General features: G+C 68.0%; 210 protein-coding genes, 2 tRNA genes and 1 riboswitch (1 of these 213 cut by a window edge). Of the genes, 107 read left to right on the top strand and 105 right to left on the bottom strand.

Going from position 1 to position 228686, the window contains the following annotated elements; translation table 11 throughout:
• Both AB0J62_RS13920 and AB0J62_RS13915 read left to right on the top strand, forming a co-directional pair.
• On the top strand, window positions 1-1072 hold the 3' portion of the coding sequence (locus AB0J62_RS13920) for a hypothetical protein (RefSeq protein WP_363869064.1). Its footprint begins 299 nt before the window's first position; 1072 of the gene's 1371 nt are visible here — the last part of the coding sequence; its start codon lies beyond the left edge, outside the window; its stop codon occupies window positions 1070-1072.
• Between the two features lie 128 nt (window positions 1073-1200).
• Window positions 1201-3942: an AAA family ATPase gene (locus AB0J62_RS13915; RefSeq protein WP_363869061.1), complete on the top strand. Its 2742-nt coding sequence runs from the start codon at window positions 1201-1203 to the stop codon at window positions 3940-3942.
• Here AB0J62_RS13915 and AB0J62_RS13910 read toward each other — a convergent pair.
• The gene (locus AB0J62_RS13910; RefSeq protein WP_363869058.1) at window positions 3922-5238 is read right to left on the bottom strand and encodes an NAD(P)/FAD-dependent oxidoreductase; all 1317 of its coding nucleotides are present in this window, start codon (window positions 5236-5238) and stop codon (window positions 3922-3924) included. The two genes, AB0J62_RS13915 and AB0J62_RS13910, sit on opposite strands and share 21 nt — an antisense overlap.
• 196 nt (window positions 5239-5434) lie before the next feature.
• Between AB0J62_RS13910 and AB0J62_RS13905 the strand changes: the two genes are divergently transcribed.
• The 3 genes from AB0J62_RS13905 to AB0J62_RS13895 all read left to right on the top strand — a co-directional run bounded on the left by AB0J62_RS13905 (window position 5435) and on the right by AB0J62_RS13895 (window position 10009).
• Window positions 5435-8182 (top strand): AAA family ATPase, encoded by a 2748-nt coding sequence (locus tag AB0J62_RS13905; RefSeq protein ID WP_363869055.1) that lies wholly within the window; start codon window positions 5435-5437, stop codon window positions 8180-8182.
• Window positions 8183-8328: 146 nt separating this feature from the next.
• Complete coding sequence (locus AB0J62_RS13900) at window positions 8329-9078, top strand: SDR family oxidoreductase (RefSeq protein ID WP_363869052.1); 750 nt, start codon at window positions 8329-8331, stop codon at window positions 9076-9078.
• 37 nt (window positions 9079-9115) lie between these two features.
• Window positions 9116-10009, top strand: coding sequence for an SDR family oxidoreductase (locus tag AB0J62_RS13895; protein ID WP_363869049.1), 894 nt, complete (start codon window positions 9116-9118; stop codon window positions 10007-10009).
• Window positions 10010-10042: 33 nt separating this feature from the next.
• Here AB0J62_RS13895 and AB0J62_RS13890 read toward each other — a convergent pair whose 3' ends face one another.
• Together AB0J62_RS13890 and AB0J62_RS13885 are read right to left on the bottom strand one after the other, a co-directional pair.
• Window positions 10043-10876, bottom strand: a complete 834-nt coding sequence (locus AB0J62_RS13890) for an alpha/beta hydrolase (protein WP_363869046.1) — start codon at window positions 10874-10876, stop codon at window positions 10043-10045.
• Window positions 10877-10952: 76 nt separating this feature from the next.
• Window positions 10953-11396 carry a nitroreductase family deazaflavin-dependent oxidoreductase gene (locus AB0J62_RS13885; protein WP_363869043.1) on the bottom strand — a complete coding sequence of 148 codons (444 nt, stop codon included), beginning with the start codon at window positions 11394-11396 and terminating at the stop codon, window positions 10953-10955.
• Between the two features lie 207 nt (window positions 11397-11603).
• Here AB0J62_RS13885 and AB0J62_RS13880 point away from each other — a divergent pair, with 207 nt between their 5' ends.
• Window positions 11604-12221 (top strand): TetR/AcrR family transcriptional regulator, encoded by a 618-nt coding sequence (locus tag AB0J62_RS13880; protein WP_363869040.1) that lies wholly within the window; start codon window positions 11604-11606, stop codon window positions 12219-12221.
• Between the two features lie 345 nt (window positions 12222-12566).
• Here AB0J62_RS13880 and AB0J62_RS13875 read toward each other — a convergent pair whose 3' ends face one another.
• From AB0J62_RS13875 to AB0J62_RS13860, 4 genes are all read right to left on the bottom strand, one after another.
• The gene (locus tag AB0J62_RS13875) at window positions 12567-13007 is read right to left on the bottom strand and encodes a hypothetical protein (protein WP_363869037.1); all 441 of its coding nucleotides are present in this window, start codon (window positions 13005-13007) and stop codon (window positions 12567-12569) included.
• Window positions 13008-13010: 3 nt separating this feature from the next.
• Window positions 13011-13541, bottom strand: a complete 531-nt coding sequence (locus AB0J62_RS13870; RefSeq protein ID WP_363869034.1) for a hypothetical protein — start codon at window positions 13539-13541, stop codon at window positions 13011-13013.
• A 405-nt stretch (window positions 13542-13946) separates the two neighbouring features.
• A complete protein-coding gene (locus tag AB0J62_RS13865) occupies window positions 13947-16121 on the bottom strand; it encodes a S8 family serine peptidase (protein ID WP_363869031.1) in 2175 nt (724 codons plus the stop codon).
• Entirely contained in the window at window positions 16118-17764 is a 1647-nt protein-coding gene (locus AB0J62_RS13860; protein WP_363869028.1) for a copper resistance protein CopC, read from the bottom strand. The genes AB0J62_RS13865 and AB0J62_RS13860 overlap by 4 nt, the downstream gene beginning before the upstream one ends.
• A 264-nt stretch (window positions 17765-18028) precedes the next feature.
• Here AB0J62_RS13860 and AB0J62_RS13855 point away from each other — a divergent pair, with 264 nt between their 5' ends.
• From AB0J62_RS13855 to AB0J62_RS13835, 5 genes are read left to right on the top strand one after another with little or no spacing between them, the layout of a single operon-like run.
• Window positions 18029-23245, top strand: a complete 5217-nt coding sequence (locus tag AB0J62_RS13855) for a hypothetical protein (protein ID WP_363869025.1) — start codon at window positions 18029-18031, stop codon at window positions 23243-23245.
• The gene (locus tag AB0J62_RS13850) at window positions 23242-24513 is read left to right on the top strand and encodes a multicopper oxidase domain-containing protein (protein WP_363869022.1); all 1272 of its coding nucleotides are present in this window, start codon (window positions 23242-23244) and stop codon (window positions 24511-24513) included. Before AB0J62_RS13855 ends, AB0J62_RS13850 begins: the two co-directional genes overlap by 4 nt.
• A gap of 13 nt (window positions 24514-24526) precedes the next feature.
• Entirely contained in the window at window positions 24527-26503 is a 1977-nt protein-coding gene (locus tag AB0J62_RS13845) for a multicopper oxidase domain-containing protein (protein ID WP_363869019.1), read from the top strand.
• 29 nt (window positions 26504-26532) lie between these two features.
• On the top strand, window positions 26533-27486 hold the full coding sequence (locus AB0J62_RS13840; protein WP_363869016.1) for a multicopper oxidase domain-containing protein: 954 nt from the start codon (window positions 26533-26535) through the stop codon (window positions 27484-27486).
• A 2-nt stretch (window positions 27487-27488) separates the two neighbouring features.
• A complete protein-coding gene (locus AB0J62_RS13835; protein WP_363869013.1) occupies window positions 27489-27965 on the top strand; it encodes a hypothetical protein in 477 nt (158 codons plus the stop codon).
• Between the two features lie 3 nt (window positions 27966-27968).
• Here AB0J62_RS13835 and AB0J62_RS13830 read toward each other — a convergent pair whose 3' ends face one another.
• On the bottom strand, window positions 27969-29051 hold the full coding sequence (locus AB0J62_RS13830; protein ID WP_363869010.1) for a HAMP domain-containing sensor histidine kinase: 1083 nt from the start codon (window positions 29049-29051) through the stop codon (window positions 27969-27971).
• Entirely contained in the window at window positions 29023-29697 is a 675-nt protein-coding gene (locus tag AB0J62_RS13825; RefSeq protein WP_363869007.1) for a response regulator transcription factor, read from the bottom strand. Before AB0J62_RS13825 ends, AB0J62_RS13830 begins: the two co-directional genes overlap by 29 nt.
• Before the next feature lie 281 nt (window positions 29698-29978).
• Here AB0J62_RS13825 and AB0J62_RS13820 point away from each other — a divergent pair, with 281 nt between their 5' ends.
• Entirely contained in the window at window positions 29979-31325 is a 1347-nt protein-coding gene (locus AB0J62_RS13820; RefSeq protein WP_363869004.1) for a ferredoxin reductase family protein, read from the top strand.
• A gap of 23 nt (window positions 31326-31348) precedes the next feature.
• On the opposite strand, the gene AB0J62_RS13815 is transcribed toward AB0J62_RS13820, so the two are convergent.
• From AB0J62_RS13815 to AB0J62_RS13805, 3 genes are read right to left on the bottom strand one after another with little or no spacing between them, the layout of a single operon-like run.
• A complete protein-coding gene (locus tag AB0J62_RS13815; RefSeq protein ID WP_363869000.1) occupies window positions 31349-31795 on the bottom strand; it encodes a hypothetical protein in 447 nt (148 codons plus the stop codon).
• Complete coding sequence (locus AB0J62_RS13810; RefSeq protein WP_363868997.1) at window positions 31792-32559, bottom strand: ABC transporter permease subunit; 768 nt, start codon at window positions 32557-32559, stop codon at window positions 31792-31794. The genes AB0J62_RS13815 and AB0J62_RS13810 overlap by 4 nt, the downstream gene beginning before the upstream one ends.
• Window positions 32552-33280 (bottom strand): ABC transporter ATP-binding protein, encoded by a 729-nt coding sequence (locus tag AB0J62_RS13805; RefSeq protein WP_363868994.1) that lies wholly within the window; start codon window positions 33278-33280, stop codon window positions 32552-32554. Before AB0J62_RS13805 ends, AB0J62_RS13810 begins: the two co-directional genes overlap by 8 nt.
• Before the next feature lie 106 nt (window positions 33281-33386).
• Here AB0J62_RS13805 and AB0J62_RS13800 point away from each other — a divergent pair, with 106 nt between their 5' ends.
• From AB0J62_RS13800 to AB0J62_RS13790, 3 genes are all read left to right on the top strand, one after another.
• Window positions 33387-34043, top strand: a complete 657-nt coding sequence (locus AB0J62_RS13800) for a response regulator transcription factor (protein WP_363868991.1) — start codon at window positions 33387-33389, stop codon at window positions 34041-34043.
• A 15-nt stretch (window positions 34044-34058) separates the two neighbouring features.
• Window positions 34059-35309, top strand: a complete 1251-nt coding sequence (locus tag AB0J62_RS13795; protein WP_363868988.1) for a HAMP domain-containing sensor histidine kinase — start codon at window positions 34059-34061, stop codon at window positions 35307-35309.
• A 191-nt stretch (window positions 35310-35500) separates the two neighbouring features.
• On the top strand, window positions 35501-37090 hold the full coding sequence (locus AB0J62_RS13790) for an MFS transporter (RefSeq protein ID WP_363868985.1): 1590 nt from the start codon (window positions 35501-35503) through the stop codon (window positions 37088-37090).
• A 3-nt stretch (window positions 37091-37093) separates the two neighbouring features.
• Here the strand turns inward: AB0J62_RS13790 and AB0J62_RS13785 are convergent, their stop codons facing one another.
• The 3 genes from AB0J62_RS13785 to AB0J62_RS13775 all read right to left on the bottom strand — a co-directional run bounded on the left by AB0J62_RS13785 (window position 37094) and on the right by AB0J62_RS13775 (window position 40972).
• On the bottom strand, window positions 37094-39841 hold the full coding sequence (locus tag AB0J62_RS13785; RefSeq protein WP_363868982.1) for an AAA family ATPase: 2748 nt from the start codon (window positions 39839-39841) through the stop codon (window positions 37094-37096).
• Between the two features lie 75 nt (window positions 39842-39916).
• Complete coding sequence (locus AB0J62_RS13780; RefSeq protein WP_363868979.1) at window positions 39917-40333, bottom strand: hypothetical protein; 417 nt, start codon at window positions 40331-40333, stop codon at window positions 39917-39919.
• Between the two features lie 54 nt (window positions 40334-40387).
• Window positions 40388-40972: a DUF308 domain-containing protein gene (locus tag AB0J62_RS13775; RefSeq protein ID WP_363868976.1), complete on the bottom strand. Its 585-nt coding sequence runs from the start codon at window positions 40970-40972 to the stop codon at window positions 40388-40390.
• Window positions 40973-41147: 175 nt separating this feature from the next.
• Between AB0J62_RS13775 and AB0J62_RS13770 the strand changes: the two genes are divergently transcribed.
• The 3 genes from AB0J62_RS13770 to AB0J62_RS13760 are packed head-to-tail and all read left to right on the top strand — an operon-like array spanning window position 41148 to window position 43282.
• The gene (locus tag AB0J62_RS13770; protein WP_363868973.1) at window positions 41148-41600 is read left to right on the top strand and encodes a hypothetical protein; all 453 of its coding nucleotides are present in this window, start codon (window positions 41148-41150) and stop codon (window positions 41598-41600) included.
• A 6-nt stretch (window positions 41601-41606) separates the two neighbouring features.
• Complete coding sequence (locus AB0J62_RS13765; RefSeq protein WP_363868970.1) at window positions 41607-42443, top strand: alpha/beta hydrolase; 837 nt, start codon at window positions 41607-41609, stop codon at window positions 42441-42443.
• Window positions 42444-42475: 32 nt separating this feature from the next.
• Window positions 42476-43282 carry an alpha/beta hydrolase gene (locus tag AB0J62_RS13760; protein WP_363868967.1) on the top strand — a complete coding sequence of 269 codons (807 nt, stop codon included), beginning with the start codon at window positions 42476-42478 and terminating at the stop codon, window positions 43280-43282.
• On the opposite strand, the gene AB0J62_RS13755 is transcribed toward AB0J62_RS13760, so the two are convergent.
• The 7 genes from AB0J62_RS13755 to AB0J62_RS13725 all read right to left on the bottom strand — a co-directional run bounded on the left by AB0J62_RS13755 (window position 43266) and on the right by AB0J62_RS13725 (window position 50527).
• Window positions 43266-43658 carry a VOC family protein gene (locus AB0J62_RS13755; RefSeq protein ID WP_363868964.1) on the bottom strand — a complete coding sequence of 131 codons (393 nt, stop codon included), beginning with the start codon at window positions 43656-43658 and terminating at the stop codon, window positions 43266-43268. The genes AB0J62_RS13760 and AB0J62_RS13755 overlap by 17 nt on opposite strands.
• A 4-nt stretch (window positions 43659-43662) precedes the next feature.
• Window positions 43663-44037: a VOC family protein gene (locus AB0J62_RS13750; protein WP_363868961.1), complete on the bottom strand. Its 375-nt coding sequence runs from the start codon at window positions 44035-44037 to the stop codon at window positions 43663-43665.
• Window positions 44038-44144: 107 nt separating this feature from the next.
• Window positions 44145-46871 carry an AAA family ATPase gene (locus AB0J62_RS13745; RefSeq protein ID WP_363868958.1) on the bottom strand — a complete coding sequence of 909 codons (2727 nt, stop codon included), beginning with the start codon at window positions 46869-46871 and terminating at the stop codon, window positions 44145-44147.
• A 53-nt stretch (window positions 46872-46924) separates the two neighbouring features.
• Complete coding sequence (locus AB0J62_RS13740; protein ID WP_363868955.1) at window positions 46925-47794, bottom strand: universal stress protein; 870 nt, start codon at window positions 47792-47794, stop codon at window positions 46925-46927.
• Between the two features lie 119 nt (window positions 47795-47913).
• On the bottom strand, window positions 47914-48444 hold the full coding sequence (locus AB0J62_RS13735) for a DUF1440 domain-containing protein (RefSeq protein ID WP_363868952.1): 531 nt from the start codon (window positions 48442-48444) through the stop codon (window positions 47914-47916).
• A 13-nt stretch (window positions 48445-48457) separates the two neighbouring features.
• On the bottom strand, window positions 48458-48778 hold the full coding sequence (locus AB0J62_RS13730; protein WP_363868949.1) for a Rieske (2Fe-2S) protein: 321 nt from the start codon (window positions 48776-48778) through the stop codon (window positions 48458-48460).
• Window positions 48779-48796: 18 nt separating this feature from the next.
• Window positions 48797-50527 carry a GMC family oxidoreductase gene (locus AB0J62_RS13725; protein ID WP_363868946.1) on the bottom strand — a complete coding sequence of 577 codons (1731 nt, stop codon included), beginning with the start codon at window positions 50525-50527 and terminating at the stop codon, window positions 48797-48799.
• Between the two features lie 177 nt (window positions 50528-50704).
• Here AB0J62_RS13725 and AB0J62_RS13720 point away from each other — a divergent pair, with 177 nt between their 5' ends.
• The 8 genes from AB0J62_RS13720 (at window position 50705) to AB0J62_RS13685 (ending at window position 58550) form a co-directional block, all read left to right on the top strand.
• Window positions 50705-51556: an enoyl-CoA hydratase/isomerase family protein gene (locus AB0J62_RS13720; protein ID WP_363868943.1), complete on the top strand. Its 852-nt coding sequence runs from the start codon at window positions 50705-50707 to the stop codon at window positions 51554-51556.
• Entirely contained in the window at window positions 51543-52148 is a 606-nt protein-coding gene (locus AB0J62_RS13715) for a hypothetical protein (protein WP_363868939.1), read from the top strand. Before AB0J62_RS13720 ends, AB0J62_RS13715 begins: the two co-directional genes overlap by 14 nt.
• Window positions 52149-52152: 4 nt before the next feature.
• Window positions 52153-53478, top strand: a complete 1326-nt coding sequence (locus AB0J62_RS13710) for a peroxidase (RefSeq protein WP_363868936.1) — start codon at window positions 52153-52155, stop codon at window positions 53476-53478.
• A gap of 40 nt (window positions 53479-53518) precedes the next feature.
• Window positions 53519-54175 carry a LuxR family transcriptional regulator gene (locus tag AB0J62_RS13705; protein WP_363868932.1) on the top strand — a complete coding sequence of 219 codons (657 nt, stop codon included), beginning with the start codon at window positions 53519-53521 and terminating at the stop codon, window positions 54173-54175.
• A gap of 214 nt (window positions 54176-54389) precedes the next feature.
• Window positions 54390-54860, top strand: a complete 471-nt coding sequence (locus AB0J62_RS13700; RefSeq protein ID WP_363868929.1) for a hypothetical protein — start codon at window positions 54390-54392, stop codon at window positions 54858-54860.
• Between the two features lie 5 nt (window positions 54861-54865).
• A complete protein-coding gene (locus AB0J62_RS13695) occupies window positions 54866-55687 on the top strand; it encodes an alpha/beta hydrolase (RefSeq protein ID WP_363868926.1) in 822 nt (273 codons plus the stop codon).
• A 79-nt stretch (window positions 55688-55766) separates the two neighbouring features.
• Window positions 55767-56624, top strand: coding sequence for an enoyl-CoA hydratase/isomerase family protein (locus AB0J62_RS13690; protein WP_363868923.1), 858 nt, complete (start codon window positions 55767-55769; stop codon window positions 56622-56624).
• 12 nt (window positions 56625-56636) lie between these two features.
• Complete coding sequence (locus AB0J62_RS13685) at window positions 56637-58550, top strand: glycoside hydrolase family 15 protein (RefSeq protein WP_363868920.1); 1914 nt, start codon at window positions 56637-56639, stop codon at window positions 58548-58550.
• Between the two features lie 34 nt (window positions 58551-58584).
• Here the strand turns inward: AB0J62_RS13685 and AB0J62_RS13680 are convergent, their stop codons facing one another.
• Window positions 58585-59232 (bottom strand): hypothetical protein, encoded by a 648-nt coding sequence (locus tag AB0J62_RS13680; protein WP_363868917.1) that lies wholly within the window; start codon window positions 59230-59232, stop codon window positions 58585-58587.
• A gap of 145 nt (window positions 59233-59377) precedes the next feature.
• Between AB0J62_RS13680 and AB0J62_RS13675 the strand changes: the two genes are divergently transcribed.
• A complete protein-coding gene (locus tag AB0J62_RS13675; RefSeq protein WP_363868914.1) occupies window positions 59378-61234 on the top strand; it encodes a sensor histidine kinase in 1857 nt (618 codons plus the stop codon).
• Entirely contained in the window at window positions 61231-61851 is a 621-nt protein-coding gene (locus tag AB0J62_RS13670; RefSeq protein ID WP_363868911.1) for a response regulator transcription factor, read from the top strand. The genes AB0J62_RS13675 and AB0J62_RS13670 overlap by 4 nt, the downstream gene beginning before the upstream one ends.
• 162 nt (window positions 61852-62013) lie before the next feature.
• Here AB0J62_RS13670 and AB0J62_RS13665 read toward each other — a convergent pair whose 3' ends face one another.
• From AB0J62_RS13665 to AB0J62_RS13640, 6 genes are all read right to left on the bottom strand, one after another.
• A complete protein-coding gene (locus AB0J62_RS13665) occupies window positions 62014-62823 on the bottom strand; it encodes a hypothetical protein (RefSeq protein WP_363868908.1) in 810 nt (269 codons plus the stop codon).
• A gap of 131 nt (window positions 62824-62954) precedes the next feature.
• Window positions 62955-63323 carry a GNAT family N-acetyltransferase gene (locus AB0J62_RS13660; RefSeq protein ID WP_363868905.1) on the bottom strand — a complete coding sequence of 123 codons (369 nt, stop codon included), beginning with the start codon at window positions 63321-63323 and terminating at the stop codon, window positions 62955-62957.
• Between the two features lie 4 nt (window positions 63324-63327).
• Window positions 63328-64488 carry an MFS transporter gene (locus tag AB0J62_RS13655; RefSeq protein WP_363868902.1) on the bottom strand — a complete coding sequence of 387 codons (1161 nt, stop codon included), beginning with the start codon at window positions 64486-64488 and terminating at the stop codon, window positions 63328-63330.
• A 96-nt stretch (window positions 64489-64584) separates the two neighbouring features.
• Window positions 64585-65232 (bottom strand): nitroreductase family protein, encoded by a 648-nt coding sequence (locus tag AB0J62_RS13650; protein WP_363868899.1) that lies wholly within the window; start codon window positions 65230-65232, stop codon window positions 64585-64587.
• Between the two features lie 58 nt (window positions 65233-65290).
• On the bottom strand, window positions 65291-66085 hold the full coding sequence (locus tag AB0J62_RS13645) for an isocitrate lyase/phosphoenolpyruvate mutase family protein (RefSeq protein WP_363868896.1): 795 nt from the start codon (window positions 66083-66085) through the stop codon (window positions 65291-65293).
• 70 nt (window positions 66086-66155) lie between these two features.
• The gene (locus AB0J62_RS13640) at window positions 66156-66695 is read right to left on the bottom strand and encodes a carboxymuconolactone decarboxylase family protein (RefSeq protein ID WP_363868893.1); all 540 of its coding nucleotides are present in this window, start codon (window positions 66693-66695) and stop codon (window positions 66156-66158) included.
• Between the two features lie 180 nt (window positions 66696-66875).
• Here AB0J62_RS13640 and AB0J62_RS13635 point away from each other — a divergent pair, with 180 nt between their 5' ends.
• A complete protein-coding gene (locus tag AB0J62_RS13635) occupies window positions 66876-67235 on the top strand; it encodes an MmcQ/YjbR family DNA-binding protein (RefSeq protein ID WP_363868890.1) in 360 nt (119 codons plus the stop codon).
• Here AB0J62_RS13635 and AB0J62_RS13630 read toward each other — a convergent pair.
• The 14 genes from AB0J62_RS13630 to AB0J62_RS13565 form a co-directional block, all read right to left on the bottom strand.
• Complete coding sequence (locus tag AB0J62_RS13630; RefSeq protein ID WP_363868887.1) at window positions 67225-67959, bottom strand: hypothetical protein; 735 nt, start codon at window positions 67957-67959, stop codon at window positions 67225-67227. The genes AB0J62_RS13635 and AB0J62_RS13630 overlap by 11 nt on opposite strands.
• 102 nt (window positions 67960-68061) lie before the next feature.
• The gene (locus AB0J62_RS13625) at window positions 68062-70842 is read right to left on the bottom strand and encodes a S8 family serine peptidase (RefSeq protein ID WP_363868884.1); all 2781 of its coding nucleotides are present in this window, start codon (window positions 70840-70842) and stop codon (window positions 68062-68064) included.
• A gap of 154 nt (window positions 70843-70996) precedes the next feature.
• Window positions 70997-71542, bottom strand: a complete 546-nt coding sequence (locus tag AB0J62_RS13620; protein WP_363868881.1) for a hypothetical protein — start codon at window positions 71540-71542, stop codon at window positions 70997-70999.
• A 376-nt stretch (window positions 71543-71918) separates the two neighbouring features.
• Window positions 71919-72134 (bottom strand): hypothetical protein, encoded by a 216-nt coding sequence (locus AB0J62_RS13615; RefSeq protein WP_363868878.1) that lies wholly within the window; start codon window positions 72132-72134, stop codon window positions 71919-71921.
• Window positions 72135-72147: 13 nt separating this feature from the next.
• Window positions 72148-73101: a sigma-70 family RNA polymerase sigma factor gene (locus AB0J62_RS13610; RefSeq protein WP_363868875.1), complete on the bottom strand. Its 954-nt coding sequence runs from the start codon at window positions 73099-73101 to the stop codon at window positions 72148-72150.
• A gap of 56 nt (window positions 73102-73157) precedes the next feature.
• A complete protein-coding gene (locus tag AB0J62_RS13605) occupies window positions 73158-73868 on the bottom strand; it encodes a hypothetical protein (protein ID WP_363868872.1) in 711 nt (236 codons plus the stop codon).
• Window positions 73869-73928: 60 nt separating this feature from the next.
• On the bottom strand, window positions 73929-74744 hold the full coding sequence (locus AB0J62_RS13600; protein ID WP_363868869.1) for an SDR family oxidoreductase: 816 nt from the start codon (window positions 74742-74744) through the stop codon (window positions 73929-73931).
• Window positions 74745-74951: 207 nt separating this feature from the next.
• Window positions 74952-76286: a hypothetical protein gene (locus tag AB0J62_RS13595; protein ID WP_363868866.1), complete on the bottom strand. Its 1335-nt coding sequence runs from the start codon at window positions 76284-76286 to the stop codon at window positions 74952-74954.
• The gene (locus tag AB0J62_RS13590; protein ID WP_363868863.1) at window positions 76283-78169 is read right to left on the bottom strand and encodes a hypothetical protein; all 1887 of its coding nucleotides are present in this window, start codon (window positions 78167-78169) and stop codon (window positions 76283-76285) included. Before AB0J62_RS13590 ends, AB0J62_RS13595 begins: the two co-directional genes overlap by 4 nt.
• A 1-nt stretch (window position 78170) precedes the next feature.
• Window positions 78171-79367 (bottom strand): patatin-like phospholipase family protein, encoded by a 1197-nt coding sequence (locus AB0J62_RS13585; RefSeq protein ID WP_363868860.1) that lies wholly within the window; start codon window positions 79365-79367, stop codon window positions 78171-78173.
• 151 nt (window positions 79368-79518) lie between these two features.
• On the bottom strand, window positions 79519-80304 hold the full coding sequence (locus AB0J62_RS13580) for an alpha/beta hydrolase (RefSeq protein ID WP_363868857.1): 786 nt from the start codon (window positions 80302-80304) through the stop codon (window positions 79519-79521).
• A 47-nt stretch (window positions 80305-80351) separates the two neighbouring features.
• Window positions 80352-82667, bottom strand: coding sequence for an FdhF/YdeP family oxidoreductase (locus AB0J62_RS13575; RefSeq protein WP_363868853.1), 2316 nt, complete (start codon window positions 82665-82667; stop codon window positions 80352-80354).
• A gap of 31 nt (window positions 82668-82698) precedes the next feature.
• A complete protein-coding gene (locus tag AB0J62_RS13570; protein ID WP_363870448.1) occupies window positions 82699-82926 on the bottom strand; it encodes a helix-turn-helix domain-containing protein in 228 nt (75 codons plus the stop codon).
• Window positions 82927-83025: 99 nt separating this feature from the next.
• Window positions 83026-83898 carry an NADP-dependent oxidoreductase gene (locus AB0J62_RS13565; RefSeq protein WP_363870445.1) on the bottom strand — a complete coding sequence of 291 codons (873 nt, stop codon included), beginning with the start codon at window positions 83896-83898 and terminating at the stop codon, window positions 83026-83028.
• A gap of 295 nt (window positions 83899-84193) precedes the next feature.
• Here AB0J62_RS13565 and msrB point away from each other — a divergent pair, with 295 nt between their 5' ends.
• Both msrB and msrA read left to right on the top strand, forming a co-directional pair.
• A complete protein-coding gene (msrB, locus tag AB0J62_RS13560) occupies window positions 84194-84670 on the top strand; it encodes a peptide-methionine (R)-S-oxide reductase MsrB (RefSeq protein ID WP_363868850.1) in 477 nt (158 codons plus the stop codon).
• The gene (gene msrA / locus AB0J62_RS13555) at window positions 84667-85215 is read left to right on the top strand and encodes a peptide-methionine (S)-S-oxide reductase MsrA (RefSeq protein ID WP_363868846.1); all 549 of its coding nucleotides are present in this window, start codon (window positions 84667-84669) and stop codon (window positions 85213-85215) included. The genes msrB and msrA overlap by 4 nt, the downstream gene beginning before the upstream one ends.
• Before the next feature lie 42 nt (window positions 85216-85257).
• On the opposite strand, the gene AB0J62_RS13550 is transcribed toward msrA, so the two are convergent.
• A complete protein-coding gene (locus tag AB0J62_RS13550) occupies window positions 85258-85419 on the bottom strand; it encodes a hypothetical protein (RefSeq protein ID WP_363868843.1) in 162 nt (53 codons plus the stop codon).
• A gap of 156 nt (window positions 85420-85575) precedes the next feature.
• On the opposite strand from AB0J62_RS13550, the gene AB0J62_RS13545 reads away from it, so the two are divergent.
• The gene (locus tag AB0J62_RS13545; RefSeq protein ID WP_363868840.1) at window positions 85576-87348 is read left to right on the top strand and encodes a helix-turn-helix domain-containing protein; all 1773 of its coding nucleotides are present in this window, start codon (window positions 85576-85578) and stop codon (window positions 87346-87348) included.
• Window positions 87349-87436: 88 nt separating this feature from the next.
• Here AB0J62_RS13545 and AB0J62_RS13540 read toward each other — a convergent pair whose 3' ends face one another.
• Window positions 87437-88348, bottom strand: coding sequence for a ferritin-like domain-containing protein (locus AB0J62_RS13540; protein WP_363868837.1), 912 nt, complete (start codon window positions 88346-88348; stop codon window positions 87437-87439).
• A gap of 801 nt (window positions 88349-89149) precedes the next feature.
• On the opposite strand from AB0J62_RS13540, the gene AB0J62_RS13535 reads away from it, so the two are divergent.
• The gene (locus AB0J62_RS13535; protein ID WP_363868833.1) at window positions 89150-89689 is read left to right on the top strand and encodes a sigma-70 family RNA polymerase sigma factor; all 540 of its coding nucleotides are present in this window, start codon (window positions 89150-89152) and stop codon (window positions 89687-89689) included.
• Between the two features lie 285 nt (window positions 89690-89974).
• On the top strand, window positions 89975-91012 hold the full coding sequence (locus tag AB0J62_RS13530; RefSeq protein ID WP_363868830.1) for a hypothetical protein: 1038 nt from the start codon (window positions 89975-89977) through the stop codon (window positions 91010-91012).
• Between the two features lie 66 nt (window positions 91013-91078).
• Here AB0J62_RS13530 and AB0J62_RS13525 read toward each other — a convergent pair whose 3' ends face one another.
• On the bottom strand, window positions 91079-92884 hold the full coding sequence (locus AB0J62_RS13525) for a protein kinase (protein WP_363868827.1): 1806 nt from the start codon (window positions 92882-92884) through the stop codon (window positions 91079-91081).
• Between the two features lie 174 nt (window positions 92885-93058).
• Window positions 93059-94024, bottom strand: coding sequence for a helix-turn-helix domain-containing protein (locus AB0J62_RS13520; protein ID WP_363868823.1), 966 nt, complete (start codon window positions 94022-94024; stop codon window positions 93059-93061).
• 162 nt (window positions 94025-94186) lie between these two features.
• Here AB0J62_RS13520 and AB0J62_RS13515 point away from each other — a divergent pair, with 162 nt between their 5' ends.
• Together AB0J62_RS13515 and AB0J62_RS13510 are read left to right on the top strand one after the other, a co-directional pair.
• Complete coding sequence (locus tag AB0J62_RS13515; protein ID WP_363868820.1) at window positions 94187-94993, top strand: alpha/beta hydrolase; 807 nt, start codon at window positions 94187-94189, stop codon at window positions 94991-94993.
• On the top strand, window positions 94990-95781 hold the full coding sequence (locus AB0J62_RS13510; RefSeq protein ID WP_363868817.1) for an MBL fold metallo-hydrolase: 792 nt from the start codon (window positions 94990-94992) through the stop codon (window positions 95779-95781). The genes AB0J62_RS13515 and AB0J62_RS13510 overlap by 4 nt, the downstream gene beginning before the upstream one ends.
• A 17-nt stretch (window positions 95782-95798) precedes the next feature.
• On the opposite strand, the gene AB0J62_RS13505 is transcribed toward AB0J62_RS13510, so the two are convergent.
• Together AB0J62_RS13505 and AB0J62_RS13500 are read right to left on the bottom strand one after the other, a co-directional pair.
• Window positions 95799-96782 (bottom strand): hypothetical protein, encoded by a 984-nt coding sequence (locus AB0J62_RS13505; protein ID WP_363868814.1) that lies wholly within the window; start codon window positions 96780-96782, stop codon window positions 95799-95801.
• A complete protein-coding gene (locus tag AB0J62_RS13500) occupies window positions 96779-97129 on the bottom strand; it encodes a GntR family transcriptional regulator (RefSeq protein WP_363868811.1) in 351 nt (116 codons plus the stop codon). The genes AB0J62_RS13505 and AB0J62_RS13500 overlap by 4 nt, the downstream gene beginning before the upstream one ends.
• 130 nt (window positions 97130-97259) lie before the next feature.
• On the opposite strand from AB0J62_RS13500, the gene AB0J62_RS13495 reads away from it, so the two are divergent.
• The gene (locus tag AB0J62_RS13495; RefSeq protein ID WP_363868808.1) at window positions 97260-97865 is read left to right on the top strand and encodes a DUF1214 domain-containing protein; all 606 of its coding nucleotides are present in this window, start codon (window positions 97260-97262) and stop codon (window positions 97863-97865) included.
• Window positions 97862-98533 (top strand): DUF1254 domain-containing protein, encoded by a 672-nt coding sequence (locus AB0J62_RS13490; RefSeq protein WP_363868805.1) that lies wholly within the window; start codon window positions 97862-97864, stop codon window positions 98531-98533. Before AB0J62_RS13495 ends, AB0J62_RS13490 begins: the two co-directional genes overlap by 4 nt.
• Here the strand turns inward: AB0J62_RS13490 and AB0J62_RS13485 are convergent.
• Window positions 98510-99130, bottom strand: a complete 621-nt coding sequence (locus AB0J62_RS13485) for a CGNR zinc finger domain-containing protein (RefSeq protein WP_363868802.1) — start codon at window positions 99128-99130, stop codon at window positions 98510-98512. The genes AB0J62_RS13490 and AB0J62_RS13485 overlap by 24 nt on opposite strands.
• Window positions 99131-99278: 148 nt before the next feature.
• On the opposite strand from AB0J62_RS13485, the gene AB0J62_RS13480 reads away from it, so the two are divergent.
• The 3 genes from AB0J62_RS13480 to AB0J62_RS13470 are packed head-to-tail and all read left to right on the top strand — an operon-like array spanning window position 99279 to window position 101508.
• Entirely contained in the window at window positions 99279-99728 is a 450-nt protein-coding gene (locus AB0J62_RS13480; protein ID WP_363868799.1) for a hypothetical protein, read from the top strand.
• On the top strand, window positions 99725-100576 hold the full coding sequence (locus AB0J62_RS13475; RefSeq protein WP_363868796.1) for an MBL fold metallo-hydrolase: 852 nt from the start codon (window positions 99725-99727) through the stop codon (window positions 100574-100576). The genes AB0J62_RS13480 and AB0J62_RS13475 overlap by 4 nt, the downstream gene beginning before the upstream one ends.
• A gap of 11 nt (window positions 100577-100587) precedes the next feature.
• Window positions 100588-101508 carry a 2-dehydropantoate 2-reductase gene (locus AB0J62_RS13470; RefSeq protein WP_363868793.1) on the top strand — a complete coding sequence of 307 codons (921 nt, stop codon included), beginning with the start codon at window positions 100588-100590 and terminating at the stop codon, window positions 101506-101508.
• Between the two features lie 32 nt (window positions 101509-101540).
• Here the strand turns inward: AB0J62_RS13470 and AB0J62_RS13465 are convergent, their stop codons facing one another.
• Window positions 101541-101846, bottom strand: coding sequence for a hypothetical protein (locus AB0J62_RS13465; RefSeq protein ID WP_363868790.1), 306 nt, complete (start codon window positions 101844-101846; stop codon window positions 101541-101543).
• A gap of 106 nt (window positions 101847-101952) precedes the next feature.
• A complete protein-coding gene (locus AB0J62_RS13460; RefSeq protein WP_363868787.1) occupies window positions 101953-102558 on the bottom strand; it encodes a TetR/AcrR family transcriptional regulator in 606 nt (201 codons plus the stop codon).
• A gap of 152 nt (window positions 102559-102710) precedes the next feature.
• On the opposite strand from AB0J62_RS13460, the gene AB0J62_RS13455 reads away from it, so the two are divergent.
• Window positions 102711-103271, top strand: a complete 561-nt coding sequence (locus tag AB0J62_RS13455) for a hypothetical protein (RefSeq protein WP_363868784.1) — start codon at window positions 102711-102713, stop codon at window positions 103269-103271.
• 1 nt (window position 103272) lies between these two features.
• A complete protein-coding gene (locus AB0J62_RS13450) occupies window positions 103273-104709 on the top strand; it encodes an NAD(P)/FAD-dependent oxidoreductase (RefSeq protein WP_363868781.1) in 1437 nt (478 codons plus the stop codon).
• 19 nt (window positions 104710-104728) lie between these two features.
• On the opposite strand, the gene AB0J62_RS13445 is transcribed toward AB0J62_RS13450, so the two are convergent.
• Window positions 104729-105547, bottom strand: coding sequence for an NAD(P)H-binding protein (locus AB0J62_RS13445; protein WP_363868778.1), 819 nt, complete (start codon window positions 105545-105547; stop codon window positions 104729-104731).
• An 81-nt stretch (window positions 105548-105628) separates the two neighbouring features.
• On the opposite strand from AB0J62_RS13445, the gene AB0J62_RS13440 reads away from it, so the two are divergent.
• Complete coding sequence (locus tag AB0J62_RS13440; protein WP_363868775.1) at window positions 105629-106522, top strand: AraC family transcriptional regulator; 894 nt, start codon at window positions 105629-105631, stop codon at window positions 106520-106522.
• Window positions 106523-106685: 163 nt separating this feature from the next.
• On the opposite strand, the gene AB0J62_RS13435 is transcribed toward AB0J62_RS13440, so the two are convergent.
• Window positions 106686-107612, bottom strand: coding sequence for a hypothetical protein (locus AB0J62_RS13435; protein WP_363868772.1), 927 nt, complete (start codon window positions 107610-107612; stop codon window positions 106686-106688).
• 390 nt (window positions 107613-108002) lie between these two features.
• The gene (locus AB0J62_RS13430) at window positions 108003-108464 is read right to left on the bottom strand and encodes an ester cyclase (protein ID WP_363868769.1); all 462 of its coding nucleotides are present in this window, start codon (window positions 108462-108464) and stop codon (window positions 108003-108005) included.
• Between the two features lie 441 nt (window positions 108465-108905).
• Here AB0J62_RS13430 and AB0J62_RS13425 point away from each other — a divergent pair, with 441 nt between their 5' ends.
• The gene (locus tag AB0J62_RS13425) at window positions 108906-109139 is read left to right on the top strand and encodes a hypothetical protein (RefSeq protein WP_363868766.1); all 234 of its coding nucleotides are present in this window, start codon (window positions 108906-108908) and stop codon (window positions 109137-109139) included.
• A gap of 64 nt (window positions 109140-109203) precedes the next feature.
• Complete coding sequence (locus AB0J62_RS13420; RefSeq protein ID WP_363868763.1) at window positions 109204-109458, top strand: hypothetical protein; 255 nt, start codon at window positions 109204-109206, stop codon at window positions 109456-109458.
• A 129-nt stretch (window positions 109459-109587) separates the two neighbouring features.
• Here AB0J62_RS13420 and AB0J62_RS13415 read toward each other — a convergent pair whose 3' ends face one another.
• Window positions 109588-109953, bottom strand: a complete 366-nt coding sequence (locus AB0J62_RS13415; protein WP_363870442.1) for a VOC family protein — start codon at window positions 109951-109953, stop codon at window positions 109588-109590.
• A 183-nt stretch (window positions 109954-110136) separates the two neighbouring features.
• On the opposite strand from AB0J62_RS13415, the gene AB0J62_RS13410 reads away from it, so the two are divergent.
• Window positions 110137-112890 (top strand): AAA family ATPase, encoded by a 2754-nt coding sequence (locus AB0J62_RS13410; RefSeq protein ID WP_363868760.1) that lies wholly within the window; start codon window positions 110137-110139, stop codon window positions 112888-112890.
• 54 nt (window positions 112891-112944) lie between these two features.
• The gene (locus AB0J62_RS13405; protein ID WP_363868756.1) at window positions 112945-113343 is read left to right on the top strand and encodes a hemerythrin domain-containing protein; all 399 of its coding nucleotides are present in this window, start codon (window positions 112945-112947) and stop codon (window positions 113341-113343) included.
• Window positions 113344-113370: 27 nt separating this feature from the next.
• On the opposite strand, the gene AB0J62_RS13400 is transcribed toward AB0J62_RS13405, so the two are convergent.
• Window positions 113371-114819 (bottom strand): MFS transporter, encoded by a 1449-nt coding sequence (locus AB0J62_RS13400; protein WP_363868753.1) that lies wholly within the window; start codon window positions 114817-114819, stop codon window positions 113371-113373.
• A gap of 77 nt (window positions 114820-114896) precedes the next feature.
• Window positions 114897-117674 (bottom strand): AAA family ATPase, encoded by a 2778-nt coding sequence (locus AB0J62_RS13395; protein WP_363868750.1) that lies wholly within the window; start codon window positions 117672-117674, stop codon window positions 114897-114899.
• 122 nt (window positions 117675-117796) lie between these two features.
• Here AB0J62_RS13395 and AB0J62_RS13390 point away from each other — a divergent pair, with 122 nt between their 5' ends.
• Window positions 117797-118822 (top strand): LLM class flavin-dependent oxidoreductase, encoded by a 1026-nt coding sequence (locus AB0J62_RS13390; protein WP_363868747.1) that lies wholly within the window; start codon window positions 117797-117799, stop codon window positions 118820-118822.
• Window positions 118819-119808, top strand: coding sequence for a TIGR03557 family F420-dependent LLM class oxidoreductase (locus AB0J62_RS13385; protein ID WP_363868744.1), 990 nt, complete (start codon window positions 118819-118821; stop codon window positions 119806-119808). Before AB0J62_RS13390 ends, AB0J62_RS13385 begins: the two co-directional genes overlap by 4 nt.
• 200 nt (window positions 119809-120008) lie before the next feature.
• Here AB0J62_RS13385 and AB0J62_RS13380 read toward each other — a convergent pair whose 3' ends face one another.
• Together AB0J62_RS13380 and AB0J62_RS13375 are read right to left on the bottom strand one after the other, a co-directional pair.
• Window positions 120009-121229, bottom strand: a complete 1221-nt coding sequence (locus AB0J62_RS13380; protein WP_363868741.1) for an MFS transporter — start codon at window positions 121227-121229, stop codon at window positions 120009-120011.
• Window positions 121230-121266: 37 nt separating this feature from the next.
• Window positions 121267-122439 carry an FAD-dependent monooxygenase gene (locus tag AB0J62_RS13375; RefSeq protein WP_363868738.1) on the bottom strand — a complete coding sequence of 391 codons (1173 nt, stop codon included), beginning with the start codon at window positions 122437-122439 and terminating at the stop codon, window positions 121267-121269.
• Between the two features lie 246 nt (window positions 122440-122685).
• Between AB0J62_RS13375 and AB0J62_RS13370 the strand changes: the two genes are divergently transcribed.
• The 6 genes from AB0J62_RS13370 to AB0J62_RS13345 all read left to right on the top strand — a co-directional run bounded on the left by AB0J62_RS13370 (window position 122686) and on the right by AB0J62_RS13345 (window position 126880).
• Window positions 122686-123600, top strand: coding sequence for an NAD(P)-dependent oxidoreductase (locus AB0J62_RS13370; RefSeq protein WP_363868735.1), 915 nt, complete (start codon window positions 122686-122688; stop codon window positions 123598-123600).
• A 69-nt stretch (window positions 123601-123669) separates the two neighbouring features.
• Window positions 123670-124068, top strand: a complete 399-nt coding sequence (locus AB0J62_RS13365; protein WP_363868732.1) for a hypothetical protein — start codon at window positions 123670-123672, stop codon at window positions 124066-124068.
• Between the two features lie 57 nt (window positions 124069-124125).
• Window positions 124126-124788 carry a hypothetical protein gene (locus AB0J62_RS13360; protein ID WP_363868729.1) on the top strand — a complete coding sequence of 221 codons (663 nt, stop codon included), beginning with the start codon at window positions 124126-124128 and terminating at the stop codon, window positions 124786-124788.
• Window positions 124785-125651 (top strand): SDR family NAD(P)-dependent oxidoreductase, encoded by an 867-nt coding sequence (locus tag AB0J62_RS13355; RefSeq protein ID WP_363868726.1) that lies wholly within the window; start codon window positions 124785-124787, stop codon window positions 125649-125651. The genes AB0J62_RS13360 and AB0J62_RS13355 overlap by 4 nt, the downstream gene beginning before the upstream one ends.
• 54 nt (window positions 125652-125705) lie before the next feature.
• On the top strand, window positions 125706-126089 hold the full coding sequence (locus tag AB0J62_RS13350; RefSeq protein WP_363868723.1) for a hypothetical protein: 384 nt from the start codon (window positions 125706-125708) through the stop codon (window positions 126087-126089).
• A complete protein-coding gene (locus AB0J62_RS13345) occupies window positions 126086-126880 on the top strand; it encodes a TIGR03621 family F420-dependent LLM class oxidoreductase (RefSeq protein WP_363868720.1) in 795 nt (264 codons plus the stop codon). The genes AB0J62_RS13350 and AB0J62_RS13345 overlap by 4 nt, the downstream gene beginning before the upstream one ends.
• 146 nt (window positions 126881-127026) lie before the next feature.
• On the opposite strand, the gene AB0J62_RS13340 is transcribed toward AB0J62_RS13345, so the two are convergent.
• Window positions 127027-127635, bottom strand: a complete 609-nt coding sequence (locus AB0J62_RS13340) for a TetR/AcrR family transcriptional regulator (RefSeq protein WP_363868717.1) — start codon at window positions 127633-127635, stop codon at window positions 127027-127029.
• A gap of 167 nt (window positions 127636-127802) precedes the next feature.
• Here AB0J62_RS13340 and AB0J62_RS13335 point away from each other — a divergent pair, with 167 nt between their 5' ends.
• Window positions 127803-130184 carry a glycoside hydrolase family 65 protein gene (locus AB0J62_RS13335; protein WP_363868714.1) on the top strand — a complete coding sequence of 794 codons (2382 nt, stop codon included), beginning with the start codon at window positions 127803-127805 and terminating at the stop codon, window positions 130182-130184.
• On the opposite strand, the gene AB0J62_RS13330 is transcribed toward AB0J62_RS13335, so the two are convergent.
• From AB0J62_RS13330 to AB0J62_RS13305, 6 genes are all read right to left on the bottom strand, one after another.
• Window positions 130181-130411 (bottom strand): sigma factor, encoded by a 231-nt coding sequence (locus AB0J62_RS13330; RefSeq protein ID WP_363868711.1) that lies wholly within the window; start codon window positions 130409-130411, stop codon window positions 130181-130183. The two genes, AB0J62_RS13335 and AB0J62_RS13330, sit on opposite strands and share 4 nt — an antisense overlap.
• Window positions 130411-131010, bottom strand: a complete 600-nt coding sequence (locus AB0J62_RS13325; RefSeq protein WP_363868708.1) for a class I SAM-dependent methyltransferase — start codon at window positions 131008-131010, stop codon at window positions 130411-130413. Before AB0J62_RS13325 ends, AB0J62_RS13330 begins: the two co-directional genes overlap by 1 nt.
• 46 nt (window positions 131011-131056) lie before the next feature.
• Entirely contained in the window at window positions 131057-131719 is a 663-nt protein-coding gene (gene rpe / locus AB0J62_RS13320; protein WP_363868705.1) for a ribulose-phosphate 3-epimerase, read from the bottom strand.
• A gap of 248 nt (window positions 131720-131967) precedes the next feature.
• Window positions 131968-135726 (bottom strand): S8 family serine peptidase, encoded by a 3759-nt coding sequence (locus AB0J62_RS13315; RefSeq protein WP_363868701.1) that lies wholly within the window; start codon window positions 135724-135726, stop codon window positions 131968-131970.
• Between the two features lie 267 nt (window positions 135727-135993).
• On the bottom strand, window positions 135994-136545 hold the full coding sequence (locus AB0J62_RS13310) for a helix-turn-helix domain-containing protein (protein ID WP_363868698.1): 552 nt from the start codon (window positions 136543-136545) through the stop codon (window positions 135994-135996).
• A complete protein-coding gene (locus AB0J62_RS13305) occupies window positions 136546-137592 on the bottom strand; it encodes a hypothetical protein (protein ID WP_363868695.1) in 1047 nt (348 codons plus the stop codon). It lies immediately after the preceding gene.
• Between the two features lie 450 nt (window positions 137593-138042).
• On the opposite strand from AB0J62_RS13305, the gene AB0J62_RS13300 reads away from it, so the two are divergent.
• On the top strand, window positions 138043-138204 hold the full coding sequence (locus AB0J62_RS13300) for a hypothetical protein (protein ID WP_363868692.1): 162 nt from the start codon (window positions 138043-138045) through the stop codon (window positions 138202-138204).
• 78 nt (window positions 138205-138282) lie between these two features.
• Here AB0J62_RS13300 and AB0J62_RS13295 read toward each other — a convergent pair whose 3' ends face one another.
• Together AB0J62_RS13295 and AB0J62_RS13290 are read right to left on the bottom strand one after the other, a co-directional pair.
• Window positions 138283-138693, bottom strand: coding sequence for a hypothetical protein (locus tag AB0J62_RS13295; RefSeq protein WP_363868689.1), 411 nt, complete (start codon window positions 138691-138693; stop codon window positions 138283-138285).
• Entirely contained in the window at window positions 138693-139208 is a 516-nt protein-coding gene (locus AB0J62_RS13290; protein WP_363870439.1) for a DUF2231 domain-containing protein, read from the bottom strand. The genes AB0J62_RS13295 and AB0J62_RS13290 overlap by 1 nt, the downstream gene beginning before the upstream one ends.
• Before the next feature lie 834 nt (window positions 139209-140042).
• On the opposite strand from AB0J62_RS13290, the gene AB0J62_RS13285 reads away from it, so the two are divergent.
• Together AB0J62_RS13285 and AB0J62_RS13280 are read left to right on the top strand one after the other, a co-directional pair.
• Window positions 140043-144011, top strand: coding sequence for an ExeM/NucH family extracellular endonuclease (locus tag AB0J62_RS13285; RefSeq protein ID WP_363868686.1), 3969 nt, complete (start codon window positions 140043-140045; stop codon window positions 144009-144011).
• 626 nt (window positions 144012-144637) lie between these two features.
• Entirely contained in the window at window positions 144638-145900 is a 1263-nt protein-coding gene (locus AB0J62_RS13280; protein ID WP_363868683.1) for an MFS transporter, read from the top strand.
• Between the two features lie 477 nt (window positions 145901-146377).
• Here AB0J62_RS13280 and AB0J62_RS13275 read toward each other — a convergent pair whose 3' ends face one another.
• The 5 genes from AB0J62_RS13275 to AB0J62_RS13255 form a co-directional block, all read right to left on the bottom strand.
• On the bottom strand, window positions 146378-146614 hold the full coding sequence (locus tag AB0J62_RS13275) for a hypothetical protein (RefSeq protein WP_363868680.1): 237 nt from the start codon (window positions 146612-146614) through the stop codon (window positions 146378-146380).
• Window positions 146615-147182: 568 nt separating this feature from the next.
• Window positions 147183-147629 (bottom strand): class F sortase, encoded by a 447-nt coding sequence (locus AB0J62_RS13270; protein ID WP_363868677.1) that lies wholly within the window; start codon window positions 147627-147629, stop codon window positions 147183-147185.
• A 260-nt stretch (window positions 147630-147889) separates the two neighbouring features.
• On the bottom strand, window positions 147890-149077 hold the full coding sequence (locus tag AB0J62_RS13265; protein ID WP_363868674.1) for an ice-binding family protein: 1188 nt from the start codon (window positions 149075-149077) through the stop codon (window positions 147890-147892).
• A gap of 429 nt (window positions 149078-149506) precedes the next feature.
• A complete protein-coding gene (locus tag AB0J62_RS13260; RefSeq protein WP_363868672.1) occupies window positions 149507-150463 on the bottom strand; it encodes a hypothetical protein in 957 nt (318 codons plus the stop codon).
• 472 nt (window positions 150464-150935) lie between these two features.
• Window positions 150936-151024: transfer RNA gene (locus AB0J62_RS13255), tRNA-Leu, on the bottom strand.
• A gap of 140 nt (window positions 151025-151164) precedes the next feature.
• Between AB0J62_RS13255 and AB0J62_RS13250 the strand changes: the two genes are divergently transcribed.
• The 6 genes from AB0J62_RS13250 (at window position 151165) to AB0J62_RS13225 (ending at window position 155079) form a co-directional block, all read left to right on the top strand.
• A complete protein-coding gene (locus AB0J62_RS13250; RefSeq protein WP_363868670.1) occupies window positions 151165-151653 on the top strand; it encodes a VOC family protein in 489 nt (162 codons plus the stop codon).
• Between the two features lie 90 nt (window positions 151654-151743).
• Entirely contained in the window at window positions 151744-152427 is a 684-nt protein-coding gene (locus tag AB0J62_RS13245; RefSeq protein WP_363868667.1) for a hypothetical protein, read from the top strand.
• Window positions 152427-152957: a DUF6529 family protein gene (locus tag AB0J62_RS13240; protein WP_363868664.1), complete on the top strand. Its 531-nt coding sequence runs from the start codon at window positions 152427-152429 to the stop codon at window positions 152955-152957. Before AB0J62_RS13245 ends, AB0J62_RS13240 begins: the two co-directional genes overlap by 1 nt.
• Entirely contained in the window at window positions 152954-153376 is a 423-nt protein-coding gene (locus tag AB0J62_RS13235; RefSeq protein ID WP_363868661.1) for a Rieske (2Fe-2S) protein, read from the top strand. Before AB0J62_RS13240 ends, AB0J62_RS13235 begins: the two co-directional genes overlap by 4 nt.
• 47 nt (window positions 153377-153423) lie before the next feature.
• Window positions 153424-154749, top strand: coding sequence for a M20/M25/M40 family metallo-hydrolase (locus AB0J62_RS13230; RefSeq protein ID WP_363868658.1), 1326 nt, complete (start codon window positions 153424-153426; stop codon window positions 154747-154749).
• A 24-nt stretch (window positions 154750-154773) separates the two neighbouring features.
• Complete coding sequence (locus tag AB0J62_RS13225) at window positions 154774-155079, top strand: chorismate mutase (protein WP_363868655.1); 306 nt, start codon at window positions 154774-154776, stop codon at window positions 155077-155079.
• Here AB0J62_RS13225 and AB0J62_RS13220 read toward each other — a convergent pair.
• From AB0J62_RS13220 to AB0J62_RS13210, 3 genes are read right to left on the bottom strand one after another with little or no spacing between them, the layout of a single operon-like run.
• Entirely contained in the window at window positions 155076-157490 is a 2415-nt protein-coding gene (locus AB0J62_RS13220; RefSeq protein ID WP_363868652.1) for a glycosyl hydrolase, read from the bottom strand. The genes AB0J62_RS13225 and AB0J62_RS13220 overlap by 4 nt on opposite strands.
• A gap of 48 nt (window positions 157491-157538) precedes the next feature.
• On the bottom strand, window positions 157539-158153 hold the full coding sequence (locus tag AB0J62_RS13215) for a lysoplasmalogenase (protein ID WP_363868649.1): 615 nt from the start codon (window positions 158151-158153) through the stop codon (window positions 157539-157541).
• Between the two features lie 42 nt (window positions 158154-158195).
• Entirely contained in the window at window positions 158196-159056 is an 861-nt protein-coding gene (locus tag AB0J62_RS13210; protein WP_363868646.1) for a LysR family transcriptional regulator, read from the bottom strand.
• 73 nt (window positions 159057-159129) lie between these two features.
• On the opposite strand from AB0J62_RS13210, the gene AB0J62_RS13205 reads away from it, so the two are divergent.
• On the top strand, window positions 159130-160371 hold the full coding sequence (locus AB0J62_RS13205) for an MFS transporter (protein ID WP_363868643.1): 1242 nt from the start codon (window positions 159130-159132) through the stop codon (window positions 160369-160371).
• On the top strand, window positions 160331-161071 hold the full coding sequence (locus AB0J62_RS13200) for a GNAT family N-acetyltransferase (protein WP_363868640.1): 741 nt from the start codon (window positions 160331-160333) through the stop codon (window positions 161069-161071). Before AB0J62_RS13205 ends, AB0J62_RS13200 begins: the two co-directional genes overlap by 41 nt.
• Here the strand turns inward: AB0J62_RS13200 and AB0J62_RS13195 are convergent.
• From AB0J62_RS13195 to AB0J62_RS13185, 3 genes are read right to left on the bottom strand one after another with little or no spacing between them, the layout of a single operon-like run.
• A complete protein-coding gene (locus AB0J62_RS13195) occupies window positions 161068-161886 on the bottom strand; it encodes an ABC transporter permease (protein ID WP_363868637.1) in 819 nt (272 codons plus the stop codon). The two genes, AB0J62_RS13200 and AB0J62_RS13195, sit on opposite strands and share 4 nt — an antisense overlap.
• Window positions 161846-162673 carry an ATP-binding cassette domain-containing protein gene (locus AB0J62_RS13190; RefSeq protein WP_363868634.1) on the bottom strand — a complete coding sequence of 276 codons (828 nt, stop codon included), beginning with the start codon at window positions 162671-162673 and terminating at the stop codon, window positions 161846-161848. The genes AB0J62_RS13195 and AB0J62_RS13190 overlap by 41 nt, the downstream gene beginning before the upstream one ends.
• The gene (locus AB0J62_RS13185) at window positions 162670-163134 is read right to left on the bottom strand and encodes a MarR family transcriptional regulator (RefSeq protein WP_363868631.1); all 465 of its coding nucleotides are present in this window, start codon (window positions 163132-163134) and stop codon (window positions 162670-162672) included. Before AB0J62_RS13185 ends, AB0J62_RS13190 begins: the two co-directional genes overlap by 4 nt.
• Window positions 163135-163229: 95 nt before the next feature.
• Between AB0J62_RS13185 and AB0J62_RS13180 the strand changes: the two genes are divergently transcribed.
• Window positions 163230-163646, top strand: a complete 417-nt coding sequence (locus AB0J62_RS13180) for an ester cyclase (RefSeq protein WP_363868628.1) — start codon at window positions 163230-163232, stop codon at window positions 163644-163646.
• 2 nt (window positions 163647-163648) lie between these two features.
• Window positions 163649-164737: a GAF domain-containing protein gene (locus AB0J62_RS13175; protein ID WP_363868625.1), complete on the top strand. Its 1089-nt coding sequence runs from the start codon at window positions 163649-163651 to the stop codon at window positions 164735-164737.
• Here the strand turns inward: AB0J62_RS13175 and AB0J62_RS13170 are convergent.
• Both AB0J62_RS13170 and AB0J62_RS13165 read right to left on the bottom strand, forming a co-directional pair.
• Window positions 164712-164897 (bottom strand): DUF5703 family protein, encoded by a 186-nt coding sequence (locus tag AB0J62_RS13170; RefSeq protein WP_130448421.1) that lies wholly within the window; start codon window positions 164895-164897, stop codon window positions 164712-164714. The genes AB0J62_RS13175 and AB0J62_RS13170 overlap by 26 nt on opposite strands.
• A 48-nt stretch (window positions 164898-164945) precedes the next feature.
• On the bottom strand, window positions 164946-165887 hold the full coding sequence (locus AB0J62_RS13165) for an aldo/keto reductase (protein ID WP_134100949.1): 942 nt from the start codon (window positions 165885-165887) through the stop codon (window positions 164946-164948).
• A gap of 51 nt (window positions 165888-165938) precedes the next feature.
• On the opposite strand from AB0J62_RS13165, the gene AB0J62_RS13160 reads away from it, so the two are divergent.
• Window positions 165939-166991, top strand: coding sequence for an LLM class F420-dependent oxidoreductase (locus tag AB0J62_RS13160; RefSeq protein ID WP_363868621.1), 1053 nt, complete (start codon window positions 165939-165941; stop codon window positions 166989-166991).
• The gene (locus AB0J62_RS13155; RefSeq protein WP_363868618.1) at window positions 166991-167818 is read left to right on the top strand and encodes an undecaprenyl-diphosphate phosphatase; all 828 of its coding nucleotides are present in this window, start codon (window positions 166991-166993) and stop codon (window positions 167816-167818) included. Before AB0J62_RS13160 ends, AB0J62_RS13155 begins: the two co-directional genes overlap by 1 nt.
• Window positions 167819-167837: 19 nt before the next feature.
• Here the strand turns inward: AB0J62_RS13155 and corA are convergent, their stop codons facing one another.
• Entirely contained in the window at window positions 167838-168809 is a 972-nt protein-coding gene (corA, locus tag AB0J62_RS13150) for a magnesium/cobalt transporter CorA (RefSeq protein ID WP_363868615.1), read from the bottom strand.
• A gap of 48 nt (window positions 168810-168857) precedes the next feature.
• Between corA and AB0J62_RS13145 the strand changes: the two genes are divergently transcribed.
• The 4 genes from AB0J62_RS13145 to mshC all read left to right on the top strand — a co-directional run bounded on the left by AB0J62_RS13145 (window position 168858) and on the right by mshC (window position 172298).
• Complete coding sequence (locus AB0J62_RS13145) at window positions 168858-169565, top strand: histidine phosphatase family protein (protein WP_134100938.1); 708 nt, start codon at window positions 168858-168860, stop codon at window positions 169563-169565.
• A 12-nt stretch (window positions 169566-169577) separates the two neighbouring features.
• Window positions 169578-170153, top strand: a complete 576-nt coding sequence (locus AB0J62_RS13140; protein WP_363868610.1) for a DUF3090 family protein — start codon at window positions 169578-169580, stop codon at window positions 170151-170153.
• Window positions 170153-170944, top strand: coding sequence for an SCO1664 family protein (locus AB0J62_RS13135; protein WP_363868607.1), 792 nt, complete (start codon window positions 170153-170155; stop codon window positions 170942-170944). The genes AB0J62_RS13140 and AB0J62_RS13135 overlap by 1 nt, the downstream gene beginning before the upstream one ends.
• 133 nt (window positions 170945-171077) lie before the next feature.
• Window positions 171078-172298 (top strand): cysteine--1-D-myo-inosityl 2-amino-2-deoxy-alpha-D-glucopyranoside ligase, encoded by a 1221-nt coding sequence (gene mshC, locus AB0J62_RS13130; RefSeq protein ID WP_363868603.1) that lies wholly within the window; start codon window positions 171078-171080, stop codon window positions 172296-172298.
• Window positions 172299-172340: 42 nt separating this feature from the next.
• Here mshC and AB0J62_RS13125 read toward each other — a convergent pair whose 3' ends face one another.
• The 3 genes from AB0J62_RS13125 to AB0J62_RS13115 all read right to left on the bottom strand — a co-directional run bounded on the left by AB0J62_RS13125 (window position 172341) and on the right by AB0J62_RS13115 (window position 174946).
• The gene (locus AB0J62_RS13125; RefSeq protein ID WP_363868600.1) at window positions 172341-173234 is read right to left on the bottom strand and encodes a hypothetical protein; all 894 of its coding nucleotides are present in this window, start codon (window positions 173232-173234) and stop codon (window positions 172341-172343) included.
• Between the two features lie 11 nt (window positions 173235-173245).
• The gene (locus tag AB0J62_RS13120) at window positions 173246-174016 is read right to left on the bottom strand and encodes a L,D-transpeptidase (protein ID WP_363868597.1); all 771 of its coding nucleotides are present in this window, start codon (window positions 174014-174016) and stop codon (window positions 173246-173248) included.
• 99 nt (window positions 174017-174115) lie between these two features.
• Window positions 174116-174946, bottom strand: coding sequence for a polysaccharide deacetylase family protein (locus tag AB0J62_RS13115; protein ID WP_363868594.1), 831 nt, complete (start codon window positions 174944-174946; stop codon window positions 174116-174118).
• Window positions 174947-174998: 52 nt separating this feature from the next.
• Here AB0J62_RS13115 and AB0J62_RS13110 point away from each other — a divergent pair, with 52 nt between their 5' ends.
• Window positions 174999-175373 (top strand): MerR family transcriptional regulator, encoded by a 375-nt coding sequence (locus tag AB0J62_RS13110; protein WP_363868591.1) that lies wholly within the window; start codon window positions 174999-175001, stop codon window positions 175371-175373.
• Window positions 175374-175375: 2 nt separating this feature from the next.
• Here AB0J62_RS13110 and AB0J62_RS13105 read toward each other — a convergent pair whose 3' ends face one another.
• Window positions 175376-176224: a PAC2 family protein gene (locus AB0J62_RS13105; RefSeq protein WP_350855693.1), complete on the bottom strand. Its 849-nt coding sequence runs from the start codon at window positions 176222-176224 to the stop codon at window positions 175376-175378.
• Between the two features lie 193 nt (window positions 176225-176417).
• Here AB0J62_RS13105 and AB0J62_RS13100 point away from each other — a divergent pair, with 193 nt between their 5' ends.
• The 7 genes from AB0J62_RS13100 to AB0J62_RS13070 all read left to right on the top strand — a co-directional run bounded on the left by AB0J62_RS13100 (window position 176418) and on the right by AB0J62_RS13070 (window position 185058).
• Window positions 176418-177071 (top strand): HAD family phosphatase, encoded by a 654-nt coding sequence (locus AB0J62_RS13100; protein WP_363868586.1) that lies wholly within the window; start codon window positions 176418-176420, stop codon window positions 177069-177071.
• A gap of 66 nt (window positions 177072-177137) precedes the next feature.
• On the top strand, window positions 177138-178703 hold the full coding sequence (locus tag AB0J62_RS13095) for an ABC transporter substrate-binding protein (protein ID WP_363868583.1): 1566 nt from the start codon (window positions 177138-177140) through the stop codon (window positions 178701-178703).
• Window positions 178704-178979: 276 nt separating this feature from the next.
• Window positions 178980-179972 (top strand): ABC transporter permease, encoded by a 993-nt coding sequence (locus tag AB0J62_RS13090; protein WP_363868580.1) that lies wholly within the window; start codon window positions 178980-178982, stop codon window positions 179970-179972.
• Between the two features lie 55 nt (window positions 179973-180027).
• Complete coding sequence (locus AB0J62_RS13085) at window positions 180028-181806, top strand: ABC transporter substrate-binding protein (RefSeq protein ID WP_363868577.1); 1779 nt, start codon at window positions 180028-180030, stop codon at window positions 181804-181806.
• Between the two features lie 95 nt (window positions 181807-181901).
• Entirely contained in the window at window positions 181902-182915 is a 1014-nt protein-coding gene (locus tag AB0J62_RS13080; RefSeq protein WP_363868574.1) for an ABC transporter permease, read from the top strand.
• Window positions 182912-183982, top strand: a complete 1071-nt coding sequence (locus tag AB0J62_RS13075; protein WP_363868570.1) for an ABC transporter ATP-binding protein — start codon at window positions 182912-182914, stop codon at window positions 183980-183982. Before AB0J62_RS13080 ends, AB0J62_RS13075 begins: the two co-directional genes overlap by 4 nt.
• A gap of 11 nt (window positions 183983-183993) precedes the next feature.
• Window positions 183994-185058, top strand: coding sequence for a dipeptide ABC transporter ATP-binding protein (locus AB0J62_RS13070; protein WP_363868567.1), 1065 nt, complete (start codon window positions 183994-183996; stop codon window positions 185056-185058).
• On the opposite strand, the gene AB0J62_RS13065 is transcribed toward AB0J62_RS13070, so the two are convergent.
• Genes AB0J62_RS13065 through AB0J62_RS13050 form a run of 4 tightly spaced genes read right to left on the bottom strand, consistent with a single transcriptional unit; the run spans window position 185043 to window position 188830 of the window.
• A complete protein-coding gene (locus tag AB0J62_RS13065; RefSeq protein WP_363868564.1) occupies window positions 185043-186215 on the bottom strand; it encodes a hypothetical protein in 1173 nt (390 codons plus the stop codon). The genes AB0J62_RS13070 and AB0J62_RS13065 overlap by 16 nt on opposite strands.
• Window positions 186212-186706 (bottom strand): SigE family RNA polymerase sigma factor, encoded by a 495-nt coding sequence (locus AB0J62_RS13060; protein ID WP_363868561.1) that lies wholly within the window; start codon window positions 186704-186706, stop codon window positions 186212-186214. Before AB0J62_RS13060 ends, AB0J62_RS13065 begins: the two co-directional genes overlap by 4 nt.
• A gap of 19 nt (window positions 186707-186725) precedes the next feature.
• Window positions 186726-187535 carry an SGNH/GDSL hydrolase family protein gene (locus tag AB0J62_RS13055; RefSeq protein ID WP_363868558.1) on the bottom strand — a complete coding sequence of 270 codons (810 nt, stop codon included), beginning with the start codon at window positions 187533-187535 and terminating at the stop codon, window positions 186726-186728.
• Window positions 187532-188830 carry an alpha/beta hydrolase-fold protein gene (locus tag AB0J62_RS13050; protein WP_363868555.1) on the bottom strand — a complete coding sequence of 433 codons (1299 nt, stop codon included), beginning with the start codon at window positions 188828-188830 and terminating at the stop codon, window positions 187532-187534. The genes AB0J62_RS13055 and AB0J62_RS13050 overlap by 4 nt, the downstream gene beginning before the upstream one ends.
• Before the next feature lie 219 nt (window positions 188831-189049).
• Between AB0J62_RS13050 and AB0J62_RS13045 the strand changes: the two genes are divergently transcribed.
• From AB0J62_RS13045 to AB0J62_RS13035, 3 genes are all read left to right on the top strand, one after another.
• A complete protein-coding gene (locus AB0J62_RS13045) occupies window positions 189050-189880 on the top strand; it encodes an MIP/aquaporin family protein (protein ID WP_363868552.1) in 831 nt (276 codons plus the stop codon).
• A gap of 27 nt (window positions 189881-189907) precedes the next feature.
• The gene (gene glpK, locus AB0J62_RS13040) at window positions 189908-191425 is read left to right on the top strand and encodes a glycerol kinase GlpK (RefSeq protein ID WP_363868549.1); all 1518 of its coding nucleotides are present in this window, start codon (window positions 189908-189910) and stop codon (window positions 191423-191425) included.
• 79 nt (window positions 191426-191504) lie between these two features.
• On the top strand, window positions 191505-193217 hold the full coding sequence (locus tag AB0J62_RS13035; protein ID WP_363868546.1) for a glycerol-3-phosphate dehydrogenase/oxidase: 1713 nt from the start codon (window positions 191505-191507) through the stop codon (window positions 193215-193217).
• A gap of 39 nt (window positions 193218-193256) precedes the next feature.
• On the opposite strand, the gene glpK (AB0J62_RS13030) is transcribed toward AB0J62_RS13035, so the two are convergent.
• The 5 genes from glpK (AB0J62_RS13030) to AB0J62_RS13010 form a co-directional block, all read right to left on the bottom strand.
• Complete coding sequence (gene glpK / locus AB0J62_RS13030; protein WP_363868543.1) at window positions 193257-194774, bottom strand: glycerol kinase GlpK; 1518 nt, start codon at window positions 194772-194774, stop codon at window positions 193257-193259.
• Between the two features lie 24 nt (window positions 194775-194798).
• A complete protein-coding gene (locus AB0J62_RS13025) occupies window positions 194799-195557 on the bottom strand; it encodes an IclR family transcriptional regulator (protein WP_363868539.1) in 759 nt (252 codons plus the stop codon).
• Window positions 195558-195638: 81 nt separating this feature from the next.
• Window positions 195639-198161: an FtsX-like permease family protein gene (locus tag AB0J62_RS13020; RefSeq protein WP_363868536.1), complete on the bottom strand. Its 2523-nt coding sequence runs from the start codon at window positions 198159-198161 to the stop codon at window positions 195639-195641.
• Window positions 198161-198922 (bottom strand): ABC transporter ATP-binding protein, encoded by a 762-nt coding sequence (locus AB0J62_RS13015; RefSeq protein WP_363868533.1) that lies wholly within the window; start codon window positions 198920-198922, stop codon window positions 198161-198163. Before AB0J62_RS13015 ends, AB0J62_RS13020 begins: the two co-directional genes overlap by 1 nt.
• 62 nt (window positions 198923-198984) lie before the next feature.
• Window positions 198985-199872, bottom strand: a complete 888-nt coding sequence (locus tag AB0J62_RS13010; RefSeq protein ID WP_363868530.1) for a PD-(D/E)XK nuclease family protein — start codon at window positions 199870-199872, stop codon at window positions 198985-198987.
• A gap of 175 nt (window positions 199873-200047) precedes the next feature.
• Here AB0J62_RS13010 and AB0J62_RS13005 point away from each other — a divergent pair, with 175 nt between their 5' ends.
• From AB0J62_RS13005 to AB0J62_RS12990, 4 genes are all read left to right on the top strand, one after another.
• Entirely contained in the window at window positions 200048-201202 is a 1155-nt protein-coding gene (locus AB0J62_RS13005) for a M50 family metallopeptidase (RefSeq protein ID WP_363868527.1), read from the top strand.
• 40 nt (window positions 201203-201242) lie between these two features.
• The gene (locus tag AB0J62_RS13000) at window positions 201243-202211 is read left to right on the top strand and encodes a tRNA (adenine-N1)-methyltransferase (RefSeq protein WP_363868524.1); all 969 of its coding nucleotides are present in this window, start codon (window positions 201243-201245) and stop codon (window positions 202209-202211) included.
• A gap of 69 nt (window positions 202212-202280) precedes the next feature.
• Window positions 202281-204026 (top strand): proteasome ATPase, encoded by a 1746-nt coding sequence (gene arc / locus AB0J62_RS12995; RefSeq protein WP_363868521.1) that lies wholly within the window; start codon window positions 202281-202283, stop codon window positions 204024-204026.
• A 143-nt stretch (window positions 204027-204169) separates the two neighbouring features.
• Complete coding sequence (locus AB0J62_RS12990) at window positions 204170-204508, top strand: hypothetical protein (protein ID WP_363868517.1); 339 nt, start codon at window positions 204170-204172, stop codon at window positions 204506-204508.
• Between the two features lie 4 nt (window positions 204509-204512).
• Here the strand turns inward: AB0J62_RS12990 and AB0J62_RS12985 are convergent, their stop codons facing one another.
• The 4 genes from AB0J62_RS12985 to AB0J62_RS12970 all read right to left on the bottom strand — a co-directional run bounded on the left by AB0J62_RS12985 (window position 204513) and on the right by AB0J62_RS12970 (window position 207195).
• On the bottom strand, window positions 204513-205307 hold the full coding sequence (locus AB0J62_RS12985) for a hypothetical protein (RefSeq protein WP_363868514.1): 795 nt from the start codon (window positions 205305-205307) through the stop codon (window positions 204513-204515).
• A complete protein-coding gene (locus AB0J62_RS12980) occupies window positions 205304-205885 on the bottom strand; it encodes an RNA polymerase sigma factor (protein ID WP_363868511.1) in 582 nt (193 codons plus the stop codon). Before AB0J62_RS12980 ends, AB0J62_RS12985 begins: the two co-directional genes overlap by 4 nt.
• Before the next feature lie 72 nt (window positions 205886-205957).
• A complete protein-coding gene (locus AB0J62_RS12975) occupies window positions 205958-206698 on the bottom strand; it encodes a phosphotransferase (RefSeq protein WP_363868508.1) in 741 nt (246 codons plus the stop codon).
• On the bottom strand, window positions 206695-207195 hold the full coding sequence (locus AB0J62_RS12970) for an NUDIX domain-containing protein (protein WP_363868505.1): 501 nt from the start codon (window positions 207193-207195) through the stop codon (window positions 206695-206697). Before AB0J62_RS12970 ends, AB0J62_RS12975 begins: the two co-directional genes overlap by 4 nt.
• A gap of 238 nt (window positions 207196-207433) precedes the next feature.
• Between AB0J62_RS12970 and dop the strand changes: the two genes are divergently transcribed.
• The 14 genes from dop to AB0J62_RS12900 all read left to right on the top strand — a co-directional run bounded on the left by dop (window position 207434) and on the right by AB0J62_RS12900 (window position 219275).
• Window positions 207434-208954 (top strand): depupylase/deamidase Dop, encoded by a 1521-nt coding sequence (gene dop, locus AB0J62_RS12965; RefSeq protein ID WP_363868502.1) that lies wholly within the window; start codon window positions 207434-207436, stop codon window positions 208952-208954.
• Window positions 208955-209012: 58 nt separating this feature from the next.
• Window positions 209013-209222: a ubiquitin-like protein Pup gene (locus AB0J62_RS12960; protein ID WP_130448384.1), complete on the top strand. Its 210-nt coding sequence runs from the start codon at window positions 209013-209015 to the stop codon at window positions 209220-209222.
• 8 nt (window positions 209223-209230) lie between these two features.
• The gene (gene prcB / locus AB0J62_RS12955) at window positions 209231-210073 is read left to right on the top strand and encodes a proteasome subunit beta (protein ID WP_363868499.1); all 843 of its coding nucleotides are present in this window, start codon (window positions 209231-209233) and stop codon (window positions 210071-210073) included.
• A 46-nt stretch (window positions 210074-210119) separates the two neighbouring features.
• Entirely contained in the window at window positions 210120-210971 is an 852-nt protein-coding gene (gene prcA / locus AB0J62_RS12950; protein ID WP_363868496.1) for a proteasome subunit alpha, read from the top strand.
• Between the two features lie 68 nt (window positions 210972-211039).
• Window positions 211040-211600, top strand: coding sequence for an NUDIX hydrolase (locus tag AB0J62_RS12945; RefSeq protein WP_134100836.1), 561 nt, complete (start codon window positions 211040-211042; stop codon window positions 211598-211600).
• 21 nt (window positions 211601-211621) lie between these two features.
• On the top strand, window positions 211622-212044 hold the full coding sequence (locus AB0J62_RS12940; RefSeq protein WP_363868492.1) for a nitroreductase family deazaflavin-dependent oxidoreductase: 423 nt from the start codon (window positions 211622-211624) through the stop codon (window positions 212042-212044).
• Window positions 212045-212076: 32 nt separating this feature from the next.
• Complete coding sequence (locus AB0J62_RS12935; RefSeq protein ID WP_363868489.1) at window positions 212077-213843, top strand: beta-N-acetylglucosaminidase domain-containing protein; 1767 nt, start codon at window positions 212077-212079, stop codon at window positions 213841-213843.
• Window positions 213843-213928: riboswitch (ZMP/ZTP riboswitch) on the top strand. Its footprint overlaps the gene before it by 1 nt.
• A 19-nt stretch (window positions 213929-213947) precedes the next feature.
• Window positions 213948-214790, top strand: coding sequence for a tetrahydrofolate dehydrogenase/cyclohydrolase catalytic domain-containing protein (locus AB0J62_RS12930; RefSeq protein WP_363868486.1), 843 nt, complete (start codon window positions 213948-213950; stop codon window positions 214788-214790).
• A 121-nt stretch (window positions 214791-214911) separates the two neighbouring features.
• Window positions 214912-215280 (top strand): chorismate mutase, encoded by a 369-nt coding sequence (gene aroH / locus AB0J62_RS12925; protein WP_130385491.1) that lies wholly within the window; start codon window positions 214912-214914, stop codon window positions 215278-215280.
• Complete coding sequence (locus tag AB0J62_RS12920) at window positions 215277-216341, top strand: prephenate dehydrogenase (protein ID WP_363868483.1); 1065 nt, start codon at window positions 215277-215279, stop codon at window positions 216339-216341. Before aroH ends, AB0J62_RS12920 begins: the two co-directional genes overlap by 4 nt.
• A 32-nt stretch (window positions 216342-216373) precedes the next feature.
• Window positions 216374-217048, top strand: a complete 675-nt coding sequence (gene cmk, locus AB0J62_RS12915) for a (d)CMP kinase (protein WP_363868480.1) — start codon at window positions 216374-216376, stop codon at window positions 217046-217048.
• The gene (locus AB0J62_RS12910; protein WP_363868477.1) at window positions 217045-217773 is read left to right on the top strand and encodes a lysophospholipid acyltransferase family protein; all 729 of its coding nucleotides are present in this window, start codon (window positions 217045-217047) and stop codon (window positions 217771-217773) included. Before cmk ends, AB0J62_RS12910 begins: the two co-directional genes overlap by 4 nt.
• Window positions 217766-219133 carry a ribosome biogenesis GTPase Der gene (gene der, locus AB0J62_RS12905; protein ID WP_363868474.1) on the top strand — a complete coding sequence of 456 codons (1368 nt, stop codon included), beginning with the start codon at window positions 217766-217768 and terminating at the stop codon, window positions 219131-219133. Before AB0J62_RS12910 ends, der begins: the two co-directional genes overlap by 8 nt.
• Before the next feature lie 68 nt (window positions 219134-219201).
• Window positions 219202-219275 (top strand) — tRNA-Pro (locus AB0J62_RS12900).
• A 43-nt stretch (window positions 219276-219318) separates the two neighbouring features.
• Here AB0J62_RS12900 and AB0J62_RS12895 read toward each other — a convergent pair.
• Both AB0J62_RS12895 and AB0J62_RS12890 read right to left on the bottom strand, forming a co-directional pair.
• Window positions 219319-221493, bottom strand: a complete 2175-nt coding sequence (locus AB0J62_RS12895; RefSeq protein WP_363868471.1) for an MMPL family transporter — start codon at window positions 221491-221493, stop codon at window positions 219319-219321.
• Between the two features lie 81 nt (window positions 221494-221574).
• Window positions 221575-222123, bottom strand: coding sequence for a TetR/AcrR family transcriptional regulator (locus AB0J62_RS12890; protein WP_134100805.1), 549 nt, complete (start codon window positions 222121-222123; stop codon window positions 221575-221577).
• 119 nt (window positions 222124-222242) lie between these two features.
• Here AB0J62_RS12890 and AB0J62_RS12885 point away from each other — a divergent pair, with 119 nt between their 5' ends.
• The gene (locus tag AB0J62_RS12885; RefSeq protein ID WP_363868466.1) at window positions 222243-223187 is read left to right on the top strand and encodes a trypsin-like peptidase domain-containing protein; all 945 of its coding nucleotides are present in this window, start codon (window positions 222243-222245) and stop codon (window positions 223185-223187) included.
• On the opposite strand, the gene AB0J62_RS12880 is transcribed toward AB0J62_RS12885, so the two are convergent.
• Window positions 223174-223710, bottom strand: coding sequence for a GNAT family N-acetyltransferase (locus AB0J62_RS12880; RefSeq protein WP_363868463.1), 537 nt, complete (start codon window positions 223708-223710; stop codon window positions 223174-223176). The genes AB0J62_RS12885 and AB0J62_RS12880 overlap by 14 nt on opposite strands.
• Window positions 223707-224366: an MBL fold metallo-hydrolase gene (locus tag AB0J62_RS12875; protein WP_363868460.1), complete on the bottom strand. Its 660-nt coding sequence runs from the start codon at window positions 224364-224366 to the stop codon at window positions 223707-223709. The genes AB0J62_RS12880 and AB0J62_RS12875 overlap by 4 nt, the downstream gene beginning before the upstream one ends.
• Window positions 224367-224581: 215 nt before the next feature.
• On the opposite strand from AB0J62_RS12875, the gene uvrA reads away from it, so the two are divergent.
• Window positions 224582-227593, top strand: a complete 3012-nt coding sequence (gene uvrA, locus AB0J62_RS12870) for an excinuclease ABC subunit UvrA (RefSeq protein WP_363868456.1) — start codon at window positions 224582-224584, stop codon at window positions 227591-227593.
• Between the two features lie 12 nt (window positions 227594-227605).
• Here uvrA and AB0J62_RS12865 read toward each other — a convergent pair whose 3' ends face one another.
• Entirely contained in the window at window positions 227606-228502 is an 897-nt protein-coding gene (locus tag AB0J62_RS12865) for a hypothetical protein (RefSeq protein ID WP_363868453.1), read from the bottom strand.
• Between the last annotated feature and the right edge of the window lie 184 nt (window positions 228503-228686).

Below are 228686 nucleotides of genomic sequence, written 5' to 3'. Positions count from 1 at the left end.
CAACGTCCGGTTCTGCACCAACGGGCACCGGCTGCGACAGGTGCCGGTCGGGATGACCGCACTCTCGTTCAGTCGGCCGTTCTTCGAGAACTACGTACGGGCGAAGGTCCTCGCGATGCCGGGTATCGAGCTGCGCGCGGGCACGGACATCGTCGGGATCGACGCCGATCCCGAGGCCCGGCGAGTGATCGGGGCCTTCGTGCACCGTCGCGACGCGGCCGGAGTCGAAGCCGTTCCGGCGGACCTGGTCGTCGACGCGACCGGCCGCGGGTCGCGAATGCCGCGATGGCTGACCGAGCTGGGCTACGGGCGCCCGCCGGAGGAGAAGGTCGAGCTCGACCTCGCGTACGTGTCGCGGCACTACGAGGTCGACCCGGGGACGCTCGAGGGCGATATCGCCATCATCATCGGGCCGTCCGCGCTCGCTCCGCGTGGGGGAGCGGTCATGCTGCAAGAGGCCGGCCGAGCGGTCGTCACGTTGTTCGGCATCCTCGGGGATCACGCTCCGCTCGACGATCCGGGGTACCGGGCCTACGCCCGCGGGCTGCCGCTGCCGTACGTGGCCGACGTCATCGAGCGGTCGAAGCCGCTCGACGAGCCGGTGAAGTTCCGGTACCCGGCCAGCGTGCGGCATCGCTACGACCTGTTGCAGCGTTTTCCCAAGGGTTTGGTCGTCGTCGGGGACGCGATGTGCTCGTTCAACCCGATGTACGGGCAGGGTATGTCGGTGGCGGCTGTGCGGGCGCTGCGCCTCGGTGATGCACTGCAACGCGATGGTGCAGCCGGGTTCGACGCGCTGCGCTTCTTCCGGGCTGTGCGCCCTGTCATCGACATCCCGTGGCAGATCGCGGTAGGCGGTGACACTGCCCTGCCCGGGGTCGACGGACCGAGCGACGCCCGGACGCGACTGGTGAACCGCTACCTCGACCGGCTGTACGCCGCCGCCGAGCACGACGAGGTGGTGTCGGTGGCCTTCAGCCGGGTGACGAACCTGCTCGATCCGCCGACCGCGTTGTTGCGCCCGGCAATCGCCGCGCGAGTCCTGACTCACCGGCGCTCCGCGGCTGCCTGACGCGCTGGCGACAAAGACGTGCTGGGTGATTTCGCTGAGTGGTCAGGCGTCCTGTGTCCCGGGAGGTGTTCGTGGTTTCCTCCCGGGACCTGATTGCCGGTCGCGTGCTTGCCGGTAAGACTGAGGCCGTGCCCATCTTGCGGGGGCGTGAGTCCGAGTGCCGGCGGCTGGAGCGGCTGGTCGATGCCGTCCGTCACGGTGACAGCCGGGCCTTGGTGATCTCCGGAGAGGCGGGGATCGGCAAGTCGGCGTTGCTCACCTATCTGGAGGCCGAGGCTTCCGGCTGCTCGGTGGTGCGGGTGGCCGGCGTACAGGCGGAGATGGAGCTGGCTTACGCAGGCTTGCATCAACTGTGTTCGCCGCTGCTGGATCGGCTGGACCGGATCCCCGTGCCGCAGCGTGATGCGCTCCGCACTGCCTTCGGCCTGGGATCCGGGCCGGTGCCGGATCGCTTCCTCGTCGGCTTGGCCCTCTTGAGCCTGCTGGCCGCCGCGGCGGCCGAGCGCCCGCTCGTCTGCGTCGTCGACGACGCACAATGGCTCGATCGCACGTCGAGCGAGACTCTTGCGTTCGTGGGTCGCAGGTTGCTGGCGGAGTCGATCGCGCTGGTGTTCGCTCTGCGCGATTCTGCAGACGTCCAGTCGTTCGCGGGGCTGCCGCAACTGGTCCTGGGCGGGCTGCCGCCGGAGGATGCGAAGGACCTCCTGGCGGCAGCGATTCCCGGACCACTGGATGACGCGGTGCGGGAGCGTATCGTCGCCGAGACACGCGGGAATCCACTCGCACTGCTCGAGCTCCCCCGGGGCCTCAGTTACGCCGAGCTGGCGGGTGGCTTTCGCTTGCCTGAATCGCACGACCTGTCGGATCGGATCGAGTCGAGCTTCCAGCGCCGGCTCGACGTACTGCCGCCCGATACCCGCCGGTTGTTGCTGCTGGCGGCCGTCGACCCCACCGGGGACCCGGCGCTGCTCTATCGCGCGGCAGCTGCCCTCGGTATCGAGGTGGATCAGCACGACCTGAGCGGATTCGGCGGGCTGCTCCAGTGGGGCACGCGCGTGATCTTCTGCCATCCACTCGCGCGGTCGGCTGTCTGGCGAGCGGCGGCAGCGGAACAGCGCAGGGAGGCACACCGTGCGTTGGCCGAAGCCACTGATCCGGTGCGCGACGCGGACCGCCGGATCTGGCACCTTGCGCAGGCAACGCAGGAACCCGACGAAGGTCTGGCCGCCGAACTCGAATGCTCCGCCGAACGGGCACAGGCCCGCGGGGGTCTGGCAGCAGCCGCTGCCTTTCTCGAACGAGCGACACAACTGACCCCGGACCGCACGCAGCAGGTACGACGCGCCCTCGCCGCCGCGCGCTTCGAACTCCAGGTCGGCGCTCCGGACTCGACGTACAGGATGCTCTCGATCGCCGAGAAAGGTGACCCCGACGATCTTCAGCGCGCACACATCGACCTGCTGCGAGCGGAAGCCGTCTTCGCGTCGAGCCGCGGCCATGAGGCTCCTAGACTCCTCCTGAACGCCGCACACCGACTGGAATCGCTGGATACCAAGCTGGCTCGGGACACCTATCTGGACGCGCTCTCCGCCGCGATGTTCGCCGGGCGACTCGCCGTTCGCACGGGTGTCGGTGTGGCCGAGGTGGCGCAGGCCGCGCGGCGGTTCCCGCGCTCACATGAGCCGGACCATGCTGACCTGCTCTTCGATGCGCTCGCCACCCGCTTCACCGACGGTTACGCCGCGGCGGTCCCGCTGTCGAAGCGAGCGCTGCGGGCATTCCGCAGTACCGACCTCACGCTCGCGGACAGCCTGCGATGGTCCTGGCTCGCCGATGCGATCGCGGCGGACCTGTGGGACGACGAGAGTTGGGACGTTCTCGGCGGCCGCCACGTCCGGCTGGCCCGGGAGGCGGGAGCGCTTGGTGAGCTCGTCCTCGCGCTCAACTCGCGCATCGTTCTCGAGCTGTTCGCGGGTCACTCCGCGACAGCGGTGGCGCTGACCGACGAAGCGAATGTCGTGACCGAGACGATCGGAGCGCCCTCGGTGCCGTACGGCGCACTCTGGCTCGCGGCCTGGCAGGGCCGCGAAGAGGAAGCGTGCGAGCTGATCGGGACCCGGGCTGTCGAGGCGGCTGCCCGCGGAGAAGGAATCGGCCAGACAGTGGCGCAGGCAGCCCACGCCGTACTCCTCAACGGCTTGCAGCAGTTCGAGGGCGCGATGGCCGAAGCCCGGCTGGCCGGCGAGTCTCCACAGGAACTGGCCGCGTCCAACTGGGGACTGACAGAGTTGATCGAGGCAGCCGTCCGCGCCGGCCACGATGACGTAGCTGCCGAGGCGTTCGCACGTCTCTCGCCGATGACGAGCGCGAGTGGCACGGAGTGGGCACTCGGACTGGAGGCTCGGTGCCGCGCGTTGATCAGTGATGACGACAGCGCGGAGCCGCTCTACCGCGAGGCGATCGAACGGCTCGGCCATACCCGGGTGCGTGCCGAGCTGGCCCGGGCCGGTCTCTTGTACGGCGAATGGCTGCGCCGCCAGGGCCGCCGCCAGGAGGCCCGTGAACAGCTGCGGGCGGCGTACGAGAGGTTCACCGAGATGGGAGCCGGGGCTTTCGCCGAGCGCGCCCGTCATGAGCTCACCGCCATCGGCGAGAAGTTGCGTCGGCGCGCCGTCCCTGCCGCGGGCCAGCTGACCCCTCGTGAAGCACAGGTCGCCCGCCTGGCTCGGGACGGGCTGTCCAATCCCGAGATCGGTGCCCGGCTGTTCCTGAGCCCTCGCACCGTCGAGTACCACCTGGGCAACGTCTTCGCCAAACTCGGCATCACCTCCCGCCACGAGCTCGACCGTCTACCCAGTGGCGTCCGATAGCGACTGGCTCGCGACGGACGGGTTCGTGCACTCGAGTCGCACCCGGCTCGCGTCGACCAGGCCGAGCTGTACTGCCCGCGGCGGCATGATCGTGTTGATAGCCCAATCCGTTGAGGTGCGAGTGCGGTTACCCGGCAGGGAGTAGAGGTGGTAGCTGCGGGTGACGGTCTTGGCGGCCAGGCCGGAGAGCGGGACCTGCAGCGGGTTCGCGGCTGCCCGGAAGCCACCCAGATCGACCAGGAAGCCGAGGTCGTGATGCTTGTAGGGCTGCAGGTCGTCCCCTCTCAGCGAGGCCATGACGTTGCGGGCCACCAGCTTGCCCTGCCGCTGGGCGTGCTGCGCGGTCATCCCCGTGATCGAACCCGGACGCGTGACGTCGGGCACCGCCGCGCAGTCGCCGACGGCGAACACGTGCGAGCGGCCGCGCACCACGAGTGTCTCGTGAACCTGCAGGCGGCCATGATCGGTGGGCAGTGACAGCGCGTCGACCAGTGGGTCCGGGCGTACCCCGACGCACCAGATCAGCGATCGGGTGGTGATCTCCTCACCCGTCGTCATCCGCAAGCACTCGGGACCCGCGTTGTCGACGGACTGCCCGAGACGTACTTCGACCCCACGCTTTCGCAGCACCCGCTCGGCGGTCTTCGACATGCGCGGGCCGAGTCCCGGAAGGAGCCGGTCGGCGAGGTCGGCGACCAGCCAGCGCACCGGCTGGTTGCGCAGGGCAGGAAGCTGACGAACCAGACGATTCGTCAGCAACTGGCCCTGCGCGACGACCTCGGTCCCGGTGTAGCCGGCGCCGACCACAACGAACGTGCACCTCGCGTCACGCTCGTCGCGATCACTGGTGACGGCGGCGAGCTCCAGTTGGCGGGTGATGTGATCGCGCAGGAACAACGCCTCGGAGATGCTGCGGAACCCGTGGGCGTACTCGGCCACCCCCGGGATGGGGAGCAGCTTGTTCACGCTGCCCGCGGCGAGTACGAGACGATCGAAGTCCGTGACGTTGAGCCGCCCCTCTGGGTCGGCCCACTCGACCCGGTGACCGTCGATGTCGATGTGCGTGGCGGTTCCCAGCAGCAGTTTCACCTTCGGCAGCCGGTCGGGCAGCGACACGCAGATACGGCGCGGTTCGAGGATCCCCGCCGCCACCTCGGGCAGCAACGGAACATAGAGGAAGTAGTCGGTCGGATTGATCAGCACGATCTCCGCGTCGGGAGCGTGCTTCTGCAGACCTCTGGCGGCGTGGTACCCCGCGAACCCGGCACCCACGATCACTACCCGTGGAACGCTCATCGATAGTCAGGGGCCCGAACCGTGAGGTGCCCGGTTCCCCGTCCTCCTCTCGAACGGTACGGCGGAGTCTTCCGCCTCGGGATCAGCCTGCGCGCCCGGCAGCGGGCATCGCATCCGGGAGGCACGGGGCCGATACACCGGGGGTGCCGGGCCGGGCGCTCTTGGCGTCGGAATCGAAGGAGGCTACGTTGCCAAGATGCTGGTTGGTCGGCGCACCGAGTGCCGTCACCTCGATGAACTGCTGGACACCGTGCGAAACGGCACCAGCCGGTCGGTGCTGATCCGGGGAGACGTCGGGATCGGCAAGTCGGCGTTGCTGGAGTACCTGATGGCACAGGCGTCGGGGTGCCGGGTCGTGCGGGTGGCCGGAGTACAGGCCGAGTCTGAGCTGGCGTTCGCCGGACTGCATCAGCTGTGCGCGCCGCTGCTGGATCGCCTCGATCGGATCCCGGTGCCGCAACAGGACGCGCTCGGCACGGCGTTCGGTCTCCGCGCCGGTCCCGCGCCGGACCGCTTCCTGGTGGGTCTGGCCGTGTTGAGTCTGCTGGCTGCCGCGGCCGCGGAGCATCCGTTGATCTGCGTGGTCGATGACGCGCAGTGGCTGGACAGGATTTCGGCAGAGTCTCTGACGTTCGTGGGTCGTCGCTTGGTGGCTGAGTCGGTCGGGCTGGTGTTCGCGTCGCGTGACCCCGTCGATGAGCAGGTGTTCGCCGGGCTGCCGCAGTTGGTGCTGGACGGGCTGCGTCCGGAGGATGCGCGCGAGCTGCTCGCGGCGGTGATTCCCGGAGCGTTGGACGAGCAGGTCCGCGACCGCATCGTCGCCGAGACGCGGGGGAACCCGCTTGCTCTGATCGAGCTGCCACAGGAGGTGAGCTACGCCCAACTGGCTGGTGGTTTCGGCATGCTGGACGCCCAGAGCCTGACGGGCCGGATCGAAGACAGCTTCCGGCGCCGACTCACGCCGCTGCCGCCCGATCTGCGTCGGTTGCTCCTCGTCGCGGCCATCGAGCCGATGGGACAACCTTCACTCGTACTCCGGGCAGCCCAGCGGCTCGGTATCGCCGCCGACACGCTGGACCGGCGCGAGTTCGCAGGCCTGCTGCGGGCGGGGGAGCGGATCACGTTCCGCCATCCGCTGGTGCGCTCGGCCATCTACCGGGAGGCGACCCCGGAGGAACGGCGGGAGACACATCGTGCGCTGGCCGAGGTCACGGACCCGGCCGACGACGCCGATCGCCGGGTGTGGCACCTGGCCCACGCGGCGAGCGGCCCGGACGAAGACGTGGCCGCCGAGTTGGAGCGGTCGGCCGGCCGCGCAGGCGCGCGGGGTGGTCTTGCGGCGGCCGCCGCGTTCCTCGAGCGCGCCGCACGGCTGACGGTCGACCCTTCGCGCCGTTCTGCCCGGGCGCTGGACGCTGCACAGGCCAAGCTCCAGGCGGGTGCGTTCCCAGCGGCAGTCGACCTGCTCGCTATGGCCGAATCCGGTCCGTTGAGTGAGCTCGAGCAGGCACGGGTCGACCTCATGCGGGCCCAGTTCGCGTTCGTGACGAGTCGGGGCAAGGACGCGCCTCCGCTGCTGTTGAAGGCTGCCAAACGCCTCGAACCGATCGACATCGAGCTTTGCCGGGCGACGTACTTGGACGGGCTTACCGCTGCGATGTTCGTGGGCGCGCTGGCCAGTCCAGGAGGCGGCACGATGGATGTGGCCCGCGCAGCAGGTACGGCGCCGCAACCGCTGCATCGCTTGCGGGCGCCCGACCTCCTGCTGGACGGCCTGGCAGCGAACTTCAACGACGGGTATGCGGCCGCCGCGCCGGTGCTGCGGCAGGCTCTGGCTGTTTTCGGCAGCGATATGTCTCCCGACGAGGAACTGCGGTGGCTGTGGCTGGGGACCGAGGCCGCGTTGCATCTGTGGGACGACGAGGCGTGGCACAAGCTCTCCGCTCGGTACGTCGAGCTCGCGCGTGCTGGCGGCGCGTTGAGTGAGCTCCCGCTGGCGCTCAGCACGCGCGCGTACATGCTGCTCTTCGCCGGCGACCTGGCCGCGGCGACGTCACTGGTCGACGAGGGACATGCGGTGACCGAGGCGACGGGCAGCAGCCTGGCGCCGTACAGCGCCATGGCCCTGGCCGCGTTGTCCGGACGGCAGGACGAGGCGTCGGCCCTGATCGAGACCACGATCCGAGAAGTGACGCGCCGGGGCGAAGGCATCGGGATAGCTGTCGCGCACTGGACGAACGCGGTGCTGTGCAACGGACTCGGCAACTACCCCGAGGCCGCGACCGCCGCCGAGGAGGCACTCCGTCACCAGGAGTACCCCGATCTCCGCTATCCCGGAGTGGCGAACTGGGCCGTGACCGAGCTGATCGAGGCAGCCGTGCGCAGCGGAAGGCACGAGACCGCCGCCGAGGCGTTCGACTGGATCGCCACGATGACGGGGGCCAGTCGCACCGAGTGGGCGCTGGGGTTGGAGGCGCGGTGCCGCGCTCTGCTGACCGAGGGCGAAGACGCAGAGAAGCTGTATCAGGAGGCGATCGCGCGGCTGCGACGTACGCGGGTGCGTGGAGAGCTGGCACGGGCCACGTTGCTGTACGGGGAGTGGCTACGCCGCCGGGGGCGCCGCGTGGACGCGCGAGACCAGCTGCGCATGGCGCACGAGATGTTCAGCTCGATGGGCGCGGAGGCGTTCGCCGAGCGGGCGCGCCATGAACTGGCGTCGACAGGGGAGAAGGCGCGTAAGCGGACGGTGTCCACCAGCAGTCAGCTCACGGAGCGGGAGGTCCAGGTCACTCGGTTGGCGCGCGACGGGCTTTCCAATCCCGAGATCAGCACCCGGCTCTTCCTGAGTCCGCGCACAGTCGAGTACCACCTCGGAAACGTCTTCGCCAAGCTCGGCATCAGGTCCCGCCATGAGCTCAGCCGCTGGTCCGGGGACCTCCGGTAACTCCGGTAACCAGTCCTAGGCTGCGCCGCCGGACCCCGGGTGGAACCCCGGGTGTCCACGGGGGCCACGGGCCCTGATCTGGCGTGATGGTGAAGCCATGCGAACCGCCGCGGAGTACCGCGGCTTCCTGATCGGAGGGAATCGACATGGCCAATCCAGCTCCCAGCAACCATCCCCGGGTCGCGGTCGTCACCGGCGGGTCGGGCGGCATCGGCAGCGAGGTCTCACACCGGTTGGCCGCCGACGGGATGAGCGTGCTGGTGCACTACGCGGGCAACCCGGTCACGGCCGACGAGATCGTCAAGTCGATCTCGGATGCCGGCGGGACCGCAAGCAGCTACGGAGCCGACGTCGCCGATGAGGCGCAGGTCGCTGAGCTGTTCGACACCGCGGAGCAGTTGTACGGCGGTGTCGACGTGGTGGTGCACACCGCCGGCATCATGCTGCTGTCGCGGCTGACCGAGTTCGATCTAGAGGACCTGGACCGGATGCACCGGATCAACATCCGCGGCACGTTCGTCGTCAACCAGCAGGCCGCCCGTCGCATCCGTCAGGGCGGGGCGATCATCAACTTCTCGTCTTCGGTCGTGAAGCTCGCCTTCGAGGGCTACACCGGCTACGCGGCCACCAAGGGGGCGGTGGATGCGATGACCCTGATCCTGGCCAAGGAACTCCGTGGTCGCGATGTCACGGTGAATGCCGTAGCGCCCGGGCCGACGGCGACGCCGCTGTTCCTCGAAGGCAAGGACCAGGCCACCGTCGACAGGTTGACGAACCTCGCTCCGCTGCAGCGGCTCGGCGTACCGGGCGACATCGCCGAGGCCGTGTCGTTCCTCGCCGGACCGGCCCGTTGGGTCAACGGGCAGGTCGTCTACGTCAACGGCGGCGTCGTGTGAGGCTCGCGCCTTCCCAACCACCACCAGGAGATCAGCCATGTCCAAGAACATCATCGTCACCGGCGCGTCGAGCGGGTTCGGTGCGATGGCAGTGCGTGCCCTCGGCGACGCGGGTCACCGTGTGTACGCCGGCATGCGCAACACAGCCGGCCGCAACGCTGCCGCCGTCGGCGCGCTGGCGGAGTACGCCAAGAGTCATCCGGTCGACATCTCTGCCGTAGAGATGGACGTCACCGATCAGGAGTCGGTCGACGCCGCGGTGAAGCGGATGGTCGAGGAAAGCGGCCATCTCGACGTGATCGTGCACAACGCCGGCCACATGGTGCTCGGCCCGGCCGAGGCCTTCACCCCGGAACAGCTCGTGGAGGTGTACGACGTCAACGTGCTGTCCACCCAACGCGTCAACCGCGCGGTCCTTCCGCATCTGCGCGAGCGGGGCGACGGGTTGTTGGTCTGGGTCGGTTCGTCCAGCAGCCGCGGCGGCACTCCGCCGTACCTGGCGCCGTACTTCGCTGCCAAGGCGGCAGAGGATGCCCTTGCGGTGAGCTACGCCGCCGAGCTGGCTCGGTTCGGCATCGACACCACGATCATCGTGCCGGGTTCCTTCACGACCGGTACGAACCACTTCGCCCACGCTGGGCACGCCGCTGACGCCGAGGTAGCCGCGGCGTACGACGTCCGCTACGCCGGCCTGATGGACCAGGTCGCCGCACGTCTGGCCGAACTGGCTCCGAGCGATGCAGACCCGACTGAGGTTGCGCGTCAGATCGCCCGGGTCGTGAACCTACCGAAGGGCGAGAGGCCGTTCCGCGTGCACATCGACCCGGCCAACGACGGTGCGGAGCGGGTCAACCAACTGGGCGACCAGGTTCGCGAAGAGTTCTACCAGCGAATCGGCCTCACCGACCTGCTCAGCCCTAGCCTGCAGTGAGGTTGGTTCGGAGCTGTGCCGGTTGGGTGATTGTCACAGCAGCATTGTCCGGAGCCAAGCCGCTGTAGTGGCCAGCGTGGGCGCGCTGTCGAACTTCGTGTCCTCGTGTCCCGCGTTGGCCAGGAGCTCGAACCGGCTTCGTGCGCCGGCGTGGGTGAGTGCATGGTGGAGGGAGAGACTCTCTGAGGAGAGAACTATCCGGTCGCGGTCGCCGTGGGCGATGAGGAACGGTGGTGCCTGCGGCGATACCCGCGACAGCAGACTGAATCCGCGGGCCCGCTCGGTCAGCTCAGCCGGATCGGAGGTGCCGAGCAGGTCCGCCTCGAACCGGAACGGAATGAGTCGTGCCTCGAGCTCGCTCCGCGCCGCGGAGGACGCGAGATCCGCCGCGCCGAACCAGTGCACGACTGCCTGCACAGCACTGGACTGGTCAAGGTTGCCGCCGACCGCACCCTCCAGCGCGCTGTCGCCTTCGGACAAGGCCAGCAGGGAGCCCAGGTAGGCTCCCGCCGAACTGCCCCAGATGCCGAGCCGTTGAGTTGGGAGCCGGAGTTGGGATGCGTTGGCGCGCAGCCATCGCACGGCTCCCTTGAGATCGTGCAGCTGCTGGGGAAAAACAGCATGCGGTGCCAGCCGGTAGTTGACCGAGACAACGGTCACGCCGTACGCCGTGATCGGTGCGAGGCGCTTGGCCCCGTCCTCAGCTTTGTCGCCGTGGATCCATCCGCCGCCGTGCGCGTAGACGACGACCGGCGCGTCCGGTCGGCCGGAACGATAGACGTCGAGGTGCAGCTCAGCATCATCGACGGTCGCGTATACGAGGTCGCGCTCGACCACGACGTCGTACTCGTCTGCTCGCCCTGACATGTCGGAGCCTCCCGATTGCTCTACGGACAAAGCCACTGTCGCACCCTCGAACCGCGACTCCGACGCGGATCGGGCATCAAGCGGCGGGTGGTTCGGGCTCGAGGACGACTACCGGGATCTGGCGGTCGGTGCGGTCCTGGTAGCGCCCGTACCCGTCGTACACGGCCACGATTCTCTCCCATAGCGCCGTACGCTCCGCTCCGGTCGCGGTGCGCGCCACGAGAGCTCGCGTACCGCCGCGCAGTGTGACCTGAACGTCGGGGTTGGCGCGCAGGTTGTGGTACCACGCGGGATGCCGTTCGTCGCCGCCGAAGGATGCGACCAGGACAACCCGGCCGTCCTCCACGATCGGCGCCGCCAAGGTCGTCGTACGTCGCTGTCCCGATCGCCGCCCGACGGTCTGCAGCCCAACGATCGGCATCCCCATCGCCCGGCCGAACAGCCGGCCCTTCGATCCGAGGAACACCGCGACATGCAGTCTCGTGAAGACCTTGTAGAGCCTGTCCTTCAGTTGCGCCATGTCGATTCCTTCAGCAGTGATGGTGCCTATCGCAACTCGAAGTTGCGATGATCACCCTGCCAGGTCGGATCGCAGATCGCAACTCCGAGTTGCGATACGATGAGTCGCACACGATCGGACAACAGTCCGCCGACCGCGCTCAGCGTGAGCGCGGCGACCGGCTGACGAGGGGGCGCGGCAACGAGCTCCGGGAGACAGGGAGGCGCGATGCCGTCAGCCGAAGGTGCGCGCCCGGTCGGCCGTGGTCCGAAGGTGCGGGCCGCAGTACTCGACGCGACCCTGGCCGAGCTCGCCGAGAACGGGTACGCCGCACTCACGATCGACAACGTCGCGCGCCGTGCCGGCGTCCACAAGACGACGATCTATCGGCGCTGGCCGGACCGCGAGGCACTGGTCGGCGACGTGCTCGGCGAACACATCGCGATGGAGCTGCCGATTGCCGATACCGGCAGTCTGGCCGGCGACCTCCAGCACCTCGCGGAGGCGTTCGTCGCGTGGGTGGCGAGCCCGCCGGGCCGGATGATCTTCACCGCGATCTACAGCGACGCGGCCCGCATCCCCGGCATCGCGGAGACCCGACGTGAACTGTTCGAGTACGGCCCCCGCCGAGCCGGAGTCGTCGTCGACCGCGCCATCAAACGCGGCGAGCTCCCCGCAGACACGGACCCGGTCGCGGTCATCAGAACCCTGATCGCCCCGATCTACTTCCAACTCTCCGTCATCGGCGACCCCCCCGACAAAACCACCGCCACCCAAGCAACCCAAATCACCCTAGCCGCCGCCCAATCCGGAGTCTTCCGCGCGTCACACCGACAGCAGAGCTAGCGAATGAGCTGCGAATACTCTCTCGCTGCCTGTGCAGGAGGTTGCGTGTGCAGCCGATGGTGGAACGTAGCCACCGCCCAGTACGACTGTGTCGCCTAGTTTGGCAAACGTCTGTCCCGAGGTGTCGATCAGGACGATCGATCCGTCGCGTAGGGCGGCTGAGAATCCCGGCGGCCAGGCGACATCGATGTGACGTCCGGCTTTGTCGACGACCAGGCAGTTTGCAGCCTCGTCCACCACGAGCATCCCTTCCAATCGCGCAGCCAACCTCTTTGCCGGACGCTGCTGGACAGTCAGGCCTGGCGTCTGAAAAGCATCGCCCATCACTCCCACCCCCTGTTCTGTTCAGAATCTTCGCATTAGGAAGGTGGCTGTTCGTTGGATTTCGGTGGGGGTGGTGACGTAGGCGCGGAGGCGGCGGCTGCCGAGGTCGACTTGGTTTTGGGGGAGGGCCGCTAGGAATTCGTCGAGTGGTTCGTCTGGGATCTTTAGCTTGCGTAGGACCACGATCGGATCGAGGTCTAGCGCTAGTGCGTCGGGGTCGAGCTGGACGCGGATCAGGGGGACGTGGGTGGTTGGGGTCGGTTTGAGGTAGAAGGTCAGGCGGGAGTCAGGTCCGACGGCGACCTCGTCGAAGACGACGGCGAGATCGTTCTGTGCTGAGCGGAGGAGATCGAGTACGCCGGCTTCGGCTGCCTGCTGCTCGATCACGTCGATACCGGGTAGCGCGGCGGGCGCGGCATTGGGTTGTGGGCGGTAGTCGGAGTCCTGCCGGTTGTCGTCCATCGGTTAGTCCTTGGTGTCCGGGTCTGGTCCGGGGACAAGAATCGCGGCCGCCCGCCAGACGACGTACCGGCGGGACGGACGCAGCGAGCGGCGACGGACCTGCAGCTCCATACCGACCCGCCAAGCGAGCGGCTGCGCAGTCGGACCGAGGTTCGGTAGCGGGATCAGCGTCTCGTCGCGGACTGTCTCCGCCGGTTCGATCATCCGGTGGCCGGTGAACAGCTCGGCCGCGTGACCGTCGGGTGGCGGTACCTGGTGCCAGTTCGGCGGTGAGCCGAGGACTGCCCCTGAGGCGGGCAGGAAGCTCAGCTTCTGGATCACCGCCGGTTTCGCCAGCAGCAGCTCGGAACCGCCCGCGTTCTTCACCACGGCCGCGACCTGGATGAGCTCGCGGTCGCGAAGCCGGAGTCGGTGCAGCTCGATCGAGAAGTCGGCCCGCGCGAAGAAACCGCGGCCCTTCGCGAATCGGTAGTAGGCCCACACCCCGGCGACCAGCAGCGCGATCGCCTGGACCGAGGTGCCGATGATCTGCACGACCGTCCCGGCGTCGCCGAGCGTCAGCGCGACCGCGATCGTTGCGATGACACCCTCCCCAGGCCGATCCCCCGCTCATCTTGCCTGCTGCGAGCACCCGCCGACAAGCACTCGCAGTGCTCGCCGATTCGTTGCCGTTGACACGGAGGGTGCGGATGCCGAGCACGATCCGGCTGACGCGCAGGACCAGTTCCCGGATTGGCGGTCGCATCGCACAGCCGGACCAGACCCGGGCCGGCAGTTCCCGGATCGAGAACGGTTTCGGTGGGGTCTACTCCTTGCTCAAGGCAACGGACCCGCGAGCTCCGCGAGCTCCGCGAGTTCCGCGACGTACGCGACGTACGCGAGGTCGGCGAGGTGCGCGAGGTGCGCGAGGTCCGAGGACGTTCCGGGGCACCGGGAGCGTCAGCGGATTAGCAAGGTTGCCGTTGTTTGGTGGGTTAGGGAGCCGCTGGTGGCGGTTAGCTTGATGGTGAAGGTGCCTCGCGTGGTGGTGGATGTTGTGCGGATCTTCAGCGTGGCAGCGCCAGAAGTGGTTACTGGGTTGCCGGTCCAGCTGGTTGTCACGTTCGATGGGAGGCCGGACGCGCTCAACGTGACGGCGCCCGTGAAGCCATCTGTCGGCGTGATGTTTGGGGTGTACGTCGCGGTCTGGCCACGAGTGACTGTGATCGACGCTGGGCTGATAGCCACCGCGAAGTCCGGCCGATTCACGACCAGGCTCACGCTGACCTGGTGACTGAGCGAACCACTCGTGCTGGTCACGGTCAGGACGTAGGTACCAGCCGCCGCCGATGTCGACGTGGTGATGCTCAGTTGCGCGCTTCCACCAGCGTGTACGACGGCCGGGCCCAGGGCCGCGCTTCCGACAGCTGCCGGAAGACCGCTGACGGCCAACGACACATCACCTGCGAACCCGTTCGTAGGGCTGACCGTCAAGGCATAGGCGGTAGAACCACCGGCGTTGACGACCCGGCTGCCGGGAGATGCCGTGAGCCCGTAATCCGGCGGCGGTACGACGGTAAGCGAAGCCGCGGCACTATGGCTAAAAGCCCCGCTCGACCCGGTGATGGAAAGCGCTGTCGTACCCGGGGTTGTCGGCCCGGTAACCGTGAGGATGGACGTGCCGGACCCACCAGACACCACCGCCGGATCGAAGCTCCCAGCGAGACCGCTGACCGACAGCGCCACGTCCCCGGTGAACCCGCCGCTCCCGGACACCGTCACCGTATAGCTCGCCGTGCCACCAGGCGGCGCACTGGCAGCCGCCGGCGTGACGGTGATCCCGAAGTCAGGTGTACTCCGGAGCCAGTTGTACGACGCCAGCACGTCAAGTCGACCCGACCCGTAGTCGTTGTCCGGACCCGGCGTACCCAGATCGACCGCGCCTGCTTGCAGCGCGTCCCGTTGCCGATCAGGCGTCATCCCCGGTGATGCTTGGAGAAGGAGGGCCAGCGCCCCGGCAACGTGTGGCGCGGCCAACGAAGTCCCGGAGACGTCGAGGTACCCGCCGTACAAATCTGTCGTCCGGATATCTGTGCCTGGGGCAACGAGCTGCGGATAGGTTCCCTGCGTACATCCGGACGGTCCGCGGCTGCTGTACGGATCGATCAGCGAGTTGTCGTCGACCGAGCCGACGGCCAGAGCCTCGGGATTGTTCGCCGGACTGGCTGATGTGCCCGCGGTCGGGCCGTAGTTGCCAGCGGCAAAGACGGGAAGGATACCGGCCGTGCGGAGGTTACGCAGATCCGGCTGGAACTCCAGGCTGCAGCTGCCCGCGCTCATCGTCCACGAGTTGTTCACGACGTTCGGTGCATCCGCTGTCGCGGGGTTGCCGTCCGGGTCGAGCAGCCACTGGTAGCCGAGGTGGATCGCCGTCGACGAGGCCTGCCCGCGGTCGTTGAAGATCTTCACCGCGATCCACCGCGCGTCCGGCGCGACGCCGATCGACGTACCGCCGCCGTCGCCGCCGACCATCACTCCCATCGTCTGGGTGCCGTGCCCGGCCAGGTCGACCGGAGTACTGCGATGCTGGCCGTTCGGGTCGTACCAGCTGTTGGACCCACCGCGCCAGCGGGCGGCAAGCTCGGGATGGCTGATGTCGACGCCGGTGTCCATCGATGCCACGACCATGCCCTGGCCGCGGTAGCCGAGGTCCCACAGCGCCGGAGCGTTCACCTGGGCCACGTTCGGCTCGATGCCGCCGGCAACCTCCGTGGCCGGCGCCTGGATCGTCGTACTCGGCCGGACCTCGCGGACATCAGGACGGCGCGCCAGCTCGGCGGCCACACTGGCGCGGACGTGCGCGCCGATCGCGTTGACGATCCACAACGGTACGATCGACGTGGCCTTTCGGGTCGCCAGCAGAGCGCGGGCACCGCGCTGGGTCGCGTCGGCATGATCCCGCAACGCCTTCTCCAGTTGACGAAGCCGCTCCCGCCGGTCCGGTGTGGTGATCGTTGGGGCCGCCTGCGATTTCATCACGACGATGACATCGACGAACGGATCAGGCGCCGGTGCGGCGAGAGTCGTCCCCGACAGTCCGATCGAAGCGGCAACTGCGGCTACCAGAGACCTCATCGTCTACCTCCATGTCCCCGAACGAGCCACCAGGCACAAACCACGACCCCGAGTTCGAGCACCAACAACGCCGCGACGTCGACGTACGGCGCCAACCGTGGCCCTGCCGCCGACCGCACCGCCGGCGACGACACCTGCCAGTCGATGGGTACGGCGTACTCCTGCCCGCCCCGATGCAGTACTGCGACCATCCGCACGGCTCCGGCGGATCCGGCCTGGTAGGTGGCGAAGTACCGCGTGCCGGTCAAATGCTGCAGGCCGACGGTCTCGCCACCGATCCGGAGGTCGACACTGTCGAGCGGCGCTGGCGCCGGTCGGCGAGTGCTGTCGGCCAGGACCGTCAGCCAGTTCACCCCAGGCTGATTCGGAGTCGCCGACACCGTGACAACCAAGTCGCTGACGAAGCCGCTCCGGGTCACCTCGGGCTCGACGCCGGAGGACCCGGAGGACCCAGAGGACACCGTAGAAGGCGGCGCTTGACCGATCAGTGCGGCGACGGCGATCAACAAGACCGCACCGACGCTGCTCTCGGCGGCGATGGTGCGTCGCGAGACCGAACGTCGGCGCAGACGCCACGCGTTGACCAGTCCCAGAACGCCCATGCCCACCAGCAGCGCTGTCTTCGCGATGAGTAAACGCCCGTACGACGCCGTCACGAGCGACCGGGGAGTGGCTACCTCGCGGCCCGCGCTGTAGAGCCCGGACGCGACCAGGAGCAGGACACTTCCGGCGGCCAGGACCGAGAACGGACCGCGGAGTTGCCGCGCCAGTTCCGCACGCGGAGCCCGCCAGAACACGACGAGGAGGGCCGGCACCGCACCTAGCCAGAGCAGCCCGGCGAGCGCGTGCACCGCGCCCGCAACGAGCGCGAAGATCCGGCCCGACGGCAGTGCGGCCGCGTGGCTGCTGGTTGCCTCCAACCATCCGAGCGCGCCAAGCGGAATCAAAACGACCACCGACGCGACACGTCCCGCGAGCACAAGGCCGACCAACAAACACAGGGCTGCCAGCGCGATCAGCTGCAATCCTGAGTGATGGATGACCAGGGCAACAACCGCGGAGGCGAGTGACGTGACCAGAAGTCGTTGTCGTGCGGCCAACGAGACCGGATCCGACGGGGCGCGAAGCACGAAGACAACTAGCGCGAGCGGTCCCACCACTCCGGCTAGGGCAAGCAACCACAGCCATCGCTGGACCAAACCACCCGGACCACCGGAGCCGACCGCCACCAAAGTTCCGGCATGACCGATCGAGAACGTGACTGTCCCACTGGTCGTATGACCGTCCCGAGCTGCAACGGCCTCCCAGAGCAGGCCGTACGACCCGTCGGTCAGCCTCGGCAGTTCGATCGCGAGCGCTCGCCGATCACCGGAGTCGCGGACGGCTTGAGTTCCCCGCATCGCCGTACCGCGTTCGTCGACCAGTCGCGCCGTACTGCGGGTTGAATCGACGTCGCCGCTGAACCACAGCCGGGCCAGGCCGGGAGACTCTGCGAGTACGGCGCCGTCGGCCGGGTCGGAGCGGACCAACTCGGTATGGGCGGACGCGACCGACGGCAGCGCGCAGAGCAGGAGCACGCTGACCAGCATCAGCACACAGCGATGCCGCACGGGCTTCCCCTCCCCGTCGGCGCTGTGCGCCATCAAGGGACACCCGACGCCGACAGCCCGACGCTCCCGACGATAAGGACGGCGGCGGGCGAGCGGCCCGGTTCATGACGCGACGGTCATTTCATGACCGGACCGTCATCTCGGCCAACGGGACCGGATGACCGCGAAATGACCTGCGGATGACAGAGCCGTCATGGAGCCCACGGGTCCGGCCGGAACGGCGAATGATCACCCACAGATATTCAGGCGCCAGGCGGCGGCCTTTGCCGAGGTTGTGCCGCCGGGAGGGTGGTTCCGATGTCTGCAGCTCCGACGCGGTCGTTCCGCAGGGTGCAACGTACCCGGGCGGTGGTGGCCCGGGTCGCCGTGCTCGGCCTGATCGCTGCCGGCCTCGCAGGCGTGGCGATGACCAGGTCCGCGCCGAAGGCAGAGGCCGCCGCGGCCTGCCCGTCGGGCGGCTGCTCGGTCACGATCGACGCGCGCGACTTCCCGACCGGCAACCCGTTGGCGAACTTCAACTACATCGTCAACGTGGACAACACCAAGCTGCCGAGTGATCCGAAGGCGCTCAACACCGAGAGCAACAGCCCGATCATCCGGGAGGGCGACCAGACCCGGAAGACGGTCACGCTGCCGGCCGGCCGGTACCTGATCTCGGTCCGCTCGCTCGACCACAAGATGTGGGGCAAGTACATCAACCTGCCCGCCGACGCCGCCGCGGACGGCTCGCTGACCGCGCGCGTCGACCTGACCGTGCAGAGCGCCGAACACCCGCTGCCGCTGGGAAAGATCCGGGTGTTCGTTTTCGACGACACCTCGTGGACCAACGGTGCGCCGGATACCGAAGAAGCCGGGTTGAGCGGCTTCCAGGTCGGCCTCGAGGAGCAGACCCACAGCGCGGTCACCGTCGACTACAACAACAACCCGTTGTGCGGCGGGCTCTGCCTGACCAACGGGGACGGCTTCAACCAGATCGACAATCTCGGGCCGGCGACGTACTACATCGACGTCCATCCGCCGGACCGGCCGTGCAACAGTGACCCGAACAGCCGCTGGTACCAGACGACCACGATCGACGGCGGTCTGCAGTTGCTGGCGCCGACCGAAGAAGGTGCCGACGGCACCGGTGCGCCCGGCGAGCAGTTGTGGGAGCCGCCAACGGCTCGAACCGCGTACTGGTTCGGGTTCGTCTGCGCGCCGCGGCCGTTCGCGACCACAGGGACCGGCGAGATCACCGGTACGGCGCGGAACTGGCAGGGCTGGCCCCCGTTCGACCAGCTGACTCTCGGCGAGCCGGTGGAGAACCCGTTCGTGGCGCTGAGCGACAGCAGCACCGACCAGACCGTGTACATCGGCCAGGGTGACGGCAACGGGAACTTCGATATCCAGAACGTGCCACCGGGCAGCTACAACTTGTCGATCTGGGACGAACAGCTGAGTTACATCATGCGGATCCTCCCGGTCGACGTCACGGCGAACCAGACCGTCGCGGTCGAAGACCCCGACCCGGTCCACCCGGACGAGCACGGCGTCGGTGTGTCGCGCTGGTTCGGCTGGCTGGACGGTCATGTCTACAAGGACCTGAACGGCAACCAGCTCAGGGATCCCGGCGAGCCCGGGATCGGCAACACCGACATGGACCAGCGCTGGCGGGACGGCTCGATCAAGGAAGCCACGACCACGGACCCGAGTGGCTACTACCAGTACCCGACCGCGGAAGGCGGCCCGCTCGGCCGCTGGATCATCAACGAGCAGGGCTTCGCGCGCTTCGGCGTCAGTGGCGCCTCCGTGCACGACGAGTACGATCCGAGCGTCGTCACGCCGATCCCGACCGATCTCGGCGGCGCGCTGCTCACCAACCAGTTGCTGACCGAAGGGCATCGAGCCACGGTCGACTGGGGCAAGACCGACTACCCGGCCGGTACGCCGGGGCAGATCGTCGGAATCACCTACTTCTCCACGACGCGCAACGAGTTCGACGCCAAGATGCAGGCGCACGAGGACTACGAACCCGCGATCCCCGACGTCACGGTCTACCTCGAGACGCTCGGGCCCGACGGCCTCCCGAACACGGCCGACGACGTGATCGTGAACAAGTACGTCACCGATCACTGGGTCCAGCCCAGCGGTACGCCGCCGACCGATCCGGCGACGTACGCGGACGGCTGCGCGGTGCGCGACGCAACCGGCGCGGACATCAGCTCGCAGCTCAACCCGACCATCGGGCCGAACTGCCTGGAGGTTCCGATCACCGGTGCGCAGACCAAGGACGGCGCCTTCGACGGTGGGTACGCGTTCGCGGATTACTGCCCGAACGGCTACGACCTGACCGCGGACAACGGCACCTGCGCCGGCAACACCCAGCCGGTCGCGCTGACCGCCGGCACCTACATCACCCACGTCGTGATGCCGAAGGATTCCACCGATACGCGGGAGTGCAACCCGGCCGATGCTTCCCAGCGCGTCACCCATCTGAAGGGCACCACGATCCCCGGCGACGGCACCGGCTGCCTGTACCGGCCGGTCCGCGAGGAGGACGTGAACGTTGACCTCGGCAACAACTTCACGCCGGCCATCCCGCCGCCACCGTGCGTCGGCGACGACCATGTGATCGACAAGTCCACGCTGACCACACGCAGCAACTACTTCCCGATCACCGGAGCGCACGCGCCGTTGTGTGACAAGAAGCTCGTCGTGCTGCAGAACAGCCAGAACGCCAACGCCGACTTCAACCTGATGACGAACTTCCGCACCGACCCCAACGGCGTGGACCCGGCCGACACTCGCACGGGTGACGTCGCCGAGCCCGGCCGGCTGGTCGGCCAGGTGTTCAACGACATCTACTTCGAGCGGGACCCGAACTCGCCCTGGTACGGCGAACCGCGGCCGATCGGCAACATCCCGGTCGGGATCTACGCCCGCGTCGACACCGCGGGCCCCGGTGGCAACGTGAACCTGCCGTACGACGCGAACAACTGGCGGTTGCTGACCACCGTGACGACCAGCCCGGATGGCTCGTTCGAGGCTCTGGTTCCATCGACGGAGACGCTGAACTGCCCCATCCCGCAAGGCCCGTGTCCGGGGATGTACTTGGTCAAGGTCGACGACCCCGGCTCGAAGGCCGCCCCGAACGCCGGCTACAACCCGAACTTGCTGACGGCAACGACTCCGGCCGAGGCCTGGCCTGGCCTGAGCACCCAGCTCGACCTGCCGCTGGACCCGATCTCGGGCACCGGCTGCGAGGATCCCGCCGTACCGGCGCGACCCGAGCTGCTGCAGGTCGACACCCCGGTCCGGACGGCCGGACAGGTGATGACCATCCAGGCAGACTTCATCGGGGCACAAGGTAGTGCCACCGGCGCAACCGGCGTCCGCGCGACGCTGACCGACGACCGGACCGGCACGTCCGTGACGCTGACCCGTGCCAACGGCGGCATCGTCAGCTGGACCCCAGGTACCTCGGGGACCACCGGCGCGCCCGATCGGGTGCAGATCCGGATGCCGGCGTTCAGCACCACCTTCCGGCCCGGCCCCAAGGAGCTGACGCTGATCACCTCCGACGCCAACGGGGGAGTGCCGACCGTCAACGGCATCACCGTCCACGTCACCGGCTCCTCCGGAGGCATCAACTACAACCCGAACGTCGTGAACGTCGCCGCCCCGACACTCGCCGGTCACGAACTGCAGACGGCCATCGACGCCGCCCCTGCTCGCAGCCTGCTGGTGCTGAAGCCCGGCACGTACAACGAGAACGTGCTGGTCTGGAAGCCGCTGAAGATCCAGGGTGTCGGCCCCGGCGGCATCATCGGCGCCCACGAGGCGCAGGCCCGCGACCCGGAGGACCCGCGGTTCCACGTCCTCGGCTCAGTGGTCGACGGCCGCTACTTCCAGCAGAACGCGACGGCGTACGACGCCACGATCGCGGCCCACGGTCCGTACGCCGACTCGGGGCACCCGGTACTGCGGGGCGCCGACGTCACGGTGGTAGCCCAGACCGCGACGGCGTACGACCTCACCGGCACGACGACCGCGGTGAACCAGACCGAGTTCAACCGGTCCCGCGTGGACGGGGTCGCGCTGATGACCGGTGGCTCAGGTGAAGGTGCCGGCGGCATCCAGTTGCAGGCGTCGATCAACAACGAGCAGCTGACCAACAACGTCCTGGAGAACAACGCCGGCGTCGTTGCCGGCGGCATCGGGATCGGGCAGCCGTACGACCACGCCAGCCACAACTACCAGGTGAAGGTCGCGAACAACCGCCTGCTCGGCAACGGCGGCCTCACCCAGGCCGGTGGTCTCGGTATCTTCTACGGCTCGAACAACTACGAGGTGACCGGCAACATCGTCTGCTCGAACTTCAGCGTCAACTACGGTGCGGGCATCTCCCACATCGGGCTGAGCCCGAACGGGAACATCCACGACAACCAGATCTACTACAACGACTCGGTCGACTCCGGTGCGGGCGTCGCGCTCGAGTCCGAGCTGCCGGTCGCCGGTGGATCGCTCGGCGACGGCACCGGCGCGGTGTCGCTGGACCGGAACCTGATCCAGAGCAACTACTCCGGTGACGACGGCGGCGGCCTGTTCGTGCTCGACGCGCTCAACGCCGCGGTCAATGTCCGCGACAACCAGATCGTCGACAACGGCTCGGCGGATATCGGCGGCGCGATGATGCTCGACGACTCGTCGAACGTGCGGATCATCAACAACACCGTCGCCAACAACGTGTCCACGGCATCGTCGGAGAACTCGGCGATCGGCGTACCGCACTCGGCCGGGCTCGCTGCCGAGGGCAACGATCCGCTCTGGCAGAGCGATCCGCGCTACGTCGCCCAGTACCCGACTGCCTCGACCAGGCCGGACTTCTCCCGGCCGGTGGCCCAGTTCAACGACATCTTCTGGAACAACACCGCCTTCACCCTCGACAGCTTCGGACCGGGCGCGGCGCTGGTGAACCAGGGCGTCATCGACTTCGAGGTGCACGGTACGGCGAACACCGCCGACACGTTCATCCCGCGGTACTCCGATCTCAGCAACGGCCAGATCCTCGGCCCGAACGGCGTCCAGCACGCGGTACCAGGTGCCCAGGGCAACATCGTGGGCTCCGACCCCGCGTTCGTCACCCCGTTCACGCTCGAGCTGACCGTGTCGGGTTCACGGGCCGATCCGCAGACCGCCGCGGTCACGATCACCGGCGCGGATCCGCCGGTGGGTCTGACCGGGAACTACCACCTGCAGACCACCAGCCCGGTCGTGGATCGTGGTGTCCGCTGCTCGAACACCGCCTCTCCGACTCCGCTCACAGCGCTCAACCCGTGCGCCGCGACCGCGGTCCAGGCGCCGACGTTGACGCCGGCGTTGGGCGGCCTGGGTGACTACGACGGCCAGTACCGTCCGCAGCTGCGTACGCTCCGGCTCCTCACGCCGTGGGACCTGGGCGCGGACGAGCTGCCGGGCGTCCCGGTGGTCCTCGCATCACCACTACTACCCACCACCCTCGGGAGCTCGCGATGAACTCGCAGCCGGCCGGCGTCGGACGCCGGGACTTCCTGAAGGCCACCGGCCTGGGCGCGCTGGGCGCCCTCGCCGTCGGCGGCGTCGGCGCCGGCCTGGTCCGCGGGACCGGCGCTGCCGTCGCGGCCACCACGACGCTGGCCCTGGCTGCCACGGACGGCTACATCACCGTGCCCGGCCGGGAGGACGACCCGCTCTACATCTTCGGGTTCATCCCGGTCAGCCCGACGGCGACGGTCGATCAACTCGTCGCGCAGTACAAGGGGCATGCCCGGACCAGCGCGCCGACGCTGGATGTGAAGCAGAACGACGACATCAAGATCACCTTGACCAACCTCGGCCTGGTCCAGCGGCCCGACCTGGTCGACTCGCACACCGTGCACTGGCACGGCTTCGACATCCCGTCGCCGCTCAACGACGGCGTACCCGAGGTGTCGGTCGCCGTGCCGATCGGGAAGCAGCTGACCTACTTCTACCGCCCGCACCGCGAAGGCACGTACATGTACCACTGCCACTTCGAGGATGTCGAGCACGTGCAGATGGGGATGACGGGCATCGTCTTCGTCCGCCCGCTGCAGGACGGTACGACGCTCGGCGGGTTCTCCCAGTTCGCGTACAACGACGGCGACGGGTCGACCGGCTACCACCGGCACTTCGCGATCCTGCTCAACGAGTTCTGGGCGGAGTTCCACGACGGCGACCGGGACATCCAGGAGTCGATCCCGACCGACTACGACCCGGAGTGGTTCGTGCTGAACGGCCGCTGCTATCCGCAGACGACGCTGCCGAACGACGACCCGTCGCTGCCGGCCGCGTTGCGGATCGCGACGCCCAACCCGAACTACGACGACGCCCCCGACTACAGCCTGCCGAACTCGGCGCTGGTCCAGGTCAACCCCGGCGATCGCGTCCTGTTGCGGCTGGCGAACCTGGGCTACCAGCAGCACGCGATGCAGCTGCCCGGGATCCCGATGCACGTCATCGGCCAGGATGCGTCGCTGTTGCGTACGACGGCGTACTGGACGAACACGCTCTACATCGGACCCGGTGAGGCGCGTGACGTGCTGTTCGACGCACCGGCGTACTCGGCGCTCCGGCCGTCGGGGACCGATGGCCGCGGCAACTACAACGTCTACTACTTCAAGAACCGGGACTGGCGCAGGTTGTCCAGCCTCGGTGCTCCCGGCCCGAGCGGAATGATGACCGAGGTACGGGTGTACCAGAACCCGTTGCCGGCGCAGACCGTCGTGAGTCAGACCTATGTCTGAGCAGGAGGCGACGATGAGCACATCGCAACGGATCCGCCGGTCGCTGGCCGGTCTCGCGCTCGCTGCCGGCGCGCTCGTACCACTCGCGTCGCTGGACGCGAGCGCCCAGTCGGAGGCGGTGCCGCCGACCGGCATGATCTGTTCGACCGGAACTGTGGCTGGTACGACACGGACGTTCGACCTGGTCGCGTCCGCCGGCACGATCGATACGCCGGACGGCAACAGCGTCTTCATGTGGAGCTACTCACCGGCCGGCGGTCACTTCCAGAGCCCGGGGCCGGTGCTGTGCGCGACCCAGGGCCAGACCGTGGTCGTCACGCTGCACAATAATTTGCCTGAGGCAACATCCATTGTGTTCCCGGGCCAGGACGCGACGGTCGCGGCCAGCGGCGGCAGCCCCGGTCTGCTGACCACCGAGGCGGCGCCGGGCGGTGACGTCAGCTACACCTTCACGGCCGGACAGCCCGGAACGTACCTCTACGAGAGCGGATCGGACATCGCCAAGCAGGTCGAGATGGGCCTGGCCGGCGCGCTGATCGTCCGGCCGGCCCTCGGCGACGCCTACGCGTACGGCGATGCCTCGACCCAGTTCGCGCCCGCCCGCGAGTACCTGTTGCTGCTCAGCGACATCGACTCCGACCTGCATCACGCGGTCGAGGTCGGCGCGACGTACGACGTCAACGCGCTGCGGAACCGGTACTTCGCGATCAACGGCCGCGAGTTCCCCGACACGATCCAGGACAACGGATCTGCCCTGCTGCCGAACCAGCCGTACGGCGCCTTGGTCCGGCTCCAACCGAACACCGCGGCCGACAATCGCCCGGCACTGATCCGGATGATCAACGTCGGCGCGGTGAACCACCCGTTCCACCCGCACGGCAACCACACCAAGCAGATCGCCCAGGACGGCCGGCTGGTCGCGTCCACCGAGCACTTCGGCGAGACGATCGGCGCAGGTCAGACGGAGGACTTCCTGCTGCGCTGGGACGACGCCGACAACTGGAGTCCGACCGCGAACCCGCTGCCGGTCGCGCAGCCCAACTACCGCAACGTGTTCTTCAAGGACGGCAACACCTGGTACAGCGGTTCGCCGTACCTCGGCTACAAGGGCACGCTGCCGGTCGGTACGACGTCACAGAACGCGTGCGGTGAGTGGTACTTCCCGCTGCACAGCCACGCATTGAACGAATTCACCAACTACGACCAGGGCTTCGGCGGTATGGGCACCTTGCTCCGAGTCGATCCCGCTGGAGGCTGTTTCGGCTCGCCGACCACGTCCTCGCTACTCGGTGGCACGCTGAAGTCCGGGTCGGTCGCCTCGCTCGGTCAATCCGACGACGTGTACTACCAGATCAACCCCAAGACGACGTCGCGTCCGACCGCGACGACAGCCGGACAGACCTCCATCACAGTCGCCTCGGCCGCCGGTTTCCCCACCACCGGCTCGTACTTCGTGCGCATCGACAACGAAGTCCTGCAGGTCACCGGCGGTCAAGGCACCACCACCTGGACGGTCGCACGCGGCCAGCTCGGCAGCTCCGGAGCTACTCACGCCAGCGGCGCGGTCGTCACCGCGCTCGCCACGGACTGGTACGGCGGATTCGGCGGCGTACCCGCCGGAAGCACGAACCTCAAGGTGATCTACGAGGGCCGCAACTGCGGTGTCACCACCGGTACGACCTGCCCGGCGATCACGACGAATCTGCCGCAACAGACGGTCAAGATCTGCAACTGGTCATTGGGTTGTAGTACGGCGACTTCGCCAGGCTGGACCACGTTGACGGGACCGCCGACCCAGCCGCAGGGTGTCGGCTCGACGGACGTCAGCTCCACCTGGACAGTCCCGGGATCGCCCAGCGCCTACATCGGCACCGGCTCGTACGCCGGCCAGATCCGGGTGCTCGTCCACACCCAGCGTTACACCGCACCCGCCCCGGCCACCTTCGCCACCTGGGGTGACCTGATGAAGATCGTGTACGACGCGCCATGACCGGGCCCGATTGGCAGAGGAGAGCTGCGATGCGTACATCCGTTCACCGCGGGGCGCGGGTCCTGCTGGTGCTCGCGCTGGCCGTGGTCGGCCTGACCGGTTCGGCGTCCGCGGCGACGGTGGCCATCGAGCTGTGCGCCGTACCAGGAACCGCACCGCTCCCTGGCGGCGGTCTGGTGCCGATCTGGGGATTCGGGACGCCGACGACGCCCGGTGACTGTTCCACGGCTCCGGCCGGGCTGCCGGGACCACAGCTGACCGCCACGGCCGGCGACGTAGTGACGATCACGGTCCGGAACGCCTTACCGGCCGGGCATACGGTGTCGTTCGAGATCCCCGGAGTGGCGTTCAACCCGGGTCCGACCGACGCCGTGTCCGGAGGGGTGGTCAGCCGGACGTTCACCGCGCAGCCGGGCACCTACCTGTACCAGTCCGGCGGAGACGCCGGACGTCAGGAGGCCATGGGACTGTCCGGGGCGTTGCTGGTCCGGACGACGACACCTAACCAGGCCTACGCTTCGGCGACGACGGCGTACGACGTGGAATCGGTGCTGGTGCTGACGGCGATCGATCCAGCCTTCAACGCGGCGCCCGAGACATACGACCTGCACAGCTACCGGGCGACGTACTGGTTGATCAACGGCAGGTCCTACCCGGACGTCCCGGCGATCACGGCCGCTGCCGGTCAACGCGTGCTACTGAGATATCTCAACGCGGGCTATGACAACACCTCGATGACGTTGCTCGGCGCTCATGAGCAGGTCGTCGCCAGGGACGCCGGCCTGCTGGCGAATCAGGTCACCGCGAGCACGGAGACGATCCCGGCCGGTGCGACCGAGGACGCGATCGTCGTCGTACCGACCGGGACTCCGCCCAGCACGCACGGCTTCGCACTGTTCAACCGCCAACTCCACGTGACCAGCGGTCCGCAGACGGGTACGTCGCCGATCGGCAACGGCATGCTGGTCTTCATCCACTCATGACGATGCGAAAGGTTCTCGGCCTGCTGACGGGCGTCGCACTCGTTGCCGGCGCGATGGCGGTCTGGTTCTTGTACAGCGCACACAACCCACACAAGGACCAGCCCGCGGCCGCGCCGGTTGCGGCGATCGCCTGGGGACGTACGGCGGTGGACGCGGACGGGCTCGCCGAGCGCAGCGGCGTTCGCATCACGCAGGTCGCGGTGACCGGAGGCGGTGGCCTGCTGGACCTCAGGTTCCAGGTACTGGATCCGAACCGCGCGAACAGCTTGCACGATGCAACGACTCCGCCGGCCGTGATCGACGAGAGCAGCGGTCTGGTGGTGCGTGACCTGCTGATGAGTCACGCGCACACCGGCAAGTACACGGCGGGGGAGACCTACTACCTGGTGTTCGAGAACCCCGGGAACTGGATCCGGCGTGGGTCGAAGGTCAGCGTGTTGCTCGGCAAGGCACAGGTCGAGCACGTCGTCGTACGGTGACCGTCAGCGGCTGCGCGGGATGCTCAGGACGATCGACGCGCCGCCGCTCGGACCGGTGCCGGCCGTCAGGGCGCCGCCGTGCGCTTCGGCGATGGCCCGCGCCATCGGCAGGCCGAGACCGCTGCCCATCGGCCCGTTCTCCGGGCGGCGATGCCAGAACCGGTCGAACACGAACGGCAGATCTTCCGGGTCGATACCGGGACCCGAGTCGTCGACCGTGATCGAGGTGAGCCCCGGCGCCGACGTACAGCCGATCCGGATCGTGTCGCCGGACGTGGTGAAGTGCACCGCGTTCTCGACGATCGCGTCGAGGGCGAGCTCGATCCAATCGGGATCGATCCGCACCTGGCCGGTCGGTCCGCAGCCGACCAGCCACACCCGGTCGGTGTTCGCCGTCCAGTTCCGCCCCAGCTCGGCGACCAGCGCGGCCACATCGGTCGGCCGGCGGTTCAGCTCCTCACCGGCATCGAGGCGAGCCAGTGCCAGCAGCCGGTTGGACAGCGCCGACATCCGGTCCAGTTGCCGCAGTGCCACGTCGACGTGCAGCCGTACGCCGTGCACCACCGCGGCATCACCCGCCAGTTCGAGATGGCCACGAGCGATCGTGATCGGCGTCCGGATGGCGTGCGACGCGTCGCGGAGAAACTCGCGCTCGCGTTCCAGGCTGGCCCGGCGCTGGTCCGCCATCCGCTCGACCTGCCGCTGCGCCTCGGCCCGGCGACGGGCATGCCACACCATCGCGACGAACAGCGCCGGCATCAACGGCACCTCGGCGAGCTCGGCGTTGTCGATCACACCGCTGACGACGCGGTCGCCCAGGACCCACCCGGTCGCGCCGGTCACGGCCAGCGCGACGAGGATCGTCGGCCACATCGGCCAGACCCGGAAGCCGTACACGATGGTGAGGCTGAGGAACAGGAAGTGGTACGGGATCGTCTCCTCGCCGGGGAGGCTGATCATCAGCACGAGCATGGCGGACATGAAGACCGCCAGCAGCCCGTCGGTGATCCACCTGCGGTTCAGCCGCAGGTCGCCCGGCAGGCTTCTGACTTCCTCGTCAGGCCGTCTGTAACTGATAGCCGACATTGCGTACCGTCCGGATGGCGTCGCTGCGCAGCTTCGAGCGGAGTCGCCCGATGCAGACATCGACCAGATTGGTCGACGGATCGAAGTCGTAACCCCACACCTCGGACAGCAACTCCTGCCGCGAGCAAACGGTGTCCGGATTGCGCATCAGGTGCTGCAGCAGCAAGAACTCGCGCTGCGGCAGCTCGGCGGTCCGCTCGCCGACCTGCAGGCGACGGGTCCGCGTGTCCAGCACGATCTCGCCGACCCGCAGTACCTCCGGCAGCCACGGCAGTCCGGCCGCGACCGGTGACAGGAGTCGCGAGCGGACCCGGGCAATCAGCTCCCGGACCACGAACGGCTTGGCGAGGAAGTCGACCGCGCCCTGCTCGAGGCAGGCGACCCGCACCTGCCGGTCCTCGGTCGCGGACAGCACGAGAATCCGGGTGGACCGGTCGTGCGTCAGCAACGCGGTCAGCACGGCCTGACCGTCCAGTCCCGGCATCAAGAGATCCAGGATGACCAGATCGGGCTTGGTCGTGAGGGCCAGCCGGAGACCGTCGGTCCCGTCGGTGGCCGTGGTCACGTGGAAGCCCTCGGCCTCCAGTGCACTGCGGACGAACCCGAGCAGGTCGGGTTCGTCGTCGACAACGAGAATCCTGCTCATCGAACCCCCTCGAGGCCGTACGGCCTGCCCCGGGGCACGGACTGTCCGGCGCTGCACCCCACAGCGTCCGGCTCGGGACCCCTCCGATCCATGACCCAGCGTCATTCTCTTCCGTCCGGGATCTGGACGGAAGAGGTCAGAGCAGTCCCGGTGGACCGGTCCGTACCGTAATGAGCGGGGAGCTGGATGACAGTCCTGTCATGCGCGGCCGGCACTGTTTGCGCGGTCGCGTGGCGGGCGTACTTTTCCAGCGTCCCGACGGATCCTGGAAGCAAGTCACGATGTCCCGCCACCGAGTCTCAGCGCGTGTGCACGGTCCGCTGTCCCGGCTCGCCTGGTTCCTGTGGTACCTCGCCGTCCTGCTGACCCCGCTGGCGCTCACCTGGGGTGTGATCGAGCCACCGGACACCAGTGCGGGCGGGGCTCTGGAGCTCAGCGCCGGTCTGGTCGGTTTCTCGGCGCTAGTCGTGGCTGTGGCGCTGCCCGCCCGGTTGCCGTGGCTGATCGCGAGCTTCGGGATCGAGACCGTGCTCGCCGTGCACCGGCTGATCGCACTGATCGCGGTCGCGCTGGTGGTGGTGCACCTGATCGCGGTGCTGATCGTCGATCCGCGCGGCTTGTCGATCCTCGATCTCGCGCACACGACGTGGGCTGCCCGTGCCGCTGTCACGTCGACGGTCGCGCTCGGGCTGGTCGTCGTACTCGCGCTGCGGCGTCCGGGACGTCAGCCGCGGTACGAGGGGTGGCGGCTCGTCCACAACGGTCTGGTCGCGATCGTCCTGATCACCGCCTGGCTGCACGTCTGGTGGCTGCGGCACCTGGTGTCACACTTCGTCCTGGCCGCCTGGTTCGTGGCGTCCGGTGTGCTGCTGGCCGGGCTCGCGGCGCGACGCTGGATCTGGTTGCCGCTCCGGGCCGGGAAGTTCGCCTACATCGTGGTATCGGTGCGTGCGGTCGCGGGCGACGGCGTGACGCTCGTCATCCAGGCCGACGGCCACCCGGGCCTGCCGTTCGCGGCCGGTCAGTTCGTCTGGCTCAAGATCGGGTCGACGCCGTTCGTGTTCGAGGAGCATCCGTTCAGCATCGCTTCGACGGCGGAACACCCGGACCGGATGGAGTTCACGATCAAGGCGCTCGGAGACTTCACCGAGCTGCTCGGTGCTCTTCGTCCCGGCCGCCGGGTCTTCCTGGACGGGCCGTACGGCGGGTTCACCATCGAGGGGCTCGAGGACGCGCCCGGCTTCGTGTTCATCGCCGCCGGGGTCGGCATCACGCCGCTGCTGAGCATGCTGCGCACCCTCGCGGATCAGCAGGACCGGCGGCGGATCTGGCTGATCGTGTCCGCGCGTACGCAGTACGACCTGATGCTCGTTCCGGAGGTCGCGCAGGTACAGGCACGGCTCAACCTGAAGGTGATCACGGTCGTCAGTTCGCCTGAACCCGGCTGGACCGGCGAGATCGGCCGGATCGGCCACAACCTCCTCACCCGCACCCTCCCGCGCCGACCCCACCGCCTCCACTACTTCCTCTGCGGCCCCGCCCCCATGGTCACCTCGGTCAGCCACGACTTGGCCGCCCTCGGCGTCCCCCTCCGCCGAATCCACACCGAACGCTTCGGCGCCGTCTGACCACGTGTCGACGTCAGTTTTGTTCAGCGGGTCTTGAGGCGGGTGATGAGGGTTGCTGTGCCGAGGAGGGTTGGTACGGCGATGGCGATGGGTAGTGCGCCGCCGGTGTCGAGGGTTTGGCGGGGGGAGACGGTGATGTGGACAGGTGGGCCGGCGACGAGGTTGCCGTTTTTTGGGATGAGTACGACGTACACCGCGAAATGGCCGGGGTTGACTGCCTGGAAGTCCCAGTCCAAGGCGCTTTCACCGCCGCCGGGGACTGGCTGTGTGACGTCCTGGGTCCAGTCCTCGAGGTCGACGTAGACGCCGTCAAGGCTGACCACATTGAGATGCGCGATACCGGGGCCGGAGTTGCTGACGACCGACTCGACGGTGAGGGTGTGTCCAATCTGAGCGGTCAGTTGATTGTGGTCCATGGTGATGGTCGGGTCGTCGAGCAGGAGGGGTGCGATCAGGCTCAGGAGGTTCATCGGGTCCTCGCAGTCAGCCGGACGAGTCGCGGAGCCGCAACGAGGAGGGCTCCGACCGCGGCCACCGCGATGACCAGCGGTGAGATCAAGTAGCCGAGGTCCTGGGTCCAGCCGCGGCGGGCGACCAGAACCTGTGACATGTAGTGCAGAGCCGATCCGATCGGATTGATCCGATTCAGTGTCTGGCCGAAACCTGTCTTCGGCAGGGCCGGAAGCTGTGTCGGGGCGAACAGGACGAGGAGCAGCAGCAACCCGCTGGCAAGGCTGGTCCTGTTGGTGTTCGACCAGCCACTGAAGATCATCCCGACACCTCCGAGCCCGACAGCCACGAGCGTGCCGACGAAGAACGTCAGCACGGCCGCCTGGAGGGATCCGGAAACGCCGCGCCCAAGGACCCACAGGTACGGCATCGCGACGATCAAGCAGGCCAGCCAGATCGTCGCGGCGGCAGCGAGTTTGCCCAGGACGATCGCGCGCCGCGGCGCCGGTGTGAGCAGCAGGGCCTCCAGCGTCCCCCGTTCGCGTTCGCCGCTGATCGTGTCGGCGCTGACCACGACAGTGAGGAGGACGCCGACGGCCAGTGCGACCTGGACCATGAGATTCACGGCTTCGCGCTGCTCGAGGAAGTTCATCGCCTGGTTGGTGGCGGCCAGGTAGGTGATGGCGCTGAGCAAGACGCTGTACCCGAAGATCAGCACCGGGCCACGCCCACCGATCCAGAGGTCGCGGCTCTCCTGTGCTGCGACGACGTTCCAGCTAGTCATGGCTGTCCTGCCCGGTGAGATGGAGGAACGCGGAACTCAGACTGCCGGCTCCCGCGACGATCTCGGCGATCGGGCCCGCAGCCCGGAGCTTGCCGCGGTCGAGGATGAGGAGGTTGTCGCACACTTGCTCGACCTCGGTGAGCGTGTGGGTCGAAAGTACGACGGTTGCCCCTCGTCGCCGAGCGACGTCCGAGATGGTGGCGAGGATTTCGCCCTGGCCTGCCGGGTCGAGTCCCAGCGTCGGCTCGTCGAGGAACACCACCGCAGGATCGTTGACGAGCGCTCTGGCGATGCCGAGGCGCTGCTTCATCCCTCGGCTGTACGTCGCGATCCGTGCGCCGGCGCGTTCGCTGAGGCCGACATCGGCGAGTAGCCGCTCAGCAGCGGTTCGCGCATCGAGCCTGCTTCGACCGAACAGGCGCGCGGCGTACCGAAGATATTCGGCCCCTGACTGGCGGCCTGGATAGCCGGCGCTCTCGGGCAGTACGCCGATGCGCTGCCTGATCCGGTGCGGCTGGTTGCCGGGGATTCCGGCGACGGAGAACGTTCCGCCGGTCGGCTCGAGGATGGTGGTGAGCAGACGGATCGCCGTGGTCTTGCCTGCACCGTTGGGCCCGAGGAGACCGATCACCTCACCCGTGTCCGCCGTGAACGTGAGGCCGTCGAGCGCAATGCGTGCGCCGTACCGCTTGCACAGACCGCTTGCCTCGATGGTGGCCATGGAACGACGGTAGGTGTGCACGGCTGAATCCTGGCTGAACGTCGCGTTCAGCGTGGATTCAGCATGGATTCAGCGAGAATGGTGCACAGTCGCCGGGAGGTGACAGATGCGCGCTTTGGTGGTTGAGGACGAGCTCCGCCTGGCCGCGGGTGTCCGGAACGGTCTGGAGGCCGAGGGCTATGCGGTCGACGTGGCTCTGACCGGCACGGACGGACTGTGGCTGGCCCGCGAGCAGACGTACGACGTCATGTTGCTCGACATCATGCTGCCACAGGTCGACGGCTTCGAGATCTGCGCGACCTTGCGTGGCGAGGGCGTGTGGACACCGATCTTGATGCTCACGGCAAGAGATGCGGACGCCGACCTGGTTCAGGCGCTCGACACCGGCGCCGACGACTATCTGACGAAGCCGTTCTCGTACGACGTCCTTGTTGCTCGGCTGCGTGCACTCGTGCGGCGGGGGACCCTGGAGCGTCCGTGCATACTCGAAGCCGGTGACCTGCGCCTGGACCCAGCCGCTCGGCGAGCGTGGCAGGGAGACACCGAGCTGGTGCTGACGGCACGCGAGCTGGCGCTGCTGGAATTCCTGATCCGTCGACGAGGACAGGTCGTCTCGAAGCGGACGATCCTGGATCACGTCTGGGACTACGACTTCGAGGGTGATCCGAACATCGTCGAGGTCTACATCCGCCGGTTGCGCAGCAAACTCGGGAGCGACTGCATCACGACGTTGCGCGGAGCCGGCTACCGCATGAGCGAGTGACGGCGAGGTGACGTGATGCGGCTACGGGTGACGCTGGCGGCGGTCCTGGTCGTCGGGATCGCCCTGGTAAGCGGTGCGCTGGTGCTCGTCGCGTTGCTGGGCAACGTACTCACCGGCCAGGTCTGCCAGGACTCCCATGACCGTGCCGCGCAACTTGCCTCAGGCAACGATCGGCAGACGTCGACGGCCACAGAGCTGATCCAATGGACCGATTCGGCCGATGCCGGTGGGCGTATCGCGTCGCCAGGTAGCGGGTGCGTTGCGGTCGAGCCTCCGGGCTACGGCGAGGACTTCGTCTTCGCCTCGGCTGCGTCCGGTGTGGGGGAGGAGGTGATCGTCGGGCGGCCGCTGGTCGACGTACTGGACTCGACGCGTTTCGTACGGCGGGTGCTCGTCGTCGGCGTGCCGCTGATGATGGGAGTGGTAGGCGGGGTGACGTGGTTGGTGACAGGGCGCATGCTGGCACCGGTCACCGCGATCCGCCGGGAGGTCGACGAGATCACCGCTGCCGAGCTCCATCGTCGTGTTCCCAGCGCGCGCGGGGACGAGGTCGGACGCCTTGCAACGACGATGAACCGGATGCTCGACCGGCTGCAGCGCTCGCACGAGAGCCAGTTGCAGTTCGTCTCGGACGCTTCGCACGAGTTGCGGTCGCCGCTTGCGACGATCCGTCAGCATGCCGAGGTGGCGCGGGCGTATCCCGGCCGTACGTGCGTCGCGGACCTCGCCGCGACGGTGCTGGCCGAGGATCTGAGGATGCAGGGTCTGGTCGACGACCTCCTCCTGCTCGCCCGGGCCGATGAGGAGCCGGCCGGGTGTCCGGATACGCCGGTCGACCTCGATGACGTGGTGTTCGCAGCGGCCAAGCAGTTGCGTATGGCAACGAACCTGACCATCGAGACGGCAGCTGTCTCGGCGGGGCAGGTCCGCGGCGACAGGGTCGCGCTCGCGCGCATGGTCGGCAATCTCGCCGACAACGCGTCGCGGCATGCTCGCAGCCTCGTCACCTTCTCATTGTCGGAGTCCGCCGACGGTGTGGTGCTGACAGTCGCCGACGACGGCCCCGGCATCGCGCCCGAGGACAGGTCACGCGTCTTCAACCGGTTCGTCCGCCTCGACTCGGCCCGCACCCGCGAGTCCGGCGGCGCCGGGCTCGGCCTCGCAATCGTCGCCAAGATCGTCCAGAAACACGGCGGCACGATCACGATCGACACCTCACCGAACGGCGGCGCAAGCCTCGTAGTCACTCTTCCCCGGGCGGCTTGATCGCCTCGGCGGTCCTGGCCGTGGGCTGAAGACGGTCGCGCAGGGCGCGGCGCGGTTGTGGTTTTGGCGCGCAGCGCGGGCCACGGACCAGTGACGTGCCCAGTGGATCCCCCTGGCGTGACCAGGGTCCGGGCAGCCGATGGTTGAAAAATCAATCGTGTATCGGCGGGTGGCGCCCCGGAGGAGAAGATATGACGACCAGTGAGGTCAGTGAGAACACGAGGGTCACCTCGTCACGGCAGCGGTGGACGCTGTTGCTGGTGTTGACGGCGGCGTTCATGTTGCTGCTGGACATCACCGTGGTAAGTGTCGCGCTGCCGTCGATTCAGCGTGATCTGAATGCGGGTCTGCCGGATCTGCAGTGGGTGAGCGCCGCCTATACCCTGGCGCTGGCCGTCCTGCTCCTGCCGGCGGCCACCTTGGGCGACCGACTAGGCCGACGCCGGGTGTTCTTGGTCGGCATGGTTGTCTTCACGGTCGGATCGCTGGCAAGTGCCCTGGCTACGACGGCCCTGGCGCTCGAGGTGTTCCGCACGCTGCAGGGAGTCGGTGGCGCAGCGCTGTTCGCCGCCGCGACGCCGCTTCTGCGCGCTGAGTTCTCCGGTCCGGCCTTGGGCCGGGCGTTGGGCGCCTTCGGCGCCACTCTGGGTGGTGCCAGCGCTATCGGTCCGCTGGTCGGCGGGGCGCTGACCGACGCCTTCGGCTGGCGGTCGATCTTCTTCGTCAACCTGCCGATCGGCGTGCTGGCGTTCGTGATCGGACGGACCAAGCTGCGCGAGTCCCGCAACCCCGCGGGCGGCCGAGCCGATTGGATGGGAACGGCGCTGATCGTCGTGGCGCTCACCGCACTGATGTTCGCGCTGATCCGCGGCAACTCCTCGGGCTGGGCGAGCCCGGAGATCGTCACCCTGTTCGCGGTCGCGGCCGTCGGCCTTGCGGCGTTCGTGGTCTACGAGTTGCGCATCGCGCCCGCACCGATGGCCGACCTCAGGCTGTTCCAGCGCCGCAGCTTCGCCGCGACCGGGTTCGTCGCGTTCGCGATCTCGGCGACTGTGATCGGGACGATCACCTACCTGTCCCTCTATGTTCAGAACACTCTCGGCAACTCTCCGGTCCAGGGCGGGCTGCGGTTGCTGCCGATGTTCCTGGCCTCGTTCGCGGTCGCCCTTCTGACCGGCCGATTGATCGGCAAGGTACCGATGCGAATGCTGCTGGGTGTCGCCATGGCCTCGGCCGCCGCGGGGTTGGCCTCGATGGCTCACCTGACCGCCACCTCCGGCTGGCTCGTCCTGCTTCCCGGTTTGATCCTGGCGGGGACCGGCCTCGGCATCACCTCCACCGCCTTGGCCTCGACGGCGCTCTCGGCAGTGGAGCCGGCCCGCGCCGGGATGGCCGCCGGCCTCACAAACACGCTGCGCCAGGTCGGCACAGCAACCGGAGTGGCAGTGTTCGGCGCTCTCTACGCGAACCGGGTCAGCGCCGCCACCGTGCACGAACTGGCAGGCCAGGGCGTGCCGCCCGGCGCGATCCACAGGCTGGCGGCCGCCGTCGCCTCCGGCGCGGGTACCCGAGTAGCGGACACTCTGCCAGCCGCAACCCGTGCGGCGGTCGCCCATGCCGCCCGCGCAGGTACGGCGAGCGGTCTCAACCACGTCCTGCTCGCGGCGGCTGCTTTCGCGGTGCTCGGAGCGATCGTGGGCTTTGCCTTCGGACCCGACCCAGCCAAACGAGTGCCGGCCCGCTCTATGGCCGCCACCAAGCCCACCAGCCCGCGCCCATAGCGGTCAGGAGTGTTGGGGGCTGAACGGAAGGGCGTCTTGCAGGGCTTTTCGGGAGGTGATCTGGAGCTTCGTGAAGACCTTGCGGAGGTGCCATTCGACGGTTCGGGCGCTGAGGAAGAGCTCTTCGCCTATCTCTGCGTTGGTTCGGCCGGTGCGGGCCAGGCGGGCGATGTGGAGTTCTTGGGCGGTGAGATCCAGGTGGGCCTCGGGTTTGCGGCGGCGGACCGAGTCGCCGACGGCCAGGAGTTCGCGTCGGGCCCGTTCGGTGAAGGCTTCGGCGCCGATGTCGGTGAACAGCGTGTGCGCGGTGCGGAGTTGGTCGCGGGCATCGAGGCGCCGGTCTGCGCGCCGGAGCCATTCGCCGTACAGGAGATGGGTTCGGGCCAGCTCGGGGCGCAGGGGTGTGCGGGCGAACTGATCGATGGACTCGCGATAGCACGACTCGGCCGCGGATCCCTTGCTGAGAAGGGCTTCGGAGCGTGCCTCGATTGCTGTGGACCAAGGGGAGTTCTCCATGGTCAGGTCGCGCAATCGCTGAAGGGCGCCGTCGGCGAGCTCGGGTTTTCCACCGTGGACCGCGGCTTCGATCAGTTCGCCGAGTGCCCACCTGGCCCAACCGGCGTACGCCTCCTGCGACGCCCGAAGCGCTGCCGGCAGTGCTGCGGAGTACCGACCGAGTCCGTTGTTGAGGATTGCGGTGGCCACATCGGCGATCTGCCGGCCGAGACCCTCGCCGCGGGCGGCTGCTTCGTCGGCCGTCGCTGTGAGAAGTCGTCCCGCCGGATCCGGACGGCCTTGGTAGCCGGCCACGAGCAAGGCCCCGTACTGCGTTCTGCTGCTGCCGGTCGCATCCTTCAGGGCTTCTGCCTCGACGCCGAGTGACGTCGCGCGGTCCAAGTCGCCCGCCAAGGTGGCGACCAGTCGTTCGAGGCTGACAGCGACCACGAGTGGACCGAGTGCGCCGGACGATCGGGCGACCTCTGCCTGTCGGGCGCTCACCTTGGCCCAGGTCTCGTAGTCCCCGAGGTCCAGTGCCCCCATCGAGGCGAGCCCTCCCCAGTGCAGCCACTGGTCCGGCGACAGTTCGTCGCGCAGACAAGCGTCGACGCCTCGGCGGATCATAGGTGCGGCCGTCGACGGGCCGAGGGTGGCGTACTGAACCAGACCTTCGAGCATGTAGTCACCGGGCTCCGAACCCAACCTCCCCGGCGGTACGGCGAGTGCGACGTCGATCAGCCGCCCACCGGGGCCGGCCAGTGAACCAGCCACCATCGAAGCCACTGCCGCGTCGAGGTAGGCGTCCCGGGCGCGGCGAGCGTCGAGCGGGTCCAGTCGCTGGGCGGCGCGGAGCAAGCGGGCCGGTGCCTCCGCGCTGATCCCTGCCGCACGGTCGATCTGGCCCCGGAGCAGGTCGACGAGGGCACTCTGCAGCTCATCGACGGCGGTGGCTTCAGCCTCGGCGAGCAAGCCGCGCGCGAGATCGAAGGCACCGGCATGCTGGTGCGCGTGCGCGGCCGCCAGGATCCTGTCGGCCCGTAGCTTGCGGTCCGGGGTCAAGGACGCCGATCGCTCGAGGAACGCCGCGGCCGCCGCGAGCCCGGCGCGGCTTTGCGCCCGATCGGCCGAGCGCTCGAGCTCGGTGGCCAGCTCCTCGTCCGGTTCGGTCGCCGCGGCAGCCAGGTGCCAGACGCGGCGGTCCGGATCGGTCTCGGCGTCGGTCGCCGAGGCGACGGCGAGGTGCGCCGTACGGCGCTCCGGTGCTGAAGCAGCTGCCTGGACGGCCGACCGTACCAACGGATGCCGGAACCGCACCCTGGAACGGATGTCGAGCAGATCTGCCTCCGCCGCCGCGGCTGCCGCGTCGCGGGTGATCCCGAGCGTCTGGGCGGCTCGCCAGACCAACGTCGCGTCTCCGGTCGGATCGGTCGCGGCCAGCAGCATCAGTTGACGCGTCGGCTCCGGCAGGGCGTTGAAGGAGCGGATGTAGAGGTCCTGAAGCTGGCCGGCAGAGGCCGTCGGTGGCGCGCCGAAACCACCGGCCAACTCCGCCGCGGCCATCATTCTGGGTACTTCGAGCAACGCGAGCGGGTTGCCGCCGGTCTCGGCGACGATCCGGTCCCGGACCTTCGCGTCGAGCCGGCCGGACACGACCGCGGTCAGCAGGTCCCGGGCGTCGTCGCCGTTCAGCCCTTCGAGCGTGAGCGTCGGCAGCTCCCCGAAGGCCCGTACGCCGGGCTCCTCGCGGATGGCGAACACCAGCAGCACGGATTCGGCGAGCAACCGGCGGGCGACAAAACGGAGTACGCGCGAGCTGACTTCGTCCAGCCACTGGGCGTCGTCGATGAGACAGACGAGCGGCCGTTTGGCGGCGACCTCCGCGAGCGAGGTGAGTACGGCGAGACCGACGAGGAACTGGTCCGGAGCAGCTCCGTCGACGAGCCCGAGGGCGATCCGAAGGGCGCGCTCCTGCGGTTCGGGCAGTGGTGGCAGATCGGTCAGCAGCGGGGCGCAGAGTTGGTGCAGGGCCGCGAACGGCAGCTCGAGCTCACCCTCGATGCCGGAGATCTGTGCGACGCGGCAGTCGGATGCTCGTGTGGCGCAGTACCGCAACAATTCGGTCTTCCCGATGCCGGCTTCTCCCCGGATGACCAGTACTGCGCTCTCGCCGCCGCGCACGCGGTCGATCGCGCGCTCGAGCTGTTCGCGTTCGAGCGAGCGCCCCCACAGCACCGGTCCTGGCGGCACAGCCACGTCGTCATGATAGGTCCGGTAGACACTCCGGAGGCCGTGGTCGGCGACCACGGCCTCCAGAACGTTCCGCGCGGTTCATCGGTGCTGCGCGGCCAGCTTCGTCAGATCGTCGGCGTGGTTGCGGGCGTCGATCGCGTCGAGGATCGAGTCCCGTGCGTTGTCCGTCGCCCAGACGGCCAGGTCGATGGCCGACGCGGCGTCGGCCTCGGCCCAGTCGGCGTCCGACTCCGCAACCTCGGCATCGCGCACCTTGCGGCGTTGTGCCATGTTCGCTTTCAGATCGGCCATCTTCGCGGACGCGTCGGCCTTCACCTGGTCCCATTTGCTGTCGAGCTTGCCGTTCACGTCGTCCAGCCGCTGCCGGGACGCCGACTTCTGGTTGTCGATGCGGGCGGCGAGGTGCTCGTGGTCCTCGACGGCGGCCTGACGGATCTCGTCGACGGTGTCGTCGACACTCTTCTGCAGGGCTTCCAAAGCTTCGGTGTAGTTCATGATTCTGCTCTCCTTGTGCGGATCGGTGCTGGATCGGTGCTGGAATGGGGTGGTTCAGGAAACGGCCTCGGCGAAGCGCCGGGTCGTGTGCTGCAGCTGGCGGCCCTGGTGGGCGACGACCAGGGTGCTGACGCCGTAGAAGATGCTGTACAGGCCGAAGACGGTCGCCAGGGACAGCGCGCCCAGGTCGGGCCGGACGAACAGCGCGACGGCGAACGCGACCGACACCAGGCCGGCCAGGATCAGCCAGGCCCGTTCGCCTGCCCTGCGCCCGCTGGTGAAGACCATCGCGATTTCCACCAGACCGGTGAACAGCGCCCACCAGCCCACGATCAGCGTCAGGACGACGGCAGTGGGTCCGGGCCAGATCAGTGCGATGACACCGGCTGCCAGCGACAGCACCGACAGCAGTAGGTGGCCGACGACGTACCCGCCGCGAACACCGCTGAACGCGCGGGCTGCGTCCAGGCCGGCCGCGATGAAGGCGTACACCGCGAAGAGGATCACCAGCGCGCCGACGGTGATGTTCGGCCAGATGACCGAGACCGCCCCGACCGCGATCGCCAGCACGCCGCGCCAGATGAGCGCCTTCGAGAGTGTCCCGGTCAGGGTTCCCTTGGTCGATTCGTTCGTGTTCATGATGTGCTCCGTACTCCGATGGGTCTCGCGGTACCGGATGGTGCCGCTACCTCGAGGTTCTCGGTTTCGGGGCACGGATGAGCCAGGGACCACCCCTGGCCGCGGCCCTGGTCCAGGGCCACAGACCAGTGCCTTCACTGGCGCGATCGGCGTACGGCGGAGTGAGTCTGGGGTCATGACGAACATTCCTGGTACTCAGATGACCGATGGTGCGCCCACCTATCTGGGGCGCGGCGATCCGAGCGGTCGGTTCGCGGACTACCGCCCGGACTGGGTGGGCAAGATGGCTGACGACGTCACCCTGGAGGGCTCGATTCTCGACGGCGCCGTGAAAGGCCGGGATGCGGTCCGTGCCGTCATCGGCGGGGCGCGCGAGCTCTACGACCGGCAGGACTTCAACTACGCGGGCCCGTGGGGTGACTCCAGCTTCATCGAGGACTACACCGCGGAGGTTCAGGGCAAGCCGGTCGGGGCGGTGCATCTGATCACGTTCAACGACGACGGGCAGGTGCAGCACATCGTCGTCAACTACCGGCCGCTCAGCTCGGTGATGTTCTTCTCCCGGCTGTTGCGTGAGAAGTTCGCCGGAACGCCGTACGCCGAGTACTACCTCGCCGGTGAGGAGTGAGCCGAAATGAAGTCCTACGTGGAGACTCCGACGAGAACGATCAGCGCCGCGAACGGGATCGACTACGCCTATCGCGAGACAGGAACCGGTACGCCGGTTCTCGTTCTCCTGCAGCACTTCCGCGGGAATCTCGACAACTGGGATCCCGCGTTGATCGACGCGTTGGCGAGCGGCCGGAGAGTCGTGACGTTCGACAACGCCGGTGTCGGCGGATCGACCGGTACGACGCCGAGTACGGTCGCGCAGATGGCACGTGATGCCATCGCGTTCATCGATGCGCTCGAGCTCGACTCGGTCGACCTGCTCGGCTTCTCGATCGGGAGTTTCGTGGCGCAGGAGATCGCGCTGACCAGGCCGGCGCTCGTACGTCGTCTCGTCCTCGCGTCGTCCGCACCGCGAGGTGCCGCGGGCATGCACGGCTGGGCGCCCGACGTGATCGCAGCCGTGGGCACACCCGCACGCAATCCCGACGGGTACCTCGATGTCTTCTTCACCGATTCGGCCGCCAGCCGGCAAGCGGGCGGCGAAAGTCTGAAGCGACAGACCGCCCAGCGCGACGATCGCGACACACTGACCACCTGGCAGACCCGGCAGGCGCAGTACGAGGCCGTGAATGAATGGGGCATCCCCGACCATAGCCAGCTCCAGCGGGTCAGCGCGATCGAGATGCCTGTGTTCGTGGCCAACGGCGACAGCGATCCGATGATCCTGCCGCACTTCTCATACCTGCTCGCCGGGCTGATCCCACAGGCACAGTTGAAGCTCTACCCCGACGCCGCCCACGGCTTCCTGTTCCAGCACCACACCGAATTCGCCCGTGACGTCGACGCCTTCCTGACCTGATCGAAGCGCCGTACGCCGGAAGGAGTTAGCACATGAAGACACAGTTCAGAACCGTCGACGGAGTCCGCATCAGGTACGCCGACACCGGCGGATCGCACGACATCACGGTGCTGCTGACCAGCCCCTGGCCGGAGAGCATCTACGCGTTCTCGTCGGTGTGGAAGACGCTCGCCGAGCACGCCCGACTGTTCGCGATCGACCTGCCTGGTTTCGGTGCGTCCGAGACCCGGGATGACCTGATGTCACCGCGGGCCATGGGCACCTTCCTCACCAAGGTCATCGCCGACGCGGACCTCGGCCGGCCGTACATCGTCGGACCGGACGTCGGTACGGCGGCCGCCCTGTTCGCAGCCGCGCAACAACCCGAGCAGATCGCCGGCCTGATCGTCGGCACCGGCGCGGCGTCCATCCCGCTTGACCTCGGTGAGCCGCTGGCGTTGTGGGTCGTCGACCCGGATCTCGACAAGTACCGCACAATCGACCCGAGCGTGATCGTGAACGTCGCCGTCGACGGGATCGCGGGCGGGGTCCCGGACGAGATCCGGGCGGACTACGTCGCGTCGTACCAAGGCGACCGCTTCGTCGAGTCGATGCGCTACGTACGCCGCTATCCACAAGAACTGCCCGAGCTCCGTGACCTGTTGCCGACGATCACCACGCCGGTCACGCTGATCAACGGCCGCCACGATCGCGTCGTACCGCTGTCCAACGCGGAGTTCCTCGACGCCCGCCTGCCCAACAGCCGCCTGGTCGCGGTCGACTCCGGCCACTTCATCTGGGAAGAGATCCCGGATCAGTACGCCGCAACGGTCATCGAGGCGATCACGTCGAAGGAGTGAACAGCTCGATCGCGATCCCGTCGGGGTCCTTGAGATTGAGGTGCAGGCCGAACGGGCTCGGCTCGATCGCGGAGCAGGTGACGCCCTCGGCCACCAGGCTGGCATGCCACGCCTCCAGCTCTTCCCGGGACGGGACCTGCAACGCGACGTGGTCGAGGCCGATCAGGGAGGGATCGAAACTCTGGTCCGGTGTCTCGGGATGGTCGCGCAGGGCAATCATCATGGTGCCGCGGGCGACGATCTCGAGACGCTCGCCGGCGTTGCCGCTGAACGACTTGACGGTCTCGGTGCCGAGCACCTTGTTGTAGAACAAGGCGCTCCGCTCCGGGTCGGAGACGGTCAGTGATACATGCGAAAAGCTTTCCAGCGCGGGCATGAACCTATGGTCGGTTCATTGGCATGCCCTCCACCAGTACCCACTCGTTCTCATCCGGATCGCGGAAGGAGATCGCGCGGACGCCGGTCGGCAGGTCCCGGACCGGACCGGGAGCGGCGCCGCGCTCGACGAGCTCGGACCGCGCCGCCTCGACGTCCGGAACGGTCAGCAGGACGCAGGACGGGCCTGGCAGGCTGGGGACGATCCCGCTCCCGAACAGGATCGAGCAGGTCGACCCGGGCGGCGTCAGCCGGATGACGCGGGAGCCGTCACCGGTCGTCACGTCGAGGTCGAGCCGGAAGCCGAGCGCGCGGTAGAAGTGCCGGGACCGATCGGCATCGGACACCGGGACGACAACGGCCTCGAGTCTGGTCTCCATGGAAGAACTCCTTCGACGATGTACTTCGATCGTCGCCCGCCACGGTCGTCGTCGCGTCCGGGAGAATCCCTGGTCCCTACCTCAGCGTCCCTGCCTGAGCGCCCCTCTCAGCCGGTGCGGTCCAGTGCGTCGGCGAGTTGACGCCGCGAGGTGATGCCGAGCTTGGAGAACGTCTTCCGGAGGTGCCACTCGACGGTGCGTGGGCTGATGTACAGCTGCGCCGCGATCTCCGGGTTGGTGTGCCCCTCCCGCGCCAGGGCGGCGATCTGCGCCTCCTGTGCGGTGAGGTCGTTGCTCGTCTCCGGCCGGCGTTTGCGTACCGTCTCGCCGGTGGCCAGAAGCTCGTGGCGAGCACGGTCGGCGAAGGCTCCGAGCCCCATCCCGGTCAGTTGGTCGTGCGCGATCCGAAGGTGCTCGCGCCCGTCGACGCGGCGCCCCTCACGACGCAACCATTCGCCGTACAGCAGGTGTGAGCGCGCTGTCTCAACTCGGAGGCCGGTCCGGCTGAGGCACTCGATCGACTGCTCGTAGGCGGACCCGTCGGACTCGTGGAGTGCTCGGACGCGTGCCTCGATCCCGTTACTCCAATCGGTGGGTACGGCGGCCGCGCGGACACCGAGCCAGGTCAGGGCGGATGTCACCATCTTAGTGTCGCCGGTGCGGGAGGCTGCCTCGGCCAATTCGCTGACCGCCAGGGCGCCGTACCCGATGACGTCCTGCTCGAAGACGTGAAGGGCCGCGTCACGCGCGGTCTCGTAGCGGCCCAGTCCGTTGTGCAGAACGGCTTTCGCGTACGTCGCGAACGCCGCCATCCGGCCCTGACTCCGCTCGGTCGCCGTGCGAATGGTCGCGTCGATCAGGCGGCCCGCCGAGACCTCGTTGCCACGAAGGGCCTCGAGCAGCACGCCGCCGTACTCGATCTGTGGACTGTTGGTCGCGGCCGCGATCTGGCGAGCCTCCTCGACGAGGCCTGCGACCGTGGGCAGATTCCCGGCGAGGCACTGCAGGTTGGCGCGGAAGTTGAGCGCGAACTGCAGCTGGAGCAGCGCGCCCGTCTGGCGGGCCATGCGGTCCTGGCGGTCCGCAAGCTCCTGGGCGGTGTCGAAGTCCCAGAGCTCGATCGCGACGATGCCGCTCGCGCGGTTACCGGCCAGCCAGAGCCAGCCGCCGACGTCCTCGGTGTCGAGCTCGGCGGTGCGGGCACGGGCGAGTGCGGCGACCAGCTTGGGCGCCGCGGCGGCGTACCCGGCGGTGAAGCGCAGGGCGAGGGCCTGGAGCAACAGATCGGCGGGTGGTTCGGATTCGGCCGGGGGAGGAGCGGCCGCCGCGGCGAGCGCGAGAATGCCGGGCGCATCTGGTCCGCTGGCCCACATGGCCGCCGACATCGCTTCCAGATAAGCGATCCGGGCTTGGCCGGGGTCGATCGGATCCAGTTGCTTGGCCGCGTCGAGCAGGGTGCGGGCGGCCAGGCGTGCGCGACCCTGGTCGAACGCGATCTCACCACGTAGTCGCTCTGCCGCGGCGGTCCGGAGCGGATCGGGCGGCCCTTCGGTCACCCCGCCGAGCAGGTCAAGAGCAGCCTCCAGCGCGCCCGCACTGCGTTTCGCCGTCGCCGCGGCCAGCAGCCGTTGGGAGCGCCGGGCCGGGTCCAGGGTCAGCTCGGCCGAGCGTTCGAGAAATGCGCCGGCGGCGAAGAAGCCGCCGCGGGCCTGCGCGCGTTCGGCGGACCGTTCGAGATCGGCGGCGACGTCCTCGTCCGGCCGCATGGTTGCCTGCGCCCGATGCCAGGCGCGGCGGTCCGGGTCCAGCTCAGGATCGGTGACGTCGGCGAGCGCCTGGTGGACGGCCTGCCGATCCTGCGGCGACGCCATCCGGTACGCCGCCGACCGCACCAGCGGATGCCGGAACTGGATGTGCCGTCCGAAGGTGATCAACCCGGAATCGACTGCCGCAGCGGCTGGGTCCGCACCGAGCCCCAGCTGCTCCGCGGCCCGCCAGAGGAGGGTCGGGTTGCCGAGCGGTTCGGCCGCTGCGGCGAGCATGAGCAGGCGCGTGTCGACGGGCAGCGCTTTGAGCCGCCGCACGAAACTGGCCTCGATCCGGCTCGCGAGGGCTTCCGTACTGCGGTCGTCGGCGAGCTCGGCCGCACTCCGCGCCCGCGGCAGCTCCAGCAACGCCAGTGGGTTGCCGCGGGTCTCCGCGACGATCCGGTCGCGCACCCGCGGATCGATCGGCCCGGGCAACACCGAGTCGAGCAGGGCACGTGCGTCGGCATCGTCGAGGCCGCGGATCTCGAGCTCGGCAAGCCCGGTCAGCTCGTGCTCGACGCCGTCGCGGACCGCGAAGATCATCACCACCGACTCGGCGCCCAGCCGGCGCGCGACGAAGGCGAGGATCCGCGCGGACATCCGGTCGAGCCATTGCGCGTCATCGACGATACAGACGACCGGTTGTCTGCCGGCAGCATCGGAGAGCAGGTTGAGTACGGCGAGCCCGGTCAGGAATCGGTCCGGTGCCGTTCCGCTGACGAGGCCGAACACTGTGCCGAGAGCTTCTTGCTGGGGTGGCGGGAGACGGTTGAGGTGGTTGAGGAACGGCTGGCAGAGCTGATGGAGGCCGGCGTACGGAAGCTCCATCTCGGACTCGACGCCGACGGTCCGGGTCAGGTGGAAGCCGTGGAGAGTGCCGGCCACCATATCGAGCAGCGCGGACTTGCCTATGCCGGCTTCGCCACGCAGGACGAGCGCATCGCTGTGGCCGCTCCGGGCGGCCTCGACCAGCTGTTCCAGTACGGCGCGCTCGTGCTCCCGCCCACGCAGTTCGCTGTCGGCCATCGTCACCCCCCACTGTGGTCAGGTTTGCATCCGCAGGCGAGACCACGCAACGCTTAGAGTGCCTCGGCCCCCACCACGACGACCGGACCGCGAGCCAGCCGCTGAACTGTGCAGGCGGTTGATCCGTAGAGCAGGCGCCGGAGCCATCGATGTGTCGTGGAGCCGATCACGGTCAGTGCGGCGGCCGCGGATTCGGCCAGGATCGCGGAGTCGGCCGGGCCGGTCGTCACGCTCCACCGAACGTCGACCTCGGGGTAGGCCATCTGCCAGACGCGGACGGTCTCCTCGATGTCGCTGCGCCGATCGCGGCAGGTGGCGTGGACGATCGTGAGGCCGGTGCCGCGGCGGCGAGCTGCCCGGAAGGCGAATCCCAGGACCGGCTGCGGACCGCCGTTCCCGTCGACGCCGACGACCACCCGGCCGGCTGACGATCCGGGCGCGTACGGCGAGTTCAGCCCGATCACGGCTACGGAGTTCGGCGTACGGCGCGACAGCCGGCGGATCGAGGACCGGCCGGATCGATGGTGGTGCCCGACGACCAGAAGGCTCTGCCGGCCGCCGCGTTCGGCCTCGTGGGCGAGCGCAACGGCAGGCTTGCCGGGGAAGACGACGGTCCTGATCCGCAGGCCGGAGGCGATTCGGCGGGCCCTGCGTTCCGCGTCCTCGGCGACCTTCTCCGCGGCCTCACGGACCCGCGGGTCGACGGTCGCGTTGCCGAACGGGTCGAGCACGCGGGCCCAGTGGAAGGCGTGCACGATCCGGAGCTCGGAGTGTCGTGCCGCGGCCTCGGCAGCGGCCCACTCCACCGCGTCCCGACTGTCCTCGGTGCCCTTGACCATCACGATCACCGGACCGTGATCCGGTCCCGCCACCGCGGTCGCGGGTACGGCGCCGGCCGTTTGTCCGCCGCGAAAGAGCTTCATCAGACGCCTCCCAATGCGATTTCTTCCGATGACCTCAACTCTGGCCCCGGAGCCGCCGCATCACACCAGGGAGACACACTGGCCCGCATCCCTGGCCGGACCGCGCATCGGGCCGGTAGTCAGAGCCGGAATCTGCGCGCGAGCCGGAAGACCGCGGCCGTCGTCAGGCCGTAGACGAGGTGAGCGCTCAGGTCCTTCGCGAGTGTCGTACGGTCGTACTTCCAGATCGGCTCGTAGAGCTTCGCGGCCGGCAGCACGACGTACCCCGATCCCCAGACGCCGGCGCCGAACGGTATGCCGTACCAGACCTGCGGATTCGGGAGCGATCCGGCGAGTACGCCGTACGCGGCTCCGTTGGCGATGCCGTAGCCCCAGTGCATGATGTTGTTGACCAGCGCGGCCCGGTCGTCGGGCAACTCGCGCTGCAGCAACCCGTCGTACAGCCGTCTCCCGACCTGGGCGGGTGCCGGCGCTTGATCCCAGCTGTGGATGTCGGCGGAGAACTCCCAGCGCGCGAACTCGCCGTCGCCGCCGCCCTTGCGGTAGCGGAAGTAGAGCAACGTATCCATGGCGATCGTGCCGACGGTTCCGGCCAGGAGACCGCGCGCAATGGCTCCGACCGGCGTCAGGCACTGACGGTTCAGTTTCATGAGGTCGTCTCCTTCACAGCCCGATTGCGAGGTTGCCGTCTAGTTCCTGGACTTCGTACCTGCTCAGCGGCCGGCTCGCCGGCCCGTTGAGCACCGCGCCGCTCGTGACGTCGAACCGCGAGCCGTGGCACTGGCACATGATCGTGTGGCCGACGAGCAGTCCGCTGGACAGCGGGCACGGGTCGCCGCCGCACGTGCAGAGATCGTCGAAGCTGTACAGGCGGCCGTCGATCCGGGCGAGGGCGATGCGAAGTTTCCGATCGCCGAGGTAGTACGGGACGACGACGCCGTCAGCGATCGGGGCGAGCGGCTCGAGGGCGCGAAGGTCGGTCATCGGTCTGCTCCTTTGGCCTTAGTACGGGTAGTCGGGGATGACGTCGGCCTTCTTGGCGTCGAGCCGCAGCTCGGCCGGAGCGCCCGCGGGTACGGCGGGCCTATGCGGCATCACCGGGGCGACGCGCTCGTAGCCCGACCCCAACGGCGGCCTCGGATCCACGTCACCCTTGTTCGGCCACAGCGACAGCGCTCGTTCGGCGAGGGCGGTGATCGAGAGTGACGGGTTCACTCCGGTGTTGGCCGGCATCACGCTGCCGTCGATCACGTGCAGGCCGGGCTGGCCGAAGACCCGCTGGTACGGGTCGACCGCGCCGCTCTCGCTGTTGTCCCCGATCGGAATGCCGCCGGTGAAGTGGGCCGACGCGGTGCGGTTGACGACCTCGAACGGCAACGCTCCCTGGTGGCCGCCCATCAGAGCGGTCATCCGGTCGACGAACTGCTCCACCACCGGGATGTGGACCACGGGCGGCGTGCCGGTCTGCTTACTCCGAAGCCGGCCGTCGCCCCAGTAGAGGTCGATCGACGTGTCTGTCGTCTGCGAGCACAGCATGATGACCGTGCGCTCGGCCCAGTTCCGCGGGTCGTCGAAGCTGAGCACCGAGGTCGGCTGGTCGATGAGCTGCTTGACCCAGGCTGCTGTCGGGTGCTTCTGCTCGCCGTGCTGGTGGTAGGTGACCAGGAACGCGAACAGGTCGTTGCCGACGCCCCAATAGACGGGCTCAATACTCGTGACGGGATCCGGCCAGACGCCGGAGGTGATCGACACCGACCCCGGCGTGAACTTGAGCTTGTCCGGATCTGCCTTCCACTCCGCGTGTGTGCGCGTGATCGCGAGGAGCTGTTCGGAGTTCGTCCGGGCCCGGCGGCCCAACTGCGTGGAGACACCGCTGAGTCGGCCCTCGTGCTGCATGTGCAGCAGGAGTTTCGACGAGCCGTACGCGTGGGCCGCGACGATCACCTGCTCGGCGGTGTAGGTGTGCTGCTGCCGGTGGGCGGCTCGTTGTGCCCAGCCCGGATGCCGGGCATGGACCTCGAAGCCGCCGCCCTCGAGCGGGATCAGGTCGTGTACCTCGTGCAGCTCGTGGACCTGGGCGCCGAGTTTCTCGGCCAGGTACAGGTAGTTCGTGGTCAGCTTGTTCTTCGCGTTGTGGCCACAGCCGATGTTGCACTTGCCGCACGAGATGCACCCGGTACGACGCGGTCCGGCGCCGCCGAAGTACGGGTCCTCGGCCTCGACGCCGGGGCTGCCGAAGTACACGCCGACGGGTGCCTTGTTGAAGGTCTCGCCGCGTCCGAGCTCGCTCGAGACCTGCAGCATGACGCGGTCGACGTCTGTGGGCATGTACGGGTACCGAACGGCGCCGAGCATCCGGGTGGCCTGGTCGTAGTGCGGAGCCAGTTCGTCGGCCCAGTCCGTGATGCTCGACCATTCGGGCGCATCGAAGAACTGCTTCGGCGGGACGTACAGCGTGTTGGCGTAGACATGTGAGCCGCCACCGACGCCCGCGCCGGACAGGACGAGTACGTCATCGAGGTACTCGACCCGCTGGATCCCGTAGAGCTCCGCCGCCGGGAACCACAGGAACCCCGGCAGATGCCACTGGCTCTTCGGGATATCCGCGTCGCTCCAGCGCTTCCCCGACTCGAGAACCCCGACTCGGTATCCCTTCTCCGCGGCACGCAGCGCGGCAACACTGCCACCGAACCCGGACCCCACGATCAGCACGTCATAGTCGAAGGTAGCCATCGGAATCTCCCTCGCCGGCCATTGTCGTGGACCACGCTGCCCCCTGGCCACCCCAGGTCGCACCAGGGAACCCACTGGTCAACACGCGGGCCCGTCGGATCCGCCCGTTGGCCACCCGTGGATCGACCAGGGATGCGCCCAGGGGCGACAAGGCTCCGCCCGGAGCATCGTGGGTCCATGAACAGACAGTGGTCATTCGAGACTCTCGACGTACGGCCGAACGGCGCCGTACTCCAGGTCGAGATCGCTGCGCCGCCGATGAATCTGCTCGGCCCGGAGCTCGTCCGGGATCTCGTCGCGCTGATTCAGCGGGCAGAAGCAGCTGCCGCGATCAAGGTGCTCGTCTTCACCAGCGCCGATCCGAACTACTTCATCTCGCACGTCGACCTTCACCGCGTCGCGGACTACCGGGCAGAGGCTGCGAAGCTGACCGGCGAACCATCGATCGCGCTGCTCTTCCGCTACCTCAGCGCCAGCCGGCTCGTCAGCATCGCCCAGATCGAGGGCCGGGTCCGCGGCGCCGGCAGCGAGTTCGTCCTCGCCTGCGACCTGCGGTTCGCCGCCGGCGAGACCGCGATCTTCGGGCAGATCGAGGCTGCGTTCGGCCTGGTCCCGGGCGGCGGTGGCGTCGAGTACCTCGTTCGGCTGATGGGTCGTGCGCGGGCGCTCGAGGTTTTGCTGAGCGCCGACGACTACGACGCCGACGTCGCTGAGCGGTACGGCTGGATCAACCGCGCGCTGCCGGCCAAGGAGCTGGGTGCTTTCGTGACGGCGCTCGCCGAGCGGATCGGAGCGTTCCCCGGTGCGGGTCACGTCGCCGTCAAGAGCAGGGTGAACGCGATCTCCCTCGCCCCGGTCGAAGACTTCAGGCTCGACTCGGATCTCTTCGGCCGCCACGTCGGTGAACCCGAACCACAACAACTGACCCAGGCCGCGTTCGAGCGCGGTCTGCAAACCCCCGATGGGGAGCTCGAGCTCGGCTCGATGCTGCCCGAACTAGTGAAAGGACACCATCATGACAACAGTTGAGCAGGCCACGGTCGAGACGAAGATCGACCAGCTGCGCGAGCTGTTCGCGGACGCGCCGGAGGTCGGCAAGGTCGCGTTGGAGAAGGTACTCGGCAGGCTGGCGTCGGACGCGTCCCAAGCCCCACCGCCGCCGGTGGAGAGCGCCGGGCGGACCGGCAGCCGGCTGGGGAAGGTCTCCGAGCTGACGATCATCGTGCCGTTCGCGCCTGGGGGAGCCGAGCGGCTGCGGGCGTTCCTCAGGCTGTTCGGCGGCAACCTCGCCGGCGCGGACGACGTCGGCACGGTCCACGACATGCGGTTCGTGTTCCTCGACAACGACACCAGGATGCTGTTCGCGACGGCGTACGACGGCGACTGGGACGCCTACATCGACGACTTCGCGACGAAGATCCCGGACTTCCTCGACATCATCGACTCGGCCTGGGAGGGCTGGCCGGGGATCCGCAGCCCCGAGGCGAAGGACTACCTGGCGAAGTACCAGGTCAGCGCCGAAGGCTGGTACGTCGCGAACGACCTGACCGTGGCGGAGACCCGGCGGCTGCGGCGCATCGGCGACGCCGTCGACGAGTTCCTGGACAAGATCGCAGACTAGTGCGATGGCACTGGTCGAGCTCGACGACATCCAGGCGACCGTACTGCGGTACCGCCCGGAGCCGTACTACGGCACGCACGTCATGCTGCACATCGACGACGTGCGTGCCGGCCGCGACTTCCTCCGCGATCTGACACCGCACGTCGCCTCGGCGGCCGATTGGTGGCAGAACAAGGAGCCGTGGATCGCGGTCGCGATTACGTACTCCGGGCTCGTGGCGCTCGGCGTACCCGACGACTCGCTTCAGAGCTTCCCGGAGGCGTTCCGGGTGGGGATGGCCGCGCGTGCTCGCGAACTTCGCGACGACGGTGTCAACGATCCGTTGCACTGGGAGCCGGACTTCGGGACCGGCGTCATCCATCTCGCCGTCAGCGTGTTCAGCGATTCCGAGGACAGCTGGCGGCGCACGATGGACCTGGCGCGGCGCCACTACGACGGCCGCCAGGGTCTGACTGTACTGAGTACTCATGACTTCGGTGCACAGCCCGGCGACCTGAACCCACTCGGGTACCGGGACTCGATCGGCCAGCCCGCCATCGAAGGCAGCGGTGTCGATCCGCTGCCCGGCCAGGGACCCGCGATCAAGGCCGGCGAGTTCGTGCTCGGTTACCCGGGCGAATCCGGCGTACCCCTTCCGTCACCGCAGCCCGACATCCTCGGCCGCAACGGCACGTACGTCGGCTTGCGCAAGTACCAGTCGCAGGTCGGGGCCTTCAACCGCTTCCTGCATGCGAACGCGCGGACCGACGACGAGCGCGAACTGCTCGCCGCGAAGCTCATCGGCCGCTGGCGCTCCGGCGCTCCGTTGACGCTCGCTCCCGATCACGACGATCCCGCGCTCGGCGCCGATCCGCTGCGCAACAACGACTTCACGTACGCCGCCGATCCCGACGGCCGGCAGGTACCGCTCGGTGCGCATATGCGCCGGATGAATCCGCGCGATACCAAGATGGCGATCCTTGCCGACGCCAACATCCACCGCGTCATCCGCCGCAGTACGACGTACGGCGCGCCGTACGATCCCGGCGCGCTGTCGGAGGCCGACGACCGGACGCCGCACGGCCTCTACTTCCTGTTCATCAGCGCGAAGGCGATGGCGACGATGGAGTTCCTGCAGCAGGAGTGGATCAACAACGGCAACTTCATGAGCCTCGGCGACGAACGCGATCCGAACGTCGGCGTCCAGCAACCCGGCGCCACCTTCACGATCCCCAGGGACCCGGTACGACGCCGCATCCACGGCATCGAAACCTTCAACGTCCTCCGCGGCGGTGAGTACTTCTTCCTGCCCTCGCTGTCCGCACTGAGGTGGCTCGGAACGCGTCAGTAAGGATTGGCAGCGCCGGGCCGTGGCAGTACCGTCGAAGGTCATGTCGACCGAACGGCCCGGAAACACGTTGCGCGGTCGGCGCGCGGAGAGCGGAGTACTGGACCGGCTCTTGGGTGACGTGCGGTCCGGCCGGAGCCAGGTCATTGTCGTGCGTGGCGAGCCCGGCGTCGGAAAGTCGGCGTTGCTCGGGCACGCCCTGCGAAGTGCCTCAGGCTGTCGCGTCGTCCAGGCGGTCGGCATCGAGTACGAGATGGAGCTCGCCTATGCGGGCCTGCACCAGCTGTGCGCGCCGTTGCTCCCGCTGCGGGACCGACTGCCCGGCCCGCATCGCGATGCGCTCGAAACCGCGTTCGGACTGAGCGCGAAATCGCCGCCCGACCGTTTCGTCGTCGGCCTCGCCGTACTCGGCCTGCTCTCCGAAGCAGCCGAAGAACAACCGCTCGTCTGCTTGATCGACGACGTGCAGTGGCTGGACCAGGCCTCACTGCGCACGATCACCTTCGTGGCCCGCCGGCTGCTGGCCGAGTCGGTCGGACTGCTCGCCCGGGACGGGCTGTCCAACCCGGAGATCGGAGCCGAGCTCTACATCAGCCGGCACACGGTCGAATGGCACATGCGGAAGGTGTTCGCGAAGCTCGACATCACCTCGCGCAAACAGCTGGGACACCTTCCAGTGAGCCGCCTGGCTTCGGCCTAGTCGTCGGCGGGGGCGGCGGTCTCGACTGGACGACCGCGCCCGGCAGACACCTGCGGGTATGGCGCCCAGTCGCGTCGTACGGCGCTGTGCCTGGTGTGAACGCCGGGCGGGGACGTGGGGACTGGGCGATGCACCAGTGGTTTCCCCTGGGGTGATGCGTCAACCGGCGGCGGACAGTGGAGTCATTGAAGGGCTCCTAGCAAAGGAAAAGGCAATGACCACCATCCGCTTCAGCGAAACCACCACCTCGACGCCCGCGCAGTTCATCGCGGCGCTGACCGACTTCGGGCCGGGTCGCGCCCAGCTGTTCGCGAACAGCAGCGACGACTACCTGAAGGTGCACGACCAAGGACCCGGCTACGCCGACGTCACCGAAGGATCGGGCGGCGTGTGGGAGCGCCTGCACTACAACTGGTCCAACCCGCACCACGTCGTCCTCACGACCACCGACTCCAACGTCTGGGGCGGCGCCTCCGGACACTCCTACACCTTGACCGAGCACTCCGACGGCGCGACCACGATCGACGTCGTGATCGTCCGCGAGGGCAAGAACCTCAAGGGCCATCTGCTCGCGACCTTGTTCGCCCTCGGCGGCAAGAAGGTCCTGCGCAAGGCCTTCGACAACACCGTCCGGGCCATCGAGGCCCGCAACATCCCAACCACCACCATCCCGACCGAGGTCTGACCACCATGAAGAACTTGATGCCCAAGGCAAGAAACCTGATCCTCGCGGCGCTCGGCACCGCACTGCTGGTCGGCGGCGCGACCACCGCCCAGGCCGCTCAATCGTCGCCCGCCCAGTCGTCGACGACCGCGTCGGCCCAGGCGAAGCCGACCATCGTGCTCCTGCACGGCGCGTTCGCAGACGGGTCCACCTGGTCCGAGGTGACCGGACGGCTCCAGCACGACGGCTACACAGTCGTCACCCCCGCAGTGCCACTGCGCGGGATCGCCGCCGACACGTCGTACCTGAGCGGCGTACTCGCGACCATCCCCGGCCCGAAGGTGCTCGTCGGTCACTCGTACGGCGGCGCGCTGGTCAGTGAACTGGCCGGCACAACCGGTGTGAAGTCCCTGGTCTACGTGGCCGCGTTCATCCCGCAGGCCGGCGAGACACTGGGTGCGCTGAACTCGCAGTTCGAGGGCAGTGAGCTCGGCCCGCAGCTCGTGCCGATCAGCTACCCCGGTGGCGTCGACCTCGCGATCAAGCCGGAGAACTCCCGCGCCGTCTTCGCCGCCGACCTGCCGGTCCGTCAGGCAAACATCTTCGTCTCCGCTGAGCGTCCGATCGCCGCCTCGGCCTTCGACGAACACGTCGCCGAGACCGCTCCGGCCACGATCCCGAAGTACGCCGTGATCCCGACCGGTGACCACGCCATCGCCCCCGCCGCCGAGCGCTTCATGGCCAACCGGGCGAACGCCACCATCACCGAGATCCCCGGCGCCTCCCACCTGGTCGCGCTGTCACAGCCCGCAGCAGTGACCAGCGTGATCGAACGAGCCGCCCGTTGACAGCCACCGACGAAGAGCCGGCCGGAGCACCTACTCCGGCCGGCTCTTTCGTCGCATGATGAAGGCTCGAGGAGGCGAGATGGGCAGTGCAGATGCAGCCAGGAGCCAGTTCGTGGTCGACGAGGTGTCCCCGTCGTACTGGCGGGTGACCTTCGAGAACGGACCGGTGAACCTGCTCGATCCGGACTCGGTCGACGAGCTGGCGGCTCTGGTGACCCGGATCGAGCAGTCGCCGACTGTCACCGTGGTCGTGTTCGACAGCGCGAACCCCGAGTACTTCATGGCGCACTGGGATTTCACGGCCGACAAGGCCCGGGTCGCCGCGATGCAACCCGGGCCGACCGGCTTGCACCCGTACGTCGACAACTTCATCCGGCTGAGCAAGGTCCCGGCGGTGACGATCTCGTCCATCCGCGGCCGGGCCCGGGGCGCCGGAAGCGAGTTCGTGCTCGGGACCGACATCCGGTTCGCCGGTGATCGGGCGGTCCTGGGGCAGTTCGAGGTAGGCGTCGGCGCGGTCCCGGGCGGCGGCCCGATGGCACGCCTCGGTCGGTTGGTCGGCCGCGGCCGGGCGGCTGAGATCCTGTTCGGCGGCGACGACATCCCCGCAGCCCTCGCCGAACGCTACGGCTACGTCAACCGCGTCCTGCCCGACGCCGGCCTGGCCGGGTACGTCGACGCGTTCGCTCGGCGGATCGCGGGCTTCGACAAGGACGCGGTCGCCAGCACCAAGGCCCTTCTCGACGTCGCCACGCTGCCACCCGACGAGGAGCTCGGCCCCGGCCTGGCCGCCTTCTTCCGTACGTCGGCCCGCCCGGAGAACGCCGTGCGCGCGAAGGCACTCTTCGACAACGGCCTCCAAACACCGACCGGCGCGGAACAGGACCTCGGCCGCGTGGTCGCAAGGCTGCCGGCGTCGCCAGAGACAGCTTCCTGAGAGGGAATGCCAATGGTTGACGTGAGGTCGCCCGAGTCCTTGGTACGTCGAAGCGCTCACCCGCCGATCGCGGAGTACGCGTTCTTGTCGGATTGCGAGTCCAATTGCCTGATCGCGGCCAGCGGCGCGGTGGAGTGGATGTGCCTGCCGCGGCACGACTCACCCAGTGTCTTCGGGGCGATCCTCGACCGCGCGGCGGGCAGCTTCCGGCTCGGTCCGCACGGCGTACGCGTGCCCGCGGCACGTCGGTACCTGCCGGGCAGCCTGATGCTCGAGACGACCTGGAAGACGCCGACCGGCTGGTTGATCGTCCGGGATGCTCTGCTCATGGGTCCTTGGCACAAGATCTCCGAGCGGTCCCGGTCACACCGCCGTACGCCGACGGACTACGACTCCGAACACTGCTTGTTGCGGACCGTCAAATGCGTGAGCGGCGTTGTCGATCTCGCGATGGTGTGCGAGCCGATGTTCGGGTACGGCCGGCGAGAAGCACGCTGGACGTACGACGGTCCCGGCTACGGCCAGGCCGTGGCGACCTGTCCTGACGTGGATCACGACGTCACGCTGAGGCTGACCACGGACCTACGCGTCGGTCTGGAGGGCGGCACAGCGGGGGCAAGGACGCGGATGTCGCAGGGCGACACGGCGTACGTGGCACTGTCGTGGTCGGCTGTGTCGCCGCCGCATACCTGGACCGAAGCCCTTGAACGGATGGGGAGAACGGCCGAGTACTGGCGGCAGTGGATGAACATCGGCGTGTTTCCGGACCATCCGTGGAGCCGCTATCTGGCGCGCAGCGCGCTCACCTTGAAAGGGCTGACTTTCGCTCCTACCGGCGCTCTGCTTGCCGCCGCGACGACCTCCTTGCCCGAGACGCCACGCGGCGGGCGGAACTGGGACTACCGATACTCGTGGATCCGCGACTCCACGTTCGCTCTCTGGGGGCTGTACACCGTCGGCCTCGATCGCGAGGCCAACGACTTCTTCTGCTTCCTCACCGAGATGTGCGACGCCGATCACGACATGCAGATCATGTACGGGATCGGCGGTGAGCGTGACCTGCCGGAGCAGATCCTGGACCACCTGGGCGGGTACGAGGGCGCGAGACCGGTCCGCGTCGGAAACGCGGCTTATCTACAGCGTCAGCATGACGTCTGGGGCGCCGTACTCGACTCGGTCTATCTGCATGCCCGGTCCCGGGACCAGGTGCCTGAGAGTCTGTGGCCGGTCCTCAAGCGAGCTGTGGAGGCGGCCGCGAAGCACTGGCGCGAACCCGATCGCGGGATCTGGGAATCACGGGGTCAACCGCAGCACTTCACCTCGTCCAAGCTGATGTGCTGGGTCGCGCTGGATCGCGGTGCCAAGCTGGCGCGGCTGCACGACGAGCCGGGATACGCCGACGATTGGCAGGTGGTCGCCGACGAGATCCGCGAGGACATCTGCACCCACGGTGTCGACGACAGGGGAGTCTTCGTGCAGCGGTACGGCGCCACCACGCTCGATGCCTCGCTGCTGCTGGTCCCGTTGCTCCGGTTCCTGCCGCCTGACGACCCGCGGGTTCGTGCGACCGTACGGGCGATTGCCGACGAGCTCACCGAGGACGGCATGGTGCTGCGGTACCGCGTCTCGGAGACCGACGACGGGATGACCGGCGCGGAGGGAACGTTCACGATCTGCTCGTTCTGGCTGGTGTCCGCGCTCGTCGAGATCGGCGAGCTGGCCGAGGCCACCGCGCTGTGCGAGAAGCTCCTGTCCTACGCGAGCCCGCTCGGCCTGTACGCCGAGGAGATCGACCCACTCACCGGACGCCAACTCGGCAACTTCCCCCAGGCGTTCACCCATCTGGCCCTGATCAACGCCATCACCCACATCATCCGCGCCGAGCAAGCAACCGGCACCTTCATCCCCGCCCGCCACCAGTTCTGACGCCACCCCAACTATGGCCGGCTTCTCGGGGTGATTACGCGGTGGGCAGCATGGCTGCGGTGTGCTGGCGCCTGGCGACGATGACGGCAGCTGCGATCAGCCAGAACGGGAGCAACAGGTAGTTCACGAGGCCGCCGGGAGGGATGCCTGCGTTCCCGAGTGCGCTCAGGGCGCCGAGTACGACGGTGGCGATTGCGAACCACTTGGGCAGCACCGCATTGCGGATCCCGCCGAGGCCGATGGCCAGGAAGGCGCTCGCGATGCCGATGCCCATCCCGGCGAAGCCGAAGTATCCGCTGTAGCTCAGCACGTGCAGAGCGGCGTCGTCACCGGTGTCGGCCGCCCCGTTGATCATGGCCCAGCTCGACACCACCATCTGTCCCAGGCCCGCGACGACCACGATCCAGCCGCCGTAGGCGATGCTCGAGTACGTCGCTTCCCGGGCTTCGCTCGACCGGAGCAGATTCCTGACGGCTGTGGCGAAGAACAAGAGCGCGATCCCCATCAGCACCAGGCTGCCCACGGCGGCGTAGTTGGCGCCGAGATGGTTGTGGATCACCGCGGCTGAGGCACTTCCGGGGGCGTCACTCGTGTCGGTCTTTGCCAGGAGTTCGTGCCCGATCCAGCAAAGACCCGCGACTGCGCCGCTCCACGGCAGCGACCTTTCGAACTTGCTGAGCATTTTCCGGCCCCTTCCGGTACAGAACGCTGATGCGTTCACCGTGAGTCGCCTGCCGACCCAGCCGCACGATCCAGGTGTCCCGGTCGACCCGGGAACTGTTCCCGGGTCGCTTGGCGCATCGCGCCCCGGGTCCCAGACTTTGACCATGAGTCCCGTCCTTGCTTTCGGGATGCCGGCCGTGCCGGTCGCGGTCGGCGTACTGGTGCTGTTACGCGCGAACCAGCGCCTCATCGGGTGCCTGCTGATCGCACACGGACTCTGCTGGGGAGCCCTGCTCGCGTCCGCGACCAGCGGCGTCAGCCGATCCGCATTGGTTGTCGACCAACTCAGCGCCGGCAGTTGGGTGTTCCTGTTCCTGTGGCTGGCGCTGACCGGGTACCTGCTGCCTAACGGGCACCTGGCCTCGCGGCGCTGGCGGGCGTGGGTGCGAACCGGGCTGGTCGGCGTCCTCGCCTTTCTGGTCGGGGCGGCTGGAGACGTCAGCGGCTTCCGCGCCGGGCACCGCGGCGTAGATCCGCCGCTGCCGTGGTTGCCTCAGCCGTTGTCGGGCGTGCTCGGCCTGGTCGGTCTGGTGCTGACCGTGATGCTCCTGCTCGGCAGCTTCGTCGCGGTCTGGACCCGGCTGCGGCGGGCATCGGGTGAGCGCCGCCTGCAGTTGCTGTGGCTCGTGTGGGGAGCGACCAGCCTGCCCGCCGCGCTTGGGCTCATCTGGCTCGCGTACTTCGTGTTCGACCAGAATCGCGTCCTGGTCGACTTCGCTCTCGGGCTGTGGGGTATCGCCCTACCGGTCACGATCGGCATCGCGATCCTGCGCCACCGCTTGTTCGACATCCAGGTGGTACTCAGCCGGACCCTCATCTACGGCGCATTGGTGATCGCAGTGATCGCGCTCTATGCGTTGCTCCTGCTCGCCGCGGGCCGGCCGTTCGGGAACACGACGGTAGGTGGCCTGCTGACCGTCGGCATCGTGGCGGTCGCGGTTCATCCGGCGTACGTGCTCCTTCGGCGGCGGATCGAGCGGTGGGTCTTCGGCTATCGATCGGATCCGACGGCTGCTCTGCGCAAGCTCGGCGCCAGTCTGGAGTCGGCGGACCCGCTTCGCGTGGTCGACACCATCACCACGTCCGTCGCCGAGGCGCTCAAGGTCGATCGAGTCTGGCTCGAGGCGTCGGCGCCGACGGAGTACGGCGGGGATGTCGTGCGGGTTCCGCTGGTCCATCGGGGCGACCACCTCGGCAATCTCGCCGTCGTGGTCCCGCCGGGGCGCTCCGTGTCGGCCGCCGATACAGCTCTGCTGCAGGACCTGGCCCGGCACGCCGCGGTCACCGTACGGGCGGCCCAACTCGCCGCCGAGCTGAAGACCTCGCGGGCGCGGATCGTCGCCGCCCAAGAGGAGGAACGCAAACGGCTGCGCCGCGACCTGCACGACGGCGTGGGCCCGTCGCTCGCCGCGATCGTACTCAAGCTGAACGCGGCCCAGACCCGGTCCGCGGAGTACGAGCGCAACGCTCTGCTGGCGGAGATCCGCGACGAGACCAGGGCCGCCATCACCGACGTACGCAGGCTCGTCGACGGCCTGCGGCCACCGGCCATCGACGAGGTCGGTCTCGCCGGCGCGATCCGGCAACGTGCCGCTTCGCTGTCCTCGGATGCCCTGGTCATCCAGGTGCGCAGTCCCGAGACCTTTCCGCCCCTGCCGGCGGCCGTCGAAGTGGCCGCGTTCCTGATCGCGTCAGAGGCGATGACCAACGTGACGAGGCACGCCGCAGCCACGCGCTGCACCGTCGAGCTGACGCTGTACGACCGGCTGGCTGTGACCGTCTCCGACAACGGCCGCGGGTTCGTCGAGCCGTACGGCGACGGCGTCGGCTGGACGTCGATGACCGAGCGCGCCGCGGAACTCGGCGGATCTTGCACGATCTCGGCCAGACCCGCGGGTGGTGTCGTCGTACACGCCGTCCTGCCGTTGGCGGAGTACGCCGGTGTGGAGCTCGTGCCGTGATTCGCGTACTGATCGCCGACGACCATCCTGCCTTCCGGCGCGGCCTCGAGCTGATGATCGCCGACGCCGAGGACCTCGAGATCGTCGGTCAGGCCGATACCGGGCACCGCGTCGTCGAACTCAGCGCCGAGCTGAGCCCGGACGTCGTGCTGATGGACCTGCGTATGCCCGAACTCGACGGCATCGAAGCGACCCGCCGGATCAGCCGAGGTACGTCGCGCATCGCCGTCGTCGTTCTCACCATGTTCGAGGACGACGACTCGGTCTTCGCGGCGATGCGCGCCGGAGCGTGCGGCTATCTCCTCAAAGGAGCCGACCAGGACGAGATCGTCCGGGCGGTCCGGGCAGCGGCGGCGGGCGAGGCGATCTTCGGCCCGCAGATCGCCGCCCGGCTGATCAGCCATTTCGCCGCCGGAGCAGGTTCGGCCGCGGCGGCGTTCCCATCGCTGACCGACCGCGAGCGCGAGGTCCTGGAGATGGTTGCCGCCGGCAAGGGAAACGCCACGATCGCGCACGAGTTGATGATCAGCCTCAAGACCGTGCGGAACCACGTCTCGAACATCTTCACCAAACTCCAGGTGCCCGACCGCTCGACCGCGATCGTCAAAGCCCGCTAGGCCGGCCTCGGCGGAAACTGAGGCACGGACGGAGAGTGGGGAGCAGTTGGTTGTCGCGGTGATCAGCAGGCAACCGTGCGGATGATCGGGTCTCATGTCGGCAGTCTCGAGTGGGCGCCGCTGTGCCAGGGGCGCCCACTCGGTCGCCCAGATGTCAGTCGCTCAGCTGGCGGCGATGCCTTCAGCGCCGGCTGCGTTGGGGACGATGATGCTGCTGATCTTGGTGAGGGATCCGTCAGACTCGATCCGGAACGCGTCCACGGCCCCTACCGCTCCGGTCTCAGCGTAGAGGTAGTGGCTGTCCGGGCTGACAGTGGCGTCGACAGTGCCTTGACCTGTTGCGGTGTTGCCGAGGGCTACGGGCGAGCCGTCGTGCCGCGCTTGATATCCGGACAGCGAATTGCTACCCGCGTTGGACAAGTAGTAGTTGCCGCCGGCACCGACGATCCAGCATGTCGCGGCCTGCCCGGTCACGGTCCGATTCAGCAGGCGAAAGCCATGACCTGGCTCGCCCGCGTAGGTCGCGACGGCATTCGAGCCTGCCTCGGCGACGGCCAGGTGACCGAAACGGTCGAAGACCGCGGCGAACGGGACGTTCCCGGCGTCGTCGACAACCGCGGCTGTCTTGGTCAGTTGGGCGAGGCCGTACCGGCCGAATACGAGCAGGCTGTTGCCGGCCGCCTTGGTCGTCACGATCACCGAGGAACCGTCCGGTGTCACGACAACCTGGCCCGGGGTGTGCGTGAACTCCTGCGCGCCGGTGGTGATCGGCAGGCCGAGAGAGCGGTGCTCGCTGCGCAGCGGCACCAAGTGGCCGAGAATGCTGAGGTACCCCTGCACGGCGCCGCCTGCGCGTGCGTTCAGGACGTAGACCTCGGCGCCGTGAACGGCGACGCTGACAGGGAACGCTCCTCCGGAGTTGATGATCTGCCGCCGGTTCAGCCGGTCGCCGACGACACCGAACACGGTCACGGTGTTGCTGCCCGCGTTGACGGCTCATGGAACCTCAGTGGGTAGATCCAAGTGCCGGTGTCGCCGCGTCGATCTGCTCTTACCTAGCTCAGGACCTGCTGTTGAGAATTCATCTACGCGCAACGGCGGTCTCAGTTACCCGGCTTGCGCTGAGCTGCCTCGGCCGTGGCGCGATCGGAGTACCCCGGGTGCCTAGGGTCGATCAGATCCGTGTACGCCGCGGTGCGCGAGAGGTAGTCGACCACGAAGGGACAGATGGCAGTGACGGTGCCCTCGCGGGCGCGGATCTGGTCGAGTACATGCCGGACCATCGCGCTCGCCACGCCCTGGTGTTGATGACTCGACTCGACTTCGGTGTGTCGGAGGGCGTACCGGTTAGGCCTCAGGTGGGTGTAGTAGAGCCAGCCGACCAACTCGCCGTCCCGATGCAGCTCGAAGCGGCCCTGATCGGCGTTGTCGATCAGCTTCTGGGCTGCCGGCATGTGTTTTTCACTTCTCATCGGCTCATCCTTTCGCAAGTGCCTGATGTGGGTTGCGTGCGGCGACGACGGTGAACAGGGTCGTGACGAGCGCAAGTCCGGCGTACCCGAGAGCGATCTGCGGCAGTGAGAAAGTGCTGGAGAGCCGGCCGGAGAGAAGGCTGGGAAAGGCGGCGGCGCTGTAGCAGATCAGATAGATGACGCTGAAGATCGGCGCCCGGTCGGCCACGGTGCTGCCGTGCAGCAGTCCGCGGATCGCGGCGCTCACCGCAATGCCCTGAGCAGCGCCGGCCACGACGGTTGCCGCGATGAACTCCGGAAGCGAGCCGACGGTGATTGCAGTCGTGATGCCGATCCATCCGGCCAGGAAGACTGCCATGCCGACGCGTTGTCCTGTCGCCGGTGTCCACCGGCCGCCGATTGGAGCGCCCAGAACGCTGGGAGACATGAACGCGGCGAACACCAGACCGAGGACAAGCGTGCTGCGGCTGTGCAGCTGATCTTCGACCAGCCCGGGCACGAATGCCTGGTAGAACGCGCCGGTCGCCCAGGTGGACAGGAATACTGCGGCCGCGACCGGGAGCGGACCCCTGATTCGGGCGGGCACGCTGACGCTGGGTCGCAATGATCGCAAAGCGCCCGGAGCCCGAGCGACGGTCTCCGGGCTGACAGCGACCAGCACCGCGGACACAGATAGGGAGCCCACGGCAACCAAATAGGTGAGGTGACGTGGCCAGGGTCCGTACTGGACCAGCGCGCCGGAGGCGATGGCACCGACCGCGAGTCCGAGCGTGACCGTCTGGCTGGATGCGACGGAAGCCAGCCAGACAGGCCTGGCCGGCGCAGCGTCGACGACGTACGCCGTGACGTTGCTGCTGGCCAATCCGGCCCCGAGCCCCATCAGGACCCGACCGGCCAGCAGCGTGCCGATGTCATGCAGGTTCAGCAACAGCAGACATCCCAGCGCGAGCAGCGCGATGCTGGCGATCGCTGTGGAGCGTCGGCCGACATGATTGGACAGCCGTCCCATTAGCAGCAATGCGGCGAGGGTGGGTACGTCGAAGGCGACAACGGCCAGCGAGATGTCGGCGTTGCTGAACCCGTCTTCGGCCCGATAGATGTTGAACAGCGGGATCGGCGTGGACGATGCGGCGAACGCGGTCGTCAGGGAAAGTACCGCCGACAAAAACGCCAACTGGAGCCTTCTGTCCCGGCGAACCACGTTGATCGCCGGGGGAGAGCTTTCCATCGGGCCGTGCCTGCCTTCCGACGCAGGTGGTGGTTAGACGAAGGTGAAGAGTTCGTCGGTGTCGAAGCGGGAGATCGGGTTGCTGTAGTTCTTGTTGGGGTCGGGATAGCCGAGCGCCAGCAACACGGTCGTGGCGTGTCCGGTTTCGCGGATCTTGAATGCCTTGTCGACGCTGGCCGGGTCGAAGCCCTCGAGCGGCATGGCTTCGATGCCGAGCTCAGCGGCGGCCATCATGGTCAGACCCAGCGCCATGTAGGTCTGCTTCTCCATCCAGTGGTTCACGTCCTTGTAGCCGTAGTTCCGCAGGTTCAGGAAGTCGCGGGTCATGGATTCCCACAGCTCCTGCTTCGCCGGTTCGGGGAACCGGCCGTCGGCCCGCTCCTTGCTGAACACGGCCTCGACGTGGCTCTCGGGCAGATCCGCCCGAGTGGTGAGGATGATGGTGTGCGAAGAGTTCAGGATCTTGCCCGCGTTGTCCTGGAATCGCTCGCCCAGGTTGTCCGCCAACTGCTGCTTACCCTCTGGCGTGGCGATGACGTAGAAGTGGTTCGGCTGGATGTTGGTCGACGAGGGCGTCGAGCGCAGGAACTTCAACAGCTGCTGAAGGGTTTCCTCCGGGATCGTCCTGCTGGGGTCGAAGTACCTGGTGAGGTGCTTGCCCATGAGTTTGTCGAGATCCATGTCAATCTGCTTTCTTGGCGCAGTCGATCAGTGTGTGCATCGGTTCGGTGGGTTTAGGTCAGTTGTTGCTGCGGGCAAGTAGTTCGTCGACGCGCTCGAAGCTGAGGCCGGTCGCGGCCGACGCGAGGTCGCCCGCCACGAGAGCCTTGGTGGCTTCTTCGAGCGCCCCCATCGCGTGGACGTAGAGCCACGGCCCCAAGCTGATCCGTTTCACGCCGGCCTTCTGCAGCTCAGCGACGGTCAGGACCTTGTCCGACGGTGACACCAGGACATTGACCGGTGTCGGCGCGACCGCGGTGATGATCTTGCCGAGCGCGTCGAGGTCAGGCGGGTACGGGGCGAAGAGCACATCCGCGCCGGCCTCGGCGAAGGCCGTCAGGCGCCGGATGGTGTCGTCGAGATCGGGCCGGCCCTGGATGAAGTTGTCCGTACGGCCGGTGACGACGATCCGTCCCTTGGCCGCGTCGACGGCGCTCCGTACACGTTCGACCGCTTCGTCGAAGTCCCGGATCGGTTTACCTGGGTCGCCCGATGTGTCCTCGATCCCGATGCCGGCCAGACCGTACTCGACGGCGGCTTCGACGGTCGCCGCGACGTCCTCGGGCGTATCGCCGTACCCGTCCTCGAAGTCGCCGTTGACGGGCAGCCCGGTGAGCCGGCCGAGCAGTCTCGCATGCTCGAGATGCTCGGCGCGGCTGATCTGGTGCCGTCCGTCGGGCCGGCCGAGCGTCGCGGCGAGCGCTACGGACGTCGTCGCGATCGCCTCGAAACCGGCGTCGGCCAGCATCAGCGCTGAGAGGCCGTCCCAGGCGTTCGGCATGACGAGGCCACCGTCCCGGGTGTGCAGCGCCATGAATTTCTCATACAGTTCGGAGCCCGGCATATCGCAGCTTTCCAGGATGGTCGTTGGCGTGATGAGGGGGTCATCGGGCCGCGGTGACGGCGGGGATGTCGATGTCGGTCTGGTTCACGTTGTTGATGAAGTTCGTGAGCAGGGCCTGCACGGAAACCGTGACGATCGCCAGGATCTCCGGGTCGGTGTACCCGGCGTCCCGGACTGCCGCGAGGTCGCCGTCGCTGACCTGCCCGCGGCTGTCGACCACCTGTTGAGCGAAGCGGGCCGCTGCGGCGCGCTTGGGATCAACCGAGCTACCTGCGCGGGCGAGGTCGATGTCTTCGCTCGACATCCGGCCGAACTCGGACGAGGTGTACGTGTGGATGGCCAGGCAGTAATCGCAGTCGTTCGACTGGGACACGGCCAGCGCGATGCTGTGCCTGGTCCGAGCGTCCAGAACCCGGCTCATGGTGCCTTGCAGGCTCGTGACGGCCTCGAGAACGGTCGGGTTCGAGGCGATCGTCTTGAACATATTCGGGACGAACCCGAGCTGCTTGCCGAGCTTGTCCAGGGTCTCCCGCGCGCTGGCAGGGACGTCATCCAGGGAAGGGGTAGTGAGTCGTGACACAGCGAATCAGCCTCCGATAGGGGGTGGTGCGAGTGGTTAGTGCCTGGCGTGAGCCGGTTCTTACCGCCGCATGGGCTGATGTGTTCCAGGACGACTCTGGCCGAAAGATCCGCACCGATCGCGCCACCAATGGAGGACGCCTGGGATTCCGGGCCATTCCCGAGAACGGAGCTGATCGCCGTGGACGCGCTGGAGCTGCAGAAGATCGCGGACGACCTCGCCGTGAACCTGCCGGGCGCCGACCTGGAGCATCGTCTCGACCCCAACTGGGATCTTTACAAGGTGCGCGGCAAGGTCTTCATGCTGATGACGGACTTGCTGGGGCGCCGCGTCGTGATCCTCAAAGCCGACCCGGACCAGGCTGTGGCCCTGCGGGAGCAGCACGCGGACATCACCCCCGGCTACCACATGAACAAGAAGCACTGGATCACCGTGGAAGGCGGAGGCACCGTCGACGAGAAGCTGCTGAAGCAGCTCGTCACCGACTCCTACCAGCTCGTCGCAGGCAACCCGCCGGGTGACCGGTCTGTCAGACCTTGACGAGCGCTTCGAGAATCAGGTTGTTACGGGCGTCCTGGCCGGCGGGGATGGTGGTGTGGACGCCCTCGCGGAGGAGCTGGGTGAGGCGGGAGGGCTTCGCGGCGAGGTATTCGGCCCAGCGGACGAGGTCGAGGTTGGAGTACTTCTTCTCGGCGTCGTGCAGTTGGGAGTTGATCCAGGCACTGTTGCGCTGATCGGCCACCTGGATCGCGGCGGACTTCGCGGTGCGGGAAATCTGGGTGTTGACCCAGACGACCTTCCGGTTGGGTCCGACGATCCTCATCGCGCGGTCGACCTGGGCGGCGAAGACCGGCGGGTTGAAGATGTCGTTGGTTCCGGTGGCCATGAGGATCCGGCGCGGCAGGCCGTACTTGATGGCCCAGTTCTCGAGCGCGTCGACGGCGGGTGCTGTCGGCCGTCCGGACCAGTTGTGGACCGCGAGACTGGCGCCGGTGGTGCTCAGCAGTCTGGTTGCGAGTGCTTTGCCGTCCTGCACGGCGATGCTGTCACCGAACATGCAGACGCCGTCGTGATCGCGGACGTAGGTGATCGTGGCGGTCGCCGAGATCGACCGGCTGAGGATGGTCCAATCGCCCAGCGCTCCGGAGCCGTACAGGTCGGTGGCACTGGCCGACTCCACTGCCGCAACTCCGGCGACGGCGGCCGCAGCCCCGGCCACCAAGATCTGCCGTCTGTTCGGCGTCAACGTCTTCAAGGTCCCCACAGCCATGACTGTGGGGTACACCAACACGGCGGCGCAAGCCAGGCGATTCGAACGTTATATTCCCACGGTGTGGATTGCAGCTTGTTGCAATCCACACCGCCCTCAACTGACGGTCAGGACCTTGTTCGCCGTGAACGCCTGGGCGTGGTCGGCATCGGCCGGGAACCAGACGCGATAGACGAGCTGGCCCCGGATGGCCGGCTTGATACCGAACGCGTACGCGCCCGAGGAGGTCAGCTTGACCGAGGCGATCGACTTCCAGGTCCGGTTCGAGTACTGCTGCAGGTAGACCGGTTTGCCGTAGTGCGCCGGTACGACGTACCCGCTGAACTTCGTCGCCTGTCCGAGGCGGATCGTCGGGGGGGAGAGGGCCGCCGAGATCGTCGGCGCGACCTGCACGGTGAGGTCGACGCTCCGGGTACCCATCAGGTCGCCGTTGCCGGGGAACGTCATCATGAACACCGACGACACCAGCGGCTTGTACGCGTAGCTCACCGAGCCGGTGGAGGTTGTCTTCAACGCCGCCAGCAGCTTGAACCTGGACGAGGTCTTCGGACGTACGTACAGGTTGACCGGTAAGCCGGCGTACGCCTTGTTGTCGATCCGCAGCGTGCTGTCGCGCAGGGTGGTCGTGCCCCCGTAGTTGAGCAGCGCCGCGGTCGAACTGATCGTGGTCTTCATCCCGAGAAGCTGCGTGACCGCGACCGGGCCGACCTTCCCGCCCCGGTCTTTGGCCCAGGCGGCGTAGGTGTAGGTGACGCCTTGCGCCAGACCGGTGTTCTTCACCGCGGCTGCCGTGCCTGCGTAAACCAGGGTGCCGGTGGTCATCGCCGGCACGTGGCTGCCCGCGTTCCGCCTGACGATGACCTGGTCGAGGTCCGGCATCGCGGGGACGGTCCAGGCCAGGTTCGCTGCGAGATAGGTGCCGCCGGCATCGAACGCAAGCTTCGGCGGGGCCGCGTCCAGCGTCGAGAACACGCTGGTGAACGGCACGAGATCGGTCCCGCCGGCCTCTTGTACGCCGTTCACGACGATCCGGTACGGCGTGTTGTCCAGCAGGGCCGTGGTCGGGGTGAGGACGGCCAGCCTGTTGCCAGGGTCGTAGGAGACCGTGCCGCCGACGGCTGTGCCGGTCTTTCCGTTGAGGAGTCGGACTGTCGTCGAGTTGATGGTGCCGGCGACGACATCGCGCGGAAACGTCACGGCCGGGTGGCTGTCGAGCCCTTGCCCGCTCGCCAGATCGGGCGGCGACACATCCAGCACGGGGTAGCTGACGCCCGGGTTCGAGCCTCCCGAGCTCGCGTCCTCGATGGTCAGCGTGTATGGGCGGGTGTCGCGGGAACCGTTCGCGTTGCGAACCGCGACATAGGTGCTCCCGGCACCCACGCTGACAGTGGTTGCCGCGGTCAACGGTCCCCAGCGGGGGCCGCCGGTCGTCGGGTCCACGTCTGTCGGGTACGGCGTCACGGCCGACGTCAGCGACCTCAGGTTGCCGTCGTACACGTCGATGCGGGGACCGAAGTTGACCGCGTACTTGTCGCCGTTGAACTCGGGGCCGGTCAGCGTCACGCTCAGGGCGCGCGGGGCGGAGCTGACGATCTCGTACCAGTCGACCTCGCCCTCGGTGCTGATCGTCGTCGTGATCGAGCTCGAGAGCGGAATCGCCCGCTCCGGCTGGTCATTCAGGTCGATCGGGTTCATCGGGAAGTCCGCGGCCCAGCGACCACCCAGCGCGCCGTACGCATCCAGGATCCCGGCGCCGAAGTACGGGTCGGTGCCTCGCGGACCGGCGTCGCGGGCGAGCGACTTGAGCCGCGCCTCGAGCTGGGCCGGCGTCAGAGCGGGCCACTTGTTCTTCACCAACGCCGCGACACCCGCGACGATCGGCGCCGCGCACGACGTACCGCTGCAGAGCCAGTACGGCGACGGGGCCATGCTGCGGACTCCGGTGGTGATCACATCCCAGCCGGGAGCGGCGAGGTCGACCCAGTCACCGTACGAGCTGAAGTCGGTCAGTACGCCGCCCGCGTTCGTGGCCGCGACCGCGATCACCTCGGGGTACGCCGCCGGGTACTGCGGTACGGCGCTGCCGTCGTTGCCGGCGGCCGCGACCACGATGACCCCCTTGGCCGTCGCGCGCTTGATCGCGTCGTGCAGAACCGGGCTGTCGCCGGGGTTCGCGATCGAGACGTTCAGGACCGTGGCTCCGTGGGCGACCGCCCAGTTGATGCCTTCGACGAGGTCCAGGTCGTTGGCGACCCCATCGGCCCCGGCGACCTTGATCGGCATCACCTTCGAGCTCCACCCGACGCCCGCGATACCGGCACCGTTGTTCGCACTGGCGGCGATGATGCCGGCGACCATGGTGCCGTGGCCGTTGTCGTCGACCGGGTTCGGGCGGGTGGTCGACACCGCGTTATAGCCGGTGACGAGGCGGCCGACCAGGTCCGGATGACCGGCGTCCACGCCGGTGTCGAGGACGGCGACAATCTGGTTGCCGGTCGACTTCGAGACATCCCACGCCTGCGGCACGCGGACCGTCTTCAGGTAGGCCTGCTGGTTTGCGGCGAAGTACGGATCGTTCGGCACAGCCGCGACCTGCCGACGGTAGCTCAACGACGCCAGCTCGACCGCCGGGTCGGCCTTCAGCTTCTTCAACAGCTCCGGCGCACTTAGCGACCCCTTCACCTTCACGACATCGGATGACGCTTCGTCCTCCACGCCCACTTTGGCCACGGCAGCCTTCCGCGCCGACGAGGTGGCCTTCCGCTTGAACTTCACCACAACGGCGTTCGGCTCGATCTCAGGCTTGGACGCGTTGTGACGCGAGAACCCCGGTCGATACGGCCCCGGCTCCGCCGCCGACCCCGAGGAACCACTCACCGCAACCAGCGAGCCCGCCACCACCACAGCAGGAAGCCCCCACCGCAGGATGCGGGCAGCACGGACGAACAAGACGCCCCCAGGAACTAAAAGTGACGAACGCCGGGAGTATGACAGAGGCCCGTCCCGAATCGGCCCCAACCCGCGGATGTCGTCAGGTGCCGGTGCGGGCTGTCTTGAGGATGGTTGTTGCCTTTTCGGCGGCCGCGGTGGTGGCCCCGTCGATGTCCTCGGGGAGCCCAGCGACGACGGTGATCGCGAGAACGACGTCGCCGATGCCGGTGGTGACCATGGTGACTTCCAGTCCCTCGAGAGGGCCGCCCGTGGCCAAGAAGCGCACCGCCACAGGGCTCTCACCTGCCTGCGGTGCGGACACTTCCCGCACGCTGATGGGTGAACGGCCTTCGCCCGGGATCGACAGGGTCATGGTCCGGCAGGAGCGGATAGCCTTCTTGAAGGACTGCTGCAGGGACTGGACCGCGGCGCTGGAACCCATAGCATCGAGGCTCTCGTCGATGAACGGTCCTTGTGTGCCACCGGAGTACGACTGGCCCGCGGAGGCTTTCGATCCGGCCGGGTTGTCCGCGTTCGAGTAGGCCACCAGCTTGGCGCAACGCGGGTCTTTCGACGACACGGTGACGTCAGGGCCGCCGTCGCCGTTGTCGTCCTCGAGGGAGAAGCCGGCAGGAAGATCCGCCAAAGCCAGCAGTGCCTTGGTCAGCGCCGCGGTCGTGCGGGCCGGTACGGCCGGTGGCTGTGATGACGGTGCCGGCGACGCCGACGGCTGCGTCGATGGTGTCGCCGCCGGCGTGGCGCTCGCGGAGGTGGCGGACGCTACAGGCGGCGTCGACGATGGAGCTGAACTGCTGGAGTCGCCGCTCTTGGTGCAAGCGGTCAAGCTCAGGACAAGAACGGCTCCGATGCAGGTCACGCGGACACGCTTGTTCGGCATGTGAGTCTCCTGGTGTCAGGGCATGGGTCTGGCGTCGCCGACCAGACTTCCCGGCACACCTGAGTACTGCCCGTAACATCGTTTCCGGCGTGCGGACGTTACGCCCGGGACCGAACCGTGACCATCATCGCGTCCGTACTCCGCAGAGGTTGGCTGCGATGCGGAAGAGGTGGACGCATTCCGGGAGCCGGTCCTCCTGCTTGTCGTCGAGTGCACGCCGGCGGATCTCCTGAAGCGCGGAGTCGGCGGCCTCGGTCGAGCCGAGCATCAGTTCGCAGAACAGTCGCAGCTGCGTCTGGAGCGCGGCGTCGTGCGCGGCCAGGTGTTCTTGTTCGGACATGCGGGGTGCCCGGTCAGAGTCCGAACAGTGGAAACAGCCCGGAGCCGTGGAAGGCGACGATTCTGCTGACGCCCTGCGGGGTGAGTGTCAGGACGTGGATTGCGTGTGGTTGGTACTCGCCATCGTGGCCGCGGGCGTACACGGCGAAGGCAGGCTGTCCGTTGGCTGAGGTGGCAACCAATTTGGCCGGCCCGATGATCCGCATTTGTTTGGCCAGGAAGGCGACGATCGTGTCGCAGCCTTCGAACCAGGTCGCGATCGGCGGCATCTCCCAGCGTGCGTCCTCGGTCAGGACCGCGACGAGTTGGTCGACATCCGCGGTTTCGAAGGCCTTGGCGTACCGGTCGAGAAGCGCCCGCTGCTGTAGCTCGACAGGTTCGGTGAGGCTGTCTTCGCTGAGCGGAACCTGCGCTCGGGCTCGCTGTAATGCGCTGTTGACGGCTGCGGTCGTCATCTCCAGCAGCTCGGCGACCTCGGTGGTCCGCCACTGCAGTACGTCGCGAAGGATCAGCACGGCACGCTGTCGGGGCGGTAGCTGCTGGAGAGCTCCCACCAGAGCGAGCCGCATCGTTTGCCGTTCCACCACGGCCGTTTCCGGATCGACCGGCGCGGCTGTGAACAGGAAATCGGGTATCGGCTGGAGCCACGGTACCTCCGGTGTACGCTCGACCAGCCTGGCGTCCGGGTTTGCCTCGGGGGCGCCGAGATCCGCGGGCAGCGGCCTGCGCCGGCCTTTTTCGAGTGCTTTGAGGCAGGCCCGGGCCGCGATGCGGTACAGCCAGGTACGCAGTGAAGACCTGCCCTCGAACCGGTCGTAGGCTCGCCAGGCGTCGAGAAGGACGTCTTGCACCACTTCTTCGGCCTCGTGGACCGAGCCGAGCATGCGGTAGCAGTAGGCCAGCAACTCGCGCCGGAACGGTTCGCTCAGCGTTCCGAAATCCTCGCTGCCGGCTTTGGATTCAACCACGGTGCGCATGATCCGCCCTTCGAAGTTCAGTTGTCGACGTCGTATCGGTGCCGGGCTCAATAGCCGACGGTGATCTCGGCCATGTCGATGGCCACCAGCACGAGCTGGTCGTCGCCGACTGTGGCGTACGCCCGGCGAGTGGCCGGGATGATGATGCCGTCGACGTTGCGGTAGTCGGCGGCGTACAACTGCGACTCGGTGCCGGGGTCGACGATGTCGATGGTGAAGTCGTGGCGGCGCAGCAGTCCGTCCGGGCCGAAGCAGAAGACCTGCTCGCGGGTGTGGCTCTTGATGTGGTCGGGAAACGTCACCTTCAGCCGCCGCCAGGTTTCACCGTCGACCTCGATCGGCGCGATCTCCGCGGAGACGAAACCTGCTGACGTGAACAGGAACGGCGTGTTCAGGTACGTCCACAGAGCTTCGCCGGTGAAGTACGCGAGATGCAGATCGTCCCACGGCGTCTCGAACCGGTGGCCGTCGAACGACCACTCCGGGTCGTCGCGTGCCTCGACCACCGTGCCGATCGGTCGTTGGATGACGACCCGGTCGGGTTCGAAGACCGACCGTCTGTCCTGGCCGACGAAGTCCATGGTCAGCCGTTCCCGCGTGGTGTCCACCTCGAAGCGGACCTTCGTCAGCGCGTCGGCTTGTCCCTTGATCTGCCAGAAGGCCCCGGTGATGGCGGCGTCGACAGCAATCGTCTGGATCCGGTTCCACCGGTCCAAGCCACCGTGCGCGGCGACGGCGCTCGCGAGTAGATCGTTCATTGTTCTTGCTCCTCTATAGGGATGCCCCGGCCGCCGAGACGGCGGTCGGGGCGAGTGGGGTCAGTCGACGATGATTCCGCAGGTCAGGTTGGCGACGGTGCCGGTCATCGCGGATGCCCGGTCGGAGGCGAGGAACACCGCGGCTTCAGTGAGTTCGGCCAGCGTGGTCGGGCGTTTGCGGTGGCTCATGCCGCCCGCTAGCGCGGTGAACTCTTCCTTCGTGATTCCCAGCGCATCGGCGTGCAGCCCGTACACGATGTCGATGACCGGTGTCTCGACCATGCCCGTGGTGCGTAGGCAGATCGCGCGAACACCGTGCTGGGCCCATTCGGCCGACAGCGCGCGGTTGAGACCTTCCATCGCCGCCCAGCCGACGCTCATGCCGCCCACGAGCGGCATCGGCAGGCGGGCCGGTTCAGGTGTGTGCATCATGATGACGCCCGACCGCTGGGCGATCATGTGCCGTGCGGCGGATCTTGCGGTGATGAAATGAGCCTGGGTATAGGTGGTGATCGGGCGCAGGAAGTTCTCCACCGGAAGTTCGGCGAGCGGTATTCCCTGCAATCCCACCGGCGAGATCCCGATCGCGTTGAACGACACGTCGATGCTGCCGGCGTCGGCGACGACCGCGTGGAGGTGCTCGGTCACGGATTTTTCGTCCCCGGCGTCCACCACAGCGGTCTCGACCGCTCCACCCGAGGCGGAGATCTCCTTCGCGACCGTGTCGATCACGTCGAGATTCCGCCCGGTCAGGAACACCCTGGCACCTTCGTGAGCGAAACCGCGGGCCATCGCACTACCGACCGCGCCGCCCCCGCCGTAGACGACGACATTCTTGTTTTCCAGCAACATGATCTTCTCTCTCTGGTTGCTCACGCCGCCGTGGTTCGACTGGCGCGATGAGCTCATACCTGTACAGAGGCGAGCTGATCGCAAAAGTCATCGCTGCGGCCATCTCACGATCGGTGCGCAGGATCCGGACGCACCGCGCCGACGGCTGCGTCGACGCCACGACACCCCCGGTCAGCAGCACGCCGTCGACGACCACAAGCTCCTGATCGTCGGCACCCGACTCGAGAACGTCTATGGTTTCGCCATCGGGGGACCGGGGGTGAAGGTGAACTTGGCCTTGGTGCGGACGGAGGCCTCGAGGTCCATCCACCAGACGCTCGCGCCGAGGCTCTGCGTGCTGTGGACTGGACCCAGCTTGCCGAGATTCGTGATGAGTTCGGGCTTCGGTACTTCGCCGTCGACGCTCTTGTCGAAGACGTGGTCCTTGGTGGAGAGCACCGAGACGATCTCGCGGCCGCTCTGCTCCCAGCGCCGGAAGAGCCGCTTGGGCGTCGCGTTCCGGCTTCCGTGGTGGCCCACCTTGTAGAGATCGACCCTCGTCAACGCGTCCGCGAGCCCGGCGTCGAGAGCGCGATGGTTGCTTCCGTCAACTTGATCCAGGGTGAACGACCAGTTCTCGACCTGCGCGTCACCAGGCATCAGCAGCCGCTTGGTGCCGATAGTGAGAAGCAGGATGACGCTCGTGTTGTTGAGTACGTCGTCCAGCGCCTCGACGATCTCGAAGCCCTGCGAGATCCGGCGCTCGTCGAGGTCTCGGACCAGCCATTCGGCCGCGCCGACGCCGCCAGGCGGTGCGAGCACGCGCCGGGCGCGGGTCAGCGACTGCGCATCGCCCTGCTTCACCAGCGGGGTCAACTCACCCGTGCCGGCCAGGCCGAGCCAGTATTCCTCGGATTCCTTGGCGTATCGGCTCAGTTCGGGTACGTCGTTCAGAGTGGGCGGCCCGAGCACGCGGATGCTGATCCCGGGCAGCTGTTCTTCGACGTCCAGAACCTGGCCGGCGGTGACGTAGTGGGCCTGACCGTGCTTCGCCCAGTCCTCGAGGAGCGCGATCGCGTCCGGGTTCTTGAACCCGAGCTCCGCGATCCGGGCGGCCCGCTTGGCGAGGCCGGCGTTGTCGAAGGCGAGCCCAGTGAGCGCCTCGGACTGCTGGGGGAGCTGATCGAGGACGCCGAGGAAGTGCCGGTGATTGTCGTCGAGCGCGTGCTGCGGGTCGGACCGCTCCGGCTCTGGTACATCGGTCCACGGTCGGATGACGATCCGGGGCTCGAGCCTGTCGAAGGCCTCCCGCGCGTTCCGATCACCGAAGCCCCTGATGTGGTCGCGATGCCGGTGCGTCGCGACGACAGCATCCAGTTGACCGCCACAGTGCTTCTCGATCTGCGCCGCGACGTCGCCGAGGCTGGGTCCGTCGTCCGCTTTGGAGACACTGCCGCAATCGAACAGGATGTGCCGTTCCGTGCGCCCGTCCGGCAGCTTGGAGCCGTACGTCACGCTCAGCAGCAAACAGTCTCCGAAGCCCACCTTGTACGCGCGCAGCCGGACGCGGCTCGGTCGCGCGTTCACAGCACGTCCAGGTCGGTGTCCTGATGCAACATCGCGAACCGAAGCTTGTCTCCGCGTCCGTCCGACGTACCGAAACCTCCGCTCCGATCCCGCAGGTTGTGGTCGAAGAGATACTTCAGTCTGTGGTTCTGCCGGTCGACGTCGAGGATGGGCTTGCGCTGGTGCAACCGGAATCGCCCGAACTGGTCGAACACAAGAACACCGCCGCCGAGCAGCTCGACCGGTTGGTCGGTCGGCATCCCGTCGGGCAACTCGACGCCGTCCGGCAGGTTGCCGGGCATCGCGTGCAGCATCTGGACGTAATCGGCGATGACCTCGTTCAGGATCAGGCCGTCGGGGCCCACCCGGGTGCTGGCCAGAACCCGTTCGACGCGGGTGGTCAGGCGTACGTCGATGCCTAGCGCGCCGGCGTTGTTCCAGATGAACTCGTAGACCTCCTCGGGCGACGTGCGGAGCGCGCCGAGATTGAGGTGCTCGTACCGGATCCCCACCTTGGCTTTGGTGTCCGGATCGGCCGGGTACGGCGCCCGCTGCCGGCCGACCGTCGCGTTTCCGTTCGAGCTGGCAGCGTCTGGCCTGGGAGCGACGACACCGTCCTGGTCGACCAGATTGTGCTCCGGCGCCTCGATACCGAAGCTCTTGAACGCCGCGATGAGCGCGTCGCGGTACCCGTGCTCGTCCTCGGACGCGAGTCGCCTGTCCGCGGTCAGCACCGAGTCGAGAACGTCCTCGAACTCGAGCTCCACCGGCGGGAGGTAGTCCAACGCGCGCAGCAGCATGGCCAGCAGATGTTGCGCGGACTTCACCCCTTCCTCCGCGACGCGGAGCACGTCCAACGTGTTGTCGTCGCCGATGCGCAGCTGGTCGATCCGGCCGACCCAGATCGACACCATGGTCTGCATGACAGCAGCCACCAGTACCTCGGCGCGCCGGTGAGGTTCGTCGTACGCCGGATCCTTCCGCCAGGCTGGTGTCGCGGGCAGGTCGACCGATCGACGCAGCGCCGGGTAGCGCCCGCCGACGGTGCTCCCGGCCGGTCCCGGCACCCGCCGACCGCCGATCTGTTCTGCCAAACTTGTGAGCGGCAACGACTTCAGCTTGGTTGCGCGACCCTCGGTGAATTGCCGCTGCCCTTCCTGCTGGTTAGGGTTCGCCATGGCCTCGATGTCGGTCTCGAACTGGATCCGGCCGGAGCCGTCGTCCAGCAGGCGCTCCGCGACGTGCGGCATGCTGAAGACCGACAGCAAGGCGACGAGGTCGGCGAGTGCCTCGTGGAATGCGAGCTGGTCCGGGAGCCCGGGTTCGGTGTAGCGCGGCCGGAGCCCGTCCAAGATCGCGTGGGTGACTTCGTGCGCGATGACGTCGTACGAGAGTGCCGTGTACAGACTTGGCAGGCCCGCTGCCGCGGGCAGCCAACCGAACAGGACGGCGTTGTGCTCGCGGGAGTAGAACGCGTTGGCCTCGACGCGCGCCTTCGGGATCAGGTACAGCTGCGGGAAGCGGGAGTACCACGGAATCGGTCGGCCGAGGTGCTGCTCGAACAGGGCGAGCGTGTGCGAAGCGACCGCGAAGACGTTCTGTGCCCGGAACCCTGCGTTGTCGACCAGTTCGGCCGGATCCTTCGGGCGGAGACCGTCGGTCCAGCGGTCGTGGTAGACCCACGGATCACCGTCCGTGAGAGCGACCGGCTCCGCCGCGGCGTTCGTGCCGACGGCGATGTCGACCACGTGGAAGCGGTGCCCGCGCGGCCCACGCTGCAGGCGCTCCGCCGGTACGGCGATCTCGGCGAAGATCGGGCCTTTCGAGGCGTCCATGACGATCGGATCCTGGGCGAACACCGTCATCGACACCGTGTCCTGCAGCAGCAGGTTGCGCTCGGGCATGTCAGCCCAAGGGACGGTTCGGATATGGCAGTGGGGCCGCCGGAAGGTCCTTGTCGATGAACGCCAGCAGGCCGGCGTCAGCGGCAGCGAACCCCCAGTTGATCAGCAGCTCCTGCTGATCGTCGGGCATGCCGGTCAGCCGGGTGCTGATCGTGGCCAGACCGTGGGTGACCGCGGGATCGGCCGTCATATAAGGCCTTTTCGCGGGTTTCGGCCAGCCGCTCAGGTCGGTGATCGTGCTGATGAAGAAGCCCTTGTGCGGGTCGTTCGGGTTCTTGAACGCGCTGACGACCGCACTCCGTCGGAGCGACCTGACCTGCGAGTCCAGGATGTGCAGCACGCGAAGGGTGCCGCGCGCCCAGTCCCGTCCGGGCTCCGGATCCGCGCCGAGGTGCCCGCCCGCATCGCTGATGAAAACGGTCTCGTACCTCTTCCAGACCGTCTCGATCCCGAGGTTGTCGTACACGCCACCGTCGCTGAGCAGGATGTCGGACTGATAACCAGGAGTCGTGTAAACGTTGCCGTTCTCGGTCGTCCAGTTCGCGTCCGACAGATCCAGCTCGAACGGCGAGAGTAACGGCGGAAATGCCGACGAAGCGGCGACAGCGTCAGCCAGCGGTACGTCGGGACGAAGCACGCGCCCCACCGTGTAGTCGGCGACGTACGCCTTGCTGAACCGCATCAGCACACCGGACTCCAGGTTCGTGGCGTTGATGACGAACTCCGGCGTACCCGGCAGGTCCTGGAGCGTCGCTTCCTTGTACAGATGCTTGTTGAGCTTGGCGACCACCCGGTCGGAGATCGTGACGAAGGGCAGCAGTGCACCGGTCGCCATGGCCGGCAGATCGACCTTCAGGTGGGCGAACGCGCGGAGCGGTTCCGTGACCAACTCGTCGAAGTTGGTCGCGACGTCACCGGTGAACTTCAACTCGTTCCACCGAAGCCCGAGCATCCCCGCGGTGATGGACCCACCGGAAACACTGGAGATCCGATTCAGCGTCCGCAACCGTCCGGCGAGATTCAGTCGTGTAAGGACACCGACGTGGAACAGCATCGCCCGAAAGCCGCCGCCGGACAAACACAGCCCGACGCCTTCCTCCGGAACAGCAGGACCGGCGTCCGGTCCGGGCCGGACCGGGCTCATGGGCGCGAATTCCTCAGCACGCGGCCGCGCAGCGGCATCCGTCGTATCAGTCATGCCGATTCCCCCTGCGGGGTGCAAGTCCCACCCTCAGGCCACGCCGGCGCGCACCCCATCCCCTCCGACACGCCCTCAACCGAGCATCGCACCTGAGGACCGTGCTGGCGAGACCTAGAGCCATCCCACCGGCTGCCTGCCGGGAACGCGTTCAGTGGGGTGGCTGGTCGCGGTGTTGCTGGAGGAAGTCGGTGATGGCTCGGGCTGTGGTTTCAGGCTCTTGTTCGGCGGGGTAGTGACCGGATCGGTCCAGGACGAGGCCGGTGACGTTTGTTGCGAGGGTGCGGAGGCCGTCCGCGACGGCGCAGCCCATCGCGTAGCGTCCTCCGATCGCGAGGACAGGTGTGTGGATCGGATTCTGGTCGAGTCGTTGAACGTCCGACACGTCGTCGGCCCGGGTTCGGTAGTAGCCGAGGCCCGCTTCCAGCACGTCGTACGTCGTGTATGCGTCGATGTAGGAGCGCACTGTGTCCGGGTCGAGGCCGGCGGGACCGGCGCTTTGCCGGAGGAAGGTTCCGTAGTACGCCTCTTCGCGTCCTGGGACGAGTTGTTCGGCGAGGCCGGGCGCGCGGTTGAACGGCCCGTGCCAGGACGGGTAGTGCTCGGCGCCCGGTGCGGGGATGTCGACATCGATACCTGGCAGGATCTCCTCTTCGATCACGATCGCGTTCACCGCCTCGGGCAAGGCGGCGGCCAGGAGAAGCGCGACCGTGGCTCCCCAGTCATGGCCGATCAGCGAGAATCGCCCGAGCCCGCGCTCGCTGAGCTCGCTGCCGAGGACGTCGGCAAGATCGCTCTTCCTGAAACTTGGTGTGCTCCCAGGTGGCTTGCCCAGCCCTGGCAGCGCGACCGGGACCGGCACGAACCCGCCGCGACGCAGGACTGGCAGGAGGCCTCGCCAGTGCATCTCAGTGACCGGCCACCCATGCAGAAGCACGACAGGCCAACCGCGCGACGGAGTACTCACTACTGCATCCTGTTCGGTCACTGAGTAGACGGTGTGACGCGGACCTTGATGTTCTTCATCAGTGGTTGGTCGCTCTGGGTGCTGTAGTCGTTGGCGGCGACGAGGACGTTCATCTCGGGCATGTAGCCGGCGGCGTTCCCGCTGGGCATGTCGTAGCCCAAAGCGCGGTACGCACGAAGTACGCGGACGGATCCATCGCGCGCGGTGGCGGTGATGTCGACGAGGTCTCCCTGCTGGATGCCGCGGGCGGTCATGTCGCCGGGGTTCATCAGGATCAGCGTGCGAAGGTTCCGCACACCGCGGTAGCGGTCGTTGTCGGAGTAGATGGTGGTGTTCCACTGGTCGTGGGACCGCATGGTCTGCAGGATCAGTACGTCGTCGTCGGCGGGCACCACGTCGGGTAGGTCCGCGGTGGAGAATTCGGCGCGGCGGGACGGGGTGAGGAAGACGAGTTCGCGGGCGGGCTGACGCAGCCGGAAGCCGAGCGGGTGGCGGACGCGGCGGTTGAAGTCCTCGAAACCGTCCAGAGCCTTGGCCATGATGTCGCGGATCCGGTCGTAGTCCTCGACGTAGCTGTCCCACGGCGTCTGCGTCGCGGGAAGCGTCGCCTGCGCGATGCCGGCGATGATCGCCGGTTCGGACAGCAGGTGTGGCGAGGCGGGACGTTTACGGCCGATGGACAGGTGGACCATGCTCATCGAGTCCTCCACAGACACGGACTGCGGGCCGCCCACTTGTACGTCGAGCTCGGTCCGGCCGAGACAGGGCAGGATGAGCGCCTGTCGGCCGTGCACGAGGTGACTGCGATTGAGCTTGGTGCTGACGTGGACGGTGAGTTCGCAGCGCCGCAGTCCTTCGGCGGTCGCAGCGGTGTCCGGAGCGGCAAGTGTGAAGTTCCCGCCCATGCCGACGAACACTTTGACGGCTCCGTCCCGCATCGCGGCGATCGTCCGAACCGTGTCGAGGCCGTGGTCGCGCGGCGGGTCGATACCGCAGGCGGCGGCCAACCGGTCGAGGAACTCCGGGCTGGGCCGATGGTCGATGCCACACGTGCGGTTGCCCTGGACGTTGCTGTGGCCGCGGACGGGCGAAGGCCCGGCGCCCTCGCGGCCGAGGTTCCCGCGCAGCAACAGCAGGTTGACGATCTCCCGGACGGTGTCGACGCCGTGCTCGTGCTGGGTGAGACCAAGACACCAGCTGATCAGTGTGCACCGCGACTGCGAGTAGATCGTGGCGGCTCGACGGATGTCAGCCTCGGACAGGCCGGACTGCCGCTCGAGCTCGGCCCACTCGGTCTCCTCGCAGAGCTTCTGGTACGCCGCGAAGCCCTCGGTGTAGCGCTCCAGGAAGACTTCGTCGAGCGCTTTCCGGTCGGTCCGCGCTTCCTCGAGGACTGCCTTCGCGATGCCGCGCAGCAGAGCCAGGTCGCCGCCGACCCGGACCTGGAGATTGAGCGTGCTGGTCGGCGTGGCCTTGAACAACGCCATGTCGACGACCTCGTGCGGCACGATCGTGCGCGTTGCCGCCGCCTCGACAAGCGGGTTGATGTGCACGATCTGCGCACCTCGCCGGTACGCGTCGGACAGCGCGGTCAGCATCCGGGGCGCGTTCGACGCCGCGTTCACCCCGAGGATGAAGATCGCTTCGGCGGTCTCCCAGTCGCGCAGATCCGCCGTACCCTTGCCCGTTCCGAGGGCCGCCTGCAGAGCGCGGCCGGAGGCTTCGTGGCACATGTTCGAGCAGTCCGGCAGGTTGTTCGTCCCGTACTCCCGCGCGAACAGCTGGTAGAGGAACGTTGCCTCGTTGCTCAGCCGGCCAGACGTGTAGAACGAGGCCTGGTCGGGGGAGTCGAGCGCGCGGAGCTGGGTGCCGATCGCGTCGAAAGCCGCCGACCAGCTGATCGGGACGTAGTGGTCGGTCGCAGCGTCGTACACCATCGGCTCGGTGAGCCGACCGACGTCCTCGAGGGCGAAGTCGGTCCAGGTCTCCAGCTCGGCGACGGTGTGCTGAGCGAAGAACTCACGGCCGGCGCGTTTCGGTGTCATCTCCCAGACGACGTGCTTGACGCCGTTCTCGCACAGGTCCAGCTTCAGCCCGTCGGTCGCATCCGGCCACGCGCACCCGGGACAGTCGAACCCGCCGTTCTCGTGGTTCATCCTGAGCATTGCGCGCGTACCTGCCACCACGGCGTGCTGCCGTCCGAGAACCTGCGCCACCGACTTCGCAGCACCCCATCCCGCCGCGGGATGGTGATAGTTCAGCTGCGACCACGGCGCATCCGTGACCGGCCCGTCGCCGCCGTCGTTCGCCGTCCCGCCTCGCTCGTCACGCATCATTCCACGCTCCGTCCTCCGGCCGTCATCCTCAACCTAACCCTCGGGCCGGCATCCGATGAGCGTTCCCGGACGAGTTCTTGTTGCCGTCGACAGTGGGTGTCGTCAGGGGCAACAGACGTGCCGCGTACGCCGCTGCCGAGAGCTCGGTCGCCTGTCGCGGATCGGTGAGTGACCGGCCGGTCAACTCCTCAACACGGCGCAGTCGGTACCGAACGGTGTTACCAACACCGGCACCGGATCGCCGACGCGATGCCAGCAGGTAGAGGCCGTCATCGGAAGAATGGAAGCCGTCAACGGCATCACCAACTGGCTGAAGAACGGCCTTCGGGCGGCCGTTCTTCAGCGCCGGTGGGTCCTACGGACGAACCTGGATGATCGTCTTTCCCTTGATCCGATCGGCGGGATTGAGAGCCGTGACAGCGTCGTCGAGATCGGCCACGGTGCCGATGTTGGTCCGCAGCCGGCCGTCCCGCACCCGCTGGACGATCTCATTCAGTTGCGCGCGATCGGCCTCGACGACGAAGTCGACCGCCAGGCCGTCCGCGGGCCGCGACTCGACCGGGCCCACGATCGACACCAGCGTCCCTCCGGTCTTGATCAAGGCCGCGGAGCTTTTCTGGATGTCGCCGCCGATGACATCGAACACCAGATCCACTGCGCCGACGTCTTCCAGCGAGTCGTTGGCGAGGTCAACGAATTCGTGGGCGCCGAAGTCGAGCGCCTTTTCCCGGTCGGCGGCGCGCCCGGTGCCGATGACCCAGGCGCCGGCCTCGCGTGCGAGCTGGGTCACCATCGTTCCGACTGCGCCGGCCGCACCGTGCGCGAGGACGCTCTGGCCCGATTGAAGGCGGCCGAGCTGGAACAGTCCCTGCCACGCGGTCAGTCCTGAGATCGGCAGGCTCGCGCCCACCGTGAAGTCGACGTCACCCGGCAGCGGCGCGAGGTTGCGCGCCTCGATCGCCACGTACTCCGCCAGGGTGCCGTCGCGATGCCAGTCGGCGAGGCCGAACACCCGCTGTCCCACCGACAGCCCCGTCGTGCCATAGCCGAGCGCGGTGACCACACCGGCCAGCTCGTGCCCGAGGATCGACGGCGTCCGGGCACGGTTGGCACGATCCGTCCAGGTCGAGGGCCAGTCCACCTCCGTCGGGACCCAGCCCGACGCGCGAACCTCCACGACGACGTCATTGATCGCCGGCGTCGGTTCGGGACAATCTCGCAGCGTCATCCCGGCCGTTCCCGCGGCCTGTTCCGTGACCACAATCGCTCTCACTCGGCACCTCCTGCTGTCTGGTCTTTCGTCTCCATGGCACTTTCAGCCTGTAAGCGTTGGCGGCGCCACACCCTTGCGGTCTTACTACACAAGCGACCGGAGTTCGGCGCGGGCTAGTATCAATGCACGCCGAAAGATCCGCCTCTGTCCAACCACTAACGGTTTATCCACAGGGGATGCCGGCCCCTGACCCGACGAACTTGGCGGGTGTGCAGGACGACGATCAGCACACCTGAGAGTTGGAGAAGCCATGGCGGAGTACAGCAAGACTTCGGAGGCGCTCAGCCGCCTCACTGACAACCAGTTCCGCGTTACTCAGCAGGGCGCGACCGAGCCCGCATTCCACAACGAGTACTGGGACAACCACGAGCCCGGGATCTACGTTGATGTGGTCTCCGGCCAGCCCCTGTTCTCGTCGACTGACAAGTACGACACCGGAACGGGATGGCCGAGCTTCACCAAACCGATCACCGCGGACGCTGTTCGCACAGAGACGGACAGGTCGCTCGGGATGATCCGCACGGAGGCGCGGTCCACCGGGGCCGACAGTCACCTGGGACACGTTTTCGACGACGGCCCCGTCGATGCCGGAGGTCAGCGGTACTGCATGAACTCGGCGGCCCTGCGGTTCATCCCGGCCGCCGAGCTCGCGGCGCAGGGCTACGGCGAGTACCAGTCGCTGTTCGAGGCGGCCGACACCACAAGCACGGAGGAGCACGCATCATGACCAGCGGAATTCACGACACCGGACAGGTCACCAGCAGGCCCGGCACTGAGACAGCCGTCCTCGCCGGCGGGTGCTTCTGGGGTATGGAGGACCTCATTCGCCGGCAGCCCGGCGTGCTGGAGACGCGCGTCGGCTACACGGGTGGCCGGAACGACCACGCGACGTACCGCAATCACCCGGGGCATGCCGAAGCGGTGGAGATCGTCTTCGATCCGGAACAGACGACGTACCGCGACATTCTGGCGTTCTTCTTCCAGATCCACGACCCCTCGACTGTGGACCGTCAGGGTAACGACATCGGCACGAGCTACCGCTCGGCGATCTTCCCGCTCTCTCCCGAGCAGGAAAAGGTCGCTCGCGAGACGATCGCCGACGTCGATGCGTCAGGCCTCTGGCCGGGCAAGGCCGTGACGACGATCGAGCCCGCAGGTCCGTTCTGGGAGGCCGAACCCGAGCACCAGGACTACCTGATCAACTACCCAGGTGGTTATACGTGCCACTTCGTACGCCCGAACTGGGTCCTTCCGCGCCGCACCACCGCCTGAGGAAAGCCTCACCGGTCGAGGCGGGCTGGACGAGGCCGCGCGTCACGCCGCCTCCCTTAGGTCGGATTCGACGATCCACGAGCCGGTCGCGCGGTCGAAGACCTGCATCGGAATGTCGGGTTCGGTCGGGTGCGTGTCCGCACAGTAGCTGCAGGTCTCGTCCACGCGCCGGTAGTAGCCGTGGTCGTGAGTGTGATCGTTCACCCGACTGCGCCCATCGCGGATGCCATGCCGGTGAGATCGACGGTCATCGTTGCCCTTTCTGTCGGCCTGCAGGCGGCGAGATCGCCTCTTCATGGGAGTAAAGTGGCCAGGCAGTGTGGTCCGCGTCTCACCTTGAGAGGCGGTGAGGACTCGGCGATGGTCGACGATTGGGACGCGATGCTGCTCGGCGCCAGGGAGCGGCTGCTGACCGGTGGGCGGATCGAGGAGATCGAGGGGCCGAGCGCGGAGATCCTCGCCTCGTGGCGTCGCTCGTCCGACGGCGGCGTCGACGCCAGGGATGTGAATACGTCGTACGTCGAGAACGTCAATCTCGCCTCACGTCTGGCCCGGGCGGCATGCTCCGTCGTCGACGGCGTCGCCCAGGACGTGGCCGGCAGCCCTGTCTCGGCGATCCTGGCCGACAGTCGCGGGCGGGTGCTGGTTCGCCGTTCTGGGGACGGTGGGCTCGAGCGCCGGCTCGACTCGGTCCTGCTCGCGCCAGGGTTCAGCTACGCCGAGCACCAGGTCGGGACGAACGGCATCGGCAGCGCCCTCGAGGGCCGGGGCGCGTATGCAGTTCGCGGACACGAGCACTTCTCCGAGCGACTTCAGGACTTCGTCTGTTTCGGCGTTCCGATCCGTGACCCGTTCAGCCACCGATTCGTCGGCGTGCTGGATGTCACCACCTGGGCGGCGTGCGCCAACCCGGCCCTCGCGGCGCTGGTACGACAGGCGGTGGCGGTGGTCGAGGCACGACTGGCCGAACTCGGCGGACAAGGCGAGCGGATGCTGCTGGACGAGTACCTCGGCGCCTCACGACGGTCCGGATCCGCCGTACTCGCGATCAGCGACAGCGTCTTTATGTCGACGCCGGAGGCGGCGCGGGTGATCGGCGCGGTTGAGCACTGTGACACCTGGACCATGGTGCAGGACGCGCTCGGGCGGGCGGACGCCGCGGAGACAGCGCTGACTATGTCCGACGGCACGGAGACGATGCTCCGGCTCCGCGCGGTGCGCCGCGGCAACGAGCTTGTCGGCGCGCTGGCCTTCCCGTCCGGTACGACGCTCCGGCCGCCCGCCCTGAGGCGACCGGTGGCAGGCATGTTCCCCCGATTCGCCGCCGACACACCGGCGATGCTGGATGCGGCCCGGAGGGTGAGCCGGCATTGTGCGCAACACGACCCGGTCGCGGTGATCGGCGAGCCCGGAGTCGGCAAGGCAGCCTTGGTGCAGGCGGCGCTGCAACTGCATGCCGCGGACAAGATGGTCGTCGTTCGTCACGCGGTCCGGAATGCCGGGCCGGACGATCTCGACCGGTTGATCGCCGACGTCAGCGCAGCGGTTCGCGTCGGGTCGCCGGTGGTGGTCAAACACGGCGAGCGTCTGACGGCCGACGCACTCAGCCGGCTGTGCGGCGAGGTGCGAACGGTCACCGACGCCGGCTGGCTGGCGCTGACGATCCGTGTCAATGAAGGCGATCCGATCACGCCCGAACTGGGCACCACCGGCATTCCGACCGTGCTGGTACCGCCGCTGCGGGACCGGCTGGAGGATCTCCCGGCGATCGTCGCGGCGTTGCTCGCCCGGCAGCCCGGAACGCGTTCCGTGGCGGTCACCGACCAGTTGATGACCAGGCTCCAGCACGAACGCTGGCCAGGGAACGTGACCGAGCTCAACGACCTGCTAGCTGAGATGCTGCGCGCCACCGATCGCCACCAGCTCGACGTCTCCGACCTGCCGGCTCGCTTCGGGCACGGGCTGCGCCGCCGGCTTACGCCCATGGAATGGCTCGAGCGTGGGGCCATTGTGCAGTCGCTGCGCGCCGCCGAGGGTCACAAGGACGTGGCGGCCACGTCGCTCGGGATCTCGCGGGCGTCGATCTACCGCAAGATCAAGCTCTTCGAGATCGCGCCGGACGAATACATCTGACTCGGGCGGTACGGCGAGCAGGGCCGACGCGCCGCCTAGGGCGCGCCGGTGATCACGCTGCGCCTGCTCGCAGCAAGGTGTGAGTCGGTCAGCCGCTCGTATGGATCTGCCCGTTGACGCCGTCCGGGTAGAACCCGCCGCGAGACGCCTTCATTGGCGTCAGGTCGACGACGTTGAGCACTCGGCCGGGGACACGGCCGAAGGCAACACTGTTGCCGTCGGCGGGCACGATATTGGCCCTGCCGTTGAAGGTGATGCCCTGGTCATCGTCGCTCGGCCCGTCCAGGCTGTCCCGCGCCGCCGAGATCGCATTGGCCTGCCGCGCCAGGTCGCGGTCGAACAGCACGCTGCGGATGGTCGCCGCGTGGTATGCCTCGACAGCCAGCATGCCGGCGGCCGCGGACAGGAACGTCTTGTTGCTGATCAGCGGCGCAGCGCCCTTGAACGCGGTGACCCCGACATCTTCGAAGATGAACGCGCCCTGCAAGAAGTTGTTCTCGTTGGCGTAGACGTCGAACGTCTGCCCAGGCTTGATCAGTCCCGCGGCTATCGCGACGGCGGTGAAGCTCTGCTTGATGTTGATGGTCGGCCGGGCCACCGCCGCGCTGCCCAGCGCCGCGTGCAGGAACCGGACGTGGTCGAACTCGTCGTGCGCGATCTCGGCAGCGAACTGGCGGATCGACCCGCTCTTGAACGGGACCGCGCGGCCGCCGATCACTGGCCCGCGCTGGCCTGTTCCATGGGTCAAGTTGCTGGGCAGTCCATGCCCGTGCACCGCGAACGAATAGAACTCGCCCTCCAGGTACTCCAGGTTCAGCGCGAAGTTCAAGATCGCGCTATCCGAGATCGCGTTGGCGTCTTGCTCTGAGACAGATGCAGCTGTGGCCGTCGACCCGACCACGCTCGCACCGATCATTCCCAGGCCTGCCGCGGTCGCGCTCTGGAGGAACCGCCGCCGATCCGCCTGGTTCTCCGCGCTCCGATCGATCAGGTCATGCACGTACCTCGTCCCGAAGATCCTCTTTCTCCTCGGCCTCGTTCGATCCAACCGCTACACAGGCCGAACGGCCCAACCGACCTTCAGATCGCAGGCCTGCTAGGTGAGGCGGTGCCGGTGGCGGGAGTCCTGGGCACAGAACCAGTGATGACGTCGCACGGCAGGGCACTCTTGGTTTTACTCGCCGTATCCACACGACTGGACGATCAAGCAATAGTCAAGAGCGTGGAGCATGCTGCTGGGTCAGCTGAACCCGAGCCGAGTCATTGCCCTATCTCACAGTGAGACGGAACTTCGTCGTCGCCGCGCTTTGATCGCTCTAACGCCCACATCCGGAGCCATTCACCCAGCCGGCTCCCAACCTGGAGGCAATCCATGAGCAGGCAGAGTCTCACCAAAGCACAGGCCAAGAAGCATCCGCTGAAGCAGATCATCCGGTCGAACTTCCCGATCCCGGACAATGCCGCGACCGACCTCTGCGTGAGGTTGTGCAGTGGTGCGCGTGGTGTCGCAGTCCGTCAGCATTGCGCGGATCCGCGCCGATCGCTGCGCGATGATCCCGTGTCGGCTTGGCGCACGCAGAAGGCGTCGGATCCGCTGTCACCGTGTCGTTTCAGCGGTCGACACAGACGTGTCGGACCTGTGGTCACTACGTCGCGTTGATGGTCAGAGATCATGAAGAGGGAATGCTCCGAGTCGTCGTCGTACGTGCGGGTCGTTTCTCCAGAGGTGGCCCGGGAGAACCGTGCCTGGGTTCGCGATCTGAGTAGCGATGGAGCTCGGCGTGAGGTTGCGAGCCAACACTTGTACGAGGTTCTCCTGCGTGCCGCGAGGGCAGAGGTCGGGCGGCGGACGGCGAGGCTGCGACTCGTCGGCCCGGAGCTGGACGACATCGCCCATCACGCTGCCGCGGACGCCCTACTGGCGATCTGCGGCAAGGTCGAGACCTTCCGCGGCGGCTGCAAGTTCACCACCTGGGCATACAAGTTCGTGATCTTGGACGTCGCGGCCAAGGTCAACCGACACTTCTGGCAGCGGGCCGATGTCGCGTTCGACGACGAAGACTGGGAGCGGCTTCCGGCCCGCCTCGGTATCGAACCGGAGTCGCATGCCGAAAGCTGGGATCTGATGAACGCCGTACACCGCGCCTTCGACGAGAAGCTGACCGCGAAGCAACGAATGGTTTTCGTCGCGCTGGTGCTGAACGGGATGCCCACTGACGCGCTCGCCGACCAGCTCGGTGCGACCCACAACGCGATCTACAAGATGATGTTCGACGCCCGCCGCAAGCTGCGGATCGCGTTGGCAGACGCCGGCTACCTGCCGGAACAGCAGATCGCCTGAGCACTTCCCCTGAGCGCTGGTAGGAAACTGCGGGGGAGCGGCGGCAGGCGCCTGGATGAACCGAGGTAAGAACTCCGCCGTCAGACCGCACTGAACCAACAGTGCGGTCTGCCCGGTCGTGCCAGGGAGCTTTGCCAAATGACCATCTGACTGGATGCCCGCTTCGCGTGACGGAATCACCACGCCGGCCCGGCCCAAGAGTTGGGGATTGTGAACGAGTACATGCGTGCGGCCTCTCTCGCTGTTAGAGCGTGGGTCGATAGCTTCGACCAGGGCGGTGCCGGGATGACTGTCGCTGACTTGGTGCTGCGGGATCCCCACCACGAGGAACCCACGCTTGAGTTGCAGCTGAGGGAGCTCGTCAGCAGCGAGCTCAGGTACGTGCTTTGCACGGACGCCTCAGCACGCGCCGGCGGCGACCCAGTCACGCGTGATCAGCAGTACGGCGCCAAGCCCGACGCCGGCGAAGAACTGCGTCACGCCGCGGCCCGGCTGGACCAGCTGACCAGCATCAGCGAGCTCTCGTGGGGCGGCGTCGACCGCGGGTGGCCGGCCGACGCGGCCACCGCCCTCCACGAGGCTTCCCGGGTCAGCGAACTGCTGGCCGATCTCGTCAGATACGCGACTGGACCCGTGCTCGACAATCTCGACCACGGCAGCGTCGTTGCCCTGCCGCCGGCAGGTACGAAAGACGTCCCGAACCAGCCCGCACTTGCTGCCTGTCATCGAGAGACGATCGAGACGATCGCGGGCCTGCTCGGTGAGGTCGCCGCGAAGCTGGAGGATCTGTCAGGGCAGGTCTCGTACCTCCAGCACACGACGAACGCCGTACCGGGAGCCAGCCAGTACGACGGCCCGACCCTGGCCACTGAGGTGGTCTTGGAATGGCGGATGCTCGGCATGGTCAACGAGAGCCGGTTCCACGTCCGGGTGTTCAGACCCTCCGGCGAGCTACCGGTCGTGGTGATGGGCGACATGAGCGACAACCACTCTCAGTCGATCACCAACGCCGTCGAAGAAGTCGCTGCTGTCGTGGCCGCGGAACTGCTCGGCGGCGCGGCCCACGACTCGCTCCGGTGGGTTCAGGTCTCCCCGCCGGGCCGGTTTCGCGGTCCTCATTCCGACTCCGGCGTAATCCAAGCCGTCAGGTTCGAGAAGCCGTACAGGCGCCCGCACTGGCAACAACTCACCCACGGCGAGCTCGAGCAACTCGCGGGCGGCGCCGTACGCATCTGGCATGCCAGCGACTACACCGTCGCCGCCATGACCAAGCGAGGCATCCCGATCCTCCACCCGAGACCAACCGCTACCGGCCCCACCTGAAGAGCCACGACGGCCCGGACCCCGGTATGCGCCCCCCTTGACCTGCAGTGGGCGAGGGCGGGCGCTTTACGAGGCGGGCTGGAAGGTTTCGAGGATGGTTTGTAGGGCCGGCAGGTTCTGCTGCCATTGGTTGTCGGGTGTGGACCAGTAGATTCCGTAGGCCTGGTTGGGGCTGGTGACCACGCCGCGGATCAGGACATGTTGTTGTCGCCCGTTTCGTGCGGTGTAGGTGAACTCCCAGTCTGCGGCCTTGTCGAAGTAGTCGACTGGTTCGATCCGGATCCGGTGGTAGTCGGTGTAGCCGCTGCGGCGAGCGGCCTCCTGCTGGGTCCAGTCGGCGACGGGATCGGCCTTCGGTCGGTCGGTCTGGTCGATGATCAGCAGACCGGCTCCGGAGGGTTCGCGGAAGTACACCGGGCCGCTGTCTCGTTCGGACCTCCACCCCTTCGGTACCGCGACGGAAAATCCGGTCGGGTCACGGTGACGTTCGAACCCGGCAGGCACAGCCGCGACGGGCGTGGACGGCCGTGTCGAAGGTGACCGAGTGGCGGATGCCGTCGGCGCGCGGGTGGTACTTGTCGGCGTCGCGGTTCGGGTGCTCTTCCCGGTCGGTGAGGCGCTGGGTGGGCGTTGGGCGGTCGACGTACTGCGCGATGCCTGGCCGGCGTGAGTCGACTGCGCTGCCGGCTCGTCGCCCGAACGGTCACTGGTCTGGCGCATCATCGCCCAACCCGCCACCGCCGCTAGCACCAGGAGACACGCCACAGCGGCCGGGAGGACTGCCCGCCCAATCCGATTCGGCGCTCCTGACACAGGCGCGGCCCCAGGAGGTGACCGGTGGCCGTCGTTGTCGCCCGTGCCGGAATCCTCGCCTCCGGCGACTGGGACACGAGCCGACGACGCTGGGGGATCGGACTGCGGCGTGAACGACGCGAAGGGCAGCAGGCGGGTCCGCTGACCGCTGTCCCGCGTGGAGTCGTCCCACAGCCGCTGAGCAACCGACGGCGGAGCTTCGGGTGCGTCTGATCGATCCGCTGCCGATGTCGCGACGTCCGGTCTCCACACGGCCAGGCGCAGCAGACGGGTCGCCTCGGCGGCCGTCATCCGCGCGGCCGGATCCTTGGCCAGCAGTCCTTCGATGACCGGCCACAGCGGTCCCGCATGGGGAGCTGGGTCGGGCGGCTCGGCGACGGCCGCGGCCAGCGTCGGGAAGGCCGATCCCCGGTCGAACGGTGAGCGTCCTTCCACGGCCGTGTACAAAGTGGCACCCAACGACCACAGGTCCGACTCCGGTACGGCGCCGCGCGCTTGGACCCGTTCAGGAGCGATGAACGCGGGCGAACCGACCAGCGCGCCGGACCGCGTCAGCGACGCGTCCCCTTCGAGGCTGGCAATGCCGAAATCGGTGAGCACCACCCGACCGTCGTCGGCAAGCAGCACATTGCTCGGCTTCACGTCTCGGTGCAGTACGCCGGCCGAGTGCGCGGCCTGCAGAGCAGCCAGTACCTCGAGGCCGATGCCGGCGACCTCCCGCCACGGCAGCCGCCCGCGCTCATGGATCACTTCCCCGAGCGTGCCTGACGCCACGAGCTCCATCACGAGCCAGGGCCGGCCGTCCTCCTCGACCACGTCGTACATCATGACGACGTTCGGATGGTTCAGCCGGGCCGCCGACCGGGCCTCGCGCAACGTCCGCCGCCGAAGTACGTCCCGCTCTTCTTCGGGCAACTCCGGCAGGACAACGACTTCTTTCACCGCAACCGGCCGGCCCAGCAGCTCATCCCGCGCCCGCCACACGATCCCCATGCCGCCGCGCCCGAGCCGATCAAGCAGACGGTAACGCCCAGCCAACAGGGAGTACTCCGGGGACATCCTCAACCCCCGACCGCTGTGCCCGCACCACAACACGTGCAGATAAGGCAGAACATCACGGGCTACTCCGATCGGACGGCGAACTCCTTCCCGCCCCCGGTTCCCATCCAGCCCCACCCAACACCGCCGCGATTCGAACGGCCACGCCCACGAAGGCCGACAAGGAAGCCGAAATCAGCGTTGGTCTCCGGGTTTCTCGTTCTGACGACGCCATTCCTGAGGCGTTATCCCGTGCGCGCTGCGAAAGCGTCGCGTGAAGTGGCCAGGATCGAGAAAGCCCCATCGGGCCGCGATCGCCGCGATGGTTCGCTGCCTGCTCTCGGGTGACGCCAGCTGGCGTCGGGCACCATCGAGGCGCTCGCCGATCAGCCACTGCTCGAAGCTCAGGTTGTGCTCGGCGAACAGTTTGTAGAAGTACCGCAGAGAGATATTGTGCGCCGCCGCGATCCGGCCAGGGCTGAGGTCCGGATCGGTGAGGTGCCGGCGCGCGTACCAGGTGATCCGGGCGAAGAGGACGTCGGCCATCGCAGGGTGACGGTGCTCGTCATCGGCGGCGGATGTCAGCAGCGCACGGACGAGTTGCGTGGTGGCGGCGCCGAGCATGTCGGCGGCTTGCGTGCCATGAAGTGAGTCGCTGATGGCCGGCATGACGGTGAGGTGGTGCAGCACCAAGTCGTACATGGGACTGCTGGGAAGTCGCTGGGCGGCCGCACGTACCGTCTCGACGCTCAGCCCGAGGTCGTCGTAGTCGATCTGGAAGGCCTGGGAGGCGCCATCACTGCTCCACGCGTATTCGTAGGGGGCGGTCAGATCGACCAGCATCAGGTCACCGGTGCGGACGTGCTGGTCGGCACCTGCCTGACTGAACGCTCCTGACCCGATCACCTGTACGGCGAGCGCGAGCCTCTCGGGTGCTCCGATCCTGATGTGCTTCGGTGTGCGTACGAGCCGTATGCCGGAGCCCTCGTTGCGGAACAGGTCCGGGGCGCCGAGTTGCCAGAAGTCCATCCGGGCATGCACGTCACCGTTCGGGTCCTCATGCTCCACGCGCGAGGGCACGCTCGCGGACATCATGGCTGCATAGAACGCCTCCGCGCGGTCCTGCGGCCGCAGCGCGGCAGTGTCAAGCAGCACAGCCATGCCTGCCCCTTCCCCCTCGCCGACTCACCGCACCCCCGCGGATCAGGCGACCGAACTTGTGCACTCACAACCGCGTTCCGTGCAGCCACATCCTAGGGCGCGCGGTCTTTGGGCAGCTAGGTTTTCGGCCAGCAGGTGCCTCCTGAAAAAGGACACATGATCATGACTCCTGACACCATCGTCCTGGTCCACGGCTTCTGGGTCACGCCACGCAGCTGGGAAAACTGGATCACGCACTACGAGCAGCGCGGCTTCCGCGTTCTCGCTCCCGGGTACCCGGGCTTCGAGGTCGAGGTCGAAGCGCTCAACGCCGACCCGACGCCGATCTTGAAGGTGACGGTCCCGCAGATCATCGCGCACTTCGAGGCAGTGATCCGCGAGCTGCCATCGGCACCGATCATCATCGGCCACTCCGCCGGCGGCGCGTTCACCCAGATCCTGCTCGACCACGGCTTCGGCGCGGCCGGTGTGGCGATGAATTCCGCTCCCACGGAAGGAGTCCGCGTCGTACCGCTGTCCCAGGTCAAGTCGACCTTCCCGGTGCTGAAGAACCCGGGCAATCGGCACAAGACCGTGCCGCTCTCGTTCGAGGAGTGGAAGTACGCGTTCACGAACACCTTCACCGACGACGAGGCCCGCGCGCTGTACGAGCGGTACGCCATTCCGGCGAACGGCGGCATCCTCTGGGGGAGCGTGCTCGCGAACTTCCAGCCCGGGCACCAGGGCACCTGGGTCGACTACCACAACGACGCCCGGGCACCGCTGCTGTTCGTCTCCGGCTCCGAGGATCACATCATGCCGCCGGAGGTCCAGCGCTCGAACGCCAAGCACTACAAGTCGAACACCGTGACCGAGGTGAAGGAGTACGACGGTTACGCGCACCTGCTGCCCGCTCAGAAGGGCTGGGAGCAGATCGCCGACGACGTCCTCGACTGGGCGCTGAAGCAAGCAAACAACACCCAGCCGTGAGCGACACCCGGATCACCCACATCGGAGGCCCGACCACCCTGATCGAGGTCGACGGCTGGAGCCTGCTCACCGACCCGACCTTCGATCCACCCGGCCGCCGGTACACCTTCGGCGCGGGCTCGGCCTCCCACAAGGAGGCCGGGCCTGCGATCGCGGTCGCTGACCTGCCGCCCATCGACGCCGTACTGCTCAGCCACGACCACCATGGCGACAACCTCGACAGCGCCGGCCGCGCGCTGCTGCCCACTGCCGGCGTCGTCGTGACGACCGTCGCCGGAGCCCGCAGGCTGGGCGGCAACACGATCGGCCTGGCAGCCTGGTCGGTGCACTCGCTCCGGAAACCCGGCCGACCGACGCTGGAGATCACGGCAACACCTTGCCGCCACGGACCACCGCTGAGCCGCGCCATCACCGGTGAGGTCACCGGATTTGCGCTTCGCTGGCCAGGCCAGCAGCACGGCGTCCTGTGGATCACCGGTGACACCGTGCTGTACGACGGTGTCCGTCAGGTCGGTGAACGGTTCGACGTCGGCACCATGCTGCTCCACCTCGGCGCCGTACAGTTCAGCATCACCGGTCCGGTGCGCTACACCATGTCCGGTCGCGATGGCGTCAAGCTGTGTGAGCTCATGCAACCACGCACCGTCATCCCGATCCACTACGAGGGCTGGCAGCACTTCAAGCAAGGCCGCGACGCGATCGAAGCCGCCTTCGCCACCGCACCAGCCAACGTCCGACAAAGCCTGACCTGGGTCCCGATAGGTACACCCCAGACACTCACGATGTAATGCGATGGCTGCATCCGTCACACCTGCTTCTTCGCCCAAGTTTCGAGGACGGCCGCGGCCGTTCCCGGGTCGTCGACGGTGATGACGATGGAGCGGCCGTCGTGGCGGAAAACTTCGAGCGCGGGCCCGCGGTGGGTGAGGATTCCCCAGCGCCCCTTATGCGTCGGGCCTGTCACCCATCGGAAGCCCCAGCCGCCGAAGTCGGCCATCGGGTCGACCGCGATCACGCCGGCTTTTGCGAGGTCGGTGGCGGGGATGCGAAGTCGTGGCCAGCCGATGGCCGATCGGACGACGAATCCGCCTGGCCCCGCGGTGGCGACGAACTGTGCTGTCAGAAGGAGGACGGCGAGCAGGAGTGTCGGCGCGAGGAAGAGTGGCCATAGCCGCGGACCGACGGTCAACAGCAGCGATATGCCGAGCACGATCAGCACTGCGGCGGCTGTGGCGATGATCGCCATGAGCCAGACCGGGAGTTCGACTCTTCCCGTCCAAGCGGCGACCTCGCCGGTCCGGACCGGGAGGGCATCGGCAGCCTGAACTGTGTCGGACGCGGGAGCCTCCCGCGGCAGCAGCCGCCACGTGAGCCCCGCAGCTGCTGCGGCGAGAACAGCACCGCCGGCGAGTGGGAGGGCGGGCGCGAGGGGAGAGGCGTTGAGGACTACCGAGCCGACGCCCATGCCGACGGCGTGGAAGATGGTGAGTCCCATCGCGATGGCCGGCATCCAGGCGTTCGTTCCGGCCACCCGGGTGGCTCTTGCCATGAAGAACCCCATGATGGGGGTGACGGGGAACCCGATCGCCGCGACGAAGATTGCGTAGGTCCACCACGGTCCGGTGCGATCGGAATCAACGCCCCAGCGGGTGATGAGCTGCGGGCTGCCGGTGGTACCAACGCCGATGACGACGACCTCTGCGGCGACGACGATCGCCAGCGGCACCCAGATCGTCGCGATCAGCGCGGCACGGCGGGCGGTCCGGTGGTCGACGACGCGATGACTCACGACTCGTATTCCTTCCGGACCAGCGCAAGCAGAGTGCCGATCGGAATGCCGGCGGCCTTCGCCTCCGCGGCCGCCTTGGCGACAGCGGCCCGCACGCCCTCGGCGGTCGGCGTGCCGAGTACGACGGCGCCACGGCCCCGTCGAAGCTCGACCTGGCCGTCATCACGAAGCTCCTGATAGGCGCGTAAGACGGTGTGGACGTTGACGCCTAGCGAGTCGGCCAGCTCCCTCGCCGCAGGCAGGCGCGCCCCGGTGGCGACGGTCCCCGTCGCGATCTGGGTGGCGATCGACTCCGCGATCTGCGCGAACACCGGAGTCGTGGTCGTCGGGTCGATGAGCACGAACACAGGGTTATTCTAGAACAATGAGTTGTTCTAGTTGTATTAGCACTATCCAGTGCCTAGGGTTTTCGGCAATGGAGCTGACAACGACCCACCGACACAGACCGGCAGAACGCCAGGAGGGGTGGGCCTCGTCATGACCGGCTTCCTTGCCTGGGTGGCTCATTCAGGCGTTGTCCAGGGTGTGATCATCGGCCTGACCTTCGCGTTCCTGACAACGGTTCTGGTGCTGAACGCCGTGGCCAGGAGCGAGACGACGACGGTCAACGGCTGGAGCGCGATCCGGAGGGCTGGTCAGCCCGGCAACGGACTGCTGGTGCGTGCCGCGCTGCAAAAGGCCCTCCCGGTCGTCAACGTGTTCGAGGAGGCCGCCTACTGGACCGCGATCACCGATGCTGCCGGGGCCCGTCTCAACGGCACGCGCGCTTATCGCCTCCACTTCGCCGCGAACGAGCTCCCCCCGAATGACGCCTTCTGGTCGCTCACGGCGACCGACACCGGCGGCTACCTCGTCAGTGGCTCGGCCGGTCGATCGAGCGTCGACAGCCACTCCGGGCTGGTGACGAACGCCGACGGCTCGGTCGACATCCTGCTGCAACCGGATCAGCCATCCAGTGCGGCACAGAACTGGCTCGCGACCCCGCCCGGGCGGTTCAAGCTCATGCTCCGCGCCTACCTGCCCGGTGCCCGCATCATCGACGGTGACTACCAGGTCCCGCCCGTTGTCGAGGTGCGATCATGAACCGCCTCATCCTGAAATACGGCAGCCCGATCACGATCGTCATCCTGGCCGTGTTCGCCTGGGTCATCTACCGCCGCATTGGCGACGGCGGCGTGCAGACGATCATTCTGCTCGCGGCGACAGCCCTCGTGGTGTGGGTGATCGGAACGGTCGTCTTCATCTGCTTCTGGCCGCGGATAACGGTGGGCAGCTTCCATCGCATCTTCACCCAACGCGGCCTGGGCGGCGGTCCGATCCCGGTCAACACGCTGTACGCCGTACCGGAGAGCCCATCCGAGTCCGCGGCAAGCGGCAGCGTCATCGCGACCGGCACGGACGATCTGCTCTACATCGGCGGATGGCTGGACGTGAAAGACGGGCCGCGAGTACTGCACGTACTCGACATGGACGACCGCTACTTCTGCGTGCAATTCACCGACCCGACCAGCGGCGCCAACTTCGCCTACGTCGGCAAACGCACCACCGGAACTGCCGCCGGCGACTTTCTGCTCTGCGAACCGACGTGGAACGGCTCCACGCCGAACGGCATGACCCGGATCGACATACCGCATCGCGCTGCTCTGCTCATCGGTCGAGTCTTCGTCGCCGACGAGCACGACCGGCCCATGGCATACGCCCTCGCGAAGCAGATCCAGCTCACACCACTAACTTCCGGACCTGCGCGGTAGCGTCGCGCGGTTTCGTCCTTCCGTGGCGGGGTTCGGGTCCGGCGCGGGTTTGCCCGCGGTCACGGTACGACGGCGGGCTCTGGAGTTGCGGAGGTTGGCGATGTTGCCGCAGGTGCGGGAGTCGTGCCAGACGGCGCTGGAGTTACGGGAGCTGTCCCAGAACGCGACCCGGCATTGCGGGTTCCGGCATACCTTGAGGCGCGACCAATCCTTCGTGAGCTGCGCCGCGTACACGGTCAGCAAGATGCGCTCGGCCAGACCCTCGCCCGGTTGAGGTCCGACGGACACAGTTCCGTCGGAGCCCAGGCGGACGGTCACGGACATCGAGATCTCACCATCCATCGAGTTCTCTACCGACGGTTCATGGTCACGGCTGATGAGCGCCGCGCGCAACGCGTCCCGGAGGCGGTGTAGTTCCCGGAGGCCGGGTTGATCCGTCGGGGCGCCGACGGAGGCCAACCAGGCAGCCGCAGTGTCCGGAGTGTCCAGCAGATCCGGCAAGGCCGCGCCGTTCTTCGGCACCGCTGCAGTGTTCAGCAAGCTCTGCACCACCGCCAGCTCGCCCGGCGCCTCCACTACGGCGAACCTACTGACCACAACCCACCTCGATCCTCAGCGACATGACCCACCACGAGTCACTGCGCGGTCGCACGCCCGCGTCAGGCTCATGCTAGCCGCCCATCTTCTAGCATGACAGAGGTAAACGATGTACGGTCATGTCAATCAATGTTCGAGAGGATGGCCGATGACGACGTATCTGGGTAGCGGTGATGTGAGCACGCATCGCACCGACTACACGCCGGAGTGGCTGGGAAAGCTCGCCGATAACGTGACGCTGGAAGCAGCCGTGATGAACGGCATCGCGACGGGGCCGGAGGCGGCGCGGGCGATCCTCGGCTTTGCCCGAACGCTGTACGACTATCAGGAGTTCAACGTCGTCGGCCGGTACGGCGAGAGCGATTTCGTCGAAGACTACGTCGCCACCGTCCAGGGGGAGCCGATCGGCAGCGTCGTGGTGATCCGGTACAACGATGCGGGCCTGGTGGACAACATCGTCGTCAACCACCGGCCGTTGCGGTCCGTGCTCCTGTGGTCGGGGATCATGGCCGAGCACTTCGCCGGCACGGAGTACGGGCATTTCTTCCTGCAGCCCGAGGACCTGCGAGCCGTGAGCCGTCCGGAGATGGCCCGATGAGCGGCACGCTTCGCTATGACGTTCACGTGTCGGGCATGATCCCCGCCGCCGGGAAGTCGCTCGCGGACGGCGCCCTGCCGCAGTGGTCTCCGTTGGCACACACCCTGATTCACGGCGACACGGAGGCGCTGCTGACGGACCCGCCGATCACACGCGGCCAAGCGGACGAACTGATCACTTGGATCAAGGGCCACCGGGTAACGCTGAGGTACATCTACCTCACCCACGCCCACGCCGATCACTGGCTCACCACCAACTACCTGACGGCCGCGTTCCCGGATGTGGAGGTCCTGACCAGTCAGGCCATCCTCGACCGAATCGCGGGGGAGACCCCCGACGCTGCTGTGCCAGAGCGGTGGAGCAGCCTGTTCGGCGACGCCGTACCCGCGGCTCCCGTCACCGTGCACGGCACCGCCTTCGCCGCGGGAGGTCTGCGCCTTGCCGGTCAGGAGCTCTTCGCGCACGAGGTGGGGCATTCCGACACAGACGACACATCCGTCCTGCATGTGCCCTCGCTCGACCTCGTGGTAGCCGGTGACGTGGTCTACAACAACGTCCACCAGTACGTCGCCGAGGGCCGCGACGGCGGCCTGGAAGCCTGGCACCATGCGCTCGACAAGGTCGCAGCTCTCGCCCCGCGTCTCGTTGTCTCCGGACACAAGGACGCGGACCGGCCGGACGCCGCCTCCGATATCGGCGAAACCCGCCGGTACCTCGATGCGGCCGCCGCGGTCATCGGGCGCAGTACCGACCGAGCCGGGTTCTACGCCGCGATGACCGCGAGATATCCGCAGCGCGTCAACCCGTACACGGTGTGGCTGAGCGCGCTGCGCCTGTTCGAGAACTGAGGTCGACGATCATGCGTGTTCTGGTTGTCGGGGCCGGCGCGGTGGGCGGATTCTTCGGCGCCCGCCTAATTGAGTCCGGCGCTGATGTCACCTTCCTCGTCCGCAACGGACGCAGGCGCCAACTCGCCACGGACGGGATCCGCATCGCGAACCTGGACGGCACCGTCGCCGCGGTTCGGGCCAAGGTCGTGAGCGCGGACGACTTGCACTCCACCTTCGACCTGATCCTGCTGGCGGTGAAGGGCACCGCCCTCGACGCGGCCGCGGCCGACGTGGCCCCAGCGGTTGGAGAAGAAACAGCGATCCTGCCGCTGCTGAACGGCATCCTGCACATCGACGTCCTCGAACACCGGTTCGGTCCGGGACGCGTACTCGGCGGCGTCGGACTGGTGGCGACGGAACTGGAACCTGACGGGCTGATCCGCCAGCTCGCACCGGCCGCGAGCATCACGTTCGGAGAGCTCGATGGAACGATCACTCCCCGGGTATCGGCCATCCAGGCGACCTTCGCGACGGCCGCGTTCGAGTCGCGGGTATCGGACACCATCGTGCAGGAGATGTGGGAGAAGTGGTTCTTCATGGCCGCCGGCGGCACCGCGACCGTGCTCCTCGGCGGCCCGGCCGGCACGATCCTCACCGTCGACGACGGTCCGGCCTTGATCGGGCAGGTCATCGAGGAGGCCGCCGCCGTGGTCGCCGCCGAAGGGCACCCGGTCAGGGAGGCCGCGCGCGCCCAGGTTGCCGGCGCGCTCACCACACCGGGCTCATCCTTCGCGACCTCTCTCTATCGCGACTTCGCCGCCGGCCGGAGAACCGAGGTCGAACCGATCCTCGGCGACCTCCTTCAACGGGCGGTCACCAGAGGTGTACCGGCGCCACTTCTAGGCGCGGCAACCGTCCGGCTGCGCGTCCACGACGCTGCCACCGGCTGATCGGCACAGGGTGAGAGGACACCAAGGACTCGCTACGACTGCTCGATCTCCGAGAACAGTCCCTGGAAGGGAACGCCGCTGCCGACGAGTGCGCCGAACAGCTCCCCGGCTGCCGGCGTCGCGACGGCTGCGGAGGCGTCCTCGTAGCTGTCGAAGTACAGGTCCAGCGTCCGGTACGACGGGGTGGGGGTGCCGTCCTCCTTCGGCCAGACCTTGGCCGACTCGAGCCGCTGCAGCTTCGGGAACGTGGCGGCGGCCCGCTTCACGTCGGCGTACACGCGCTCGAAGGCGTCGGGGTCGGTCGGGTGGTCGATGATCAGCGTGATCTTGGTCGGCATGGGTGATCTCCTCGCTCCCTTGTTCGGACCACCCGGATTGGTGGAACGAACGTTCTATCACGTGTGACCGTAGTCCGCCGCTGCGAGCGAGTCAAGACCGATCGTTCTACCTGGCCGTTTCGTTCGCCTGGCGTTCGGCGTTCACCCGGAGCAGTCCCTCGATCCCCTGGTGAAAGGTCTCCGATACCAAGACCGGGTCGAACAGGCAGCCGGCCGCCATCGCGCCGTCGCGCAGCATGACGAAATGGCGCGCCGCAGGCTCAGCGGTCCGGGCATGGACCTGCGCCATCAAGGTGGTGAGCGTCTCCAGGAACCACTGCCGATGGGCGATGACCTCGTCGTGCGCCGGCTGCCCGGCGGGGTACTCCGCTGCGGCGTTCAGGAAGGCGCAGCCGCGGAACCCGGGGGACTGGATGGCCTGTGAGATCCAGTCGGCGATGGCCAGCAAGGCGTCGGCCGGCGACGGGTTGGCGGCGATCGCCGCGTCGACGGCGCCGCGTTCCATCGCGTGGACCTCGCGCAGGTAACCGACGACGAGATCTTCCTTGCTGGGAAAGTGCCGGTAGAAGGTGGCCCGAGTCACCTTCGCCTCCGCGACCAGGCGGTCGACGCCGACCGCGTGGATGCCCTCGGCGTAGAAGATCCGCGTCGCCGTGGCGAGCAGACGCTGTCGTGCCTCCGAGGTCCGGGTCTCTGGCTGGCTGGTGGTCATGTGGCCAGAGTAGCGAATAGAACGTTCCGTCTACAGGTCTGGGAGGTAGAACGTTCTGTCTTGACAACGATGGTGCCGCGCGAGATGGTGAGTGAACGGAACGTTCGGTCTACTGCACAGGCCGTGCCGAACATCATCTCGAGAGGATCATCGTGAGCACCGTTGAATCACCAATCGCCGCCGCAGGGGTCGCGGGGGCGCTGCGCCGGCTGTACTTCGTACGGTTCGCGTTCGCCATCGTGTGGGCGATCCTGTTGTTCACCACCAAGGCCGACCTCGGCGCGCTCGGCGTGACGCTGGTCGTCATCTACCCGCTGTTCGACCTCGCCGCGGCGGTTGTCGACGCCCGCTCGTCCCATCCCCACGGCTCGGCCCGCGGCCTGTACGTGAACATGGCGATCAGCGCGATCGCCACCATCGGCCTGGCGATCGCCGCCGCCTCCGGTGTGCCGGCGGTCCTGCGGGTGTGGGGCGCCTGGGCCATCGTCGCCGGGCTCGTCCAGCTGATCGTCGCCCTCGGCCGCCGTGGCATGGGCGGTCAGTGGCCGATGATCCTGAGCGGCGGCATCTCGGTCCTGGCCGGCGCCTCGTTCGTCGCGGCTGCCTCCGCGGACAACCCGAAGCTGACCAACATCGGCGGGTACGCCGTTCTCGGCGGCATCTTCTTCCTGGTGTCGGCGCTCCGCCTCGGCCGTGCAGCGAAGGGGAACTGACATGACCACGACGTACGACGTCGTCGTGATCGGCGCGGGCCCGGTCGGGGAGAACGTTGCCGACCGCATCGTCCAGGGCGGCCTGACCGTCGCCATCGTCGAGCGTGAACTGGTCGGCGGGGAGTGCTCGTACTGGGCCTGTATGCCGACGAAGGCGTTGCTGCGCAGCGGCGCCGCGCTTCGGGCCGCCCGTCAGGTGCCCGGCGCCCGTGAGGCGGTGACGGGTGATCTGGACGTCGCGGCGGTGCTCGACCGCCGGGACGCGTTCGCCTCCAACTGGCAGGACGACGGGCAGGTGTCGTGGCTCGAGTCGGCCGGCATCCCGCTGTACCGCGGCCACGGCCGCATCAGCGCCGACCGGGTCGTCGAGGTCACCGCGGACGACGGTACGACGACCACGTTGACCGCCCGCCACGCGGTCGTCGTCGCGACCGGAAGTGGTGCGCTGGTCCCGGACATCGAGGGGCTTCGGGATGCGGCGCCGTGGACCAGCCGGGAGGCGGTCGCGGCGAAGGAGGTTCCGGGCCGGCTGGCGATCATCGGTGGCGGCGTGGTGGCCTCGGAGCTGGCGACCGCGTTCAGCGAGTTCGGGTCCTCGGTCACGATGCTGGCGCGGGACGGCGTACTGCACCTGGCGGAGCCGTTCGTCGGCGAGCGGGTCGCGGAATCGCTGCGTGCCAAGGGTGTTTCGGTCCGGATCGGCGCCGAGGCCGGATCGGTGAAGCGCAACGACGACGGCAGCGTCTCGATCACGCTGGCCGACGGTGAACAGGTCGACGCCGACGAACTGCTCGTCGCGATCGGCCGTACGCCGAACACCCGCGACCTCGGGCTCGATGCGGTCGGGCTGACGCCGGGAGAGTGGCTCATGGTCGACGACACCCTGCGGGTTCTCGGTGCGGACGGCGCGCCACTCGGCGACGGCTGGCTCTACGCGGCGGGTGACGTGAACCGGCGGGTGCTGCTGACCCACCAGGGCAAGTACCAGGCGCGCGCCGTGGGCGACGTCATCGTGGCGCGGGCGAAGGGCGAGGCGGTGGCCGACGAGCCTTGGGGCCGGCACGTCGCCACGGCAGACGAGCGCGCGGTACCGCAGGTCGTCTTCACCGATCCGGAGGTCGCGTCCGTCGGACTGACCGCGGCCGCTGCCGAAGCCGCCGGGCTTCGGATCCGGGTCGTCGACTACGACTTGGCCGCCACCGCGGGTTCGTCCCTGCACGCAGAGGGCTACCAGGGCCATGCCCGGATGGTCGTCGACGAGGACCGGAAGGTGATCGCCGGCCTCACCCTAGTCGGCCCGGACGTCGCGGAAATGTTGCACGCAGCAACGATCGCGGTGGTCGGCGAGGTCCCACTGGACCGGCTCTGGCACGCCGTACCAGCCTTCCCCACCGTCAGCGAGGTCTGGCTCCGCCTCCTCGAAGCTTACGGCCGGTAAGTCGCTCGGCCGCGGGGCATCAGTCGGCAGCTGTCTTGCCGGCGGCCTCGCGGGTTGCCCAGGTGGGGAAGTCGGTGGCGGGGCGGCCGAGGACCTGGGTGACGCCGTCGCTGAGGTAGGCGTCTTCGCCGCGGCGGATGCCGCCCAGCATGGCGAGGCGCCACTGGATGTACTCCTCCGGAGTACCGACCGACCGCAACTGTGCCGCGTGCTCCTCGGGGTCCTGGTCCTGGAACTCGACCGGCCGGCCAGTGGTCTCGGCGAGGATTCGCGCGGCCGCGTCGAACGTGATCGCGCGCGGACCGGACAGCTCGATCGTCTCGCCCTTGCCCGCGCCGGTCGCGAGCAACTGGCCCGCGACCTCAGCGATGTCCTCGACGTCGACGAACGGCTGCGCACCTCCGCCGACCGGTGCGACGATCCGCCCGTCGACCGGCGTGAACATCGCCTCGGTGAAGTTCTGCGCGAAGTGTGTCGGCCGCAGGATCGTCCACGGAACCGGCCCTTCGCGCAGCACCCGCTCGGCATGCGCGACGTTGCCCTCGGGCCGGAACTCGACACCCCGTGCGGATAGCAGTACGACGTGGTCAACCGTCGACGCGGTCTCGAGGAGCTTGCTCAGCTGCGGGCTCCAATCCGTGGCGGAGCCGGGCCCGACGACGAAGATGCCGTCGGCACCGGCGGTCGCGGCGTCCCAGGTCGCAGGGGAGTTCCAGTCGAACCGGATCGGCGTCGTCGAGCGGCCGACGGGTCGGGTGGTGTGGCCGTCCTGGTCGAGGACGCGAGCGAGACGGCGGCCGACCTTGCCTGTACCGCCGAGGATAAGAAACGTAGCCATGTCGTTGACGGTATGGCGCGGCGACTGGACGAACAATCAGTGTTTGTCTCCCTTTCCTTCGTGATCGTCTAGGCTTCGAGAGTGGACATCCTGGCCGACGAGCTGGCGCAGGCGCGGGCCCGCGGAGCAGTCTTCTCGGTCCTGGGTCGTCAGGCGCCGTGGGGGCTGCAGTTCAGCGGGACGCGGCCGCTCACGGCCCACCTGTTGCTGCAGGGCAGCGGCTGGATCGAGCTGCCTGATGCCGACCCGGTGCCTCTGCGCGCGCACGACATCGTACTGGTGACCGCGGGTACGCCGTACCGACTGGTGAGTGCTGTCGGTGTCGCGGCCGAGCCGATCGCCGAGGCGCGCTCGATGGGCTCGGAGACCGACGCGGACGCGGTGATCCTGTGCGGCGCGTACGTCCTGGAGGGCAGCATCGGCGACTCGTTGCTCCGTGCACTGCCGCGGATCGCCGTCGTCGGATCCGATCAGCTCGCGCCGCGTCACGCGGCGGCGATCTCGTTGCTGGCCGCCGAGGCGTCATCCGAAGGACCTGGCCAGCAAGCGCTTCTGGACCGGCTGCTCGATCTCAACCTCGTCTACACCCTGCGCGCCTGGTGGTCCCGTCCCGACGCCGAACCACCCGGTTGGTACCGCGCCGGCGCCGACTCCAACCTGTCGCGCGTCCTCCAAGCGGTGCACGCCGACCCGGCCAAGCCCTGGACCGTCACCACGATGGCCCAGCTGGCCGGCATGTCCCGCGCCGCGTTCTCCGCCCATTTCACCGCGGTTGTCGGCCAGTCTCCCGCTCGCTATCTCACCGCCCTGCGCATGCGCCGCGCCGAGGACGCACTGATCCGCACGAATGCCCCTCTGTCCCGCATCGCCGCGGCAGTCGGCTACCGCAACGAATACGCCTTCGCCACCGCCTTCCGCCGCCACCACAACACACCCCCCGGCCATTGGCGCCGCGAGGCCCTCCGCCGTACGTAACCTCGCTTGAGCAGTCGTCTCTCGTGGGGTCACGCTGACCGCTGCAGGAATGTTGCCAACAGCAAATTTAACGTCGCTGTCGTGGTGTAGCGGCCGACGACTTCTCACGCCCAGCGTCTGGTAGTGACCGGCACTCCATGGCCTAGGCGCCGGCTCGCTGGCCTCAGGTGTTGAAGGCTTCGAGGCGTTGGTGCTGGGCGTCGCGGCGTCGGCGCGCGGCGGCGGCTGATCGGGCGGCGCGGGTGAGGGCGCGTTCGAGTTTGTGGGTGCGGCTCTGGGCTTGGCGTAGTTCGCGGCGGGCTTGTTCCAGCTCGTCGGTGAGTCGTTGGATCGCGGTCTGCATGTCGGCGATGTGGTGCTCATTGGCGTCCAGTTCGGACTCGGCGGTTGCTCGCTCGTTCTCGGCTGCTTCGTAGTCGGCCTCAATCTCTCGCAGACGCTCCTGCAGCTCCGCGCGTTGCCTGCGCATCAGCTCCTGCTGTGCGACCTTCTTTGGCCTCCCGACTGGCGTCTTCTTCGGCGGGCTGGACTTGCGCGGAGACGCCTTGGCAGCAGTCGCCGTGGGTGTCGGCCGGTCACGCACCAGCCCGACAACCGGAGCCGGCGCACCGGTCTCGTCCACGACGCCGAACCCGACGTGCCGGAGCCCGCTGCTGAGGCGCCCACTACGCAGCATCTGGGCAGCACCGGGGTCCACCAGCGCCGCGTCCAGGGTGGCCGCGAGCCGCTCGGCTGTGCTCATCGTGATCGAGCGTCCATCGTGGGCCGCGTTCGCCCTCGCGACCTCCACGATGCTGTTGACCAGTTCGTGTCGCCGAGGTGTGAGCACCTTGAGGCGGGTGCGGTCGCCGAGGTGGTGCGCTTCCCGGAGCTCTTCTCCGAACTCGGTGAGTTCCGCGATTTGATCCGGCACTGTTCGTACGAGACGGTTGGCCAGCCAAGCCGCGATGGTCGGCTTCCGCAGGGCTCGTACGGTTTCGCTGCTCCGGGTGTCGCCGGCGTCGCGGAGCGTCTTGGCGAGCAGGTTGCGGGCAGCGGTGAACTGCTCGGGCGGCAGCCCGTACAACTCGAGCACCGGATCCAGCTCCACCTCACCACAGTGCCTGACACAGTTGCCTTCGGCAAGCTAACTGTGGGTCAGCGCGGGTGCTCGGTCTGCGATCCACGACTGGCGCTGCAGTTCGCTTGGGTCGAGAGATACGCGGGCCAGGCCGCCTTTCGGGCTGCGGTGTTCATCGGCCAGTCCACGCCGGTGATCCAGACCAGCGAAGGCTGCCGGGTCCATCCGGCTGGCACGCGAGGGCGCAGCCGTACGGCGTACGTCGGCCCCGCACGCACGAGGCGCGCCCTGGTCTGCGGTCCCTCCCATCCGCTGCACTGCGAGAGTTCCCCGCCCGTGTCGGTCGGGCGGCCCCCGTGACCGTTTGCTCTCCCGCGGGACCGCCCGAATGTGTCAGCGAAGCGGTGGTGCTGCTGTCGGCTAGCCTGCCGGCGTCCCGGTCGGGACGCTCGAAGGGTCCGGAAGGACGCCCAACTGGGTCAGCCAGCTCAGCTGGTCGAGGATGTTCCAATGCTGGACGATTCGCCCGTCACGCACGCGCATGATGTCGAGGTATTGCAAGGTCACCCGCCTGCCCGTCGCTGGAACGCCGGCGAAATCCCCGGTGTTGGTACCCGACATCGTCTTCTTGGTCACGACCTGGTCGCCCTCGGCGATCATGTCGTCGATCGTGAACGTTGCGTCGGGGTAAGCCTCGGCGAACGCCTGAAGAAACACCTTGCCACCTTCTCGATCCGCCGGGACGCCCGGAGGGCTGCTGAGGTTGACGAATTCCGGGTCGTTGAGTTCGTCGTAGACGTGGAAGTCCTTGCCGTTCTGGACTTCCTCGACGAACCGCCTGATCACAGCCTTGTTCCGCTCGATCTGGTCGCGGTCTTCCATGCCTGTCACCACCTCGAAGTCGCGGCATCGACCATCGACGCCGACAACACCCACCGTCGCCGTACGACCTTCCCGAACAACAGAGAATCCCTTCCCGACCGACCGGGAATTCGTCAAAACGCCTCGCCTTGGCATCAGTGCCGGCCACAGTTGCATCCATGAGGTAGGACTCGCAGGTCACAGCCCCATATCCGGACGCGCGCTTCGTCAGGATCGGCCGTCACCGGGGACAGCTGCAGCGGCGGCTTCCAGATCTGCCCCATGGCCTCTAGCCACCGCCTGGGCCAGCACCATCCCCACCGGCCTCAACAAGTTGGTCGCCAGCTTGGCCAACCTGCCAGTGTTGCCGCCAGCAACGATTGAGCGCCGATCCCCGGCGCTGTGTCGGCCTTAGGTGATATGAGTGCTTCGAGCTCCAGGCGACCAAGAAACGGAGTGGAAATGACCAAGGTGTATGCGCAGGCATCGCTCTCGCTGGACGGCTATGTCGCTGGACCGGGCGGTACCGGGTTCGATCGCCTTTTCGCGTGGTGCACGGCCGGTGACGTGGTGACACCGTCACGCCAGCCCGATCGGCTGACCTATCGGACCAACGGCGCCACAGCGGCGTACCTGCGAGAACTGCTCGACGAGACCGGGGCCGTCGTGACACCAGCCACCGGACGACTGGACTGACACCGACACCCCCTTTGTCTTCGTCACCGACGGCGTCGAGGCAGCTATCGACAGGGCCAAAGCCGTGGCCGACGGTAAGAAGGTCGGGGTCGGCCCGGGGGCGACCATGGGACAGGCACTTCGTGCAGACCTCGTGGACGAGCTCCGCGTCGACCTCGTCCCAGTGACGCTCGGCGGCGGCGTACGCATGCTCGACGGCCTCGACGGCCTCGACGGCCTCGACGGCCTCGACTGCCTCGACGACGAGCCGCACAGTTTCGGCACTCCGCGCGTGATCGACGGCCTAGGGGTCACTCACCTCATCTACCAGCGCTCCTGAATTGGTTTCACGCCGACATCAGCCGCGGGGAGGGAGACCCGGGCGTACAACTCCCCACCTGGGCTTCTACTCCTCGATCACTCGCAGCTTGGGCCGCACTTGACTTGGTTAGTGAAGGACGCCGTCGCACTACCGGTCGGTTACCAGCAGCGTGTTGTCATCGGGATCCTGGACGGTGAAGAACAGACAGATCTCCGGAGCACCTTCGATGGCGCTCGGGGAGCAGCCGTGTCCTTCCAGATCAGATCGAGCCTGGATGATGTCGCGCACGGCGAAGTTGCAGGTCGCCCAGTCCAAACCTGGCTTGACCTGAATTCCGCTAGCCGGTCCGAGCAGCGTCAGGGCCGTCGAGTCGTCGCCTTGTCCGGTGCGGAGAATCGCACTCCATGCATCGACTGACTGGATCCGGAAGTCCAGCACGCGGCTGTACCAGCTGGCCGACGCCTCCGGATCCGCGACCGGAATGAAAGCGGTGGTGATACGCACAGAGTCCATGTCCAGCACCGTATCCGCCCACACCGACAGCAGTTTCGAGCGGGCAGCCGGTCATTACGGCGGTGCTTTCGTGCGTCGACCGGTTCGCCCTCGGCCTGCTCGGTGCGGCCTCGGGGGACTGGGTCGACGACTGGTCAGATGACAGATACCTCGTGGGCTGGGCGCGCTCGTACGATCGGCTCGATGTTGTACGGGCGAGACAGGGAACGTGCTGAGATCGATCGGTTGCTCTGCCGAGCACGCAGCGGGCGGAGTGGTGTCCTGGTACTGCGGGGCGACGCGGGCATCGGGAAGACGGCGCTGCTTGATTACGCGGCCGAGACGGCCACGGACCTGCGGGTTTTGCGTGGCACCGGCATCGAGTTCGAGGCCGAACTTCCCTTCGCGTTCCTGCACCTCCTGCTGAACAACGAACTCCACCATCTCGAGGCGTTGCCCACCGTGCAGGCCAACGTCCTGCAGGCGGCATTGGGGCAAGTGACGGCGACGACGGATGACCGCTTCCTGGTCGGACAGGCAGTACTCTCGCTGCTCGCGGAGGTCGCCGGCGATGCCCCGCTGCTGTGCCTGGTCGACGACTATCAATGGGCTGACCGGGCCTCGATGGACGCGTTGCTCTTTGCCGCGCGCCGACTCGGAGCTGAAGGCGTGGCCATCATTCTCGCGGGAGCCGACGACCAGGCGGCGGATGTCGCAGACGGTCTGCCGACGCTTCGGCTGCCTGGCCTCGACCGCTTCGCGTCCGTGTCCTTGGTCGAAGATCGAGTCGGCGAGCTGCAAGCACCTGTCCGCGACTGGGTCGTGAGCGAAGCGGCGGGTAACCCGCTCGCACTGCTCGAGCTGCCCGAGTTGCTCTCGCCGGCTCAGCGAGCTGGTGACCTGCCGGTCCATGGCTTGCCGGCGGGTGTCGAGGCGAGTGTCAGCCCGGTGCAGCAGGTGTTCGTCGATCGGTTTGCGGCCCTTCCGGAGTACACGCAGGCCTTCGTCCTGGTGGCTGCAGCCGAGGACACAGGTGAACTCAGCACGGTACTGGCTGCGGCCGAGAAGTTCGGCGCGACCTTGCGCGACGCAGTACCTGCCGAACGAAGCGGGCTCGTGTCGGTCGACGGCACGACCGTACGGTTCCGGCACCCGTTGTGCCGCGCAGCCGTCTACAGGTCGGTGCCGACTGTGCGGCAGGTCTCCGTGCACCGAGCGCTTGCGGACGTGCTCTGCGGTCCCGAGGACGCCGACCGCCGGGCCTGGCACTTGGCTGCCGGCGCCACCGAGTACGACGAGTTTGTGGCAGACGAGCTCGAAGGGGCGGCGAAGCGGGCCGCGGAGCGCGGCGGCCGGGTGGCCGTGACCGCGGCGTACGAACGAGCCGCCCAGCTCAGCGCGGACCGCCTTGCGCGGGGCCGTCGATTGACCGCGGCCGCGGCGGCAGCCGCCGAGGCCGGCCTGGCCGACCGGGCCAAGACCCTCGCCGACCGCGCGAGCACGATGGTTGCCGATCCGCACCAGCTGGCTGTGCTGGCCCAGGTCAGGGCGGGACTCGCCCAGGCGCAGGGTTCCCATCAGCTCGCTTGCGACATTCTCGTCACAGGCGCCCGGCAGATCGGCAGGGAAGTGCCGGAAACCGCCGCCCGGTTGCTGTTCGGCGCCGCATCGGCGGCCTGCTTGGCGGTTGACATCGCTGCGATGGAGAAGGTCACGGGTCTGCTCGGCTCGCTGGGCCTGTCCCGGCGCGCTGACTCTCTCGTCATCGCCGAGGCGATCCTCGGAGTGGCCGACGTCGCCTCGGGACGCCCGGACTCCGGAGTGCCAGTCCTCCGCGAGGTGCTGGCCAGGAGAGTCGACCAGCCCGACAGGCTCGGGCTGAACGAGCCGGCGAGGATCTTTCTCAGCCTGCTGACCGGAGACATCGAGACCGCACACCGGCTCGCAGTGGCCCTGGAGCACGACTGCCGTTCTCGCGGTGCGATCGGGATGCTGCCCGACGCGCTGGTGTTCCTGGCGAAGACGCAGCTCGTGACGGGGCATTACCGCGACGCCGCATCCAACGCCAACGAAGGTCTGCGGATCGCAAGGGACACCGGTCAGCGGCAGAGCATCGTCCACCTCACTGCGATCCTCGCCTACATCGCCGCGGTGGAAGGTGCTGCCGAGCGGTGCCGCGACCTCGTTGCGGCCATGCGATGGGAGGGCCCAGGGACAGCCGACACTTGGAGCCCGGGTGTACTCGGTCTGCTCGACCTGGGGCTCGGCCTGCGCGAAGCAGCCTTCGATCGGCTGAAGGTCGTCACGCGGCTGCCTAACATCACAATCATGCCCAGCCTTCCCCTCTTGGTGGAGGCGGCCACGGCTCTGAACGAGACCGCCCATGCGCGGGCGGCGTACGAACAGTTCGCGATCTGGGCACTGGCAACCGGCGAGCGGTGGCCGACCGCCGTGATGCTGCGCTGCCGGGCTTTGCTTGCTTCCGGCAATGAGCAGGAAGCAGAGGCCGTCGAGGAGTGGTTCGCCGCGGCCGTCGATCTGCACCAGGGGACTTCGCAGTCGTTCGAGCACGCGCGTACCTGTCTTCTGTACGGCGAGTGGCTGCGCCGGGGGCGCCGTCGTACCGATGCGAGAACGCAACTGCGGGCTGCGTTGGAACTGTTCGAGCGACTCAACGCCAAACCGTGGGTGATTCGCGCCAGAACGGAACTGCGCGCCAGCGGCGAAACGGAGAGTGTCCGGACACGGTCGGCGGACCCCCTGCGTCGACTCACCTCGCAGGAGGTCCAGGTTGTGCGACTGGCAGCGCAGGGACTGAGCAACCGAGCCATAGGTGCACGCCTGTTCCTCAGCCCGCGGACGATCGGCTATCACCTGTACAAGGCCTATCCGAAACTCAACGTGGCCAACCGCGCCCAGCTGACGCAGTTGCTCGCCCAGAACCGGTCGAACGACTGATACTCGCCGCGCGACGGGGCCCTAGCCTCGTGGCAACACATCCCTGGCTGCGAGGTGATCGCGATCTCATCCGGCATGTCGGCAGCGGCGCTGCGTTCCGTGAACGAGTCCCTGCGGGATGACCTCGCCAGGCTCCGGCTCCTGGCCGACTCCGTACGGACGAACCCTGGCCGCGCCGGCGACCTCCGCGCCTCGTCCCACAACTTCTGCGACACCTTCCTCGTCCAGCATGAGGCGAAAGACGTCCACCTCTATTCGGCGTTGCGCCCGGACGCCGTGGACCGATTGATCAGCAGCCACCGGCTCATCGTGGTCCAGCTGGCACGGATCCGGCATGCGGACGTTACCGACCTCCCCGAGGCGCTCGCAGCCCTGGCTGGTTTACTCGACGACCATCTGCGCTCCGAGGAGGAGCAGTTGCCCCTCTCGGACGGACCGCCCGGCCAGATCTGACAAAGCCGGCCGGCAGATGTACGTCCGCTACGCGCTGCGGGTGCCGTGGATGACGGCCGCCGCGACGGCAAGGACCAGCGCGGCGTTGATTGATGCGGTCCAGGCCATCGCGGCGCCGGGGCCGGACGTGGATGCACTGAAGTAGACCGTACCGATAGCGGCCACGCCGGCGGCGCTCGCGAACTGTTGCGTCGTGGTCAGGGCGCCTGCGGCGGCCCCGGCGTGCGATGGCGGTACGTCGAGCAGCGCAGCCCCGACAAGTGAGGGCAGCACCAGCCCGTTGCCGAGGCTGATCAGCGCAGCGATGAGAACGATCGCCGCCACCGACGAGTTGCTGCCACCGCTTCCTACCAGCGCTGCGAGTGCGGTGAGGCCGGCCGCGGCGAGGAGGCATCCCCAGACGACGACGGCACGCCCGTGCCGGGCGACGAGCCGGGGCGCGAGGAGTGCACTCACCGAGAACGTGACGCCGGCCGGTGCGAAGGCGAGGCCGGCCTCGAATGCGTCGAGACCCAGTCCGGCCTGTAGTAACAATGCGAGCGTGAACATGTAGCTGCCGAAGAACAGCATGAAGGCAAGGTTCGACAGGAGCCCGGTCCGGAACGAGCGCGCACGCAGCAGCGCGGGGTCGATCACCGGCTGGCCACCGCGGACGTGCAGGACTCGTTGCCACCACATCGTGAGAGCGAGGACGACCAGCGCGGCGGCCATCGAGCCCCACGTCCACAGCGGCCAGCCGGCCGTCCGACCGACGCTGAGTGGGATCAACAGCAGGGCGAGCCCGAGCGCGAGACCCAGCGCTCCGAGCGGGTCGAGTTTCGCCTGACGCCCGGACCTGTTCGACGGCCGCTTGGGAAGAACGCGCAATGCGGCGATCGCGCCGATCAACCCAACGGGCACATTGACCAGAAAGATCAGTCGCCATCCCAGCCCGGCGACGTCCGCGGTGACCAGGAGTCCGCCGAGCACTTGTCCGGCGATCGATCCGGTCCCGGCAGCCACGCCGTACCAGGCCATTGCCCTCGCCCGGCCTGCTCCCGCGGACTCGGCGGAGATCGTGGCGAGCACCTGCGGCAGCATCATCGCAGCCGCGAGTCCCTGACCGAGTCGTGCGGCAATCAGCTCCGGCGGCGTCAGTGCTAGGCCGCACAGGGCAGAGGCGACGGTGAAGGCGATCACGCCGGTGACGAACAAGCGCCGGTGCCCGAAGAGGTCGCCGAGCCGGCCACCCAGCACCAAGGCCGAGGCGTAGGCGAAGGCGTAGCCGCCGACGACCAACTCCAGCTCGGCTTCGCCCGTGGACAGATCCCGCTGGATCGACGGCGCCGCGACGTTCACGACGAAGAAGTCGAACGCTGCCATGAAGGAGCCGGTGAGCAGTACCACGAGGATGCCTGCTGGAACCGTCTGCTCCGCTGCCGCGGCCGTGCGTGCGGTTGTGCTTGCGACTCGGTCCGGTCGGAGACGTGGCATCATGCCGGCATCCTTGCCTAAAGCAAGCACTGCCGCATCCGTCGATCAACCAGTCCGTCAGCGTGTGGGATCAAGCGCGGTCAGGCGGGGCTGCCGGGTCCCTGGTCGATCGGTAGGTGCGCGAGCTCGACCCGCGATCGGATCGACAGCTTCCGGAAGACTTTCTGCAGGTGGTAGCCGACCGTGCGAGGACTGAGGTAGAGCTGTGCGCCGATCTCGCGGTTGCTCGCACCGTCGCGAGCCAGCCGGACCACCTGCAACTCCTGCGGGGTGAGGTCGGCGAGCGGCGGCGGCTGAGCTGTGCGACCGGCGATCCCGGCGGCGCGGAGTTCGCCGACGGCTCGTTCACTCCACGGCCGGGCACCGAGCTGGTCGAACGTGTCGGCGGCGGCCCGCAACGGAACCCTGGCCTCGGTACGGCGACGTTGCCGCCGGAGCCATTCGCCGTACAGCAGCTGCGTGCGTGCTCGGTCGAACGGTCTGGGTTGTCCCGAACGCGCCGCTTCGTCGTGGAGATCCAGCGCCTGCCGGTACAGGACGCCCGCGGCGATGTCGTCGCTCTCGAGCAGTGCCCGGCAGCGCAGGTCGATCGCACGCGCCGCGGGCCGATTGCTGTCGGTCGCCCAGGCAGTCAACTGGGCACCGCGGTCGCGCACCAGTTCGCAGCGGCCGGCCCGCGCTGCGGCCTCGATCAGATCGGGTGTCCGGAGCATCGCTATCAGCGGGTGCTCCGAGGCGCTGTGGTCGCGGAACGTCCATTGCTCCACCGTCTCACCGGGGCGCCCGAGACCGAGATCGAGCAGGCAGAGGGCCCAGTGACCGATCGCGACCACTGGTGTTACGCGGTGGACTTCGGCGTGGCCCAATGCACTGGCCGCGAGCCGGCGGCAGGGCTCCTCGTTTCCGGCCACGGCGTCGAGCCAGGCGAGCAGGGCCTCGAAGTGACAACACCGGTTCTGTTGGCCGAGCATGGTCGACAGCTCCAGGCCCTCGGTCGCGTTCGCCCGGGCGTACCGGTAGCGGCCGGTCAGCATTTCCACGCTGGCCAAGATCTGCAGTGACAGCACGAGCAGAGCGGGACGGCCGCCCGTCCGGCAGACGCGTACGGCGGTCTCGGCAGCGGCGAGCGCGGCCTCGTCGTCGGCAAGCGAGAGGTCTGCCGCCGCCCGAAGTACCAGCTCCACCGGCGATCGATCGTGGTCGTGACCGGCCTCGTCGCTGAAATCCTCACGGCCGAGCGGCTGGCTTCCAGTCAGCACCCGGTGCCGGTCCGCGAGGTCGAGCACCACCCGGACCGCCGACCGGTGCGGGCTGTCCGGCGGCAGAGTCAACTCGTCGAGCGCGCGGAGCACCTCACGCGACCAGTCCTGGTCGTTGGCGAACCAGGCGTTCTTCACTGCGTCGACCAGCAGCTCGGCCGCGAGCTCTGGGTCGGCCGCGGCGACCTGATCGATATCCGTCATCAGCAGCCGGTGGGTTGTCGCGGGTGAGCCGCGGTCGAACGCCATGTTCGCTCGTAGGTGGCGGTTACGGGCCCGTACCAGGAGGTCGCCGGTCAGCTGGTCGGATCGTTCGACCAGTCGTTCGGCCCGTGCGGGATACCCGGCCGTGTTGGCTGCCTGCGCGGCCGCGGACAGGCGACGCGCGCGTTCGCCGATCGATGTGCTCAACCAGGCAGCCTTCTCGAACGCGGTGGCTGCGGTCGCCGGACCGCCACGTCGCAACGCCTGCCGCCCACAGCGTTCCAGATCGGCTGCGATCACGTCGTCGGGAGCAGTGGCGGCCGCGGCCAGATGCCACGCCCGCCGATCGGCGTCGAGGTCCGGGTCGAGAACCTGCGCGAGGTCGCGGTGGGCATCGATCCGGTCGCCCACCGAGCCCGTGCGGTACGCCGCCGCCCGTAGCAGCGGATGGCGGAAGACGATCCGTCGGCCGGTCACGGACTCCTCGATGCCGATTACTCCAGCTGCCTCGGCGGGCAGTAACGCAGCCGGCTCCAATCCGCGGGCTTCGGCGGCTCGCAGTACCACCGAGAGGTCACCGGTTTCCTCGGCCGCGCTCAGCAGTAGCAGAGCCCTGGTCTCGGACGGCAGAGTTTCCAGTTGCGCTGCATAGATCTGCTGCACGCGCTCCGGCAGCGGTAGTGGACCGATGAGCGGCTCGAGTCCGGCCCGCTGTGCAGCCGACAATGCAGTCGGCAGCTCTCGCAACGCCAGCGGATTCGCCGAGGTCTGCTCGATCAGCTTCTGCACCAGATCGCCGGTCAGATCGGGATGCGCGTTGGCCAGCAACGCGGTCGCGGCGGCTCTGTCGAGGCCCACCAGCCTGATTTCGGGAGCGCCCGGGAAGAGGGTGGTCTCGCCGTCCCGGACGGCGAACAGCATCCCGATCCTCTCGGCCAGCAACCGGCCGGCGATGAATCGCAGCGTGTCGACGGACGGCTCATCGAGCCAGTGGGCGTCGTCGATCAGACACAGTAGTGGACGCTCCTCGGCGGCTTCGGACAGCAGCGTCAGCGCACCGAGTCCCACCAGCATCCGATCAACCTGGCCCGCGGGCGCCGTCCCGAATGCACTGCTCAGCGCAGCAGCCTGTGGTGCAGGGAGGTCATCCGTGCGATTCAGCAACGGGCGGACCAGCTGATGCAGCGCGGCGAAGGGCAGTTCGACCTCGCTCTGTACGCCGTACCCACGGAGCACCTGAACATCCCCGGCTCCGTAGTCGGCAGCGTAGTCGAGCAGAGCGGACTTGCCGGACCCGGCCTCGCCGCGAATCACCAAGAGGCCGGGGTCTGCGTCCATCAGGTTCCCGACCAGGTGCTCGATCCGTAGTCGCTCCGGCTTCCTGCCGTACAACATGGCCCGTAATTCTACCGTGTCCGCCCCGCCGACCGGTCACCTGACGGATGCGCTCCGCAGTCGCCGGTACCTACCGTCGCAGGATGGTCCAGCGGTCCGTCGATTGTTGAAAGGGGCAACTGATGAAGTTCGGAGTCGAGGCTCCCACCTGCCTGGCCGGAATGATGTACCCGACGCCCTTCGCGACTGCCCAGGACGTCATCCGGGTGGCGGTCGAGGCCGAGCAACTGGGCTACTACGACGTCGGGGGGAACGATCACCTGAGCACGATGCAGTTCATCCGCGATGCGTGGACCGAGCCGCCGAACTTCTTCGAGCCGCTGATCGCGTTGTCCAACATCGCAGCGCGTACGTCGGTGATCCGGCTGACGACGGGCATCATGGTGCTGCCGATGCGGGATCCTGTGCTGTTGGCCAAGCAGGTCGCGAGTCTCGACCAGCTGAGCGACGGGCGGGTCATCCTCGGTGTGGCGGTCGGTGGATACCGCGACGAGTTCGAAGGCGTGGCGCCCGACCTGGCCGAGGCGTCGAGAGCACAGTTGGCGGCCGAGGGCATCGAGGCGCTCCGCGTGCTGTGGGAAGACCGGTACTCCAGCTACCGGGGCAAGTACCGGCATTTCGAGAACGTCGAGTCGTACCCGAAGCCGGTGCAGTCGCCGCTGCCGATCTATTCCGGCGGCAATGTCGAGGGGTCCTTCCGGCGGGCGGGGGAGTTGTGTGACGGGTGGCTGCCGGCCAAGCTCGGGCCGGACAAGATCCGGTCCGGCCGGGCGAAGGTCGAGGCCTACGCGAAGGCAGCCGGCCGTGATCCGTCGAAGATCGCCACCGCTCTGCAATCGGTGGTGTGCCTCGGCGACACCAAGGAGCAGGTGCGCGATCGGTTCGAGCGATCCGCGTTCGACCTGTTCCGCAGGTCGTTGCAGACAACGATGACCAAGGGCGTCGACCTGGACGCGTACTTCGACGCGAACCTGATCGGTACGCCGGACGAGGTGTGCGCGAAGGTCCAAGCGTACGAGCAGGCAGGTCTCGACCACTTCTGCGCCAGCCTGTTCGTCGGCAACACCGTGGACGAGCTGATCGAGCAGATGCGGCTCTTCGCTCGCCATGTGATGCCGGCCTTCCCCAGCACCGAGGCCGCCGCATGACCGGCGTCCAGGTCGGCATGGCGGCTGCTCTGGAGCAGTTCTCGCCGCGGGAGTCGATCCGGCTGGCCGCGTTGGCCGAGGAGCACGGGTTCTCCGGGCAGATGGCCGCCGATCACTTTCAGTGCTGGGTCCCGCAACAAGGCGAGGCGTCGTTCGTTTGGAGTGTGCTGGCTTCGCTCGCCGAGAACACGTCCGGCGATCTCGGGCCGGGCGTCACGTGTCCGTCCTTCCGGATGCATCCGGCCCTGGTGGCACAGGCGGCGGCAACGCTCGAAGCCACCTATCCCGGGCGCACCTGGCTCGGCATCGGCTCGGGCGAGGCGCTCAACGAGTCGGTCTTCGGCGGGTACTGGCCGGAGGCGCCGGAACGGGTGCGGCGGATGTTCGAGGCACTCGAGGTCATCCGCAAGCTCTTCAGCGGCAAGGACGTCAAGCACGCCGGCGAGTTCTTCAAGCTGCACACGACCCGGTTGTGGACGTTTCCCGACGTACCGCCGCCGGTGTACGTCGCGTCGGCCGGTCCTTACACCTCGCGCAAGTGCGGCGAGCTGGCCGATGGTCTGATCACTCCCGCGGCATCGCTGGAGAAGCTGGCGGGCATCCTCGAGCAGTTCGGCAAGGGAGCCCGGAAGGCCGGCAAGGACCCTGACGAGATGCCGAAGCTGCTGCAGGTGCATCTGTCGTGGGCGGAGACCGACGAGGAGGCGTGGTTGAACGCCATCGACCAATGGCCGAACGGAGGCATGAAGTTCCCGAAGGCAGACGTCCGATCGCCGTACGACTTCGCTCAGATGGCGCGGCTCGTCAGACCGGAGGACTTCGAGGGGCGGATGGTGGTTTCCTCCGATCCGGATCTGCACCGCGCGTCGCTGCAGCGGTACGTCGACGCGGGCTTCAACCGCATCTACCTGCACAACGTGGGCCGTAACCAGGACCAGTGGTTGGAGGTCTTCGGACGCGAGGTTCTCCCCAAGCTGGAGGCTTGAGATGTTCCTGGTGTTGCTGCAGTACCAGAGCGTGGAGCAGGTCGATCACCTGCTCACCGACCACTACGAGAATCCGGACGGCCCCTTCGCGCAGGGATTGGTGCGAATCGCGGGCCGCCTGAAGCCACGGACCGGAGGGCTGATGATCCTGGACGGCGACCCGACGTCGGTCCAGCTGGCAGTCGCTTCCGACCCGTTGCTCAGGAGTGGTGCGGCCACCGCGACCCTGACGGAGTTCCAGCCCACCTGGCCACGGCGAGGGCAGCTCCGGAGATAAGGCAGGTGGCGGCGGCACCGAGGACGACTGGCCGGTACCCGACGGTGCCGATGAGGGCGGCCGCACCCAACGGCGCTGACGCGCGGCCGATGGTCGTCGGGGTCGCAAGAATGCCGGAGATAGTGGCGTATCCCTTGTCACCGTAACGGTCCAGCAGGATCGCCGGAGTGGCGACCGAGGCAACTCCGAAGCCGACGCCGAACAGGATCAGGCTGGTTGCGGCACCGGCGACGGTCCGGCCGATGAAGGGGAGCAGGCCGACCGCGACGCCCTGCAGGGTCATGACGGCAGCGGTGATGAGTGTGATGGGGAGCCATCTCTTGGCGATGGTGGTGAGGACACGTCCGGTGACCGACAGTACGCCGAGAAGCCCGGTGAGGCCCGCGGCGACAGTGGGCGGATGACCGAGCCGAGTCAGATAGCTGACCAGGTGTACGGCGATCACAGCCAAAGCCGCGTTGTGCAGCACGAACGCCGTCGTGATCAACCAGAAGCCAGGGTCCCGCAGTACACGAGCTGGTGATTGGGTGCCCTGAATACGAGCAGCGGGCGCTGCCGGGCTGGTTCCGCGAAGTACGACGCCGTGCAGCGGGAGGGTGATCGCGACCACGACGGCCAGGGCGATCAGTGAGCGGCGCCATCCGACAGCGTGGATGAGCTGACCGGTGAGCGGGACGAAGATCGAGTTCGCGAACCCGGCCACCAAGGTGATGCTGAGCAGCGCGTTGCTGCGCCTCGCTGGAGGAGTGATCGCGACGACAACGGCGAAGGCCGGCTGATAGAGAACCATGGCCGACGCGACACCGATGAGCACGAAGACGGCGTACAGCTGCGCGGCCGACTGTACCTGCGACCAGGCGACCACGGCCGCGATCGCCAACGCCGAACCGGCAGTCATGACACCGCGACCGCCGTGCCGGTCCAGCCTGCGCCCGACCGGGACAGCCATGACCGCGCTCACCAGCACGGAGACACTGAGCGCGCCGGTCGCGGTCGTCGTGCTGATCCGCAGATCGTGACCCATCGGTTCGAGCAGCGCGCTGAAGGCGTAGTACAGAACGCCGTAGCCGATGGTGGTGCTGATCGCCAACCCGGCGACCACCAGCCCGATCCGCGGCCGCTCACCCAAACGCAAAGGTCTCACCTCTCGAGGTACCGCCGTACGACGGCCTCGGGGGCAGTCATGTCCTGCTCCTTCCGTAGCCCGGCAACGGTGGGGGAGTCCAGGCCCAGAGACGGGCGGCCTTGCGTTGGAGGAGGGCCGAGGACGCCAGCGACGTGACCGCGGTGCTGAGCCCGTAGACGACACGCGAGGCGGCGAGGCTGACCTTGGGATCTGTGCGGGCCATGTGAGCGATCTTCTGACTCCGTGGACGACGGGCGGCGTCGTACCGGATCAATCCTTGCGGGACCTCGGCATCGGATCCCAGTTCAGCGGCGAGGACAACAGCATCCTCGACCGCCTGGCACGCGCCTTGGGCCAGGAACGGCGTCATGGCATGGGCGGCGTCTCCCAGCAGAGCCACCCTCCTGTGCACGTACGTCGGAAGCGGGTCGAGGTCGAAGATTTCGTGCCGCAGTACTTTGCCGGGCGGTGTCGCATCGAGCAGGGCGGGGATCGGGTCGTGCCAGTCGCGCACGCGTCGCCGTACCTCCGCCAGATCGGCGTCGTAGCGCCGACCGGGCCGATGTTCCCGGCTGGTGTGGAACCAGAAGACCCGGTTGCCTGGCAGAGGATGCGCACCGAACCGTTCCCCGCGGCCCCAGGTCTGGAAGCCCGCCACCGTCGGTGCGGCGCCGGCCGTCGTGACGCCCCGCCAGCAGACGACCTGCTGGAACACGGGCTCGGACGCCGGCCACAGCAGCCGGCGGATCGTGCTGTGGATGCCGTCGGCACCGACCACCAGATCCGCGGTCTCGCGCATCGTGCCGCTGGAAGTCTTGTAGCTGATCACCACATTGTTGTCGCCTTCACCGACGTCGACGACCTCGGCGCCCAGCTGGAGGCAGGACTCGGGCAGGTTGTGCACGAGCACCTGCTGCAGCTCCGCTCGATGGTTGGCCCAGAGTGGGGTGTCCCGACCGGGCTCGAACCGCAGCAGGTATCGGCCGGACGGCGTTCGCAGATTTCCGCCTGCCTGGCTCGGCACCGAGCACGTGCGGACCTGCTCGCCCACACCCAGCGTGTCGAAGGCGCGCATCGCGTTCGGAGCCTGTGACCAACCGGCACCGAGTTCCCGCAGGGCAGGTGAACGCTCCAGGATGCGTACGTCCCAGCCGGCCCGGCCTAGCCCGATCGCCGCGGCCAGTCCACCGATCCCGCCGCCGACGACGACGGCTGTGCGTTCAGGCATGGTCGACCTGCTCGGGCACGGCGTGACGCGGTGTCGACATGGATGCTCCTCCCTACGCTGCGACCTTAAGAGATCGCCCGAGCCGGTGCATCCGTCACATGACCGGGGAAGTCGCCAACTGGTCGGGTGACGGATTCGGGGAGGCAGGACATCTGCCTAGCGTCAGCCATGTCTCATCGTCCGGTTCGGTCCGGGCGCGGGCGAAAGCTCGCGGGCTGGTCGGCACTGCGTCTCGGAGGTACGTTCATGAAAGTTCTGGTCGCCGGCGCCACCGGCGCGATCGGCACCCGGATCACCCGGCGACTCGTTGCCGGTGGCCACAAAGTCCTGGGTCTCACCCGGCATCCCGGCAAAGCCTCGGCGCTCGCGGAGCTGGGTGCGCAGCCCGTTGTCGCGGACGCTCTCGACCGCGAAGCGCTCCTGCGTGCCGTCGACGGGCTGGCAGCCGACGCGGTCATCCACGAGTTGACGGCGCTCAGCTCGGCGCCCACGCGGCACTCCGGGATGGTGACCACCGACCGGCTACGCACAGAAGGAACCACCCATCTGCTCGACGCGGCCCAGACCCTCGGTGCCACCGTGTTCGTCACCCAGTCGATCATCCTCGGGTACGGTTACCGCGACCACGGAGACAAGCTGCTCACCGAGGACGATCCGTTCGGTCGTCCGGCCGGCAACGCCGGAGACGCGCATCTGGCGGCGATGGTCTCCGCGGAGCAGCAGGCTTTCACGGCGCCGATCGGCATCGCCTTGCGTTACGGCATGTTCTACGGCGGCGACGCCGACCAGATGCGCCCTGTGCTGGCGAAGCGCAAGCTGCCGGTCGCGAACGGCGGCGTACTCGGTTGGATTCATCACGACGACGCGGCCGCGGCAACTGTGGCGGCGCTTGAGCACGGCGACGCCGGCAACGCCTACAACATCGTCGATGACCTCCCCGCCACCTGGGAGGAGCTGTTCACAACTATGGCCCGGCAGTTCGGTGCCCCACCGCCCCGCAAGGTGCCGCGGTGGGTGATGCGGCTGGCCGCGCCGTACGTCGCCTCCTTCGCCACCGACACGACGATGCGAGTGTCGAACGCCAAGGCCAAGAATCTGCTCGGCTGGACACCCGCGTACCCGACCTACCGCGACGGCATCAAGGCCCTCCGATCGGTCTGACGCCCGGCCAGATGTCACACCGGCCGCGCGCCGCGTGTCCCGAGGTCATCGCCCGACGAGAGGAGAAATATGGAGCGCCGGCAGCCGGTGGTTACCGGATCCGTGGTCGTGGGGGCCTTGACGTTTCTGGTGCCGGGAGTGTGGTCGTTCTTCTGGCCGGAGAGTTTCCACCGGCACATCGCGACCTTTGACCCGTTCAACCTGCATCTCTTCCACGATCTCGGCGCGTTCCAGCTGGGCATCGGGGTTGCGTTGCTCGGTGCCCTCTGGTCGAGTGACGCCTTGGTAGTGGCACTGCTCGGCGGTTCCACGGGGGCGAGCGTCCACTTCGTGTCCCACCTGATGGATCGTGACCTCGGCGGCCGATCCAGTGATCCGCTGACGCTCGGCATCCTGGCCGCGATCCTCCTCGCCGCTCTAGGGCTGCGCCTGCGAGCTGTCAGAAACCGCGCGGCTGTCCGACCCTGATCGGGTGGGCCCATGTGCGCGGTTGCCGCGGCGGCATCCACGAGAAAGGCAAGTCCGATGGTTGAACTTCCCAGTAGTCCGCTTGCTCTCATCGACCCGGACTTCGAGGAGATGGCCCTGCAGACCGGCGACCTGACTTTCGGGCTGCCGGGCACGACGCCCAGGGAGAAGCTGCTGCAGGTCACCGCGCACGACATCTGCCGGGCCAGCTTCGGGCTGCCGTTCAAGATGCACGTGATGGGAATGCACATGCACGGCGTGCCGTACGTCGACATGCTGGCGTTGATCCGGTTCGTGGCGGTGTACTCGGGCTACCCGTCTGCAGCTGGCGCGCTCGGTGCGATCGCGCCGATCGCCGATGAACTGGGGATCGAGAGGACCACCGCCCGGAGCAGGCAGGTAGACGATCAGTCAGGCGTGACGGTACCGGCGCGCGACTCGTGGCTGGCCGGGTTCGTCGACTCCCGGCTGAAGCGTGCTTGGTCGGAAGCCCGGCTGAGTCTGCGCGAGCGGGCTTTTGTCGCGCTGACCGCCCATGTCAGTCAGCACTCGCTCGGCGCGTCGTTCCGGCGTCACGTGCAGCTGGCGGTCGAGATCGCCGGCGTGGACGACGTCCGCGATGCGATTCGCTTCACGGCGGAGATGGGCATCACAGAGGCGGTCGCCGCACTGGCCGAACTGGACCACCTGCTGAATGCCCCGGAAGGAATGCAGTCGTGAAAAGCTGTGTCGTCACCGGGGCCTCGTCGGGCATCGGGCGGGCCACAGCAGTACTACTTGCCGAGAACGGTCACCGTGTCTTCGCGACCGTACGCAAGGAATCCGATGCGCACGCACTGGCCCGGACTCCCGGGATCACCCCGGTCTTCATGGATGTCGGTGACGCGGAGCAGGTCGCCGAAGCCGTCGCCAAGATCCGCAGCGAAGTCGGAGAGGCCGGGTTGGACGGTCTGGTCAACAACGCCGGCAGTGGAACGGCTCTGCCGCTCGAGTTGATGGCGCCGGCCCAGCTCCGTCATCAGCTGGAGGTGAACACCATCGGCCAGCTCGCAGTCACCCAGGCTCTGCTCCCGGCCCTCCGCCAGGCGCGCGGCCGGGTCGTGATGATCGGGTCCATCGGAGTTCGGGCGGTGCCGCCGTTCACCGGTCCGATCGTGGTTCCCAAGGCCGCTCTCACCGCGCTCACCCATATTCTGCGGCAGGAGCTGGCGCCGTGGGGGATTCGCACCATCCTGGTCGACCCCGCCAGCATCCGTACCGACGCCGGGGAGAAGCTTGCAGCGGCCGCGCAGGCCACGGTCGAGAACTTCTCCGCCGCGGACCGCGCCCTTTACGGCGCCGCCTACAAGACGATGACGAGCAGGTTCCTCGCCCTGGACGTCGCTGGAAGCCCGCCGTCAGCGGTTGCGACGGTGATCCTGCACGCCCTGACGGACCAGAGACCCCGGGCGCATTACACGGTCGGTCGCAACCGCCGCCGCTTGAGCATGATTCCCCGGCTCCCGATCAGGCTCGCGGACGCACTCCGCCGGCGCGTGTTCGGCATACCGGGCCCTGGCTCGGCCATCGGAGTGCCCAGGTGAGCGCCACGCTCGGCGTGGGTTTCGAGGCCTTCGTCGGCCAGCTGAGGATATCTGTTGCCTCAGGCAACGCTCTACTACTCGGAAAATGAGGACAAGGTGTACGCCTACATACGACGCTACCGAGTTGGCAAGGGTGCCATCGAAGACCTGATAACCAGAGTCGAGTCCCAGTTCGCCGCTCAGATCTCGGCCCGCATCCCGGGTCAGGTTTCCGCTGAGTCGTCATCGCCGGTCGGGGTGCCCGACGGCATCGTCGACTTCCGGGCCGTCGACACCGGAGACCGGACGGTCGCCACCATCACCACCTTCTCGACACAAGAGCAGTATGCCGCCGCCCAGCAGGGCGCGGAGGAGATCCGGCGGAGTCTGGCGGACTTCGAGGTCGAAGTGATCGACGCGTACGGTGGCCCGGTCAGGATCGCGAGGGTGGCGCGATGAGCATCCGGTTCGGTGTCGCTCTGCACGTCCCGGCGACCAGGCGGCGCTGGGTGGACAAGTGCAGGAGGGCCGAAGCGCTCGGCTACGACACTATTTCCGTCGGGGACCATCTCGGCATGCCGGCTCCGTTCCCGGCGCTCGTACTGGCCGCGGAAGCCACCGAGCGGGTCCGTCTCGGGACCTACATGCTCAACGCGAACTTCTACCGCCCCGCGCTGGCGGCGCGTGACATCGCCAGCACCGACCTGTTCACCGACGGCCGGCTGGAGCTGGGACTCGGAGCCGGTCACGCCCGGGCCGAGTTCGAAGCGGCTGGTATTGCCTACGCCAGCGGGGCCGAGCGAGTCGAAGCCCTGGAACAGATGGTCTCGGAGCTACGCCGGTTGTTCGGCACGCACGGGCAGGTGAATCCGGTGCAACACCCCGGCCCGCCATTGATGATCGGAGGGCGAGGCAACCGATTGCTGAGCCTCGCTGCCCGGGAAGCCGACATCATCAGCTTCAACGGTGCCAGCACCTCCAGGCATCAGCTCAGCGGTCTGCCGACCTTTGCCAGTGCTGACGCCGTTGCGGAACGGGTCCAGTTCGCTCGTATCGCCCTCGGGGATCGCCGTGACGTGGTGGAGTTCAACAACGTCGTTCCTGCGATCGTTGTCACGGACAACTATCGGGCAGGGCTGGAGAAGCTGGCGCACTTCGCGCCTGAGCTGAGTCCGGAGGATTTGGCTGCGGTGCCCGGCCTCCTCGTCGGCACCGCAGTTCAGATTGCGGACAAGCTGAGACAGAATTAGGAGCGCTTCGGTTTCGGGTACGTCACCGTCCTCGAGGAGGGGATGGAGGCCATGGCTCCGGTCATCGATGTGCTTCGCTAGCGGCAGTCCCCGTCGTACTGCACCAGGACGCTGTTGATCTCGGTCATCGTCTGGTTCGGCGGCAATCAGGTGTGATCGGCGAGCGAGATCGCGAGCACGGCGCGCAGCCCACGCTGCAGGGTCTGGGCCGACACGTTCGCCAGCATGAGCCGTTGCAAGAAGAATCCGGGTAGCAGAGCTGTCATCGTGGCCGCTACGGCCTCCGCAGAGACGCTGGGCGGCAGTCGCCGCTCGTGGCGGTACCCGCGGATCAGCCGGGTGAAAGCGTCGGCGATCGACGAAAGCTGGGCCTGCACCCGGATTGCGAGCTCGGGTGAGCGCGCGGCTTCGCCCCAGACCTGCAGAGCCAGGCGGGCGATGTCCGTCTTGTCGTCGTGGTCCTGCAGTACGGCGAAGACCTCGCCGATCACCTGGTCCAGCGGAGGCAGCGGCGTTCGGCGCATCATCGAGTCGATGGTGTCCGCGACGACCGAGAGGTTCTCCTGGGCGATGGTGATGACCAGATCCTCCTTCTTCGGGAAATAGCGGTAGACCGTGCCCGCCGACACCCCGGCTTCGCGGATCACCTCGCGCATGGAGGTGGCGTGGAAACCCTTCCGGATGAAGCAGACGCGTGCTGCGGCGAGAACTTCGCGTCGTCGCTGTTCGAGATACTCCTCGGACACTCGTGGCATTTCCCGAAAATATCCGCCGGACGTTCATTTTGGTTAGCGTCGCAGCCAAGACCAGTCATCCGACGGATACGAGCTGCCGTACGCACTGGTCACCCGACGGATGCGTGAGAGCGCCTTCCTGCTTAGCGTTTCCGTGGTGAACAGGTGCCCGGGAAAGGTGAACGACGATGATTGACCGGAGCTACTATCCGATCGATCCGTGGCGGCTCCGCGAGACGGGATTGCCCTTGGGTGCGCTCGCCCAGTCGGAGTCGCTGTTCGCTTTGTCCAACGGTCATATCGGGCTGCGCGGCAATCTGGACGAGGGTGAGCCGTACGGAATTCCGGGTACCTACTTGAATTCCTTCTACGAACGCAGGCCATTGCCGTATGCCGAGGGGGGATACGGCTATCCGGAGTCGGGCCAGACTCTCGTCGATGTTACCAACGGCAAGCTGATCCGGTTGCTGGTCGACGACTGGCCGTTCGACATCCGCTATGGCGAGCTGCACGGACACGAACGCTCGTTGGACTTCCGCTCCGGCATCCTTCAGCGCGACGTCGACTGGACCTCTCCGGGTGGCAAGCGGATCCGGGTCCGGTCCCGCCGACTGGTTTCACTGACTCAGCGAGCCGTGGCCGCCGTCGAGTACGTGGTCGAGCCCGTGGACGGTCCCGCACGCTTCGTCGTACAGTCCGAGCTGGTCGCGAATGAGGCCCAGCCTCGGCTGTCGGCTGACCCGCGGGTCGCCGCCGTACTCGATCGGCCGTTGGAGGCGGTGTCGTGCGACAGCGACGACAACGGCGTGGTACTGGTCCATCGAACCAGGTCGAGCGGGCTGCTGATGGCTGCCGGAATGACCCACCAGTTCGACATACCTGGCCGGGCGGACATCGATGTCGACGTCCGGGAGGACTGGGCCCGGACCACGGTGATCAGTGAGCTCCAGCCGGGGCAGTCGCTGCGCCTGGTGAAACTGCTGGCGTACGGCTGGTCCAGCCTTCGGTCCGAGACCGCCATCGCGGATCAGGTCGGCGGTGCTCTCGCCGGTGCGCAGTTCTCCGGATGGGAAGGGCTGGTCGATCAGCAGCGGGACTATCTTGACGACTTCTGGGACACGGCCGACGTTGAGGTCCATGGGCACGCCGAACTGCAGCAGGCTGTCCGGTTCGCACTCTTTCACGTCCTGCAATCGGGGGCTCGGGCGGAAGGTCGGGCGATCCCGTCCAAGGGGCTGACCGGAAACGGCTACGACGGTCACACCTTCTGGGACACCGAGGGATTCGTGCTGCCGGTGCTGACCTTGACGATGCCCGACGCCGCGGCCGACGCACTGCGGTGGCGGCACTCGACGCTGGAGCTGGCCAAGGAACGGGCCCAGGTCCTCGGACTGCGCGGCGCGGCTTTTCCGTGGCGGACGATTCGTGGTCAGGAGTGCTCGGGGTACTGGCCGGCCGGTACTGCGGCATTCCATGTCAACGCCGACATCGCGGAGGCCGTGAACCGCTACTACGTCGCAACCGGGGACGATCGGTTCCTCGAGGACGTCGGACTCGAGTTGCTGGTCGAGACGGCTCGCCTCTGGAAGTCGTTGGGCCACCATGACCGGACCGGCCGGTGGCACCTGCCCGGTATGACCGGACCTGACGAGTACAGCGCAGTTGCCGATGACAACGTCTTTACCAATCTGATGGCGGCCAGGAACCTGCGGGTCGCGGCCGAGATGGCCGCACGTCATCCCGCCAAGGCACGCGCTCTCGGCGTCGATCCGGAGGAAGAGGCGGCCTGGCGTGACGCAGCCGCCGCGGTCTACATTCCGTACGACGACGAGCTCGGCGTGCACCCGCAAGCAGCGGGTTTCACCGCGTATGCCGAATGGGACTTCGAAGGGTCCCGGGACAAGTACCCGCTCTTGCTGCATGCGCCGTACTTCGATCTGTACCGCAAACAGGTCGTGAAGCAAGCCGATCTGCTTCTCGCGATGTACTGGTGCACGGACGAGTTCAGTGCGGAGCAGAAGGCCCGGAACTTCGACTACTACGAACGACTGACGGTGCGCGATTCGTCTTTGTCTGCGAGCGTGCAGGCTGTGGTGGCGGCCGAGGTGAGACAGTTGGACCTGGCCTATGACTACGCCTACGAAGCAGCTCTGATCGATCTGCTCGACCTGCATGACAACACTGCCAGTGGGCTGCACATGGCGTCCTTGGGCGGTGCTTGGACGGCGTTGGTGGCCGGCTTCGGTGGTCTGCGCGAGCGCGGAGGGATGCTGTGTTTCGATCCCGCTCTGCCGGATGGCTTGGCGGGACTGACCTTCTCCGTTCGCTGGCGCGGAGTGCGGTTGCGGGTCGAAGTACGTCAGTCGGACGTCACCTATGCCGTTCACGACGGTCAGGACGCAAGCCTGACCTTGATGCACGCCGGAGAGCAGGTAGAGGTAACGGCCGGCGAACCGGTCACGCGCCCACTGAAGGACCGCAAACCGTGGCTGCCCCGACCGACCCAGCCGCCCGGCCGAGAGCCGGCCTCCGCCCGCGCGACCGCTTCGCCGTACGACAGCACCCTCTAGTCGCACGGCGCGCCGCAGGCCAACGTGTCGTGGGCATCGTCGGGCAATGCTTCGAGTCGGATGCGGTGTACGGAGGTGAGGCGATCGCGAAACAGGTTCGTCGTGATACGGCACAGCCATCCATCGAAGTTGCCGGGTTTGTACGTATGCAGATAGCGGAAGGCCCGGAGGAACACGTCTTGCGCTCGGTAGATGTCCTCCCATGCGCTGACTTGTTCGATCGCCATCAGCTGTGTGGGTGGTCTTTGCGCGCGATCAGGCGGTGGATCGTCTTACCCGAACTGCTGCTGACTACCTCTTCCTCCAGCAGCAACTCCGCCGGGTTCAGGGCGGCACTGACGACATCCGGCTCGACCACGGCGTACAGGCGGCCGGCATCGTCGCGCTGATCCGAACCTTCAGTCACTCGCCAGGTGAGGTACAGCGTTCCACCGGGCTGCAGGATCTCCACCAGACGTCGCACCGAGTTCGCGACGGCCGACGGCTCGAGATGCATGATCACGGTTTCGCAGAGCACGTTGGTGAAGGTGCCGTCGGCAACATCTTTCAGTTCAGGTAGCGCTGCCGACCTGAAGACGACGTCCGGATGCCTGCGTTTCGCCTCAGCGAGCAATCCCTTCGACGGCTCGAAACCAACAGTGGGGAAGCCGTTCGCGGTCAGCCAGGCGGCGTCCCGCCCACTCCCGCAGCCGACGTCGGCGGTCGGACCAGGCGTGAAGTAGCGCCGTACCAGAGCCTGCAAATCGGTACCAGCAGGCTGACTGTCCCAGTCGTCAGCAAAGGCCGCAGCGGCAGTGTCATAGGCCTGCAGGGTCTCGGCATCCATTGCTTCTCCTCCGAAATTTCCTCTTAACTGCGAGGGGTGGCCACGCTCAGGCTCTGGCTCGTTCGGCCAGGGATCTGAGGTTGTCGACCACCAGGCTCGGGTCATCCGCGTTGAAGACTGCGGAGCCGGCGACGAACACGTCCGCTCCTGCCTCGGCGCACCGCTCGATGGTGTACGCCGAGACGCCGCCGTCGATCTCGATCCACACGTCGAGGCCGTGCTTGTCCAGTAGTTCGCGGGTACGGCGGATCTTGGGCACGCACGCGTCGAGCAACTGCTGGCCGCCGAAGCCAGGCTCGATGGTCATGATCAGGATCATGTCGAACTCCGAGAGCATGTCCTCGTACGGCTCGATCGGTGTGGCCGGCCTGAGCGCCATCGCGGCACGGGCACCCTTGGCGCGGATCTCGCGCGCTGTAAGGATCGGCGCGCGGCAGGCCTCGATATGGAAGGTGATGCTGCTCGCGCCGGCGTCGGCGTACCCGGGGGCCCAGCGATCGGGATGTTCGATCATCAGGTGGCAGTCGAGCGGTTTGTCGGTCGCCTTCGCGAGGGCCTCGACCACCGGCATGCCGAGGGTGAGATTCGGTACGAAGTGGTTGTCCATCACGTCGACGTGCAGCCAATCGGCGTTCGGCACCGCCGCGGCCTCGTCAGCGAGCCGCGCGAAGTCGGCGGCCAGAATGCTTGGCGCGATCTGTAGTGCCATCGAACGGCCCTCTCGGTTTCTCCTCGCCCGCTGCGTGGCAGTCCATGATCGAGCAGGGGGCTAGCCTGCCATCGATGATCGGCAACCAGCCGACGTGCCGCATCTGTCGACTGACTGGGCATGATTCGTTCAATCGCGACCCGGTGTGCGGTGACGGATCACGAGCCATGGGCTGGACCTATGTCTGGCGTCCTCGCGGCCGTTTGAGGACGTGCGGGCGACCGGCGGTGGCCGGTCGCCCGCTGGCGTTATCTAAGCCCGAAGGCCCGGATGATCGTCTGGGTGATGCCGCCGCCGTTGCGTTGCTTGGCGGTGACCCGAACCGATACCTGCCCGGCCCGCGGCGGCGCCTGCAGCCGGGTCTCCCAGCTGCCCTTGCTCTCCTTCAGCTGGAGTCGTTGCCAGGTCGCCCCATCGTCGTACGACACCTCCAGTCCGACCGAGGCCACCGCGTCCTGCCGGCCACTGCTGCCCAGCACCACCGGCTTGACGGCGAAGACCGAGTTCCGCTTGGCCCGCCCGGCCGCGTCGACGTCCACGCCGTAGTCGAGCTGGGCCAGCGGCAGGGGCTGGTTCTCTGCCTCCGCGGACGTGAAGGTCCATTCGGTGTGTGTGCTTGTCGAGTACGGCGTCAGCTCGGCGTTCCCGGCGGTGTCGGCCACCAACCGGTACGGCCGCTTCTCCGGAGCCAGGTCGCCCACGCCGAAGTCCGGCCGCGGGCCGTTCCCGACCAGTTTCTCGTCGCCCTGGTACAGCGCGAAGCTGCGCGTCATCATCGAATCGCCGCTGTGCGCGGACCCGCCGTCACCGAACCCGGCGATCATGCCGCCCATCGCGTTGCCGACCCGGTGCGGGAGCTCGAACTCGAGCATCCGCGGCCGCACGATCGGACCGAACCACCGCTGGCTCTGCACGCTGCCCGGCTGGTAGCTGGTGATGTCCGTGAACGTCGCCCAGCCGTTGATCGCGGCGTACTGCTGCCATTTCGCGCCCGCCGACACCCAGTCCGTCCGGTGCCCGACCGCGGGCTTCGCCGGGAACCGCGGTACCCGGATCGACCCGAAGACGGCGTACGGGAAGGCAGCCGGAAAGTACTCGTACGCCGGACTGTCCTCGCGGCTCTCCAGGACCTGCTGCCCGTTCGGGGGAGCGAAGTCGTTCTCGATCCTGGCGAGGCTGCCGGGGTCCGTGGCCGCGGACGGGTCGTCCGGGACCTTTCCCTGGTGGTAGTCGACCAGGTCGTACAGGTACGACGGCACCGGGTTGGCCGCGACGGTCAGCTCGGTCCGTCGGGTGGTGAGCTTCTTGATCATGGCCTCGCCGTCGTCGAGTGTGAGCGACGCCGTCGGGATCGAGCCGAGGGTCTGACCGTCGGCTCCGCCGTACCAGTCGTTGTAGCGGCCGATGCCGTCGTTGACCACGAGCAGCATGGCCGCGCCGGCAGCGTGCGCTGCTGCGGCCCGATCCGCGGGCGGTACGTCGATGCTGTTGCGGACGACGACAGCCTTGCCGCGCGCGTCCAGACCGGCGTACTCCGCGGGCGTGCCGGTGCCGGCGAAGACGGCCGTGAGGTGCGTCGTGCCGGCGCGGAACGCCGGGGAGCCGGGCTGAACGAGCAAGGAGTCGTCGAGGCTGCGGCCGTCGTAGCTGATTGTCAGCGGCGTCTGCTCGGCCCGGAACCGCGTGGTCAGCACGAAGCTGCCGGTGCGCACCTTGTTCTTCGTCGGCAGCGCCCAGAAGCTGTCGTAGTCCGGCGGCGGCATGAAGATCTCGTGCAGCGCCGCCCTGTCGTCGGGGGTCGGTTGGGCCGAGGTGAAGGACCGGAACAGGTCGAACCTGCTCGTGGTGACCGTCGTCGGCTTGGGCGTGTCGACCTTGATCGGACGGCTCTGCGACGCGTCCAGGACGACGTCCCGGTCCGCGGTGAGGTCGACCTCGGGCGCGGTCAGGAAGGCCAGGCCGAGCGAGTGCGGGCCGTTGCTGCCGGGCACGTCCAGGGTCGAGACGATCGTGTACGAGCCGGGCGCCCAGCGGCTGGTGAGCTTGCCGTCCGTTGCCCACAGCATGGTGGATTTCCCGTCCGCGCTGGTGACCTCGACCTCGCCGCTGACCGGCTTGCCGGTCTGGTCCTTCAGGTGGACGGTGAGGTTGTACTTCTTGGGCTCGACGGCCAGCCCGACGGCCGTGTGCACGGTGCCGGTCGAAGAACTCGCGATGACCTGGGCGGCGTACTGGCCGGGAGCCAGTCCGTTCGGGTCCGCCGTGAAGCCGACCGCGGCTGTGCCGTTGGCGGGCACTGTCACCTGGGTCGCGGCGAGACGGAAGATCCCGGCGTGGTCGGTGGACAGCTGCAGCGTGAGCGGCTTGTCCGTGGTGTTGCGGTAGCTGATCTGCCGCTCGACCGGTGTCCGGGTCGGCTTCGGCGACCACGGGACGAGCCCGGCGTCAACCGATCCGCTGGCGATCACCTGGCCGTGCAGTGAGGCCGCCGCGACGTCGACGCGTCCGGTCCCCGCCTGGTACGGCGTGTACGCGGGCGTCAGCTTGCTGGTGCTCATCAGCGCGTCCTTGAGCTGCTGCCCGGTCCAGTCCGGGTGCTGCGCGGCGAGCAGGACGGCCGCGCCGGCGACGTGCGGAGCCGCCATCGACGTACCGCTGTCGGTCCGGTAGTAGCCCTCGCCGCCGTCGTTCGTGTACTGCGACCGCGCGGCCAGGACGTCGACGCCGGGTGCCGTCAGATCGGGCTTGAGGCCGTCGTCCATCAGCCGCGGCCCGACGCTGGAGAAGTCGGCCAGCTGGTCCGAACCGTCCACCGCGCCAACGGTCAGGGCGGCGTCCGCGGTACCCGGTGAGCTGACGCTGTACGGGCTGCTCCCCGAGTTGCCCGCGGCGATCACGAACAGCGCACCGGTCTCGGCGCTCAGCTCGTTCACGGCCTGACTCAGCGGATCGTCCTGGGTGTGCCAGGCCGCCGTACCCAGGCTCATGTTGATCACCTTGGCGTGCTCGGTCCGCGTCGCCCACTCCATCCCGGCGATGATGCCGGAGATCGGGCCGGAGCCGCTGTCGCCGAGCACCTTGCCCACGATGAGATCGGCGTCCGGTGCGACGCCGCGTTCCTTGCCGTCCGAGGCCGCGCCGGTACCGGCGACGGTCGACGCGGTGTGCGTGCCATGACCGTTGCGGTCAACGACGTCCTCGCCGGCCACGAAGCTCTTGGTCGCCACGATCCGCGGTGCGAGGTCCGGATGCCCCAGGTCGACGCCGGAGTCCAGGACCGCGACCCGCACGCCCTTGCCGGTCTCGCCCGCTGCCCACGCCTCGGGCGCGCCGATCTGTGCGGTGGTGTCCGCGAGCATCGTCCGTGCCTTGCTGTCGAGCCAGACCTTGCCGATCCCCGCCGCGAACGAGGGCGCCGCGGGACTGCTCGCCTTCGCCCGCAGACCGCTCTGCCCGGTCAGCGCCGACCAGAGCGCGGGCGCTTCCGCCTTCTCGGCCTTGACGGCCGCGCCGTCGACCGACGGCAGGTCGAGCGTGGTGGTCGTGCCCGGCAGCGCCGAGCGGCGCGCGGACTTGGCGGCGACGCCGGGCGAGCTGGTGACGACCAGCGGGAGATCCTTGCTCCGGGCGTTGTCGTACCCCTGGGCCACTAGCTCGCTGACGTTGAACAGTTGCTTGTCGAGCTGCCCGGTCGCCAGGTACGGCATCGCGACGCCGGGGTAGACGAACGTGTCGCCGTTCTCGACGCTGACCCGTACCGGTCCGGTCGACCGCGGAGCGCGCTCGACGGCCTGCACCGACACGGCTCGGCCGGGACCAGGCGCGACCGTGACCTTGTCGCCGGTGATGAGCGTGAGCTCGAGAGGTGTCCCCCCAGCCGCGGCCGTGCCGCCGGCGGTGGGGAGTGGTGGGGGAGGTTCGGCGCCGGCCGTCGTCGGAGTGGCAAGACCGACGACCAGGAGAAACGCGGCGCCAGGCATGAGCAGCCGACGGGCGGAAGAACGCATGGTGTCCTCTCAGTGGTCTGGAGTGACCGAATCTGATCAGCGCCGGGGGACCGATGTAAACGAGTTGCCCTTTTTCGCCACCAACCCCCCGATTTGGCAAGAATGGGCACCCAGCCAGGCCTGCTGTAGCCGGGGAAATCGGCCGGGCGCGACGAAGTTGCGCAGAGCATCGAACGCGGGCCGGGATGAAATCTGTGCCCGAGGCCGGACCCTCGGTACGCCGTACCCCGTCTCCGAGAAGCGCATCCGGAAGGTATTGGCCGAGAGCTAACTCTTCAGGATCGCGGACGCGACCCGCTCGGTGAGCCAGCGGGTCGCGCGTTCGACACCCCAGCCGAACTCGTCCGCGGCCAGCGCGAACTGCGCGTACCGGAAGTGGAAGAAGATGACCTGCACGGCCTCTTCCACCGTGATCCCGTCGGCCAGGCCGGCGTCCCGCATATCTGTGACGATCTCGCGGAGCGCGTGCTGCTGACGCTCGTCGGCGACCTTCAGAAATGCCTCCGCCGCGGGCGCGCCCGCCGCGGCCCGGGTCACGATCTGGATGATGTCGCCCGACTCCGCATAGATCGCGACGTACCCCTTGGCCAGCGCATCCAGTTTGGCGCGCGCCGGCTCGGCGGCGGCGCACTCAGCGATGATGCTCTGCACCAGGCTGCTGGTGGTCCACATGTCCATCAGCGCCTGGAGCAGGCCCTCCTTGCCGCCGCACTGCGCGTACACCGTTGCCGGTGACACCCCGGCATCCCGGGCGATGCTCTCGACGGTGGTCTGCGCGTACCCGTACCGACCGAACAATTTCCGCGCCGAGCGCACCACCTAGCCCGTCTTGAAGAGAGTTTTCAAGCCGGTGAGGCTGGCAAGACTTCCGAGGAAGCCCGATGAAGCTGAGTCCTTGATCTTCGGCCCGGCTCTGCGCAGGCCGGCCAGGATCAAGGGCAGGAAGATGAGTAGAACGCCGACCACGGCGGTCCCGACGACCCAGCCCGTGTCATCAGGTGGGGCTGTTGCCCCGGTCCGGGCTGCGGCTCGGCTCGCCGTCACCTCGGCGAGTTGTGCCTCGAACAGCTTCTGCCGCAGTGCGGCATCTGCGGCGTTGCCTGTCGGGATCGTCGGCCAGGCGGCCAGACACGCTCCAGTCGTCGGATCTTTCTGCTGGTCGGCCGCGCAGACCACGTCGGCGACGGCGTGATGACTGGGTGGGGTGAGGAACGGAGCGGGCAGTGACACGACTCCGATGCCCAGGGCAACCACTGCACAACGGAGCAGCGGCGCGCGATTGAGCACGCTGGTGTTGGTCCACTGCACGAAGGTTCGGGTGCGGTTCAACTGGGCCTGCAGTGTGCCCGATGCGTCGGCAGGGTCCTTCACCCGGTCTCCCTTGGTCAGGAAGGCGAGATACGCCGTTGCAAGCAGCACCGCGAATCCCAGGAACAAGCTGGGAAGGATGCCGCGAGCAGGCAATGGGTTGTTCGTCACGGAGAAGGCGAGCGTCAGCGCTCCGGTGTAGAGCGCGAAGATCGCCGTAGCAGCCTTCTGCACGAACTCGGAACTCGCCCGGGCGCGATCGATGCCGCCCTTGGCAACTGTCATCACCGCATCGTTGAAGGCAGCGGACGACGCGCGATCCGCATCCAGATCGGCCTTTGCCTCAGCTCTGTCGGCGGCTTCCGCGGCGGCCACTTCACTCAATGCAGCTTCGAGCCTCGATTGGTCGGCGGCTCGCGCCGACTCGTCCCGCTGCGTCGCGAGCGTGATCCGGGCGGCGAAGACAGCAGCTTTCTCGTCCTTGTTCCGAGGCATCGGCAACGACGAGTTGAGCCCGTAGCGTGCTCGCATCAGTCGGCCGGGCCGAGCCTTATCCATCCGAATCGTTCGGCTCGGCGACGTCGGCCTCGAGTTCGCCGCTGTCGACGAGTCTGCCTGTCACGGTGTGCAATGGAACGCTGTCAATATGTACGAGGACCCCGCCCGTGCCCAGCTCGAAGTCCGACTCCTGATAGCGCTGCCGTTCCCAGCGGCAATAGACACCCGCCATAGTCCCCCCAACGTTGTTCCCGTGGACCAGGATGCACGCTCTGTGACGGGCCGTCCAGAGTGCCGCCCTCCAAGCCGCCGTACCCGCCGGGCATCCCAGCCATCCTGCCCGGGGAGCGCATTACGCCGGGCGTCGTCGACTACCTCCGATCGGGCGTCGAGGCAACGATGGTTGGGTACTTGTGGGTCGAGTTTCCATATGAGTGGGAGGTAGCCATGCCTAGCAAGTCTGCGAATGTGAAGAATGAAAAGCAGTATGAGGCTTTGAAGGACAAAGGTATGTCCAAGGAGCGTGCGGCCAAGATCGCGAACTCGCCGAAGTCCAGTGAGCGTGGTGGTAAGCAGAGCGGGAAGGGCGGCAAGAGCAGCCAGGGCGGAACGACTGCGCAGAAGAAGAAGGCCGGTCGCAAGGGTGGCAAAGCCGCCGCATCGAAGAGCTGACGCCCGCGTGCTTTTGTATGCCAGCAGCGAGACTGGCGCCCGCTGAATTCAACGTGACCAACCCCGCAGTGCTGAAGGTCAGCTTTCGCCGACGCCGAGGGCGGTGAGTAGGACCAGCACGATGGTCGCCACGGCGAACAGCCCATGGGTGTACACGATTGGCCTGGGCAAGCCGGACTCGGCTGTGCCGGATTTCGGCCCGCGGCGCCAGCGCAAGAACAGCAGATCGCCCAGGACGGCGATGGCGATCAGGACGACGAACGCCACCCAGGTCAGCGCCTCTGTGTCGGTGACGACATAGACGATCCACAGGATCAAACCTATGGCCGCGAGCGCGAAGTGGCCGAAGATCAGCCCGGGCGGGAATCGGATCGAGGGCTCGCCACCGTCCCGGGCAGCTTGCACACCGCCCTTGGAGATCCACAGGTACAGCATGGTGAGACCGAATCCTGCCGTGACCACCCAGGTCACCAGAGCCGCTATGGCCATCAGGTCTGCTCCTTTTCGGTTGCCCGTGGGTCCTGATATCCCTCGAGCTGAGTTGTCTCGTCGGCGACCCGGACGCCGAACCGGTAGGCGAGCTTGCCGCCCAGGTAGCCCGATACCGACAGGGCGGTCAGGCTGACCAGCGACAGCACGATCAGTCCCCAACCGACCCGCGGCGCTGCACCGTTCCGGAGCAGGTAGCTGATGGTGTACGACGTCGTGACGCCAAGGTTCAGCGACATGTGCACCGTGGCGGTGCGGAAGGCCCGCGTCCGGGGCGGGATCGCGAAGAAGTCCAGGAAACCGAGCATCGCCGCCACGAGAGCACCGAGTACGCCGAGCGCGATCAGCCAGCGGGATCCGCGCGCCAGGAACGCACCGTCGGCGACGATCCGCGACGCCACGTCGAACACCAAGCTGGCACCCCAGCACCCGATCGGGACCGCGACCACCGCCGGGTGAAGCGGATGACCGTACGGCCCAGCGAGCCCAGTCACCGGCCGCTTGGCCTGTCGCATCGGTTCCACGCCACCTCCCGAAAGAACTCGCTCCGCACCTTCGATACGCCGGCGAACAGAGGTTGGTTCAATCACCGCGCTCATCCTGAGGGATTGACGCGCGTGGCCGCATGATTCTGCCGTCACCAGACGAAGCCTTCGTGCGACGTCGAATCAGACATTTAGCGATCACACTGGCCAGATCCTTCGTTCAGTCAATCACTGCGGCGGCTCTAATACTGTGCTGCCCGCCCGATCATCGCAGGAGGACCGTTCATTTCCGTACGCCGCTCGTAATCGGCTTGTCCACAGGGAACAAATGGTTCGCAGCGAAGGGGCTCTTGCGGCTGAACCGCTACGGGGTGAGCACGTTGAGGTGCGTCACAAGATGGACGGCTGGCAGCACTAGACGATCGTGACGATCTTGGACAATCCGCGGTATACGGCTACGCGGTCTACGGTCGCTGGCAGAAGGTCGAGGAGTGCTCAGCTCGAGCAGGGGAAGCGGAAGTCGGGTGGCAAGGCGGCGTGGTCGTTGGTCGATCGCTTGCGAGTGTCGAAGAAGCGTGTGTATGCATTCCGCGGCCGGATCAGGTGTGCGGTCTGTGTCCGAAAGACGGAGGGTGCCGCGCGTCGGGGCGACACGATCTACTACCGCTGCAATGCGCGAGTTCGTGCGCGAGGTCGACCGGTTCCTCGAGGCGGAGCTCAACTGATCGCGTTGGCCGGCCGAGCGCCATACCAGTGATGTAGGGCAGGTGGCTCCGCGGTGTGGTCGGGTCTTCCTTCGGGTGGTTCGCGTATGTAGCATCCGGGCTGTTGCCGGTGGGTCTCACCGGCGGGGGGAGCCTGCAAATGCGTGTGAAGTCGCGTCGCGTTCTGGTTGGTGCTGTTGTCGGTTCGCTCGTGGTTTCAGGGCTGGTGGTTCATCCGGCCGCCCAGGCCGCGGGATTCAGCGCGGGCAATATCGTTGTGGCTCGTGTCGGGGATGGTGGCGTCGCGCTGTCCGGCGCGGCTACTCCGGTGTTCCTCGACGAGTACACCTCGGCGGGCACCTTGGTACAGACGATCCCGTTGCCGACGTCGGCCGTCGGTGCCGATCGGCGGCTCACCATGAGCGGGACGGCGACGTCGGAGGGTGCGCTTTCGCTGTCGGCCGATGGGCGGTACCTCGCGCTGGCGGGCTACGACGCTGACCCGGGGACAGCGAGCGTGGCGTCGTCGTCGACGAGCACGGTCAGCCGGGTCGTTGCCAGGGTCGACGGCAGCGGCGCGGTGGACACGTCGACCGCGATCACGGACGCCTTCAGCGGCACCAACGTGCGCGCTGCGGTGAGTGATGACGGCAGCCGGTTCTGGGCGGTCGGGGGGAACGGAGGGGTGCGACTGGCCTCGCTGGGCGGTTCGGGCGCCACGACGCAGATCAACAGCGCCGCACCGACGAACCTGCGAGTGGCCGGAATCGTCGACGGGCAGCTGTTTGTCTCCACCGGTAGCGGAACCACTGGGATCTACAAGGTCGGGACCGGGCTTCCGGGCACGGGCGGGCAGACGCCGACCCTGACTACGGCGGCGCCGAGCCCGTACGGTTTTGTCGCGCTGGACCGCGACCCGACCGTGCCCGGAGCGGACACGTTGTACGTGGCCGACGACTCGGCCAGCCCGAACGGCGGCATCCTCAAATTCTCCTTCGACGGCACCAACTGGACCGCACGTGGCGCGTTCCGGCCGGCTGGCGGCGGGGCGCGCGGCATCACCGGCTCGGTCACGCCAAGCGGCGCAACCCTGTTCGCCAGCACCACCACGAACGCACTGGTCAAGGTGGACGACGCCGCGGCGTACGACGCTGCGATGACCGCCACCGCGACGACACTGGCTGCGGGGGCTGCGAACACCGCGCTGCGCGGGGTGGCGTTCGCGCCGGCGGGTGCTACGACGGCGCCGGTGATCACCACGCAGCCGCAGGACACGACAATTGCCGCCGGCGGCACTGCGAACCTGACCGCGGCCGCGTCCGGCACCGAGCCCCTTTCGTACCAATGGTTCCAGGGCACCGCGCCGGACACCTCCAACCCGGTCGGGACCGGCACCTCGTTCACCACGCCACCGCTGACGGCGACGACGTCGTACTGGGTGCGGGTCAGCGGTCCGGGTGGGCAGACGAACAGCAGAACCGCGACCGTCAGCGTGAGCGAGTCCTGCTCGGGCAGTCCGGTGAGTATCGGTTCGGTGGAGGGCACTACGGATGTCAGCCCGGTCGCCGGGCAGACCGTGACCGTCCGCGGCACAGTCGTGGCCGACTACGAAGGTGCTCAGCCCGCGCTGCGCGGCTTCTACCTGCAGGACGCCGGTGACGGCGATCCACTGACCTCGGACGGGATCTTCGTCTTCGACAACGGCGCCGACCTGGTGTCCAACGGGGACACCGTGCAGGTGTCCGGTCCGGTTTCGGAGTTCCAAGGCCAGACGCAGGTCACGGCCGCGGCGGCCAACGTCGCCGTCTGCGGGACCAGCACCATTACGCCGACCGACGTGACACTGCCCAGGGCGAGTGCCGCGGATCTCGAGCCGTACGAAGGCATGCTGGTGCGCTTCCACCAGACGCTCACCGTCACCGAGCACTTCCAGCTCGGCCGGTTCGGGCAGGTCGTCGTATCATCCGGCGGGCGGCTGCGTCAGCCGACAGCTGACATCCGCGCCACCGACCAGGCGGCCGTGCAAGCGTTGCAGAACGCCAACAACCTCAACCGGTTGATCATCGACGACGCCACCCAGGCGCAGAACCCTGATCCCATCGTGTTCGGACGAGGCGGACAGCCGCTCTCGGCGAGCAACACGTTGCGCGGCGGGGACACGGTCACCGACCCGGTCGGAGTACTCACCTACACCTGGGCCGGCAACGCGGCCAGTGGGAACGCCTACCGGTTGCGCCCGATCGGGTCCCTGTCCGGTACGGCGGTGTTCGACGCCGTGAACGAGCGGCCGACCGTGCGACCGGACGTCGGCTCTGCCGGTGTCCGGGTGGCGAGCGCGAACCTGCTGAACTTCTTCAACACGTTCACCGGCTGCCATCTCGGCTCGCAGGGTCCGGTGACCGACTGCCGGGGCGCGACCGACAACACGGAGTACCAGCGCCAGTTGGCGAAGGAGGTCGCGTCGCTGCGCTTCCTCAACGCGGACGTCGTCGGCTACATGGAGATGGAGAACGACGGCTACGGCACGGACAGTGCGGTGCAGGCGCTCGTGGACGCGCTGAACGCCGCGGACGGCCCGGGCACGTGGGCCTTCGTCAACCCCGATGTGGCGACGGGCATCGCCGACGTGGCAGGCACTGACGCGATCAAGGCCGGGCTGCTGTACAAGACGGCGGCAGTGCAGCCGATCGCGGGCGCCACGTTCGTCGACCAGAGCCCGCTGTTCGAGCGGCGGCCGGTGGCGCAGACCTTCCGGACCGCGGCCGGTGCCAAGTTCACGGTCATCGCCAACCACTTCAAGTCGAAGGGTTCCTGCCCCACCTCGGGTCCGGACACCGACCAGGGTGACGGGCAGGGCTGTTGGAACGCGCACCGCACCGAGCAGGCCGGCGAGCTGGCGTCGTGGATCGGCAGCACGGTCGTTCCCGCTGCGGGCGATCCCGACGTGCTCATCGTCGGCGACCTCAACTCGTACGCCGGCGAGGACCCGATCGCCGCGCTCGAGGCGGCCGGGTACGTCAACGAGGTCAAGGCCTTCCACGGCCAGGACGCGTACTCCTACGTGTTCGACGGGCAGTGGGGCTACCTCGACTATGTGCTTGCGTCGGGATCGCTGGCGGCACAGGTCACCGGGGCGGGCGACGCGCACCACAACGCCGACGAGCCCTCGGTGCTGGACTACAACACGGACTTCAAGACAGCGAGCCAGCTCGCCTCGCTGTACGCCCCGGATCGCTTCCGCACCAGCGACCACGACCCGGTTCTGGTCGGGCTGAACGTCGATGTGCCGCCGACGATCAGCGGTACGCCGCCCGCGGGTGTGGTCGGTACGCCGTACACCTTCGCGTTCACGGCCACCGGTGCCGTCAGCCTGGCGGGCGGGTCGCTGCCGCCCGGCCTCAACCTGGCGCCGAACGGTCAGCTCAGCGGTACGCCGACGCAGGCCGGCACGTTCGCGTTCACCGTGCGAGCCACCAACGCGGCCGGCTCCGCAGACCTCGCCGCCACGATCACCGTGGCACCGGCTACGACCACGACGACGGTCACGTCATCGGCCAACCCGGCAACGATCGGCGCCCCGATCACGTTCACCGCAACGGTTTCCGGGTCACCGACCGGCGGCACCGTCTCGTTCGCCGTGGACGGCACAGCGCTCGGATCCCCGGTGCCGGTGACGAACGGTGTCGCGACCAGCAAGCCGATCAGCACGCTCGGCGTCGGCGTGCACGCGGTCACCGCGAGCTTCTCCGGCACACCGTCGTACCAGCCGAGCAGCGGCTCGCTGAGCCAGCTCGTGCAGTACGGCGTCCGCGTGCTGTCCCCGACGCCCGGAAGCACTGTGAAGGCCGGCACCCTGATCCCGATCAGGTTCCAGCTCATAGACGCTGCCGGTCGTCCGATCCCCGATCTGACCGCGGTCCTGCTGCTGGCCACCGGACGGATCACGGTATCGGCCACCGGCGCGCAATCCCTACCGACCACGATCCCCGCCTACAACCCGATCGACCACACATACTTCCTGCTGTGGAAGACCACCAAACGCAACCCGGGCAAGGCAACCGTCACCGTCACCATCACCTACCCGAAAGCCCCCACCCAGGTCGTCACGGTCCCGATCACTTTGACGTAACACCCGGCACCAGCTCAACTGGCCACTCTCCGGTACGCCGAAGGCGGGCGCGCCGCCCGCGTCGTCCTTGGGGAACCAGTTGACGTAGAAGATCTTCGGCAGCCGCGCCGCGCCGCGTCGTGCTCTTGCCGACGGTCAGCCAGCGGTCGAAGTACTGCCCGGCGTCGCGGAGATCGGTACGCCGTTCGGGTCGTCGCACCCGTCGGCGATGAGGCGCAGAGTTCGTAGGTGTGATCCGAGCCGCTCGGGTAGTCGACGTGCGTCATCGAGTGGCCCGCTGCGACGTGCGGAGGTCCGCCGTCGGCGTGGTCGGTGGAAGCACGAACGTCGTCTCGGACATGTTCGTCCAGCGCATCTCCCGATGACGACGCGCTGGATGCGGGGACATTGGGAACTGTCATGGCGCTGGCAGGTCTACTCGGCGTGGGCGAGCAGTGGGCGGCAGAACACGTCGGATGCCCGCGACAACTGTGATGTCTGAGCCTGTAGCACTCGCAGAAGCGGGGGCCGCTTGACGTGGGTGGTTATCGGGTCTGTGAAAATGTGCGTGCCCGGCGTGTCCACCTCTTCCAGGGATTCCGCAGCGCGTGGCACACCGTGCACCTCGACCAGGAGACAACGCATCGATGCGATCACCGCAAGTAGGGGTGACTACAGAGTCTGCCTGGCGCTACCTGATCGGGCATGTCGTGCTGCGATGGCTTTTCGCGGCCATGTTGCTCTCGGGCTTCGCCTTGTCGTTGAGCTGGCCGCTGATGGGCCTGTTCCTGACTCAGGAGCTGCATCTGTCGGTGCGGGCCGCCGGGCTGTACTACGTGACGAACCTGGCTGCCCCGGTCGCCGGATTCCTCGTCGGCGCGCTCTCGGATCGATTCGACAAGCGGATCCCGCTCGCCGTGGGAGGTTCGCTGCTTGCTGCCGCGGGCTGGACCGTGATTGCGGTCTGGGAGCAGCCGTGGGTGCCGTATGTGGTGAACGTCGTGGTCCTCAGTCTGGCCGGGACCGCTGGTGGGCTGCTGTTCACCGTGGCCCGTGGTTATCTGGAGCGGCATCCGACGCCGTCGCGGTACGGCGTTCTCGCGCTGTTGCGGATCAGCCAGGCGGTCGGCTGGATCACCGGGCCGGCGCTGGGTGCGTGGCTCGCCACGGTGGCCGGGCTGCGGGAGACGTTGCTGGCCACGGCCGCGTTGTCGGCCGTCGGGGTGGTTCCTGTGGTCTTGGCCGGTCGGCACCTGCCCTCGGAACGTACGAAGCCGCGTTCGGATCCGACTGCTGTGGCAGTTCGCGAATCCGAGCCGCCCGTGCCGCGAGGCCGGTTCGCGTTGCTGGCGATGTTCACGGCGGTGGGTGTGCTGGTGATGTCGGGTGAGTCGATCAAACTGTCGTTCCTCTCGATCTACATGGCCGAGACCCTGCGCGTGAGCGCGTTCGCCCGTGGTGCGGTCATCTCGTTGCAGCCGCTGCTGGAGGTCGTCTTCATGGCCACGCTGGCCCGGCTCGCCGGGCGGTTCGGCGCGCTGAGGGTGTTCACGCTCGGCATCGTGGCAGCGTTCGGGGCCTACCTGTCCTACGCCGTCGCGCAGAACCTCGTCGCGATCGCGATCGGCCAGGTGTTCATGTCGGTCGCCGTCGCAGCGACGGGTGCGTTGGGCGTCGCGATCGCCCAGGACCTCGTGCCCGAACGGCTCGCAACCGCGACGAACACGTTCAGCAGTTCGGTGATGGTCTCCGGAGCGCTCGGCGGTCTCTACACCGGCGTTGCGGGTGACAGCCTGGGTATCCCACATCTGTTCCTGCTGCCGGCCGCGGCCACTGCAGTGGCCGCGGTGCTCTACGCCGCGATGGTCTTCGCCCGGCGCGGACCTTGGGGCCATGGTCTGCGACATTGACTTGAAAGTCTCGGCCGCGACGTACTTGAGGCGTACGTGGACCAGTTGGGCAATGTAGCCAGAGCCCTAACTTCGCACGACCCGAGGAGCCGGGCGAGCTCTACTCGTCGCTTCGGCTGGCGCTGAGGTACAACCCACCGAGCAGATTCTCAAGGTGGAGGTCGATCCGTTGGCCGACCGTGTGGTTAGTTCTGGTGTCCGAGGAGGGACACGCACCTTAACCACACGCCTCGACCTCGCAGCCCAGGAACTGGACAGCGGTGGGTTGCCTCTTCCCTGATAGCAAGCGCGTCTCTGATGCGAGCGCCTCGGGCCGCGGGTGGGGTGTTAAGCTACGTGGCCCAATACAAGGTCGACGATCCGGCAGAGGCCCTTCTCGGGCTCCAGGGAACACTCGCGGGCGGGCACCTCATAAATGACGGCGTTCTTGCCATCGACTCCGCGGCCGGTGTCGATGAGTTCGTGGCGTGTGGTGTCCTACTCGGGTAGGTCCGAGACGAGAAGGGTCTCCAGGATATCGGGGATGAACACGAGCGTGGGTGAGACATCGTCGACAGGGAAGTCTTGCTCCGTGGCGCCGACCAGCCGGCAGAGGGCGACACAGATGCCGGCCAGTGCAAGTTCGTTCGTACACGCACCTAGGCTCTGCAGGACCGCGGCGTCCTCGTCACGTTCAACAAGAATGACGGTCTCTGCGAAGAGCGCCTCGGGCAAACACACACCTGGTCCCATCGCCGTCGGATGCGGTCGGCCTTGACGTAGTCGTCCAAGCGCTCGCCTATCGCGTCGATCGAGGCCGTTGTGAGCACCGTCGATGCGTACGCATCGCCGGGATGTCTGGCTGTCGTGACCCCTCGCACCTCGTCGAGGCGCTGCTCGGCCTGGCCGCGCGGCGGTGGATCTGGCTTCCGAGGAGGGCCGAGAGGTTCGCCGACGTCGTGGAGCCGGTGCGGGCGGTACCCGGCGACGGTGTCACGCTCGTGATCCGGGCCGACGGTCACTGCCGTTCGAGGCGGGTCAGTTCGTGTGGCTGAAGATCGCGGCGAAGCCGTTCGTGCGGGCTGGACTGGCGAGGTCGGGCGGGTCGGCGACGAGTTGCTCGGCTGGAACCTTCCGCGGCGTCCCCATCGGCTCGAGTACTTCGTGTGCGGCCCGGCGCCGATGGTCACATCCGTCAGCCGGGATTTTGTGGACCGGGACGCGGTGCTTGCTGAGAGCAACAGCTCTTGCGTGGCGCGACTGTATCGGTCGGGTACGACTCCGCCGGACGGACCTGGGTGCGCTACTTGCTCAGGTCGGCGAAGACCACCAGGTTGGCCTCGTACCTCGCCGACACGTTGTCGAGTCCGCCGCAGGTGATCAGCCGCAGCCCGGGGTGGTCGATATCGCCGTACACCGCGGCGCTGGGGAACGTGGCCTTCGGATACTGCTGCACCCGGCTCACCCGGAACAGCGCGGCGGAGCGGTCTTGCCGCGTCACTGTGATCGTGTCGCCCGGCTCGAGCCGCGCCAACCTGGCGAAGACGCCTGCCCGGCCGGCCCAGTGGACATGGCCCGCGATGATGGCCGGGCCCTTCTCGCCGGGTGTGGGGGCACCGGTGAACCAACCGGCCGGGAATCCGTTCGGTGGTACCTGCAGGGTGCCGTTGCGTTTGAGGCCGAGACGCACAAGTCCCGAGTCCACCCCGATCGCTGGGATGACCACGCGGATCGGATCGGACTTTCGCATCGGTGCGGACTGTCCGCGCCCCGGCCGTGGTGGCGTTGATGGTTCAGCGGGTGAGCTGGGGCGGCGGGTTGGGCTGGGCTTCCCTGCTGCAGGGGCGTGCCCCGGCGTGGGTGTGATCACGGTGGTAGTTGGCGCAGCGGTTCGCTCGCTCGCGACGCCGGCTGCGGTGGGGCCGGGCTGAGTCGGCCCCGTGCCTGACTCAATACTGCACCCGGTCACAGCCGAGGCGGTCGCGAGGAGCAGAACCGCTGCGCCGGTCCTCATGGGGTGCCGGCTCCGATCCAGCCGAACCAGGGCGCGGTCGGCGGCTCGACGAGCCAGATCGACGGGCCGGAGGCATCGCCTGTATTGACAGAACCTTGCGGGGTCTTGGTGACCTGCGGCGGCCTGGGCGAGACCGTGGGCACTGGCGGGGAGGTGGGAGGCGACGTCGGTGGTGGGGTCGTGGGAGATGTCGGCGGGGACGTGGGAGGCGATGTCGACGGAGTCGTCGGCGGAGTCGTCGGTGGTGAGGTGGGAGGCGAAGTCGGCGGTGAGGTCGGCGGTGAGGTCGGGGGAGAGGTGGGAGGCGATGTCGGCGGTGAGGTCGGCGGTGAGGTCGGGGGGGAGGTAGGAGGCGAAGTCGGCGGGGTGGTGGGAGGCGAGGTCGGGGGTGACGTTGGTGGGGTTGTGGAGGGTGTCGTCGGTGGAGTGGTGGGTGGGGTGGTGGGGGTGCAGGACGGTTTGGTGAGGGTGTTGGTGTCCAGCGTGACGGACCCGTTGCGGGCCAGCATCCGGCCGACGGCGGTGGCCGCGGTGTTCATGGTGATGGACGTCAACGCCAGGATGGTCCCGCGGAACTGCGTCGCCGTACCGAGGGTGGCTGAGCTGCCCACCTGCCAGAACACGTTGCAGGCTTGGGCTCCGTTGGTCAGTACGACGCTGCTGCTGGGCGCGGTGGTGAGGGTTGAACCTGCCTGGAACACGAAGACCGCTCCCGCGTCGCCCTCCGCGTCCAACGTCAGTGCGCCGGTCAGTCCGATCGAGGAGGCCGAGTTGTAGACGCCCTGGGTCAGCGTCTTGCCGCCGAGGTCGTCGGTGATCGGTGTCGGCGGCGATTCTCCGGCGGCGACGTTGTACGCCGTGACCAGATCGTCCTTCGCCCCCTGGGTCACGTTGTCGCCGGCGTGGTTGGTGCCGGTGATCGTCATCGTCCCGGTGCCGCTGATCGCCGGATTCGGAAAGGACCCGATATCCCCGGTCAGCACGGTCGGACCGGTGTTGGTGATGCCTGCCCCGGCCAGGATGACGAAACTCTCGGCAGTACCGAGTGGCACCACCACGGCCGCCGCCTGAGCAGTGCCGCCGGTGGCCAGCAGCCCGCCGGCGGAGACGACCAGCGCGGCGGCGACTGCCAGAACGCTCAGTCGCACCCGGCCGATCGAGGTCGTGTATGTGGACAACTTCATGATCGATTTCACCCTCAGTCCGTCGATGTGCCGCGCCGGGTCGATCGGCGCGGCTTTGTTACCAGGCAATGTGTGGTGAAGGAGGATCCGCGGTCGCAAGAACGACATCGAGCGATCCAGGCGGGTCCGGGCCTGGTGACAGGACATCAGGAGAGACCGCCACGAGCAGCAGGGCCATTGCGGCCCGCCATCTTGATGGCGTGTTCACACCCCGTTGGACCGGCGGCGGCGGTGCAGCTGCGCCTTCGCCGATCACAATTTGTTACTGAAGTTCGACGTTAGGTGAAGGGTTGCTCACTGTCAATGGATCGATGGATGCATTCGGCAACTGGAGGAAGTAGTTGTCGACGTGAACCAATCAGCTCCGCCAGCCTGCGCGGCGCTGACATCGTCGACGTGCTGCTGCATCTGATGATGTGGTCCGTACAGCTAGCTGACGGTGACTCCGGCGGCTTCGAAGTCATAGGTCTTGCCGCCGAACTTGAGTGCGTCGATCGCGCCGGAGAACGCATAGTCGCGGCCCTTGCTGACGGTCGCCGTGAGCACCTTGGCGTCGTCGCCGCCGTCGTTCAGGTAGTTGAGCATCTCGGTCCAGGTGCAGCGGGCGCCGTTGATCGAGCACGTCGTGCCGTTGAACGCGGTACCGGTCAGGCCCCAGTGCTTGTCCGCATCGGTGGTGGCGTTGAAGGCTGTCCACTGGTTGGCTGCGCCATTGGCCGGTAGGTACACCAGCGAGGCGTAGTTCGACACCACGGCAGCCACATTCGGGTCGATCTCGAAGGCGATGCTTGGCATGTTGTTGCCCAGGGCATTGTTCTCGCCGGTCGTGTAGACCGAGAAGCCGATCGTGCCGAGGTCCTTCACGTTCTGGCCGGCGAAGTCGATCTCGTTGCCGAACGCCACTTTGTCGTTCGCGGATGCGGTGTGTAGATCCAGGGCGCCGTCACCCAGTGGCGATTGGGTGGATGTCGTGGCGAGTTCGGCGTCGGCCGCGCCGATCACGTTGCGGTGCACTGTGCCCCAGTGCTTCAGGTACGCCGGGCCCGCCTTGTTCAGCTTGCTCTGTACCGCCGGCGCGAGGTCGACCTCGGCCACTACGCCGTCCTTCAGCTTGGCCGACGTGTCGACCCCGTTCGCCGGGACCGCGAGCATCTTCGCGACGAACGCCTTCTGCAGGTCGCTCTCGCCGAGGCTGTAGTTGACCACCTGGCTCTCGGCCACCGAGTTGCGGACCAACGGGTAAGTGATCGCCGTCGCAGACTGGCTGGTGACCCCGGTGACGCCGGCGTCGGCCGCACCACCACCGAGCACCGAAATACCGACTGCGGTGACAGCCAGCGTGAATGCGGATCCTGCCGCCACGAGGCGGTTCTTCGAATTGGACATGATTCCCCTTGCTTCCACCCCGAACGGGGCGGAATTGCGGTGCCGCCAGGAGTCGAACCCGGCCCGTTCCCCCGCGCACCAGCAGCGGACTATACCGCCTACTGTCCGTCACCATATAGGTCTTCGACAGTAATGGGAACAGGTGCTTGGGATTCATTGAACTGGGCAACGACCTGGACGACATCACCGGTCGCCGGTCCTGTCGCCGTATGCACGATCGGCCCGATGAGATTGACGATCTGTATATGACCGCCTGCGGACCGAGCCGGCTCACTCTGAGGCGCCGCGTCAAGTGCTGGTCATGTGGGCGGCGCTCGTTCCGTTGCGCCCGGAAAAACCAGGAGTTATTTGGACGCCTTACGGCGGACGAAGCAGCTCGCGCTGGTGCCGAGGAGCTGTCGCTGACCTACCACCACGTGGAGCAGATCGCGGAGGTGGAGGTCGATCCGTTGGCCGACCGTGTGGTTGGTTCTGGTGTCCGAGGGGGGACTTGAACCCCCACGCCCCGCGAAGGGCACTAGCACCTCAAGCTAGCGCGTCTGCCTATTCCGCCACCCGGACGAGTGGTCTGCACCGGGGTGCGGTGCTGACCGGAGAACAGTAGCAAACTCCAGGGGTGGAATTCACATCGGGCGGGTGGGGGTGGTGACGGAGTGTTGGGGCCGGGGTAGTTTCGGGTTCAAGGAGAGGGGTGGGGTGGGATGACGGAGATCGAGCTGGGTGCGATCGAAGCCGAGCGGGACCGGATCCGGAGCGCTTATCTGAAGCCGGGTGGGGTGAGTTCGGCGCGTGGGTTGCATCACACGGCGTTGCTGTGTGCGGACGTCGAGCGGACGGTGAAGTTCTACCAGGACGTCCTCGGCTTCCCGCTGACCGAGATGGTTGGCAACCGCGACTACGAGGGCTCGACACACTTCTTCTTCGACATCGGGAACGGGAACCTGCTGGCGTTCTTCGACTTCCCGGGGCTGGATCTCGGTCCGTACGCCGAGGTGCTCGGCGGGCTGCACCACATGGCGATCTCGGTCGAGCCGGAGCGGTGGGGCCAGCTCAAGGAGAGCCTGAGCGCGCACGGCGTCGACTTCCAGGAGGAGAGCGGTACGTCGATCTACTTCCGCGACCCCGACGGCGCGCGGATCGAGTTGATCTCGGATCCGCTCGGCGAGATGTACGGCCTCAAGGTCCTCTGACCAACTTGCTCTGACCGCTGAGCCGTTGACCGGGCGGGTGGTCGGCGGGATCCTCGTCTCGGGGTGTGACAAGGCTCGGGTGGGGCGGCGATGGGGCAGCGTAGTCCGTTGGTGACGTTGGCGGCGACGGCCGTCGGGCTGGTCGGGTTCCTGGTCGTCAACAGCACCCAGACCACCAGTCCGACACCCGCGAGCAGCCCGCCCGCGGCCACCCCCGCCGCCCAAGGCACCGTCACACCGACCACATCGGACACGGCCGCCACCCCCACGGCCCCAAAGACCACGGCGCCCTCCAGTACGACCCCAGCCCCGGCCAAACCGCCTGCGGTCTACGCAGGGCGGACCAACGAACGCGAAGCCTCGCTGGCGATCGCGACGAAGGGCGATCGAGCCGCGGCGTACGTGTGCGACGGCCGTCGCCTCGAAGCCTGGCTGACCGGCACCTACCGCAACGGCCAGCTCGTACTCCGCTCCAAGACCGGCGAGCGCCTGACCGCCGCGATCACCAACAACACCGCCACCGGCACCTTCACGCTCAGTGGTCGCACGCTGCGGTTCTCGATCGCCAAGGCCGACCCGCCCGCCGGCCTCTACCGCGCGCGGAACGCCACCAGGACCATCGGCTGGATCGTGCTGCCCGACGGCAAGCAGGTCGGGGTCGACGACGACGGTACGCCGGCGCCGGCCCCGCCGCTCGACACCACCACCCGCGCCGCGACCGTGAACGGCGTACCCGTGACCGCGCAGGCAGTCGTCGGAGATGAGACGTTCTGATGAGCACCACACAGGTTCAGAAAGCGAGCACGATCGCGATACCGCTGGCTGTCGGCGCGGCCGCAGCTGTCGCGCTCGGTGTCTACGGTCGCCTCCACGATCCGACCGGCGTCGCGATCAACCTGGCCGGCTTCTCCAGCTTCCAATCCGTCAAAACCTGGCTCGCCACGCTCGCCGCGGTCCTCGGCCTGGTGCAGGTTGCCAGCGCCTACGCCCTCTACCACGGCCACCCCAAAGTCGCGCCGCTCCACCGCTGGTCCGGCCGGGCTGCCGTCGCAGTCACCCTCCCCGTCGTCGCGCACTGTCTCTATGCACTCGGCTTCCAGTACGGCGAACCGCGCGTGCTGATCCACTCCCTGCTGGGCTGCTTCTTCTACGGCGCGTTCGTCGCGAAGATGCTCACGCTCACCCGGTCCGACACCCCCAAATGGCTCCTGCCGGTCCTCGGCGGAGCCGTGTTCACCGCGCTGATCGGCCTGTGGCTGACCTCGGCGCTGTGGTTCTTCACGACGTTCGGAGTGATCCGATGACCGAGCAAGCAGGCCGCCGCGCAGTGCTGGCCGTCGTACTCGGAGCGACCGCCGCCGGCTGTTCGAAGTACGGCGAACCCTCGAACCCGCCGCCGGGCTCGAACCCGCAGCCCTCGCAGACGGCGCCCGCGAACGCCGTCCTCGGGAAGACCGAGGAGATCCCGGTCGGCGAGGGCAAGATCTTCGACCAGAACCAGGTCGTCGTCACGCAGCCGGTGAAGGGCACGTTCAAGGCGTTCAGCTCGACCTGCACGCATCAGGGCTGTCAGGTGACGACTGTTGCCGACGGCACCATCGACTGTCCGTGTCACGGCAGCAAGTACTCCGTGAAGGACGGCTCCGTCGTAGCCGGGCCGGCCCCGCGTCCGCTTCCACCGAAACAGATCACCGTCTCCGGGGACTCGATCACGCTGGTCTGACCGACCTCGGGATGCCTCCCCAGGACCGGTGAGAGAGGATGGTCGGCATGACGACCTCCAGCGACCGCCCGTCGTACGCCCCCGATGCCGAGGTGGTGGAGCTCTGCAGTGAGCTGATCCGGATCGACACCACGAACTACGGCAACGGCAAGAGCAACGGGGAGCGGGTCGCGGCCGAGTACGTCGCCGCGAAGCTGGACGAGGTCGGGATCGAGTCGACGATCTACGAGTCGGAGCCGGGCCGGGCGACGCTGGTCGCCCATTGGGACGGCGATGACCAGAATGCGGACCCGCTGCTGGTGCACGGGCACCTGGACGTCGTGCCGGCGGACCCGAAGGACTGGAAGGTCGACCCGTTCTCCGGGGAGATCTTCGACGGCTGCGTGTGGGGTCGCGGCGCGGTCGACATGAAGGACTTCGACGCGATGGTGCTGTCGGTGGTCCGCGCCCGTCAGCGCGCCGGCGTGAAGCCGCGGCGGCCGGTGCGTCTCGTGTTCACCGCCGACGAAGAGGCCGGCGGTGTGTACGGCGCGCAGTGGCTGATCAACAACCACCCGGACACCGTCGCCGACTGCACCGAGGGCATCGGCGAGGTCGGCGGGTTCTCGATCACGGTCAAGGACGACCTGCGGCTGTACCTGATCGAGACGGCCGAGAAGGGCATGAACTGGATGCGGCTCAAGGCCCGCGGCACGGCCGGGCACGGGTCGATGGTCAACAACGACAACGCCGTCACCAACCTGGTCGAGGCGGTGACCCGGATCGGCGGGCACGAGTGGCCGCTGCGGATCACGCCGACGGTGCGCGAGTTCCTGAAGACGCTCGAGGACGTGCTCGAGGTCGAGCTCGATCCCGAGGACATGACCGCGACGCTCGCGAAGCTGGGCACGTTCAGCCGGATGTTCGGCGCCACGATCCGCAACACCGCGAACCCGACGATGCTGAACGCCGGCTACAAGGTGAACGTGATCCCCGGCGACGCCGAGGCGCACATCGACGGACGGTTCCTACCCGGATACGAGGACGAGTTCTACGCGACCATCGACGAACTGCTCGGCGACAAGGTCCAGCGGGAGACGGTCGTCAACGACATCGCGCTGGAGACCGAGTTCAGCGGTGGACTGGTCGAGGCCATGAAGGCGTGCCTGGCCGCCGAGGACCCGCAGAGCCGGACCGCGCCGCTGCTGATGTCGGGCGGTACCGATGCCAAGTCGTGGAGCCGGCTCGGGGTGCGGTGCTTCGGATTCGTGCCGCTGCAGCTGCCGCCGGACCTGGATTTCATGGGCATGTTCCACGGCATCGACGAGCGGGTGCCGACGTCGTCGCTCGAGTTCGGGTCGCGGGTCCTGGACCGCTTCCTGGATCAGGCGTGAGCTCGCGGCCTGGAAGGTAAGAACGTGATCGCAGACAACGCCACCGAAGAGCTCACCCGGCTCCGCAGCAGCATCGACAACATCGACGCCGCGCTGATCCACCTGCTGGCCGAGCGCTTCAAGTGCACCCAGCAGGTCGGTGCCCTCAAGGCCCGGACAGGGATGCCGCCGGCCGACAAGGCCCGTGAACAGGCTCAGGTGGCCCGGCTCCGCGCGCTCGCCGCCGAGGCCGGTCTCGACCCGGTCTTCGCCGAGAAGTTCCTCGCCTTCGTGATCGCCGAGGTCATCCACCACCATGAACGGCTCGCCGAGGCGCGCGCCGCGGACTAGCTGGTTCGGATGATCGTCGGTACGGCGAGCAGCCCGGAGTTCAGGTAGTCCGCGGCGCGCTCGACGTGCTGGAGATCGAAGCGGCGGCCGAATTCCTTGGTGACGGCTGCCGTGGCTTCTAGTAGGTGTTGGTCGGCGGACAGTGCGTTCGCGGCTGTGCTGTGTACGACGATGCGCAGCGCGTTGGCACCTTCGTGTGCGGCGTGGGTGATGTCTACGCGGTACGGCGGGGCCCAGAGCGTGCCGCAGGGCGTGTTGTTGAGGTAGATCTCGGCGGCGACGCCTACCGGCGAGACGATGAGAGCGCGGTAGGAGTTGCTCGGCAGATACGGCTCGCTGTCGGGCGCGACGGGCTCGCCGGGGCCGAAGTCCAGGAAGAGCTTTCCGTCGGTGCCCTCCAGTTGCAACTCGACTTCGTAAGTGGCGGAGCCGGAGTACGTCGCCAGCTCCGGGTCGTCTTCCCAGCGGTGGGGGAGCGTGACGGCGCGAGTGCTGTTGTCGAAGGCAACCGACCAGTCGCCCTGGACTGATCCGACGAGTTGGTCGGCAGGGGCGGTTGGAGCGGTCGCGGTTGTCGGGGACAGCACGGCGGATTCGTACGGGTGCAGCGTGATGCTTAGCGTTGGCTCGTCGGCACTGGTCCAGTTTTCCATCGGTTGGTCGAAGGTGAGGGTGCGAGGCTCAGCCCCGGTGTTCGCGACGAAGTAGAACTCGCCGTCGTCCAGGCGGCGATGCACGACGCCGACCCCCGGAGGTGGCGTGATCGGTGCCTCCGGCAAGTAGTCGGCCGGATCGGTGACCACCTGCCCGCCGGACGCGACCACAGCATCGAGCCAACGCCTGGTCTCCGGTGGCGTCGTGCTTCCTTCAGGTACGACGATCAGCGGCACGTCGGCCGGATCGACCATAGCGATGGCATCGTCGTCGATCAGGTCGTAGTCGAGGCCGGCCTCGCGGATCGCGCGGGGGATGCTTTCCGGGATCAGGCGGCGTACGACGCGGTACAGGTTGTTCGGCTCGTCCGCGCCTGTGTCGGCGTACGCGTCGGAGGCCGGGATGTAGATCTTGACCGGCCGGACCGGCGTACCTTGCTGGAGGAGCCAGGACAGGCGGTGGAGTGAGGCGAACAGATCGGTTGCCACCGGCCACCAGGGGTTGCGGTCGTCCAGCGCGCCGGCGGCGTAGAAGATCCAGCCGAGGCCGGGCCCGTTCGTCGGGGAGTACGGCCAGCCGTGGCCGATGAGCTGGTTGACGCCGGACAGGAAATGTTCGTGTGCCTCACCTTGAAGGTCGAGCGGCGTCGCGCGGAACGAGGGTGAGTGCACCCAGGTCCACACCTCGGCCGACACCACCGACCGGCCGTAGATGCTGGCCGCCGACGACGCCCAGCGAGTCTCGGGAATCTGCGTCCAACCCCATCCCTCACCCTCGAAGATGTCGGCGAATCGGTAACTGCTCATCGTCGCCGGCGGTTCGCCGTAGCTCTGGATGCGGAACGGTACGCCGTGCCCGGCCGCCCACTGCTGGAACACCTTCAGGAAGTTGTCCTCGTACAGCTCCGACAACGTCCGCCCGAAGTCGATCCGCAGCTGCCTCCACTCACCCGTGTCGGCGAACAGCTCATACAGCCGCGGCCGCAGGTCGTATCCCCGGCGCTTGGCGAACTCCTCGAAGATCCCTGGCGTCCAGTCGCCCTTGTACACCTCGAGGCTGTCGCAGAACACGGACCCCAGCAGCTCCGGCGTCGCTGCCTTCAGCAATGGCTCCGCCACGCAGCGGATGTGCTCCAAAGCTGCAGCCGCCGAGTAGTGATCGAGCGTGTGCCCCTCCGCACCCGCGGCGGCCCGCTTCACGTTCTGCCCGGTCACCCGCGACGTCGCGATCAACACCTCGCGCGGTTGACCGCCGGCCGGCACCTCGATCACCCCGTCGCGCACCGGCACCTCGACGTACGACGACGGCGCGCCGAGCGACCCGTCGCCGACGAAGGCCGCGACGAACTCGTCACCCGGCCAGGCCGTCACGATCGGTATGTCGTACGCCGCCGCCCCGATCTCCCGGCGATCCCAGTGCAACTGCCGGGCCGCGTACTCGATCCCGACGTGCGGGCCGCCGTACGACCAGCCGCTGCCAAGCGTCACGTCGAACCGCAGCCCGAGCGAATGCGCCGTCCGGGCCGCATGTCCCACCAGCTCGAGCAGCTCCGGGGACCCGAACGGTGCCGTCACCGGCCCCATCGGATAGACGAACGCGACCTCGGCGCCCCCGAGTCCCGCGGCGGCCATCGCGGTCAGTTCGCGGTCGATTTCGTCTCGCTGGATGGACGGCCCGAACCACCACCAGCGCATCATCGGCCGCCCCTCGGGCGGCGGGTTCCGGAACTGTCGTCGTACGTCGTCGACGCTCGCCATACCCTCCACCCCACAGCGGCGCCGACGAACGGTCAACGCGGATGACCACTACCGGTCAGATTTGGTCACCCCTGAGGTCAGCAGGTACTGACCGACGGCGTACGTCGACATCGTGAGCGCGCCGCGGCCCGGAAAGTCCCGCCCGGACATCCGCAGCGCGATCAACGTGTCCGACACGAGGAACAGTGCGCCGCCGACGCCGCTCCGCGAGTTGTGCCAGCGAGATGCGACCGCAGTTGCCGTCAGCAACAACGCGTACGCCGCCACCGGCACACGCTGGTCACCGAGCCCAGGGGACAGCACTGCGATCAGAGCTGCCCACAGCGCCGCGTACGCCGCCAGCAATCGCCAGGAACGCTGTGCCGGGTTGGCAAGAAACACCGCGAGGTAGCACGCATGCGCCGCCGCGAACGCCGCTATCCCGGCCAGCTGTGCATCAGTCTCGAGCAAGAGATCCCCGGCCGCCGATGCGAGCAGCGCCGCCTGAAGCAGCGGCGGCGCATCCTGTGTGCGCGACCACTGCCACAGCAGCGGCATCAGCGTCAGCTTGCTGGCCTGCTTGAGGATCTTGGCGTCAAAGGCAACGGCCGCGACCTGCACGACCGTCGCACCCCAGTACCCCGCCAACATCCGCCGCCCGCGCGCCAACCGCCCCAGGTTCATGCCTCCGAGTCTGCCTGCTCCCGGCGGACGAGTCGCCGGTGTTCACGACAAGTTCAACGTGGCGCGGAGTTGGGGGAGGTGTCGGATCAGGGGTCGTGGCGGGTTGGGGGTGGTGACGACCGAGAGGGTGAGCCGGTAGGCGAAGGGGGAGGCGGCGAGGTGTTCGCCGGGGCGGAGTTCGGTGGCGAGGGCGCTGCGCGGGACCAGGGCCAGGTGGGAGCGGCGGCGGGCGATGGCGACGGTCGTGCTGAGGGTGACACCACGCCGCGGGACGGCGCCGAGCGCGGCGAGGCGGGTCTGGATCTCCTCGGTGCCGCGGTCGTAGGTGGAGAACACGATCGGGCGGTCCTTCAGCGGCTGGCGACCGCGGCCCGGGGGACGGGCGCCTGGCGGGATGAACAGGACGAGGTCGTCGCGACCGACGCGGCGGGAGGTGGTGCCGCGGGGGAGGGTCATCTGGTCGGCGATCGCGATGAAGGCCGCGTCCATGGTGCCTTCGGCGACACGCTCGACCAGGAAGTGGCCGTGGTCGACCTGCTGCTCGATCTCGAGGTCGGGCAGATCGGCGTCCAGGACCGGGAACAGGATCGGCGCGAGGCTCGCGAAGGTCCCGATCACGAGTTGCTGCCCCACGGCGGCCGCGCGCGTGGCGTCGTACACCTCCTCGAGGTGGCGGAGGATGTGGTCGGCTCGGCGGCTGAGCTCGGCGCCGGCCGGGGTGGGGCGAGCGCCGCGGGTGTCGCGTTCGAAGAGCTTGGTGCCGCAGAGGCGTTCCAGCCGGGCCAGGCGTTGTGATGCCGAAGGCTGCGAGATTCTGAGCTCGCGCGCGGCGGTGCCGACCGCGCCGGTGCGCGTGACGGCTTGGACGAGCCGCAGATCCTCGACCGAGGGTAATGAGGCCATAGGTTGAGCCTATGGCAAGCAGTCAAGACTGAGCGACTACCTGCGAAGTGATGAAACACCAAGAATTGAAGGTGTGAGAGCGAAGTTCGAGGCACTGGCGCTGCTGGCCGGGAGCGGTACGGCGGACTTCGCGATGCGGATCACTCAGGTCGCCCTGCCGCTGGTGATCCTGCGCGAAACGGGGTCGGTCGGTGCAACCGGACTGGTCGGCGGCGCCGCCGGAGTACCTGTGCTGTTGTCGCCTTGGTGGGCGCGGAAGGCGCGGCAGTGGGTGGACTCCGGGCCGCGGCTGGCGGTGGTCGCGCTGGTGACGGCGATCGCGTTGGCGTTGGTCCCGGCGGCCGCCGGACTCGGTCTACTGACGCCGGAGTTGCTGGTGCTGAGCGGTCTCATGCTGGGCTGCGGTACTGCGCTGTCCGACCCGGGCCGGTCCGCGTTGCTGGCTGACACTGGGGATCGGTGGGGCGCGGATCGAGCGGTCCTGTTGCTCACGTGGCAGGACGGCCTGCGCCGTGTCGGCATGCTGATCGGACCGACAGTCGGTGCGCTGGCGGTGTCGGCCGGGTTCACGAACCGGCTGCTGTGGATAGAAGCGGTGGCTGTCATCGGCGCCGGACTGCTTGCCTGCACCGTGCCCGCGCGGCGCACGTCCGGAAACACGGCTGGGAACAAGGGCGGGAACACGGTCGGTCCGGCCGAGGTGCCGTCCATTCGAGGCAGCCTCGAGGGCCGGCCGGAGGTCCGGTACGGCTGGCTGATCCGCGGGACAGGGTGCGTGACCTGGTTCGCCTTCACGTTGGGGTTGTCGGTGCTGGGGGAACAACGCGGCCGGCCCGGGGTCTACCTGGCCGCTGGCATGACCGGGTACGGCCTGGGCTCGCTGATCGGAACCGCGATCTCGCTGGCCGTCGTATGCCGGATTCCGCCGGTGGTTTGCGCCGCGGTCGCCTGGTCGTGGAGCGGACTGTGCTGGATCGCGATGGGACTGTGGCCGACGCCGGCAGTGGTCGCGGTCTCGGGCGCGTTCTCGGGCGTGACGGTGGTGGTCGGGATCGCGGCCATCTCGGTCATCATCACCAGGTCGTCGGCCGGCGCAGAGCGGCGTGCGTTGCTGGGTGGGCAGGCTGTGGTGGTCAGCGCGAGCAGTTCGGCGGGGCTGCTGGTCGGCGGACCGATCATCGCGGCGGCCGGAGCGCAGGCGACGCTGATCGGCGCTGGGACGATCACGGCTTTAATCGCTGGACTCGTCCTGCTTCGGTGTCAGACTGCACTACATGCCAGGGATCGTGATCACCACGTTGGCCGAGCGTCCTGAGTACCTCCAGCGGATGTACGAGTTCGCCGACACCTGGCCGAAGTTCATGTTCAACGACCCCATCGGCAACGCGCTGATGGGCCAGGTGGCGGCGAACTTCCCCGACCAGTGCCTGGTCGCGACGGAGGACGGCGAGCCGGTCGCGCATGGCCGGAGCATCCCGTTCGTCTACCCGGACGAGGAGCGTCCGGAGTTGCCGGCCGACGGCTGGGATCGGGTCCTGCAGTGGGGCTTCTCCGACCTGCGTCACGGCCGCGAGCCGAATGTGTCGAGCGCGCTGGAGATCCTGATCCGTCCGTCGCATCAGGGTCGCGGGCTGTCCCACGCGATGCTCGACGCAATGCGCCAAGCCGTGAAGGCGAAAGGCCACGCCACCCTCTACGCCCCGGTCCGCCCGAACGGCAAGCCCGACGCACACCAGCCGATGACGCAGTACGTCGAGGAAACCAGGCCGGACGGCCTACCGGTCGATCCCTGGCTGCGCGTCCACGTCAAAGCCGGCGGCACGATCGTCCAGGTTGCCCCACGCTCGATGGTCATCGCGGGCACCCTCGACGAGTGGCGCGCGTGGACCGGCCTCCCGTTCGACACGACCGGCGACGTCGTCGTACCCAAGGCCTTGGTTCCCGTCCACGTGGACGTCCGTCACAACCACGCCGTGTACGTCGAGCCCAACGTCTGGGTCCGCCATGACCTCTAACGCGCGAGACGACTGAGGAGTGCTGACGCCGCGCAGATGCCTGCTATCGCGGCAACGATCAGGACGGTGAAGTCGAGCCAGTAGTTGGTGGGTTGGCCGATCAGTAGGCCGCGCAGCGCGCTCACCTCGTAGGTCAGCGGGTTCGCATGGCTCAGCACCTTCAGCCAGGCCGGCATGATCGCGATCGGATACAGCGCGCTGGACGCGAAGAACAGCGGCATCGTGATCGCCTGCCCGATCCCCATCAGCCGGTCGCGGCGCAGGACCAGACCGGCGATGGTCATCGACAGGCACGAGAAGAACGCCGCGCCAAGCACGACGACCACGAGCACCGCGAGCAGCTTCAGCGGATTCCACGTCATGCTGACGCCGAGCAGCGCGGCGACGATGATCACCACGATCGCCTGCGAGATCGTCCGGACGCCGGCCGCGAACGCCTTGCCCGCGACCAGGGCTGAGCGAGGGCTGGGCGTGACGAGCAGCTTGGTGAGGATGCCCGCGTCGCGCTCCCAGATGATCTGGATGCCGTAGAAGATTGCGACGAACAGCGCGGATTGCGCGATGATGCCCGGCGCGAGGTAGTCGAGGTACGGCACGTTGCCGGTCGGGATCGCCCGGATCCGGCTGAACGTCTGGCCGAAGATCACCAGCCAGAGGATCGGCTGGATCGCACGCGTGACCAGCTCGGTCCGGTCGTGCCGCAGCTTCTGCAGCTCGACCAGGCAGAACGTGCCGATCCTGGACAACAGCCGGAGCGCCGCTCGCGGCCGCGAATCAACCCAGGCGCTGGGCGGTGCGGCGGGTGCCACGGACATCGCGCAGGCCTCCCTTCTCCGAAGCCGCGAGGCTTTCGCCGGTGTGGTGGCGGAACACGTCCTCGAGGCTCGCCTCGGGACCGAGCTCGGCCTTCAGATCGGTCGGTGTACCGAGGGCCCGCAGGCGGCCCAGATGCATCAGCGCCACACGGTCGCAGAGGATGTCGGCCTCCTCCATGTAGTGCGTGGTCAGCAGCACGGTCATCCCGTACCGCTCCTGCATGTCCTGCACCCGCGCCCACACCGAGTCCCGCGCGACCGGATCCAGCCCGACCGTCGGCTCGTCGAGGACGAGCAGTGCGGGGCGATTCACCAGCGCCTGCGCGAGCTCGAGGCGACGTACCATCCCGCCGGAGTACGTCGACGCGAGCCGGTCCGCCGCATCCGCCAGATCGACGATCTCGAGTACTTCGGCCACGCGCGCCGCCCGCTCCCGCCGCGGTACGTCGAACAGCCGCGCGAACCACGACACGTTCTCGCGGCCGGTGAGCGCGCCCTCGATCGACAGCTGCTGCGGGACGTAGCCGAGCATCCGGCGTACCGACATGGCATCCCTGCGCACATCAAGGCCGAAGACGCGGACCGTGCCGGACTGCGGCGGATAAAGCGTGTTGAGCACCCGGAGGGTGGTGGTCTTCCCGGCGCCGTTCGGGCCGAGCAGACCGAAGCACTCGCCGGGGGAGACGGTCAGGTCGAGGCTGTCGACCGCGAGATGATCGCCGAACCGGTGACTCAGCCCGATGATCTCGGCAGCCGCCGCCGGCTGCGTTGCGGGCTCCGCATTCATACGCCCTCCTTGACATTCTGCTCGGATGGGGTGAGTCGGTCGGCGAGTACGCCGAGAGCCGGTAGAGCGGCGCGCAACGCGTCCCGGTCCGCAGGACCGAGCTCGTCGAGGGCTTCGTTGACGAGGGCGGCGCGGCGGTCGCGCCAGGCCTCGACCTGCTCGCGGGCCGGCTCGGTCAGGGTCAGGCGGGCGATTCTGCGGTCGCTCTCGTCCGGCGCCCGGAGCAGCATGCCGCGCTCGGTGAGCTGGCCGACCAGGGTCGACACGGTGTTCGCGACGAGACCGAGCTCGGCGGCGGCCTCGGCGACGGAGATGCCCGGGTTGCGCCGCACGAGCCGGACCAGCTCCGCCTGCGAGCCGGTCAGGGTGCTGAGAGCCAACGGACGCCCGGCCGATCGACGGAGCCGACGGCGCACCAGGCCGATCGCAGCCAGCAGGTCCTCGGCGAGAGTCTCGGTCACGTCTCCGAGATTACCTCTGTCGCAGAGATATTTCATCGGAAGAACCCCAACTAATCGGGGTACAGCCGGGATCCGGACCCGCGCACGATCGGGTCATGAGCACAACAGAGAGCAACAAAACCGTCGTCAAGGACTTCATCGACGGACTGTTCACCAAAGGGGACCTCGGCGCCGTGGACACGCACCTGGCCGAGGACTTCATCAACAACGACCCCCCGTTTGGCGTCACGCCGGACCGTGAGGGCATGCGGAACGCCGGAAGCATGATGCGGGCTGCGTTCCCGGACTGGCACAGCGACCTGCACGCGCTGATCGCGGAGGGCGATCTCGTCGTCGAGCGGTTCACGGCCAGTGGGACGCACCGCGGAGAGGTGATGGGCGTGCCGCCGAGCGGCAAGACCGTCAGCCTGCCGGGGATCAACATCTGGCGGCTGCGGGACGGCCTGATCGTCGAACGCTGGGGGAGGCTCGACGACCTCGGATTCCGCGAGCAACTCGGCGTAGCATCCTGACCATGGGGGCGGCGGATCGCCTTGAGGTGCTGATCCAGCGCTGTTACGCGGGGCTGGACGCCGATCAGTTGCGGTCCGAGGTGCTCGCGCGGCTGAGGGGTGTGCTGACGGTCGACGCGGCGTTCTTCGCGACGGTGGACCCGGCGACGGTGCTGTTCACGTCGGTGACGGTCGACGAGCCGCTCGATGCGGTCACCGAGCAGTTCATCGCGAACGAGTTCGGGCAGGACGATGTGAACAAGTTCGCCGTACTGGCCGGCGGCCGCGATCCGGTGCGGTCGCTGGGCCAGGCGACGAAGGGCGACTGGGCGGCCAGTCCGCGGTACGCCGAGGTGATGCGCCCGCTCGGTCTCGGCGACGAACTCCGCGCCGCCCTGATGGCGAACGGCCGCTGCTGGGGCGTCCTCTGCCTCCACCGGGAAACGGCGGACGCGGGCTTCGCCAACACCGAGATCCAACTGGTACGCCGCCTGGCCCCCCACCTCGCTGAAGGCCTACGTCTGGGACTCCGCCCCACCGCCTTCGAGGCGCGAGAGCCCGAGCCCGGCCCGCCAGACCATACCGTATGGTATGCCGGCGCGCCGCCAGCCGGACCGGGCGTGGTGGTGCTGGACACCCGGCTCCGGATGCAGTCGTCGAGCGCCGAGGCGGGCTACTGGCTCGCTGAGCTCGGCTCGGCCGCTGAGCTCGGCTGGGCCGATGAGCTGCCCGTTGCCGTCCGATCGGTGGCTGCGCGGATGCAGTTCGATCAGGCGACCGCGAGGCTGAAGGTCAGGACGCGGGCCGGCGACTGGTTACAGCTTCAGGCGTCGAAGCTCGGCGACAACGGGCAGATCGTCGTCGTGATGGAGCCGGTGACACCGGCTCAGCTGGGGTCGTTGCTGCTGGATCTGCATGGACTCACGCCGGCTCAGCAGCGGGTCACGGAGCTTTTGTTGCGTGGCTACTCGACGCGGCAGATCGTCGAGCGGTTGTGCGTGTCACCGCACACCGTGCAGGAGCACGTGCGGGCGTCGTTCGACAAGGTCGGCGTCGGGAGCCGACGCGAGCTGGTGAGTGCGTTGCTCAGAGGGTCCGCATCACGCGGATGATGCGGCGGCGGAGCCAGACGCGGCGGGTGCCGTCGGGATAGCGCCTAAGACGGGCAAGCTCCCACCCGCCGTACTCCGCGTGCTCGGTGAGCAGCCTGCGCACCGCACCGCGGGACTCCGTCCTGGACACCTCGAACTGCTGCAGCTCGTATTCGGCCATCCGCACCTCCTTGCGACCTTCAACAACACAGCTGTAACAACAAACGCCTCACGAAACATCCTCCAATGCCGCCGCGATCGCGGGCGGCAGGGTGAGTTCCTCCACTCCAAGCACCGACTTCAATTGCAGCGCAGTCCGGGCTCCGACGATGGCTGCCGACACGCCGGGCCGGTCCCGCACCCAGGTCAGTGCGACCTCGAGCGGGGTCCAGCCGAGCCCGTCCGCTGCCCGGGCAACCGCTTCCACGATGCCTGAAGCCCGGGCGTCGAGGTAGGGGTCGACGAATCTTGACAGATGTTGGGACGCCGCCCGGGAGTCCGCCGGGATGCCCGTGCGGTACTTCCCGGTCAACACGCCGCGCCCGAGCGGGGACCAAGCCAGGACCCCGATCCCGAGCCCGGCGGCGGCCCGCAGCGCGTCCAACTCGGCGTCCCGGGCGAGCAGCGAGTACTCCACCTGGTTGGACACCGGGACCGCGCGGCCCGGCCACGCCTGCTGCCAGGTGACGGCCCGGGCGGACTTCCAGCCCGCGTAGTTCGAGATTCCGACATACCGCACTTTGCCGGAGTTGACCGCGTGATCCAGCGCCGAGAGCGTCTCCTCCAGCGGCACGTCGTCGGACCAGGTGTGCAGCTGCCAGAGGTCGATGTGGTCGACGTTCATCCGGCGCAGCGAGCCCTCGAGGTCGCGCAGGAGGGCGCCGCGGGACGTGTCGGTGATCCGCTCGCCCCGGCGGACGCTGAACCCGGCCTTGGTCGCGATCACCAGGTCGTCGCGGTCGACCACGTCGCCGAGCAGCGACCCGATCAGCAGCTCGCTGTCGCCGTCGCCGTACGCCGCGGCGGTGTCGATCAGCGTCCCGCCCGCGGACACGAACGCCGCCAGCTGCTCGCGCGCCTCGTGCTCGTCGGTGTCCCGGCCCCACGACATCGTGCCCAGGCCGAGCCGGCTCACCGCCAGTCCACTGTGACCGAGATAGCGCTGCTGCATGACCCGAGCCTATTGCGGGCCGCCGACAACCTCTCGCTAGGCTCGCCAGTCATGCGACTCGGACTCAACATCGGCTTCGTGTACGGCGGCGACGATCACCTGGACCACCTGAGGCTGGTGAAGGAGGCCGAGGCACTCGGTTTCTCGGTCACGTGGGCAGCGGAGGCGTACGGCTCGGACGCCGCCACCCTGCTCAGCTGGATCGCCGCCCAGACCACGACGATCGACGTCGGCGCGGCCGTTTTCCAGATTCCGGCCCGGACGCCGGCCATGACCGCGATGACCGCGGCCACCCTGGACCGGTTGTCGAACGGCCGGTTCCGGCTGGGTCTCGGCGTGTCGGGACCGCAGGTCTCGGAGGGGTGGCACGGCGTCCGCTTCTCTCAGCCTCTGCTCAGGACCCGTGAGTACGTTGACATCGTGAACGCGGCCCTCCGGCGTGAGACCGTCGCGTACGAGGGGAAGCATTTCACGCTGCCGCTGCCCGACGGACCGGGTAAGGCGCTGAAACTGACGGTGCGGCCGATCCGCGACCACGTGCCGGTGTACCTTGCCGCGGTCGGTCCGAAGAACCTCGAGCTGGCCGGCGAGATCGCCGACGGCTGGCTCGGCATCCTGAACGATCCTGCCTATCTGGGAGAGCAGTTGACGCACATCAAGGCGGGCCGCGCGGCTCGTCAGAAGGATCTCGACGGCTTCGACGTCGTGGTCACGACGCCGCTCATGACGGGCGACGACCTGCAGGTCGCGGCCGACCCGGTCCGTGGGTACGCCGCGCTGTACATCGGCGGCATGGGCAGCCGGGAGAAGAACTTCTACAACGCGCTCGCGGTCCGGATGGGGTATGCCGAGGAGGCCAAGCAGATCCAGGACCTGTACCTGGACAAGAAGCACCGCGAGGCGATGGCCGCCGTACCGTTCGGGTTCCTGGACTCGATCTCGCTGCTCGGTTCCAAGGAGCGGATGGCCGACAAGCTCACGGCGTACGCCGAGGCCGGGGCGACGACCGTCGCGCTGACGCCGTTCGCGTCGACGGTCGAGCAGCGGATCGCCGACCTGCACACCGCCGCGGAGGCGCTCGAGCTGGCCGGGGTCGCTGGCTGATGACGATCTGGGACTCCATCATCCTCGGCATCGTCGAGGGCCTGACCGAATTCCTCCCGGTCTCCAGCACCGGGCACCTGACCATCGTGTCGAAGATGCTCGGGCTGAAGATCGACGACCCGTCGATCACCGGCTTCACGGCGGTGATCCAGGTCGGCGCGATCGTGGCGGTCGTCCTGTACTTCTGGAAGGACATCGCCCGGATCGCGGTCGCCTGGGTCCGCGGCCTGGCCAACCCCGAATACCGCGGCGAGTTCGACCACCGCATGGGCTGGTACGTCATCGTCGGCTCGGTCCCGATCGTGATCGTCGGCTTCCTCGCCCGCGACCTGATCTCCGGCCCGCTCCGCAGCCTGTGGTGGGTCGCCGGCGCGCTGATCGGCTGGTCGTTCGTGATGGTCGCGGCCGAACGCATCGGCACGAAGGAACGGCCCTTGACCCGCATCACGTTCGTCGATGCGCTCGTCATGGGCCTGGTCCAGTGCCTGGCGCTGATCCCGGGCATCTCCCGCTCGGGCGCCACGATCTCCGCGGGCCTGTTCCGCGGCCTGGACCGGGTAGCCGCGACGAGAATCTCGTTCCTGCTGGGCATCCCGGCGCTCGTCGGCGCCGGCGTCTACGAGCTGAAGGACGCCCTTCACGGCAACGTCGGCGCAGTACCTCTGCTCGTCGGCACGGTCGTCAGCTTCATCGTCGCCTACGCGTCGATCGCCTGGCTCCTGCGCTTCGTCGCCAAACACACCATCGAGGTCTTCGCCTTCTACCGGGTCCTGCTGGGCATCGTCCTGGTGATCCTCCTGGCCACCAGCACCATCACCGCCACGTAGGTCGGACTTCCACGGGGGCTTACAACCAGCCGACCTTGCGGAAGAAGCGGTACATGGTCAGGCAGACGGTGGCCATCAGCAGCAGTACGGCGTAGTACCCGAAGTGCCATCGGAGCTCCGGCATGTTGTCGAAGTTCATGCCGTAGATCCCCGCCAGCATGGTGGGGACTGCGGCGATGGCAACCCACGCTGAGATTTTCCGCATGTCGTCGTTCTGCTGGACCGACACCCGCGCGAGGTGTGCGTTCAGCGCCGACTGGAGCAGGACGTCGATCGACTCGGTCTGCTCGGACACGCGGGTGAGGTGGTCGGCGACGTCGCGGAAGAACGGACTTGCCTTCGAGCCGAGTCCGGCGACGCCGTGCGCGAACTCCTCCATCGGTTCGCGCAGCGGGTCGATCGCTCGCCGCATCTCCAGCACCTCGCGCTTGAGCCTGTAGATCCGCTCCGCGTCGCTGGTCCGCTCGGGCGAGAACACCGAGCTCTCGATCTCGTCGACGTCGATCTCGACCTGTTCGGCGACGGTCTCGTACTGGTCCACGATCGCGTCGCAGATCGCCCACAGGACGGCGGCCGGACCGTGCCCGAGCATCGCGGCGCGCTCCTCCAACTGGTGCCGCGTGGTGGCGAGCTCACCGCCTTCCCCGTGCCGCACCGTCACGACGTACCGCGGCCCGATGAACGCGGTCACCTGCCCCGTCTCGACCGCGTCGCCTTCGTCGACGTACCAGAGGGTCCGCAGTACGACGAGGATCATGTCGCCGAACCGCTCGACCTTCGGCCGCTGGTGGATCTGCAGCGCGTCCTCGACCGCCAGGTCGTGCAGGTCGAACAGTCGCTGCACCCGCTTCATCTCGGCGTCCGACGGGTCGTGCAGCCCGATCCATCCGAACGAGGCGTGGTCGTCGTCGATGGCCCGGGCAACGGTCTCGGGGTCCTTGGGCAGATCCCGCCGTTCCCCCTCGGCGTACACCCCGCAGTCCACGATCACGCCCCCATCATGGCATCACGACTTGCCCGACCGGATAACGTGCACCCCATGCCCACGGTGATTCTGGTCCGCCACGGTCGTAGTGCTGCGAACACATCCGGCACGCTGGCCGGTCGCACGCCCGGCGTGAAGCTGGACGAGACCGGCGTGAAGCAGGCCGAGGCGGTGGCGCAACGCCTGGCCGAACTGCCGCTGGCCGCGATCGTCACCTCGCCGCTCGAACGCTGCCGGCAGACCGCCGCAGCGATCGCGAAGGCGCACGCCGAGCACCACCCCGCGTTGCGTCCGGCAACCGATCGGCGGCTGACCGAGTGCGGGTACGGCGACTGGACCGGCAAGAAGATCGCGACCCTCGCGAAGGACCCGCTGTGGACCGTGGTCCAGCAGCACCCGTCCGCGGTCACGTTCCCGAACGGTGAGTCGATGCGGGCGATGCAGCAGCGCGCGGTCGACGCCGTCCGGGCGCACGACGCGGAGCTGGCCAAGAGCCACGGCAACAACGCGATCTGGGTCGCGGTGTCGCACGGCGACGTGATCAAGGCGATCGTGGCCGACGCGCTCGGCCAGCATCTGGACACGTTCCAGCGGATCGTCGTGGACACCGCCTCGACCACGATCATCACCTACACCGCGACCCGCCCGTTCCTGGTCCGCCTGAACGACTCCGGCAGCGAACTGGCGTCCCTGGTCCCTAAGCCGACAGCGAAAGGCAAGCCCAAGAAGCAGTCCTCGGACGCGGTAGTGGGCGGACGGTAATAGGGTCTAGATATGGCGCGAGTTGTACATACCTACGACGACCCCGAGCGGTTCGTCGCCGGCACCGTGGGGGAGCCCGGTGCGAGGACGTTCTTCCTGCAGGCCAGGGCCGGGCAACGGCTGACGTCGGTCGCGTGCGAGAAGGAACAGGTGATGGCGCTCGCGGAGCGGCTCGACGTGATGCTGGACGAGGTCGCCCGGCGCTTCGACCGTGATCCGGTGACGCAGACCGCGGCCGACGACACCGCGCCGCTCGAGCAGCCGATCGAGGAGGAGTTCCGGGCCGGCACGATGACGCTGGCCTGGGAGGCCGACGCCGAGCGTGTGGTGATCGAGGTGTTCGCGGTCGTCACCGGTGAGCAGGCCGACCTCGAGGAGACCGACCCGGTCACGGCCGCGATGGAGTCCGACGACGCCGAGGTGTTCATCGTCCGGATCACCGAGGAGCAGGCCAGGGCGTTCGCCCGGCGCGCGGTCGCGCTGGTCGCGTCCGGTCGCCCGAGCTGCCCGTTCTGCGGCCGGCCGATCGACGCGGAGGGGCACATCTGCCCGCGGGCCAACGGATACCGTCGGCACCTGCCGGAATGATGACCGATTCCGACCTGCTCGCCCGCGGGGAGCTGTCATTGCACGGCCGCCTCGTCGCGGCCTCGAACGGCACCTACCAGGGCTCGGTCAGCCTGGACGGCGAGACCGCGACCGTGGTCTACAAGCCGGTCGAGGGTGAGCGGCCGCTGTGGGACTTCCCCGACGGCACGCTGGCGCAGCGCGAGTTCGCGGCGTACGTCGTCTCCGAGGCGCTGGGCTGGTCGGTCGTGCCGCCGACGCTGTTGCGGGACGGGCCGCTCGGCGAGGGCATGGTGCAGCTGTGGATCGACGAGGCCGAGCTCGGTCCGGGGGAGACCGAGCTGGTCGACATCGTTCCGCAAGGTCGGGTGCCGAAGGGCTGGGTCGGCGTCCTCGAGGCCCTCGACGGCCGCCACAACCCGGTCACGCTCGTGCACGCGGACAACGATGCGCTGAAGCGGATGGCCGTGTTCGATGCCGTGGTCAACAATGCCGACCGCAAGGGCGGCCACGTGCTGAACCCGGGCGACGGCCGGGTGTTCGGCGTGGATCACGGCGTGACGTTCAACGCCGACGACAAGCTCCGGACGGTGCTGTGGGGCTGGGCCGGCGACCCGATCCCGGCCGGTCTGCTGGACGATGTACGCCGGTTGGCCGATCAGCTCGCTGGTGGCTTCGGGCAACAATTGTGCGAGCTGATCACCACGGTCGAGCTGACCGCGACCCGCGAGCGTTGCGCGACGCTGCTGAAGACCGGCACCTTCCCGTATCCGAGCGACGACTGGCCCGCGATTCCCTGGCCGGCCTTCTAGGCCTCCCATGCTTTCCAGGTCTTCGGTTGGACGTTCGGGAACACCCTGACGGCCGTGATCAGCAGCGCCGGCGGGACCACAGATTGGAACCGTGTCGCGTCATTGAAAATCGGACTGGCATAAGCTCCGACACATGCAGGCGTGGACGAAACCAGACATCCCGGTCGTACCCGGGCCGGCCCGGCGGCTTCGCCTCTACGACACCGCCTCCCGCGGCCTGGTCGAGGTGCCGCCCGTCGACAGCACGACCGCCCGGATGTATGTGTGCGGCATCACGCCGTACGACGCGACGCATATGGGCCACGCGGCGACGTACGTCACGTTCGACCTGATCAACCGGATGTGGCGGGACAGCGGGTACGACGTCCACTACACGCAGAACATCACCGACGTCGACGACCCGCTGCTCGAGCGGGCGACGGCGACCGGCGTCGAGTGGACCGAGCTGGCCGCGCAGGAGATCCAGCTGTTCCGCGACGACATGACCGCGTTGCGGGTGATCCCGCCGCAGCACTACATCGGCGTCGTCGAGTCGATCGACCTGGTCTCCGACGCGGTCGAGGACCTGCGCCGGGCCGGGGCCGTGTACTCGGTCGACGGCGATCTGTACTTCGCGGTGAAGACCGACCCGCTGTTCGGCGGCGTGTCGAACTACGACCGCGAGACGATGCGCGAGCTGTTCGCGGAGCGCGGCGGCGACCCGGATCGCGAGGGCAAGCAGGACCCGCTCGACAGCCTGCTCTGGCGGCACGAGCGGCCGGGCGAGCCCGCATGGGACTCGGAGCTCGGACGCGGCCGACCGGGGTGGCATGTGGAGTGCTCGGCGATCGCGCTGAAGTACCTCGGGATGACGTTCGACGTCCAGGGCGGCGGAACGGACCTGATCTTCCCGCACCACGAGATGTCGGCGAGCGGCGCGCAGGTCGCGACCGGCGAGCACCCGTTCGCGCGGGCGTACGTGCACCAGGCGATGGTCGGGCTCGACGGCGAGAAGATGTCGAAGTCCAAGGGCAATCTGGTGCTGGTGTCGAAGGAGCGGCTGGCCGGCGCGGATCCGATGGCGATCCGGCTGGCGCTGCTCACGCATCACTACCGCACCGAGTGGTTCTGGATGCCGACCGATCTCACGTCGGCGCAGGAGCGGCTGGACGTGTGGCGTGGTGCGGTGGGCCGCGGGTCCGGGCCTGATGGCGCGGCGGCAGTCGATGCGTTGAGGGCTGCCCTGACGAATGATCTGGACACGGTCGCTGCGCTGGCTGCTGTGGATGCCTGGGCGGAGAGCGAAGGCGACGACCACGAGGCTCCCGCACTGATCGCGCTGGCAGTCGACGCGTTGCTGGGTGTGAAGCTCTAGATGTGAAAGGCCCCGACCAGCTGGTCGGGGCCATTCACATCATCAGCCGGTGACGGCTTGGTGGGTCTTCACCGGGCTCGGGACCGGCGCCGCCGGCACGTGGTCGAGCGGCGGGGCGGGCACCTCCGGCTGCGTCGGCTTCGGCGTCGGCTTGGGCTTCGCGGCCGGCTTCGCGCACGTCGCGGAGGCCAGGTTGATGACCTCGGCCCCGCCGCCGAGGTTGATGCTCAGGCCGGTGATCGTGAACGAGCCGTCCGAGTGCTTGCCCTGGCTGTTGACGCTGATGGCCGCGAGCGGGTTGGACGGCAACGATGCGCCCTGCTTGGTGCTCGGCAGCTTGAGCGTCTGACCGAGCAGCGTCACCGTGCCCAGGTCGACGCCGCCGGAATCACCCGAGCAGTAGACGTTCAGCGAGTCGATGGCCAGCAGCGACGTCGGCGGGTTGAGCAGCAGGTTGCACAGGTCAGGCAGGTTCTTGACCGGCAGGTCCTTCGTGCTCAGCTTCGGCAGCGGCAGGCCCAGGTCGGGCAGCGCGATGTCCGGGAGCGGCAGGTCCTCCGCACCGGTCTTCGGCAGGCTCGCGCACTGCTGCTTCAGCTCCGGCGGGAGCTGCACCTGGCTGAGGATGTCCGGGCCGACCACGATGTCGAACAGCTCGACCGAGGCGGAGTCGTTGCCCGCGGTCGCCGTACCGGCCCGGACCGAGAGCAGCGGGTTCTTCGGGAGCTCCAGCGCCGAGGTCGTCTGCCGCTTGCCGTCGAGCGATTCGGCGTACGGCGTCTTCGCGATCGGCACCTGGCCTTCCGCACTCACGGCGTACGCCGACGACGGCCGCGCCGCGGCGTTGCCGGCCGGCGCACTGGCGACCAGGCTGAACGTCACGACCCCCGCCACGGCCGCAGCCGTCAGCAGCGTCGGAGTCAACTGTCGTCGCATCGGAATCTCCCTTATTTGCTGTCGATCAGGACGAGCGTCCCGAGCGGAACCTTCTGCAGATCGGCGAGGGCGGTCTTCGGCACCCGGACGCAGCCGGCGCTGATCGCCGCCCCGAACACGTGGGGATTCGGCCAGCCGTGGATCGCGACCGTACCAGGTCCGCCACCGAACGTGTCCAAGGTGGGACTGTGTGCACCCAGCGGGAGCACGATCGGCGACGCCGACCGCTTGTGGTCGATGATCGAGCCGAGCAAGAACGTCCGGCCGGGCGGCGTCGGCGTCTTCTTCGCGCCGACCCCGGCCTTCCAGGTGCCCAGGCTCTTGTTCTTGTCGAAGAGCTCGATGGTCCGCGAGCTGGTGTGCACGCGGATGAGGTACGACGAGGAGGCGCGGTCGAGGTCCTCGTCCTGGAGCCAGCCGGTGGATCGGTTCGGCTTGGAGGGGAGCAGGACGCGCACCCAGCCGTCGGTCTGCTCGACCACCGGCAACCAGGTCGGGCCGAACTGGGTCGGACCGATCTTGCCGAAGGCATCGGCGTCCGGCGCGGTGAAGAGCGCCGCCTCGGAGCGCGGGTGGACGACCAGACCGCCGGTCCCGGTGAACGGCTGCGTGTCGAGCGGTGCGGTGGCGATCGTGGTGGCGGTCGTCGACGCCGTCAACGTGGTGAGGTCGACCGTGACGTGCTTCGTCTTGTTACCGAAGATGCCGACCGCGGCGACGATGCCGAGCAGTACGAGCACAGCGAGGGCAGGGATCGAAGTGCCGCCCCGCTCGTTGCGCATCTCGTTACTCCCCGTGCTCCCGGTGACGGCGCGCCGTCACCCCCCAGTTGTCCGGACGAGAATAAACCCATTAGTAACAACGCGCCATGCCCGGCCGGGTTACGTCGTCGAGTAGTGCGCGGCGATGTCGTCACTCGTGGTCAACCAGACGTCGCTCTGCGCGGCAATGTACTCCAGCGCGAGGTTCAGGTACTTCGCCCGGAACGGCTGCCCGATCACGAACGGATGCAACGCGAGCGCCATCACCCGCCCGCCCTCTTCGCGTAGTACGTCGTACTGGTCCTTCACCATCTGGAGGAAGTCGGGGCCGGACAGGCCGCGAAGGAACAGGCCGAGGTCGTTGAGCTCGAGGGTGTACGGGACGCTGAGCATGCCGGGCACATTCAGGCGGTACGGCTGATCGTCGTTGGTCCAGTCGAGGACGTACTGGTACCCGAGCTCCGCGAGCAGCTCCGGGGTGTTGTGTGTTTCGGTCAGCGCCGGCCCCATCCAGCCCTTCGGCCGCTTGCCGGTGGCGGTCTCGATGGTGGTGGTGATGTCGGTGAGGATGCGGCGTTCCTCGTCGGGCTCGTAGCCGGTGTGCAGGATGGAGTTGGTCTGACCATGCGCGAGCCATGCCCAGTCGCGTTCGGTGCCGGCCTTGATGATCTGCGGGTTGTGCTCGGCAACCATCGAGTTGACCAGAGCACTCGCGCGGACGCCGTACCGGTCGAGGATGTCGATGATGCGCCAGATGCCGACGCGGGCGCCGTACTCGCGCCAGCCGTGGTTGAGGGCGTCGGGTTTGACGTCGATCGGCCAGATGCTGGTGGAAGGTTCATCGGGCAGGAAGTGCTCGATGTTGAGGCCGACGTAGAAGGCCACGCGCTTGCCGCCGGGCCAGTCGAGGGCGGGTCGTTCGGAGATCGGGCTGTAGTCGTAGAGCGTCATACCGGGACGGTAAAGTCTGACATCAGTGTCAGGTTCAAGTCCTGGAGGCAGCGTGCGGATCGGGGAGCTGGCGGAGCGGGCAGGCGTGAGTGTGCGCTCGCTGCGGTACTACGAGGCGCAGGGCCTGCTCGTGTCGGAGCGGACGACCGGTGGCCAGCGTGAGTACGCCGAACGTGCCGTCGACCGCGTGATCCTGATCCAGGAACTGTTCGCCGCCGGGCTGCACAGCAAGAAGATCGCCGAGCTGCTGCCGTGTATGCGAGACCCGGACGGCGGCCCGAACGAGCGGGCCACGCCCGAGCTCGTCACCGAGTTGACCGCCGAGCGGGACCGCATCGACCGGATGATCGCCGACCTCACCACCTCCCGCGCCGTCCTCGACGACGTCATCACCACCGCGACACGGGAGATGCCGGCTAGTCGGTAGGCCTAGTCGCTCGGGTGGTTCTTATTGCGGCGCCTGAGGTAGCGCTCGAACTCTGCCGCGATCGCCTCGCCGGTGGCTTCGGGCAGGTCGGCCGTGTCGCGCTGCTCCTCGAGCGACTGGACGTACTCGGCCACCTCGGGGTCCTCTTCGCTGAGCTCGTCGGCACCGCGCTGCCAGGCCCGGGCCAGCTCGGGCAGCTCGCCCTCGGGGATGGCCAGATCCAGCAGCGCCTCGATCTTGCCGAGCAACGCGAGGGAGGCCTTCGGGCACGGCGTGCCGGCGATGTAGTGCGGGATCGCGGACCAGATCGAGACCGACGGGACGCCGAGCGTGGTGCACAGGTCGGCGAAGACCCCGGTGATGCCGGTCGGCCCTTCGTACGTCGACGCCTCGAGGCTCCATGACGCGGTGAGCTCCGGGTCGGACGAGGTGGCGGACACCGGGATCGGCCGGGTGTGCGGCGAGTCGGCGAGCAGGGCGCCCAGCACGACGACGATCTGCGCGTTCGACTCGTCGACGATCTCCAGCAGCTCGCGGGAGAACGCCCGCCAGCGCATGTTCGGTTCGATGCCGCGGATCAGCAGCACGTCGCGGCCGGTGTCGTCGGGACGCGCCAGGTAGATCCGGGTCGTCGGCCAGGACAACCGCCGTACGCCGTCGTCGTCGAGGCCGACCTGAGGGCGGTTGACCTGGAAGTCGTAGTAGTCCTCGGGGTCGATCGCCGTGACGAGCTCCGCGTCCCACTCGTCGACGAGATGGTCGACCGCTCCGGTGGCCGCCTCGGCCGCGTCGTTCCAGCCCTCGAACGCGGCGATCACGACCGGGTCCCTCAGGTTCGCGAGGTCAACCACTCGCAGGCCCCCTGTCGTCTCTGTAGGCAATCCGGCGGGAAACCGGACTGCCAGCCTACGTGTTCCGGCGAACCGGTGTGCCCGGTTTCACGCGCAGCGGAACGTGTCGGTGAGACCCGAAATGTCCGGATCTGGCACGACCAGGGAGAATGGAGACGATCTGATCTGAGCGAACGACGTAGAGGAGCGGTAGTTGCCGGCCCTGCAAGCGGTGCTGTGGGACATGGACGGGACGTTGGTCGACTCCGAGAAGGTCTGGGCGGAGGTGCAGCTCGAGCTGCTGGCCGGGCTCGGCGCGACCTGGACGATCGAGGACTGCATGTCCTTGATCGGCAGCGACCTGCGCGATGCCGTCCAGGTCTGGATGGCGCGCATCCCCGCCGGCGTGATCACCGCCGAGGAGCTGGCCGACCGGATGTTCTCCGAGGTGATCGTGGCGCTGCGCAAGGAGGTCACGTTCCAGCCCGGCGCGCTCGAGCTGCTGCAGGCGCTGCGCAAGGAGGATGTGCCGTGCGCGCTGGTCTCGGCGTCGTACCGGCAGATGATCGACGCCGTTCTCCTGCACCTGCCGCCGGATCCGTTCGACGTGATCGTCGCCGGTGACGAGGTGACCCTCGGCAAGCCGAACCCCGAGCCGTACCTGACCGCCGCCGCCAAGCTCGGCGTCGACCCGGCCAACTGCGTGGTGATCGAGGACTCGATGACCGGCACCCAGGCCGGTACGGCGGCCGGCGCGTACGTCGTCGCCGTGCCGCAGTGGATCGCGATCCCCGACGCACCCCGCCGCCTCGTGGTGAAGTCGCTCGAACCGCTCACCCCGGAGTCCCTGCGCTCCCTGCTCCATTGACCAGCTACCGTCACTTGGTGCCCTCGGGGGCGTTGTGTGGGGTAACGGGCTGGGGAAGGTGAGACGGTGAGTGAGTGGGTGCGCCGGATGTCGGCGGCCGTGGCTGTGGGTGCCCTGGGGGTGTCTCTGGCTGCCTGCGGTCAGCCGGACGACAATGCGCCGCACCCGGGGGAGACGTCGCCGAAGTTGGCGCTGCTGCGCGTGGCGACCACGGACTCGATCTCCTCGCTCGACCCGGCCGGCCCGTACGACGTCGGCTCCCGCACCGTCCAGGCGAACCTGTACCAGACGCTGCTGACGATCCTCCCCGACAAGCCGACCCCAGTGCCGGACGCGGCGGACTGCCAGTTCGACTCGCCGACGACGTATACGTGCAGCCTCAAGGAGCACCTGACGTTCCCGAACGGGCACGAGTTGACGTCGTCGGACGTGAAGTTCAGCTTCGACCGGATGATGCGGCTGAAGATGCCCGGGGGAGCGGCGCACCTGTTCTCCTCGGTGAAGTCCGTGAGCACTCCGGACGACCTGACCGCGGTGTTCAACCTGACCAACCCCGACGCGCGCCTGCCGTACCTGCTGACCACGACCGCCGCGTCGATCGTCGACGAGCAGTCGTACCCGGCGAACAAGCTGCTCGATGCGAAGGCGGTCGGCAGCGGGCCGTACCAGTTGGCGTCGTACAAGCCCGGAGCTGAGGTCACGCTCGCCAAGTTCGCCGGGTACAAAGGTCCGCGGGCCGCGCAGAACGACGGCGTCACGATCACCTGGCTGAAGGACTCGACCGCGCTGTACCAGGCCGTCACCTCCGGCGAGGCGGACATCGCGTTCCACGGTTTCGGTCCGAGTCTGCTGGACAAGCTGCGCAAGTCCGACCAAGTGCAGGTGGTCGAGACCAACTCCGCGGAGATCCGGTTCTTCGCCTTCCAGATGAAGTCGCTGCTGGCCCGCAAGCCAGCGATCCGGCAGGCGGTTGCCCAGCTGATCGACCGCCCGGCGATCGCGAAGAAGGCGTACGGCGACCACGTGTCGCCGTTGTACTCCGTGGTGCCGCCCGGGTTCGGTGGGCAGACCGACGCGTTCAAGAAGGAGTACACGCAGCCGAGCAAGACGGCGGCCGCGGCCATCCTCAAGGCCGCGAACATCGCGGCGCCGGTCCCACTGACGGTCGGCTGGACGCCGACGCAGTTCGGCACCGGTGCGAAGGCCGAGGTACTCGAGCTGAAGCGTCAGTTGGAGGCATCGGGGTTGTTCCGGGTGACCCTGCGAAGCGCGGAGTGGCCGCAGTACCAGCTGGCCGCGAAGGCCGGGGCGTACGACATGTACCAGTTCGGCTGGATCCCGGACTACCCGGACGCCGACGACTACCTCGCGCCGTTCGTGACCGACGTACCGTTCCAGAACGGGTACCGCTCGGCCGCGGCCACGAAGCTGCTGCAGCAGCAACGGACCGAGCAGAACGGGCTGAAGCGCGACGAGCTCATCGGTCAGCTACAGACCGTGATCGCGCGAGAGGTCCCGGTGATCCCGAGCTGGCAGGGCAGGCTCGCCGTGGTCGCCCGCAACGACGTCGAGAACGTCCAGCCGGGCATCGATCCGCTGTCGTTCGTCTACTTCTCCGGCATGCGGCGCTGAAACCCGGCGAATATCGCCTTCATCACGGCCCTGATCTCGGAACTGACACAAAAATGCCATGGCAGTAACGGTTCGCGAGGCCCCGGCGACCGAGGGTGCGAGAGCGTGGTTTACTGCGGAACGTCCACGATACGGGACGATTTCCTGACGATCACGATCGGGCAACGCAGCACTTTCCGCGTTTGACTCCGCGCTGTAATGGCGGCAGGTTAAGGCCGCAGCCCTACAGGATTTCGTTCCTGTTCAAAAACCGAACCAGTCAGGGGGACCTATCGCGTGAGTGCGCCACTCGAGGTCGAGCCCGGAGCATCGTCGGCCCAGCCTGACGCCATCCTCGAGGGCGTCGGCAAGATCGAGGGCAGGTCGCTGTGGCAGATCTCCTGGATGCGGCTGAAGCGCGACAAGGTCGCGATCGGCGGCGGCGTCGTCGTGCTGATCCTGATCCTGGTCGCGATCTTCGCGCCGTTGCTGTGCAAGCTCGTCGGCGTCACCCCGAACGACTTCCACCAGGACCTGGTCGATCCGTCGCGGCAGGTGCCGCTCGGCCGGTTCGGGGGCATCAGCTGGGACCATCCCCTCGGTGTCGAGCCGCTCAACGGCCGCGACATCTTCGCCCGGATCGTCTACGGAGCCCGGATCTCGCTGCTGATCGCCTTCCTGGCGACGCTGCTGTCGGTGGTGATCGGCGTCGTGATGGGCATCGTCGCCGGATACTTCGGCGGCTGGGTCGACTCCCTGATCAGCCGGCTGATGGACATCTTCCTGGCGTTCCCGCTGGTGCTGTTCGCGCTGGCGCTGGTCGGTGCGGTGCCGGACACGCTGCTCGGCCTGACCGGCGACGCGCTGCGGGTGGGGCTGATCGTGTTCATCATCGGCTTCTTCAGCTGGCCGTACATCGGCCGGATCATCCGTGGTCAGACGCTGTCGCTGCGTGAGCGCGAGTTCGTCGACGCGGCCCGCAGCCTCGGCGCGCGCCGCCCGTACATCCTGTTCACCGAGCTGCTCCCGAACCTGATCGCCCCGATCCTGGTCTACGCGACGCTGCTGATCCCGACCAATGTGCTGTTCGAGGCGGGTCTGTCCTACCTCGGCGTCGGCGTCCGTCCGCCGACGGCCAGCTGGGGAGACATGCTGTCGATCGCGGCGAAGTGGTACGCCGTCGACCCGTGGTACATGATCTCGCCGGGTCTGGCCATCTTCATCACCGTGCTGGCGTTCAACCTGTTCGGCGACGGGCTGCGTGACGCGCTCGACCCGCGGTCGCGCTAGGACTTCTCTCCAACCAGGGAGCCTGGCTCTCACGAAAAAAGGGGTGCAACAACAGATGAGATGGAATCGCATCACGACGGTTACCGCCGTCAGTGCGGCCGTCGCCCTCAGCCTGGTGGCTTGCGGGGGACCCAAGGCGACACCCGGCGGGGGGTCCAGCGGTGGGAGTGCTGCCAAGGCCGAGTTCAACGCGGCCGTCGGCAAGAACTTCAACCCGAGCGACAAGAAGGGTGGCACGCTGCGGATGGCGATCACCGAGCAGTGGGACTCCACTGACCCCGGTGACACCTACTACGGCCTGTCCTGGAACCTGGTCCGCAACTACGTCCGTCCGCTGATGACGTTCAAGGCTGTCCCGGGTGCCGAGGGCGCGAAGCCGGTCCCGGACCTGGCCGAGGCTCCTGGTGTGCCCAGCGACAACGCGAAGACCTGGACGTACAAGCTCCGCAAGGGCGTGAAGTTCGAGGACGGCACGCCGGTCACGTCCAAGGACGTGAAGTACGCCGTCGCGCGGTCGCTGGACAAGGCCACGCTGCCGAACGGCCCGACGTACTTCAACGACTTCCTGCTGGACGTCCCGAAGGGCTACAGCGTCTACAAGGACAAGACGCTGGCCGGTGTCGCGAAGGCGATCGAGACGCCCGACGACCAGACCATCGTGTTCCACCTGAACAAGCCGTTCGCCAGCTTCGACTACTTCGCGCAACTACCGTCGACGGCTCCGGTCCCGCAGGCCAAGGACACCGGCGCGAAGTACAAGGAACACCCGATCGCGACGGGGCCGTACAAGTTCGGCACCTACGACTCGAACAAGGGCTTCGACCTGGTCCGCAACGACCAGTACGACCCGGCCACCGACCCGGACTCGGGCCGTAAGGCGCTGCCGGACAAGATCACCATCGCGTACAACGTCGACGGCACGGACATCGACAACCGGCTGCTCGCCGGTGACCTGGACGTCGACCTCGCCGGTACCGGCGTGCAGCCCGAGACCCAGGCGAAGATCCTCGCCGACCCGAACCTGAAGGCGCACGCCGACAACGTGCCGGCGCCGCGGCTGAACTGGACCGTGCTGAACAGCCAGGTCCCGCCGCTGGACAACGTGCACTGCCGCAAGGCGGTCCTGTACGCGGCCGACCACGAGGGCTACCAGCGCGCCTACGGCGGTCCGATCGGCGGCGACATCGCGACGAACCTGATGCCGCCGGGTGTCACCGGTTCGGAGAGCTTCGACGACTACGGCTTCCTGACCGACAAGAACGGCAACGTCGACAAGGCCAAGGACGAGCTGAAGCAGTGCGGTCAGCCGAACGGCTTCGCGGTCAACATCACCTACCGCACCGACCGGGCCAAGGAGAAGGCGGTCGCCGAGACGCTGCAGCAGTCGCTGAAGCGGGTCGGTATCAACCTGACCACCAAGCCGTACCCGACCGGTGACTACACCAAGCTGTACGCCGGCAAGCCGGACTTCGCGAAGGCGAACCGCCTCGGCCTGATCGTCTACAGCTGGGGTGCGGACTGGAACGACGGCTTCGGCTTCCTGAGCCAGATCGTCGACAGCCGGGTCATCCGGGACACCGGTGGTAACACCAACCTCGGTATCCGCATCCCCGAGGTCGACAAGCTGATCGACCAGGCGATGTCCACCACCGACGAGACCGCGCGTAACAAGCTGTGGGTCGACGTCGACAAGAAGGTCATGGAGCAGGCGGCGGCGCTGCCGGGCATCTGGGCCAAGGGCCTGCTGTACCGTCCGGACACGCTGGCCAACGTCTTCAGCAACGACGGTCAGAACATGTACGACTACGCGGCGATCGGGCTCGCGCAGAAGTAGTTGCTCTGAACAACCATCATTTCGCCAGCAGAGGTAGGTGAAGGCTGATGGTGGCCGGTGATCAGCGATGATCACCGGCCACCACGCCGCGCACGGTGCTCGCATATCTGATCCGCCGGTTGATCGGGGCAGTGGTCCTGCTCTTCATTGTCACGGCAGTCACGTTCTCGATCTTCTTCCTGGTCCCGCGCCTCGGCGGTGCCACGGCGGACGACCTGGCCTCGCGGTACGTGGGCCGCAGTGTCGGCAGGGAACAGATCCACCAGACCGCGGAGCGGCTCGGCTTCACCGATCCGCTCTACGTGCAGTACGGGCGCTTCGTGAAGGGCCTGGTCGTCGGAACCGACTACAACTACGGCCCGTCGACGGAGCACTGCCCGCCGCCGTGCTTCGGCTACTCGTTCCTGACCCAGCAGCCGGTCTGGCCGGACCTGGTGTCACGAATACCCGTCACCGCCTCGCTGGCCGGCGGTGCGGCGTTCATCTGGCTCGTCACCGGCGTCGGCACCGGTGTCATCTCCGCGCTGAGACGCGGTTCGGTCCTGGACCGATCACTGATGTCGGTGGCACTGGCCGGGGTGTCGCTGCCGATCTTCTTCACCGGTCTGCTGGCGCTGTCGATCTTCAGCTACGGCCTCGGCTGGACCGCGCAAGGCGGCACGAACCCGATGGACGAGACCAATCCGATCTGGTGGGCGTACGACCTGATACTTCCGTGGACGACGCTCGCGTTCCTGTACGCCGCGGCGTACGCCCGGCTGACCCGGGCCGGCATGCTCGAGACGATGAACGACGACTACGTCCGGACGGCGCGGGCCAAGGGCCTGACCGAGCGGGACGTCGTCCTCAAACACGGGCTGCGGTCCGCGCTGACGCCGATCCTGACGATCTTCGGCCTCGACCTCGGTCTGCTGATGGGCGGCGCGATCCTCACCGAGACGACGTTCTCGCTCCCGGGCATCGGTCAGTACGCCGTGATCGCGCTACGGGCCAACGACCTGCCGAAGGTACTCGGCGTGACGCTGGTCGCCGCCTTCTTCATCGTGCTGGCCAACCTGGTCGTTGACCTGCTGTACGCCGTTGTCGACCCGAGGGTGCGCATCTCGTGACCGAGCCGAACGAAGCGGTACAAGACTCTGTCCAGCGGGTGGAGCGCGGCGAGGCGTTCCTCGACGTCCGCGACCTCAGGGTGCACTTCCCGACCGACGACGGTGTGGTCAAGTCGGTCGACGGCATCTCGTTCAAGCTGGAGCGCGGCAAGACCCTCGGCATCGTGGGGGAGTCAGGCTCCGGCAAGAGCGTGACCAGCCTGTCGATCATGGGCTTGCACCCGCCGGGTGTCGCCAGGATCAGCGGCCAGATCTTCCTGGACGGGCAGGACCTGGTCACGTCGAGTCGGGAAGAGGTCCGGTTGCTGCGCGGCAAGCGGATGGCGATGATCTTCCAGGACCCGCTGTCGGCGATGCACCCGTTCTACACGGTCGGGCACCAGATCATCGAGGCGTACCGGGTGCACAACCAGGTCAGCAAGCAGGTCGCGAGGAAGCACGCGATCGAGATGCTCGACCGGGTCGGCATCCCGCAGCCCGACCGGCGCGTGGACGCGTACCCGCACCAGTTCTCCGGCGGTATGCGGCAGCGCGCGATGATCGCGATGGCGCTGTCGTGCGACCCGGACCTGCTGATCGCCGACGAGCCGACGACGGCCCTCGACGTCACCGTGCAGGCGCAGATCCTGGACCTGATCCGGGACCTGCAGCGCGAGTTCAACTCGGCCGTCATCATCATCACCCACGACCTCGGCGTCGTCGCCGAGCTGGCCGACGACATCCAGGTGATGTACGCCGGCCGCGCGGCGGAGTACGGCACGGCGGAGGAGATCTTCGACGAGCCGCAGCACCCGTACACCTGGGGTCTGCTCGGCTCGATGCCGCGGATCGACCGGGAGCGGACCGAGCGGCTGATCCCGATCAAGGGCACGCCGCCGAGCCTGATCAACGTCCCGCCGGGCTGTGCGTTCAACCCGCGCTGCAACTACGCCCACCTGAACGGCGGCGCGAGCGAGACGGAGCGTCCGGAGCTGCTCGACACCGGCAACGGCCACATGGTCGCCTGCCACCTCTCCCCGAAGAACCGCCAGCAGGCGTGGGAGACCGACATCAAGCCGAAGCTGTGAACGGGACGACTGTGACTACTACTGACTCCGAGCTGACTCCCAAGACCCCGAAGCTGGGCGAGGAGATCCTGTCGGTCACCGGCCTCGTCAAGCACTTCCCGATCCGCAAGGGCATCCTGCAGCGTCAGGTCGGCGCCGTCCAGGCGGTCGACGGCCTGACCTTCAACGTCACCCGCGGCGAGACGCTGTCGCTGGTCGGCGAGTCCGGTTGCGGCAAGACCACGACCGGCCGACTGCTCACCCGGCTGGAGACTCCGACCGACGGCAAGATCGTCTTCGAGGGCCGCGACATCAGCCACCTCGGTGAGGGCCGGATGCGGCCGCTGCGTCGCGACGTACAGATGATCTTCCAGGATCCGTACGGTTCGCTGAACCCCCGGCACACCGTCGGCAAGATCGTCGGCGCGCCCTTCAGGCTGCAGCACGTGAAGACCGAGCACGGCGTGAAGAGGGCCGTCCAGGAGCTGCTCGAGCTGGTCGGTCTGAGCCCGGAGCACTACAACCGGTACCCGCACGAGTTCTCCGGCGGTCAGCGCCAGCGCATCGGTATCGCCCGCACGCTCGCGCTGCGGCCGAAGCTGATCGTGGCCGACGAGCCGGTGTCCGCGCTGGACGTGTCGATCCAGGCCCAGGTCGTGAACCTGCTCGAGGACCTGCAGGAAGAGTTCGACCTGACCTACGTGATGATCGCGCACGACCTGTCCGTCGTACGGCATGTGTCGGACCGGGTCGCGGTCATGTACCTCGGCAAGATCGTCGAGCTCGCGGACCGCGTGAGCCTGTACGAGAAGCCGATGCACCCGTACACGGTCGCGCTGCTCTCGGCCGTTCCCGTGCCGGACACCAAGCGGAAGGGCAAGCAGGAGCGGATCCGGTTGCAGGGCGACGTCCCGAGCCCGATCAACCCGCCGCCGGCCTGCCGGTTCCACACCCGCTGCTGGAAGGCCCAGGACATCTGCAAGACCGTCGAGCCACCGCTCGTCGAGCTAGCCCCCGGCCACCAGACCGCCTGCCACTTCCCGGAGAACCAAGGCACAGCGACACCGGCCGCGGCAGTCGATCAGCCCAAGTCGTAGATCGGGGCGCCGGTCGGCAGCGCGAACGGAGTCGTTCGCGGTGCCGTCTTGCTGAAGGTGTAGGTGGAGAAGCCCGGCGCTACGACTCTGTACTTGCCGGTGCGAGCGTCGAACACGAGCAGGTCCGCCTCGTTGCGAGACGTGTGCCGCGCCCCGGCCGCGGTGAAGGTCGCGTCGTCGAGCCACTGACCGAATCTCAAGGCCCAGTACCCGGAGCGCGTCAGCGGACCGCCGGTCGGTGCGGTCACCCCGAACAGTTGGAGATCGGACCAGCTCGGCTGAATACCCATGAAGGCGTCGTCCGGCTGCGTCACGAGGTACCTCGCCCCTGGAGCCAGGAACGCTTGCTCGCCGTTGTACGTGACCTTGGGGGCAGCCTGCAGGGTCGTGCTGACCGCGAGGCTCAGACCAGTGGCCGCCTGCACCAGGGGTTGCTGATACACGAACTTGCCACCGACCGCGGTGCGAACGGCGTTCGGTGGCACTTTGGCGAGTAGTTCGCCCTTGTTCGTCGTGATGTCCCAGCGGTAGAGGCCTTGGAGCGTTCCGAAGTACGCGGTGTTTCCGTCGATGGCGACGATCTTGGGGCTGTAGGCGAGGCTGGCGTTCTCCGGGATGGCGTTGCCGACCGGAGTGCGGACGAGCTCGCGGTTCGTCGCGACGTCGTACACCACCGACTCGAAGTGGTCGTTGAAGCCCTCGACCCAGGCGACCAGGCTGCCGCGGTGGTCCGCTGTCAGGGTCCATGCGGCCTTGCCGGTCGCGCGGACACCGCTGGGGCCGGCGAGGTGGATGTTGTTGCCTTCGTCAAGGAACACGAAGCCGGCGTCGGTCCGGACGAAGGCGTTGATGTGCTTGGACGGCACCGCGATGACGTCGCTGCCGTAGTAGATCTTGTTGCCGAGCGCAAAGGTCACCGCGCGGCGTTCGACGTACGGCGCCGGGCGGGCCGGCTGGGGTCGCGGGGTGCGGGGACGGATCAGGGTCGCGCCGCCGACGGCAACCGCCGCGGTGGCGACCGCGCCGCCGAGGACGGTCAGAGCCCGCCGGCGGGAGATCTGCCGGTTGCCGGCCGCAACGATGCCGTCGAGGTCGAGGGGCGGCGGTTCGATACCGTCGGCATGCTCGTTGAGGGTGTCCCGGAGGAGGTCGGTCATTCCGTCATCCCTGCTTTCAGCACGACGTCGGACCCGAGGCGGGTCCGGAGCTTCTTGAGTGCGTCGGAGACCTGGCTCTTCACGGTCCCGACGCTGCAGCCGAGCACCTCAGCCGTCTGCGGTTCGGTGAGGTCCTCGTAGTACCGCAGCACCAGCGCCGCACGTTGCCGGGGCGGGAGTTGCTGCAGTTCGTGCCACAGCCAGACGCGGGCGGTGACGTCGTCCGGGTCGGCGGGACGGTCTGGCACGTCGTCGTTGGGGAGCTCGGCGCGCCAGGACTTACGCCGCCACCAGCCGATCGCGGTCGTGGTGATGATGCGGCGCGTGTAGGCCTCGGCATTGTTCGGGTCGCGGAGGCGGTGCCAGCCGACGTACGTCTTGACCAGAGCTTCCTGGACGAGGTCCTCGGCCAGGCCGCGGTCGCCGGCCAGCAGGTAGGCGTACCGGTAGAGCGCGCCGTGCCGGCTGGTCGCGAAGTCCGCGAAGCTCATCTGTTTCCCCTCGGTCGATCTACCCTCCCTGACGTGGGGACGGCGGCAAAGGGTTGGGTGTTGCGGTGAGGAGGGTTCGGGCGATCAGGGCGTGGCCGGCGGCGTTCGGGTGGTCGCCGTCGGAGGCGAGCAGGCTGGTGATGTCGGAGCTGTTCTCGAACGGCGCGTAGATGTCGACGTACGTCGCGTCGTCCGCGCCGGCCGCGGCGGCGATCGCGGCGTTGGTGCGGACGGTGAGCTGGTCGCTGGCGATCCGGCCGCTCGGGGTGTACTGGCGTTCGGCGACGTCCCCGTCCTTGAAGACGTTCCAGTAGCCGGTCATCAGGATCGTCGTCGGGAGGTTGGCCCGCAGGACGTGGATCCGGTCGAGGATCTTGCCCAGGTTGACCTGGAGTTGCTCGAACTCGTCGGACACGCAGTCACCCGTGCACTGGCCGCTGGTGACGTCGTCGTGGTGGTCGCCGAAATCGTTCGCGCCGATCGTGATCAGTACGACGTTCGCCGCGGCGGTGGCCTCTTCGGCGGGGGAGTTGCGCTGGTCGAGCAGCTGCAGCAGACCGTTCGAGTCCATGCCGGCGACGCCGAGGTTGTTGACGATCACCGGTCCGCCGGATCGGTCGTGCAGGAGGTCGCCGTACATCTGGGGGAACGCGGAGCAGTCGCAGTTGCTGCCGGACGTGACCGAGTCGCCCAGCGCGACGACCCGGACCTGACCGGCAGCCTGGGGCTGCGGCCGGAGGACCTCGCTGATCGTGTCCGCGCTGCTGATCGCGGTCACGACCGCCAGGACGACCAGACCGATCGCGAGTCGTCGGAGTATCTGGATCACGCCGGTTTCGTGTGCCTCGTTTCCTGATGCCGCTGCGAGTGCGGGACCGCGAGCTGGTTCGCCAGCCAAGGATAGGCCGTGGCGAACGCCGGGGCGGCAAACTGCCACACGTGCGTGCCGGGCGAGATCTCGACCCGGGACCAGATGCCGACCTTGGCGGCGGCCGTCGAGAGCTCCTCGGCCTCGTGCTGGTGCCGCAGCTCCTGGGTGCTGGTGAGGAACAGGCCGTTGACGTTCGTGTACTTGCCGTGGGCATGCATCACCAGGAGCGGCTCGTTGGCCTGCTCGAGTGCCACGTTGCCGCCGTACAGGTCGTGCAGGCTCGCCGCCGGCGTGGTCGTGTACGGCGCGAGGTCGCCGGAGATGTCGATGAAGTGGTCGAAGACGTCCGGGTGCTCGACGACCAGGTCGATGGCGCAGGTGCCGCCCATCGAGAACCCGGCGACCGCCCACTGCCGGGGGTCGTGCGAGGCGCCGAACGTCTTCTCGACGAAGTGCGGGATGTCCTGGTCCAGGTGGTCCGCGGAGTTCCCGCGCGGGCCGTTCACGCACTCGGTGTCGTTGTCGAACCGCTCGGTCGCGTCGACGAAGACCAGGATCGGCGCGTACCCGTGATGCCGGCGCGCGTACGCGTCGGAGACCTGTACGGCGTTGCCGAGCCGCACCCAGTCGCCCGGACCGCCGCGCTCACCGCCGATCAGCTCGACGACGGGCAGCGCGGGCCGGTGGTCACCGCGGAACCAGATCGGCGGGAGGTAGACCAGCTCCTGCCGGTGCTTGAAATGGCTGTACGTCGCGGGGATGTTCACCGCGACCAACCGGCCGGCCGGCGGCAGCTTCGTCGTACCCGCCGTGTGCGCGAGGCCCGCCATCGACACCTGACCCGGCAGCGGTGTGTCGGTCCAGTCATTCACCGCGGAGTCGATCGTCGGGTAGTAGCCGACGAACTGATTGATCCCGTTGGCGCACACCAACGCGGCAAGCGCGGCCGCGACCACCGCCGTACCCCGCCGCCACCACCGCGCCGTCCGCCACCCGGCGCCCAGCACGATCAGCGCGCCGACGGCCAGCCCGAACCACAACCACACCGAGAACGGCAACGGATCCGTGAGCCCGATCAACTCGGCCCCCGGGTACGCCGCGAACAACGTCACGAACGCCGCCGCCCCGACGACAACCGGCACGACCCCGAACCGCCACCGCCGGTCCCGCCACCCCACGGCCGCGATCAGAACCCCCGCCGCAACCACCTCCAGCACCGCCGGAAACCATCCCCCGAGCAGCGACACATTCATCCAGCCCCTCCCGAAAGCGAGTTGACCCACAGGCCAGACGCCGAACCCCGGCACCCGGTTGGCATGGTCCGTCGGGTAATCAGGAGATTACTGTGTGTCGCGGCTCGCAGCGTCGGAATCGGCGTTCGACAATGTCGAACGGTGGGCGTTGTCTCGCCTGGTTGTCGCTCCTAGATTCCAGCCAGCCGTGGTCGTCACGGCGGGGAAGGGAGGTTCGGTATGGCTACGACCGAAGCGGTCAAGGCGAAAACCCTCCTGGGGGAGTGCTGCGCGGAATTCGCGGGCACGTTCATCCTGATCCTGTTCGGCGTCGGCGTGGTGGCCCAGGTGGTTGCCGGCGGGATCGGAAACCACGACTCGATCGCGTGGGCCTGGGGTCTCGGGGTGACGCTGGGCGTCTACACGGCGGGCCGGATGACCGGCGCGCATCTGAACCCGGCGGTGACGGTCGCGCTGGCGGCGTTCCGCGGTTTCAGCTGGCGGAAGGTGCTGCCATACTCGCTGTCACAGTTCCTCGGGGCGTTCGTGGCGGCGCTCGTGGTTCGCTGGAACTACACCGAGGCGATCGGCAAGGTGGATCCCGGGCACACGATCAAGACCCAGGGCATCTTCTCCACCCTGCCCGGCAACGGCGCCGACATCGGCGTCCACATGTGGGGCGGCTTCCGGGACCAGATCATCGGTACGGCGATCCTGATGTTCCTGATCCTCGCGGTCACCGACCTGCGCAACACGGCCCCGGCCGCCAACCTGGCCCCGTTCATCGTCGGCCTGATCGTGGTGGGGATCGGCATGGCCTGGGGCACCAACGCCGGTTACGCGATCAACCCGGCCCGTGACTTCGGGCCGCGGCTGGCGTCCTTCCTCACCGGGTACGGAACAGCGTTCAAGGATCAGTTCGGGGATATCTATTTCTGGGTGCCAATAGTCGCGCCGATCCTCGGCGCCCTGGTCGGCGCGTTGCTGTACGACCTGCTGGTGGGCCGCAACCTGCCGATCGCCGACGCGGACGAGGAGCCGGGCCGGATCCCCGAGGAGAAGACCGCATGACATCGATGTGTGAGGAGAGGACTTTCCATGGCTGACTTCGTCGGTGCCGTCGACCAGGGCACCACGAGCACCCGATTCATGATCTTCGACCACTCCGGCAACGCGGTGGGCATCCACCAGTTGGAGCACGAGCAGATCCTGCCGCAGGCGGGTTGGGTGGAGCACAACCCGCTGGAGATCTGGGAGCGGACCAGTTCGGTGATCCGGACCGCGCTGAACGCGAACAACCTGCAGGCGAGCGACCTGGCGGCGCTCGGCATCACCAACCAGCGCGAGACCGCGGTGGTGTGGAACCGCAAGACCGGACGGCCGTACTACAACGCGATCGTCTGGCAGGACACCCGGACCGACCGGATCGCCTCCGCGCTGGAGCGTGAGGGCAAGGGTGACGTGATCCGGCAGAAGGCCGGTCTGCCGCCGGCGACGTACTTCTCGGCCGGCAAGGTGCAGTGGATCCTGGAGAACGTCGACGGCGTCCGCGAGGCCGCCGAGGCCGGTGACGCGGTGTTCGGCAACACCGACACCTATCTGCTGTGGAACCTCACCGGCGGCCCCGACGGCGGCGTACACGTCACCGATGTGACGAACGCCAGCCGGACGATGCTGATGAACCTCGAGACGCTGGACTGGGACGACGAGCTGATCAGCTTCTTCAACATCCCGCGGCAGATGCTGCCGGAGATCCGTCCGTCGTCGGACCCGAACAAGTACGGCGAGACGCTTGCCAACGGTCCGCTGGGCGGCGTCGTGGCGCTCACCGGCGACCTCGGAGACCAGCAGGCCGCGACCGTCGGTCAGGTCTGCTTCAACCCGGGCGAGGCGAAGAACACCTACGGCACCGGCAACTTCATGCTGCTGAACACCGGCACCGAGCTGGTCCGGTCGAAGGCCGGCCTACTCAGCACGATGTGCTACAAGTTCGGCGACGAGGCGCCGGTCTACGCGCTGGAGGGCTCCATCGCCGTGACCGGCTCCGCTGTGCAATGGCTGCGGGACCAACTCGGCATCATCTCGGGTGCGGCGGAGATCGAGACGCTCGCCAGGCAGGTCCAGGACAACGGCGGCGTGTACTTCGTCCCCGCGTTCTCCGGCCTGTTCGCGCCGTACTGGCGGTCCGACGCGCGCGGGGCGATCGTCGGGCTGTCGCGGTTCAACACCAACGCTCACCTGGCGCGCGCAACACTGGAAGCGATCTGCTACCAGAGCAAGGACGTCGCGGACGCGATGGAGAAGGACTCCGGCGTGCACCTCGAGGTGCTGAAGGTGGACGGCGGCGTCACGGCGAACGAGCTGGCCATGCAGATGCAGGCCGACATCCTCGGCGTACCGGTGAGCAAGCCGGTCGTCGCGGAGACCACCGCGCTGGGAGCGGCGTACGCGGCCGGGCTGGCCGTGGGCTTCTGGAAGACCAAGGAAGAGCTCGTGCAGAACTGGAACGAGGACAAGCGGTGGGAGCCGCAGTGGTCGGACGAGCAGCGTGCCGAGGGGTACGCCGGCTGGCAGAAGGCAGTCCAGCGGACACTGGACTGGGTGGACGTCAACTGATCGATCGACAGTGATCGGCAACTCGGCAACTCGGCAGCACAGCAGTAAGTATGTAACTGGAATCGGAAGGAACAGCACAGTGGGCGTAGTGGCTCTGTCACCGCAAGCGAGGGCCGACGCGATCGACGCGATGGCCGACGGACGGGAACTGGACGTCCTGGTGATCGGTGGCGGGGTGGTCGGCACCGGGTCGGCGCTCGACGCCGCGACCCGGGGTCTGACCACCGGACTGCTGGAGGCGCGCGACTTCGCGAGCGGCACCTCCAGCCGGTCCAGCAAGCTGATCCACGGCGGCCTGCGCTACCTGGAGATGCTCGACTTCCGACTGGTGCACGAGGCGTTGCAGGAGCGCGGTCTGCTCCTGCAACGGCTGGCACCGCACCTGGTCAAGCCGGTGCCGTTCCTGTACCCGCTCCAGCACCGCTGGTGGGAGCGGTTCTACGCGGGCTCCGGCGTCGCGCTGTACGACGGTATGGCGGTCAGCTCGGGCCTGGGAGCCGGGCTGCCGCTCCACCGGCACCTGACCCGCCGCGGAGCGATGCGGTTGGTCCCGTCGTTGAAGAAGTCCGCCCTGGTCGGCGCGCTGCAGTACTACGACGCGCAGGTCGACGATGCCCGTCACACGATGGAGCTCGCGCGCACCGCCGCGTCGTACGGAGCGCACGTGGCGAACCGCGTGAAGGTGACCGGTTTCCTGCGGCAGGGCGAGCGGGTCACGGGTGTCCAGGCGAAGGACCTCGAGAGCGGTCGCGAGTTCGAGGTCCGCGCGAAGCAGGTCGTGAACGCGACCGGCGTCTGGACCGATGACACTCAGGCGATGGTGGGGGAGCGCGGTCAGTACCACGTCCGCGCGTCGAAGGGTATCCACCTCGTCGTGCCGAAGGACCGGATCCAGTCCAGCACCGGAATGATCCTTCGGACCGAGAAGTCCGTGCTGTTCATCATCCCGTGGGGCCGGCACTGGCTGATCGGCACGACGGACACCGACTGGCACCTGGACAAGGCGCATCCGGCCGCGACGAGCAAGGACATCGAGTACCTGCTCGACCACGTGAACGCAGTACTCACGACGCCGCTCACCCGCGAGGACGTCGAGGGCGTGTACGCCGGACTCCGGCCGCTGCTCGCCGGTGAGTCGGAGAGTACGTCGAAGCTGTCCCGCGAACACGTCGTCGCACACACCGCACCGGGACTCGTGGTAGTTGCCGGCGGCAAGTACACGACGTACCGGGTGATGGCCAAGGACGCGATCGACGCGGTCGCGGACGCGCTCGACGGACGGGTGCCGAAGAGCGTCACGAAGAACATCCCGCTGGTCGGCGCCGACGGGTACCACGCGTTGTGGAACCAGCGCCACCTGATCGCGCAGCGCTCCGGTCTGCACGTGGCCCGCATCGAGCACCTGCTGAACCGGTACGGCGCGTTGATCGACGAAGTACTCAAGCTCGTCGAGGAGGACCCGTCGCTGGGCGAGCAGTTGCCCGGCACACAGGACTACTTGAAGGCGGAGATCGTGTACGGCGCCAAGGCCGAGGGCGCTCGCCACCTCGACGACATCCTCGCGCGGCGGACCCGGATCTCGATCGAGGCCTGGGACCGCGGCGTCGGCGCAGCGGAGGCAGCGGCCCGGCTGGTCGCACCGATCCTCGGCTGGGACGCGGCGACGATCGAGCGCGAGGTCTCGTTCTACAACAGGCGGGTCCAGTCCGAACGGGACTCGCAGGACCAGCCCGACGACGAATCCGCCGACAAGGTGCGCCTCGAGGCTCCGGACATCGTCTCGCCGGCCTGACCATCAGTGCGGGGAGGGCCGGCAAGGTCCTCCCCGTTGCTAAAGCTCCTGGTCCTCGGGACGGATCCAGTTGAAGGTCCGCTGGACAGCGGCCTGCCAGTTCGCGTACTCAGTCTTGCGGCGGGCCGGATCCATGTGCGGCATCCACTGGCCTGCGCGGTGCCAGTTGCTGCGCAGCCCTTCCAGGTCGGGCCAGTAGCCGACGGCCAGGCCGGCGGCGTACGCCGCACCGAGGGACACGGTCTCGGTCACCATCGGACGAACGACGCGGACGTCGAGCAGATCGGCGAGGAACTGCATCAGCAGGTTGTTCGCCGTCATCCCGCCGTCGACCTTCAGCGCGGTCAGCGCGATACCGGAGTCGGCGTTCATCGCATCGACGACCTCGAGCGTCTGGAAGCCGGTCGCTTCGAGGACAGCGCGGGCCAGGTGACCCTTGGTGATGTACCCGGTGAGCCCGGCGATCACGCCGCGCGCCTCGCTGCGCCAGTGCGGTGCGAACAGCCCCGAGAACGCCGGCACGATGTACGCGCCGCCGTTGTCCTCCACCGTGCGCGCCAGCGTCTCGATCTCTGCCGCGGTGTGGATCATCCCGAGCCCGTCGCGGAACCACTGCACCAGCGACCCGGTGACCGCCATCGAGCCTTCCAGCGCGTACGACGCGGGGTGGTCACCGATCTGGTACGCGACCGTGGTCAGCATCCCGTGCTTCGAGCGGACGATCTCCTGCCCGGTGTGCAGCAGCAGGAAGGACCCGGTGCCGTACGTGCACTTCGCCTCACCGGCGCTGAAGCAGGTCTGCCCGAACAGCGCGGCCTGCTGATCGCCGAGCGCCGCACCGATCCGCACCCCGGGCAGTACTTCGGTCGCGGTCGCGAAGACCCCGGACGACGGGCGGATCTCCGGCAGGATCGCCCGCGGTACGTCGAACGCCTCGAGCAGCCGATCGTCCCATTCGAGCGTCTCGATGTTCATCAGCATCGTGCGGCTCGCGTTGGTCACATCGGTGGCGTGCAGGCCGCCCTTCGCGCCGCCGGTGAAGTTCCAGATCAGCCAGCTCTCCATCGTGCCGAAGAGGATCTCGCCGCGCTCGGCGCGCTGCCGCAGACCCGGCGTGTGGTCGAGCATCCACTTGATCCGCGGCGCCGAGAAGTACGTCGTCAGCGGGAGCCCGCACAGCTCGGCGAACCGGTCCGGGCCTTCGGTGCCGGCGAGCTCGGTGACGAGCCGGTCCGTCCGGGTGTCCTGCCAGGTCACCGCGTGCCCGATCGGCCGGCCGGTCAGCCGGTCCCAGAGCAGGCTGGTCTCGCGCTGGTTGGCGATGCCGATGGCAACGATCTGGGACGGCGAGGCGCCGATCTGCTTGATCGCGGCCGGCACCACGCGGGTGACGTTGTTCCAGATCTCGCCGGCGTCGTGCTCGACCCACCCGGGCCGCGGGAAGAGCTGGTGGTGCTCACGTTGCGCCACCGACACCAGCCGCCCGCGCCGGTCGAACAGGATGCACCGCGTCGAGTTCGTCCCCTGATCCACGGCCGCGACGTACTGCTCAGCCATCTCCCCACCCCCCGATCACGCCGGTCATGCGTCCTCCCGGAGATCCCGGGCGATGGCCTCGGCGGTGGCGCGGACCATCGTCACCAGGTCGGCGCGATGTCGCAGGCGGCTGTCGCAGATGCGTTCGACCCGGCCGGCCAGACCGACCGCGCCGACGACCAGGCCGCCGAGTCCGCGGATCGGCGCCGCGATACTCGCCAGCTCGACCGTGTATTCCTCGAACTCGCTGGCCCAGCCACGGGCGCGGACCGCAGCGAGTTCCTCGGCCAGCCGGGCCGGATCGGTGATCGTCCGGGTCGTGAACGCCTCGAGCCTGCGCGGCCGGGAGGCGCCGCTGGCGTCGTACGCGAGGACCGCCTTGCCCAGCGCGGTCGCATGCGGCGGAAGCGTCGTACCGACGTCCAGGTCCTGGTCGCTGTCGTCGGGCCGGAAGACGTGGTGCACCACGACGACCTTGCCCTCCACCAGGCGGCCGACGCGGACGACCTCACCGCTGCGGGACGCGAGCGAATCGGCCCAGTTGATCGCGCGGCTGCGCAGTTCGTTCGGATCGAGGTAGCTCTCGCCGAGCCGGCCGAACGCGTCGCTCAGGTGGTAATGCGCGCCGCTGTGGTCCTGCTCGACGAAACCGACCTGATGCAGGGTCCGGAGGATGCCGTGCACGGTCGTCTTGGCGAGCCCGAGTGCGTTGCCGAGGTCGGCTACCCCGAGCCCGTCAGGCGCGGCGGCGAGGAGTCGCAGCACCGCCGCGGCCCGCTCGATCGACTGCACAGTCCCCGGCACACCGGCAGATTACCTGTGAATCACTGGTATGGCTTCACCTCAGGAGTTCACTGCAGTCCTCACCCTGCGATCACTCGGCGATCATTCTGCAGCTATTGCCCGCAGCACATTGAGACGACTTGCACGGCGTGACGGCCAGACCGCAGCGAGTACGCCGAACAGCATCGCCGCGGCGACCGCTGCCACCAGTTGGAGCACGGGGATGTCGCGCACGTTGAGGCCGTTGTCGACCATCGCGGACTGGATCGCGGCCGCGACGCCGACACCGAGCCCCAAGCCCAGCACCGATCCGAGCAGCGTGATCGCGATCGACTCGACGCGAAGCATCCGGCTCAGCTGCGGGGAGTCCATGCCGACCGCCCGCAACAGGCCGATCTCGCGAGTCCGCTCGACCACGCCGAGACCGAGCGTGTTCACGATGCCGAGCAGAGCGATCAGCACCGCGAGCACGAGCAGGAAGCCGACCGCGGCCAGCACGCCGTTCACCGGCTCGCGCGCAGCGGCGGCGTACGCCTGCTGGTCGCGGACCTGGATCGACGGATAGTCCTTGGTCAGCTGACCGAGGATCTCGGCCCGGACCTGGCCGACGTGGTTGCTGTCGGCAACCTCGACGTACAGGAGGTTGTCGCTGGTCGTGCCGCCGATAGTCCGGTACGTCGGCAGCGACACGATCACGGCGTTGAGCTGCCTGTTCGGTGCGACGATCCCGCCGACGGTCAGCTTGTGGGTGCCGGTCGCCGTGGCCAGCTCGAAGGTCTTGCCGACGGTCACGCCGAGGGTGGTCGCGAGGTTGCGGGGGAGAAGCGCCTGACCGGAGCCGAGCGCGGCCGCGGAGCCCGCGTCGAACTTCGTCGTGATCGGGCCGTCCAGCGTGCCGTCGCTGATCCCGGTGACCTGGACGTTCGTCTTCCCGACCTTGCCGGTCTCCGTCCGCACGCGGTGCACGGACCGTACACCGGCGACCTTCTCCGTCCGGTCGCCGACCTGCGTGCTGAAGGCCGGGGTGCCGTCGGTGGTGATGAGGAGCTGGGACGTGCCGAGCGCGTCGTCGATGTTCTGGTTGATCGAGGCCTTCGCCGACGCGGCGATCACCATCAGGCCGCTGATCAGCGAGACCGAGATCATCAATGCGGACGCCGTGGCCGACGTACGGCGCGGATTCCGCTCGGCATTGCGGCGGCCGAGCGTGACCGGTGCCTTGCGGCCGAACGGGTACATCAGCACCCGGACGACGTACCGGCTGAGGAGCGGGCTGAGCATCACGATGCCGATGACGGCAGTGCCGGCGCCGAGGACGATCAGTACGACGCCCGGCAGGCCGCCGGCGCTCAGGCCGATCGCGTACAGCAGGACGGCCATCAGCAGCACGAAGGCGCCGATCAGGATCCGCGTGAGCAGGGAGCGTTCCGGCGCCGAGACGTCGTCGCGCATCGCGGCGATCGGTGGGAGCTTCCCGGCCCGGCGGGCGGCCGGCGCCGCGGCGGCAACCGTGACGCCGATGCCGATGAGGTAGCAGGCGATGATCGTGGTCGGGGTGACCTGCAGCGACGCGGTCGGGATGCGGAGGTCGAGCGTCTCGTACGTGAACCGAATCGCGACGGCGACGCCGATGCCGATCAACAGGCCGAGCGTGGAGCCGAGGAAGCCGATGATCGCGCTCTCGGCGACGATCGAGCGAGTGACCTGACCGCGGGACGCGCCGATCGCCCGGAGCATCGCGAGTTCGCGCGACCGTTGCGCGACGACCATCGCGAACGTGTTCACGATCAGGAACGTGCCAACGAACAACGCGAGGCAGGCGAACAGCACAAGCACGGTGCTGAAGCCGCCGAACGTGGTGTCGAGATCGTGCTCGCCGTCGGCCGAGACCTGCTTCGCGGTCCGGACCTTCACCGAGTCGCCGATGGTCGTGGAGATCGCCTTGCTGACCGTGTCGGCGTCGGATCCCGGCTTGAGCGCGACCGTGACCGACGTCCAGCCCGCCTGGCCGAGCAGCAGGCGTTGGGCAGTCGCACCGTCGAAGGTGACCAGCGGCGCACCGGCCGCGGCACCAGCAACAGCGGGCGTCGTGGTCCCGGTCAGCGTCGCGGTCAGGGCCTGCGTCGGGGTGACGATCCTGACCTGGTCACCGACCTCGTACCCGGCACGGCTCGCTGTCGACTCGTCGAGTGCCAGCTGGCTGCCGCCGAAGGGCGGGGTGCCGTCGACGAGCTTGAACGGCGCGGTCGCCGGCTCCCGCGGCCACGCGGCTCCGAAGCTGGTCAGCCCGTAGTTCTCGATCTGCTTGCCGTCCGGACCGAGGATCTCGACATCGCTGACCATCAGCTGCGGGATCGCGCTGGCAACGCCCGGTACGGCCGCGACGCGGTCCGCGACCTCGGCCTGGAACGTCGCCGGGCGGTCGGTGCCGGTCTCGATCGGGGACGACGGCGTGACGGTGATGTCCGCCGTACTCACCGCGAAGTTCTTCTTCAGGGCGTGCGACAGGGTGTCGGTGAAGACCATCGCGCCGCCGGCGAACGCGACACCGAGCGTGACGGCGAGCGTGCACAGGACGAATCTGAGCCGGTGCGCGAGGACCGAGCGGAGGCCGAGCTTGAACATCAGCCGGCCACGGGTTCGGCAGGCTGGGTCGTTTCGAGCTTCTTCATCGTGTCGAGCACCGACTCGGCGGTCGGGTCGAGCAGCTCGGACTGCAGCGTGCCGTCGGCCAGGAACAGGACACGATCGGCGTACGACGCGGCGCCCGGGTCGTGCGTAACCATGACAACTGTCTGACCGAAGTCGCGGACGGACCGGTGGAGGAAGTCGAGGACGTCGGCGGACGAGCGGGAGTCGAGGTTACCGGTCGGCTCGTCCGCGAACACCACGTCCGGACGGGACACGAGGGCGCGGGCGCAGGCGACGCGCTGCTGCTGGCCGCCGGAGAGCTCGGCCGGCTTGTGGCTCAGACGATCACTGAGGCCGATCGCGTCGATCACTGTGGTCAGCCACTCCTGATCAGGCTTGCGCCCGGCCAGGTCGAGCGGAAGCGTGATGTTCTCGAGCGCGGTCAGGGTCGGGACCAGGTTGAATGCCTGGAAGACGAAACCGATCCGGTCCCGGCGCAGGTGGGTCAGCTGCTTCTCGGGCAGTGTGGTCAGGTCGACCTCACCGAGCAGCACCTTGCCGTCCGACGGCTTGTCCAGCCCGGCGAGACAGTGCAGCAGCGTCGACTTCCCGGAGCCGGACGGCCCCATGATCGCGGTGAACCGGCCCTTCCCGAAGTCCGCACTCACGTCGGCCAGCGCATCCACCCGCGTCTGCCCGCCGCCGTACACCTTCCACACCCCGACCGCCCGAACCGCCGCATCAGCCACGCCCATGCGACGAACCGTACCGATCGAGGGTTCCTCCGGCCGGGTAGAGGTGCGGATCAGCCGGCGACTCAGCCGTCAACTGTGATCAGGTCGATGCCGGCCGACTCGGCGGCGACCTCTTCGACCGAGCGGGTCGGGAGCGGCGGAGGTGTGCCGCCCCAGGCCGGGCAGAGCGGCTTGTGGTCACACCAGTCGCAGAGCGGGCCCGGGCTGGGACGCCAGTCGCCGGAGTCGAGGGCGCGGGTGATCGCGATCCAGAGCGCGGAGACCTTGCGCTCGCAGGCGCGGAGGTCGGCCTCGTCGGGGATGTAGCGGACGATCTCGCCGTTGCCCAGATACACCAGTTGGAGCATGGCCGGCACGACACCGCGCAGCTTCCACAGCACGAGCGCGTAGAACTTCATCTGGAACAGGGCCTTGGCCTCGAAGAACTCCGACGGCGAGCGACCGGTCTTGTAGTCGACGACCCGGATCTCTCCGGTCGGCGCGACATCGAGACGGTCGACGTACCCGCGCAGCACCAGGCCTGAGTCCAGGGCGGTCTCGACGTACAGCTCGCGCTCGGCGGGCTCCAGGGCGTTCGGGTCCTCGAGCGTGAAGTACTTGCCGAGCAGTTCGTGTGCCTCGGCGAGCCACTTCGCCAGCTCGTCGCCGCTCGCGTCCTCGGCGAACAGCTCGGCGACCTCGGGCTCCTCCTCGAGGATCCGCTGCCACTGCGGCTCGAGCAGCTCCGACGCCTGCTCCAGCGTCCGCTGCCCGCGAGGAAGATCGAACAGGCGCTCCAGCACGGCGTGGACGACGGTCCCGCGCACCGCGGCGGCCGACGGCTTCTCCGGCAGCCGGTCGACGACGCGGAACCGGTACTTCAGCGGGCAGCTCATGAAATCCGCCGCTCGGGACGGGGACAACGCCCCACGCGAGTGCTCATGCGGATCGGCTACGGCTGCAACGCTCATACCGGAACCCTAGGCATAACCGCCGACACTTCGCGCGCACCCCACACCGGCCTGTGGAAAAGCCCCTGTGGAAAGTCCTGTGGAAAATTGCCGGAGATGTCGATCAGGGGTACATCCCGGCTCGCCCGGTGGGTAGGTAGCACGGAGTTACCGACGGCAAAGTAGGTTTGGCTTGATGCCAGACTCGCGTGATCCCCAGAACCCCGCCCAGCCGGCCGGCCCACCACCGCCGGGGACCTGGGTGCTCGGTCGTGTCCGCGGGATCCGGTTGACGATGCGATTCACCTGGCTGCCGGTGGCGATGCTGCTCGCGGTCGGGTTCGCCGCGATCATCGGGCAGCAGTTCCCCGAGCTCGGCGGCTGGCGGTACGCCGCGGCGTTCGCGTTCGTGGTCGCGTTCACGCTGTCGATCCTGGTCCACGAGCTGGCGCACGCGCTGATGGCGTTGCGGTTCGGCATCGGCGTCTCCGAGATCAACCTCGGCTTCTTCGCGGCCGGCACGCACATCGAGGGCGAGCGGAAGTCACCGCTCGAGGAGTTCGCCGTCTCGGTGGTCGGCCCGATCGCCTCTTTGGTCGTCGGCGGCCTCGCGTACCTCGGCTCCCGCGCCTTCGACGAGGGCGTCGGGTACGTCGCGCTGTGGGAGCTCGGCATCGCGAACCTGATCGTCGGCGTCACCAACCTGCTGCCCGGTCTGCCGCTGGACGGCGGCTGGGTACTGCGCGCGATCGTCTGGAAGTTCACCGGCAACATGCACACCGGCACGATCGTGGCCGCGTGGGCCGGCCGGTTGCTCGCGCTCTCGGTGCTCGCGGTGCCGGTGCTGCTCCAGGAGATCTGGGGCTGGCAGCCGTCGATGATCGATTTCATCATCGCGCTGCTCGTCGGCTTCTTCCTGTGGACCGGCTCGACCACGTCCTTGATGCAGGCCCGGCTACGGCGCAAGCTCCCCAGCCTCCAGGTCCGTACGCTGGCCCGCCGCGCCGTCGCCGTACACTCCGGCACGCCGATCGCCGAGGCGGTCCGGATCGCGGGGCAGACCCAGGCCGGCGCGGTCGTGGTGATCGACGGTGAAGGCAAGCCGCATGCCCTCGTGTCGGAGACCGCGGTCGCGGCCGTCGCCCCGAACCAGCGGCCGTGGACCACGGTCAGCGAGGTTTCGACCGCCATCGGCGCGGGCCACATCATCGGTGTCAACGACACCGGCGAGGAGATCCTCGCCACGTTGCGCGAGCACCCGGCCTCGGAGTACCTCGTCCTCGACGCGAGCGGCGCGGTGTACGGCGTCCTCGCGACGGCGGACGTGGAACGCGCCTTCCGTTCGCGCTGATTACTCGGTTGCGGTGACCGAAAGTTAGGGTGAGCGCCTTATGGCTGACTTGCGTGACTTTCCCGACCAGGCGTTCTCCGGGGTCCATCACGGACCGCTGCAGGAGGGCGAGTGGATCACTCTGCAGGACTCGAAGGGCCGCCGGCACTCGGTCAACCTGGAGCGCGGGAAGATCTTCCACACCACCAAGGGCGGGATCGCGCACGACGACCTGATCGACGGCCCGGACGCGGTCGTGATCAGGTCCAAGGGCGGCGTCGAATACCTGGCGCTGCGTCCGCTGATGGCCGACTACTCGGTCTCGATGCCGCGCGGCGCGGCGGTGATCTACCCGAAGGACACGGCGCAGATCGTGACGATGGCCGACATCTTCCCCGGCGCCAAGGTGGTCGAGGCGGGCGCCGGTTCCGGCGCGCTGACCACGGCTCTGTTGCGGGCGGTCGGGATCCACGGACAGGTGATCTCGTTCGAGCGCCGGGAGGACTTCGCGGAGGTCGCGCGGAAGAACGTGACCGGCTTCTTCGGCGGGGAGCACCCGGCCTGGCGGCTCGAGGTCGGTGACCTGGTCGAGAAGCTGAACGAGCAGGACGTGGACCGCGTCGTGCTCGACATGCTGGCGCCGTGGGAGTGCGTTGACGTCGTCGCTGAGGCTCTTTCGCCCGGTGGGGTGTTCTGTGCCTACGTGGCCACCACGACGCAGCTGAGCCGCTTCGTGGAGACGCTGAGGGCACACGGCGAGTTCACCGAGCCGCGCGCGTGGGAGTCTCTCGTGCGAGACTGGCATGTAGAAGGCCTTGCGGTTCGTCCGGGCCACCGGATGCAAGGTCACACCGCCTTCCTGGTCACAGCACGAAGGATGGCGCACGGGGTGCAGGCACCCCGGAAGAAGCGACGCCCCGCGCCTGGCGCGTACGGCGACGATTACCTCGGGCCCCGACGCGAAGAGGCCCGTTCGGAATCAACCGACGACATGCCGAAGGCAACTGGTTCATCCGCAACCGACACGTGATGGGATTCAGCTTGCCCGGCGAGGTTTTCTGGGTAAGGTCCATAGGGTCGAGCCCCACATGGTGAGGTGATGATCGTGGCTGGAGACGAGAGTCCTACCGCGGCAGAACTGCGTAACCAGGTCCGGTACCTGGAAGCCGAAGTCGCGGCGTTGCGACGGCGGCTGCTCGAGCACCCGGCAGACAGCCGGTCGCTCGAGAGCAGGCTGTCCGAAACACAGGCCTCCTTGGCGAGTGTCACCGCTCAGAACGAGCGGCTGGCCGACACGCTGCGGGAGGCGCGAGAGAAGATCATCGCCCTGAAGGAGGAAGTCGACCGGCTGGCGCAACCGCCGTCCGGATTCGGCACCTTCCTCGGACGCAATGAAGACGACACGCTGGACGTGTTCACCGGCGGCCGGAAACTCCGGGTCGCGGCGAGCCCGTCGGTGGACCTGGACGCGCTCCGGCTCGGCCAGGAACTGATGCTGAACGAAGCACTCAACGTGGTCGAGGCCTGCGACTTCGAGGTCGTCGGCGACGTGGTGATGCTGAAGGAGCTGCTCGCCGACGGCGAGCGGGCGCTGGTCATCGCGCAGGCGGACGAGGAACGGGTGGTGCGGCTCGCGTCGCCGCTGCTCGACGTGCCGCTGCGGGCCGGCGACTCGCTGCTGCTCGAGGCCCGCTCCGGGTATGTGTACGAGAAGATCCCGAAGTCCGAGGTCGAGGAGCTGATCCTCGAAGAGGTCCCGGACATCGACTACACCCAGATCGGCGGCCTGACCGGCCAGATCGAGCAGATCCGGGACGCGGTCGAGCTGCCGTACCTGCACAAGGACCTGTTCCTCGAGCACGAGCTGAAGCCGCCGAAGGGTGTGCTGCTCTACGGCCCGCCCGGCTGCGGCAAGACGCTGATCGCGAAGGCCGTGGCGAACTCGCTGGCCAAGAAGGTCGCCGAGCGGACCGGGACCGAGGGCCAGAAGTCGTTCTTCCTGAACATCAAGGGCCCCGAGCTGCTGAACAAGTACGTCGGTGAGACCGAGCGGCACATCCGCCTGGTCTTCCAGCGGGCCCGGGAGAAGGCCTCCGAGGGCATGCCGGTGATCGTGTTCTTCGACGAGATGGACTCGCTGTTCCGCACCCGCGGATCCGGTGTGTCGTCGGACGTGGAGAACACCATCGTTCCGCAGCTGCTGAGCGAGATCGACGGTGTCGAGGGCCTGGAGAACGTGCTGGTCATCGGCGCCTCCAACCGCGAGGACATGATCGACCCGGCGATCCTGCGGCCCGGCCGGCTGGACGTGAAGATCAAGATCGAGCGCCCCGACGCGGAGGCGGCCCGGGACATCTTCTCGAAGTACCTGACCAGCGGACTGCCGTTGCACGAGGACGACCTCGGCGAGTTCGGCGGCGACCGGCAGGCGTGCGTGGACGGCATGATCCAGCGCACGGTCGAGCGGATGTACACCGAGGCCGACGAGAACCGCTTCCTCGAGGTCACCTACGCCAACGGTGACAAGGAGGTCCTGTACTTCAAGGACTTCAACTCGGGCGCGATGATCCAGAACATCGTCGACCGGGCGAAGAAGATGGCGATCAAGGCCTTCCTGGACGAGAACCAGAAGGGTCTGCGGGTGCAGCACCTGCTCCAGGCCTGCGTGGACGAGTTCAAGGAGAACGAGGACCTGCCGAACACCACCAACCCGGACGACTGGGCCCGCATCTCCGGCAAGAAGGGCGAGCGGATCGTCTACATCCGGACGCTCATCTCCGGCAAGCAGGGCACCGAGCCAGGTCGCTCGATCGACACCGCGACCAACACCGGTCAGTACCTGTAGGACACCGCGAACCGCCCCTGGACCGAGCGTCCAGGGGCGGTTCGTCGTTCTGCCGTCGGGCCGCCGGGGGTAGGTATAACCCCCGGTGTGATCGGGGGGTTTCCCCGATTGGTACGGCGGTCAGGCGGGCTTAGCTTGCTGTTATGGCGACGGACGAGGTGCGGAAGGACCTGCGGGCCGCGGTGGCGGCTCGGCAGGAGCTGGGGCCGGAGTACGAGAACGAGATCATCGACAGCTTCCTGGAGAAGCTCGATGCCCGGGATGTCCAGCGACGCGTCGGCCCGTACGCCGAGCCCGCCGCGCGACGGCACCCCAGCCGTGAGACCGACCCCGGCGGACTGGCGCTGGCGATCGTGTCGATTCTCGCGGCCATCCCGATCACCGCGATCGCGGCGGGCATGATCGGGCCGTTCGGGGTGCTGATCGCCTGGATCGGCCTGGTCGGCATCAACTTCGCCCGCACCATGTCACGCCGCCGCTGACGCGCTACTTCGTCTTCTGCTCGACCGGGACCGGCCGCCCCTGGGCGTCGTACGCTCGTACCTCCTGTTGCACGCCCATGACATCGATGGCCGCAGCGACCCGGTTGTCCACGTAGGCGTAGCCGTCGTCGAGGTAGCCTGCCTGCCAGGAACTCGCGGTGCCCTTCGAGACCAGGCGCGACTCGATGCGGGCGATCTCCGGACGGGCCCGGTAGAGCGTCCACATCCGCGAAGGCGTCGAGCCGGCGGTCCCGCCTGCGATGCCGCCGGAAACGCCGACGAGGCCCTGCTTCTTCGTCGGCACGGAGAGCGCTGACGGATCCCACTGCCGCCACCCGCCCGCCCCAGCGGGGGCCACGCAGGTGGCGACGCCCGAGGCGGCGGCCCCAATGACGACCACCAGGATGTCGGTGGCGTTGGGATTCGCGGCCGGCACTCGCCGCGCCCAGGCCACCCTCAGCGGCCGGACGAGTTTCGTCTGCATGCGGCGCTCGCACGACTTCGTGAACGCGGCGACCGCCTCGGCGTCCGGCACGACCGGGAGACCTGCTCGGACCATGGTCGGAGTTGCTGCTGGAGGAGTCCCGGCTACCCCGGGGTCCGAGGGCGCCCGGTTGGTGATCACGAGGGTACCGGCCACGGCGGCGGCGACGGCTCCGACGGCGATCGCCGGGGCGATCCACCGCCGCGCGGGCCGGTGTTCGGTGGGGCGTGAGCGGTCCATGACCTGGTTGCGGAGGCGGGAGCGCTCGGCTGGGGTCAACGGGGGGACACGCGGTGGTTCGAGTTCGGTGTTCATGAGAGCTCCTCGTTGAGGGCGACCCGGGTGAGTAGATCGGGGAAACGGCGACGGGTGCGATGCAGGCGGGCCTTCACGGTCCCGACCGGTACGCCGAGGGCGTCCGCGGCCTCGGTCATCGTCAGACCGGACCAGACGACGAGCTCGAGCGTCTCGCGTTCGTGCCGGGGGAGTTTGGCCACGGCGCGACGCACGGCCGACATCTGGCGCTCGTCGTCGAGCCGGCGGGCCACCTCGGGGGCGTGGTCGCTGTCAGGCCCGGGGTCGGGCAGGCGGTCCAGCAGCCTGCGCACCCGGCTCGCCGTCCGATAGATGGACTTGCACTCGTTGCCGGCCACCATCAGCAGCCAGCCGCGTGCACTGAAACCCGTCAGGGGGCCCGGTGGATTGCGCTGGAAGCGCCGCCAGGTGCTCAGGAACGTCGACTGGACCACGTCGTCGGCAGTACTCCACGAGGCCGTACGCCGGAACGCGAACGCTCGTACGTCGTCCGCGTACCGGTCGAACAGCTCGCCGAGTGCGAAATGGTCCCCGACGCGCAACCGCTCCCAGAGCTCCTGGTCGGATCCCGCCGCCATGGCCGGCTCCGTATCGTCAGTCAGGGTGATCTTCACACCCTCTAGTGACCGGCCACCGGACAGACGGTTGCATCAGAGCCGGCTCAGGACGTCTCGCAGCCCGTCGGCGACGTCGTCGGGCAGGTTGAGGAGCAGACCGCGGTGGACGCCGTACCAGGGGGAGAGGCGGGCCCAGTCCGCGGCGCGTTCGACCTGGTCAGCGGTGGGTTGGTAGACGTCCAGCAGGCCGGCCCGGACGGCGGCCGGGGCGTCGTTGAGGGGCCAGCAGAGGTCGAGGGCGGGGTCGCCGATGACGGCATCGGTCCAGTCGATGATGCCGGTGATCCGGCCGTCGGTCATGAGGATGTGATCGGGGCCCAGATCGCAATGGATCAACGACGTGCGGACGCGGGCGACGCGATCGAGCAAGTCCAGCGCCCGAGTCCGGGCCTCTGCGGGGAGCAGCGGAACGATCTGCGTCCTGCAGTCCTCCAGGAAGCTCGCCTTCTCCGCATCCGCTGTGGCGGCGTCCAGAGCACCGCGTGCGACCGCTTCGACCAGGTCCACGGCGTGCAGGGCCTTCAGGAAGGCGCCCAGTTCGCGGCCGATCGCCGTACGGCCGTCGGTGAAGGGTGAGCCGGGGAGCATCAGGTGCCGTACGCCGCTGTCTGTCAGCTCAGGCACCGGGACCGGTAGAGGCAGTTGCGGAGCGAGCCAGGGGAGGAGCGTCGCCTCGGCCAGCAGGCGCGGTCGCACCGCGGGCCGTCGTGGGGAGCGGTGGATCCACGGACCCTCGATCCACGCTTCGCTGTCCCAGCCCTCGAGGATCGTCACACCAGGCTCCGGACGTACGCACCGAGCAGGCCGACCGCGTCCGGCATGAACGGCCACGAGGGGTCGTCCAGCTTGGCGACGAGCTCGGCAGGGGACATCCACGCACCCCACTCGACCTCTTCCGGCTGGTGCCGCACCGGGCCGTCCCAGACGCACGTGTACAGGTATGCGTGGTACCGCGTGTGGTCGTCGGCGTAGTCGCCCTCCGGCAACCGGGTCAGCTCGACGCCTGAGATCCCGAGCTCCTCCTCCAACTCCCGTACGACGGCGTGGAAGGGGTCCTCACCGGCCGCGACGACCCCGCCGGCGGAGAAGTCGTAGTGGCTCGGGTAAACGTCCTTGATCGGCGTACGGCGGTGCACGTAGATGTCACCGGCCGGATTCCGGACGACTACTCCGGTGGCGGAATGCCGCAGGTTGTCGCGCCGCATCACCGACCGTGGCACGGCTCCGGTGACCTGGTTGTCGTCGTCCAGGATCGCCACCAATTCGTCCACGCGCGCAGTCTCACACGTAACCCTGTGGACACAGCAACCCCTATAGGGCATGCCTCCCGGTCCCACGCCTACTGCGCGGCACTCGGCACGGCACCTCGCCGCACGGGTGCAAAGGGAACGATGCTCCGCATCGACCCCTTCGCCCCCGCACGCCGATGCACCGCACCGAGCACCTGCTCGCGACGGCGCGGGACCGGGAGGCATGCCCTAGTCGCCGGTACCGCGTAGGCTCGTTCGCATGAGTGTTCGGCGGATCATGGGTACCGAGACCGAGTTCGGGATCTCGGTGCCGGGCCAGCCCGGGGCCAACCCGATGCTGACCTCGAGCCAGGTGGTGAACGGCTACGCGCAGACGCAGCCGCTCGCGCACAAGACGCGGTGGGACTTCGACGAGGAGCACCCGCTACGCGACGCGCGAGGCTTCGATCTGAGCCGGGAGGTGGCGGATTCCAGCCAGCTCACCGACGAGGAGACCGGCCTGGCGAACGTGATCCTCACCAACGGCGCCCGGTTGTACGTCGACCATGCCCACCCGGAGTACTCCGCTCCGGAGACCACGAACCCGCGGGACGCGGTGGTCTGGGACAAGGCCGGCGAACTGGTGATCATGGAGGGCGCGCGCCAGGCCCGGCTGATCCCCGGCGCCCCCCAACTGAATCTGTACAAGAACAACACCGACAACAAGGGCGCATCCTACGGCTCGCACGAGAACTACCTCATGCGCCGGTCCACGCCGTTCGCGTCGATCGTGCGCCACCTGACGCCGTTCTTCGTCAGCCGTCAGGTGGTCACCGGCGCCGGCCGGGTCGGCATCGGCCAGGACGGCGCGGCGCACGGCTTCCAGATCAGCCAGCGGGCCGACTACTTCGAGGTCGAGGTCGGCCTGGAGACGACGCTCAAGCGCCCGATCATCAACACCCGCGACGAGCCGCACGCGAATCCGGATCGGTACCGCCGGCTGCACGTGATCATCGGCGACGCGAACCTGTCCGAGATCTCGACGTACCTGAAGGTCGGTACGACGTCGCTCGTGCTCGCGATGATCGAGGACGGCTGGCTGACCGACGACCTGGGCGTCGACCGTCCGGTGTCCGCGCTGCACGAGGTCAGCCACGACCCGTCCTGCACGCATCTGCTCACGCTGAAGGACGGCCGCAAGATCACCGCCGTCCAGCTGCAGGCGGAGTACTTGGAGCAGGCCCGCAAGTACGTCGAGGACAAGTACGGCGACGACGCGGACCGGCAGACCAAGGACGTGCTGCACCGGTGGGAGCAGATCCTCGACCAGCTCGCGATCGACCCGATGAAGCTGTCCGACCAGCTCGACTGGGTCGCGAAGTACAAACTGCTCCAGCAGTACCGCGACCGCGACGGCCTCGAGTGGGACGACCCGAAGCTGCACCTGATCGACCTGCAGTACGCCGACCTGCGCCCGGACAAGGGCCTGTATTACAGGTTGGTGAAGTCCAACCGGATGCAGCGGATCGTCACCGACGAGGAGATCCGGATGGCGGTCGCGCACCCGCCGATCGACACCCGGGCGTACTTCCGCGGCCGCTGCATGCAGCAGTACGCGCCGCAGGTCGCGGCCGCCTCCTGGGACTCGGTGATCTTCGATCTGCCGGGTAAGGAGTCACTGCAACGGATCCCGACCTTGGACCCGTTGCGGGGTACGAAAGCGCACGTCGGAGCACTTCTTGACCAATGCGACACCGCCAGTGACCTGGTTCGCACCATTACTGGGGGCGCCGCCGGGTAGGGTCGCTATAGGAGGGCCGGTTGGGCGGCCTTCCCAGCGGTTTTAGGAGGTGTGTGCCATGGCGAAAGACGGCGGGCAGCAGCACAAGCAGCCCAAGCGTTCGTCGACCGAGGAAGAGGTCGAGCAGGTCGAGGCGTCGGAGGACGTCCAGGAGCGCAAAGAGCGACTCGACGAGGACGTCGACTCGATCCTGGACGAGATCGACGAGGTGCTCGAGGAGAACGCCGAGGAGTTCGTCCGCGGATTCGTGCAAAAGGGTGGGGAGTGAACCGCTCGATGACTTCTGATGCCTCCGGCCGGTTGCCGGAAGCCTTCCTGACCCCAGGTGGCTCGTCGTTCATGGACTTCCTGGCCGGGCACGCGCCCGACCTGTTGCCGGGACGACGGGCCCTGGGTTCGGGTGACCTGTCCAGCGAAGTCCCGCACGGTACGACGATCGTGGCGGCCACCTTCCCCGGTGGCGTGATCATGGCCGGCGACCGGCGGGCCACGATGGGCAACATCATCGCCCAGCGTGACATCGAGAAGGTGTTCCCGGCCGACGAGTACTCGGCGGTCGCGTTCGCCGGCTCGGCCGGCTTCGGGATCGAGATGGTCCGGCTGTTCCAGGTCGAGCTGGAGCACTACGAGAAGCTCGAGGGCGCGACGCTGAGCCTCGACGGCAAGGCCAACCGGCTCAGCGCGCTGATCCGCGGCAACCTGCCGATGGCGATGCAGGGCCTGACCGTGGTGCCGCTGTTCGCGGGATACGACCACGACATCAACGCCGGCCGGATCTTCTCCTACGACCCGACCGGCGGTCGGTACGAGGAGACCCACTTCTACAGCGTCGGCTCGGGCTCGTTGTTCGCCCGCGGTGCGCTGAAGAAGCTGTACCGCGAGGACCTGTCCGAGACCGACTGCGTGACGGTGATGATCCAGTCGCTGATCGACGCGGCCGACGACGACTCGGCGACCGGCGGCCCGGACATGCTCCGGCGGATCTTCCCGGTCGTCGGCGTGGTCACCGCGGACGGCTACCGGCGGCTGCCCGAGGACGAGGTGGCGGCGCTGGTCGACGCGGCCTGGGCCCAGCGGCACCAGCGTCCCGACGGCCCGGCCGCGACGTCCCTGACCTGACCGTGCTGATGATCTGCCCTTCGACTGATAGAGGACGACACCTTCGATGAGCGTTCCGTTCTACGTCTCGCCCGAGCAGCTGATGCGGGACCGAGCCGACTTCGCCCGGAAAGGCATCGCCAAGGGCCGCAGCGCGATCGCGCTGCAATATGCCGACGGCATCCTGTTCGTGGCCGAGAACCGCTCGCCCGCACTGCACAAGGTGGCCGAGATCTACGACCGGATGGCGTTCGCCGCCGTCGGCCGGTACAACGAGTTCGAGAACCTGCGGATCGCCGGCGTGCGGCTGGCCGACATGCGCGGGTACTCCTACGACCGGCGTGACGTCACCGGCCGGGCGCTGGCCAACGCGTACGCGCAGACGCTCGGCGCGATCTTCTCCTCCGGCGGCGAGAAGCCGCTGGAGGTCGAGATCCTGGTCGCCGAGATCGGCGCGGCTCCGGCCGAGGACCAGGTCTACCGGCTCACGTACGACGGCTCGATCGCCGACGTGCAGGGGTACGCCGTGATGGGCGGCCCGGCCGACCAGGTCGCGGACTACATCGGCGAGCACTACTCCGAGGGCATCTCGCTCGCGGGCGCGCTCCGGCTCGCGGTGGACGCCCTCGGCCATGACGGCACCGAGGTCCGGCAGCTGACCCCGGACCAGCTCGAGGTCGCGGTGCTCGACCGGACCCGGACCCAGGTGCGCAAGTTCAAGCGGATCTCCGAGGAGACGCTGGCCCGCATCCTGTCCGAGTCCCGCCCCGCCGAGGAGGCCACCGAGCCGGCCGACGCGGGCGAGCAGAAAGACACCGCGGAGACCGGCGCGCCGGACGGCGACACACCGGTCGCCCCGCCGGCGGATGATGCACCGATCGCTCCGCCGGAAGATCCCGACGACAACCGTCCCCTGTGACGGACCAGCACGAGACCTCAGCCGTCACCGACAACGTGGCGGCTGAGCCATCTCAAGGGTCGTCTCGGGTGTCGTCCCGGCCCGCCGATCCCGCTCCGTGGGAGTTGCTCGGCGAGGAGCCGGGCTTCCAGCGCTTCCTCACCGTGCGCCTGCGGCGGTACCGGATGCCTGACGGCCGCGAGGTCGAGTGGGACGTCTTCGGCCCCGAGGCCGGCATCACGTCCGGGATCACCGTGCTGCCGCTGACGCCGGAGGGCCGGATCGTCACGATCCGGATGTTCCGCGCCGGCCCGGACAGCGTGGTCACGAACCTCCCGGGCGGTCTGGTCGAGCCCGAAGAGGACGTGGCCGTTGCCGGCGCGCGGGAGCTCGAGGAAGAGACCGGCTACACCTGCGAGACGCTCGACGTCGTCGGCTGGCAGTGGTCCGGCGCCTCGTCGACGTTCCGCAAGTACGTCGCGATCGCGCGCGGCTGCCGCCCCGACGGCAAACAACAACTCGACGAGGCCGAGGACTGTGTCCCGGTCGAGCTGTCTGTGGACGCGTTCCGTGCCGAGCTGCGCACGCCGGGTGCGATGACCGGAATTGATGCGGCCTATCTCGCGTTGGACCACGCAGGCTTGCTCTAGAAAATCTGCGGAGGAATCGATATGAGCGACTGGAACGCGAACGTCATCACCCAGTTCCGGGAGAACGAAGGCAAGGTCGGCGGCAACTTCGAGGGTGCGCCCATGGTGCTTCTGCATCACGTCGGCCGTCGGAGCGGGCAGGAGTTCATCGCCCCGACGATGTACCTGGCCGACGAGACCGACCCGGCCGTCATCTACGTGTTCGCCAGCAAGGGCGGCGCTCCCACCAACCCCGACTGGTACCGCAACCTCACGGCTGCCGGTGAAGGCGTCGTCGAGGTCGGCACCGAGACGTACAAGGTGACCGTCGACGAGGTGACCGGCGCCGAGCGCGACCGCATCTACGCCGAGCAGGCGCGGCGCTACCCGGGCTTCGCCGAGTACGAGGTCCGCACCGCGGGGATCCGTACGATCCCGGTCCTGAAGCTCACCCGGGCGTCTTGACGAGCAGGTCCGCACGCTGAGTGGATAGGGCTGTGACCCCTGTGACCCCTGAGCCTCAGCAGACCAGCAGCCGTCCGGACGGGTTCGACCTCGGTGACACGGTCGGACTTGTACACGGGCCGACCACCGATCCCGATGCCGAGCGTGTCGTCCGCGACACCCTGAGCCGGGCCGGCGTCGCCACGATCGTCGACGGCGAGGCCGCGGTGACGGTTCACCTCGGCGGCACCGGTCTCGACGTCGAACCGGCCGCCGGTCTGCCGGCCGAGGGGTACGTCGTCGCCGTCGGCGACCACCAGATCGTCCTCGACGGCGTCGACACCCGCGGCACCTACTACGCCGCGCTGACGCTCGACCAGCTTGTCCAGGGCAACCATGTGGATGGCGTCGAGATCCGCGACTGGCCGACGCTGCCGTACCGCGGCTCGATCGAAGGCTTCTACGGCACGCCGTGGTCGCATGCGGACCGCCTCGACCACCTGGACTATCTCGGCGCGCACAAGATGAACACGTACCAGTACGCGCCGAAGGACGACGTGTACCACCGCGAACAGTGGCGCGACCCCTACCCGGCCGACAAGCTGGCCGAGCTCGGCGAGCTGATCGAGCGGGCTCGGCGGAACAAGGTCGATTTCACCTTCGCGCTCTCGCCCGGCCTCTCGATCGCCTACACCTCCGACGAGGACTTCCAGGCGCTGATCGCGAAGTTCGAGGCCCTGTACGCGCTGGGCGTCCGGGTGTTCAACGTGCCGCTCGACGACATCGAGTACGAGAAATGGCACTCCGACGAGGACGCGACGAAGTACGGCACGGGTGGTGGCGCGGCCGGCGCCGCGCAGGCCGACCTGTGCAACCGCGTCCAGCGGGAGTGGATCGCGACCAAGCCGGACGTCGCTCCGCTGCAGATGGTCCCGACCGAGTACTACGACCTCGAAGAGACGCCGTACAAGCAGGCCCTGCGGGAGCAGCTCGATCCGGCCGTGATCGTGCACTGGACCGGTACTGCGGTCGTTCCGGAGCGGATCACGAGCGAACAAGCGGCCGCGGCGAAAGCGGTGTTCGGGCACGACATCCTGATCTGGGACAACTACCCGGTCAACGACTACGCGCACGGCCGGATCCTGCTCGCGGCGTACACCGGCCGCGAGCCCGGACTGGCGGAGCACGTCGTCGGCGTGATCTCGAACCCGATGAACCAGGCCGCGGCCAGCAAACTCGCTCTGTACTCGTTCGCCGAGTTCGGCTGGAAGCCCGCGACGTACGACGCCGACGCGTCCTGGCGCCGTGCGATCGCCGAGCGTGCCGGGGGAGACGCCGCGACCATCGCGGCGCTGGAGGTCTTCGCGGACCTGACGACGTACGACGGGAAGCTGCATCTGATCAACGCGCCGGTGCTGGCGTCGAAGATCGCGGCCTTCAAGGCGACCTGGGACGACGGCGATCTGGCCGGGGCGATCGCTGACCTCGAGCCGTACCTGGAGGCGATCGAGAACGCGTCCGCCCAGATCCGCAGCGGCGTGATCGACCCGGAGTTCGAAGCCGAGACCGACCCCTGGCTGGACGCCTCGTTCTACTGGGGCGGCGCGCTGCGCCAGGCGCTGCGCGTGTTCGAGGCGCAGGCGGAGGGCAACTCGTCCGACGTGGCGACCGCCCGCGACGAGATCGAGCACCTGGTCACGCAGGCCAACGAGATCCGCGACGTCCGCCTCCCGCACAGCAAGGTCCCGATCCGGATCGGCGACGGGGTGGCCGACAGGTTCATCGAAGAGGCGGGGTGGTCCGGCGGGCCGGTATCCTGAGGGCGGACCGCGACTGGCGCTGAGGTGGACGACCACCGGGGAACGGTCTGCCATCCGGCTTTCGCCGCGCGCCTGGGCACCCTTTGACGAGGAGGAGTGCGCAGATGACTGCCGAGCTGATGACTGGGACCGACCTCGCCGCCGAGATGGTGGCCAAGGCGGCGGAGCGCGCAGCCGCGCTGCGGGAGCAGTATGGCGTGCAGCCGTGCCTGGCGACCGTGCTGGTCGGTGACGACCCGGCGTCGGCGACGTACGTGCGGATGAAGCAGAACCGGTCGAAGAAGGCCGGGATCGCCTCGCGGAGCGTCGTCCTGCCGGCCGAGACGACGACCGACGAGCTGGTCGCCGAGATCCGGAAGCTGTCCGAGGATCTGGAGGTGCACGGGATCCTGCTGCAGCACCCGGTGCCGGCGCAGATCGACGAGCGGGCCGCGTTCGAGGCGATCGACCCGGCCAAGGATGTCGACGGCGTGACCATGCGGTCCTTCGCGGCGATGGCGTTCGGGGATCCGGGGTTCCGGTCCGCGACGCCGGGCGGGATCATGCGGCTGCTCGCGGCGTACGACGTACCGCTCGAAGGGGCGCACGCGGTCGTGATCGGCCGCAGCCCGATCCTCGGCAAGCCGGCCGGGATGTTGCTACTGGCATCGAACGCGACGGTGACCTATGCGCACTCGCGGACCCGGGACCTGCCCGAGCTGGTCCGGACCGCGGATGTGGTGATCGCGGCCGTCGGCAAGGCGAACTTCGTTCGCGGCGACTGGCTGAAGCCGGGCGCGGTCGTCGTCGACGCCGGCTACAACGAGGGCAACGTGGGCGACGTGCACTTCGAGGAGGCGGCCGAGGTGGCCCGCCTGATCACGCCGGTCCCGGGCGGCGTCGGGCCGATGACGATCGCGCTCCTGCTCGAGCAGACGGTCGACGCCGCCGCGGCCCAGCTGGGTTAAGGGTCGCACCCGTTCGCGCCGTGCACGATCCGAGACGGCTGTCCACTCCTTGACTACTCTGGCCTAGGGTTGGGGGAGATGAACCGGCGACCAACCGGAAACGGCGTATGGAGGCGAGCACGTGGCGGTACGGGCGATCCGGGGTGCCACCCAGCTGGACGTGGACGAGCGCGAGCACCTGCTCGAGCGGTCCGCGGAGCTGGTGAAGGCGGTCCTGGAGGCGAACGATCTGGAGAACGAGGATCTGATCAGCATCCTGTTCACCGTCACGTCGGACCTGCGTTCGGAGTTCCCGGCCGTCGCGGGGCGGCAGATCGGGCTGACCGACGTACCGCTGATGTGTATGCAGGAGATCCCGGTCCCGCACGCACTGCCGCGGGTGGTCCGGTTGATGGTGCACACCGAGACACCGCGCTCCCGCGACAAGATCCAGCACGTCTACCTCCACGGTGCCGTCGCCCTTCGTCCAGATCTCACGGGCGCTCAGTGAGCGAGCTCCGCGGTCCGGTTCGCATCGTCGGCACCGGCCTGATCGGTACGTCGATCGGCTTGGCGCTCGCCCGCCTGGGCGTGGTCGTGGAGCTCGTTGACGGGAACCCCGACAACGCGCTGATGGCAGAGCGGATCGGTGCCGGCTCGCGCCTGGTCCAGATCGAGCCGCAGTTGGTCGTGGTCGCCGTACCGCCGGACCATGTCGGCGCGGTGGTGGCCGAGCAGCTCGAGCAGACCGACGCGGTGGTGACGGATGCGGCCAGCGTGAAGTCCAAACCACTCGCCGACGCCCGCCGTCTGACCGGCGATCTCAGCCGGTACGTCGGCAGTCACCCGATGGCCGGCTCCGAGCGGAACGGTCCGCTCGCCGGGCGTGCCGACCTGTTCGACGGCGCCACCTGGGCGATCACTCCGCACGAGACGAGCTCTCCGGAAGCGGTCGACCTGGTACGCCGGCTTGCCGAGGCGGCCGGCGCCCGTACCGTCGAGATGTCTGTCGAGGACCACGACCTCGGCGTCGCCAGGGTGTCGCACCTGCCGCACCTGATGTCTGCGCTGGCTGCTGGGACGCTGGCCGACGCACCGTCGTCCCACCTGGAGCTGTCCGGGCAGGGGGTCCGCGACGTCACCCGGATCGCGGCCGGCGACCCCACGCTCTGGACCCAGATCGTGTCCGCGAACTCGGGTGCGCTGACCGGCCTGCTGGAGCAGATCCGCGGCGAGCTCGACCGCCTCCTCGTTGCCTTAGGCAAGGAAGAGGCAGGCGACGAACTGACCGCGATCCTCGGCCAGGGCGTCTCCGGCGCGGTCCGGGTCCCCGGCAAGCACGGTACGCCGCACATCGACCTGGTCACGGTCCTGGTGACGATCCCCGACCGCCCTGGTCAGCTGGCCAAACTGTTCGCCGACGCGGCCGAGTCCGGCGCCAACGTCGAGGATCTCCGCATCGACCACAGCCCGGGCCGCCCGGTCGGCGAGGTCGAGCTCGCCGTCAAACCCGCCTCGGTCGACCAACTGGTCGACGTGCTGACCGAGCGTGGATGGGTGGTCCACCGGTAATTCTGTCCCCCTGCGAAGGTAATCTTCGGGGCATGATCATCGCTGTGGACGGCCCGAGCGGCTCCGGTAAGTCGAGCACCGCCCGCGGAGTGGCCACCCGGCTCGGACTGCGGTTCCTCGACACCGGGGCGATGTACCGCGCGGTGACCTGGTCGGCGGTCGAGCACGGGCTGGAGCTGGACGACACCGCCGCGGTCGCGCAGCGGGCCCGGGACCTGCGCCTGGAGATCAGCACCGACCCCGGCCACCAGTTCGTGATCGCCGACGGGACCGACGTCACGGCCGCGATCCGGGAGCCGCGGATCAGCGAGGTGGTCTCGAAGATCGCCACCAACCTCGACGTGCGCAAGGAGCTGATCCGGCGGCAGCGGGCCATCATCGACAACGCCCAACCGAGCGGCGGGATCGTGGTCGAGGGCCGCGACATCGCCACCGTGGTCGCGACCGACGCCGAGCTGAAGGTGCTGCTGACCGCCGACCAGGAGGCCCGGATGGCGCGCCGCGGCGCCGAGGTCGGCTCGTTGACCGCGGAGCAGCTGCGGGACCAGATCATCCGGCGCGACGCCGACGACTCGACCGTGTCGGAGTTCCAGGTCGCCTCCGACGGCGCTGTCACGATCGACTCGACGTACATGAGCCTCGAGGAGGTCATCGACGCGATCAGCCGACTGGCAAAGGAGACTGTCCCTCAAGGCCAGGATCGATGACGGCGGAAGTCACCGGGCACAAGGATCTGCCCCGCACCGATGATCTGCCGCCGTTGCCGTACCGGATGGCGCTGCCGATGCGGAAGCTCGCCAGGCCGTACTTCCGGCACAAGTACAACCTGACCATCCACCATGAGGACCGGTTCCCGATGACCGGCCCGCTGCTGATGACGCCGAACCACCTGAGTCTGCTGGACGCGCCGCTGCTCGGCGCGATGGCGCCGCGGATGCTGCACCAGCTCGGCAAGATCGAGGTCTTCGGCGGTCTCCAGGGCGCGTTCCTGCGCCGGATCGGCCAGATCCCGGTCGACCGGTCGTCGTACGACATGCTCGCCGTCCGGCGGTCGATCCAGGTGCTGCGGGACGGGCGGGTGCTGAACATCTACCCGGAGGGCACCCGTGGGCCGGGCGATTTCAGCCGGATCCGGATCGGCGTGGCGTATCTGGCGATGGTCACCGGGGCCCCGATCCTGCCGGTGGCGCTGATGGGGACACGTCTGCCGTTGGGTAGCGTGGAGGGTCATCCACCGGCCGGGAGCCGGGTCGACATCGTGTATGGCGAGCCGTTCGCCGTCGACCGCGTACCCTTTCCTAGGAGACATTCCGACGTACAGGCGGTTGCCGACCACATCGGCGACGTGCTGCGCGCCCATGTGAAGGCGGCCGTCGAAGAAACCGGCCACCCTCTTCCGGGCTGGCGAGACGAGAAGGACCCTGATGACTGACCTGCCCACCGAAGTACCGACGCACGACCGTGAGGACACGGGCCCGCTCCCGGTGCTCGCGATCGTCGGGCGGCCGAACGTGGGCAAGTCCACGCTGGTCAACCGCATCATCGGCCGCCGCGAGGCGGTCGTGGAGGACACCCCGGGCGTGACCCGGGACCGCGTGTCGTACGACGCCAACTGGGCCGGCCGGGAGTTCACGGTCGTCGACACCGGCGGCTGGGACCCGGACGCGGTCGGCATGGCCGCCCTGGTCGCGGCCCAGGCGGAGGTCGCGATCAACGCGGCCGACGCGGTGCTGTTCGTGGTCGACGCGGTGGTCGGCATCACCGACGCCGACGAAGCGGTCGTCCGCGTACTGCGGAAGTCCGGCAAGCCCGTCGTGCTCGCCGCGAACAAGGTCGACGACCAGCGTGTCGAGTCCGAGGCGATGAACCTGTGGAGCCTGGGCATCGGCGAGCCGTTCCCGGTCTCCGCGATGCACGGCCGGGGCACCGGCGACATGCTGGACGCCGTGCTCGCTGCGCTGCCCGAGGCGCCGCCCGAGCGCGACGGCGAGCTCAGCGGCCCGCGGCGGGTCGCGATCGTCGGGAAGCCGAACGTCGGCAAGTCCTCCCTGCTGAACAAGGTCGCCAAGGAGGACCGGGTCGTCGTCAGCGACGTCGCCGGGACGACGGTCGACCCGGTGGACGAGCTGATCACGCTCGGCGGCAAGGAGTGGCGGTTCATCGACACCGCCGGCATCCGGCGCAAGGTGAAGAACTCCCAGGGCCACGAGTACTACGCCTCGCTGCGGACCAACGCCGCGATCGAGCGGGCCGAGGTGGTCGTGGTCGTCATCGACGCCTCGCAGTCGATCACCGAGCAGGACCTGCGGATCATGAACGCGGTCGAGGAAGCCGGCAAGGCGCTGGTGATCGCGTACAACAAGTGGGACCTGATGGACGAGGAGCGGCGCTACTACCTGGAGCGCGAGATCGACCGCGACCTGGTGCAGTTCCGCTGGGCGCCGCGGGTGAACATCAGCGCGCTCACCGGCTGGCACATGGAGAAGCTGGTGCCCGCGATCGAGGCCGCGCTCGAGGGCTGGCAGACCCGTGTCCCGACCGGTCAGCTGAACGCTTTCCTGGGCCGCCTGGTGGCCGCGCACCCGCACCCGGTCCGCTCCGGCAAGCAGCCGAAGATCCTGTTCGGCACCCAGGCCACGACCATGCCGCCGACCTTCGCGATCTTCACCTCCGGCCAGATCGAGGCGTCGTACCAGCGCTTCATCGAGCGCCGCCTGCGCGAGGACTTCGGCTTCGTCGGCAGCCCGGTGCACGTCCAGATCCGGGCCCGCCAGAAGAACAAGAAGCGCTGAGGTGCCCTGGTCAGGACCAGGTCACCGAATGCTGTAAGGTAAAGCCCGCTCACCTCAACGGCGAGCATCGGGCTGTGGCGCAGTTTGGTAGCGCACCGGTCTGGGGGACCGGGGGTCGCAGGTTCAAGTCCTGTCAGCCCGACACGCGAAGAGGGGCACCGACACTGTCGGTGCCCCTTTTGCTGTCAGTGGACCTCTGCGAGTTCCTTCTCCTCCGGCTTATCGGGGACGTTCAGTGACTCGCCCTCGATGTCGACCCTCGGGGTGATCCGGTCGAGCCACTTCGGGAACCACCAGGCGCGGTCGCCCAGCAGGCTGAGGATCGCGGGAACCAGCGTCATCCGGACCACGAAGGCATCGATCAGCACGCCGATCGTGAGGCCGAAGCCGATCGCCTTGATGATCGGATCGTCGACCAGGATGAAGCCGGCGAAGACCGACGCCATGATCAGTGCGGCTGCGGTGACGACACGGGCGCCGTGGCCGAGGCCCTGGATGGTCGCGTCGTTCGCGTGCCGGCCGTGGACGAACTCCTCACGGACGCGGGACACGATGAACACCTCGTAGTCCATCGCGAGCCCGAACAGGATGCCCATCATGATGATCGGCAGGAAGCTCACCAGCGGACCGGGGGAGTCGATCCCGACCAGCTTCGCCAGGTGGCCCTGCTGGAACACCGCGACCGTGATCCCGAACGTCGCCCCGATCGTCAGCACGAACCCGAGCGTCGCCTTCAACGGCACCAGCACCGACCGGAACGCGAGCAGCAACAGCAGGAACGACAACCCGATCACGACGAACAGGTACGTCGGCAACGCGTCGGAGAGCTTGTTCGACACGTCGATCCCGACCGCGGTGTTGCCGGTCACGGAGATGCTCGCGTCGCCGGTGGCGAGCGGCTTCACCGCGGAGCGCAGGTCCTTGACCAGGTCGGAGGTCTCCTCGCTGGCCGGTCCGCTCTTCGGGATCACCTGCAGCAACCGTGTCGTACCGTCCTGACTTGCCGCGGCGGGCTGTGCGGCGACGACGTCGGGCAGACCCTGGGCCTTGCCCAGCACCTGCTGTGCCAGCGCGTTCGAGGTCACCGGGTCGTTGCTCTGCACAACGACCACCAGCGGTCCGTTCGCGCCCGGTCCGAACGCGGCGGCCGTCAGGTCGTACGCGACCCGCTGGTTGGTTCCGGCCGCCGCCGACGCGCCGTCCGGCAGCGCGAGCTGCATGTCCTTCACCGGGATCGCCAGGAATCCGAGCCCGATGATGCCGACAGCAACGATCGGCACCCGCAGCCGTGTCACCAACCGGCCCCAGCGGAAACCGAACCCCTCCTTGTGCACAGCCGCGGTCGGTGCCTTGCGCAACTTCCGCGGCAGCACCCGGTTCCCGACGAAGCCGAGCAACGCCGGCAGCAACGTCAGAGCGACCAGTACGGCGGTCAGCACCGTCGCGGCAGCGGCGAGACCCATCGCGGTCAGGAACGGCACGCCGACCACCGACAACCCGGCCAACGCGATGACCACGGTCGCACCGGCGAACAACACCGCCGACCCGGCCGTCGCGGTCGCCCGCGCGACGGACTCCTCCGGATCCATCCCTTCACCCAGCTGCGAGCGGTGCCGCGAGCTGATGAACAACGAGTAGTCGATCCCCACCGCAAGCCCGAGCATCAACGCGAGGATCGGCGCCGTCGACGAGACATCGGTGAACGCGGTCACGATGAACAGGCCGGCCATTCCGGCCAGTACGCCGAGCAGCGCCGTCACCAGCGTCATGCCGGCGGCGACGAGCGACCCGAACGTCACGACCAGTACGACGGCAGCCACCGCGACACCGATCACCTCGGTCGCACCGATCTCGGGGACTCCGGCCTTGATCTGCCCGCCCGGGACGACCTTGAGATCACCCGAACTCAGCCCGCTCAGACCGTCGTACCCGTCGACGCTCTCGTGTGACAGCTCGTCGGCCGGCTTGTCGAACTGGACGCTGATCAGTCCCGTCGTACCGTCCGGGCTGATCGCCTTGCTGTCGAACGGGTCGACCGCACCGATCACCTCGGGCACCTTGGCGACCCTGGCAACCGTCGCGCCGACCGCGGCCTTCACGGTCGGGTCGGCGAGCGTCTTGCCCTCGGGCGCCTTCACCACGACGGTGGACGACGCACCGCTTGCGGCCGGCAGCTCCTGCTTGAGCGCATCGAGCGCCCGCTGCGACTCGGTGCCCGGGATCGAGAACGTGTTCGCGGTCTTGCCGCCCAGCGTCAGCGCGCCGACGCCCAGCAGGACGAGGAAAAGCGCCCACACTGCGGCCACGAGCCGCCTGCGCTGATAGGAGAACCGGCCGAGCCGGTACAGCAGATTGGCCATCGGGAAGTGCATCCGTTCGGGTCGGTACGGCGTACGGGCAGAGGTGATCGTCCGCGCGACGGCGGAGGGCGGGGGCAGGGCTCAGGCGCGGCGGAGGAGTCTCCGCAGGGCGATGTCGCAGAGTCTTCGGAGGTCGTCGTCGGTGCGTTCCCCGGAATGCCGGCACTCGCCGAGCAGTCCGTTGATGGCGAACTTGGCGAGGTCCCGTTCGAGCGGGTCGTCGGACCCGGCCATGTAGTCGGTCAGTCGCATGCCGTCGGCGACCAGCTGCCCGAACTCGGGCATCTGCTCGATCACCGCCAGGATGTCCTGGAGCACGTCGACCACCCCACGGTGCTCGACGGCGAGATCGATGAAGCGCTGGATCGCCAGCTCCTGCGCCTCGGCGCGGGGCAGCTGGGCCGCGGCCTTGACCAGCTCGGCGACGTCGGCCGCGGCGGGCTCGAGGACGGCTGCGAGGACGGCCGGCTTGCCGCTGAAGTGGTACAGCACCGTCGCCTTCGAGCAGCCGGCCGCGGTCGCGATGTCCTGGAGTGACGTCGCGTTGTACCCACCGGCCTGGAACAGGTTCATCGCCTGCCGGACGATCTCGTGCCTGGTCCGCTCCCGGGCGGGGGTGGTGACTGCCATGTCAGCATCTTGACTGACCGATCGGCCAGTTTTCAACCGATCGGTCAGGATTGTGGCGGGCTTCACCTGCTGGCCCGAGTTTGCTTGCGGTGTAATCCTGTAATTCAGGAGGCGTGACGATGACTGACGAGATTGCTGGGGACGACGTACTGGATGCCTACTCCCGGGTGGTCTCGGGGGTGGCCGAACACCTGATCCCGCGGGTCGCGAGCCTGCGGATCCACAGTCGGCGCGGCGACTCATCCGGCTCCGGGGTGGTGCTGACCGGCGACGGTCACCTGCTCACGAACGCGCACGTGGTCGGCGACGGATCCGAGGCGTCCGCGGAGTTCGCCGACGGGACGACGGCACAGGCCCGCGTCGTCGGAGTCGATCGACTGTCCGATCTCGCCGTGCTGCGGGCCGACCGCGACATCCCCGATCCGCCGGAGTACGGCGACGCGGATCACCTGAAGGTCGGGAACCTGGTGGTTGCCGTGGGTAACCCACTCGGCCTGGCCGGGAGCGTGACCGCCGGTGTGGTGAGCGCGCTCGGCCGATCGCTGCCGGTGCGGAGCGGTTCGGCGCAGCGGATCATCGAGGACGTCATCCAGACCGACGCCGCGCTGAACCCGGGCAACTCCGGGGGAGCGCTGGCCGACGGCAACGGTCGCGTGATCGGCATCAACACCGCGGTCGCCGGGATCGGCCTCGGCCTTGCCGTCCCGATCAACCCCACGACCCGCCGGATCATCTACTCGCTCCTGCACGACAGCCGCGTACGCCGCGCGTACCTCGGCCTCGTCACGACGCCTGCACCGCTCCGCCCGTCACTTGCCGAACGGTTCGACCAGCGGACGGCGCTCCGGGTCGTCGAGGTGATCCCGGCGAGCCCGGCCGCCGCCGCAGGCCTGCGTCAAGGAGATCTGGTGCTGGCGGTGGACGGCGTACCGCTCCGGGACGCTCAGTCGCTGCAGCGGCAGCTGTTCGAGGACGCGATCGCCCGCCGTACGGAGATCACCGCGATCCGGAACAACGCCCTGGTCGACGTGATCGCGTACCCCGCCGAGCTCACCGACCGTTGAGGCCGACCCGCAGGAGGACGCAGGTGCCGGGTTTCAGCGGGGCTCCCGGGAAGATGAAGTCGCGGGTGACCTCGGTGAACCCGAACCTCTTGTTGAGGTCGAGGATCGCGGCGTTCGCCTGGTTGGCGAAGTAGTAGACGGCGTCGGCGCGTTCCGCGGTCCAGCGCAGGCGGTCGCGGGTCAGGAGCTCGCCGATGCCGTGGCGTCGCCAGGCGGGGGAGACGATCAGGCCGATCAGGTAGAACCCCGTGGGAGCGGTCGTCGGCGGGTCGTCGGGTTTGAGTTCGTGGCGGATCACTCCGCCGTACCCGACGACCTCGTCGCCCACGACCGCGACGGCGATGTATTTGTCCGGGTCGGCGAGGTCGGCCACGAGGCGCTCGCGCCGCTCGGCCGCGGACCCGTGGGTCCGCGACACGATCAGCTCGGCACACGCGTCCAGGTCACGCAGTTCTCCTGGACGCACCTGTACGTCGACGGTCTGCCGGGCGACCCCCGGCTCGTAGTCGGCGAATCCGGTCACCAGCCGCGCTCACGCCACACGGCGAGGTGCGGGCGCTCGGTGCCGAGGGTGGTGTCGGAGCCGTGGCCGGGGTAGACCCAGGTCTCGTCGGGGAGCTCGTTGAACAGCTTGGTCTCGACGTCGTTGATCAGCGAGGTGAAGCGCTCGGCGTCGCCCTGGGTGTTGCCCACGCCGCCCGGGAACAGTGAGTCGCCGGTGAACAGGTGCGGGGCGCCGTCCGGGTCGTCGTACACCAGGGCGATCGAGCCGGGGGTGTGGCCGACGAGGTGGATCACCCGCAGGCTGCACTGGCCGACGGCGATGTGGTCGCCGTCGTCGACGAGCTGGTCGGTCGGGACCGGGATGCCCTCGGAGTCGTACCGCCCGGCGACGGTGGTGGCGCCGGTTCGCGCGACGACCTCGGCCAGCGCTTCCCAGTGGTCCTGGTGGCGGTGCGTGGTCACGACCCGCGCGAGGCCGCCGTCACCGATCAGCTGGAGCAGCGTGTCCGCGTCGTTCGCGGCGTCGATCAGGACCTGCTCGTCGGTCTGACGGCACCGCAGCAGGTAGGCGTTGTTGTCCATCGGCCCGACGGCGACCTTGGTGATCATCAACTGCGCCAGCTCGTGTGTCTGGGCCGGTCCGCCGACCTTGACGTTCCCGTGGTACTCCGGCATGCGCCTCTCCCTGGATGTCGGGTGATCCTGTGCGACACCGCCGATCCTCGCACTGATCGCGCCGGCTGCGCAGACCACCCTCGGCGATCGAATATACTTTCGAAGCACCCCGCGGAGAAAGCAGTGCGTCCGGCGGCGGAAGTTTTTGTCGGTGGGCCTCGTTAGCATGACGGGGCATGCCCCGGATACCCTCGAGAACGGCTGAGAGTGAGCTTGTGTCTGACCGTCTGATCGTGCGCGGAGCGCGTGAGCACAACCTGAAGGACGTCTCGGTCGACCTGCCGCGGGACGCCATGATCGTCTTCACCGGACTGTCCGGGTCCGGCAAGTCCAGCCTGGCCTTCGACACGATCTTCGCCGAGGGCCAGCGGCGCTACGTCGAGTCCCTCTCGGCGTATGCCCGCCAGTTCCTGGGGCAGATGGACAAACCGGACGTCGACTTCATCGAGGGGCTGTCGCCGGCCGTCTCGATCGACCAGAAGTCCACCTCGCGCAACCCGCGGTCGACCGTCGGCACGATCACCGAGGTCTACGACTACCTCCGGCTACTGTTCGCCCGGGCCGGGCGGCCGCACTGCCCGGAGTGTGGCGAGCCGATCGCGCGGCAGACGCCGCAGCAGATCGTCGACCGGGTGCTCGAGCTGGACGAGGGCACCCGGTTCCAGGTGCTCGCCCCGGTCGTCCGCGGCCGCAAGGGGGAGTATCTCGACCTGTTCCGGCAGCTGACCGGTCAAGGCTTCTCCCGGGCCCGCGTGGACGGTGAGACGATCCAGCTGACCGATCCGCCGAAGCTCGACAAGCAGAAGAAGCACAACATCGACGTGATCGTCGACCGGCTCGCGGTGAAGGGTTCGGCCAAGCAGCGACTCACCGACTCGGTGGAGACCGCGCTCGGGCTGGCCAGCGGTCTGGTCGTGCTCGACTTCGTCGACCTCCCGGAAGACGACCCGCACCGCGAGCGTCGCTTCTCCGAGAAGCTCGCCTGTCCGAACGATCACCCGCTGGCCATCGACGAGCTCGAGCCGCGGTCGTTCTCGTTCAACTCGCCGTACGGCGCCTGCCCGGTCTGCACCGGGCTCGGCACCCGGATGGAGGTCGACCCGGAGCTGCTGGTGCCGGATCCGTCCAAGTCTCTCGACGAGGGCGCGATCCAGCCGTGGGCCGGGCAGAACGTCTCGCAGTACTTCGAGCGCCTGCTCGACGCGCTGGCCAAGGACCTGAAGTTCAAGACCAGCACGCCGTTCGGCGAGCTGCCGGCGAAGGCGAAGAAGGCGCTGCTCACCGGCCACGACAAGCAGGTCCACGTCTCGTACCAGAACCGCTACGGCCGCGAGCGGTCGTACTACACCAGCTTCGAAGGCGTGATCCCGTATGTCGAGCGCCGGCACACGGAGGCGTCCAGCGACACCGGCCGGGAGCGCTTCGAGGAGTACATGCGCGAGGTGCCGTGCCTGGCCTGCAACGGCGCGCGGCTGAAGCCGATCTCGCTGGCGGTCACGCTCGGCGGGAAGAACATCGCGGAGATCAGCGCGATGTCGATCGACGAGGTGCACGACTTCCTCCTGCAGATGGAGCTGAGCCCGCGGGAGAAGCAGATCGCGGAGCGGGTGGTCAAGGAGATCGGCGAGCGGCTGCGGTTCCTGCTCGACGTCGGCCTGGACTACCTCGCGCTGAGCCGGCCGGCGGGTTCGCTGTCCGGCGGTGAGGCGCAGCGGATCCGGCTCGCGACCCAGATCGGTTCGGGTCTGGTCGGCGTGCTGTATGTGCTCGACGAGCCGTCGATCGGTCTGCACCAGCGGGACAACCGGCGGCTGATCGAGACGCTCGTCCGGCTCAAGGAGCTCGGCAACACGCTGATCGTCGTCGAGCACGACGAGGACACCATCGACCACGCCGACTGGGTCGTCGACATCGGCCCCGGCGCCGGTGAGCACGGCGGCCAGGTCGTCGTCTCCGGCACGGTCGAGGACCTGCGCAACCACCCGGACTCGATCACCGGTCAGTACGTCTCCGGTCGCCGGGAGATCCCGATCCCCGCCGTCCGGCGGCCGCTGACCGAGGGCCGCGAGCTGACGGTGTACGGCGCCCGGCAGAACAACCTGAAGGACATCGACGTCACGATCCCGCTCGGGGTGTTCGTCGCGGTCACGGGTGTGTCGGGGTCGGGCAAGTCGACGCTGGTCAACGACATCCTGTACACGTCGCTGGCGCGGCAGATCTACGGTGCCCGCGCGGTGCCTGGCCGGCACACGAAGATCTCCGGGATGGAGCTGGTCGACAAGGTCATCCACGTCGACCAGTCGCCGATCGGGCGGACCCCGCGGTCCAACCCGGCCACCTACACCGGAGTGTGGGACCACATCCGCAAGCTGTTCGCGGAGACGCCGGAGGCGAAGGTCCGCGGGTACCAGCAGGGTCGGTTCTCGTTCAACGTCAAGGGCGGCCGGTGCGAGGCCTGCTCGGGTGACGGCACGCTGAAGATCGAGATGAACTTCCTCCCGGACGTGTATGTCCCGTGCGAGGTGTGCCACGGCGCGCGGTACAACCGTGAGACGCTCGAGGTGCACTACAAGGGCAAGACGGTCGCGGACGTGCTGGACATGCCGATCGAGGAGGCGTCGGAGTTCTTCGCGGCGATCCCGGCGATCTCACGGCACCTGAAGACACTCGTCGAGGTCGGCCTCGGGTATGTGCGACTCGGTCAGCCGGCGCCGACGCTGTCCGGCGGTGAGGCGCAGCGGGTGAAGCTCGCGTCGGAGCTGCAGCGGCGTTCGACCGGCCGGACGGTGTACGTGCTCGACGAGCCGACGACCGGACTGCACTTCGAGGACATCCGCAAGCTGCTGGGCGTGCTGAGCGGTCTGGTGGACAAGGGCAACTCGGTGCTGGTCATCGAGCACAACCTCGACGTGATCAAGACGGCCGACTGGCTGATCGACCTCGGTCCGGACGGCGGCCGCCGCGGCGGCACGCTGGTCGCGGAAGGTACCCCGGAGGAGGTCGCGGCGAACCCGGCGTCGTACACCGGGCAGTTCCTGGCCGAGATCCTCGAGGGTCGGGCGGCGAAGCCGAGCGCGAGGCAGCAGGCCGCGAAGGCAGCCCCGGCGGCGCCGGCGAAGAAGGCCGTCGCGAAGAAGACGGTGGCGAAGAAGGCTGTCGCTAAGAAAACGGTGAAGAAGACCGCGCCGGCGAAGAAGACGGCGACCCGGAAACGCGTCGCCGGCTGACCAGCCCTTTCGTCAGCGGCGGAACAGCTGCTGGACGAGGTGCCGGACCCAGGTACGGCGCGGTGACGGCAGGAGCGCCGCCGGCAGCATGACTGTCGGCGGCTCCGCCAACGTGACCGGCACCTGGACCATCCGGTCGCCCTGCAGCCAGAACACGTCCGGACTGCACTGGTCAGGCGCGTCGCGATAGGTGTCCGCGACGAACCTCGCCAGCCCGTCCGCCGCCTCCTGCCCGGCATCCGCGGCACAGAAGGCGACCGTGCTCAACCGCGGTACGCCGAGCAGCACGCCCAGGCCGAGAGACGCCTGCGGCAGCAGATTCTCGCGATCGACGACCGCCATCGACACGAGCGGGTCGTCGTCCCGGCTGAGCACCGAGAACCCGTCGTGCTCGACCGGCCGCAGGTCGGAGATCTGCTCCAGCGTGAGCTGCACCGGTGACGGCACGGCCGGATCGCCGAGGCCGAGCATCGATCGCCGTACGACGGTCAGCCGTCGCAGCGCGGTACCGGTGCGGATGAACACCACGACCTCGAAATGGTCCCCGAACGGGATCAGCGCGTCGGCCACCGGGCCGGCCGTGCGGGCGGACCACCCGCGTTGAACCAGCAACGCCCGCTGCCGCTCCGCGACGTCGCCGAACCGGTGCTCCTCGGTGGCCAGCTCACCCTCGGCGACGACGGCGCGGAGCCACGCCTCGATCTGCTCGGCCCAGCGGTGCTGCGGGACCTGGTTGCATCGATCGATGATCTCGCCCAGCCCGACGACCGCGGACATCTGCAGCGCACCGCGGCCCCAGCCGACCTCCACCGTGCGCTCGGCGGTGTCGACGACACAGCCCGGCATCCACATCGGTGCGAGGTCCGCGATCGCCCGCAGGACGGTCGAGTCGTTCGTCGTTCCTGTCATCCCATGGCCTTCCCCACGCCCAAAGTCTGTCAGGCACCCGGTCGACGCGAGCCCTCGCGGGGGGTCGCGGACAGCAGATTCGCAGCCGGCTCACAGCAAACCTTCAAACTGCGGTTCAATCCTGAAGCCGTTGAACCGTTCAGGTCACCCGGTCGTTTGAACCGGTGTATAGCGTTCAACTACT

It is taken from the genome of Kribbella sp. NPDC049584, assembly GCF_040675555.1.
Taxonomy (GTDB): Bacteria; Actinomycetota; Actinomycetes; order Propionibacteriales; family Kribbellaceae; genus Kribbella.
This window is presented reverse-complemented; position numbering and strand designations above follow the sequence as displayed.

Excerpts from the sequence above, each read along its gene's own strand:
- AB0J62_RS13910 (WP_363869058.1), bottom strand. The coding sequence starts at position 5,238 with ATGAGCGTTCCACGGGTAGTGATCGTGGGTGCCGGGTTCGCGGGGTAC.
- AB0J62_RS13905 (WP_363869055.1), top strand. The coding sequence starts at position 5,435 with ATGCTGGTTGGTCGGCGCACCGAGTGCCGTCACCTCGATGAACTGCTG.
- AB0J62_RS13900 (WP_363869052.1), top strand. The coding sequence starts at position 8,329 with ATGGCCAATCCAGCTCCCAGCAACCATCCCCGGGTCGCGGTCGTCACC.
- AB0J62_RS13895 (WP_363869049.1), top strand. The coding sequence starts at position 9,116 with ATGTCCAAGAACATCATCGTCACCGGCGCGTCGAGCGGGTTCGGTGCG.
- AB0J62_RS13890 (WP_363869046.1), bottom strand. The coding sequence starts at position 10,876 with ATGTCAGGGCGAGCAGACGAGTACGACGTCGTGGTCGAGCGCGACCTC.
- AB0J62_RS13885 (WP_363869043.1), bottom strand. The coding sequence starts at position 11,396 with ATGGCGCAACTGAAGGACAGGCTCTACAAGGTCTTCACGAGACTGCAT.
- AB0J62_RS13880 (WP_363869040.1), top strand. The coding sequence starts at position 11,604 with ATGCCGTCAGCCGAAGGTGCGCGCCCGGTCGGCCGTGGTCCGAAGGTG.
- AB0J62_RS13875 (WP_363869037.1), bottom strand. The coding sequence starts at position 13,007 with ATGGACGACAACCGGCAGGACTCCGACTACCGCCCACAACCCAATGCC.
- AB0J62_RS13865 (WP_363869031.1), bottom strand. The coding sequence starts at position 16,121 with ATGAGGTCTCTGGTAGCCGCAGTTGCCGCTTCGATCGGACTGTCGGGG.
- AB0J62_RS13860 (WP_363869028.1), bottom strand. The coding sequence starts at position 17,764 with ATGGCGCACAGCGCCGACGGGGAGGGGAAGCCCGTGCGGCATCGCTGT.
- AB0J62_RS13855 (WP_363869025.1), top strand. The coding sequence starts at position 18,029 with ATGTCTGCAGCTCCGACGCGGTCGTTCCGCAGGGTGCAACGTACCCGG.
- AB0J62_RS13850 (WP_363869022.1), top strand. The coding sequence starts at position 23,242 with ATGAACTCGCAGCCGGCCGGCGTCGGACGCCGGGACTTCCTGAAGGCC.
- AB0J62_RS13845 (WP_363869019.1), top strand. The coding sequence starts at position 24,527 with ATGAGCACATCGCAACGGATCCGCCGGTCGCTGGCCGGTCTCGCGCTC.
- AB0J62_RS13840 (WP_363869016.1), top strand. The coding sequence starts at position 26,533 with ATGCGTACATCCGTTCACCGCGGGGCGCGGGTCCTGCTGGTGCTCGCG.
- AB0J62_RS13835 (WP_363869013.1), top strand. The coding sequence starts at position 27,489 with ATGCGAAAGGTTCTCGGCCTGCTGACGGGCGTCGCACTCGTTGCCGGC.
- AB0J62_RS13830 (WP_363869010.1), bottom strand. The coding sequence starts at position 29,051 with ATGTCGGCTATCAGTTACAGACGGCCTGACGAGGAAGTCAGAAGCCTG.
- AB0J62_RS13825 (WP_363869007.1), bottom strand. The coding sequence starts at position 29,697 with ATGAGCAGGATTCTCGTTGTCGACGACGAACCCGACCTGCTCGGGTTC.
- AB0J62_RS13820 (WP_363869004.1), top strand. The coding sequence starts at position 29,979 with ATGTCCCGCCACCGAGTCTCAGCGCGTGTGCACGGTCCGCTGTCCCGG.
- AB0J62_RS13815 (WP_363869000.1), bottom strand. The coding sequence starts at position 31,795 with ATGAACCTCCTGAGCCTGATCGCACCCCTCCTGCTCGACGACCCGACC.
- AB0J62_RS13810 (WP_363868997.1), bottom strand. The coding sequence starts at position 32,559 with ATGACTAGCTGGAACGTCGTCGCAGCACAGGAGAGCCGCGACCTCTGG.
- AB0J62_RS13805 (WP_363868994.1), bottom strand. The coding sequence starts at position 33,280 with ATGGCCACCATCGAGGCAAGCGGTCTGTGCAAGCGGTACGGCGCACGC.
- AB0J62_RS13800 (WP_363868991.1), top strand. The coding sequence starts at position 33,387 with ATGCGCGCTTTGGTGGTTGAGGACGAGCTCCGCCTGGCCGCGGGTGTC.
- AB0J62_RS13795 (WP_363868988.1), top strand. The coding sequence starts at position 34,059 with ATGCGGCTACGGGTGACGCTGGCGGCGGTCCTGGTCGTCGGGATCGCC.
- AB0J62_RS13790 (WP_363868985.1), top strand. The coding sequence starts at position 35,501 with ATGACGACCAGTGAGGTCAGTGAGAACACGAGGGTCACCTCGTCACGG.
- AB0J62_RS13780 (WP_363868979.1), bottom strand. The coding sequence starts at position 40,333 with ATGAACTACACCGAAGCTTTGGAAGCCCTGCAGAAGAGTGTCGACGAC.
- AB0J62_RS13775 (WP_363868976.1), bottom strand. The coding sequence starts at position 40,972 with ATGAACACGAACGAATCGACCAAGGGAACCCTGACCGGGACACTCTCG.
- AB0J62_RS13770 (WP_363868973.1), top strand. The coding sequence starts at position 41,148 with ATGACGAACATTCCTGGTACTCAGATGACCGATGGTGCGCCCACCTAT.
- AB0J62_RS13765 (WP_363868970.1), top strand. The coding sequence starts at position 41,607 with ATGAAGTCCTACGTGGAGACTCCGACGAGAACGATCAGCGCCGCGAAC.
- AB0J62_RS13760 (WP_363868967.1), top strand. The coding sequence starts at position 42,476 with ATGAAGACACAGTTCAGAACCGTCGACGGAGTCCGCATCAGGTACGCC.
- AB0J62_RS13755 (WP_363868964.1), bottom strand. The coding sequence starts at position 43,658 with ATGCCCGCGCTGGAAAGCTTTTCGCATGTATCACTGACCGTCTCCGAC.
- AB0J62_RS13750 (WP_363868961.1), bottom strand. The coding sequence starts at position 44,037 with ATGGAGACCAGACTCGAGGCCGTTGTCGTCCCGGTGTCCGATGCCGAT.
- AB0J62_RS13745 (WP_363868958.1), bottom strand. The coding sequence starts at position 46,871 with ATGGCCGACAGCGAACTGCGTGGGCGGGAGCACGAGCGCGCCGTACTG.
- AB0J62_RS13740 (WP_363868955.1), bottom strand. The coding sequence starts at position 47,794 with ATGAAGCTCTTTCGCGGCGGACAAACGGCCGGCGCCGTACCCGCGACC.
- AB0J62_RS13735 (WP_363868952.1), bottom strand. The coding sequence starts at position 48,444 with ATGAAACTGAACCGTCAGTGCCTGACGCCGGTCGGAGCCATTGCGCGC.
- AB0J62_RS13730 (WP_363868949.1), bottom strand. The coding sequence starts at position 48,778 with ATGACCGACCTTCGCGCCCTCGAGCCGCTCGCCCCGATCGCTGACGGC.
- AB0J62_RS13725 (WP_363868946.1), bottom strand. The coding sequence starts at position 50,527 with ATGGCTACCTTCGACTATGACGTGCTGATCGTGGGGTCCGGGTTCGGT.
- AB0J62_RS13720 (WP_363868943.1), top strand. The coding sequence starts at position 50,705 with ATGAACAGACAGTGGTCATTCGAGACTCTCGACGTACGGCCGAACGGC.
- AB0J62_RS13715 (WP_363868939.1), top strand. The coding sequence starts at position 51,543 with ATGACAACAGTTGAGCAGGCCACGGTCGAGACGAAGATCGACCAGCTG.
- AB0J62_RS13710 (WP_363868936.1), top strand. The coding sequence starts at position 52,153 with ATGGCACTGGTCGAGCTCGACGACATCCAGGCGACCGTACTGCGGTAC.
- AB0J62_RS13705 (WP_363868932.1), top strand. The coding sequence starts at position 53,519 with ATGTCGACCGAACGGCCCGGAAACACGTTGCGCGGTCGGCGCGCGGAG.
- AB0J62_RS13700 (WP_363868929.1), top strand. The coding sequence starts at position 54,390 with ATGACCACCATCCGCTTCAGCGAAACCACCACCTCGACGCCCGCGCAG.
- AB0J62_RS13695 (WP_363868926.1), top strand. The coding sequence starts at position 54,866 with ATGAAGAACTTGATGCCCAAGGCAAGAAACCTGATCCTCGCGGCGCTC.
- AB0J62_RS13690 (WP_363868923.1), top strand. The coding sequence starts at position 55,767 with ATGGGCAGTGCAGATGCAGCCAGGAGCCAGTTCGTGGTCGACGAGGTG.
- AB0J62_RS13685 (WP_363868920.1), top strand. The coding sequence starts at position 56,637 with ATGGTTGACGTGAGGTCGCCCGAGTCCTTGGTACGTCGAAGCGCTCAC.
- AB0J62_RS13680 (WP_363868917.1), bottom strand. The coding sequence starts at position 59,232 with ATGCTCAGCAAGTTCGAAAGGTCGCTGCCGTGGAGCGGCGCAGTCGCG.
- AB0J62_RS13675 (WP_363868914.1), top strand. The coding sequence starts at position 59,378 with ATGAGTCCCGTCCTTGCTTTCGGGATGCCGGCCGTGCCGGTCGCGGTC.
- AB0J62_RS13660 (WP_363868905.1), bottom strand. The coding sequence starts at position 63,323 with ATGAGAAGTGAAAAACACATGCCGGCAGCCCAGAAGCTGATCGACAAC.
- AB0J62_RS13650 (WP_363868899.1), bottom strand. The coding sequence starts at position 65,232 with ATGGATCTCGACAAACTCATGGGCAAGCACCTCACCAGGTACTTCGAC.
- AB0J62_RS13645 (WP_363868896.1), bottom strand. The coding sequence starts at position 66,085 with ATGGCGCTGCACACCCGGGACGGTGGCCTCGTCATGCCGAACGCCTGG.
- AB0J62_RS13615 (WP_363868878.1), bottom strand. The coding sequence starts at position 72,134 with ATGTCCGAACAAGAACACCTGGCCGCGCACGACGCCGCGCTCCAGACG.
- AB0J62_RS13605 (WP_363868872.1), bottom strand. The coding sequence starts at position 73,868 with ATGAACGATCTACTCGCGAGCGCCGTCGCCGCGCACGGTGGCTTGGAC.
- AB0J62_RS13590 (WP_363868863.1), bottom strand. The coding sequence starts at position 78,169 with ATGCCCGAGCGCAACCTGCTGCTGCAGGACACGGTGTCGATGACGGTG.
- AB0J62_RS13585 (WP_363868860.1), bottom strand. The coding sequence starts at position 79,367 with ATGACTGATACGACGGATGCCGCTGCGCGGCCGCGTGCTGAGGAATTC.
- AB0J62_RS13575 (WP_363868853.1), bottom strand. The coding sequence starts at position 82,667 with ATGCGTGACGAGCGAGGCGGGACGGCGAACGACGGCGGCGACGGGCCG.
- AB0J62_RS13565 (WP_363870445.1), bottom strand. The coding sequence starts at position 83,898 with ATGACGCTGCGAGATTGTCCCGAACCGACGCCGGCGATCAATGACGTC.
- msrB (WP_363868850.1), top strand. The coding sequence starts at position 84,194 with ATGGCGGAGTACAGCAAGACTTCGGAGGCGCTCAGCCGCCTCACTGAC.
- msrA (WP_363868846.1), top strand. The coding sequence starts at position 84,667 with ATGACCAGCGGAATTCACGACACCGGACAGGTCACCAGCAGGCCCGGC.
- AB0J62_RS13545 (WP_363868840.1), top strand. The coding sequence starts at position 85,576 with ATGGTCGACGATTGGGACGCGATGCTGCTCGGCGCCAGGGAGCGGCTG.
- AB0J62_RS13530 (WP_363868830.1), top strand. The coding sequence starts at position 89,975 with ATGACTGTCGCTGACTTGGTGCTGCGGGATCCCCACCACGAGGAACCC.
- AB0J62_RS13525 (WP_363868827.1), bottom strand. The coding sequence starts at position 92,884 with ATGTCCCCGGAGTACTCCCTGTTGGCTGGGCGTTACCGTCTGCTTGAT.
- AB0J62_RS13520 (WP_363868823.1), bottom strand. The coding sequence starts at position 94,024 with ATGGCTGTGCTGCTTGACACTGCCGCGCTGCGGCCGCAGGACCGCGCG.
- AB0J62_RS13515 (WP_363868820.1), top strand. The coding sequence starts at position 94,187 with ATGACTCCTGACACCATCGTCCTGGTCCACGGCTTCTGGGTCACGCCA.
- AB0J62_RS13495 (WP_363868808.1), top strand. The coding sequence starts at position 97,260 with ATGACCGGCTTCCTTGCCTGGGTGGCTCATTCAGGCGTTGTCCAGGGT.
- AB0J62_RS13490 (WP_363868805.1), top strand. The coding sequence starts at position 97,862 with ATGAACCGCCTCATCCTGAAATACGGCAGCCCGATCACGATCGTCATC.
- AB0J62_RS13480 (WP_363868799.1), top strand. The coding sequence starts at position 99,279 with ATGACGACGTATCTGGGTAGCGGTGATGTGAGCACGCATCGCACCGAC.
- AB0J62_RS13475 (WP_363868796.1), top strand. The coding sequence starts at position 99,725 with ATGAGCGGCACGCTTCGCTATGACGTTCACGTGTCGGGCATGATCCCC.
- AB0J62_RS13470 (WP_363868793.1), top strand. The coding sequence starts at position 100,588 with ATGCGTGTTCTGGTTGTCGGGGCCGGCGCGGTGGGCGGATTCTTCGGC.
- AB0J62_RS13465 (WP_363868790.1), bottom strand. The coding sequence starts at position 101,846 with ATGCCGACCAAGATCACGCTGATCATCGACCACCCGACCGACCCCGAC.
- AB0J62_RS13460 (WP_363868787.1), bottom strand. The coding sequence starts at position 102,558 with ATGACCACCAGCCAGCCAGAGACCCGGACCTCGGAGGCACGACAGCGT.
- AB0J62_RS13450 (WP_363868781.1), top strand. The coding sequence starts at position 103,273 with ATGACCACGACGTACGACGTCGTCGTGATCGGCGCGGGCCCGGTCGGG.
- AB0J62_RS13445 (WP_363868778.1), bottom strand. The coding sequence starts at position 105,547 with ATGGCTACGTTTCTTATCCTCGGCGGTACAGGCAAGGTCGGCCGCCGT.
- AB0J62_RS13430 (WP_363868769.1), bottom strand. The coding sequence starts at position 108,464 with ATGGAAGACCGCGACCAGATCGAGCGGAACAAGGCTGTGATCAGGCGG.
- AB0J62_RS13425 (WP_363868766.1), top strand. The coding sequence starts at position 108,906 with ATGACCAAGGTGTATGCGCAGGCATCGCTCTCGCTGGACGGCTATGTC.
- AB0J62_RS13415 (WP_363870442.1), bottom strand. The coding sequence starts at position 109,953 with ATGGACTCTGTGCGTATCACCACCGCTTTCATTCCGGTCGCGGATCCG.
- AB0J62_RS13410 (WP_363868760.1), top strand. The coding sequence starts at position 110,137 with ATGTTGTACGGGCGAGACAGGGAACGTGCTGAGATCGATCGGTTGCTC.
- AB0J62_RS13400 (WP_363868753.1), bottom strand. The coding sequence starts at position 114,819 with ATGATGCCACGTCTCCGACCGGACCGAGTCGCAAGCACAACCGCACGC.
- AB0J62_RS13395 (WP_363868750.1), bottom strand. The coding sequence starts at position 117,674 with ATGTTGTACGGCAGGAAGCCGGAGCGACTACGGATCGAGCACCTGGTC.
- AB0J62_RS13390 (WP_363868747.1), top strand. The coding sequence starts at position 117,797 with ATGAAGTTCGGAGTCGAGGCTCCCACCTGCCTGGCCGGAATGATGTAC.
- AB0J62_RS13385 (WP_363868744.1), top strand. The coding sequence starts at position 118,819 with ATGACCGGCGTCCAGGTCGGCATGGCGGCTGCTCTGGAGCAGTTCTCG.
- AB0J62_RS13375 (WP_363868738.1), bottom strand. The coding sequence starts at position 122,439 with ATGCCTGAACGCACAGCCGTCGTCGTCGGCGGCGGGATCGGTGGACTG.
- AB0J62_RS13370 (WP_363868735.1), top strand. The coding sequence starts at position 122,686 with ATGAAAGTTCTGGTCGCCGGCGCCACCGGCGCGATCGGCACCCGGATC.
- AB0J62_RS13365 (WP_363868732.1), top strand. The coding sequence starts at position 123,670 with ATGGAGCGCCGGCAGCCGGTGGTTACCGGATCCGTGGTCGTGGGGGCC.
- AB0J62_RS13360 (WP_363868729.1), top strand. The coding sequence starts at position 124,126 with ATGGTTGAACTTCCCAGTAGTCCGCTTGCTCTCATCGACCCGGACTTC.
- AB0J62_RS13345 (WP_363868720.1), top strand. The coding sequence starts at position 126,086 with ATGAGCATCCGGTTCGGTGTCGCTCTGCACGTCCCGGCGACCAGGCGG.
- AB0J62_RS13340 (WP_363868717.1), bottom strand. The coding sequence starts at position 127,635 with ATGCCACGAGTGTCCGAGGAGTATCTCGAACAGCGACGACGCGAAGTT.
- AB0J62_RS13335 (WP_363868714.1), top strand. The coding sequence starts at position 127,803 with ATGATTGACCGGAGCTACTATCCGATCGATCCGTGGCGGCTCCGCGAG.
- AB0J62_RS13330 (WP_363868711.1), bottom strand. The coding sequence starts at position 130,411 with ATGGCGATCGAACAAGTCAGCGCATGGGAGGACATCTACCGAGCGCAA.
- AB0J62_RS13325 (WP_363868708.1), bottom strand. The coding sequence starts at position 131,010 with ATGGATGCCGAGACCCTGCAGGCCTATGACACTGCCGCTGCGGCCTTT.
- rpe (WP_363868705.1), bottom strand. The coding sequence starts at position 131,719 with ATGGCACTACAGATCGCGCCAAGCATTCTGGCCGCCGACTTCGCGCGG.
- AB0J62_RS13315 (WP_363868701.1), bottom strand. The coding sequence starts at position 135,726 with ATGCGTTCTTCCGCCCGTCGGCTGCTCATGCCTGGCGCCGCGTTTCTC.
- AB0J62_RS13305 (WP_363868695.1), bottom strand. The coding sequence starts at position 137,592 with ATGGATAAGGCTCGGCCCGGCCGACTGATGCGAGCACGCTACGGGCTC.
- AB0J62_RS13300 (WP_363868692.1), top strand. The coding sequence starts at position 138,043 with ATGTCCAAGGAGCGTGCGGCCAAGATCGCGAACTCGCCGAAGTCCAGT.
- AB0J62_RS13295 (WP_363868689.1), bottom strand. The coding sequence starts at position 138,693 with ATGGCCATAGCGGCTCTGGTGACCTGGGTGGTCACGGCAGGATTCGGT.
- AB0J62_RS13290 (WP_363870439.1), bottom strand. The coding sequence starts at position 139,208 with ATGCGACAGGCCAAGCGGCCGGTGACTGGGCTCGCTGGGCCGTACGGT.
- AB0J62_RS13285 (WP_363868686.1), top strand. The coding sequence starts at position 140,043 with ATGCGTGTGAAGTCGCGTCGCGTTCTGGTTGGTGCTGTTGTCGGTTCG.
- AB0J62_RS13280 (WP_363868683.1), top strand. The coding sequence starts at position 144,638 with ATGCGATCACCGCAAGTAGGGGTGACTACAGAGTCTGCCTGGCGCTAC.
- AB0J62_RS13270 (WP_363868677.1), bottom strand. The coding sequence starts at position 147,629 with ATGCGAAAGTCCGATCCGATCCGCGTGGTCATCCCAGCGATCGGGGTG.
- AB0J62_RS13265 (WP_363868674.1), bottom strand. The coding sequence starts at position 149,077 with ATGAAGTTGTCCACATACACGACCTCGATCGGCCGGGTGCGACTGAGC.
- AB0J62_RS13260 (WP_363868672.1), bottom strand. The coding sequence starts at position 150,463 with ATGTCCAATTCGAAGAACCGCCTCGTGGCGGCAGGATCCGCATTCACG.
- AB0J62_RS13250 (WP_363868670.1), top strand. The coding sequence starts at position 151,165 with ATGACGGAGATCGAGCTGGGTGCGATCGAAGCCGAGCGGGACCGGATC.
- AB0J62_RS13245 (WP_363868667.1), top strand. The coding sequence starts at position 151,744 with ATGGGGCAGCGTAGTCCGTTGGTGACGTTGGCGGCGACGGCCGTCGGG.
- AB0J62_RS13240 (WP_363868664.1), top strand. The coding sequence starts at position 152,427 with ATGAGCACCACACAGGTTCAGAAAGCGAGCACGATCGCGATACCGCTG.
- AB0J62_RS13235 (WP_363868661.1), top strand. The coding sequence starts at position 152,954 with ATGACCGAGCAAGCAGGCCGCCGCGCAGTGCTGGCCGTCGTACTCGGA.
- AB0J62_RS13230 (WP_363868658.1), top strand. The coding sequence starts at position 153,424 with ATGACGACCTCCAGCGACCGCCCGTCGTACGCCCCCGATGCCGAGGTG.
- AB0J62_RS13220 (WP_363868652.1), bottom strand. The coding sequence starts at position 157,490 with ATGGCGAGCGTCGACGACGTACGACGACAGTTCCGGAACCCGCCGCCC.
- AB0J62_RS13215 (WP_363868649.1), bottom strand. The coding sequence starts at position 158,153 with ATGAACCTGGGGCGGTTGGCGCGCGGGCGGCGGATGTTGGCGGGGTAC.
- AB0J62_RS13210 (WP_363868646.1), bottom strand. The coding sequence starts at position 159,056 with ATGGCCTCATTACCCTCGGTCGAGGATCTGCGGCTCGTCCAAGCCGTC.
- AB0J62_RS13200 (WP_363868640.1), top strand. The coding sequence starts at position 160,331 with ATGCCAGGGATCGTGATCACCACGTTGGCCGAGCGTCCTGAGTACCTC.
- AB0J62_RS13195 (WP_363868637.1), bottom strand. The coding sequence starts at position 161,886 with ATGTCCGTGGCACCCGCCGCACCGCCCAGCGCCTGGGTTGATTCGCGG.
- AB0J62_RS13190 (WP_363868634.1), bottom strand. The coding sequence starts at position 162,673 with ATGAATGCGGAGCCCGCAACGCAGCCGGCGGCGGCTGCCGAGATCATC.
- AB0J62_RS13180 (WP_363868628.1), top strand. The coding sequence starts at position 163,230 with ATGAGCACAACAGAGAGCAACAAAACCGTCGTCAAGGACTTCATCGAC.
- AB0J62_RS13175 (WP_363868625.1), top strand. The coding sequence starts at position 163,649 with ATGGGGGCGGCGGATCGCCTTGAGGTGCTGATCCAGCGCTGTTACGCG.
- AB0J62_RS13170 (WP_130448421.1), bottom strand. The coding sequence starts at position 164,897 with ATGGCCGAATACGAGCTGCAGCAGTTCGAGGTGTCCAGGACGGAGTCC.
- AB0J62_RS13165 (WP_134100949.1), bottom strand. The coding sequence starts at position 165,887 with ATGCAGCAGCGCTATCTCGGTCACAGTGGACTGGCGGTGAGCCGGCTC.
- AB0J62_RS13160 (WP_363868621.1), top strand. The coding sequence starts at position 165,939 with ATGCGACTCGGACTCAACATCGGCTTCGTGTACGGCGGCGACGATCAC.
- AB0J62_RS13155 (WP_363868618.1), top strand. The coding sequence starts at position 166,991 with ATGACGATCTGGGACTCCATCATCCTCGGCATCGTCGAGGGCCTGACC.
- AB0J62_RS13145 (WP_134100938.1), top strand. The coding sequence starts at position 168,858 with ATGCCCACGGTGATTCTGGTCCGCCACGGTCGTAGTGCTGCGAACACA.
- AB0J62_RS13140 (WP_363868610.1), top strand. The coding sequence starts at position 169,578 with ATGGCGCGAGTTGTACATACCTACGACGACCCCGAGCGGTTCGTCGCC.
- AB0J62_RS13135 (WP_363868607.1), top strand. The coding sequence starts at position 170,153 with ATGACCGATTCCGACCTGCTCGCCCGCGGGGAGCTGTCATTGCACGGC.
- mshC (WP_363868603.1), top strand. The coding sequence starts at position 171,078 with ATGCAGGCGTGGACGAAACCAGACATCCCGGTCGTACCCGGGCCGGCC.
- AB0J62_RS13125 (WP_363868600.1), bottom strand. The coding sequence starts at position 173,234 with ATGCGACGACAGTTGACTCCGACGCTGCTGACGGCTGCGGCCGTGGCG.
- AB0J62_RS13120 (WP_363868597.1), bottom strand. The coding sequence starts at position 174,016 with ATGCGCAACGAGCGGGGCGGCACTTCGATCCCTGCCCTCGCTGTGCTC.
- AB0J62_RS13115 (WP_363868594.1), bottom strand. The coding sequence starts at position 174,946 with ATGACGCTCTACGACTACAGCCCGATCTCCGAACGACCCGCCCTCGAC.
- AB0J62_RS13085 (WP_363868577.1), top strand. The coding sequence starts at position 180,028 with ATGAGATGGAATCGCATCACGACGGTTACCGCCGTCAGTGCGGCCGTC.
- AB0J62_RS13065 (WP_363868564.1), bottom strand. The coding sequence starts at position 186,215 with ATGACCGACCTCCTCCGGGACACCCTCAACGAGCATGCCGACGGTATC.
- AB0J62_RS13060 (WP_363868561.1), bottom strand. The coding sequence starts at position 186,706 with ATGAGCTTCGCGGACTTCGCGACCAGCCGGCACGGCGCGCTCTACCGG.
- AB0J62_RS13050 (WP_363868555.1), bottom strand. The coding sequence starts at position 188,830 with ATGAATGTGTCGCTGCTCGGGGGATGGTTTCCGGCGGTGCTGGAGGTG.
- AB0J62_RS13045 (WP_363868552.1), top strand. The coding sequence starts at position 189,050 with ATGGCTACGACCGAAGCGGTCAAGGCGAAAACCCTCCTGGGGGAGTGC.
- glpK (WP_363868549.1), top strand. The coding sequence starts at position 189,908 with ATGGCTGACTTCGTCGGTGCCGTCGACCAGGGCACCACGAGCACCCGA.
- glpK (WP_363868543.1), bottom strand. The coding sequence starts at position 194,774 with ATGGCTGAGCAGTACGTCGCGGCCGTGGATCAGGGGACGAACTCGACG.
- AB0J62_RS13020 (WP_363868536.1), bottom strand. The coding sequence starts at position 198,161 with ATGTTCAAGCTCGGCCTCCGCTCGGTCCTCGCGCACCGGCTCAGATTC.
- AB0J62_RS13015 (WP_363868533.1), bottom strand. The coding sequence starts at position 198,922 with ATGGGCGTGGCTGATGCGGCGGTTCGGGCGGTCGGGGTGTGGAAGGTG.
- AB0J62_RS13010 (WP_363868530.1), bottom strand. The coding sequence starts at position 199,872 with ATGAGCGTTGCAGCCGTAGCCGATCCGCATGAGCACTCGCGTGGGGCG.
- AB0J62_RS13005 (WP_363868527.1), top strand. The coding sequence starts at position 200,048 with ATGCCAGACTCGCGTGATCCCCAGAACCCCGCCCAGCCGGCCGGCCCA.
- AB0J62_RS13000 (WP_363868524.1), top strand. The coding sequence starts at position 201,243 with ATGGCTGACTTGCGTGACTTTCCCGACCAGGCGTTCTCCGGGGTCCAT.
- arc (WP_363868521.1), top strand. The coding sequence starts at position 202,281 with ATGATCGTGGCTGGAGACGAGAGTCCTACCGCGGCAGAACTGCGTAAC.
- AB0J62_RS12990 (WP_363868517.1), top strand. The coding sequence starts at position 204,170 with ATGGCGACGGACGAGGTGCGGAAGGACCTGCGGGCCGCGGTGGCGGCT.
- AB0J62_RS12985 (WP_363868514.1), bottom strand. The coding sequence starts at position 205,307 with ATGAACACCGAACTCGAACCACCGCGTGTCCCCCCGTTGACCCCAGCC.
- AB0J62_RS12980 (WP_363868511.1), bottom strand. The coding sequence starts at position 205,885 with ATGGCGGCGGGATCCGACCAGGAGCTCTGGGAGCGGTTGCGCGTCGGG.
- dop (WP_363868502.1), top strand. The coding sequence starts at position 207,434 with ATGAGTGTTCGGCGGATCATGGGTACCGAGACCGAGTTCGGGATCTCG.
- AB0J62_RS12960 (WP_130448384.1), top strand. The coding sequence starts at position 209,013 with ATGGCGAAAGACGGCGGGCAGCAGCACAAGCAGCCCAAGCGTTCGTCG.
- prcB (WP_363868499.1), top strand. The coding sequence starts at position 209,231 with ATGACTTCTGATGCCTCCGGCCGGTTGCCGGAAGCCTTCCTGACCCCA.
- prcA (WP_363868496.1), top strand. The coding sequence starts at position 210,120 with ATGAGCGTTCCGTTCTACGTCTCGCCCGAGCAGCTGATGCGGGACCGA.
- AB0J62_RS12940 (WP_363868492.1), top strand. The coding sequence starts at position 211,622 with ATGAGCGACTGGAACGCGAACGTCATCACCCAGTTCCGGGAGAACGAA.
- AB0J62_RS12930 (WP_363868486.1), top strand. The coding sequence starts at position 213,948 with ATGACTGCCGAGCTGATGACTGGGACCGACCTCGCCGCCGAGATGGTG.
- cmk (WP_363868480.1), top strand. The coding sequence starts at position 216,374 with ATGATCATCGCTGTGGACGGCCCGAGCGGCTCCGGTAAGTCGAGCACC.
- AB0J62_RS12910 (WP_363868477.1), top strand. The coding sequence starts at position 217,045 with ATGACGGCGGAAGTCACCGGGCACAAGGATCTGCCCCGCACCGATGAT.
- der (WP_363868474.1), top strand. The coding sequence starts at position 217,766 with ATGACTGACCTGCCCACCGAAGTACCGACGCACGACCGTGAGGACACG.
- AB0J62_RS12895 (WP_363868471.1), bottom strand. The coding sequence starts at position 221,493 with ATGGCCAATCTGCTGTACCGGCTCGGCCGGTTCTCCTATCAGCGCAGG.
- AB0J62_RS12890 (WP_134100805.1), bottom strand. The coding sequence starts at position 222,123 with ATGGCAGTCACCACCCCCGCCCGGGAGCGGACCAGGCACGAGATCGTC.
- AB0J62_RS12885 (WP_363868466.1), top strand. The coding sequence starts at position 222,243 with ATGACTGACGAGATTGCTGGGGACGACGTACTGGATGCCTACTCCCGG.
- AB0J62_RS12875 (WP_363868460.1), bottom strand. The coding sequence starts at position 224,366 with ATGCCGGAGTACCACGGGAACGTCAAGGTCGGCGGACCGGCCCAGACA.
- AB0J62_RS12865 (WP_363868453.1), bottom strand. The coding sequence starts at position 228,502 with ATGACAGGAACGACGAACGACTCGACCGTCCTGCGGGCGATCGCGGAC.